We start from the raw sequence: 227,934 nt of genomic DNA, 5'->3' as shown, positions 1-227,934 counted from the left end.
TCATCGGCGAGTTCGCGCAGACAGGGTGGCTCGCCTATCCCCCACTTTCCGGCATTTCCTACAGTCCGGACTCTGGGGTGGATTATTATATCTGGGCGCTGCAGGTGGCAGGTGTGGGCACGACGCTCTCGGGTATCAACCTGATTTGCACCATCGTGAAGATGCGCGCCCCCGGCATGACCCTGATGAAGATGCCGATCTTCACCTGGACCTCGCTGTGCACCAATGCGCTGATCGTTGCCTCGTTCCCGATCCTCACCGCAGTGCTCGCGCTGCTGGCGCTGGACCGATACTTCGGCATGAACTTCTTCACCAACGACTTCGGCGGCAGCCCGATGTTGTACGTGAACCTGATCTGGATCTGGGGTCACCCCGAGGTGTACATCCTGATCCTGCCGGCTTTCGGCGTGTTCTCGGAAGTGGCCTCCACCTTCTCAGGCAAGCGCCTGTTCGGCTACACCTCGATGGTCTATGCGACCGTGGTCATCACGATCCTGTCCTACCTCGTGTGGCTGCACCACTTCTTCACCATGGGTTCGGGTGCCAGCGTGAATTCCTTCTTCGGGATCACGACCATGATCATCTCGATCCCGACCGGCGCGAAGATCTTCAACTGGCTGTTCACCATGTACCGCGGGCGCATCAAGTTCGAGCTGCCCATGATGTACACGGTGGCGTTCATGCTGACCTTCGTGATCGGCGGCATGACCGGCGTGCTGCTCGCCGTGCCGCCGGCAGACTTCGTGCTGCACAACTCCCTATTCCTGATCGCCCATTTCCATAACGTCATCATCGGCGGCGTGGTGTTCGGCATGTTCGCGGGCATTGCCTACTGGTGGCCGAAGGCGTTCGGCTTCCGGCTCGATCCATTCTGGGGCAAGATGTCGTTCTGGTTCTGGGTGGTGGGCTTCTACTTCGCCTTTATGCCACTCTATGTGCTTGGCCTGATGGGCGTCACCCGCCGCCTGCGAGTGTTCGACGATCCCTCGCTGCAGATCTGGTTTATCGTCGCGGCCTTCGGTGCATTCCTGATCCTGCTCGGCATCCTCTCCTTCCTGGTGCAGATTGCCGTCAGCATCATGAAACGTGACCAGCTGCGCGACACCACGGGCGACCCGTGGAACGGACGGACCCTGGAATGGGCGACCTCCTCCCCGCCGCCGGACTATAATTTCGCCTTCACCCCGGTCATCCACGATGGGGATGCTTGGTGGGATATGAAGCAGCGGGGCTACAAGCGCCCGCTGGAGGGGTTCAGGCCCATCCACATGCCCCGCAACACGCCGGCCGGCATGTTGCTCGCCGGGTGCGCCGTGGCGCTGGGCTTCGCCCTGATCTGGTACATCTGGTGGCTGGCGGCTGTAAGCTTCGTGGCGCTGCTCGGCGTCGCCATCACCCACACCTTTAACTACAATCGCGACTTCTCCATTCCCGCTGAAGACGTGATCCGGGCTGAGGAAGAGCGCACACGCCTCCTCGCCGCGCAGGTGACGCCATGACGCTCGCAGCGACCTCAAACAGCGCCGCCGCGCCGGTCTTCTACGAAGTCGAGGAGCATGCCCACGCCGAAGGCGGAAGCACAGCCCTTGGCTTCTGGATCTATCTGATGAGCGATTGCCTCATCTTCGCGATGCTGTTCGCCACCTATGGCGTGCTCGGCGGAAATTACGCGGCAGGCCCTGGGCCGAAGGATCTCTTCGACCTCAATCTCGTGGCGCTCAACACCACGATGCTGCTGTTCTCCTCCATCACCTATGGCTTCGCCATGCTGGCGATGGCGCAGGGGCGAGTCGGGCAGGTTCAGGCTTGGCTGGTCGTCACGGCCCTGTTCGGCCTGGCCTTCCTATCCATCGAGTTGTTCGAGTTCGCGCACATGATTCATGAGGGCGCGACCCCGCAGCGCAGCGCCTTCCTCTCCGCCTTCTTCACCTTGGTGGGGACCCACGGGCTACACGTGACGTTCGGCCTGGTCTGGCTGGTGACCCTCATGGTGCAGGTGGGCCGGCGCGGCCTCATCCCGGCAAACCGCCGCCGGCTCATGTGCCTCAGCATGTTCTGGCACTTCCTGGACGTGATCTGGATTGGCGTCTTCACCTTTGTCTATTTGATGGGAATGCTGCGATGACCGCGCAAGCGCACCACCACCAGGACGCCCCCGCAGAGCACGGCCACGGTGCGGATCACGACGAGGCGGATGCACACGGCTCGCTGCGCAGTTACGGGATCGGCTTTGGCCTGTCCGTCATCCTCACCGCCATTCCCTTCTGGCTGGTGATGGACGGCGTGCTCGGCAACAATCAGGTAACCGCGATCGTAATCATGGCCTTCGCCGTGGTTCAGATCGTCGTGCACATGATCTTCTTCCTGCACATGAACACGCGGGTGGAAGGCGGTTGGAGCATGATGGCGCTGATGTTCACGATCATTGTCGTGGTCATCGCGCTGAGCGGTTCGCTCTGGGTCATGTATCATCTCAACACGAACATGATGCCGGTCCACGACATGCGCCAGATGCCTTGATCGGAACTGCCGGCGCGAAGGAGCGACCGGCGGTGACCGGCCTGCAAGATCCCGCAGCCAACATGGCCGCGCCAGAAAAGACGGCGACGCCCCGGGGCGGCAGGCGAATTGTGCTGCGTCTTCTGGCCGTCGGCGTCTGCTTGGTGTTGGTGGCGCTCGGCGCCTGGCAGGTGCAACGGCGCGCCTGGAAGCTCGATCTGATCCAACGCGTCGATGCCCGCATCCATGCGTCGCCGGTTCCCGCCCCGGGACCCGCCGCCTGGAAATCCGGTTCCCCCGCGGCGGACGAATATCTTCGCGTCCAGGCATCCGGCATCTTCCTGAACGACCGGCAGACCCTGGTGAAGGCCGTCACCGAGCGCGGGGGCGGTTATTGGGTACTCACGCCGCTCCGAACCGACGCCGGCTTCACCGTGATCGTGAACCGGGGTTTCATCCCAACGGATCAAGCCCAGGCTGGCTTAATCACCGAAACGCCGCCGCGCCAAGTCTCGGTGACAGGCCTGCTACGGCTCAGTGAACCGGCGGGTGGCTTCCTACGCGCCAATGATCCGGACGGCGGCCGCTGGTATTCTCGTGACGTCCCCGCCATCGCCGAAAAGCGCGGCCTCGGTATCGTCGCCCCCTATTTCATCGACGCGGAGGCGACGCCCGGTGCGCCGGCGGGGCCGGTGGGCGGGTTGACGGTGGTGAATTTTCCGAACAATCACCTGATCTATGCACTCACTTGGTTTGGCTTGGCCGCCATGGCGCTCGCTGCCGCCTTCTTCGTCTGACGCGCCGCCGCCGAACGGGACGGGATCAGGACCATGACGACCTCGATCCACGATTCTGCCAACAAACAGAATCTCGCGCTGCTGATCCAACTGCGCTGGCTGGCCGTGATCGGCCAGGTGGTGACCATTCTGGTGGTGAAATTCTGGTTTGAGGTCGCGCTGCCGCTCGCGGATTTAACGGCGATCATCCTGTTCCTGGTCGGCCTCAACCTCGTCAGCGCCCTCAGGCATTTCAAGAGCGAGACCGTCACCAATACCGAGCTGTTTCTCGAGTTGCTGCTGGATGTCGCGGCTCTGACCGCACAGCTTTATCTCACCGGCGGCGCCACCAATCCGTTCATCTCGCTTTATCTGCTGCAGATCAGCCTTGCCGCCGTGCTGCTGGAGGTCTGGTCCACCTGGACCTTGGTGGCCGTCACAATCGGCTGCTATCTCTGGCTCACCACGAGCTTCCGCAGGCTGTTGCTCCCCGCCCATGAGCCGAACCTGAAGCTGCTGGACCTGCACGTCGATGGAATGTTCGTCTGCTTCCTGCTGGCAGCGACCCTGCTGGTGCTGTTCATCACCCGCATCAACTTCAATCTCCGCACCAGCGATGCGCACCTTGCGCATCTGCGCCAGCAATCGGCAGAGGAGGACCATATCGTCCGTCTCGGCCTGCTGGCCTCCGGCGCCGCCCACGAACTCGGCACGCCGCTCGCCACGCTCTCCGTCATCCTCTCCGACTGGCGGCGGATGGCGGTTTTCAAGGCTGATCCGGAACTCGCTGGCGAACTCGCGGACATGCAAAACCAGCTCGACCGTTGCAAGTCGATCGTTTCGGGCATCCTCATGTCCTCGGGCGAGGCGCGCGGCGAAGGCACGGTGCACACCACAGCCCGCGGCTTCTTTGACGAACTGGTGGAGGAGTGGCGCAGCAGCCGTTCGCCGGCACGGCTGGACTATAGCAACACGATCCTTTCGAGTGCGGCGATCATCTCGGATCCGGCGCTGAAGCAGGTGATCTTCAATGTTTTCGACAATGCGCTGGAAGCCTCGCCGAACTGGGTCGATGTCGCGGTCTTCCAGCGAGCGAACGATTTCGTGATCGTGGTACGCGACGCCGGTCCCGGTTTCGGACTGGACATGCTGGCAGAATTCGGCAAGCCCTATCGTTCGAGCAAGAGCCGGCCCGGAGGCGGCCTCGGCCTGTTCCTGGTGGTCAACGTCGTCCGCAAGCTTGGCGGAAGCGTTGTCGCACAGAACGACCCCGACGGTGGCGCGGTCGTCACTCTAACCCTGCCGTTCGCCGCGCTTTCGCTTGGAGCTGATGATGGACGATAGGCGCGTGCTGGTGATCGTGGAGGACGATGCCGTATTCGCAAGGGCGCTGCGCAAATCGTTCGAGCGGCGGGGATATCAAGTCCTTACCAGCGACCGCCTCGAAGGTATCGTGGCGCTTCTTGCAACCCAGTCCCCGGGCTATGCCGTGGTCGACCTCAAGCTTGCAGGCGGGTCGGGGCTGGAATGCGTAAAGGCGCTGCATCAGCACGATCCGGGAATGAAGATCGTGGTGCTCACCGGCTTCGCCAGCATCGCCACGGCGGTGGAGGCGATCAAGCTTGGTGCCTGCCATTATCTGGCGAAGCCCGCCAATTCCGACGATATCGAGGCCGCCTTCGACCGGGTCGATGGCGATACCTCCATCGCCGTCAGCGCCCGCCCCACCTCGCTGAAGAATCTCGAATGGGAGCGGATTCACGAGACGCTGGTTGAAACCGACTTCAATATCTCGGAAGCCGCGCGGCGCCTCGGCATGCACCGCCGCACACTGGCCCGCAAGCTGGAGAAGAAGCGGGTTCCCTGAATGCCGCCGCCCGCGTGCCCTTCCCTTACGATACGAGCACCTAAACATTGGCTCAATGCCCGGGCATCCGGCGGCGTCACTGCTTACCGCTGCCAGGCAGTAAAACTGAGCATTCTCAAGCTTGAATGCTCTAGGACGACCGACTTGGCCTCGAGATTTGGAAACCCAGATTTGCAGAATGGCACGGGCTTGACACGTCGCCGCCACTTGCGCTTCACGATTTATCCACACAAGAAGGATGAGACTGCGATAGGGTTTAAGCTTCAAACATAGAAAGTCGGCGCCGTGAAGCGGCTTTTGACATTATCCGCAATAGGGGTATCAGGCGCGCTCTGCATCGGGGTGGCCTTTTATCAGATGCTGCTTCCCGCGCCTGCGGCGCAACCGGCACCCTCCCAGGTCGCCGCGGCGGCTCCAACGACGACCGGGTCCGTGCGCGCGCTGCCCGGCCTCCCGTCCACGGTTGCCGTGCCTACGGCCGCTCCGTCTGGCCCCGTGATCGCCCAGGCACACACCACGCTTCCTGCCCTGCCGCCGATCCCACCGGCCGGTACTGCGACGCCAGTCGCCGCCTTACCAGCTCAGGGCACCGCGCCGGCTATGGCAATGGCGGCGCCCCCCGCCGCGCTCGAACCTGCCGCTCCGGTGGCGCGTCCCTCCTCGTACCGCTCGATGGAGGTCGATAGCCCCTATATCGCCCTCACTTTCGACGACGGCCCGAATCCGGAAACCACGCCCAAGCTTCTGAAGATTCTCGCCGAGCGTAACATCAAGGCGACCTTCTTTGTTCTCGGAACCAATGCTGCTGCATATCCCGATGTGATTCGCTCCATTGCGGCGGCCGGCCATGAGATCGGCAACCATTCCTGGAACCACCCCCAGTTGCCGAAACTGACCCTTGCCGCCGCCGATAAGCAGATCGAGGATACCGCCGCCGCAGTCGAGAGTGCGACCGGCAAGAAGCCGATCTATCTGCGCCCGCCCTACGGGGCCATGACGCCGGCGCTGCAGCAGCACATCGTACAGAAGTACGATATGATGCTGATCTTTTGGTCGGTTGATCCGCTGGACTGGAAGATCCGCGAAGCCCAGAGCATCTACGACCAGATCATGAAGCAGGTGCGACCCGGCAGCATCGTTCTCGCCCACGACATCCACGCCACAACCGTCGCTGCGATGCCGCGCGTGCTCGATGCCTTGATCGCCAAGGGCTACAAGTTCGCCACGGTCTCCGAATTGATCGCGATGAACAAGCCGGGCGCGCCGAAAGTGGTTGCCGCGCTGGCTCCCGCACCGCCGCGCAAGAAGACCCGCCCGGCGCCCCGCCCCGGCACCGCCGGGGCCACACAGGGTGCGCCTCGCCACGCCAATAACGTGAACGCTGGGCTCTACTGAAGGCATCCGGCTTGAGAGCCCTCGGGGTAGGCGGCACAGCCCGTCTGCCGAGCCTTTCCCTGCTCTGGACTTCGGTCACGGAGGGAACAGAACGGCAAGAAACGGCGGGGAAAAATGTCAGGACGGGCAGGTAGTGCGCCCTCCCGAAGCGTCGGCCACGCTGGACGTGCATGGGCCAAGGCGACGAGCTTGCCCCGGCGATCGGCATGACCGCCTGCGTCGCGACCATCGTGGCAGCGCCAATACCCTCAGCCAATACCCTCCAATGCCAGTATGCGCTCAAAGATAAGGCCGGAGCCGTCTTAACGGCTCCGGCCTTATCTAAATATGCTGCGCGCTTCCCACCCCTGACGCATTCAATTGCAGCAGGGGAGGAGCGGTGGAACGTCAATAATTGATGGTCGTGCGTACCCCGAAGACCGCCGCATTCTTGATGGTCGTCAGGCCAGTCGGATCGTTCGGATCAAGTATGCCGCCCCCGGGATTCCAGATGTACTGGAAATCCGGCTGGATGGTGAAGCCGGGCGTGATTTGGGCGGAATAGGTAACTTCCAGCACCGTCTCGCTGCTGCGAACGGGGAAATATGAGCCGGTGTAGAACCCGGTATCCCGATCGAGGCCGCGCGCGGCCGAAGAGATGCGCGAGGTCCCGAAGGCAACGCCGAAGGAATCGTCGTCACGGCCAGGCACCATGCCTTTGAAGTTGACACCGCCGTCGGCGTAGAAGCTGATTTCGTTCTGCCCGTTCGGCGCTGCGGTGACCCGCCCGAAGATGCCGATGCCCTGATCCTTGGTGCCCGGCTTGCGATAGATCATCTGATCCAGGATCGCATAAAAGGAATAATCACCGCTGGTCTCTTGGGCGATTCCGTTCGAATCCGGGCTCGCCAGTGAGACGCCGAAGATATCATACCGCTGATCCGGGAATGAATTGGAATTGTACCAGCCGCCGACCTTGAGGGTCCCAGGCAGCCATTTTGCGTCGGCGTCCTTGTTATAGCTGTAGGCCGCCTCGCCGATCACGAACACGCCCTCGTCCACGACAAAGCTGGTGCCGTACTTGTTCTCAACCTGCGGATCACCGCAGCATGGCGCAGGATTTCCGCTGAATACGCCCAGCATGAACGAGAAATTGTCATTCGGCGTCAGTTTCAGCCGTACACCCGGCGTGGCGAGCGGATAGGCCGGTCCGCCGCTCGGCAGATCGGCGGCGAACAAGGCCGGCCAGCCGAAGGTGGAGTTCAGGAACAGGCTGCCATTATCGCTGATGGCGAATTCCGAATCGGCGGACAACTGGCCGAATCGCAGGTTTGCCTTCCCATCGGCAAAGCCCTGCTCGATATAAAGTTCAAACAGGCGGGTCGAGGATAGAGCGTCGACATTGCTGACGCCCATGATGTTGCCGAGATACTGGCCGGAAAAGTCCGACCCCTGGATTTGAAGCGCGCTGACGTGGAAAATCGCGCCGTTCCAGTTGAACAGCTTGCCCATATCGGCGTCCATGGTGAACTGGAAGCGGCCGTTATAAGCGGTCCCGGTTCCGAGCCCGCCACGGGTGTTGCTCCACACTTCGCCGATATAGTTCACACCGAACTGGATGCCTGCATCCGCGAGCTTGGTGCGCGCGCCGCCCCAATCGCCGAGCCAGCCGAGTTGAGGGGCGATGGACGGGGCGGCCTCATCCGCCGGAGCCTCCGCAGCGACCTGAGCCTTGGTCTGAACATCAGCAGCCAGGGCTGCGGACCCGCTCAGCAACGCGGCGGTCGCAACGCCGAGGAGCAGCGATCGCACCCGGCGCGCAGTAGTCGGCCATCCACTTACAACAAGGCGGCCTGCAGCCGTTTCGATCATATTCTTCCCCCTACCAACGCCCAAGCTCGGCCGAAGCGGACTCCGCCGGACCCACCTTTGCAAATGAGATATCATATCATTTGGCCGGGACTCGGCCCTCATATCAACCCGCCAGACCGTTTGTCGCCACATATCTGCACGCGGGCCCAAAATTGATCTCGCCCTGTTGCAAAATTGAAACGCCAAAGCCACGGACATTGGCGCAAGGCCCCTGGATTCAGAAACAAACAACGATCCATAAAGTCTATTGATTCCGCGACACCCCAGCAAGCGGAAGATCAGATCAGGAACCAATTTTTCTTAGTTGTTGTTCAAATTTCATTCTACCGTCCCGCATCCTAAGGAAGTCAGACCCATCGAGTTAAAATATCTCCTGGACTTTTAGCATCTTACAATGACTCTGAATGTTCCGTGACGTCAGTTTCTGACTTTAGAATTATTCAATTTATGAAATTGTCACCAGCTGTGGCCACATCTCCGCAGAGGAGATAATAGTATTGCTAATGTCGACATCACGTCGAAATTTACGTTACGTAATACGTCCCTCGGATTACACTAGAATGCTAGTATCTTTTCTCATAATGCTGCGCGAGGGGATCGAGGCGGCTCTGATCGTCGGTATTATTGCTGGTTATTTGAAAAAGACAGGGCGTGAGGCCTGGATGCCCGCCATCTGGGTCGGCATCCTCTTGGCGGTTGCCCTGTCCCTGCTGGTTGGGGCCATGCTCGAGTTTGCGAGCGCAGAATTTCCACAGAAACTGCAAGAAGCTTTCGAGGCCGCCGTCGGCCTGGTGGCAGTATTTGTGCTGACCTCCATGGTGTTCTGGATGCGCAAGATGGGCCGCGCCATCAAGAGTGAGCTGCAGGCCTCCATAGATGCCGCTTTTTCCGAGCGAAATCAGACCCTGGCGCTGATTGCCATGGTGTTCTTCGCGGTTGCGCGCGAAGGATTGGAATCGGTGTTCTTTCTGCTTGCCGCCTTCCAGCAAAGCGAGGGTCTGGGCGCGCCCATCGGCGCACTGCTCGGGCTCACGGGCGCGGTCGCCCTCGGCTACGGCATCTATGCTGGCGGGGTTCATCTGGACCTGCGCCGCTTCTTCCGTTGGACCGGCGTGTTCATCCTGGTGGTCGCTGCGGGCATCCTCGCCGGGGCCATGCGCTCGCTGCACGAGGCCGGGCTCTGGAACCACCTGCAGCAGACGGCCTTTGACCTGTCCGCCGTCCTGCCCGCGGACGGATTGCCCGGCAGCATCGTTGCGGGGCTCTTGGGATATCAGGACACACCCAGCGTCACCGCCGTCATCGCTTATGTCGTGTTCCTCACGACGACATTGGCGCTCTTCCTCGCGCCGCAGCCCCAGCCGGCCGCCTCTCGCTCCAAGATCCAGCGCGAGGGCGCGAAATGACTGGCTCACCGCTCACCACACCTCCCGCCGCAGGCTCGGGTCTCCCCTCTCCCAGAGCGATGCGCCTCGCCATCGGCGGCGCCGTGCTTCTCCTGGTGATCGCCTTCGCCGCTTTCTATTGGGCGGCGCGCTTCGCGCAGCACGGCAAGGTCGCCGAGGCAAGCGGCGCTGTGGCCGTGAGCGTGACCGACACCACATGCGAGCCCGCCCAACTCACAATCCCCGCCGGGCGTGCCACCTTCGCCATCACCAACCGCTCCAACCGCGTGATGGAATGGGAAATCCTGGATGGCGTGATGGTGGTTGAGGAACGCGAGAACATCGCGCCCGGTATTACCCAGACCATCACGACCCGCCTTGCCGCCGGCACCTATGACATTACCTGCGGCCTCCTGAGCAATCCGCGCGGCAAGCTGCTTGTCACCCCTTCCAGTGCCGCAGGGGACGACCCCGCCCAACCGGCACTGCTGGCCTTCATCGGCCCGCTTGCGGAATATCAGGTACAACTCATCAGCCAGGCCGGGGATTTTGCCACCGACACGGCGGCCCTCGCCGAGGCGATCAAGGCCGGCGACCTCGCCAAGGCTCGGACGCTCTATGCGGCGGCGCGGCAGCCCTATGCCCGCCTTGCTCCTTCTGCCGACCTGTTCAGCGATCTCGACGCGCGGATCGATGCCCGCGCGGCAGATTTCAGGCAGCGCGAAGGCGACCCGCTGTTCGCCGGACTGCACCGGCTGGAATATGGCCTGTTCGCGCAAAATTCGACCGAGGGCCTTGCAGCGCCGGCGGAGCGTCTGGCCGCCGATGCCACAGAACTCAAGCAGCGCATGGGCGCGCTGTCACTCACGCCCGAACGCATGGTGATGGGTGCCGCACGCCTCATGCGCCGCGCTGCCGGCCTGGAAGCCATGGGCGGCGCCGAGACCTATGCCCATTCCGACCTCGCCGACATCCAGGCGGAGAGCGAAGCCGTGCTTGGCATCGCGAACCTGCTGCGGCCGCTGGTGGAGAAGGCGGCGCCCGGACTTCCCGCGCGCATCAATGCCGATGGTGCAGCGCTCGCCACGCTGCTGGCGACCCATCGCGCGGACACGGGCTTTCAATCCTTCGAAGCCCTCGCACCGGACCAGCGCGCCGCACTGGCCGCAGCACTCAATACCCTCGGCGAGGATATGGACAAGCTGGGGGTAACACTTGGTTTGACCACTTCTGGACATTCCCCACCATGACACGGCCTCATCTTCCCCCCTCCCCCGACCGTCGCAGCCTCCTTAAGGGCCTGTTCGCCGCAAGCGGCGCAGCAACCGGGTTGCTGTCCGGCATGGCTGCACCCGCGCGCGCCGATAACGGCGAGGCCGGGCATGTCACCTCCGCCCCCGAAAGCAGCCGCACCGCTGAGCGGGTGGCGTTCTACGGCATCCACCAGAGCGGCATCCTCACACCCCGCCCTGCCACGGGCATGGTGGTCGCGTTCGATGTGCTGGCACAGACCCGCCCGGAGCTGGAGCGTCTGTTCCGCACTTTGACCGAACGCATCACCTTTCTGATGCAAGGCGGCGCACCGCCCGAACTGGACCCCAAGCTGCCTCCGGCGGATTCCGGCATCCTCGGGCCAGTGGTGGTTCCGGACAATCTCACGATCACTCTCTCCCTCGGCGCATCGCTGTTCGACGAGCGCTTCGGGCTATCGGCCGTTAAGCCGCATCACCTTGCCGCAATGGAGCAGTTTCCCAACGACGCCCTCGATCCCGACCTGTGCCACGGCGATCTGCTGCTGCAATTCTGCTCCAACACGGCGGACACCAACATCCACGCGCTGCGGGACATCGTGAAGAACCTGCCGGACCTTCTGCTGGTGCGCTGGAAGCAGGAAGGCTCGGTGCCGATGATCCCGGTCCAGCCCGGCGCAAAGGCTGAAAACGCCCGCAATTTCCTCGGCTTTCGCGATGGCTCAGCCAATCCCGACACTGCGGATCAGGCGCTGATGGACCACGTCGTCTGGACCAAGGCCGGGCCTGAACCCGCATGGGCCGCCAACGGCTCGTACCAGGTGGTGCGCATCATCCGCAATTTCGTGGAGCGCTGGGATCGCACGCCACTTGAAGAGCAGGAGGAGATCTTCGGGCGGAAGAAGGCGAGCGGCGCACCCTTCCACGGAGATTCTGAAACCGATGTGCCCGACTATGCCGCTGATCCCGAGGGCAAGGTGACCCCTCTTGATGCCCATATCCGCCTCGCCAACCCGCGCACCCCCGCTTCCCAGGCCAATCTCATCCTGCGCCGGCCGTTCAACTATTCGAACGGCATCTCGAAATCGGGACAGCTGGAGATGGGCCTGCTGTTCATCGCCTATCAGGCGGACCTCGCGAGCGGCTTCATCACCGTCCAGAAACGCCTGAATGGTGAGCCGCTGGAGGAATACATCAAGCCGATCGGCGGCGGCTATTTCTTCGCTCTTCCAGGGATTTCGCACGCGTCCGACTTCCTCGGCCAAGGTCTGCTGGCTGCGAGCGAGCACACCTAGATCCTTCGCCCTCATTCGATCCCCACAGGAGATCCGTGCCCATGAAGCGTTCCCTCCTCATGCTCGCCACCACCCTCTCGCTGACGCTCAGCGTCGGCGGCGCGCGAGCGGCCGTATCGCCGCTCGATCTCGTCGCGCCCATCGCCCAATATAAGGTCTATGTCTCGCAGGAGCTGGATGCCTTCGTCACCGCCACCAAGGCCTTCACCGATGCAGTGAAGGCGGGCGATCTTGCCAAGGCCAAATCCCTCTATGCATCGAGCCGTGCCCACTACGAGCGGATCGAGCCGATTGCGGAACTGTTCAGCGACCTCGACGGCGCGATCGATTCCCGCGCCGACGACCATGCGAATAAGGAGAAGGACAAAGGATTTACCGGCTATCACCGCATCGAATACGGATTGTATGTCGCCAACAGCACGGACGGCCTCGCCCCGCTGGCCGACAAGCTGATGGCCGATGTGAACGATCTCCAGACCCGCGTGAAGGGCCTGACCTTCCCGCCCGAGAAGGTCGTCGGCGGCGCGGCCGCGCTGATGGAGGAAGTCGCCGCAACCAAGATCTCCGGTGAGGAAGACCGCTACAGCCACGCCGACCTCATGGATTTCCAGGCCAATATCGATGGCGCCCAGGAAGTCTACAGCCTGTTCAAGCCCCTTTTGGCGAAAGACACCAAGAACGACGCTTTCCTCAAGAAGGTGGACGCAAACTTCGCCTCGGTGGACACCATCCTCGTCAAGTATAAGACGGCGGACGGCTTCGAAAGTTACGACAAGCTCAGCAAGAAGGACCGCAAGGCCCTCGCCGGCCCGGTGAACACGCTCGCCGAAGATCTCTCCAAGATGCGCGGCCTGCTCGGCCTCAAGTGAGCCGGCGCACGGCGCGGCGGGAAACCGCCGCGCCAACAGGGCTTATGTGATGGGGTGAGCGACGCAGGCCAGGCGAAAAAGGCGGCGCAGCGCCTCGTCAGGCGCCCACGAACAGAGCTCGCTCCTTTTTCAGAAACGCTGCGTATCCGGCCTTGTAGTCCTGCGTTTCGGCGAAATCATAGAAGGCGGCACGCTCCGCCTCCGAGACCGGGGTCCAGTCCCGCAGCAGCCGCAGCAATTGCGCCTTGCTGCTGCGATGCGCGAGCGGCGACCCCGAGGCGATACGCAAAGCGGTCGCCATCGCCTCTTGATCCAGCGCCTCGGACGCGACCACCCGCTGGACGATGCCCTTCTCCAGCGCCTCCTGGGCCTCGAAGACCCGGCCCTCCAGCACCAGCTCGGCGAGCACATTGCGGCCGAACAGCTTGAACAGCAGTTCGGTCTCGCCGAATGCCAAGGGAAAGCCCATGCGGGTGATGGGGATGCCGAATTTTGCATCCGTGCTGGCGATGCGCAGATCGCAAAGGGAAGCGATTTCCAGGCCCCCGCCCATGCAGGTGTCGCGGATCTTCGCCACCGTGGGAATGCCGCAGGTGAGAACGGCTTCGAGCGCGGGACCGACATAGACCTCGTGATAGCGTGTCACCTGCTCCCGGGTGGAACGCTCCTGCTCGAATTCGCTGATATCCGCGCCAGCCGCGAAGACGGTGCCCCCTCCGGTGAACAGGATGCATCGGCACGCGCGCTCGTCGTCCAGGCGGCGGACCAGATCGCGCAAGGCTTGCCACATGGACACGGTGAGGGCGTTGCGCTTTCCCGGATTGTCGATAGTGACGACGCCGATGACGCCCTGCATCTCGAATTTGATCACGCCACTCATCATCCGTTCCGTTCTGCGTTACGCCGACGCCCGCTGACCACCATTTCCCATATAAAATGTTTTTATGGATATAAAAAACATTTTATATGAATAAACGTCCTTCCCCCAATTTCAGGGGCCGGGGTATCCGCAGGTCATATGAGCGAGGCCAATTGAGGCGGCGGCTAGAAGGTGCCTCACGGTTCGTCTTGCGGGCGAACGGGGGGCACGCCTGCCGTTTGGATAACATATGCCCTCAATAATATTTTTAGAGTTGCAAATAATATTTTTATTGGGATTATCGGTTCAAAGGGAGTGCGGATATTGCGCAAAGAGACGGCGTCCAATTTGGCGGAGAATCAGGAGCATGGCGCCCCTCGCGGGTCCGGCACCCATGCCGACGCGATCTACCGCTATCTCGAACAGGAGATTGTCTCGGGCCGCCTCGAACCTGGCGAGAAGCTGGACGACGTCAGCCTCGCCAAGCGGTTCGGCGTGTCAAAGACACCGATCCGGGAGGCCTTCCTGCAATTGGCCGCGATCGATTTCGTCCATATCCGCCAGCGTGTGGGCGCCGTGGTCGCGCCGCTCTCCCTCCAGCGCATGGTGCAGATGTTCGAGGTGATGGCGGAGCTGGAAGGCATGTGCGCCGCCCTCGCCGCAGCCCGCATGACCACGATCGAGCGCGATTCTCTCGCTCACGCCATGGCGCGCTGCCGCGATCTCGGTCAGCTCGAGGGACCGGACGCCGGCAAGGATTATGCGGAAGCCAACTTCACCTTTCACGAAATCATCTATCGCGGCAGCCACAACGATTTCCTGAGCGAACAGACGACGCTGCTGCGCAAGCGCCTTGCGCCCTACCGCCGATATTGGCTCACCACCCCCGCGCGTATGCGCAAGTCCGCCCGCGAGCACGAGCAGGTGGCCCAAGCCATCCTCGAATGCCGGGAGGAGAACGCCCACAGCCTCATGAAGCAGCACCTGACGCTGCAGACCGAGCTGGTCTCCGTGCTGCTGGACCAACTGCCCGCCTCCTATCTGGCGGTCGTGAAATAGCCCCGCTGGGCCCTACCCAACCGATCCTCACGAGCAAGACGACACGAGCCATGCCTCTGCCCTTGGAAAAGATGCGCGTGCTGGATCTGAGCCGCGCCCTGTCCGGCCCCTTCTGCAGCATGATCCTTGCGGATCTCGGCGCCGACGTGATCAAGGTCGAGCCGGCCGTCTCCGGCGACATGAGCCGCACCTGGGGGCCGTTCGACCGGGGCGAGAGTGCTTATTACCTCTCGGGAAATCACAACAAACGCGGCATTGCGCTCAATTTCCGCAGCCCCGAGGGGCTCCGGCTGCTGCGCGAAATGGCGCTGAAGTCCGATGTGATTCTCGAGAACTTCAAGCCCGGCACCATGGCCGCGCTCGGCCTCGATCCACAGGAGCTGCGCGCCCTCAAGCCGGACCTGATCATCGCCAGCATCAGCGGGTTCGGCTCCTCCGGTCCGTTGAGTGCCCGCCCCGGCTTCGACCAGATCGCGCAAGGCTATTCCGGCTTCATGAGCTTCACCGGAACCACCGAGCCGACGCGCGTGGGCATCGCGATCGGCGACCTCACGTCCGGCATGTGGCTCGCGATCGGCGTGTTGAGCGCATGGATCGCACGACAGGACAGCGGTCGCGGCGACCATGTGGAGACCTCTCTGCTCGCTAGCCTCGTCAGCCTGCTCAGCGTGCAGGGGCAGCGTTATCTCAGCATCGGCGAGGTGGCGGAGCCGACCGGCAATGTCCATCCGGTCATCACGCCCTATGGGGTGTTCCGCGCCGCTGACGGCGACATGAATATCGGCGCCGCCACCCAGGATATGTGGCTAAAGCTGTGCGAAATCATCGGTCGGCCGGACCTGAAGAGCGATCCGCGCTTCCTCGACAATGCGCACCGCATGGGCCACAGGCAGGAACTGCGCGAAATCATCGAGGCGGAGCTGGCGCGGGGCACTCGCGCCTATTGGAGCGAACTCCTGGTCGCGGCGGAGATTCCCGCCGGTCCCATCAACACGGTCGAAGACGCGCTCAACGATCCCCAGGTCGCACATCTCGGCCTTGTCGAGACCGTGCCCCACCCCACCCTCGGCCTGCTCTCCCAGCTTTCCAGCCCCCTGAAGCTTGCAGGCGCAGAGGACGGCTGGCTGCGGCGTGCCCCGCCGATGCTTGGCCAGCACACGCGTGAGGTGCTGGAGCAGTATGGATATTCCCCCCTGGAGATCCAGGAGCTGGAAGCGCGCGGCGTGATCGCGCAGGGCGCGGACGACCCCAAGGAGAACGCCGCCTGAGTACGGACCGGCGCCCGAGGTGACGACGCGCGGACCCATCGAAGGTTCGGCGCGAAGACGCAAGATTGGGAACAGGAAAATCCTGTCCCGCTCCGCAATGCCGGAGCTTAAAGGGAGAGACGCCATGAAGATCAGCCGCAGACTATTTGTGTCCGGCGCCATCGCTGCGCCATTCGTGATCCGCAGCACTGGTTCAGCCCGGGCAGACGCTCGAATCCTCAAGATTTCGCATCAATTTCCCGGGTCGTCCGGTACCGAGGGCGATTTCCGCGATCAGCTGGTGAACCGCTTCGCCGCCGAGGTGGAGAAGCGGTCGGAAGGCGCGCTGAAGTTCAACGTCTATCCCGGCTCGTCGCTGATGAAGACCAATGCGCAATTCTCCGCCTTGCGGAAGGGCGCGCTCGACTTGTCGCTGTTCCCGATCGCCTATGCCGGAGGCGAAATCCCCGAATGCAACATCGGCCAATTGCCCGGCATCATCACTTCCTATGAGCAGGGCCTGTCCTGGCGCACCAAGGGCGCGGGTCAGGCCCTGGAGAGCGCCCTCGCGGCGAAAGGCGTTATGATCCTCACCTGGGTCTGGCAGGCGGCGGGCTGCGTGAGCAAGTCGCAGCCGGTGGTCGCGCCGGAGGATGCCAAGGGCGTGAAGGTGCGCGGCGGCTCGCGCGAGATGGACGTGGTGTTCCAGCACGCCGGCAGCACGGTGGTCTCCTTCCCCTCCAATGAACTCTATGTGGCCATGCAGACGGGGATCTGCGAAGCGGCCATCACCTCGTCTACCAGTATGATGTCGTTCCGCACCGAGGAAGTAGCGCGGCACCTCGCGACCGGCCGCGGCAATTCCTACCTGTTCACCTTCCAGCCGCTGCTGATTTCAAAGACCGTCTTCGAGAGCCTGTCCGACAAGGAAAAGGAAATCGTCACCGCGGTCGGACTCGACCTGCAGGCATTCGGTCTGCAAGGCGCGCTCGCCGACGACGAGAAAGTCGAAGTCACCTTCAAGAAGGCCGGCGCCCAGGTCCATATGCTGACCCCCGAGATCATCAGCAAATGGGTGGTCATCGCCAAGGAGACGGCCTGGAAGGACTTCGCCGCCAAGAGCGCAAACTGCGCCAAGCTGCTCGAACTGGCGGCAGCGGCATGATCCCGGCGACGGAACCCTCCTCGGAGACCGCGGCCGGCTACCGGCCACGGCATCAAAGCGGGCGGCTCCTCGCCACGCTTGAACGCGCAATGGCCGCGGTCAACCGGGCGATCTTGCTGGCGGCCTCGCTGGCGCTCGTCGCCGCCGGCCTTATCCTGTCCTACAGCGTGGCCGCGCGCCACGCCTTCGGCGCAATGACCTATTGGCAGGACGAGGCCTCGGTGTTCCTGCTTGTGGGCGCAACCTTCATGACGGCGGCCTATGTGCAGAGCCGGCGCGGGCACGTGGCGATCGAGGCGCTGAGCGCCCTGCTGCCGCCGCATGTCAATCGCGCGCGCCTGCTGCTGGTGGATCTCGCCAGTTGCGCCTTCTGCGCCTTCTGCGCCTTCTTCACCTGGAAGTCCTTCGTCCTGCTGGAGGAAGCCTGGATCGATGGCCATGTCTCCTCCTCCACATGGGCGCCACCGCTCTGGATCCCCTATGGGGTCATGACGCTCGGCATGGGCCTGCTCTCGCTCCAGATCGTGCTCCAGATCGCGGGCGCCTCGGTCGGGGGGAAGCGCCCATGAGCACCCTCGTTGTCGGCCTCATGTATGGTGGCGCCACCCTCCTCACCATGTTCCTCGGCATGCCCATCGCCTTTGCCCTCGGCGCGGTGGCGGTGGTGTTCATGCTCGGCTTCATGCCCGCGGCATCCCTCGATACCGTGACGCAGAATGTCTATGAGGAGATGTCCTCCATCACGCTCCTCTCGATCCCGCTGTTCATCCTCAAGGGCGCGGCGATCGGCAAGTCGCGCGCCGGGCAGGACCTGTATTCCGCGCTCCATGCCTGGATGCACAAGATTCCCGGCGGCCTCGGCATCGCCAATGTGTTCGCCTGCGCCCTGTTCGCCGCCATGGCCGGGTCCTCGCCCGCCACATGCTCGGCCATCGGCTCGGCGGGCATTCCTGAGATGCGCAAGCGCGGCTATTCCGGCAGCTTCGCCGCCGGACTGATCGCCGCCGGCGGCACGCTCGGCATCCTCCTGCCGCCCTCCATCACCATGATCCTCTATGCGGTCGCCGCGGAGCAGTCGCTGGGCCGCCTGTTCCTCGCCGGCCTCGGGCCGGGGCTGCTCCTGGTGATGCTGTTCGCGGCCTATGCCATGGTGCGCTTCCGCCAGGAATTTGCCCGCGCCAAGATCGCCTACGAGCAGACCGGGGTGGCTTCGCAGATCCTGCACGAGGACCGCCTCACCATGCGCGACCGCTTCGCCGCGCTGCCGCGGGTGCTGCCGTTCGTGGTGCTGCTCACCGGCGTCATGGTGGCGCTCTACGGCGGCTATGCCACCCCCTCGGAGACCGCCGGGCTCGGTGGCATCCTGGCGCTGGTGCTGATCGCCGTGATCTACCAGGTGTGGACACCGAGGGAGCTGGAGCCGATCCTCACCTCCACCTTGCGGGAATCCACCATGCTGATGCTCATCATCGGCATGTCGCTGCTCTATTCCTATGTGATGAGCTATCTACACATCAGCCAAGCGGCGGCGGAGGCGATCGTCGCCCTGCACCTGTCCAAATGGCTGCTGCTGGCGACCATCCTGGTGCTGGTGGTGGTGCTCGGCTTCTTCCTGCCGCCGGTGTCGATCATCCTGATGACCGCGCCCATCATCCTGCCGCCGCTGCGCGCCGCCGGGTTCGACCTGATCTGGTTCGGCGTGGTGATGACCATCGTCATGGAGATGGGCCTGATCCATCCCCCCGTGGGACTGAACATCTTCGTCATCAAGAACATCGCCCCCGACATCCCGCTCAAGGACGTGATCTGGGGCACCGTGCCCTTCGTGTTGCTGATGATGCTCGCAGTTCTTCTCCTGTGCCTGTTCCCGCAGATCGCAACCGGACTGCCTGACCTCGTCATGGGGAAGGGAAGGTAAGACGCACGAAAGCGAAAAAAACAGGCAGGTCGCGCCGTCTAATCGGGCAGCGCGGCCTCCCAGCGCAGCCGCGCCCGCCCGTGCTCATTGTCGGCTGCGACCAGCTTCTTCAGATAGGTCATGAAATGCGCGCGCTCCGCGTCCGTGAGCGCAGCAAGGATGCGCCGGTGGGCCGCGGCGGTAAGAGGGGCGATGCGATCCAGAAAGGCCCGCCCCTCGTCGGTCAGCCGCACGAGCTTCAACCGTTTGTCCTCGCTGGAGTTTTCCCGGTCGACGAGGCCACGCGCAGCAAGCCGCCGGATCACTTGACCAACGGTTGCCCGATCGACCCCAATCATCGCCGCGAGATTGGCTTGGTCTAACCCGTCATGCCGGGCCAGCACGGTAAGAATACTCGACTGCACGGGCGTTATATTCAGGCCCGCGCAGGCTTCGTAGAACATGGCCAGATGGATCTGATGCAAGCGTCGGATCAAGAACCCCGGACGTTCCGTGAGTTCGATCTCGCCCTCCTGGCCCGCCGGGCCATGCCCATCCCCGCATATCGGCTTCACCACTTCCCCCTGCGCTGTGTCGAGCGCCCTTCTGGCACAAAGTTTGCTTGCAGTCATCCCTATATAATAAGTGCACTTACAAATAGGGTCTGACCCACTCATGCAAGCGCAGCTCCAGATCGACGATGTCACGATCAGGTACCGGACCCGACGCAGCGAGGTGACCGCGGCCTATCGGATCAATTTCGACGTCTATCGCGGGGAGCGCACGGTGCTGCTCGGCCCGTCCGGCTGCGGCAAGTCGAGCCTGCTCAAGGCGGTGGGCGGGTTCATTCGACCCATCTCCGGCACCATCCGCCTCAATGGCCGCGCGATCACCGTGCCCGGACCGGATCGCATGATGGTGTTTCAGGAATTCGATCAGTTGCTCCCGTGGAAAACCGTTCTGGGGAACGTAACGTTCGCGCTCCGCAAGGGCGCCGGGCTGTCTACCGCCGAGGCGAATGCGAGGGCCTTGGAAGCCATTGACGCGGTACGGCTCGACGGGTTTCGCGATGCCTATCCGCACGAACTCTCCGGCGGCATGAAGCAACGCGTTGCCATCGCCCGAGCAATGGCCATGCAGCCCGAACTGCTGCTGATGGACGAACCGTTCGCCGCGCTCGATGCCCTCACCCGCCAGCAGATGCAGGAGGAGTTGATCCGCCTGTGGCGCGACACCGGCTTCAGCTTGCTGTTCGTGACCCATTCCATCGACGAAGCGATCATGGTCGGCAGCCGCATCGTCGTGCTCTCCCCCCATCCCGGCCGGGTGAGGGCCGAAATCGACTGCCGCGACATCACCGAGTCCGACCGCGGCAGCGAGCGATTCGCGGCCATGCGGCGGCGGATCGACACCCTCCTGTTCGGGGAGCGCGGTCATGCTTGAGCCCGTGCGCGCCATCGAACCGCCGGCCCGGCCGGACATCGATAATGTGATCGAGGCACCGCTGCCGCAGGACGTGCCGGTGGCCCGCGCATTGCCGCTGTGGCGGCGCGCGCTCGACCATGCGCCGATCCGCCGTCTGCTGGTGGTCATCGCATTCGCGGTGATCTGGGAGGTCTATGCCACCTATCTCAACGATCCCCTGCTGGTGCCGACCCTGTCGCAGACTTTGCGGGCGTTGGTCAATTCCAGCCTCAGCGGAGAACTCCCGGCACGCGTATGGTCGAGCCTGCAGGTGCTGGCCAGCGGCTATGCGCTCGGCGTGTTCTGCGCCGCCGTGCTCACCACCCTGGCCGTGACCGTGCCCGGCGGCGGCGACGTGCTCGGCACCATGACGGTGATGTTCAATCCGTTGCCGGCCATCGCCTTGCTGCCGCTCGCCTTGATCTGGTTCGGCATCGGCAATTTCAGCCTGGTGTTCGTCATCACCCATTCGGTGCTGTGGGCGGTGGCGCTGAACACCCACACCGGGTTTCTCGCCGTGCCGCAGACCCAGCGCATGGCGGGCCGTAACCTCGGCCTGCACGGGCTCGGCCTGGTGGCGCACATTCTCGTGCCGTCGGCGGTGCCGTCGATCCTCACCGGCCTGCGCATCGGCTGGGCCTTCGCCTGGCGCACGCTGATCGCCGCCGAGCTGGTGTTCGGCGTCTCGTCCCATTCCGGCGGGCTCGGCTGGTTCATCTACCAAAGCCGCGCGGAGATGGACACGGCGAACGTTTTCGCCGGCCTCGTCACAATCATCCTGATCGGCCTGTTCTTCGAGGGCGTGGTGTTCCGCACCGCCGAAAACCTCACCATCCGTCGCTGGGGCATGTGACGCAAACGCAAGGGGAACCATTATGATGAAACGATTGTTAGCGAGTGCGCTGGTCGTGGTCGCCATGGCCCTGCCGGCGCGAGCGGAGGTCTCGACCCTTCGCATCGGCGTGCAGTTCGGGCTCGGCTATCTCCCGGTCTACGTCATGCGCGACGCGGGGCTGCTGGATGCGGAGCTGAAAAAGGCCGGGCTCGCGCCGATCCCGGTGGACATCCACAATTTCACCGGCGCGCCCGATATCGGCGACGGCCTGCTGTCGGGCTCGCTGGACATCGGCGGCGGCGGCATCACCGCCATGATGGTCGCCTGGGACAAGACCCGGAATGCCGGCGACCGGGCGATGCGCGGCATCGTGGCGCTCTCGGCCATGCCCTATGAGCTTTTGACCAATAATCCCAACATGAAGACCCTCGCCGACATCACCGACAAGGATCGCATCGGCCTGCCGGCGGTGAAGGTCTCGTTCCCGGCGGTGATGCTGCAGATCGCCGCCGAGCGCGAATTCGGCGTCGGCAAGCACGACCGGTTCAACGCCATGACGGTCGGACTTGCCGGCCCCGAGGGCGCGACCGCGCTCCTCACCAACAACGGCGTGGTCGACGGCTATACGTTCGCGGCGCCCTTCATCCAGCAATTGCGCGGCAAGCCCGGCATTCACAAGGTGTGGTCCAGCTCCGACGTGTTCGGCACCCCGACCACCGCGCTCGCCACCTGGACCACGGAGAAGTTCCGCGCCCAGAATCCGAAGACTTATGCCGCCTTCTTCGCCGCCATGCACGAGGCCAACCGCTTCATTGCCGAGCATCCCGAAGAGGCAGCGGCGATCTATCTGAAGGCCGAGCAGTCGAAACTGCCGCTCGCGCTGATCGTCGAGTGCATCAAGGATCCGGAGATGGCCTACAACACCGCGCCCAAGAACAGCGGTGCCCTCTCCGACTTCCTCACCCGCATCGGCACGCTGAAGCAGCGCCCGGCGAGCTGGAAGGACCTGTTTTTTCCTGAAGTCACCAGCGAACAAGGAAGCTGATCGATGGGTGAGAAACGTACCCGCATGACCTGCGGCTGGCTCGTGGGTCATGACGGCACGGGCCATACGCTGTGGCGGAACGGCGAGTTGGTCTTTGAGGGCAACACGATCCTGTTCGTCGGGGAAGGCTTCGACGGACAGGTCGACGAGGAGATCGACGCCCGCAATCGCCTGGTGGTGCCCGGTTTCATCGACACCCACGTGCATTCCGGCCACCGTGCCTCGCACCGCCTGATCAGCGATGTCGGGCGCCCGGACTATTTCGGCCAGCCGTTCCTGGAGATCAGCGTGGCGCGCGAGGGCACCCGGGTGGGGGGCGACGTGCGCTACCTGCGGCCGGATGACAAGGCCGCGTCAGAGGCCTTGACGCTGAACGCCCGCTTCACCGCCGCCGAGCTGCTACGCAACGGCATCACCACCTTTGTGGAGTTCGGCAGCCAGTTGAAGGTGCAGGAGGCCCTGCTGGAGGAGATCGGCACCCTCGGCAATCGCGCCTACCTCGGACCCGGCTTCGACAGCGGGCGCTGGGTCGGCGGGGAAAACGGCAAGCTGGTGCGCGTCATGGACGAGGCGGGCGGGGAGCGGGAATTCGAACTCGCCCTCGATTTCATCACCCGCAACGACGGCGCGCACAATGGCCGGGTGCGCGGCATCCTCGTGCCGCGTGAGATCGAGACCTGCACGGTGGAGCTGATGCGCAAGGCGGCCGAGGTGGCGCGGGCGCGCAATCTGCCGGTCGCCATCCATGCCGCCTACAACATCCACGAGGTGTTCGACATCATCCGTGAGCACCAGATGACGTCGGTCGAGCTTCTGGAGCATGTGGGGCTGATGTCGTCCACGCTGAACATCGGCCACGGAAATTTCACCGCCGACAATCCCCTGGCCAATTATTCCGGCTCCCATGATCTGGAGATCATGGGGCGGCACCAATGCTCGATTTCCCATTGTCCGGTGAACGTGGCGCGGCGCGGGCGCTTCCTCAATTCCTGGCAGTCCTATCGCAAGGCCGGGGTGAATATCGCCCTCGGCACAGACACCTATCCGCGCGACATGATCCTGCAGATGCGCAACGCCTCCTACATGGGCAAGGTCGCCAGCCAGAATCTGAAGGCCGCCACCGCCGCCGAGGTGTTCGCCGCCGCGACCCTGGGCGGCGCCCATTCGGTCGGTCGCAAGGATCTCGGACGTCTCGCGCCGGGAGCAAAGGCGGATATCGTCACCATCGACATGACCGGTCGGGACAGCCTGCGCTACGGCCCGGTGCGCGATCCCATCAAGAGCCTTGTCGATTGCGGCATCGGCGATGACGTGGACATGGTGATCGTCGACGGCATCGTGCGCATGGAAGGCGGCAGGATTCCGGGCATTTCCTTCGCCCAGCTCCGCGCGGATGCGCAGGCCGCAGGCGAGCGGGTCTGGGCCGGCTGGCAGGAATGGGATCCCCATGGCAGGACGGCTCAGGAAATGAGCCCCTTGAGCTTTCCGGCCATGAACTGAGCCGCCGGCCGGCGGGGTACCGTGCCCCGCCGGCCGCAAACCGTTGGGCGGAAAGGAGCCCTGACGTTTCGGCAGCGCTGAAAAGGGCCCTGCCGCGGATAAAATGTTTCATGTGAAACATCGGCGGAGCGAAGAAGAAGTTCAGTTTTAGGCGGATTCTTCATGCTGTTCGCCAAACGAATCCGGCGAACTTGCAGAAGTTCAGGCGAAGTTCTACGCCCCCCTGGGACCTCGCGGGAAATCCCCCCGCCGCCCCTCCCCCGCGACCTCTCCGCGCGCACGGCACGCCGCGTGCATACGGAAGCTTTCGACTTCCGCCGCGGCTGCTGTAGCATCGCATGCGTCATGGCGCCCAAGGGAAAGACGGGGACGATGTGCGAGCGGCGTGGGGGTCTCGGGTGGGCATTGCGCCAAAACGGACCGCATTGCCCGCTTATCGGGCATCGCCCGCCATGCCGGTCCCTCGCGTCCCGGGCTTGCATCGCCCCCATGGCCAACCCAAGCGGCATCGCATCGGTCACGACCAGAGGAAAATGACATGAACGTCAGCAAAATCTTGATAGCCGGCTGTTTCACCGCATTCCTGTCGTTGCCCGCCGGGGCGCAGGACCTCACGGGGACCCTCAAGAAGATCAAGGATACCGGGACGATCACGATCGGCTATCGTGAATCCTCCATTCCCTTCTCCTATCTCGACGACAATCAAAAGCCGGTCGGCTTCGCCATGGACATCTGCGCCAAGGTGGTCGAGGCGGTGAAGAAGGATCTGAAGCTCGAAAAGCTTGAGGTCGCCTACACGCCCGTGACCTCGGCCACCCGCATCCCGCTGATCGCCAACGGCACCGTCGATCTGGAATGCGGCTCCACCACCAACAATGCCGACCGCCAGAAGCAGGTCGCCTTCACCAATACGCATTATCTGACCGCGAGCCGGTTCGTTTCGAAGAAGTCCAGCAACATCAAGTCGATCGCCGATCTCGCGGGCAAGACCGTGGTTTCCACCTCGGGCACCACCAACATCAAGCAGCTCAATGAGGCGAATACCGAGCGCAAGCTCAACATCAACATTGTCCCCGCCAAGGACCACGCCGAAGCCTTCCTGATGGTCGAGACCGACCGCGCGGTGGCCTTCGTGATGGACGACATCCTGCTGTCGAGCCTCGTCGCCGGCTCGAAGGACCCCTCCGCCTATGTGATTTCCGACGATGCCTTCTCCAAGCCGGAGCCTTACGGCATCATGCTGCGCCGCGACGATCCGGCGTTCAAGACGGTGGTCGATAAAGCCACCGCCGCGCTCTACAAGAGCCCGGAGATGGCGACCATCTACGCGAAGTGGTTCCAGTCGCCGATCCCGCCGAAGAACCTCAACCTGAACGTGACCATCAGCGGGCCGCTGAAGAAGGCGTTCGGAACGCCGACCGACAGCGGCGATCCCGCCGCCTACTGAGTGCGCGCAAGGCCCGGCCGGGGCGGGTTCGCCCGCCCCGGCCGGGACAGCGCGGGCGGTCCCGCCACGCCGTTCGTGTCGCCCTGAATCGAGGTGCTGTGCGTGGATTACCACTGGAACTGGGCCATCCTGTTCGCGCCGTCGCCGGAAGGCAACGGAACCTATCTCGACATGCTGTTGAGCGGCCTGCGGTGGACCATCCTCACGTCCATCTGCGCCTGGCTCCTGGCCTTTGTGTTCGGCTCGCTGGTGGGGGTGGCGCGCACCCTGCGGTTCCGCTGGCTGGTGCGGCTGTGCGATGCCTATATCGAGCTGTTCCGCAACATTCCGCTGCTGGTGCAACTGTTCCTGTGGTTCTTCGTCATTCCCGAATTGCTCCCCCACGACTGGGGCACCTGGGTGAAGCAATTGCGCTACGGCCCGTTCCTGACGGCGGTGGTGGGAATCGGCTTCTACATGTCCTCGCGCGTCGCGACCCAAGTCAGCGCCGGCATCAATGCCCTGCCGCGCGGCCAGCGCATGGCGGGAACCGCGATCGGCCTCACGACCGCGCAGACCTATCGCTATATTCTCCTGCCCATGGCGTACCGGATCATGCTGCCGCCGCTCACGTCCGAATTCCTCAACACCATCAAGAACACCTCGGTGGCGCTGACCATCGGCCTCATGGAACTCACCGGCAGCGCCCGGGCGATGCAGGAATTCTCGTTCCAGGTGTTCGAGGCCTTCACCGCCGCGACAATCATCTATCTGCTGCTGAACGCGGTCGTCACCATCGGCATGCGGTTTCTGGAACGACGCCTGTCGGTTCCCGGCTTCAACGCGGGGAAATGAACGTGTTCAGCGATTTCGACTTCAACACCATCATCCGCGCCCTGCCCTACCTGTTTCGCGAGGGCATGACCTTCACCCTGACGCTGACCGCCATCGCAACCCTCGGCGGGGTGCTGCTCGGCACGCTCATCGCCATGGCGCGCCTGTCCTCCCTGCCGGTGCTGCCGGCGCTCGCGGCGAGCTATGTGAACGTCATGCGCGCCCTGCCGCTGGTGCTCGTGATCTTCCTGTTCTACTTCCTGATGCCCTATATCGGCCAATGGATGCTGCAGACATCGCGGCCGATCCAGGTGGGAGCGCTCTCCTCCACCATCATCACCTTCACCTTGTTCGAGGCGGCCTATTTCTCCGAGATCATGCGGGCCGGCATCCAGTCGATCCCGCGCGGGCAGGCCGCGGCGGGCTATGCCATCGGCCTCACCTATGGCCAAGTGATGCGCTACATCGTGCTGCCGCAAGCATTCCGGAACATGCTGCCGGTCATCTTCACGCAGATGATCGTCCTGTTCCAGGACACTTCGCTGGTCTATGTGCTCTCCATCACCGATTTTCTCGGCGCGGCCTCAAAGATCGGGCAGCGCGACGGCCGCCTGACCGAAATGTACCTGTTCGCGGCCGCGGTCTATTTCATCATCTCGCTCACGGCCTCCATGCTCGTGAAACGGCTTCAGCGCCGCATCGCCATCGCGCGCTGAGCCTGTCAGGATCTCCCCCATGCCCATGATCTCCATCACCAACGTCAACAAATGGTACGGGGCGAATTTCCACGTTCTCAAGAATTGCACCACGCGCGTGGATGCGGGCGAGGTGGTGGTCGTGTGCGGCCCCTCGGGGTCGGGCAAGTCCACCTTGATCAAGACCGTCAACGCGCTGGAGCCGATCCAGGAGGGGGAGATCGTGGTGGACGGCGTGGCGGTGAACGCGCCCAAGACCAACCTGCCGCGCCTGCGCGCTCGGGTGGGCATGGTGTTCCAGCATTTCGAACTGTTTCCCCATCTGCGCATCACCGACAATCTGTGCCTCGGCCAGCAGAAGGTGCTGGGCCGCTCGCGCGACGAAGCCATGGCGAAAACCATGGCGCTGCTGGAGCGGGTGGGGCTGAAGGATCAGGCGGAAAAATATCCCGGCCAGTTGTCCGGCGGCCAGCAGCAGCGCGTCGCCATCGCCCGCGCGCTGGTGATGGACCCGGTGTGCATGCTGTTCGACGAGCCGACCTCCGCGCTCGATCCGGAGATGATCAACGAAGTGCTCGACGTGATGGTGGAGCTGGCGAAGGAGGGCATGACCATGATGGTGGTGACCCACGAGATGGGCTTCGCCCGCAAGGTGGCCCACCGGGTGATCTTCATGGATGCGGGCGAGATCGTGGAGGATGCCCTCAAGGAGGACTTCTTCGCCCATCCCCGCAGCGAGCGCGCCCAGGGATTCCTCTCGAAGATCCTCCAACACTGAACCAGGCGCCCCGCGCGCCCGGATCGGGACGCGGGCCTATTGGGCGGCCTGGGTGATCACGCGGGCCCGGCGCACGCGGCGCGAAATCGGCCACAGCGCCGCCACCAGGGCCACGTTCAGCAGCGCGAGCGCACTCAGAAGCTCGAACGTCACGCCTGACCCCCAGTGCGCGATGGCGAACGCACCGAGCGAGGGCGCCAGCGCCTGCGCCACCAGGGCCGGCCGCGCGAGGCGCCCCATCAGGGCCGGATAGCGCTCGGGCCCGAACAGGGCCAGGGGCAGCGTGCCGCGCGCGATGGAATAGATGCCGTTGCCGCCGCCATAGAGGGCGATGGCGATCGCCGCATTGGCATAGCCGCCGCCCAGCAGGATCACCCCCACGGCGATGAGGCTCATGGCCGCCGAGAGGGTCCAGAGCGGGTGGTGGCGTCCGCGCCCCGCCATTTCCAGCACACGCGCGCCGACCTGGGAGGGCCCGATCAGCGTTCCCAGCCCCACCGCCGCGGCAAGATCCAGCCCGCGCGCCTGCATCAAGGTGATGAGATGCACCGAGAGCAGGGTCATCACGGTGCCGCCCACGGTCAGGATCGCCGCGAACACCAGGAATGCGGCGCGTTCCTCCGGACGAAGCGCGGCGGAATGGCCGCTCGCGGGAGTGGCCGGCACGATCCCGGGCGGGGCCGACGGGATCATCAGCCAGATCAACGGGAGCGAGACCACGAGTTGCAGCACGGCGAAGGTGAAGCACGCCGTGCGCCAGCCTCCATAGGACACCAGAAGCGCCGCCAGAGGCCAGCACACCGTGCTGGCAAAGCCGCCGAGCAAGGTGAGCGTGGTGATCGCGGACCGGGCGCTGGCGCCGTACAGCCGGCCGAGGGTGGCGAACGCGGCATCATAGAGCCCCGTGCCCATGCCGAGGCCGAGCAGCACCCAGGCCGCGAAGAACACCGGCAGGTTCGGCGCCGCGCCGAGCAGCGCCAGCCCCAGGGCGAGCAGCACCGCCGAAAGCGCCAGCACCGGCCGCCCCCCATGGGCGCCGATGGCAAGCCCCACACGCGGCGACACCAGGCCGGCAATCAGCAGGCCGATGGAGATGCCGCCGACCACCCAGGGCAACGGCCAGCCGGTATCCGCGACGATGGGCGCCGCGAGCACCGCCAGGAGGTAGAAGGACGATCCCCAGGCGAGGATCTGCACCACGCCGAGTGCGGTGATGACCGGCCAGCGCCGCTCCCGGGCCATGCCTATTGCGCCCCGAGGATCGGCAGCCACAGGGCCAGTGCCGCCAGCGTGGCGAGCAGCACCGGCGGCGTGATGATCAATCCCACCTTCATATATTGGCCCCAGGTGATGCGCTGCCCCTTGCTGCCCAGCACATGAAGCCACAACAGCGTGGCGAGGCTGCCGATGGGCGTGAACTTGGGGCCGAGGTCGCAGCCGATGACGTTGGCATAAAGCAGGATTTCGCGCATGAGCGGGGACAGGTCCGGCGCCTGCTGAATGGCGATCGCCCCCACCAGCACGCTCGGCATGTTGTTCATCACCGAGGAGAGCAGCGCTGCGGCAAAGCCGGTGCCGATGGCGCCGGCCCACACGCCGTGGCTCGCGAACCAGCTGAGCAGCACCGCGAAATGATCGGTCAGCCCGGCATTCTTCAGGCCATAGACCACCAGATACATGCCGAGGCTGAACAGCACGATCTGCCACGGCGCACCCGCGAGCACCTTGCGCACGGAGATGATCCGGCCCCGGCCGGCGAGCACCAGCAGCACCAGCGCGCCGCCGCCGGTCACCACCGCCACCGGCACACCGAACGGGGCGGTGACGAAATAGGCGGCCAGGAGCACGGCCAGCAAAGGAAACGCGGCGCGGAACACCGTGCGGTCGCGGATCGCGCCGGCCGGCGGGTCGAGGTCGGCAAGCGAATAGCTGGCCGGAACGTCCCGCCGATAGAACAGCCAGAGCACCACCAGCGTGGCGGCGAGCGAAACCAGATTCACCGGCACCATCACCGCCGCATAGCGGTCGAAGGAGACGTTGAAGAAATTGGCGCTGACGATGTTGACCAGGTTCGAGATCACCAGCGGCAGGCTGGTGCTATCGGCAACGAACCCGCACGCGACGATGAAGGCCATTGCCGCCGGAGGGCTGAACTTCAGCCGCAGCAGGATGGCGAGCACGATCGGCGTGAGCAACAGGGCCGCCCCGTCATTGGCGAACACCGCGGCGATCGCCGCGCCAAGCAGGATCACCAGGGGAAACAGCAGCGCGCCGCGCCCCTGGCCCCAGCGGGCAATGTGCAGCGCCGCCCAATGGAAGAAGCCGGCTTCGTCCAGCAGCAGCGAAATGATGATCAGGGCGACGAAGGTGAAGGTGGCGTCCCACACGATGTGCCAGACAACCGGGATATCGGCAGGGGTGATGACGCCGGTGAGGAGCGCGAGGGCCGCCCCCGCAAGGGCACTCCATCCGATTCCAAGGCCGCGCGGCTGCCAGATGACAAAGACGAGGGTGACGATGAAGATCGTGAGGGCGAGCATCGCGGCGGGTTTTCTTGCGGGAGGGGACCGGGGCGCCGCGCGCGAAGCGGGCGCCGGTTCGCGGAAAGAAAGCAGGAGCCGTCTCTAAAAGAAAGTGGGTCCCCGGCTGCGCGCGCCGGGGAACTCCATCAGGCGCCGGTCACCGGGCGCCCGGCCGCGTCCACGCCAAGCTCCCCCGTCGTTGGGGGATGGGAGAGAGGGCCCCATCCCTCACGCCACGTCCGGGCGGGACAGGGTGGCACCGGCGAGCCGGCCGATCTCGCGCACCTTGCTCGACAAGGTCATGCGGTCCAGGCTGGCGACCGGCAGCGCGGTGAAGGCGGTAATGCGGTTCATGAGGTAGCGCTGCGCCTTCACGAACGCCGCCTTGCGCGCGATGAGCGTGCCCTCGACCGCCGCGGGATCTTCGATACCCCAATGGGCGGTGATCGGGTGCCCCGGCCATACCGGGCAGGCTTCGCCTGCGGCGTCATCGCAGACGGTGAAGACGAAATCCATCACCGGCGCATCCGGCCGCGCGAACACGTCCCAGCTCTTGGAGGAAAGTCCGTCGGTGGGAAACTCGGTCTCCCGGAGCAGTTCGAGGGTCAGGGGATCGACCACGCCCTTGGGCTGGCTTCCCGCCGAATAGGCCCGGAAACGGCCGGCCCCCAGCTTGTTGAGCATCGCCTCGCCGAGGATCGAGCGGGCCGAATTGCCCAGGCACAAAAACAGCACGTTGTAGATGTGATCAGCCATGGACCTGCTCCTGGTCGGGATTGCAGCCACATGCGGCCAAGGCCGCGACTGCCGGAGTGCAAACCTCGGGATGGCCCTGGCAGCAGTCGCGCATCAGGAAATCCACGAGGCCGGAGAGCGCGCCATAAGACGCGTTATAGATGATCGAGCGTGATTGCCGGCGCGACCGGATCAGGCCGGCATGCTCCAGCTCCTTCAGATGAAACGACAGGTTGGAAGTGGACGCCTCGACCGCCGCCGCGATCGCACCCGCCGCCATGCCCTCGGGACCGGCAGTGACCAGCAGACGCACGATGCGCAGGCGCGTCTCCTGGGAGAGCGCGGAGAAGGCGGAAAGGGCTTGATGTTCGTCGATCATAAGTTCAATATCTCAACTGTTATTGAACAATAGACCGAAGCGAGACCGTGAACAAGCCCAAATCCTCATGCGCCGATGGTTTGCCGAACCTGGTGGGCGCGCTGCTCGATGCGCCCACCCCGGGCCATTTCGGCACCGCCGAACGGCAGCGCCACCCGCCCCGATTCCTGATCCTCTACGGCTCCCTGCGCCCCCGTTCCTTCAGCCGGTTCCTGGCGCATGAAGCCGCGCGCCTGCTCGAATACATGGGCGGCGAGGTGCGCATCTATGATGCCCACGGCCTGCCCCTGCCCGACGACGCCACGCCGGACCATCCCAAGGTCCGCGAACTGCGCGAGCTGTCGCTCTGGTCGGAAGGTCAGGTCTGGGTCAGCCCGGAGCGGCACGGCACCATCACCGGCGTGATGAAAAGCCAGATCGACTGGATTCCCCTTGCCGAAGGATCGGTTCGGCCGACCCAGGGCCGCACCCTTGCGGTGATGCAGGTGTCGGGCGGCTCGCAATCGTTCAACGCCGTCAACGCCCTGCGCGTGCTCGGCCGCTGGATGCGGATGATCACCATCCCCAACCAATCCTCGGTGCCGAAGGCGTTTCAGGAATTCGACGAGGCCGGCCGCATGAAGCCCGGGCCGCTCTATGACCGGGTGGTGGATGTATGCGAGGAACTGGTCAAGTTCACGCTGCTGACGCGCGATCACGCCGACTATCTCGTCGACCGCTACAGCGAGCGCAAGGACCGCATGCCGGAGCGCCTCGCGGGGATTGCCGCCGACGTGGGTTTCGTCAAGCCGACGGGTTCGTGACCCAGCCGGGGCCGTAAGGGAGACGGCAAAGGCATCGCCGCGGCGCCGATCGCGACGATGCCTTTGACCACCAAATCAGAACGGCATGGCGAAGCGGGCGCTGGCTTGCTGGGCCAGGTAATTGTCGCCCACGTCCACCTTATACTCGCCCCGCACCTCGTAGCCCTTGGTGTTGAAGAGCTGCACGCCGGCGCTGAGATTGAGCAGCGTGCCCGGGATCGACACTTCGGTGACGAAGCCGCCAAGCGAGGAGGCGGTGTCGTTGAGGTTCACGCCGATCTTCATATTGTCCTTTGCCAGCACCGTCATACCGACCGTAGCGTAGGGGCGCAGCCAGATCTGCGGATCGAGATCCACCCGCGCGCCGAACTCGACGTTCGGGCTGAAGGCGGCGTTCCATTGCTGGGCGGAATTGAAGCCCAGCGTCGTCCCGAGGCCCTGCTCCTGGTAGCTCGGCAAATAAGTGTAGAGCAGGTCGAAATCCGCATAGGGCTTGATGTACCAGTTGGAATAGACGAACTCGTAGCTGGCGCGGAACCGGGCCGCGGCCGTGAAGACGTTGGCGGTGCCGCTGGAGAGGGAGATCGCCGGCCCGATGTCGAGCACGCGATCGGTATCATAGGCGCCATAGCCCGCCGAGCCGGCGATGGCGAACAGCCAGGGACCGACCTGGCGCTTCAGCGAAAGCGCCACGTCCACCGCATTGCCCTCGGTGCTCGACAGATTGTCGGAGCTGTCCAGCCAGGACTGGGTGAAGCCCACCGTGCCGCCGAAGAACCAGTCGGTGGCGAGTTCGCGCTGCGCGCCGACGCGATAGGTCACCGCGCTCTGATTGAAGCCGCTGGTGTCGTTGGAAGAGGTCTGCTGCGTCCAGTCGCCGATGATGCGGGCCCAGGTGCAGCTCGTCTCCTCCATGAACGCGCCGGTGCCGGCGAACACCGGACAGCTCAACGCCATGTTCACGGACGTGCGGCTGTTCAAGGTCTGCAGCGCGGCGGCGCTGGAGGATTCATCCGGCGACGTGCTGTCGATCGCGGTGATGTAATCGTCCACCGAGGTTACGTTCGCAATGTCGCCGAACACCGCGGCATTTTTCTGGGATATGCCGCCATTGTTCCAGATCTTCTGCAGATAGGCCATGAGGCTGTCTTCGGTGGGCTTCATATTCACCCCCTCCGGCGCCTTGATGTCCGCGCGCGGCGTCAGCTCGATGGTGCCGCCCGTGCGCGTCACGCTCCAGGTGATGGGGCTATAGGTATTGACCGCCCCCGCCATGCTGCCGGTGACCGGACCGGAGATGGTCGCGATCTTGAAGCTTCCGGGCATCAGGCCGCCGACCACATTGGCCTGAACGACGCCCTTGAGATCGGCTGCGCCGGTCACATTCAGGAAATCGTTGCTCGTACCGCCCTGGGGCGTGCGGCTGACATCCACCTGCAGCGCGCCGTTCGCGGATTGGGTGAACCCGCCGATCAGAGCGGCGTTGGCAATTGTGCCCTTGCCGCCGATGGAAAAGACGCCGTTGTTTGTGAAGAGGCCGTTCGGCCCGAGGTTGATGGAGCCCTTGCCGGCGGACTGATAGGTGGCGCCGGGCTCGTTCTGGAATTCGTTGTATTCCGTCGTGCCGCCGGTGACCAGGTTCACGTCGCCGGTCACGCTCCCGTAGTTCTTAACCGTGTCCTTGGCGAACGAACCGAGGATGGCCACGTTGGAGCCGGCACTGACCGTGGCACCCTTCCGCAGCATAATGGTGTTGTTGGTGCCCCCGTCGAGTTGGATCGCCGCGCCGGTCCCGGTGCCGCCGGTCAGCGTGCCGTCGAAGGTCACATTGATCGATCCGGACACGCTGTTCGGCAGCACGAGCCCGCCGTTCCCCTGCACGCCGCTCTGCGCGAAGATGCCGACCGACCCCTCGCCCTTCGCCGTGATCGTGCCGTTGATGTCGATATTGATTTCGCCGCCCCTGGTCAGACCGCCCGGCGTAATGGGCGCGGCACCACTGGACGACGCAATCACCACGCCCTGGCTGCTGCCCATGGCGCCGCCGCCGCCCCCGAGGCTCTGGGCGAAGATGCCGTGGGCGTTGCGGCCCTCGGTGAGGATCTCGGTGGTGCCGTAGGTTCCGTCGACCTTCTTCGAGGTGATCGTGATGTTGCCGCCGGAGCCCGAGGCGTTCTTCCGGTTGGCCAGGAGCGCGTTGAGGGCGGTGGGGTCGGCCTTGACGTTGCCGATATAGCCGCCGCCCCCGCCGATGCTCTGCGCAAAGATGCCGACCGCGCCGGTTCCCTTGGTCTTGATGGTGCTTTTTTCGGCCAGGGTGATGGTGATAGCGCCGCCATCGCCCGTGACGCCGTCCCCGCCGAGGCGCCCCGTGAAGGTATTCTGCCGGCTCGCATCGCCATTGCCGAACGAGATCAAGCCGCCGCCGCCGCCGATGGATTGCGCCAGGAGACCGAAAGCGCCCATGCCCTCGGTGGAAATGGTGCCGCCCTGAACGATGGCGACCGCGCCGCCGTTACCGGACGCTTTGCTCTCGCCGCCGAGCGCAATCTTGAAGGTGTTGACCGTGTTTCGGTTCGCCGCCGCGATCGCCTCCGCCTTCTGGATTTCCGCGTCCACATCGATGCCGTAGAGGGCGAGCGCCGCCTTCACCTCGGGGTCGAGGGTGCGGGCATCCTTCAGGGTCTTCAGCATTTCCTCGGGATTGTAGGAATTGAGGATCGAAATCCCGCCGCCGCCGCCGATGGATTGCGCGACCACGCCATGGGCTTCGGCCCCGTGGGTGGTGATCGCGGCCGTATTGGTCACCGTCACGGACTTGCCCGCGCCGCCCACGCCGCCGGAGCCCCCGACGCTCATGGCTGGAATGGGCAGGTCCAGCAGGTCCTGGAGGTGGGGGAACTGGGTTCCCGCCTGCAGATCCATGTTCATCGCCGTGACGCCGCCGCCGCCGCCCACGCTCTGCGCGGCGATCCCGAACGCGGAGTGCCCCAAGGTATCGATGGCACCGGTATTGGTCACCTCGACCTTATCGCCGGCCCCGCCGCCGGCACCGCTGCCGCCGATGGTGGACTTCAAGCTGATCAGCTTGTTGGAGCCCACCTGCGAGGAGCCCGCCGCACCGCCGCCGCCGCCGATCGACTGCGCGAAGATCGCCGCCGAGGCGTCGCCGGTGGTCGATAGGGCCATGCCGTTCGTGACGCTGACTTCGCCCCCATTGCCTCCGGCGCCGCCCGAGCCGCCGACCGACGCGTTGTAGGAAAGCGTAATGGGAATCGACGGCTTGGCCTTGTTGACCCAATTGCCCGCCTTGCCGCCGATGAAGCTGCCGAGAGTCTTTTTCAGCTTGTCGACAAGCTGCGCCTTGGTCGCATCCGGCAGGTTCTGCAAGACGCCCTTCAGGACGTTGAAGCCGATGTCCTTGAAATTGGCGATAAACTGCATGGCCGGAGCGGTCGCGGCATCGGTGCCGCCGCCCGAGACGGAAGACGATGCACCGCCCACGCCGCCGCCGCCGCCGATCGATTGGGCAAAGATCGCATAGGCCGAGGTGCCGCCGGTGGTGATGGAGTTCGCCACGCCATTCTTGGTCACCGAGGTCGTGGTGACGCTGACCTTGCCGCCGTTATTGCCGCTGCCGCCGTTGCCGCCCACGGTGGAGTTGTAGGTGAAGGACGTATCGATGCCGAGCGATGAGGCGCCGCCAATGCCGCCGCCGCCGCCGATGCTTTGCGCCTGGATACCCGAGGCGCCCGCTCCGCCGGTGGTGATGGAGCCGCTGTTGATGACGGTCACGTCGCCGCCGTAACTGCCACTGGCACCTTTTCCGCCCACATTGTCGCTGGCGGCGGCATTCTTCATGCTTCCGCCGAGATTGCTCAAAGTACTGACGACGGTGAGCACGGTATCGCCGACGGTGCCAAGCTTCAGGGGCGTCGCATCCCCGCCATTGCCGCCGCCGCCGCCGACGCTCATGGCCTGCAGCCCGATGGCTGAAAAGCCTTGGGTGGTGATATCGCCGGAATTGGTGACCTTGACGGTGCCGCCGTAATTGCCGCTGCCGCCGTCCCCACCCACGGAGGAGGAGAACTTCAGCGATACACCCTTGGCCTGGGCCAGCAGATCCTGGGCGAGAATCTCTCCGTTCCCGCCCTGGCCGCCGCCGCCGCCGATGCTCATGGCGCTGATGCCCATCGCGAGCGCGCCCTTGGTGGTGATGGCCCCCGAATTGTCCACCGTGACGGTGTTGCCCCAGCTGCCGGTGCCGCCGGATCCGCCGGTCGCATTGGCGGCGGAGATGTTGACGGAGCTGGCGTAGGGAACGGACAGCGTCACCGACCGTGCCGTGCCGCCGTTGCCGCCGCCGCCGCCGATGCTCATGGCGCTGATGCCGAAGGAGGAGGCGCCGTCCGTCGTCAGGGCGGCGGAATTCTGAACGGTCACCGTTCCCGCAGTATTGCCCTTGCCGCCTTTGCCACCCGTGGTGCTGGCGATGGTGACGTTGGGGAATCGCTTGTCGAGGCCGAGCGCTACGGATGCCGCGAGCGCATCGCCGCCATTGCCGCCACCGCCGCCGATGCTCGCCGTGTCGATGGCCGAGGAGTTCGAGCCCTTGGTGGTGATGCCGAGGCCGTTCTTGACCACCACAGCACCGCCGGACCCGCCTTCGCCGCCGGAGCCGCCCACCGCGCGGGCGATCGACAATTGAAGGCCGACGCTCACCGCCGTCGCGCGCCCGCCGACACCGCCGCCGCCGCCGACCGATTGCGCGAGGATGCCGGGTGCGAAGCGCCCATCGGTTGAGATGGAGCCCGTGGTCGGGCCGCCTGCCACTGCCAGGTTGTTCACCGTGACCGCGCCCCCGGCACCGCCCACGCCGCCGTTGCCGCCCAGTGCGACCGAGAACGAGATCCCCGGCAGGAAGCCGAAAGTGACGGTATTGCCGCCGCCGCCGCCGCCGCCACCGATGCTCTGGGCGAGGATGCCGGCGGCGGAATCGCCCTTGGCGCTGATTGTGCCGCTGTTGTTGACCGTGACGGCGCCGCCGATGCCGCCTTTGCCGCCATCCCCGCCGGAGCCGAAGAACAGGAAGCCGCCGCTGCCGCCCGCGCCGCCACCGACCGGCTTGGTGGCCAACTGGCCGGTCTGGAACGCATCGATCGCCTTCCCGCCGCCGATGCTCTGGGCGACGATGGCGGAAGATCCCTTGCCGTTGGTGGTGATCGTGCCGGCGTTGGTCACCTTGACGGTACCGCCCGTGCCGGCGTCACCGCCGTTGCCGCCGAGGATTTGCGAGCCGCCCTCCCCGCCGCTGCCGCCGAGCGATTGCGCGACGATGCCGAAGGCATAGTCTCCGGTGGTTTCGACCTTGCCGAGCTGGTTGATCACCACCCAGCCGCCATTGCCGCCGTTGCCGCCCGCCAATCCGAGATATTCGACCGCCGACGAGGCGCCGTCGCCGCCGGTGCCGCCGATGCTTTGCGCGACGATGGCTGTGGAGCCCTTCCCGGTGGCGCGGATGGTGCCGCGGTTGGTGAGAAGGACCGAGGGGTTGCTCTCGGAATCGTTGAAGGCCCCGCCGTCCGCGCCCCGCGACCCGTTGGCGACGAGGGAATCCCCGCCCCGACCGCCGAGTGCCTCGATGATGACGGCAGGGGCCGCCCCGCCCGAAGTGGAGATCGTGGCGCTCGCGTCGACGGTCACGGAGGCGGAGCCGCCGGTGCCGCCGCTGCTCTGGAGGCGCGGCGAGGTTGCCTTGGAGCCGCCGTAGCCTCCGGCGCCGCCTTGCGAGGTCAGCCTCAAGGCGGCGAGATTGTCGCCGCTGACCTGGATGTTGGTCTGGATCGACGCCGAGACCGGCCCGCCCGAGCCGCCGCCGCCCGAGCGCTGGCCGATGATGGCGGAATCGCCGCTCCTCGTGTCTTCGCCTTTCGCACCGTCGCCGCCGATGGATTGCAGCCAGATCAGCGATGTGCTTTCGGACTGGCCCCTGAAGAAGGTGAGCGGATTGCCGTTCTGGGTGAAGCTCACCGCGCCGCCGGCGCCGCCGTCGGCCCAGGTGTTGATGCTGTCCGAGCGCCCGCCCAGGCCGCCTTGCGAGCGCAGCAGGATCATCGGATCGCCGGCGATCGAAGTGGCCGAGACCGTGCCCTGCTGGATGAAGAGGATGCTCCCGCCGGCACCGCCGTCCTGCGGGCTGACCGAGTTCTCGCCGTTGCCGCCCTTACCGCCGGTCGACACAAGCTGGACCACCGGCCCGCCCCCGCTGGGACGGCTGATGGTGGTGAGGTTTTTGAATTTCAGGTCGCCGGCCACGCCGCCGGCCGTGGCGGGCTCGTTGTCCACCCAGGGAAGAAAGTGCCAGACGCCGTTGACGCCGGGCGTTCCCGAGGCACTCCTGATCCAGGTCACCTGCGAGCCGGTTATGTTCTGCACATCGGCCTGCGCCAACGCCGGGGCCGGTGTTGCGACCAGGGCCGTCAGCAGCGCAAGTGAGCTTGTCCCTCCAAGCAGATGACGGCCGATCGGCAAAAGCTTCCGCTCATGAACCCGGCTAATGGACATCAGATGCTCCCCCACGAAGCATGGGCCCGCCGAAGGTGGAGCCCATTCCGAAACGTTTCGTCAGGAGACTGCCAAACGCCAGCAGATTACCTCCGACTTCAGCCGACGAGTAACATGCCGTTCAGGAGCAGGGAAAGCGAAATGTTGCTCGTATTTCTTGAGCGCTTCTAGAAAGATCGTATCTTTCCTATTCTTGCGTATTTTCATCTTCCTTTCGCATGGTGCGGATGCTGCAAGTTGGGATTTTACACCTCGTCGGCGAAGGATCGGGTGATGCGGATGCAGTGGGCGCCTCGGGTAAAACCGTGAGCCGGGGCAGGATGCGTGCATCGCCTGTCGAACAGGCCGGTTGCCGCACCCGCATTTCCTGGATACATCCCATGTCTCGCCTATAATTGCCCAAAGGAAATGTGGCGCGTGTCGCTTAAAGGCAATCAGCCCGCATGGAGAGCTTGCACCGCACTTGCGGCGGCGTATCTGCTCGTCTTGCAAATACTGGTTGCAGGCCTGTTGGCGGGCACGCTGGCGGCGAGGGCGGCCGGGCCCTCTGAAGCCGGCATCATTCTGTGCACTTCGTCGGCCGCGCACTCCGGCGATACGCAGGATGACGGCAGCGGCAAGGCCCATCTGCCGCCGTGCTGCAGCTTCGGCTGCCCGATGGTGGGATGGCTTGGCCTCGCGCCGGCCCCCACCGACATCCGCGCCGCGGCCTTCATACCCGTCCCGCCAGCGCGGCCGGGCAGTGGCGCCCCCCGCGCACCAGATCAAGCCCTCTCGGGCTTCCAGGCCAGAGCCCCGCCGGCCTGACCAGACCGGCCGCCTCACGCGCCGTCCTCGCCCCTGCACACACCTCTTGTCGGCCCCCGCTCTGCGCGCGCCGACGCGGGCGTGTCGTTGGGCGGGCCAGCCTCCATTGCCTTTGATCTCTTAAAGACGGGACCTCCCCGCCATGACGTGCCTTTCCACGCCCCGCCGCTTCGGCCGGCGCGCCAGCGCAGCCTTGCTCTTTGCGAGCACCGCGATCGCACCCGCCCTCGCCCAGCAGCAATCCACCCCCACGGCGACCACCGAAACCGTGATCGACCTGCCCACGGTTACGGTCGAGAACGGCTCCGCCGCCCAATCCCTGGTTCTGCCGGACATCGCCAAGCTGCGGCTTTCGAACGAGACCGGCAGCCTCGTCGGCCTGACGCCGTTCGAGACCCCCGCCAGCGTCGACATCGTGACCCAGCAAGAGATGCAGGATCGCGGCCTGCGCACCCTCACCGAGGTCTATAATACGGTGCCCGGCGTCACCGCCGGCAACTTGCCGGGCGAGCCGGGCGTGACCTCCATCCGCGGCTTCTCCCGCGCGGCGGTCGGCTATTCCATCGACGGCATGCAGGTGCCCGATCCGCTGCTCATCTCGCGCAATTACGACAGCTTCACCTTTGAGCGGGTGGAAGTGCTCAAGGGACCGGCATCGGTGATTTCCGGCAATGGCGCCCTCGCCGGCACCATCAATCTCGTCACCCGCCAGCCGGACTTGAACCGCACCGGCGGCGAGGCCCTGGTGAGCTACGGCAGCTTCGACACGGTACGGGCCGGCATCGACTATAATGCCGCCCTGGGCCAGAACGCGGCGGTGCGCGCCAGTGCCAGCTACGGCCAGTCCGGCGGCTATGTGAACGACACCGATTCCCAGACCGCCGCCGTCACCCTCGCCACCACATTGGTGCTGTCCGACCGGCTCACCACGACGGCGGCCATCGACTATTTCCACGATGACTACAGCACGCCCTATCAGGGCACGCCGCTGATCGCCCGCGCGGCGGCGATTTCGCCATCGAACCTCGTCTCCGCGCCGGGCGGCATGGTGATCGACAAGGCGCTGCGCAACCAGAACTACAATGTCTACAATGGCGAGATGCGTTCCGACGCGGTGTGGCTGCGCGACCGGACGGAATACGAACTGACCGACAACTGGACCTTGCGCAACGACCTCGGTTACTACACCGCGAACCGCTTATGGGCGAATTCGGAAGATTTCACCTATAATACCGCCACCGGCCTGCTCGACCGCAGCACCACCAAGATCACCCACGACCAGCACGTGTGGTCGGAACGGGCGACCGCCCTGTTCGATGGGGATGTGTGGAACATGCGGCACCGCTTCGCGGCGGGCCTCGAATATATCAACACCACGCTGAACTCCGAGCGCCGGTTCGGCACCACCACGTCGGTCAGCCCCTATTTTCCCAACCGGGGGTATTTCCCCGCGGATACGGCGGCCAATTTCTCCACCCGGCAGAATTACGACAGCCAGGTGGATACCTATGCCGCCTTCACCGAAGACGCCGTCAATCTCACACCCGAATGGCTGGTGGTCGGCGGCATCCGCTATGAGGCGATCCAGCTCGACCGCCAGATCTACAATCTGAATACCTTCACGACCTCGCAGTTCGACAATAATTACGAAAGCATCTCGTGGCGGATCGGAACGGTCTACGACATTCTTCCCGGCACGGCGGTCTTCGCGCAATATAGTCAGGCGACCGTCCCGGTCACCTCGCTGCTGCTCAGCAATATGGCGAACGCCAAGTTCGAGCTTTCCACCGGCAATTCGATCGAGGCCGGCATCAAGTCCACGTTCTGGGACAATCGCGTGGTCACCACCGCTTCGGTCTACCAGATCGAGCAATACGACATCCTCACCCGCGACCCGGCCAATCCCGCGCTCACCATCCAGGGGGGCAGCCAGCGCTCGCGCGGCATGGAGGCGGAAATTGCCGTGGCGCTGACCGATCAATTGAAGGTCACGGCAAATACCTCCTACATCAATGCGGAATTCACCGAGCTTTGGTCCGCAGGCGCCAACCTCGCCGGCAACCGGCCGACCAATGTTCCCGAATGGACCTATCTGTTGCTCGCCAGCTATCGCTTCGCCGATATTCCGCTGACGGTCAGCGGACAGGTGCAATATGTCAGCTCGTTCTATACCGACACCGCGAACACCATCGAGGTTCAGGGCCGAACCCTACTGGATGCCTGGATCAGCTATGACATCGGGCGGGGCACCTTCCGCCTGCGCGGGCGCAATCTGACCAATGCGTTCTATGCGGACTGGTCGGGCTACAGCTCGACCCAGGTCTATCTCGGCGCGCCGCGCAGCTATGAGCTGTCTTATGCGGTGAAGTTCTGATCGCACCGGGCGGGCGCCCGGCGCGCCCGCCCGCCTCGGCAATTCCTCACCGGGAGGCGTTCTTGTCTGAAATCTGGTCTTCCGCCGTGCTGCACAGGGCGATATGGCGCTGGCATTTCTATGCCGGGCTGCTGTGCGCCCCGTTCATGCTGATCCTCGCCGTCACGGGGGCGATCTATCTGTTCAACGATGAAATCAACGATCTCATCTATCCCCGCGAACGCCTGGTGGCGCCGTCGCAGCACCAGATCGCGCTGAGCGAGATCGCAAGCGCCGCACTCTCGCCCTTTCCCGGCGGGCGGGTGACCCGCATCGATACCCCCGCCGCGCCGGGGCGCAGCGTGCAGGTATTCGTTTCCCCGCAGCAGGGCGAGCCGGTGCGGGTGTTCGTCGATCCGGGAACCGGCGCGGTGCTCGGCTCCCACATCTACACCCACACCCTGGTCGGCTTTGCCGATGTCGCCCACGGCTCGCTGATGCTGGGCACGTTCGGCGACGGCATCGTCGAGCTTGCGGCGTGCTGGGGCTTCATCCTCACGGTGAGCGGTCTTTATCTGTGGTGGCCGAAGGGCGGGGCGCGCGCCGCGCTGCTGCCGCGCCTGGGCGTGCGCGGGCGCGCCTTCTGGAAGGAGTGGCATGCCGCCATCGGCCTTTGGACGGCGGTGCTGGTGATGTTCCTCATCCTCACCGGCCTGCCTTGGGCAAACCTGTGGGGCGACCTGCTGCGGCGGGGCGCGGACGTCGCCGGCATCGGCTATCCCGTGAGCCATCGCTCCCACGGCGCGCCGGTCACTTCGACGCTTACGGTGAAGGACGCGACCGGCGGCACGGTGCCCTGGACCCTGGAAGCAGCACCCGCGCCCCAATCCGATGCGCATGAGGCGCACCGTCATGCCGCGATGGCTCCCCCCGCGCCATTGGACCGGCCGGCCATCGGATTAGATGCGGTGGCCGAACGCCTTGCCGCCGCCGGCCTGTCCGCGCCCTACCGCCTGAGCCTGCCCCGCAACGCCGATGGGGCCTATATCGCCGTGCTCTATCCCGACCAGCCGGAGGGCCAGCGCACGCTCTATATCGACCAATATTCGGGCCGCGTGATCGACGACGTGCGCTATGCCGATTATGGCGTCGTCGCCAAGGCGGTCGAGCTGGGCGTGCAGATCCACATGGGCAATTATTTCGGTCGCCTGAACCAGATCGTGATGCTGCTGCCCTGCATCGGCATCGTCTTTCTGTGCCTGTCCGGCCCTTATATGTGGTGGCGCCGCAGACCCAAGGGTCATCTGGGCGCGCCCCGCGCCCTGGCGGCGCCGACGCTGCGGACCCTGGTGGCGATCATCCTGACCCTCGGCCTCATCTTCCCGCTGGCCGGCGCCTCGCTCGCGCTGGTGCTGGCCTGCGACCTGCTGTTCCGCCGGCTCGCGCACCGCTCCCGGACGGCGTGACGCGCACCCCCAAAGCGGCCCGCCGCATAGGGCAGCGTGCCGCACACCGTGCGCCTACAGCGACCGGCCGTTCCGTGCCATGCTGCTCCATTCAAGACCTGAGAGGCCGAGCGTTCCGTGACCGCGCAGCACCCCGCCTGGAAAGCATGGACCGCCGTTGCGGCGGCGTATCTGCTTGTCCTGCAGGTGCTGCTGATCGGGATGAGCATCGGCGCGCATGCCGGGCCATTGTCCCTCGTTGATGGCGCAGGCGCCCTGTGCCTCTCGTCCTCCTCCGGCGGTCCGCCGGCCGGGGACGATGCACCTGCTCACGCGCTGCCCGATTGCTGTGTCCTCGGCTGCACCATGTTCGGCCCGGCGGCCGCGCCACCGCCCCCAACGGCGCTGCTTGTCCCGCCCCCGCGCAGCGATGGCGCGCCGATCGCAAAGATGCGGCCGAGCGCTTTCGTCCGCTCATCCATCGCCCACTCCTCAAGCCTTGCCCGCGCTCCACCCGCCGCGATCTGAGCCCGCGCCCTTTCAGGGCCCACCGCCGTTCGCAGTGCGCATGCATGCCTCGCCCAATCCTGGGCAGAGGTTCGCTTTTGGAGCTTTCTCATGATCAATCCGTTTCGCCGCCTGTCCGGAACCGCAGGCGCGCGCCTGCCCCACCGCCTCTATGGTGAGGAAATTCTCGCCGCGACCGTGTTCGCGGTCTTCATCCTCCTGCTCTCGGCGCAATCGCTGTTCGCGCACGAATTCAAGGTGGGCAGCATCGAGGTCGACCATCCCTGGGCGCGCGCGACGCCGAACGGCGCGGCGGTCGGCGGCGGCTATCTGGTGCTGAAGAATACCGGCACGGCCGACGATCGCCTGGTTTCGGCGACCGCCACGGTAGCGCAGCGCGTGGAGATCCATGAGATGTCCATGGCCAATGGCGTCATGACCATGCGTCCGGTGGTCGGCGGCCTCGTGGTCCCGGCGAACGGATCGGTCGCCCTCAAGCCCGGCTCCTACCACATCATGTTCATGGGCCTGAAGCAGCCGCTCAAGCAGGGCACCCCGTTCGAGGGCACGCTCACCTTCGAGAAGGCCGGCACGGTCAACGTGAAATATGTCGTCGACGCCATCGCCGCGAGCGGCAGCGACCACGACCATATGCAGATGGGCAAGTGAGATGGTCCGTCCGCATCAGCCCTCAGATCCTGAGGGATCGGTGCCGCGGGCGCGGGGGCGCGGCGTTCTGCTCGCCCTGGTCGTGGGCGTCGCCGCCACCGCCGGCTTCCTGATCTGGCAACCGGGGGCCTTGCTCTCCGCCACCCAGGCGGTGAGCGAGCGCGCGACCATCGGCGGTCCGTTCCGCCTTGCCTCCTCAAAGGGCGGGGACCTCTCCGATGGCGATCTCAAGGGCAAGCCATTCGCCATCTTCTTCGGCTTCACCCGCTGCCCGGAAGTGTGCCCGACCACCTTGTGGGACATGTCGGAATCGCTCCACCGGCTGGGCGCGCAGGCGCAAGACCTGACGGTGGTGTTCGTCTCGCTCGACCCGGAGCGGGACACGCCGCAGACGCTGGCAAGCTACATCCAGTCCTTCGATCCGCGAATCATCGGCCTTTCGGGGCCGCCGGCTCAGATCGCGGCGCTGGCCAAGGCTTACCGGGTGTTCTGGCGCAAGGTCCCGACCAGCGATGGCGACTACACCCTCGACCACACCGCCGTGGTGTATCTGATGGATCGCCAGGGGCATTATGCCGGGATCATCGGCTACAAGGAGGATGAGGCCGCGCGGGATGAGAAGTTGCGCCAACTCCTGGCAATGCCGGGAGCTGCGGGATGAACGCGTCCTCCTCCTCGGTGCTGCGCGACCTTGGCACCACCTTCGTCTCCGGCGCGGCGGCGGGCTGCCTGCTGATGGGCGGCATTAAGCTGTTCGACCTCGATGTTGCCCGTGCGTTGCTGGACGTGAGCGGCGACGGCATCGATCTGCGCGACACCGCGGCCGTGAGCTGGATCTTCGGCCAGATGGCGATCCTGATCCGCTTCGTCGTTCCAGGACTTTTGCACCTGTGACGCTGGCGCGGGGCGAGGGCCTGACACGACACCCTTGCCCCGCTTCCCTCCATACGAACCGGGAGGCTCTTATGGGCACCGTCCCCCTCAAGATCGTCCTGAAGCCGCGCGGGCGCATCATCCCCGTCGTCCAGGAAAGCATGGACAGCGCGGACATCTTCCGCGTCGGCCGCACCATCATGATCCGGCACGGCGATCAGGCTTACCAATTGCGCCTGACGGCCCAAAACAAACTCATCCTCACCAAATAGCGCACGGCGCCGCGCATCTGCGCCCTTGACAGCGGCTGCGGGTTGTCCGCTGCTGCACGAGCGAATGGTTTTCGGACGAGGCACGGCGACGCGCTTCGGACGATATGGGAACGGGGGAACGGCTGACCGCCGCGAGCCCCGACCGCCCCCGCGACTGTGAGCGGCGAGTGGCCTGCCGGGATGCCACTGGACCTACCCTTCGGGGAGGCCTGGGAAGGCGGAAGGTTGCGACGACCCGCGAGTCAGGAGACCGGCCAGGCGCAGCATGTGTTCAATCTCACGCCGTCGGGTGAGACGGTAAAGGAGCCTTCTATGCATATCGAACCCGGCCTCGTGGATCCCGGCAAGATCTGGCTGAGCTATGTGACCGCCGCCGGTGCCCTCGGCTATACGATGAAGCTGGCGGCCGGAACCGTGCGCGAACGCGGCCCGCTCTCGCTGATCGCGCGCAGTGCGGCATGCACCGCCCTCGTCTTCTCGTTCTTCGAAATTCTCCCGCATTATCCGGTCGGCGTTTCCGAGGTCCATCTGATCCTCGGCTCGACCTTGTTCCTGATCTTCGGGGCCGCCCCGGCAGCCATCGGCCTTGCCCTCGGCCTGCTGGTCCAGGGCCTGTTCTTCGCGCCGTTCGACCTGCCGCAATACGGCATGAATGTCACGACCCTGCTGGTGCCGCTGTTCGCGCTCGCCGTGCTGGCCCCCAAGGTCCTGGCACCCAACACGCCCTATGTGGAGCTGAAGTATCGTCAGGCCCTGGCGCTTTCGACCACCTATCAGGCCGGAATCGTCGTCTGGGTGGCGTTCTGGGCGCTCTACGGCCAGGGCTTCACGGTGGCGAACGCTTCCTCCATCGCCACGTTCGGCGGCGCCTACATGCTGGTGATCATTGTCGAGCCGCTGATCGATCTTGCCGTGCTCGCGGCAGCCAAGGCCCTGCACGGTCTCAAGGGCAGCGCGCTGCTCGAGCGGCGCCTCTACGACCCGGCCTGAACCACGGGTTCCCACCAACGGCCGTCCGGTCGACGTGATCCAAGGACATGAGCGGCGCCCCCCGCCGCTCATGTCGCCGCCCACTCGGCCGGCGAGATTCGAGCGAAGCAGGAGCGCCAGCAGCGATCTTGCCGACGGTTCGGCTCGCGTCAGGAAAACGCGACTGAACGACGAGAGAGAGGGTTTCCCTGCGTCCCTGAAAACGGGGAAACGCCCTAGAGCTTCGCCAGGATCGAACCGTCGATCTGCGACACGCGCTCCACGCCCGTCAGGGTCATCGCCACGCGCATTTCCTTCGCGAGGATATCGAGAAGGTTCTCCACGCCCGCTTGGCCACCGCTTGCCAAGGCATAGGCGAAGGCGCGACCGAGCAGCACGCCCTTCGCGCCGAGCGCCAGCATGCGGACCACATCGAGCCCCGAACGGATGCCGCCATCGGCAAGGAGGGTAAGTTCGCTGCCCACCGCATCGGCGATGGACGGCAGAGCCCGGGCGCTCGAGAGCACCCCGTCGAGCTGCCGGCCCCCGTGGTTCGACACAACGATGCCGCTGGCGCCGAACGTCACCGCGTCGCGCGCATCCTCGGGGTCGAGGATCCCCTTGATGATGATCGGGCCGCGCCAGAAATCGCGGATCCATTCGAGATCCGACCAGCTGATCGACGGATCGAAATTCGCCGCGAGCCAGCCGATATAATCGGCAAGGCCGGTCGGCTTGCCGAGATATTTGGACACGTTGCCGAGATCGTGGGGCGTTCCCATCAGGCCGACGTCATACGCCCAGCTCGGCTTGAACATGGCCTGGAGGATGCGCCGCTGCGGGCCGAACGGGCCCGACATACCGGAATGCGGATCGCGATAGCGCGCGCCCGGCGTCGGCATGTCGACGGTGAAGACCAGTGTGGTGACCCCGAGCGCCTGCGCCCGCTCCAGCGCATTGCGCATGAAGCCGCGGTCCTTCAGGACATAGAGCTGGAACCACGGCATCCTGGGGCTTGCCGGCACCACTTCCTCGAGCGGGCAGACCGAGACCGTGGAGAGGGTCATGGGGATGCCCTTGACCGCCGCCGCCCGGACCGCCTGCACCTCGCCGCGGCGGGCGAGCATGCCCGCGAGCCCCACCGGAGCCAGGATGACGGGCATGGCGCACGGCTGCCCGAAAAGCTCGGTTTCCAGGCTGAGCTTTTCGACATTCTTGAGCACGCGTTGCCGCAGGCTGATGCCCTGGAGGTCGGAGACATTGCTGGCCAGCGTGCGCTCGGCATAGGCGCCGCCGTCGACATAGTCGAACAGGAAGCGCGGAAGCTTGCGCTTCGCGGCCGCGCGATAGTCGTTGGGGGAAGCGATGATCATGGGCGGGTGATGCAGCTGAAACGATATCGATCCTCGATTTAGCCGCTATGCCCCGGCATGACTACAGATATCGAAGCCGCGCGGCGTCGACCCGGAGCCGCCCGCGAAGCTGAGTAGTTTCCGAGCCTGCTCCACCCCCCGTCCCGGAGATAATGTCGGGGCGGTTGAGCGTGGCATGGGGCCAAAGGTCCATCGCCACGCTGCCAAGATTTCACGACCGGGCCGGCCTTATGCTCGCCGCGCCGGTATCTCGGGCGGCATGAGGGCGGCAGGGCGATGAATGCGCTAAGGATCCTCATCATCGAGGACGACGCCGTGATCGGCATGCATCTGGCTGAACTGCTCGAAGATATGGGACACGATGTCTATGCAATCGAAGCCACTGAATCCGACGCGGTGATTGCGGCGAGCCTGTCGAAGCCGGACCTCATGATCGTTGATGCGATGCTGCAGCAGGGAAGCGGCATATCCGCTGTCGAGGCCATTTGCCGGAGTGGACACGTGCCGCATATTTTCATCAGCGGCGACGTTCTGAGCATCAAGACAATTATTCCGTCCGCGGTCGTCGTTCAAAAGCCGTTTCGAGAGCAGGACATCGTCCGCGCCATTCGCAGCGTGATCGAAGACGCTGCGGGGTCGTGAGTCCCGCGCCGGCGGTCCGGGCTGGCGATGCGGCCGGCAAGCCCTTCTCAAAGCCAAAGCCCGAGTTGACCGGCACGGCCACCGCGCCGGCTCATACCTGCAGTGCTTCGCGCCAACCGCGAACGCCTGGCGCGGTTTCGCGCGAAGCGGAAACCGGTTCGCGTGAAGAAAACGCGTCTACACAATGACGTAGAGCGTTTTCCCGATTCCATGAAAACGGGGAAACACTCGAGAACATATTCGGCAAACACCGGTTCGCCGAATAGTCTCTACGTCTCTGTTTAATCTACGATTTCAGGCACAAAGCTGCGCGGCGCACTTTTGCTGAAGTTGCTCTAGGCCGATATGATTACCTTCAGCGCCTTCGTGTCCGCGGCGTTGGCGAAGGTGTCATAGGCATCCAGGATCTGATCGAGCCTGAACCGATGCGTGATGAGCCGGGTCGGGTCGATTTTCCCGGCCTGAACCGTCTTCAGCAGCATGGGGTCGAGACCGTATCCACCAGCCGGGTGGTGATGGTGATGTTCTGCGCCCACAGCGTTTCCAGATGGAGATCGACCTTCTGGCCGTGGACGCCGACATTGGCGATGACGCCGCCCGGCGCGACCAGTTCCTCGCAGAGCACGAACGTCGCGGGGACGCCGACGGCTTCGATCGCGGCGTCGACCCCGCGTCCGCCGGTCAAGGCTTTGACCGCCGGCACGGCGTTTCCGTCGGCATTGTTGATCGTGTGCGTGGCACCGAATTGCCGCGCCAACCCGAGGCGATTGTCGTCCAGGTCGATCATGATGATCTGCGCGGGCGCGTAGAACTGCGCCGTCAGCAGCGCCGCGAGCCCGATCGGTCCGGCCCCCACGATGGCGACGGTGGAGCCCGGCGCGACCTTGCCGTTGAGCACCCCGCATTCGAAGCCGGTGGGCAGGATGTCGCTCAGCATCACCAGAGCTTCCTCATCGGCCCCTTCCGGGATCGGATAGAGGCTGGTGTCGGCGTGGGGCGTGCGGACATATTCGGCCTGGGTGCCGTCGATCTCGTTGCCGAGGATCCAGCCGCCGGTGGTGCAATGCGAATACATGCCGCGCCGGCAATAGTCGCACTTTCCGCAAGAGGAGATGCAGGAAATCAGGACGTGGTCGCCGGGACGAAAAGACGTGACGGCGGGGCCTACGGATTCGATGATCCCGACACCTTCATGCCCAAGAATCCGGCCCGGCGCGCAAGTTGCGACGTCGCCCTTGAGAATGTGCAGGTCGGTGCCGCAGATCGTCGTCTTGACCATCTTCACGATGGCGTCGCCCGGCGCCGTGATCTGCGGCTTCTCATGCTCTTCCAGGGCCTTCTGGCCCGGTCCACGATAGACGAGCGCTTTCATCGGCTTCTCCTGCTTTCGATGAGCCCGCGCTGCGCGGGATATGCTCACATATGTCCGATGCTCAGCCCCTGGAGCGCACCCAGCAGCCACAGAACAATCAGGACCAGAAGCAGAAGGCCGAGCACGCCGCCGACCCCCCGGCCGCCATACCGGCTGAAGCCATAATATCCACCGCCGCCGCCAAGCACCAAAATCAATATGATAACCAGCAAAATCGTAGACATGCGACCCTCCCAGGGTGGACGTCCTTAAAAGATGCCGCGGCGCACACTCTGAAAACCAGCACCGCAGCGATGCGACCCGTTCCTGCGGCAAATGTCCGAAGGCATTCGCGCATGGATCGCCATGCCATATTATTCCCCGCTGCGGCGGGGGCGAGGGTCGGAAACTACTTACCGCCGCCGTCATGTCCACGACATCGAATGAAATCAGGCGGGAAACCTGGGGGCACGGTGCGTCCGCGCGCAAGGCAAGCGCCACCACAGCTCATGCAAAGGGCTCCGAGTCGTCCTTCCAGGACGACGCAAGCGCGAGGCGGGCCAGGGCGGGAAGCGACTTCGAACCGGTCTTCCGCATGATCGAAGCGCGGTGGTTCTCGACGGTCCGCTGGCTCAGGCCGAGGTCCGCCGCGATGTTCTTGCTGGGGTGGCCGGCAAGCACGAGGTCCAGTATCTGGCGCTGCCGCTCGGTCAGGGATGCCAGGCGGCTTTCCGCATCCGCCCGCCGGCTTGAGGATTTGTCGGCATCGCGCGACTGCTCCAGCGCCTGCGCAACGGCGGCAAGCAGATCGCTGCGGCTTGCCGGCTTCTCGATGAAGTCGACGGCTCCGGCCTTCATGGCCTGAACGGCGGTCGGCACGTCGCTATTGCCGGTGATCATGATGGCAGGCATGCGGTCTGTGGCATCATGGAGTCGCTGCAGCAATTCGAGCCCGTTCATCCCCGGGAGATAAGCATCCACAAGAAGGCATGCCGGGCGACCGGGATGATAGGCTGCCAGAAAAGCTTCACAACTGTCGTAGTCCTCCACGATCCTGCCGTCCTCTTCAAGGAGACTCCGCATGCTTTCCCGCACATGGCTGTCGTCATCGACGATGAACACCACCGGGGCATGCGCTGGGGCGCCGGTCGCAGCGGGAGGAGCCTGGCGATGCGCGCCGGCGCCCCTGGGCCGCAGCAGCCGTTCCATGGCACCAGCCAAATCCTTCGGCTTCACGGGCTTGGTCAGTTGTACGCAGTCGCCGAGCGCGATGTCCCGCTCCGCCTCTTTCGATATGTCGCCGGTCAGGATGATGACTGGGACTCGGTCCTGAAGCTTCGCCCGGAGCTGTTTGGCGGCCTGCAGCCCGTTCACGCCGTTGGGCAGGTTGTAGTCCGCCAGGATGAGGTCGGGCCGGATCGTACCGCGCTCCACCATTTCCAGTGCCGCGACGGCGTCGCGCGACGCGGCCACCATATGTCCCTCGCCCGTAAGCGACAGCTCAAGCAGGGATCGCACGTCCGGATCGTCATCGACGACGAGGATGGCCGCCGCCGGCCTGTGACGATCGTCTCCGGGGGCACCGGCGGCGTGCGGAAGCTCTGCCGCCTGCAGCCTGCTCCGGCCCGGCGTTATGCCGACGTCTATGGAAAAGACCGAGCCTTTGCCGGGGACGGATCGAACATGCACGCGATGACCCAGAAGGAGGCCGAGCCGCTGCACGATGGAGAGGCCCAGACCAAGGCCGCGGCTGCGTTCACGCGCGGCATTGTCCACCTGGTGGTACTCTTCAAAGATCGCCTGAAGCTCGCGATCCGGAATGCCGATCCCGGTATCCCACACCTCGATCCGCAGCAGGCCACCGTGCCGCCGACAGCCCACCAGGACCCGGCCACGCGACGTATATTTCAAGGCATTGGAGATCAGGTTCCGGATCATCTGCTCGAGCAGGCGCGGATCGCTCTCGATCGAAATCCCGCACGGGATGACACGCAAGACGAGCTTCTTGGCGTGCGCATGGTACGTCAGCTCTTCCTTCAGCAGGTTGAGCAGGTCATCGATCGGGAAGCTCGCGACGGACGCACGGATCGTGCCGGCTTCAATCTGGTTGATGTCGAGCAATGCGTTCAGCATGCCCGACATGGCGCTGATGGCCTCGTCGAGCCGCAGGACCAGGCGGGTGCCCTTCTCCCCTTCTATCGACTTCGCCAGCAACCCTTGAAGCAGGACGAGCGATTGCAGGGGCTGGCGCAGATCGTGGCTCGCCGCGGCGAGAAACCGCGACTTCGCGGCATTCGCAAGTTCCGCTTCCCGCTTCGCCGCTTCCAGCGCTCCGGCAATCCGCCGCTGCTCGGTGATGTCGACGAAGGTGATGACCACGCCGCCGATCCCGCTCTCCGGGGTGCGATAGGGCAGGATGCGACGGAGATACCACGCGCTGTTGGCCCCCGCGATCTCGCGGGCGTGCGGCACGCCATCCTTCAGGACCGCTGTTGCGTCGGACAGCAGCGCGCCATCGCCGGCGAGCGAACTGAGGTCCGACAACGGACGCCCGACGTCGCCGGGAATGAGGTTGAACAGCAACCGGGTTTCCGGCGTGAAGAAGCGGATCTTCAGCTCGGTGTCGAGGAACAGGGTCGCGACATCGGTGCTGTAAAGGACGTTCTGCAGGTCGTTCGAGGTCGTCCGCTGCCGTTCCAGGGTTTCCTGGAGCTGGCCGTTCAGCGCGGTCAGTTCCTCATTGAGCGACTGCAATTCCTCCTTGGAGGCAAGCAGTTCCTCGTTCGTCGACTGAAACTCTTCATTGACCGAAAGCGCTTCCTCGTTGACCGCTTTTTGCTCTTCGCTTGAGATTTCCAAATTACGGATGGCGCCCTGAAGCTCCATGCGCGTGGCATCAAGCTCCTGTTCAAGCTCGGCCACGCGGGGAAGATCGCGGCGCGGCGGCGGGCGGCCGCTTTTACCATTCTGAGCGGGCGCGTCGATGAAGCAGATCAGCAGCAGATCTTCGCCCTCATACTGGACCGGCTGCACGGCGATGCTGAAGGCATGGGATTCGCCGTTCCGGGTGATCCGTCCACCGTCGACGACGACCCGCGCGCCCTCCTGGGACGCCCGCTGGATGGCGGCCCGCAGCTTGGTCCGCACGCCTTCGCGCGCCAGGGACAGCAGGTCATGCATGGGAAGTCCCGGTGCCAACCTGAGATAATCGTCCGTCGATCCAAGGTAATAGAGGCATTCATACTTGCGGTTGATCAGAACGGCGGCGGGTGCATAGGCCTCCAGCACCAGGCGCCGGCATAATTCCGCAAGCGTGTTCTGGCGCGCCGCGGCATGTCCTTGCGAGGGACGGACCGGAACACGCACGGTGTCCCCGACGCCCACTGAGAACCCGAGTTCCCCCGGCCGGCTGCGGCCGGTGTGCCGGTAAAGCCGTTCGGACTTCGAGAGAATCTCGAACCGGGAAGCGGCATTGCCGACCGTCTCCGTGGTGCCGAGCAGCAGGATGCCGCCTTCGCGCAGGGCAAAATGAAACAGAGAAACAACCTTGTCCTGCGCCTGCGGGCCCAGATAGATCAAGAGGTTGCGACACGAGATCATGTCGAGCCGGGAGAACGGCGGATCCGCGAGCACATTCTGCACGGTAAACACCACGGCGGCCCGAAGGTCGGGGCCGACCCGGTAGCCGTTCTCCTCCCTGGAGAAGAAGCGGGCGAGCCGCTCGGTCGACACCTCCGCCTCGATGGCCTTGGGATAGAAGCCTTCTCTGGCAAGCGCCACCGCGTCGGCATCGATGTCGGAGGCGAAGACCTGAAGCCGGACCGGGCGCTGCGCGGCGGCTATGGCCTCGAAGAACAGCATGGCGAGGGAATAGGTTTCCTCGCCCGAACTGCACCCCGCGACCCACAAGCGCAGGGGTTGGTCGCGTGCATGATTGCGAACCAGGTCCGGGACGATCTCTTGCGCGAGGAATTCAAAGACCTTCGGATCGCGAAAAAAGCTCGTGACGTTGATCAAAAGGTCTTTCGCCAAAAGCTCAAGCTCGCCAGGGTCGTGCCGAAGCTGCTCGAGGTAGCGATCCATCCCGTCGATGCCGATGGAGGCCATCGCCATCCGCCGCTCGGTGCGCCGCTGCAGCGTGCCCTGCTTGTAGAGGGTGAAGTCATAGGCGGTATTGGTGCGCAGCAGCTCGACGATCGCCGCCAAGGCCGTGCCTTCAACGGTCGTGGCCGGCCGAGGTTCGCGCGTGATGAGGGCCTGCGGAATCCTGGCGACCGGCAGCACAAGGTCCACCGCACCCGTCGCGATCGCGCTGCGCGGCATGCCGTCATAGCCCGCCTCTTCCGGTTCCTGGGCGATGACAAAGCCGCCCTTCTCCTTCACGGCAACGACGCCGACGCTGCCGTCAGCCCCGGTGCCCGAAAGCACCACGGCGACCGCGTCCTTGCCAAATGCCTCGGCCAGGGAATGCAACAGGAAGTCGAACGGAAGACGGGCACCATGCCGGGCTTTGGGGAGAGAAAGCCGCAGCAGTCCCGCGCGGATCGAAAGATCCGATCCGGGTGGAATGACGTAGAAATGATCGCGCTCCACCGTCATCCCATCCGTCGCCTGGAGGACGACCATGGAGGTGTGCCTCGCCAACAGATCCACCATCATGCTCTCATGGGTGGGATCGAGGTGCTGGACCAGGATGAAGGCCATCCCGCTGCGGGCAGGTATGGCGGTAAGGAGCTTCTTGCAGGCTTCGAGCCCGCCGGCCGAGGCGCCAATGCCGACAACCGGAAAGCCATGCGGACCGGCCGGCATCGCTTCGATCATCGGAGCGCGGATCTTCGACCGCGGCGGATCCCTTCGGGGTGACATGGGCCGCTTTGACATTCTATGTTTGTTCTCATGTTTGAAAACGGCACGCGTGCACTCAACAGCCGGAACACGGGCAAGTCCCACCAACCGAGCATAACATCTTAGCAGGACTGCGTGGATAAGTCCTTGTGACACATCAAGACGTTGCCGCACACCCGGTAAGCACGACCTCGGCGGGTGGCCCTGCCCCGCATGTCTTGCTGATGCATCTCATGCTTGCCTGCGATTAATGGGCTGGGAAATACAGAATATTTTCACATATCAGTTCCATGGCATCAAATAGATACCGATTGTATTATCCAATTTTATTGTAAAAATTTCATAAATAAACCTGAATTATATGATTAAATTTCATTTAAATTTCGGTATTTTGAATACATTAAAGTATAATTTTATCATTCTCGCACTACTTTAGGCTATTCATACACTTCAATTGATTATCAGATTTTCGACACCGAGACCGAACACCTCAGCGCATCCGCTGCGTAAGGCGCCTTTAGGAGACAGCCAGACGCTTGTCGTCGTTCAGCTCGGTCGCTTGGCACGCGCGTCCGACCCAAACGGGTGAAGGGCGCGTTCGCGCCAAGGCGCTGCGGTATCTGCCCAAAGCTTGGACCGACCAAACCCCCGTCATCGCGTTGCGGCGCCGGAAGAAATGGATGCGCTTCGATCTTTCACCGGAAGCTTGACTGTCGCCTCGAACCCGGACGCCTGGCCCCGGCGCGGTGATGAGAGAATGAGCGAACTTCCGATGCGCTCCGCAATGGCCGCCACGATGGCGAGGCCGAGACCGCTGCCGTCGGGGCTTGCGCTGGCACGCTCGAAGCGCAAAGACAGGCGGCTCAGCGTTTCGGGCGGCAAAACAGGCGCCTCGTTCGCCACGGTGAACATTCCATCTGCGTTCAAAGTCACCTCGACGGGGGCGGTTTCAACACCGTAACGCAGCGCGTTCTCGATGAGGTTCCTGCAAAGGATGCCGAAGGCGTCCGGGTCGAGATCCGACAACACCGGCTGGTCCGGAAGCGTCAGCGCGATCCGGCCCGGCGCTCCGGCGCGCCCGATATCCTCGACCACCAGGCGGGCAACGGCCCGCAGATCCGCGGAGCGATCCAGCCGAAGCCTTCCGCCTTCCGCTCGGGCAAGCTGCATGAGGCGCTCGGACAAGCGGGTGAGCCGCTTGAGCGTCACCTCTATGTCGGCGGCACGCACGCGTGCTGCGGGATCGCTGGTTTCCGAGCGCAACCGTTGCACCTGGGCGATAGCTCCGGCGAGGGGGGTGCGCAGCTCATGGGCGGCATTGGCCGCAAAGCTGCGTTCGGCGTCGAAGGCCGCCTGCAGCCGCTCCAGAAGGCCGTTCAAGGTGCCCGCCAGAGGAGCGATCTCGGAGGGAAGGTCGCCTCCCGGGACGGGTGACAGATCCCTTCCATCGCGCGCCTGCAGCCTTGTCCGAAAGCGGCGCAGGGGCGCAAGACTCGCGCGAACCGCAAGGAGGATCGCCAGAAGCGCGACGGGGATCACCACCAGGAGCGGAAGCCCCAGACCCATCTGAATCTTGCGCGCTATGGCCGCGCGATGATCCAGCGGCTCGGCCACGGTGATCTGGACGCTGCCCCGCAGGGCGTCGTCATTGTAGAGCCTGTGGGTGGCGGTCTGGCGGAAGCCTGGCCCGTCATAGGGGGGGAAGACGGTGGCGTCCGCGGCGTGCGACTGCAGCAGGATGCGTCCTTGCGCGTCGCGGACGATGTAGGTGAAGAACTCGTCGTGCCCGCGGATCGCCCCAAGCCGCTGGATGACGCCATCTTCCTCACGCCCGACGATGTCCACCACGGCAAGCGGCAGCAGACGCTGCGCCGTTTCCTGCAGCGAGGAATCGAAGACCTCGTCCATCTCGTGGCGAAGAACCACCGCCGTCACGGCGGCAGCGGCGATCCACAGGACCGTCAGCATGACGCCGATCGACAACCCCAGCCGGGCCTGAAGGCTGCGCGGCCACCTCATGGCGCGCCCAGCCTGTAGCCGAGGCCACGCTCGGTCTCGATGATCTCGGTCCCGAGCTTCTTGCGCAACCGGCTTATATGCACCTCGATGGTATTGCTCTCTATTTCGGCATTGAAGGCATAGAGTTTTTCTTCGAGCTGTGTCTTGGAAAGAAGCTGTCCGGGGCGCGCCAGAAATGCTTCGAACAGCGACCATTCGCGCGCTGTGAGTTGAACCGGCCTGCCGTTCCGCCGAACACTGCGTGACGCGAGATCGATGTCCAGTGCACCGTGAGCGATGATGGGATTCGGGTTGCCCGAATAGCGCCGCCCGACCGAGCCGATCCTGGCCGACAGCTCGCACAGGTCGAACGGTTTGACGAGGTAGTCGTCCGCGCCGGCGTTCAGCCCCTCGATCCGATCGGAAACCTGATCGAGCGCGGTCAGGATGATCACGGGTGTCGCATCACCGCGGGCACGCAGCCGCTTGAGAAATCCGATCCCCCGGCCATCCGGCAACATGAGATCAAGCAGGATGAGATCATAGGCGGCGCACGTCATCGCATCGCCTGCCGCATCCAGGCGCGTGACCCAGTCCACCGACTGGCCGTCCCCCGCGATCTGGTCCCGCACAGCGGCGCCCAGGACGGTGTCGTCCTCGATCAGCAGAATGCGCATCGCTCATCGTTTCCCTTGATCTTTACGCCCCCTTATGTCGGCTTGGGCTGACACAAGGCTTACAGATGTGGGTCCAGCGCTTCAGGATCTCGTCAGCTTCGTCGCGCATCATCCGCTCACGATGGCCGTAGCACGGAGTTTGGCCCATGAAGAAAATACTGACAATTCTGGCCTTTCTCACGGTGCTGCCGATGGGGCCGGCGTTCGCCGACGACGACTGTTTCGTGCCCATGGCCAATTGGCAGCCACGCGACGCGGTGACCCGGCTCGCCAAGGCGAATGGCTGGGCCGTCCGCAGGATTAAGATCGACGACGGCTGCTATCAGATCGACGGGCGTGATGCCGACGGGCGACGGATCGAGGTGACCGTCCATCCCGCGACGCTTCAGGTGATCAAGATCGAACATGAGGATGGCAACAAGGACTGAGATTATTGGCCTCCGCCTCTCAGCTCCCCCAGAGCCCCGCCCGTCCGGCGGGGCTTTTTTCTTCCTGACGGCAAGCTGAAGCGGAAATCGTCGCGCCGTCAGGAAGGCCTAAGGTCGCGGCTCCAGCTTGGTTCCCGCAGATAAGGAGACCCTGCCATGAGAAAGACCCTCACCCTTCTCGTTGCCTCGACCACCCTGACAGCCGCCATCGGCCTCACGGCATGGAGCGCCGTGCGCAGCCCCGCAATCGCCGCCGACCGCCCGATCGCGGCCGTCCTCGATGACGGTCAGGAGGCGCTCCCGCTCATTCTCGCCAGCGACGACGACGATGACGATGACGAGGGGGAGCATCGCCGGCCCGGCCACGGCCGTGGTGACGACGATGACGACGATGACGACGACCATGATGATGACGGCAGCGGCGGCCGCGCCGCTCGCACTCCGGCTTCCGTCGACACCGTAACCCCACCGCAGAACGGGCTCTTCGGAAACGGTGCGCCGCCCCAGGTCAGGGTGAATTGACCCAGGTCAGCGTGAATTGAACTCGGCCGCTCATCCTGCGTCCCGGAAGAAGGTATTCCCAATGAAATCCGTCCTTGCAGCGCTCGCGCTGACCACCGCGCTCACGGCACCCAGCCTCGCCATGGCGCGTCCCGTCACGCTGACCGCAACACTCAACAATTATGGTGGCAATGGCGCCTATCTCGCCCTCTATGTCACGGACGCGAAAGGTGCCTATGCCGGCAGTCTCTGGATGGCCGGCGGTAAATCCAAGTACTACCAGCACCTCACCGACTGGTACCGCGCCACTGGTGGCGCCCCGGCCCAGATCAACGGCATCACCGGCGCCAGCGTCGGTGCCGGCCGAACACTCAAGATCACGCTCGATCTCGCTGACGCGTTGTTCGACGCCGGCTACACGCTGCACGTCGATGCGGCGGTGGAGGACATGCGCGACAGCCCCAAGGATGTGTCCGTGGCGCTGACGACGGCCGGCGCGGGCAAACCGGTGCGTGGCCGCCGCTATGTCGCCGACTTCAGCTACGGCCTGTAAGGAGAGGCTTGGGCCATGATCCGCGCTCTCCACCGTTGGCCGGGTCTGCTGGCTCTGGTCCTCGTCACCATTCTTGCGCTCAGTGGGGCGGCTCTGTCGGTCTTCCCGGCAGCGGAGCGCCTCTCCGCGCCGCAAGCCGAGGATGGGCTTTCCGTGGCCACGCTCGCCGCGCGCGTTCAAGCCGTCTATCCCGGCGTCGAGCAGATCCGGCGCGCGCCGTCGGGCCGGATCACCGCCTATTGGTTCGAGAGCGGCGCGCCGGGTGCCGCGGTCATCGACCCCGGAACGGGGCAAGGCATCGCCTCGGCCGACCGCAACCCGACCGAGCGCTGGCTGACCCGCCTGCATCGGTCTCTTCTTCTGGACGATGCGGGCCGGATCGCGATGGCGGCGGGCGCGGCTGCGATGCTCGTCCTGTCGCTTTCCGGCGCGTGTCTGGTCGCCCGCCGGGTCGGGGGTTGGGCCCGCTGGTTCGCTCACCTGCGAGGCCCATTTTCGGGGCGGCTGCATGTCGAGATCGCCCGTGTCGCCGTCGTCGGCCTCACCCTCTCCTCGGCGACGGCGTTGTGGATGACGGCGTCCACCTTCGGCCTGCTGCCGCAGGGAGGAGCAGTGCTGACTGTTCCGGCCGGGGTCAGCGGGACTACCGGTGCGGCGATTGCCAAGATGGACCTGCTCGCCGCCACGCCGGTCGCGGAGCTGCGCGAGCTGGCCTTTCCCTATCCCGGGGATGCCGCCGACGTCTTCACGCTGAAGACGGACCGGGGTGCCGGCTATCTCGACCAGGGGACCGGGACGCTTCTTGCCTGGGCTGACCTGACACCCTGGGAGAAGGTCTCGGAGACGATCTACATGCTGCACACCGGCAAGGGTGCGGCAGGGCTGGGACTTGTGCTCGGGCTCGTGGCCCTGAGCGTGCCGGCGATGGGTGGCACGGGGCTCGCTCTGTGGTGGGCAGGGCGGCGCGGACGGCCGAAAGTGAGGAACAACGTCGCTGCCGATCGCGCCGGCACGATCCTGCTTGTCGGCAGCGAAGGCGGAAGCACCTGGGGCTTTGCCGCGACTCTGCACAGGGCGCTGTCGGAGGCCGGCCAGGATGTCCACGTGGCTGCGATGTCGACCTTCGATCCGGCCCGCTACACGCGCGCCGAGCGCATCGTCGTTCTTGCGGCCACCTATGGCGATGGCGACGCGCCCGCTTCGGCCAAAGGGTTTCTCGAACGGGTGGCGCAACTCGAAACAATACCCTCCGCACGTCTCGCGGTACTCGGTTTCGGCGACCGCAGCTTCCCGGCCTTCTGCGCCTTCGCACAAGCCGTGTCGGCTGCGGCGCAGGCGAAGGGTTGGCGGGAGCTTATCCCCTTCGACACCGTCGACCGCCAGTCGCCGCAGGATTTTGCCCGCTGGGGCCGCGAGTTCGGCGCGGCAATCGGGATTGCACTGGAGCTCTGCCATCAGCCCATGCCGCCCGCGTCGCACGAGCTGACGCTGATGTCGCGTCGCGACTACGGGGCAAAGGTGCAGGCGCCGACCGCGATCCTGCGCTTCGCCCTGCCGCAGGTTCCACTTTGGCGGCGCTTGACCGGGCGGGGCTTCGGGCCATTCCGGGCGGGCGATCTGCTCGGCGTCCTGCCCGTCGGCTCGGCGGTGCCGCGGTTCTATTCGCTCGCCTCCGGAAGCCGCGACGGTTTCCTCGAGATCGTGGTGAAAAAGCACCCCGGTGGCCTGTGCTCGGGGCAGCTCAAGGGGCTCGAACCGGGGGACACCGTGACGGCTTTCGTGCGGCCAAATCCTGCGTTCCGGGTTGGTGGTGGTCGCACTGCGCTGATCCTGATCGGCGCCGGGACCGGGATCGGCCCGCTCGCGGGGTTCGTCCGGGCCAACAGGGAGCGGCGCCCGGTGCATCTCTTCTTCGGCATGCGTCATCCCGACAGCGACTTCCTCTATGGCGAGGAATTATCGACCTGGCAGAAACAGGGTCGCCTCGCGCGGTTCGTCACAGCGGTCTCGCGCGGTGCGCACCCGCATTACGTGCAGGACGCGCTGCGTGCCGAAGGAACGCAGGTCGCCCGGCTGATCCGGGACGGGGCCCGCGTGATGGTTTGCGGCGGCCGCGAGATGGCCGCCGGGGTGGCGGATGCGCTGACCGAGATCCTCGCGCCGTCCGGGCTGACACCGGCCACACTCAAAGCCGAGGGGCGCTATGTCGAAGATGTCTACTGATCGCGTGCGTTACGCACTGAACGGCCCGACGATGGGCACCCGTTGGTCCGCCCTGTTTCATGCGGCTTCAAGCTTCGATGCCGCCCCGGTCGAAGCGGCACTTCAGGCGGCGACGGACGAGGTGGATGCACAAATGTCCACCTGGAAGCCGGACAGCGACCTGATGCGTCTCAATGCTGCGCCGCTGAACATCTGGATCGGCGTGCCGATGCGCCTCATGGCGGTGCTCGCGACCGCGTTGGCGGTCGGGCGCGCTTCGGATGGGGCCTTCGACATCGGCGTCGGCGACGCCGTCACCGCATGGGGCTTCGGTCGGGCCGAGGGCAGCCTCGAAGGCATTCGCGAGACCCTCAGTAGCCCGAGATACCGGGCACATGATGTGTTGGAACTCGATCCGGCGAGGGGCCGGGTGCGTAAGCATGCACCCTTGACCCTCGACCTCTCCGGCATCGCCAAGGGTTATGGCGTGGACCGGTTGGCCGAAGTGGTGCGCGCATTCGGCATCACCGGCGCATTGGTGGCCATCGATGGCGAATTGCGGGCTATCGGGCTTCAGCCTGACGGTGCTGCGTGGGCCGTGGCCATCGAGCGGCCGGACCCTGTCGCGCGGGCCCCTCAGGCGATGATCGCTCTTCACGACGCTGCTGTCGCGACCTCCGGCGACTACCGGCACTGGGTCGATATCGGCGGCCGGCGGCTGTCGCACACCATGGACCCGGCACGCGGCGGGCCGCTCGTAGCGTCTCCCGCCTCCGTCACCGTCGTCGCCGCGAGTTGCATGGCCGCTGACGCCTGGGCAACAGCACTCATGGTACGAGGAAGGCTGGAAGGCGTAGAGTTGGCGCGTAGGCAAAATCTTGACGCCCTCTTCATTGACCGAGAGGGCGACCGCCTTCGCGAAACGCCGGTCGGGCGGCTGTTCGAGGCCCGTTCAGGCCCGGGTGCTCAACCTGACCGCGGGATGCACGCCAGATGAACCCATTGCTTCACGATCGCCTCAGCGTCGCGCTTCTGGGCATCGCCTTGCTTGGCCTCGTTTCCGGCCTCGGACTGCTGCTGGGCGGGCAACCCCACCTTGCCACCCTGGCCTGGACAGCAGGCGTCGGCCCCGCGCTGGCGACGCTGGTGGTCGAGATCGTCCGCAGCCTTTCGAAGGGTGAGGTTGGACTGGACATCGTGGCTGCCCTGTCGATGTCGGCGGCCCTGCTGTTTGGCGAGACGCTCGCGGCGGCCGTGGTTGCGCTGATGTATTCCGGCGGGACCTTCCTGGAAAGCTTTGCCGAGGGCCGCGCCCGGCGTGAGATGAGCGATCTCCTGTCGCGCGTGCCGCGAACGGCGACGCGGCATCGCGGCGGCACACTCGACGAGGTGCCATTGGATGAGATTAAGCCGGGTGACCTGCTGCTGATCCGGCAGGGCGACATCGCGCCCGTAGACGGCACGGTCGAGAGCGACCGCGCGATGCTGGACCAGTCGGCACTGACGGGCGAGTCCATGCCCGTGCGCCTGGAGCGCGGACAGGAGGTCATGAGCGGCTCGACCAATGCGGGCGAAGTCTTCGATTTGTATGTGAGCCGTGGCGCCGCCGACAGCACCTATGCCGGGATCGTCCGGCTGGTCGAGGCGGCACAGCAATCCAAGGCGCCGATGGCCCGGCTCGCGGACCGCTACTCGCTGCTGTTTCTGGCGGTGACACTCGCTCTTGCGACGGCGGCCTGGTGGTTCACGGGCGACCCGATCCGCGCTGTGGCGGTTCTGGTGGTTGCGACCCCATGTCCGCTGATCCTCGCGGTCCCGGTGGCCCTCGTGGCCGGCTTGTCACGTGCGGCCCATTTCGGGGTTCTCATCAAGGGCGCAAAGCCGCTTGAGGCGCTGGCGCGGATCCAGACGCTGATCCTCGACAAGACGGGCACATTGACCGACGGGCGACCACAGGTCGTTTCGATCCATGCACTCGGCGCCCTTTCCGAGGCCAATGTCCTGTACTTCGCCGCCGCTCTGGATCAGGCCTCGAAACATCCGATCGCGCAGGCGATCGTCGCGGCGGCGCATGCGCGCGGCGCCACGCTGCCGCTCCCTGAAAACGTAATCGAGACGCCTGGAGACGGCGTTGCGGGGGTTATCGATGGCCGAAAGGTCGTTGTGGGGGGCGCGAGCTTCGTCGCATCGCAGATCGAGGCGGATGACCTTGAAGACGCGATCCGCGAAGCAGGTTCGGTCGTCGTTGCACTTGCAGTGGACGGGAAACGCGTCGGCCATCTCGTACTGGCCGATGCGCTGCGGGCCGGCACCTCCGATCTGCTTGCCGGGCTGCGCCGTCTGGGCATCAGCCGCATCCTGCTGGCAACCGGCGACCGCCGTGCAGTGGCCAAGGCCGTGACCGAGGGGCTGGACCTTGACGCCGTGCGGGCCGACCTGACCCCGGACCAAAAGGTTCTGGTGGTCCTCACCGAGCGCAAGAATGGCCCGGTGATGATGGTGGGCGACGGCGTCAACGATGCGCCGGCTCTTGCCGCCGCTGACATCGGTGTTGCCATGGGCGCGCGCGGGGCGGCGGCCTCCGCCGAGGCGGCGGATGTCGTTCTGCTGGTGGACCAATTGGACCGCCTTCTGCCCGGAATCGAAATCGCCCAACGCTCGCGCCGGATCGCCTTGGAAAGCGTCGTGGCCGGGATCGGGCTGTCGATCCTGGGCATGGTTGCCGCAGCCTTGGGATATCTGACACCCGTGCAGGGCGCCTTGTTGCAGGAAGTGATCGACGTGGCGGTCATCCTGAACGCGCTGCGGGCGCTCAGGATCGTGCCGAGAGAGGCCGCGCGGACAATTGCCGGCGCACGTGGACTTGGCGGCGAAGTATGTCGGCCTGGCGCCCACACGAGAGCGACACACCACAATGTGGGGTAAAATGAGAAATGAGGCCGAAGAGCCTCTTATTTTCGCTTATTATTCAATGTATTAAGCGGATAAGTGGCGGAGAGGGAGGGATTTGAACCCCCGATACGGTTGCCCGTATGCCGCATTTCGAGTGCGGTGCATTCGACCACTCTGCCACCTCTCCATCCGGGGGCCGGAGCTTATCGCATCCGTCGACGTGGTTCTCAGCGCTTCTAACCGAGCCGCGAAACAAGCACAAGACGCGCGCACACGCTTTCCACGCCGGCCGGAACGCGCCGCAAATGCTCAGGGCGTGCCGTCAACCGGACGCGGCTTGCCGGCGGCGTCGATGGCCACGAAGGTGAACACCGCCTCGGTCACCTTGCGCGTATCTTCCCCTTCGCGCGCCCGGCGCCAGGCCTCCACCTCGATCCGCAGCGAGGTCCGCCCCACGGTCAGCAGATTGGCGAATAGGCTCACCTCGTCGCCCACGAACACCGGCCCGAGGAAGGTGATCGCCTCCACCGCCACGGTGGCGCAGCGCCCGCGCGCGCGGCGGGCGGCGACATTGCCTGCCGCGAGATCCATCTGCGACATCAGCCAGCCGCCGAAAATATCGCCGCTCGGATTGGTATCCGCCGGCATGGCGATGGTGCGAATGGCCGGGACGCCGTCCGGAATATCGGACTGCTTGTCGTGCATGATGGGACCCTTGCGTTCGGATGCGGCTCATGGCGCCCGGCGAGCCGGAGGCGGATCCCGCTTGGACGTGTTCCAACCGCAGGGTTAAGACACCCTGCGGCCGGACGCAAACCGGCGCCGCTCCGCGTTTTTGACCCGGCGCGCACATTGACAAGCGGACCCGGCAAAGGGTACACGAACCGCTTCGCGTGGGCCGTTGCGCCCATATTCCCAATCGACCGAAAGAAGCCCGCCCTTCGAGGCTGGTGGAACACGAAAGCGAGACAAAGATGTTCGCGGTCATCAAGACGGGCGGCAAGCAGTATCGGGTCGCCCCCGAAGACGTCATCACGGTCGACAAGATTATCGACGCCGAAGCCGGCCAGATCCTGTCGTTCCCCGTGCTCATGCTGGCAGGCGAGACCACCGTGATCGGTGCCCCGCTCGTGGACGGCGCCTCCGTTACCGTCGAAGTGGTCGAGCAGACCCGCGGCGACAAGGTGATCGCGTTCAAGAAGCGTCGCCGGCAGAACTCGCGCCGCAAGCGCGGCTTCCGCGCCGACCTCACCGTCGTGCGCATCACCGAGATTCTCGGAACCGACGGCAAGGCCGTCGCCCCCGCAACCCAAGCTGCGCCGGCCGAACAGGCCTCGGCCGAAGCTTGATCTGAGAACGGAGAGCGCAAATGGCTCATAAAAAAGCAGGCGGTTCATCCCGCAACGGCCGCGATTCCGACGGCCGGCGCCTTGGCGTGAAGCGCTTCGGCGGCCAGGAAGTCATTCCCGGCAACATTATCGTGCGTCAACGCGGCACCAAATGGCATCCCGGCACCAACGTCGGCATGGGCAAGGACCATACCTTGTTCGCGCTTATTGAAGGCCGAGTCGAGTTCCGCACCAAAGCCAACGACCGCACGTTTGTATCCGTTGTCGCTACCCCCGCCCTTGAGGCGGCTGAATAACCGGCGAGACCTGAAAATGCAGGATCCCGCCGGTCTCGTCGAACCGGAGGGAGCCTGAACCAGGAAGCTGGGGCTCCGATGAACCGGGGAGACGGGCACGTCTTCCCGGTTTTCTTTTGCCCTTGGCCTGGAGCCCGCCATGACCATCATCGAGACGCCGCCCGGAGTTGCGCTGCAGGAAAGCTGTATGCCCGTCCTCGAAACCGCGCGGCTGGTGCTGCGCGCACCCAAGATCGAGGACGTGGACGCCATCGCCGCTTTAGCCAACAGCCGCCGCATCGCGGAAATGACCGCGAACCTGCCCCATCCCTATCGCGCGGCCGATGCCTTAAGCTTCGTCGCCACCGCCCCGCAGGGCCCGGATGCCGCCACCTTCGCCGTGCTTCTGAAGCAGGAAGGCGCCCTGGTGCTCGTCGGCATGTCCGGTTTCGCCCGTCGCCCCGGCGAGCCGGCGCCGGAGCTTGGCTATTGGATCGGCGAGACCTTCTGGGGCCGGGGCATCGCCACCGAGGCCGCCCGCGCCGTGATCGATTATGCCTTCTCTGAAACCGGGGTCGAGCAGATCGCGGGTGCCGCGCGGGTGGTGAATCCCGCCTCGCGCCGGGTTCTGGAGAAGTGCGCCTTCCAATGGTGCGGCGCCGGCCTGTGCCGGGTGAAGGCGCTCGGCGCCTCGGTTCCGGTGGACCGCTTCCTGCTGGATCGCCGCACCTGGGTATCGCTGCGCGCCTGGGCCGCGAGCGCCCTGCCCGGCGGTGTCCGGGCGCACTGAGCCGGGTCGCGCGGGACCGGGGGCGAAGATTTCCCGGTCGCGCGCGCACCGTAGTCGCGCGGAAACCGTCTTGATTTGCTAAGCAGGGGCAAGCCTGCGGGCAAAAGAGGTACGTCAATGAAGCGTCAGGAAGACCTTCCCTATCGTCGCTGCGTCGGCCTTGCCGTGTTCAACCAGGCCGGCCGGGTTTTCATGGGCCAGCGCGCCGGCGGGCCGGAACATTTGAACATGGAGCATTCCTGGCAGATGCCGCAGGGCGGCATCGATGCCGGGGAGCAGCCGTTCGAGGCGGCGCTGCGGGAATTGTACGAGGAGACCTCGATCCGCTCCGTCGTTCGACTGGGCGAAGTGGAGGATTGGCTGAACTACGATCTACCGGGCCGCATCGCGGGCGAGGCCTGGAGGGGTAAATATCGCGGCCAGACCCAGCGCTGGTTCGCCCTGCGCTTCACCGGCGCCGAAGGGGAGATCGAAATCCTCAAGCCCGGCGGCGGCAAGCACAAGGCCGAGTTCGTGCACTGGCGCTGGGAGGATCTCGACCGCACGGCCGAGCTGGTGGTGCCGTTCAAGCGCCCGGTCTATGAGCGGGTGATCCACGAGTTCCGGCGGTTCGCCGGGGCGTGAGGCACGCGGCCCGACGCCCGAAGGCCGAAAAGCAACGAGGGCCGGAGGCCGGGAGACGAAAAAGGCCGGCGTGAGCCGGCCTTTTTGTCCCAAACGGGGGCGCCTGAAAGCGGGGCCTGTCAGTGCGGCAGCGGCGCTTCGCCAGGCACCAGAATGTCCAGCACCTGCTTGAGATCGGACACCTGCGACTCGGCGCGCTGGCGCGCCTCGTCGGTGCGGGCGTCCGCGATATCTTCCTGCGCATCCTTGATGAGCTGGCGCAGCATTTCCGGCTTGATCTCTTCCACCGGCACCGCCCGCTCGGCGAGCACGGTGAGGCCCGTGGGGTTCACCTCGGCAAGGCCGCCGCGCACGAACAGACGCTTGGCGCCGCCATCGGCGTGAATGGTCAGGATGCCCGGGCGCAAGGTGGCAATGAACGGCGCATGGCCGGCCATGACACCGAAATCGCCTTCGGTTCCCGGCACGCCCACTTCCTGCACCTGGCCGGAAAAGAGGAGCTTCTCGGGTGAGACGAGCTCAAAGGGGAAGGTGGCCATCTGTGTGTCTCCGACCGCGCGGGGCCTTTATGCGTTCGATGCCGGCCCTGCATCCGCTTGCGCGGGGCACGGGGCCGGCCTCTGTCACCCTTCGGGCCCGCAGGCTCAGGCGCGTGTGATCAGGCGGCTTCCGCCGCCATCTTCTTGCCCTTCTCGATGGCTTCCTCAATGGTTCCCACCATGTAGAAAGCACCTTCGGGAAGGTGATCATACTTGCCTTCCACCAGGCCCTTGAAGCCCTTGATGGTGTCGGCGAGGTCAACCAGCTTGCCGGGCGAGCCGGTGAACACTTCGGCCACATGGAACGGCTGGCTGAGGAAGCGCTCGATCTTGCGGGCGCGCGACACCACCAGCTTGTCCTCTTCGCTCAGCTCGTCCATGCCGAGAATGGCGATGATGTCCTGGAGCGACTTGTAGCGCTGCAGGGTCTGCTGCACCTGACGGGCCACATTATAGTGCTCCTCGCCGATCACCAGCGGGGACAGGATGCGCGAGGTGGAGTCCAGCGGATCCACCGCGGGATAGATGCCCTTTTCCGCGATCGAGCGCGAGAGCACGGTGGTCGCGTCCAGATGGGCGAACGAGGCGGCGGGCGCCGGGTCGGTCAGATCGTCGGCGGGCACATAGATGGCCTGCACCGAGGTGATCGAACCCTTGGTGGTGGTGGTGATGCGTTCCTGTAGCGCGCCCATGTCGGTGGCGAGCGTCGGCTGATAGCCCACCGCCGAAGGGATACGGCCGAGCAGAGCCGACACTTCCGAGCCGGCCTGGGTGAAGCGGAAGATGTTGTCCACGAAGAACAGCACGTCCTGGCCCTGGTCGCGGAAATGCTCGGCGACGGTCAGGCCGGTCAGCGCGACGCGGGCGCGGGCGCCCGGGGGCTCGTTCATCTGGCCATAGACCAGGGCGCACTTGGAGCCGGCAGCCGAGCCGTCATGCTCGTGCGGGTCCACGTTCACCTTGGACTCGATCATCTCGTAATAGAGATCGTTGCCCTCGCGGGTGCGCTCGCCGACGCCGGCGAACACGGAATAGCCGCCGTGCGCCTTCGCGATATTGTTGATCAGCTCCATGATGAGCACGGTCTTGCCCACGCCGGCGCCGCCGAACAGGCCGATCTTGCCGCCCTTGGAGTAAGGCGCCAGCAGGTCGACCACCTTGATGCCGGTCACGAGAATTTCGGCTTCGGTGGACTGCTCGGCGTAGGTCGGGGCTTCCTGGTGGATGGCGCGAACCATCTCGCCGACGATCGGGCCGAGTTCGTCAACCGGCTCGCCGATGACGTTCATGATGCGGCCGAGGGTGGCTTCGCCCACGGGCACCTGGATCGGCGCGCCGGTGTCGGCCACCGGCTGGCCGCGCACCAGACCTTCGGTCGAGTCCATGGCGATGGTGCGCACGGTGCTCTCGCCGAGATGCTGGGCCACTTCCAGCACCAGGCGATTGCCCTGGTTGGTGGTTTCCAGGGCGTTGAGAATTGCCGGCAGGTGGCCGTCGAACTGCACGTCGACGACGGCGCCGATGACCTGAGAGATGCGTCCGGTGGGTTTGGCCATAGTTCGTCGTCCTTGTGTCTCGACCGCGCTGCCGTCAGAGCGCTTCTGCGCCGGAGATGATCTCGATGAGTTCCTTCGTGATCATGGCCTGGCGCGTGCGGTTGTAGATGAGGGTCTGCTTCTTGATCATCTCGCCCGCATTGCGGGTGGCGTTGTCCATGGCGCTCATCTGCGAGCCATAGAAGGACGCCTGATTTTCCAGCAGCGCGCGGAACACCTGCACCGCAAGATTGCGCGGCAGCAGGTCGGCGAGGATTTCGCCCTCGTCCGGCTCGTAATCGTAAGGCATGGCCTCGCCGCCCTTCTGCTCGAAGGTGGCGGGGATGATCTGCTGGCCGGTCGGGATCTGGGAGATCACCGACTTGAAGCGCGAGAAGAACAGGGTGCAGACATCGAACTCGCCCTTATTGAAGCGGGCGATGATCTTTTCGGCGATGTCCTGGGCGTTGACGAAGCCCAGCGTGCGCACGGCGCGCAGATCCACCAACTCGACGATCTGGTTCGGGAACGTGCGGCGCAGCTGGTCGTAGCCCTTGCGGCCGACGCAGAAGAACTTCACGTCCTTGCCCTGGGCAATCAACGAATAGGCCCGCTCGCGCGCGAAACGCACGATCTGGGTGTTGAACGCACCGCACAGGCCACGCTCGGAGGTGCAGACGAGGAGCAGATGGTTCTGATCCTTGCCGGTACCCGCGAGCAGAAGCGGTGTATCGGCGCTCACCGTGACGCCGGAGGCGAGGTTGCCGAGCACGGCTTCCATGCGCTCGGCGAACGGACGCGCGGCCTCGGCCATGGTCTGGGCGCGACGCAGCTTCGCCGCGGCGACCATTTGCATCGCCTTGGTGATCTTCTGCGTCGCCTTGACCGAGGCGATCCGGTTTCTAAGTTCTTTCAGGCTCGCCATTGCGCCCGTCCATCAATCTCGAGGAAAGGCTCAGGAAAAGCTCTTGGAAAAGGCGGTGATGGCCTTCGTGAGCTTCTCCTGGGTCTCCTTGGACATTTCCTTGGAGGTGCGAATGGTGTCGAGGATGTCCTGGTGCTGCGAGCGCAGCGCCAAGAGCAGGCCCTGCTCAAACTCACGCACCTTGGAGACCGGCAGCGGGTCGAGATAGCCGTTGGTGCCGGCGAAGATCACCACCACCTGCTCTTCGACCTTCATCGGCGAGAACTGGCCCTGCTTCAGCAGTTCCGTCAGGCGCGCGCCGCGGTTCAGCAGCTTCTGGGTGGAGGCGTCGAGGTCCGAGCCGAACTGGGCGAAGGCCGCAAGCTCGCGATACTGGGCCAGCTCGCCCTTGATCTTGCCCGCCACCTGCTTCATCGCCTTGATCTGGGCGGAGGAGCCGACGCGCGACACCGAGAGGCCGACGTTCACCGCCGGGCGGATACCCTGGTAGAACAAATCGGATTCAAGGAAGATCTGACCGTCGGTGATGGAGATCACGTTGGTCGGGATATAGGCCGACACGTCGTTGGCCTGGGTCTCGATCACCGGGAGGGCGGTCAGCGAGCCGGCGCCATTGGCGTCGTTCAGCTTGGCCGCGCGCTCCAGCAGGCGGGAGTGGAGATAGAACACGTCGCCGGGATAAGCTTCGCGGCCCGGCGGGCGGCGCAGCAGCAGCGACATCTGGCGATAGGCGACCGCCTGCTTGGACAGATCGTCATGGACGATCAAGGCGTGCATGCCGTTGTCGCGGAAGAACTCGCCCATGGCGGTGCCGGAGAACGGCGCCAGGAACTGCATCGGGGCCGGGTCGGAGGCGGTGGCGGCGACGATGATAGAATATTCCAGCGCGCCCTGCTCTTCCAGCACCTTCACGAACTGGGCGACCGTGGAGCGCTTCTGGCCCACCGCCACATAGACGCAATAGAGCTTGGCCTTCTCGTCCGTGCCCATGTTGATGGGCTTCTGGTTGAGAATGGCGTCGAGCGCGACGGCGGTCTTGCCGGTCTGGCGGTCGCCGATGATCAGCTCGCGCTGGCCGCGGCCCACCGGGATCAGCGCATCGATGGCCTTCAGGCCGGTCTGCATGGGCTCATGCACCGACTTGCGGGGAATGATGCCCGGCGCCTTCACGTCGACACGGCGGCGCTCGGTGTAAACAATCGGGCCCTTGCCGTCGATCGGATTGCCCAGCGCGTCCACGACGCGGCCCAGCAGACCCTTACCGACCGGCACGTCGACGATGGCGCCGGTGCGCTTGACGGTCTGGCCTTCCTTGATCTCGCGGTCGGAGCCGAAGATCACGATACCGACATTGTCGATTTCGAGGTTCAGCGCCATGCCGCGGGTGCCGTTCTCGAACTCGACCATTTCGCCCGCCTGGACGTTGTCGAGACCATAAGCGCGCGCAATGCCGTCGCCCACGGAGAGAACCTGACCGACCTCCGAGACTTCCGCCTCCTGGCCGAAATTCTGGATCTGCTCTTTCAGGATGGCAGAGATTTCAGCGGCTCGAATGTCCATCAGCGGACCTCTTTCATCGCATGCCGGATAGAATTGAGTTTGGTCTTCAAAGAAGCATCGACCATGCGCGAGCCGAGCTTCACGATCAGACCACCGATGATGGACGGGTCGACGGTCACGTCGAGGCTCACGTCCTTGCCGGTCTTTTGAGCCAGCGCTTCCTTGAGCGCGGCAATATGGGCGTCGCTCAGCGGCTCGGCGGCAGTCACCTGCGCCGTCACCTCGCCGCGATGGGCGGCGACCAGAGCGTTGAATCCGGAAATCATGGACGGCAGCGCGAACAGACGGCGGTTGCTGGCCACGAGCTTGACGAAATTCGCGGTGATGCCGGTGATGCCGATGCTCTGCATCACCGCCGCAATGGCGCGGGCCTGCTCCTCGGCACCGAAGACCGGGCTGCGCACGAGACGGCCGAGGTCGGCATTCTCCGCGATCAGGCCCGACAACATGCCGAGGTCTGCCTGCACGGCGTCGAGGGTTCCCGCCTCGTTCGCCAATTCGAACAGTGCGGTCGCATAGCGCCCCGCCATGCCTGACACGATCGTCTCCGCCACCCGCGCCTCTCTCGGGTCCGCAACCTCCGCCACGCGATCCGCGCGTCAGGAGACCCAAACCCTTGATCTGTTGGGAATATCGATGTTCCCCCCCGAAAGACCGGCACGCCCGGTCCCCGGAAGTCGGGGTTGCCTAACACAGGCTTTGCGAAGCGGCAACACGACCGAGTGAAGGGCACAGTGCCGCATTGACGCACCGCACCCCGGATTAGCGCGCAATTCCATGCCCTAAGGGCAGAAATTTTCCTTTTGCGCCGTCGCTTTGCCCAAAAAACGTGACAAGGGCGACCTTCGGCGCGGGCTTTCCCCCGGAAACCGGCAACACTATTTTTCCGGCAAAAAAAGACCCGCCGGATTCACCGGCGGGTCGCATGCTTAGGCGACGAACCTCAGCTTCTGATTCAGTTCGCCGAGGTCGTCTTGTTGGGATTCGGCGGGAAGGCGGCGTTCTTGATGGTGCCTTCCAGCAGTTCCTCCGCCATCTTCAGCTGCGTATCGTCCTTGGGATCGGCCGGAACGTAGGAGGGCGAACCCGCCTGCTCGTCGTCGCCGTTCTTCAGGTGGCCCTTCAGCGAGGCCTCGCCGCGCGTCGTGTCGCCGGCGGCGGCCCCGAGCTTCGCCTTCTGGTCGTCCGGCAGGTCCTGGACCAGGATGATGTCCGGCTCGATGCCCTTGGCCTGGATCGAGCGGCCCGACGGCGTGTAATAGCGCGCCGTGGTGAGCCGCAGCGCGCCGTTGCCGCCGAGCGGGATGATGGTCTGCACCGAGCCCTTGCCGAACGTGCGCGAGCCGAGAATGGTCGCGCGCTTGTGGTCCTGCAGGGCGCCGGCGACGATTTCCGAGGCCGAGGCCGAGCCACCGTTGGTCAGCACGATCACCGGCTTGCCCTTGGTGAGGTCACCGCCGCGGGCATTGAAGCGCTGAGTCTCGTCCGCATTGCGGCCGCGGGTGGAGACAATCTCGCCCTTGTCCAGGAACGCATCCGACACGGCGATCGCCTGATCCAGGAGACCGCCGGGATTGTTGCGCAGGTCGACGATATAGCCCTTGATCTTGTCGGGGCCAATCTGGGCGGTGGTGTCCTCGATGGCCTTCTTCAGATTGTCGAAGGTCTGCTCGTTGAACGAGGTGATGCGCAGATAGGCGATATCGCCATTCTCCACACGCGAGCGCACGGCACGGATCTTGATGTTGTCGCGAACCACCTTGATCTCGATCGGCTTGTCCTGGCCCTTGCGGGCGATGGTCAGGCGGATCGGCGTGTTGACCGCGCCGCGCATCTTCTCCACCGCCTGATTCAGGGTCAGGCCCTGCACCTGGTCGTCGTCGAGCTTGGTGATGATGTCGCCGGCCTGAACGCCGGCCTTGGCCGCCGGGGTGTCGTCGATCGGCGCGATGACCTTCACGAGGCCGTCTTCCATGGTGACCTCGATGCCGAGGCCGCCGAATTCGCCGCGGGTCTGCACCTGCATGTCGCGGAAGCTCTTCGCGTCCATGTAGGAGGAGTGCGGATCGAGGCCCTGAAGCATGCCGTTGATGGCGGTTTCCACCAGCTTGGCGTCATCGGGCTTCTCGACATAATCCGACCGCACGCGCTCGAACACGTCGCCGAACAGGTTGAGCTGCCGGTAGGTGTCGGACGAGGCGGCCTGCGCGGTCATGCTGGACAGCAGACCCGGCTGGGTCGCCGCGACGGCCACAAGGGCGCCGGCCGCAACGCCAAAGAGAAATAGAGACGTACGACGCATCATCCGCGCACCTTCTGACTGTCCGTTGCCGCCCACCAGGGGGCGGGATCGATTGAATTTCCGTCTTTCCGGAATTCGACATATAAATGGGGCTGTCCCGAGGCCGCATTTGCCGCCTTGGGGCCGTTTCCCATCACCGCCACGGGTTCTCCGGTCAGAACGAACTGCCCGAGGTCCACGGTGATGCGCTCCATTCCCGCCATGAGAATATGGTAGCCCCCGCCCGCATTTATGATCAAGAGTTGACCATAGGAGCGGAAAGGCCCGGCATAAACCACCCAGCCGTCGCTTGGCGCCGCCACTTGCGCGCCCGCCCGCGTGCCGATGGTGATGCCCTTTTCCGTGCCGCCGAGCCCGTCCGAGGTGCCGAAATCGCGCAGCCGGACGCCAGCAACCGGCAATGGCAGCAAGCCTTTGGCCTCGGTAAAGGCGATGGCGGGCGACAGCCGCGCTGGATTTGACAAGGCCGCCACCTGGGTCTTGCCCACCCCTCCTGCCGCAGGGGAATCGGCCGGTGCGCTGCGGGCCGCATCGGCGGCGCGCGCGGCGGGCGCGACCTCCGTTTCAAGCCGGGTCACGAGATCGTGCACGTCGCCGCTGGCCTTGGCCAGCGAATCAGCCTGAGCCTTGTCCGCAGTCTGCGTGGTATTATTTTCCGCCTGGCGCCTTTGGCGCTCGGTGACGAGAGCGGCAATGCGGGCGCGATCCTCCCCGAGCGAGGTGCGCAGCGTGTTCAGCGTGTCCCGGGCGGTCGTCAACTCGACCCGCACGCGGTTCAGCTCGGCGAAGTCGGCGGCGAGCGTCTCCGCCTCCACCCGCATTTCCGGCAGCAGGGCGCCGAGCAGGATCGCGGAGCGCACCGCATCGAGCGCATCGTCCGGACGCATGAGAAGCGCGGGCGGCGGATTGCGACCCATCCGCACCAGAGCGGCCAGCACGTCCGCGAGCACTTCGCGCCGGCTCAGCAGGGAGGCGGCAAGCGTGGCGCGGCTGCGGTCCAATTCGGTCATGCGGCGTTCGACATCGGTCAGTTGCTGTTCGACGTCGCGAATGTGCGTCGTGGTCTCCACCAGCATCTGCGAGAGCTTGCCCCGGTCGCCGGTGGCGCTGGCGAGATCCGCCTGAAGCTGGGCCTGGAAGGCCGCGTTGCGCTTCAGCTCGTTCTGCAGCGCCTCGGTATCCGTGGCGGGTGCGGCGCGCGTTGGCCGGGGGACCGGCACCGGGGGAGCGGGCGCCGCCGACTGGCCGCGCGCAATCCCGGCTTGCGCGAGCGCGAAGCCGATCGCCACCACGAAGAGGAAGGGCCGGGCGCGAAATACCATGAACGCAGACTTAACCGCGTGGAGTTGAGGATGTGTAAACCATCGCACAGCTTTGCCCTTGGCACAGCGGGCTTGGCGCGACGCCGCGCCCGTCAGGCCCGATGATAGGGATGGCCCGACAGAATCGTGGTGGCGCGATAGAGCTGCTCGGCCAGCATGACGCGCACCAATTGATGGGGAAAGGTCGCCGCCCCGAACGCCAGCATCAGGCCGGCGCGGGCGCGCACCGCATCCGACAGGCCATCCGCGCCGCCGATGACCAGGCAGAAAGCGGACGCGCCGGCGTCTCGGTCCAGCTGGATGCGGGTGGAAAAATCTTCGCTGGAGAGGGCGCGGCCGCGCGGATCCAAGGCGACGAGGATCGCGCCGGCGGGAATCGCGGCAAGCAGGGTCGCGCCTTCCTCGGCCATGCGATCTTCCGCGCGACGCGCGGCGGATTCGGCAAATTCGAGGGTTTCGAAGCCAGTGAGCCCGAGCGCGCGGCCGCTGGCGCGCGCCCGCTCGAAATAGCGTGTCACAAGATCTCGTTCGGCCCCGGCTTTCAGCCGGCCGATGCATACCAGCAGAATGCGCACCGCGCGCTCAGCCCGAATAGGAAACGCCGCGCGCCATCAGGCGCGCGCGGTCCCGGACCACATCTTCTCAATGGAATAGAAGCTGCGAACCTCGGGCTGGAAGACGTGAATGATCACGTCCCCGGCGTCGATGAGCACCCAATCGCAGGCCGGCTGGCCTTCGACGCGGACTTCGCGCACACCGGCCGCCTTGAGCGCCTCAATGAGATGCTCGGAAATGCCGCCCACATGCCGCTGCGAACGGCCGGACGCCACCACCATGTAATCGGCGATCGCTGTTTTGCCCCGCAGATCGATGGAGACGATGTCTTCCGACTTGTCGTCGTCCAGCTGGGCGGTAACGAGGGCGAGGACTTCCTCAGCGTCAGGCGCTTCGGAAATCGATGCGGGCGCCGGGTTGGGGGCGGCCGCCATGAGAGCCGTCGTGGACAGTGGTCCAAATCCTCTCGAAAATTAACGCAGACTCCTGGGGCTGGCGATGCCGAACCCTGAGGCTACCACAGCAAAATGCACGCAAATCAACGAAAAATCAAGACTTGTGGCCGGAGGCCCCACGCGCGGGCCATGCCGCCTCCCCTTGTGCGGCGCGAATTCCCGTTGAGGAAATGGGGGATTTCATCCCATGGAGGAATACCCAGGCGGGCGGCTTGAGGGTGGGCAGGATCGCCGCGTCGCTCTCGTCGATCCGGAATCGCCCGAGCGCCTGGGCGCCGAGCGAGGCCGTGGCGGCGAGGCTGTCGCCCATCCGGTCCACCACGGCGATGGGCACCTGCCCGGCCAGATCCCGCCAGCGCTGCCAGCGGCTGAAATGGGCGAGATTGTCCGCCCCCATCAGCCACACGAACCGCACCTGCGGCAGGCGCGCCCGCAGCGCCGCGACGGTCTCGTAGCTATAGCGCGTGCCGAGCCGCGCCTCGACCCCGGTCACGTCGATCAGCGGGTGATGGGCAACCTCACGCGCGAACACCACCCGCTGCGCCAGGGATGGCAGGTTGCGGTTGTCCTTCAAGGGGTTGCCGGGGGTCACCAGCCACCAGACCCGGTCCAGCCCGAGCCGCCGCAGCGCCAGCAGGCTGGCGGCGCGGTGCGCCGCATGGGCGGGATTGAAGCTGCCGCCGAACAGGCCGATGCGCATGCCCGCCGACGTCAGCGGCAGGCGCGTGGCGGCGCTCTCGCTCAGGGGCGCCACCAGCGGATCGTGCGGGGCGCGCGCGCCGGGCATGCAGGTCACGGACGGGTCTGCCCGGCCCCGTGCACCCGATATTTGAACGAGGTGAGCTGCTCCGCCCCCACCGGCCCGCGCGCATGCATGCGCCCGGTGGCGATGCCGATCTCGGCGCCGAAGCCGAATTCCCCGCCGTCGGCGAACTGGGTGGAGGCATTGTGCATCACGATGGCCGAATCCACTTCGGCCAGGAACTGTCGGGCGGCCGCTTTGTCCTCGGTGATGATGGAATCGGTGTGGTGCGAGCCGTGTCCCTCCACATGGGCAATGGCTGCATCGAGGTCCGCCACCACCTTCACCGAGATGATGGCATCCTCGTATTCCGTGTCCCAATCGGCGTCATTAGCCGGCAAAACGCGCGCATCGGTCGCCTGCGCCGCCGCATCGCCGCGCACTTCGCAGCCGGCGTCGAGCAGCATTTCAACCAGGGGCTTGAGATGGGTCGGCGCGCTCGCTTCGTCCACCAGCAGCGTCTCGGCGGCGCCGCAAATGCCGGTGCGGCGCATCTTGGCATTCAGCAGCACGCTTTTCGCCATGGCGAGATCGGCCGGGGCGTGGACATAGACATGGACGATGCCGTCGAGATGGGCGAACACGGGGACCCGCGCCTCGCTCTGCACCCGCGCCACCAGCCCCTTGCCGCCGCGCGGCACGATCACGTCGAGGTTTCCACCGAGGCCCTTGAGCATTTCGCCCACGGCGCCCCGGTCGGCGAACGGCACGAACTGCACCGCATCCGCCGGCAACCCAGCCTGCGCGAGGCCCGCGACAAACGCCTTATGAATGGCGCCGCTGGATCCGAGGCTGTCGGAGCCGCCGCGCAGCACCACCGCATTGCCGGCACGAATGCACAGCGCGGCCGCGTCCGCCGTCACATTGGGCCGGCTTTCATAGATCACGCCGATCACGCCCAAGGGCGTGCGCACGCGCTCGATGATCAGGCCGTTGGGCCGGGTCCAGCTTTCGGTCACCGCGCCCACGGGATCGGGCAAAGCGGCCACTGCCTCGATGCCGGCGGCGATCGCCTCGATCCGGGCGTCGGAGAGGGCGAGGCGATCCTGGAACGCGGCCGACATGCCATCGGCGCGCGCGCGCACCAGATCGTCCGCATTGGCGGCAAGAATTTCCCCCGTCGCGGCGCGAATGGCGCGTGCGGCGGCGCGCAGCGCCTGGGATTTCACATCCGCATCGGCCACGGCGAGCAGGCGTGCGGCGGTGCGGGCGCGCTTGCCCATCTCCAGCATGGTGCCGGCAATGTCCGACGGCGGCACCGCGCGATCGGCGATCGCGGGGGCGTTCATTCGGGCGGCGCTGGACGTGGACATGGCACTCTCTCTGATCGGGCGGTCGCAAAAAAGCGAGGCGTCTTCAAGTCTTACCATCAGGTGGCGCGTGCGTGGAAGCAGCGCAACCGCGCTTCGTGCGGATCGGCCCCACGCATAGCGCAGCCACGTTCCCTCCGGTAGCCTATTCCGCGCCCACCGCCATGTCGTCGCGATGGACCAGTTCCAGGCGGCCCTGGAAACCGAGAATGGTCTCGATCTCGGCGCTGGCGCGGCCGATGATGCGCTCGGCATGGTCGCTGTCATAGGCCACCAGCCCACGCCCGATCTCGCCGCCATCCGGGCCGCGCAGCAGCACCGCGTCGCCCCGCTCGAACAAGCCTTCCACCCGCGTGACGCCGGCCGGCAACAGGCTGGCGCCGCGCCGCAGGGCGGCCACCGCCCCCTCGTCCAGATGCAGGATGCCGCGCGGTTCCAGCGCGCCGCCGATCCAGGCCTTGCGCGCCCGCGCCGGGGTCGCGCCGCTGAGGAACCAGGTGCAGCGCCCGCCGTCGAGGATCGCCCGCAGCGGATTTTTCACATGGCCGGAGGCGATCACCATATGGGTGCCGGCAGCGGTCGCGATCTTGCCGGCCTCGATCTTGGTGCGCATGCCGCCGCGCGACAGCTCCGAACCCGCCGCCCCGGCCATGCCCTCGATTTCGGCGGTGATGCGCGGCACCACGGCGATATGGCGCGCGTCGGGATTATGGGCCGGCGGAGCGGTATAGAGGCCGTCAATGTCGGACAGCAGGATCAGCAGATCCGCGCTGGCCATGGTGGCGACGCGCGCCGCCAGGCGGTCATTGTCGCCATAGCGGATTTCGCTCGTGGCCACCGTGTCATTCTCGTTGATGACCGGCACCGCGCGGTATTCCAGCAGCCGCCCCAAGGTGGAGCGGGCATTGAGATAGCGCCGCCGCTCCTCGGTATCGCCCAACGTCAGCAGGATCTGCCCGGCGGTGACGTTTTCATGGGCAAGGATTTCCGACCAGGTGCGGGCGAGCGCGATCTGCCCCACGGCGGCGGCGGCCTGGCTGTCCTCCAGCTTCAAGGCGCCGCGCGGCAGGCCGAGCACCGTGCGCCCGAGCGCTATCGCGCCCGAGGAGACCACCAGCACGTCCTTGCCCTCGGCATGCAGCGCGCCGATGTCCTCGGCGAGCGAGGTGAGCCACGGCAGGCGGACTTTTCCGCGCGCGGAATCCACCAGCAGGGCCGAGCCCACCTTGATGACGATGCGGCGGAAATCGGCGAGGGAGGGAGCGGCAGAGGTCACGGGATCAGGTCTTCATCTGGTCACGCGCGGACGGGGCTACCCGTCCCGCGGCGCATGCGGGAAGCGGTGGGATAACAAAAGCCGACGCCCCCGACCAGAGCCGCCAACCGCCGGCCCCACCGCGCGGCGCCACGCCACGAGGTGCCCGAAGGGGTCAGCGCAGCTTGGCGATGGTCAAGCCATCGGCCTTGGCGCGGATCTTCACCGATTCCTCGCTGCGCGTGAGCGCCTGGGCGATGCCCTTCAGCGACATGCCCTTTTTCGCGCAGGCATGAAGCTTCTGGATCTCTTCCGAGGTCCAGGGCTGGCGATGGCGTTCAAAGCGTTCCCCCGCCATCACCAGCTCCCCTGCGTTGTGCCCTCGAAGGCCCGAGCGATGCTCATGGCCGCCACTCGGGCTTGGGCATGGCTTCGGCCTCTTCCAGGCGGCCGTCGGTCACCACCTGGAACAGGGTGCGCAGCGCCTCCTGCATGCCCTGGCCCGATTGGGCGGAAAGCAGAAGCGGCTTCTTCTTCGCCGCGCGCTGGAGCCGCTCCTTCTGCTGCTTCAGCAGTTCGGGCGAGAGCGCGTCGATCTTGGAGAGCGCGACGATCTCCGGCTTTTCGTCGAGGCCGGAACCATAGGCGGCAAGCTCCGCCCGCACGGTCTTATAGGCCTTGCCGGCGTGCTCGCAGGTGCCGTCCACCAGATGCAGTAAGGCGCGGCAGCGCTCGATATGGGCCAGGAACCGGTCGCCGATGCCGTGCCCCTCGTGTGCGCCCTCGATCAGGCCGGGAATGTCGGCGAGCACGAACTCGCGATCGTCCACCCGCACCACGCCGAGGCCGGGATGCAAAGTGGTGAAGGGATAATCGGCGATCTTCGGCTTGGCCGCGGTGGTCGCGGCCAGAAAGGTGGACTTGCCGGCATTGGGCAGGCCGATGAGACCGGCGTCGGCGATCAGCTTCAGGCGCAGCCAGATCCACTTTTCCTGGCCTTCCAGGCCCGGATTCGCGCGGCGCGGCGCCTGGTTGGTGGAGGTCTTGAACTGGGCATTGCCGAACCCGCCATTGCCGCCGCCGAGCAAACGGATGCGCTGCCCCACCTCGGTGAGGTCGGCGAGCACGGTTTCCTCGTCATCGTCCAGAATCTCGGTTCCGGCCGGCACCCGCAGCACCACGTCGGCGCCCTTGGCGCCGGTGCGGTTGGCGCCCATGCCATGCTCGCCCTTCTTGGCCTTGAAATGCTGCTGGTAGCGATAGTCGATCAGGGTGTTGAGCCCGTCCACGCACTCCACCCACACATCGCCCCCGCGCCCGCCGTCGCCGCCGTTGGGGCCGCCGAATTCGATGAACTTTTCGCGCCGGAACGAGACGCACCCCGCCCCGCCATCACCGGAGCGCACATATATCTTGGCTAGATCGAGGAATTTCATGGCTTGCAGGTAGCCGCGCGTGATGGCGAAGGCAAGGCCGGCGCGGCGCGAATGCTATGTTTTCGTGGTTTCGATGGGCCGGCGCGCGGATCCCCCGCCACCCGGCGGCTCTTCTCCCCTCCCCCTTTGACCTTTCCGCCGGGCCGGACCAAAAAGCGAACATGACCGCGCGCCTCGTCGATGTCCTGCTCCCCCTCGGCCTCGACACCCCCTATTCCTATGCCGTGCCGGATGGGCTCGCGCTCGCGCCGGGCGATCTCGTGCAGGTGCCGCTCGGCACGCGCGGCATGGTGGGCTGCGTCTGGGCGCTGCGCACCGATGCGGCGGGGGTGAACGAGGCCAAGCTTAAGAGCGTCAAGGCCAGGCTCGACCACCTCCCCTTGCCGGAGGAATTGCGCCGACTGGTGGATTGGATCGCCGATTATACCCTCGCCCCACGCGGCATGGTCCTGCGCATGGCGCTGCGCCACGACGAAAGCCCAGGGCCAATGCGCGAACGGGTGGGCGTGCGCGCCACCGGCCGCACGCCGGAGCGCATGACCGCCGCCCGCGCGCGCTTGATCGCCTTCCTCGCCGACGGCTTCGTGCGCGGCAAGGTGGAGGCGGCGCGCGAGGCCGGGGTGTCCCCTTCCGTGGTGGATGGCCTGGTGGATGACGGCGCGCTCGAAACCCTCGTCCTTCCCCCCGAGCCCGCCGCTTATCCGCCCGATGCCTCTTTTGCGGTGCCGGAATTGTCGCCCGAGCAGGGGACGGCCGCCCAAGCATTGCGCGCCGCCGTCGCCGCCCGCGCCTTCAGCGTGCATCTGCTGGACGGCGTCACCGGCTCCGGCAAGACCGAGGTCTATTTCGAGGCGGTGGCGCAGGCGATCATGGAGGGGCGGCAATCCCTCATCCTGCTCCCCGAAATCGCCCTCACCCAGGCGTTCATGGACCGTTTCACCAAGAGGTTCGGCGTGAAGCCGGCGGAATGGCATTCCGGCGTTTCCACAAAACGCCGGGCGCGGGTGCTGCGCGGGGTGGCGAGCGGCGAGGTCAGCGTGGTGGCGGGCGCGCGATCGGCTTTGTTCCTGCCGTTCCGCGATCTCGGCCTGACCATCGTCGATGAGGAGCACGACCCGGCCTATAAGCAGGATGACGGCGTCGCCTATCACGCCCGCGACATGGCGGTGGTGCGCGCGCGGCTGGCGAAATCCGCCATCGTGCTTGCCTCGGCGACCCCGTCCATCGAGACCGAGGTGAATGCCCGGCGCGGGCGCTACCAGCGGCTCGCGCTGCCGGAGCGGTTCGGCGGCGCCAAGGTGCCGGGGCTCTCGCCCATCGATCTGCGCAAGGAAGGCCCGCCGCGCGGCCGCTGGATCGCCCCGCGCCTGGAAGCTGAGATCAACGACACCATGGCGGCGGGCGGTCAGGCGCTGCTGTTCCTCAACCGGCGCGGCTATGCCCCGCTCACCATGTGCCGGTCGTGCGGCCATCGCATGCGCTGCCCCTCCTGCTCGGCCTGGCTGGTGGAACATCGCTTCCGCCGCCGGCTCGCCTGCCATCATTGCGGCTATCAGGCGCCGATCCCAGACACCTGCCCGGCCTGCAACGCCAAGGACAGCCTCATTCCCTGCGGCCCCGGCGTCGAGCGCCTGCAGGAAGAGGTGCAGACCCTGTTTCCCGCCGCCCGTAGCCTCGTGCTGTCCAGCGATCTGTCGGGCGGCGTCGAGCGCATGCGGGCGGAACTGGACGCGGTGGCCAAGGGCGAGGTGGACATCATCGTCGGCACCCAATTGGTGGCGAAGGGCCACAATTTTCCCGGCCTCGCCTTGGTGGGGGTGGTGGATGCCGATGTGGGCCTTGGCCACGGCGACCCGCGCGCGGCGGAACGCACCTTCCAGCTCGTCCATCAGGTAGCCGGGCGCGCCGGACGCGGCTCAACCGAAGGGCGCGGCTTTATCCAGACCCACATGCCCGAGCATCCGGTGATGAAGGCCTTGATGCTGGGCGACCGGGCGGCCTTCTATGAAAGCGAAATCGCCGCGCGCGCGGAAGCCCTGCTGCCGCCGTTCGGCCGCATGGCCAGCCTGATCGTCTCGGCAAGCGAGGCCCATGCCGCCGAGGGCCATGCGCGGCGGCTCGCGGCGAGCGCGCCTTTGCATGCCGACGTGCGCGTGCTCGGCCCCGCCGAGGCGCCGCTCGCCTTGCTGCGGGGGCGCCATCGCTGGCGGCTGCTGGTGCGCGCGCCCCGCGCGTTCGATCTCTCTGCTTATCTCAGGGGCTGGCGCGAGAGCGCACCCAAGCCCACGGGAAACGTGCGGGTGGCCATCGACGTGGACCCGTTGAGCTTTCTGTGATCGCGCCTCAGACCTCCTGGCCCCAGCGCTGCACCGTGGCACGGTTCAAGGTGGCAAAAATCAGGGTCTCGACCGTGATGCCGATGAGGATCACCGCCAGGAGCCCGGCAAAGACATTGGCGGTTTCGAGCTGCGCGCGATTGGTGAAGATGAACCAGCCGAGGCCGCCGGAGCGCGCGCTCGCGCCGAACACCATCTCGGCGGCGATCAATGTGCGCCAAGCGAACGCCCAGCCGAGCCTCAGGCCCGAGAGGATCGACGGCAGGGCGGCGGGCATGAGGATGCCGAACACATAACTCGGGCCCGACAGGCCGATATTGCGCCCGGCCATGCGCAAGGTCTGTGGAACCGCGCGGAACCCGGCGTGGCAGGCCAGCGCCAACGGCCACAGCACCGCATGAACGATGACGAAGATCAGGCTGGCCGAACCAATGCCGAACCACAGCAGCGCAATCGGCAGCAAGGCGATGGCGGGAAGCGGATTGAACATGGATGTGAGCAGGCCCAGCAGGCTCTCGCCCCAGCGGTTGAGCGCCGCGAGCGCTGTGATGGTCGCCGCCGCCGCGATGCCGATGACATATCCGCTGACCAGAACGGTCAGCGAGGCGCCGATTCGGTCCGGCAATTCGCCGGAAATCGTCGCGGTCCACAGCGCCAGGACGGTATCGCTGAAGGTCGGCATCAGCAGGGAATTGCCGAGCCACCGGGCATAAGCCTCCCAAACCGCCGCCAGAAGCACCAGGAGGATCACCTTCCGCGCGCCGGGGCCGACGACGAGCGGGCGGGCCGCGCGGACGGCAGGAAGATCGAGCGTGCGCTCAGACATGGGCAAACTCCTGCGCCGGCGAGACCGATTGGCCGGAGAAGATCCGAGACTGGATGTCCGCCTCAAGGGCGCCGAAGGCGGCGGAGCCACGCAGACGCGTTGCCTCGGGCACCGGATATTCGGCCGAGATGCGGCCAGGATGGGGGGACATGACGAGGATGCGCGTTCCCACATGGACCGCCTCGTCGATGGCATGGGTCACAAACAAAGCGGTGGCGCCGGTTTCGTCGCACAAGCCGAGCAATTCATCCTGCATACGTCGGCGCGAGAGCGCGTCGAGGGCGGCGAACGGCTCATCCATCAGCAGAATGGCCGGCTGCACGGCGAAGGCCCGCGCAATCGCCACGCGCTGCTTCATGCCGCCCGATAGCGTGTGCGGAAAGGCATCGGCGAACGTGCCGAGCCCGACACGGGCGATCCAGTCGCGTGCCACCACCGCCGCCGCCGCCGCCGAGAGGCCCCGGGCCTTACGCACTGCGAAAGCGACATTGCCGCAGACCGTGCGCCAAGGCAGGAGTTGGTCAAACTCCTGGAACACGAACATGCGGTCCGGCCCCGGGGCGTGCACCGGCACGCCATGCAAGCGGATCTCTCCCGATGCCGGCCGCAGAAATCCGCCCACCGCCCGCAGCAAGGTGGACTTACCGCATCCCGACGGGCCGAGCAGCGCCAGCCGCTCGCCACGGCCGATGGAGAAGGAGACATCCGCCACCGCCGTCACGTCGCCCGTCTGGCCGGAATAACGCAAGGTGACACGATCGACGGCCAGGATCGGCGTGGATGCGCGCGGAGCTTCGGCGAACGCGCCGGACGGCGTCGCCATCTTCAGCTCCCGTTCTTGCCGTGCAGGCCAGCCTGGAAGAGATCCTTCCATCCGGGCTTCTGCTTAATTAGGCCGATGCGATATTCAAAGTCCGTGAATACGTCGACGCGCTCCGGCGCCGTGGTGAAATTGATCTGCGGATCGCGGATGATCCGCTCGACGAGGGCCAGATCCAGCTTGGACTGCTCGGCGGTGACGTAGAGCTTGGCGGCCACTTCCGGATTGGCCTTGATCCAGGCATTTGCCTCATCCAAGGCGGCGACGAAGGCATCGACGGTCTTGGGATTGTCGGCCGCGAATTTCTTCGTCCCGTAGACAACGTTGAAGGTGTGCGGCCCGCCGAGCACGTCGTAGCTGTTCAGCACCGCGTGCACTTTGCCGCTCTCCAACTGCTGCTGCACGAACGGCGGCGCGGTGAAGTGCGCGGTGATGCCACCGGTGCCGGAGAGGATTGCTGCGGTCGCGTCCGGGTGAGGCAGGCTGACGGTGAGATCGTCGAGCTTGTCGTATTTGCCGAAGGCTTTTTCAGCGGCGATCTGTAAGACGATGGGCTGGAAGCCCACCTTCACGGACGGCAGCGCGATCCGGTCTGTCGCGGTGAAGTCCTGAAGCGTCTTCACGTTGGGGTTGTTGGTGGTGAGCACGTTCGGCATTGAGCCGAGCGAGGCGATAAGGATGATGTCCGTCTTGCCGCGGGTCTTGTCCCACGTGAGGATCGCCGGCGCGATACCGGCCGTCGCGAAGTCGAGACCGCCGGAAATCAGGGAATCGTTCATCGCCGCCGCGCCCGAGAGGCGCAGCCATTCCACCTTCGTTTCGGGCAAACCGCTCGCCACGGCATGCTTCTCGATGAGCTTGCGCTCCTTCACGACGATCAATGGCAGATAGGCGATGCCGAACTGCTGCGCGATGCGCAATTGCTGGGTTTCCGCCCGTGCCGGGGCAGGCATAGCGAACCCTAAGGCCGGTACCATGACCGCCGCCACCATCAACAAAGCCCGTCTGCGCATGAATCCTCTCCGCTGCAAAGCCAACGGAGAGGAGCTTCAATTTTATATAATATAAAGTCAATTGATTTAGTTGATTTTAAAAATGGTCATGAAAGCGTCGCCCCTCCTCAGGGGAAGCGGTTGAAAGCCGGGCGCCCTGCTTTATGGTGCGCCGCGACACAGGATTGAGGAGCGCCCCATGCGCAGTTTTCTTCAGATCGCCCTTGTGGTGGGCCTCGGCCTCGGCGTCTCGGGCTGCGACAAGTGCGGCGACTGGTTCAAGCTGACCCCGGCGAAGACGTGCTCCGCCGAGCCATTGCCGAAATGAGCTATTTGAGGTTGGGATTGGGCACGCTGCCCTTTTCCGCCTTCAGCCGGGCCAGTTCCGCCCGGATCGGCCCGTAGGGTCCATATTTGTGCTGGGCGGCGGAAAAGCCGTCGGCATAGGGCCCATAAGGCGCGTCGATCGGCTTCGCCAGCAGGTCCGGGAAATCACGCTCCAGGCCGGCAAGGGCCGGGCGGGATTGGGATTCGACAAAGGCGGCCACGTCCCAGGCGTCTTCCCCCTTCAATTGGGGCATCAGCCAATCGGTGCCGTTGGGCATGTTGTTATGGGCGAAATTCGCCAAGGTCATGAGCCGGCTCATGCCCGCCCCATCATTGAAACTGTCCGGTCCCCACAGCGGCGGCACGCCATAGCCGAGCGCGGCATCCGCCCCGTTGCGCCGCACGCCCTGCCCTGAGACCCCGTGGCAATCGGCACATTGGGCGCGGAAAATGGCCGCGCCGCGCACCGGATCGGCGGCGCGATCCAGCTCCGGCATATGGCCGCCGCCGCCGCCCGCGATCTTCGCATCATCGGGAATGTTGGTGGACAGCACCGTGAGATAGGCCAGCAGCGCCTGCATGGGCCGCGCATCCCTCGGCATGGGGCGCCCGTTCATGGAGCGGATCATGCACTGGTTCACCCGGTCGGCGAGCGTGAGGTCGCGCGCGGTGCGGGCGGAATAGGCGGGATAATCGGCGGCGGCCGCGACCAGCGGCAGGCCGAACTTCTTGCGCCCGTCATTGAGATGGCAGTTCGCGCAGGCAAGGTTGTTGCCGGCGAAACGCAGGGCGGGGTCGGCGACCGCCGGGCCGACATGGGCATAAGTTGTTTCCAGCACCGAGCGGCCGAACCGCACCAGCCGGCCGAATTCATCATCCGGCAAGGTGCTGATCTCAGGAATATCCCATTCGGTGATCCGCTCTCCCATCGCCGCCGGCGCCGCGCCTTGCGCCCATCCCGGCCCCGCCCCAGCGATCAGCCCGGCCGCGATCAAGGCCGCCCTTATGAAACCGCCCCCACCCATGAACCCCTCCCGAGGCCGCCTTCATTGCGTTTGCGGGCCAACGCGGCTATAAGCCCGCCTTCGTTTCGGCATGCGCCCCCCTGGAGGCGTGCGGAAACGAAAGCCGGACGGCCGCGCGAGCGGCCGTCGGCCTTTCTGGAACCAGTCTACATTAGGAATAGTGCCATGACCGCCATCAAAGAATTGAAGGCTGTGGCGCGCGAACGGGCCGGCAAGGGGGCCGCCCGTGAAGAGCGCCGCGCCGGACGCGTGCCCGCCGTGATCTACGGCGAGAAGCAGGATCCGATCACCATCTCCCTGGAACACAAGGAGATCACCCGGACCATCTACGCCGGCCATTTCCTCACCACCCTCTTCCTCATCGAAGTGGACGGCAAGAAGCACCGCGTCATTCCCCGCGACTACCAGCTCGATCCGGTCAAGGATCTGCCGCTGCACGTGGACTTCCTGCGGGTGTCCGCCGGTGCGCGCGTGACCGTGGAAGTGCCGGTGCACTTCGTGAAGCAGGACGCCTCTCCCGGCCTGAAGGCGGGCGGCACCTTGAACATCGTGCACCATGCGGTGGAGCTGGATTGCCCGGCCGAATCCATTCCGGCCCACATTTCCGTGGACCTCACCGGCGTTCAGCTCGGCGCGTCCCTGCATCTGTCGTCGGTCACCCTGCCGGAAGGCGTGGTTTCCGCCCTGAGCGGCGACGACACGCTGGCGACAGTCGTGGCGCCGTCGGGCCTGAAGGATGCTGAAGCGGACGACGCGGCCGCTGCCGCCGCCTCCGCTGCCGCGACCTCCACCAAGTCCTGATCGACCCTCGGGCCGGAGTTGCACCGTGATCCTGCTCGCAGGCCTCGGCAATCCCGGCCCGAAATATGTCGGCAACCGGCATAATATCGGCTTCATGGCGGTCGAGGCCCTGGCCCGCCGCCATCGCCTCTCCCCCTGGCGCCGTCGCTTCCAGGGCGCGGTCGCCGAAGGCGAGATCGGCGGCGAAAAAGTGCTCGCCCTGCTACCCGAAACCTTCATGAACGAGAGTGGCCGCGCGGTCGCGGAAGCCATGCGCTTCTATAAGATCCCGCTGGAGCGCGTGTTCGTGTTCCACGACGAACTGGATCTGCCGCCCGCCAAGATCCGCACCAAGAAGGGCGGCGGCAATGCCGGACACAACGGCCTGCGCTCCATTACCGCACAGTGCGGCAATGAGTATTGGCGCGTGCGGCTCGGCATCGGTCATCCCGGCGACAAGGCGCTGGTGCATTCTTACGTTCTCGGCGATTTCGCAAAGGGCGAAAAGCCTTGGGTCGAGGGAGTGTGCACCGCGTGCGCGGATTTTGCCGACATGCTGGCCGCGGGAAAACCCGAGGAATTCCAGAACCGGGCGCATCTTTTCCTGGAGGCGCAGGGCTTCGGCGACAAGAAAACCATTGGCGATCCGCGCGCCTGACCGCACTGTGGCGCGCCATCCTGCCGGTGCGATGCGGGGTCCGTCCATGAAGAACGTCACCATCACCTTGTCGGACGAACTCGCGGTTCAGGTGCGCCTTGCCGCCGCGCGCGAGGGCAAGAGCCTGTCCAAATTCATCGCCGAGCGCCTGAGCCGCGCGCTCGGCGGCCATTCCGATCCGCTCGCCCCCTTCGACCGCTGGCTCTCCGGCCCGGGCTGGGACCCGGAGGGCCCTCCACTCCCGATGCGTGAGGACAGCCATGAGCCTGCGATGCTTCGTGGACGCGCGGATGCTGATCTATCTCCACGACCGCAGCGAGGCGCGCAAGCGGGCGCTGACGAGGCATAGCCTGCGCTCGATCCGCCGCCACGGCGAGTTGGTGATCACCCCGCAGGTGGCGCACGACTTCTATGCGCGCGCCATCGACCAGTTTCCCTTCGTGCCGCGCCATGCCATACGGGACTTCCTCGGCGACCTGATGCCGGCCTGCCACTCCGCCGCGCCCAGCGAGCTGATGGGGCGGGCCTTCCACATCGAGGATCGCTTCAAGTTCGAATGGTGGGATTGCCTGATGATCGCGTCCGCACTCCTGGCGGATTGCCGGCTGCTGCTGAGCGAGGACCTGGAAGACGGCCTCGCCATCGAGCGCACCACCGTGATCAACCCCTTCGTGACGGACATCGAGACCGTCTTCTCCTCGCTGAAAGATCGCTGAGCTATGGGCTTCAAATGCGGCATCGTCGGCCTGCCGAACGTGGGCAAGTCGACCCTCTTCAACGCGCTCACCCAGACCGCGGCGGCGCAAGCGGCCAATTATCCATTCTGCACCATCGAGCCCAATGTGGGCGAAGTGGCGGTGCCGGATCCGCGCCTCGACAGCCTCGCCGCCATCGCCGGCTCGGGCCAGATCATCCCCACCCGCCTGACCTTCGTGGACATCGCGGGCCTGGTGCGCGGCGCCTCCAAGGGCGAAGGGCTCGGCAACCAGTTCCTGGCCAACATCCGCGAGTGCGACGCCATCGCCCATGTGGTGCGCTGCTTCGAGGATGGCGACGTCACCCATGTGGAAGGCAAGATCGCCCCGGTGGACGACATCGAGACCATCGAGACCGAGCTGATGCTGGCCGATCTCGATAGCCTGGAGAAGCGCGCCGCCGCCTTGGAGAAGAAGACCAAGAACGGCGCCGACAAAGAGGCCAAGGAAATCCTCGACCTGATGAACCGGGCCCTGGTGCTGCTGCGCGAGGGCAAGCCCGCGCGGCTCGTGGAGCGCAAGGCCGAGGAGGAGCAGGCGTTCTCCATGCTCGGCCTGATGACCGCAAAGCCCGTGCTCTATGTCTGCAACGTCGAGGAGGCCTCGGCCCTGGAAGGCAATTCGCTCTCCGCGCAGGTGTTCAAGCGCGCGGCCGAGGAAGGCGCGAAGGCGGTGGTGGTCTCGGCCAAGATCGAGAGCGAGATCGCCGTGCTGCCCGCAGAGGACCAGAAGGACTATCTCGACGCCATCGGCCTCGACGAGCCGGGCCTCAACCGCGTGATCCGCGCCGGCTACGACCTGCTGCACCTCGTGACCTATTTCACCGTCGGTCCCAAGGAGGCGCGCGCCTGGACCATCACCAAGGGCACCAAGGCGCCGGCGGCGGCGGGCGTGATCCATTCCGATTTCGAGAAGGGCTTCATCCGCTCGGAGACCATCGCCTATGCGGATTATGTCCAATACAAGGGCGAGGCCGGCGCGCGCGATGCCGGGCGGCTGCGGCTGGAAGGCAAGGAATATGTGGTGCAGGACGGCGACGTGCTGCACTTCCGCTTCGCCAATTGAGGATGCGGCGCATCCGGGGGCGCGGCGGACGGCCGGCTTGACCGCGCCCGCCACCTCGCCTCAGATCGCCCGATAAGCAGGAGGAAGTGGGATGCCCGATATCTTTTGGGAGGACTTCGTCGAGGGGGAGGTGAAGACCTTCGGCTCCTACGAAGTCACCGAAGACGAGATCATCGCCTTCGCCAGCGAGTTTGACGCCCAGCCCATGCATATCGATGCGGTGGCGGGCAAGGCGTCCATGCTGGGCGGCCTTGCCGCCTCCGGCTGGCACACCTGCGCGATCATGATGCGGCTGATGTGCGACGGCTTCCTGCTGCGCTCCGCCGGCCAGGGCTCGCCGGGCGTGACCGAGACCAAATGGCGCGAGCCGATCTTTCCCGGCGATGTGGTCACGCTCCGGCGCACCATTCTCCAAAGCCGGACCTCCAAGTCGCGGCCCGACCTCGGCCTGGTAAACATGAAGCTGGAACTGCTGAAGCCGTCGGGCAGCGTGGCGCTGGAGCAGGAATGCGTGGTCCTGTTCAGCCGCCGCAATCCGGGAGCACGCCTCGCATGAACTTCTTCGACGAAATTCAAGTGGGCGATCGCGAGATCCTGGGCACCCACACTTTCACCCGCGACGAGATCGTGGCGTTCGCGCGCAAGTTCGATCCCCAGCCGTTCCATGTGGACGACGAGGCGGCCAAGCGCAGCCTGTTCGGGGCCTTGTGCGCCTCCGGCTGGCACACCGCCGCCAACTGGATGAAATATTTCGTCGCCTACCAGCAGCGCACGGCGGCCGAGCGCGTGTCCAAGGGCATTCCGGTTCCGGTCACCGGCCCCTCGCCCGGCTTCAAGGATCTGCGCTGGCTCAAGCCGGTCTATGCCGGCGACGTCATCACCTACGCCACCGAGGCCCGCGAAAAGATCCTGCCCAAGAGCCGGCCGGACTGGGGCATGCTGATCGCCTACAACACCGGCACCAACCAGGACGGCGTGCTGGTGTTCGATTTCGAGAGCCGGGTGTTCGTGCAGCGCCACCCCTGAGGCAGCACGCGACGGGTTGATCAGTGCGGTAACAGCAGAAGGGCCCTCCCCCGCACGCGGGAGAGGGCTTTGGCGCTGGGCAGACCGCAGCCTGCCCGCCTGACGTCACAGATTGACTTCCGCCATGCCGGCTGCGGGATAGCGCGTGCCGGCGACCGCATCGGGCGCAAACAGAACGTCCAGTTCGCCGACCTGAGCGGCCGTGAGCACGACCTCGGTCGCGGCGATATTCTCCTTGAGATATTTGATGCGGCGCGTACCCGGGATCGGGATCACCTGGTCCTGCTTGTTGAGAATCCAGGCCAAAGCGAGCTGGGCCGAGGTGATGCCGAGCCCGGCGGCGATCTGCGCCAGCCGGTCCACGAGGGCCTTGTTCTGCGCCGCCGCCTCGCCCTCGAAGCGCGGATTGCGGGTGCGAAAATCCCCCGCCTCCAGCGTTCCGGCCCCGACCGTGCCGGTCAGGAAGGCGCGGCCGAGCGGACTGTAGGCGACGAAGGCGGCTCCAAGCGCGCGGCAGGCGTCGAACATGCCGTCTTCCGGCTCGCGGCTCCACAGCGAATATTCGCTCTGCACGGCGGTGATCGGATGCACCGCCGCCGCGCGCTTCAGCGTCGCGACCGAGCATTCCGAGAGGCCGATGAAGCGCACCTTGCCCGCCTCCACCAGCCCCTTCATGGCGCCGACCGTCTCCTCGATGGGCGTCGCGGGATCGACCCGGTGGAGATAATAGAGATCGATCACGTCGGTCCCCAGCCGGGCGAGACTGGCATCGCAGGCGGAGCGGACATAATCCGGCGTCCCGTTAATCCCGAGCCGCTCGCCGTTGGGGCCACGCATGTTGCCGAATTTTGTGGCGAGCACGACTTTTTCGCGCTTTCCCTTTAGGAATTGGCCGAGCAGGCGCTCATTGTGGCCGACGCCATACATGTCGGCGGTATCGAAGAAGTTGATGCCGAGTTCCAACGCGGCGTCGAGAGTTTCGAGGGACTGGGCATCGTCACTGGTGCCATAGAATTCGGACATGCCCATGCAGCCGAGGCCGATGGCGGACACGGACAGGCCGGAACGACCGAGGATACGGCGGTTCATGATAGACCTCACGGATGAGAGACAGGGTCGATGAACAAGAAGTGGGTGGAGCGTGCGGGCCGGACGGCGGCAAGTCGTCGGAGCGGCGGGGCGCTCGGGCGATGGAGGACATTCCGGGGGCCGGGGATGGCGCCCGTCGTTCTCAATCCCTATATATAAACTACACCGTTTAGTTTACATTGTCAATCATGACGGTTCGCAAACCGCCCCGCGCCAACACCCCCGCAGCAAACCCGCCCGCAGCCGCGGCCGCGCCCGCCGACGCGGACAAAGCGCTGCGGGGAGATGCCGGGCGGCCGGTCAAGCGTGACGCCCGCGGAACCACGATCCGCATTCGGGCGGCGGCGCGGCGCCTGTTCCTGGAACGCGGCTACGGCAATACCAGCATGGATGCGGTCGCCGCCGCCGCGCCGGTCTCAAAGCGCACGCTCTACCAGCATTATCCCAGCAAAGCCGACCTGTTCGGCGCGGTGATTTCCGAAGTCTGGTCGCACTTCACCAGCGGGCCGATCCTGCCCGAGACCACACAGGAGGACCCGCGTCAGGTGCTGCGCACCTTTGTCGCGCGGCTGTGTACCCATTGGGAGCAGCCGGACGTCATCCCCATCCTGCGGCTCATCATCGCCGAGGCCCCGCGCTTTCCCGAGCTTTCCGACGCCCTCGCCCGCACCAGCAAGGAACCGACCTTGCGCAGCCTGACGGCCTATCTGGAACGACTGCGGGCGGCCGGGCAGCTTCCGGGCGACTGCGACACCGGCCTTGCCGCCACGCAATTCCTGGGCGCGATCAAGGAGCCCCTGTTCTGGCCGCGTGTGCTGGGCGGGCCGATCGCGTTTTCGGTCTCCGCCGTCACCGACCGCGCGATTGCCGACATCCTGCGCACCTGAATTTGCGCGCCGGCCCGCTGGAAATCCCAGGCCCCCAGGGCGGCCGGCGCTCGGACCGACGAACGCTCCCCGCTTGTTCCCTAAGGCCCGCTTGCGCCGCAGCGTAACCACACATTTTCGAGATTTCACCTATCGTAAATGGAACAAACTTAAGCTTCCGTTTCCATACTTGCTCACGAAATCGAGATTTGATTGATAGTAAGTCGTCGAATATTAGACCGCCATCGCTGGGGCGCTCGGGAGAATCACGATGAATACGAAAGCACTTGCGCTCGGCCTCGGCGCCATGATCAGTGTGACCAGCCTCACCAGCGCAGCTTTTGCAGACGAATACGTATCCCAGGAGAATCGGGAGCAGTATGCGGTCAACGAGCGCGACTATGATGCGATGCATCCGGCGGCAGCGCCGCAGCAGATCCAGGTGGCCCGCCCCGTCACTGCCCAGATGACGCACAAAGTGACCCACAAGGTGCATAGCGCGAGCCACCAGCCCCACGGCAAGGCCACGCCCTCCAGCGCGAGCTGACCTGCTCCCTTTCCTCCGGTCCCGTCGGCCGGCCGGCTCCCCAGGAGCCGCGCCGGCCGTTTTGCATGCCTTGGCCCATCTGCGCGCGCGGCTCCTTCCCTTGCCGCAGAGCGGCATCGCTGCTAAAGCCCGCGCGTCCGCGACAATCGCGGGTCCATTTCATTCATAACGACAGGACGGTCACCATGGCGATCGAGCGCACTTTCTCGATCATCAAGCCCGACGCGACGCGTCGCAATATCACCGGTGCGGTCAACGCCGTGATCGAGACTGCGGGTCTGCGCATCGTCGCCCAGAAGCGCATGCAGCTCACGCGCGAACAGGCCGAAACCTTCTACGGCGTCCATCGCGAACGCCCGTTCTTCGGCGAGCTGGTCGCCTTCATGACCTCCGGTCCGGTCGTCGTGCAGGTGCTCCAGGGCGAGAACGCGGTCGCCAAGTATCGCGAAGTCATGGGCGCCACCAACCCGGCCAATGCCGCCGAGGGCACCCTGCGCAAGCTGTTCGCCGAATCCATCGAGGCGAACTCCGTGCACGGCTCCGACAGCGCCGAGAATGCCGCCATCGAGATCGCCCAGTTCTTCTCCGGCAACGAAATCGTCGGCTGAGGCGTTTCCTTAAGGGACGCCGCGGTGCACAATGCTTTTTGCGCGGCGCGGCGTCCGGTTTTGGTTGTGGACCCTACGCGTCTCTATTAGCCTCCCTTTAGGGAATGCATAATACGGCGCACCAGACGCAGCATACCTGCAAGGAAACGCTGGATCAGGATGGGTGGGGATACGATGTCGCTTGACTCTCCGGTGCTGTGGCTCGCGCTGCTGCAGATCATTTGGATCAACATCCTGCTGTCCGGCGACAATGCCGTGGTCATTGCGATGGCCTGCCGGTCCCTGCCGGAGAAGGCCCGCCGCTGGGGCATCGTCATGGGCGCCGGCGTCGCGGTCGGCCTGCGCATCATCTTCACCGGCATCGTCGCCACCCTGCTCGCGCTGCCCTGGCTGAAGGTGGTCGGCTCGCTCGCCCTGATGTACATCGCGGTGGACCTCGCCCTCCCCAATGAGGACACCGAGGAAGCGGTAGCCGCCAGCGACAATCTCTGGAAGGCGGTCGGTACGGTGGCGGTCGCCGACATCGTCATGAGCCTCGACAATGTGGTGGCCGTGGCCGCCGTGGCGGACGGCAACTGGACCTTGCTGATCCTTGGCCTCGCCATCTCCATCCCGCTGATCGTCGCCGGCAGTTCGCTGGTGATGGCGCTGCTCGACCGTTTCCCTCTCCTGGTGTGGTTCGGCGCCGGCTTGCTGGGCTGGGTGGCCGGCGAGATGCTGCTGAGCGACGTCGCCATCATGGACCGCATCGGCGGCCACGATGTCAGCGAGAGCTGGCACCTGCCCGCCGCCGCCACCGGCGCCGTCCTCGTGGTGGCGATCTCCTGGATCATCGGACGCATGCGCCATGCCAAGCAGGCAGAATCGAACCACTGAGCGCAAGCCGGCAGCAAGGGGGCGCATTCGCCCCCTTTTTTGCGCGCCACGCCTGCCGTAAGGTCAGAACGGCTCGGCCTGCCCTCAACGACATCCGCGGATGGCCCGCGCGCCCATCCGCTTCGGCAAAGGACTGACGCATGGATTTTTCCAACCCGACCTTCTGGGTCTCTCTGCTCCAGATCATATGGATCGACCTGCTGCTGTCGGGCGACAATGCGGTGGTGATCGCGCTCGCCTGCCGCTCGCTTCCCCCCGGCCAGCGCCGGTGGGGCATCTTGCTCGGCGCCGGTGCGGCGGTGGGCCTGCGCATCATCTTCGCGCTCGCGGTCTCCTACGTCCTCGGCATTCCCCTGCTGAAGGTGGCCGGCGGCCTGCTGCTGGTCTGGATCGCGGTGAAGCTCGTCACCGACAATGAGGGCGAGGCGCACGAGGTCGCCGCCTCCGACAGCCTGTGGAAGGCGGTGCGCACCATCGCCATCGCCGACGCGGTCATGAGCCTCGACAATGTGGTGGCGATCGCCGCCGCCTCGCGCGGCCATCCCGAACTGTTCATCTTCGGCCTGCTGCTGACCATTCCCCTCATCATCGCCGGCTCGCAGCTGGTGATGGCGATCCTCACCCGCCTGCCGCTGCTGGTGTGGGCCGGCGCGGCGCTGCTCGGCTGGATCGCCGGGGAGATGGTGGTCGGCGACGTGATGTCCCTGCAATATATGCAGAGCGTCAATCCCGAATGGGTGAAGCCCGATTCCGAGGCACCCAACGGGCTGAAGCCCGCCAACCTGCCGCATTATCTCGCCAGCACCATTGGCGCCGTAGTGGTGGTGCTCCTCGGCCTGCTGCTGCGCGGCCGGGGCAAGGAGAAGGCCCACGCCGCCTGACGCATCGACGCCTGACGCGTCGCCGCCTGCCGCCCTCTCGCCCGCTCCCTTGTCGCCCCCGGCCCGCACGCCGGGGGCGATTTCGTTTGCGCCCCGCAGGAATGCCGCGCCGGCTCGATACGCCAGGCTGGAGCGGCTATAAGGAGGCGGAGGAGTTGCTTCGCCCATGAACGATCATGTCCGCCCGCAGATGCGCGCCTCCCAGATGCGCGCCTCGGTCTGCCCGCACGATTGCCCCTCCACCTGCGCGCTGGAAGTGGAGGTGCTGGCGGACAACAGGATCGGCCGGGTGCGCGGGGCGGCGGACAATTCCTATACCGCCGGCGTGATCTGCGCGAAGGTCGCCCGCTATGCCGAGCGCGCGCACCATCCCGAACGGCTGATGACGCCGCTGCGGCGCACCGGGCCGAAGGGCTCCACCCAATTCGCCCCCATCTCCTGGGACGAGGCGCTGGACCGCACCGCCGACGCCCTGCTCGCCGCCGAGCACACCCACGGCGCGCAGAGCGTGTGGCCTTATTATTATGCCGGCACCATGGGGATGGTGATGCGCGACGGCATCAACCGCCTGACCCATGCCAAGGGCTATTCGCGCTTCTTCGCCTCGATCTGCGTGAACCCGGCCTGGAGCGGCTATATGGCCGGCACCGGTCGCCTCGCGGGGGCCGATCCGCGTGAGATCAGCAGCGCGGCGGACCTGATCGTCATCTGGGGCACCAATGCGGTGGCGACGCAGGTGAATGTGATGACCCACGCCATCCGCGCCCGCAAGGAGCGCGGCGCCAAGATCGCGGTGGTGGATGTCTATCGCACCCCCACCATGGAGCAGGCGGACATTCCCCTCTTGATCCGCCCCGGCACCGATGGCGCGCTGGCCTGCGCGGTGATGCACGTGCTGTTCCGCGACAACCGGGCCGACCGCGCCTATCTCGCCCGCTATGCCAATGATGCGCAGGCGCTGGAAGCCCATCTTGCCACCCGCACCCCCGCCTGGGCGGCGGCGCTCACCGGCTTGAGCGTCGAGGAGATCGAGGCGTTCGCGGCGCTGGTGGGCTTAACGCCGAAAAGCTATTTCCGCCTGGGCTATGGCATGTCGCGCAGCCGCAACGGCGCGGTGAACATGCATGCCGCCTCCTGCATTCCCGTGGTTTCGGGCGCCTGGCAGCACGAGGGCGGCGGCGCGTTCCATTCCAATTCCGGCATCTACGGGCTGAGGAAGACCATGATCGAGGGGCTGGACGTGCGCGACCCCGCCACCCGCGAACTCGATCAATCCCGCATCGGCGCCATCCTCACCGGCGACCGCGCCGCTTTGTTCGATGGCCCGCAGGTGCACGCGCTGCTGATCCAGAGCACCAATCCCATGAGCATCGCGCCGGACCAGGAGGCGGTGAAGCGCGGGTTTGCGCGCGAGGATCTGTTCGTGGCGGTGCACGAGCATTTCCTCACCGAGACCGCGCGGCAGGCGGACATTGTCTTCCCCGCCACCATGTTCACCGAGCATGACGATCTCTATCTCAGCGGCGGGCACCAGCACATTTTGATGGGGCCGAAGCTGGTGGAGCCGCCGGGCGAATGCCGCTCCAACCACGCCTTGGTGTGCGCGCTCGCCGCGCGGGTCGGCGCGCATCATCCCGGCTTCGAGATGAGCGACCGCGCCTTGGTGGATTGGACCTTGCGGGCCTCCGAGCGCGGCACGCTGGAGGAGCTTGAGGCCGCGCGCTTCAAAGATGTCCAGCCGGATTTCGAAACCGCCCATTTTCTCAACGGCTTCGGCCATCGCGACGGGCGCTTCCGCCTGAAGCCGCGCTGGGGCAAGGTGCCGTTCCCCGCGCCGGAAAAATTCGGCGTCGACGAGATGCCGGAATTTCCCGATCATTGGGCGGTGATCGAGGAGGCGACGGCCGAGCACCCGTTCCGCCTCGTGACCGCGCCGGCGCGCAATTTCCTCAATTCCACCTTCAACCAGACCGCGACCTCGGCGAAGAAGGAGGGCGGGCCGACCCTGCTCATCCACCCCGCCGACGCCGCCCCGCTCGGCATTTCCACCGGGGATCTGGTGGAGGTTTCCAACCCGCGCGGCCGCGTGACCCTGACCGCCCGCCTGTTCGACGGCGTGCGGCGCGGCGTGGTGGTGGCCGAGCAGATCCACCCCAACGGTGCCCATACGGGCGGCCGCGGCATCAACACCCTCACCGGCGCCGACCCCGTGGCCCCGGTGGGCGGGGCGGCGTTTCACGATAACAGGGTGGGGGTGGTGAAGGTGTGAGGGGGGAGAGCATGTCAATGGCCGACAATGGCTTGCTGCCCGTACCGGACATTGATGGCCGCCGCCCTGTTTTGCGGACATCGGCCGCCATCCCAAAATCTGAAACAGAAATAAGAGCAGTGCTTCGCGTGGCGGCGGTTCGACGCTCGACCTCCTTCAGCCGAGTAGTTCTTGAAGAGAACCACTGAGCAGAACCCAGGTGTCAATTTGTAGCGGTGCAGGCGAGCGGGATCCAAATCGGAGGCGAAAGTGACGGCGAAACAGAAGAGGAAAGCTAAGCGCGCACCGCCAGTATCCGTTGCCGATGCCATGTCTCGGCTCCCTCTCATGCTGAAGGCCCTAGAAAACCAGACTCGAGACGCAATCTGGGCAAAGGCGACGCTTGAGGCCGGAAATGATATCGTGATGGCCGACTATCGGGGACGAACTTTCGATGGTGCCAATTGCTACAATGTGCTTCGCAACAGCACGCAAACCGCGCTAATCTTGTCGCTCTGCAAGCTGTTTGAGAGACCGCGCGGCCGCCAGGGTCAGTCGGCAGTGACGGCCTTCAACCGAAGTGATTTGGCGTCAATCCCGGTATTCATCCACTTCCTTAAGCAAAAACGCTGCCGTTCCAAACTGGTTGAAATAGCCAGAAAAGGCTGGGACAAAAAATCTCGTTTCGTGTCGAAGACGTGGGAAAGAGATTGCTTGGCGGCCCTGCACCGTTGCGACGACACAGCACGCCGTCTGAAATTGCCTCCTGGTCGGCGTGCAGTTGCAACTTTGGCAGCTTTCCGGGACAACCACGTCGCGCACCTTTACGCCGAACCGCGACCCTGGAACGCTAATCGCTACAATGAGCTATTTTTCCTGCTCGATATTGCGTCGGATCTTGTCTCACACGCATGCGTTGCGTTTCAGGGATGTAACCTCGATTTCAAAGAAAGGGAGCAGATCTGTATGGATGAGGCGCGCGCCTTTTGGAAGCCGGCACTGGCTGCTGCGACTACGGCCGACCCACAGGCGATCTAAGGCGTCGACATTGCGGAAGCGGGTCTAACGGTTGAACGAGAACGTGCCCGCCAACCCTCGGAGCGCATCGAACGTGTTCAGGTACGGCACGCGGAAGTGATTGCACACATTCGGGATCGGGACGCGTTTCTTCGCGAGCGGCGCCGCGACTTCATGTGTCACCAAGGTCGCTCCGATGACTTGTGCCTTTGCAATCAGCCAGGGATCCGCGCCGCTCAGAAAGTTGGCCTTAGCAGCGTCCGTATATATCCCCCTAGCAACGTGCGCGGCGATGGCGGCGAACGCCGCCTGAGTGTCCCCGTCGTCGACCTTTAAAAACCAGGGATGATCGCGACGCGCTATCGTCCAATCAGCGAGCTCGTCGCCGCCGTTGCAGAGTTCGTCCCGCACCATGACGATGCTGCCAGCATCGGCTTGGACAACATGATCCATCCAGTCCCAGAACCCAGGGCATATGTCGAATGCGTAATATCTATTCTTCGCCTCGATGAAGACGTTCGTATCGAAAAGAAACATCATAGGGCCGCAGCCCTCTTGAAGACCGCCGGAATGGAGGCCGGCTTAACGTTAAGCAGGGCTGCTGCCTCTCGAAACAGCGTTCGCCCCGCAACAGCGCGAGATGCGACCTCGTAAGTGAACCGCCTACCATTGCGAATAGGGAGGCTTAGATAGAAATTACCACCGTTGCTATCATCGCTTTGGTGTTCCCAGTCTGCTTCTTGTTCGCGATAAAAGCGGCTATAGACAGGCTCTTGGATCTTGCCGAGGTCGAATGCGCGCCGCGCAATGACGACCTTGCTGACTTTGAAGTACCGCGCCAATCGATCGTAGTTCGTAGCCGGCTGTTGCTGCGGAGACCACTGTTCTGCAAATTGTTCTGCCGGCACCAAAAACTCCGCCGCAACTTTGTTGCAGAATACTTCGGTTTGGCGGTTCGTGCCGTAATCTGGGCGTCCGATCTGCACGTTGGAAATACCGCTGGATCCGATCCAGATGTGCGCGAGTTCATGCACCAACGTAAAAATCTGGGCGGCCTGGGCGTCGCGACCGTTGATGAAGACAAGCGGTGCAATTGGATGACTGATAGCAAAGCCGCGAAATTGGCCCACGTTGAGCGCGCGGTGGGTATTGCTGCCCACGATGCCGCTTCGCATCACCCAGGTGCCAGCATCTTCGGCACGCCGCATCAAGACGCGAAGATAGGCTTCCCAGTTGGAAGCGACGCGCGCTTCCCCCGCCACCCCGAGCGTGCTCCGCATATCGGTAGCGACGTCCACTGGATTAGATCGAACACTGAACCGGCCCACGAATGGAAGTCGCTCGTGCCCCTGTTCCTCGAGCACCTCAACAAACCAGTCATGCTTGAACATGACATCGCGGAGGAGATCGCGAGTGTTCAGATCAAGCTGCCCCGCTGGCGCGCTCCCTACCGTACGGAGATCGGGCAGCGGCAACGCCTCTTGGGGTGGTGCCGGCAAAAAAAGGAACCCGAACGGCACATGCACGAGATTGGCGACAGTCTGTGCTTGACGGAATGTCGGCTGATCCTCTCCAGTCTCCCAGGCAATTACGCGCTCGACGTCCTGCTTCATGCGGCCGGCCACTTCCTCAACAGGAAGCGCTGCGCGCTCGCGCGCCCAGCGCAATACGTCTCCGTTGATTAGAGCCTTTGCCATGACGATCCCCACGCCGCTCTAGATCATATTCCCAACGATTAAGGAATCCATCATTAACAAGATCGGTCGCAGCCGGACGAAATTGAGCGGAGCGGATGGCATCGCAGGCCGATTTTGTCACATCTGTGCCATCGCCCAAATTCCTCCCGCGTCGCGGCCCGCCTCTTGCCCTTCCCCAAACGGTAGTTGCCCCCCCTCACTCCGGATAGATCTCCCCACCCTCCGGCGTCGGCCGGTGGAAGAGGATGAAGGCCAGGGGGTCGCCGGGTTCGGCCAAGGCGTCGCTGCGCTGGCCCGTGACCGCGCCGGCCACCGGGCTGGTATAGTCCGCCACCACTGCGCCGAAGCTGTCGCGCTGCACCGCCATCTTCTGCCCGGCCGCCACCTTGTCGTTCAGCTTCACCAGATGCTCCACCAGCCCGCCCCGGCTTGCCAGGATCGGCAGCGCGCTGTTGCCGACGAACACGCCCACGTCCTTGCCGGTGCGCCCCATGGGCCCCGGCAGAATGCCGTGGTGCTTCAGCACGTTCAGCGTGCCTTCCACGAACAGCGCGACCATCTCAAGGTTCAGCACCCGCGCGGCGCCGATCTCCGGCGTGAAGGCGGGGATGCCCACATCGATGAAGGCATTGTGCAGCACGCCGGGATACACGTGATTGTCGAAGATCTGGCCCACCGGGTAGAGCTCCGCCATCGCCTTGATATCAGGCACATCCATGCCGGCGATGTTGAAGGCGGTGACGTCGAACCCGGTGGTGCCGGTGTGGAAGTCGATGGCGGCATCGGCGTTCGGCCGCAGCAGGCGGTTGAACAGCAGGCCGGCATGCCGGCTGGGCGCGCTGGCGCCGGCCTCGTTTCCCGGCCATTCCCGGTTCATGTCGATCAGATCCGCGCCCCGGCCCCCGTTGGGCCAGCGCCGCTGCATCCCCTCCAGCGCGGCGCGGGACACGTCGGTCACCGCCATCACCGTGCCCGACATCCCCGCCGGATCGAGCTGGTTCATCACGCTCTGCACGGTGTGGACGGAACTCATCTCGTCGCCGTGCACGCCGCTGACCAAGACGACACGCTTGCCCGGCTTTGCCCCCTTGGCGACGGTAACGGACACATACCAATACTGCCCGGTGGGCATCTGGACACCCTGGAAATACAGCAGGTGCTTGCGCCCCGGCTCCAGGTCGGCGACGTCGAGCGCGCTGACCACTTTCTTCCCCTGGATGGTATCGCCGGTATAGACCGTCCCCGCCCGCCCGCCCGGCGCCGCCCCGGCGGGGGAGGCCGCCGGTGCCTGCGGGTTCGGGGCCTGAGCGTTCGCGGTTTGGGCGTTCGCGGATCCCGCCTCGGCCATCACGGCGGCCGAGGCGCCGAGGGTGGCAAGCGATGCCATCATGAAGTCGCGGCGCGCGAGGCCGTCTCCTGGCGTGCTGGGCATGGGGGGCTCCCGACCGTTCGAAGCGAGGTTTCCGCCACCATCATACACGCCGATCGCGGCCGCTCCGTTCACGCCTCGGACAGCTCCGGCAAAAGTGCGTGGCGGTTTTGGGGTCGGCGCTGAACTTCGTCGGAACTTGCGGAGACGTTCGCGGAACATGCGGCGTAGCACACGACTTCCGCGCCGTTCTTCTTCGCCAAACCAATGTTTCACAGGAAACATTTTTTCCCGCGCGGGCGGTTTTGCGGGGATCTAGAGCTTGTTCGCCCAGATCGCCGCCAGCGCCACCACCAGCGCCGCCAGAAGGATCAGCAAGGCATAAAACAGCCCGAAGACCATCAACGCCAGCGCCCCCAGGGCCACCCCTAAGATGAACGAAAGCCAGGACACGCCATACATGGCGCATTCCAAGACGCTGATCCGCCCCTTCGCCACCGCGACGATGGATTGGCCGAAGCTGAACAAGGCCCCGGTCACGAAACTCTTGCCCACATCTGCCCCCGCCACCACCTGGTGCACGCTGTTCTGCATGCCCATGGCGATCGCGATCAGGAACAGCGGCGGCCGCAGGCTCCCCACCGCCACCAGGCCGAGCGCCCCGGAAATCAAAAGGATTTCAACGGCCAGAACCGCGAGGAGATGGTTGCGCACCCCGGATTCGATCACGAAGGTGCCCGCCATGGCGCCGATCACGAAGGCGCAGATAACCATCCCCGTGCCCAGCAGCAGATGCGTGTCCAAGGCGGCGAGCGCGGTGCCGAAGCGGGTGGAATTGCCCGACATGAAGGAGAGATAGAGCCCGCCCGCTTGGGCATAGCCGATGGCGTCGACAAAGCCCGCCGAGGCGGTCATGAGCGTCGCCAGCACCAGCGGGTGGCGCGAGAGCGCGCCCGGCATCGCGGGCGAGGGCGGGCGAGAGGGAGAGGATGTCATGCGGCCTGTCCGTTCCTGGCCCCCGCCAGCCCGCTTTCACACCCGCGGCGCCACCAGCACGTCGAGGGGGGTGCGCGCGCCGGAGATGATGGCCCGCTCGTCCTTCACCTGGATCCGCCCGCCCGCCAAAAGCGCCAGCCCGCGCGGATAGATGATGTGCTCCTGCGCCAGCACCCGCTCGGCCAGGGTCTCCGGCGTATCGTCCGGCCGCACCGGCACCACGGCCTGGAGCACGATCGGCCCGTCGTCCATCTCCGGGCGCACCAGATGCACGGTGCAGCCGTGGAAGCGAACCCCGGTCTCCAGCGCCCGGGCATGGGTATCGAGGCCCTTGAAGCTTGGCAGCAGCGAGGGGTGCACGTTGATCATGCGGTCACGCCAGCGCTCCACCAGCCAGGGGGTGAGCAGGCGCATGAAACCGGCCAGGCAAATGATTTCAATGCCCTCGATGCGCAGATGCGCGTCGAGGGCGGCATCGAACGCGATCCGGTCGGAAAAGTCGCGATGGCTCAGCACCATGGTGCGGATGCCCGCCTCCTCGGCGAACTGCAAGCCCGGCGCATCGGCGCGATTGGAAACCACGAGGGCGATCTCGGCCGGAAAATCCGCGGCCTCGGCCGCCTTCACCAGCGCGGCCATGTTGGAGCCGCGGCCGGAAATCAGAATGGCGACACGCTTCTTCAGCATCAGGCCGCAAGCTCCAGGGCGCCATCATAAACCACACGGGCAGCCCCTTCGCCCGGCTCGATCACGCCCAGGCGCACCACGCTCTCGCCGGCATCGGCGAACGCATCGGCCACCCGCTCGGCCTCGGCGGCGGCAACCACCACCGCCATGCCGACCCCACAATTGAACGCCCGCAACATCTCGTCTGGCGCCACGCCACCCGCCTGCGCGAGCCAGCGGAACACCGGGGGAACGATGAGGTTCGACAGATCGATGCGCGCCAGCGTGCCCTTGGGCAGCACGCGCGGCAGGTTCTCGGTGATGCCGCCGCCGGTGATATGGGCCAAGGCCTTCACCGCCCCGGTCTGGCGCACCACGCCCAAAACACTGCGCACATAAAGGCGGGTGGGCTCCAGCAAGGCGACGCCGAGCCGCGTGCCGGGGGCGAACGGGGCATCGCTGTCCCAGGCGAGGCCGGCCCGCTCGACGATCCGCCGCACCAGGGAATAGCCATTGGAATGCACGCCCGAGGAGGCAAGGCCAAGGATCACATCGCTCGGCCCCACATCGCCTCGCGGCAGCACGCCCGCACGCTCGACCGCGCCCACGGAGAAGCCGGCAAGGTCATAATCGCCATCCGCATACATGCCCGGCATCTCGGCGGTCTCGCCGCCGATGAGGGCGCATCCGGCATCCTTGCAGGCCCGCGCGACGCCGGCGACGATCTGCGCGCCGACCTCGGGCGCGAGGTGGCCGGTCGCGAAATAATCCAGGAAAAACAGCGGCTCGGCGCCCTGCACCACCAGATCGTTCACGCACATCGCGACAAGGTCGATGCCGATGGTGTCGTGCTTGCCGGTCTCAATGGCGATCTTCAGCTTGGTGCCCACGCCGTCGGTGGTCGCGACCAGCAGGGGATCGACGAAACCGGCGCGCTTGAGGTCGAACAGCCCGCCAAACCCACCGATGTCGGCATCGGCACCCGGCCGGGCGGTCGCCTTGACCAGCGGCTTGATGAGATCGACGAGCCGGTTCCCGGCATCGATGTCGACCCCGGCGTCGCGATAATTGAGACCGTCCTGAGCCATTCTATCCTCACGCTTTCTGCGGGCTTAGCCGCGAACCGCGCGGGTGGCAAGGCATGGCGCGCCGCCGCAGGCGCATGGCAGGTGGACAGAAGGAAGAAGCCGGCCCGCGCCCGCCGAACGGGAGGCGCGTACGGTAGCGCGGTCTGCCCGTCGCCACCTGCGCTCACATCGGCAGCAGCACGGGGCGCGGCGCGGCGCGCGGGCGGCAGGATTCCACGAGCTGGGCAAAGGCTTCAACATCCGTGGAGAAGGGCAAGGTCTTGCGCCAGACAAGGCCGATGGTGCGCTTGGGCTCGGGCGCGGGAAAGCGCATCAGGCGGACCCGGGGAATGGCCCCGCCCTCCGATTCCACGAACATCTCCGGCAGCAAGGTGATGCCCTGCCCGTTCGCCACCAATTGCACCAGGGTGGACAGGCTGGTGGCGCCGAACCGGCGCAGCCGCTTCTGGTCCATGGCGCCGCACACCTGCAGCGCCTGATCGCGGAAGCAATGACCGTCCTCCAGCAGCAGCAGATCCTCCGGCGCCAATTGATCGGGCGAGGCGAACGGGGGGCCATTGCCGCCCGGCTCGGGAATCGCCAGCAGGAAAGGATCGTCGAACAGCGCCAAGGTGGCGAGAGCGGGATGCTCCACCGGCAGGCTGAGGATCAGCAGATCGAGGCTGCCATTGGCCAGTTCCGCGATGAGCTGCTCGGTCTGGGTCTCGCGCAAGGCGAGTTCAAGGCCGGGATGCTGCAGCCCCACCTCGGGCAGCAGGCGCGGCAGCAGATAGGGCGCGACCGACGGGATCACCCCGAGCCGCAGGCGGCCTTCCAGCAGCCGACCCCGCGCCCGGATCGCCCGTTCGAGATCGGCGATGGAGGCCAGCACCGCACAGGCGCGCAGCGCCGCCTCCTCCCCCGCCGCCGTGAGGCTCACCCCGTTGCGGCCGCGCTCCACCAGCTCCACGCCGAGAAAGGTCTCCATCTCCTTCACCTGCATGGATAATGCGGGCTGGGTGACGGCGCATTCCTCGGAGGCGCGGCCGAAATGACGGTGGCGGGAGAGGGCCTCAAAATAGCGGAGCTGTCGAATGGAGAGCATGTCGATCAGATAATCTTATCTTGGAACCGATGCAAACTGATTTGTCCTGATCACCAGAAGGGGCCATGGTGCGCGCAGCCGAGGGCTGCCTCCCGATGGGCAGCGCAAACGAGAGTAGATCCATGACCAAGCCGACACTGACGACGACGGCCGGCGCACCCATCGCCGACAACCAGAATTCGATCACCGCCGGCTCGCGCGGCCCGGTCCTGCTGCAGGATTACCAGCTCATCGAGAAGTTGGCCCACCAGAATCGTGAGCGCATCCCCGAGCGTGTGGTGCATGCCAAGGGCTGGGGCGCGTTCGGCACCCTCACCATCACCGGCGACATCACCAAATACACCAAGGCCAAGGTGTTCCAGCCCGGCAAGAAGACCGAGATGCTGGCCCGCTTCTCCACCGTGGCCGGCGAGCAGGGCGCGGCGGACGCGGAACGCGACGTGCGCGGCTTCGCCCTGAAATTCTACACCGAGGAAGGCAATTGGGATCTGGTCGGCAACAACACGCCGGTGTTTTTCGTCCGCGATCCCTATAAGTTCCCGGACTTCATCCATACCCAGAAGCGCCATCCCAAGACCAATTTGCGCTCCCCCACCGCGATGTGGGACTTCTGGTCGCTTTCGCCCGAAAGCCTCCACCAGGTGACCATCCTGTTCTCGGATCGCGGCCTGCCCACCGACGTGCGGCACATGAACGGCTACGGCTCGCACACCTATTCCTTCATCAATGCCGCCAATGAGCGGTTCTGGGTGAAGTTCCATTTCAAGACCGTGCAGGGCCACAAGCACTGGACCAATGGCGAGGCCACGCAGATCGTCGGGCGCACCCGCGAATCCACCCAGGAAGACCTGTTCGGCTCCATCGAGAAGGGCGACTTCCCGAAGTGGAAGGTGCAGGTCCAGATCATGCCGGAGCTGGATGCGGAGAACACCTCCTACAATCCCTTCGATCTCACCAAGGTGTGGCCGCACGGCGAATATCCGCCGATCGACGTCGGCATTTTGGAGCTGAACCGCAACCCGGAAAACTATTTCGCGGAAATCGAGCAGGCGGCCTTCTCGCCCTCGAACATCATTCCCGGCATCGGCTTTTCGCCCGACAAGATGTTGCAGGGCCGCATCTTCTCTTATGCGGATGCGCACCGGTACCGCCTCGGCACCCATTACGAGCACCTGCCCGTGAACGCCGCCCGCTGCCCGGTGCACCATTATCACAAGGATGGAGCCATGCGCTTCTTCCCACAGATGACCGGCAATACGGACGCCTATTACGAGCCCAACTCGTTCAACGGCGCGGCGGAAAACCCGGCTTTTGTCGAGCCGCCGCTGAAGATTTCCGGCGATGCCGAGCGCTACAGCCACCGCGTGGGCAATGACGATTATGCCCAGCCCCGCGCCCTGTTCGAACTGTTCGACGCCGGCCAGCGCCAGCGCCTGTTCACGAATCTCGCCGAAGCCATGTGGGGCATCCCGCAGGAGATCGCCGACCGGCAGATCGGCCATTTCGAGAAGGTCCATCCCGAATATGGTGCGGGCGTACGCGAGGCGCTTGCCCATATGACCCGGGCCAAGGCGGCCGAGACCGCGCAGCAGCAGAAGATGCCTCAGGGCACCCAAGCCGCCGAGTGAGCGCGCATCGCAATTGACCGAAGAAGGCGCGGCATGAACCGCGCCTTCTTTTACCTGCCGGTAGCGTACGTTTTTACCACAATTTACATGTCTCAGATCGCGCGCGGCCCTCCATGGCGCTAGAAGCTGCCCAAATGGAGAGGTCATATGTACAAGCGCGTGCTTTTCAATGCGGCCCTTGCTTTTGCTGCGGTTGCCCCGGTTGCCAATGGGCTGGCACTTGCTCAGGCCTCCTCGCCGACACCGCAGAAGCCGGGTACCCCTCAGCCGGCGCAACCGGCCTAGCCGCTGACCTATAATGTGGGCGCCTCGCGGGTTCAGCTTTACCAGCCTCGGGCTCAGACGTGGAACGGCACGCGGCTCACTGGCCGCGCCGCTCTTGCGTTAGGTAAAGCGAACAGCACGCCCCATTACGGCTTCGCCTATTTTTCCGCATGGGCGGAAAAAGGCGATGATTCAGGGTCCGTTCGCTTGTCCAATATCCGGATTGAGCGGGTGGAAATCCCGGTGGCGCCGAGCGACAATTCGGCTACGCAACGCGCGTTGGCGCGCCATGTTTCGGACCGCGTCATCACTCTGCCGCTCTCCCTGGTGCAGGCGAGCATCAGCGCAACGGCGCAGCCGCCGGCCAGCACGGGGATTCAGAACCCGGTTCCGCGCATCGTTTTCACAGATCGCCTGACCGTGCTGGTCCCCATTGATGGCGCCCCGGTCTGGCAGCCGGTGGAGGGCGCGCCGGGATTTCAGCGCGCCACAAATACCCAAGCGATGCTGCTGCAAGATATCGTCCAAGCCTATCACCTCCAGGCCGGAGGCTCCTGGTTCGAAGCCTCGGACCTCAACGACCCCTGGATCCCAACCCGGGAGGTACCGGCCGATGTGTTGTCCGCTGCCAAGATCGCGAATGCGGCCCAACAGGCAGATCCGCTGCTGCCGCAAGACGGCAAGCCGATCTCCCCGCCGCCCGCCATTCTGGTATCCACCGTTCCGACCGAACTGATCCAGACCGATGGCCCCGCCCAAGGGTGACGATAAGGGAAAGCTTCCCGAAGGCCCCGGCCCGCAGACCGATGGCGGCAAGGGCGAGGATCGCGAGAAAGCCGATAGCCACGCCAAGACGGATGATGCCAAAGCCTCAGGCGAGCCGGCGCGCTCGGAAGGGACGGCTCGGTCCGATGAAGCCGGCGCGGACCATGATCGTCGTGACAACGACGGTCGGGATTTCACCGATGACGATCGTGGCAGAAGGGAAGCGGATCACGAACATCGCGATGGCGACGCCAAGGACCATGCTGATCGGGAACACCACGACGAGGGACGCCACGACCGGGAGCACCGTCAGCGCGAGGGGCATCATGGGCATGGCCACCATCGTCGGTGAGACACTCGATAAAGCGAAGGTCGATTGGTCAAATTCAGCTGCGGGCGTGGAGCGATCCACGCCCGCAGTGTTCGTACGCGGCCCCGATTTCAGTCTTCCAGCACGCGAAACCGGAACAGCAATCCCGCCAGCACCGCGCCGATGGGCGGCACGATGATGAACAGCCAGAGCTGGGCCAGCGCCTTGCCGCCGACGAACAGGGCCGGGCCGATGCTCCGGGCCGGATTGACCGAAACCCCCGTGACCGGAATGAATACGATGTGGATCATCACCAGCGACAGACCGATGGCGAGGCCAGCCGCCTGGGTGATGCCCGCCTTGGAAGTGGATCCGAGGATCACCACCAGGAAGATGAAGGTTCCCACCAGTTCCGCCACCACGGCGGCGGCGAGCCCGTAGCCGCCCACGTAGCCCTCGCCCCAGCCGTTCTGGCCGAGCCCTTCGGTGGCGACGTCGAAGCCGGTGAGCCGGCCCGAGGCGATCACATAAAGGATGCCGGCGCCGAGAATGCCGCCGATGATCTGGGCGATGATGTATTTCGGCACCTCGGCCGTGGGCAGGCGCCCGGCCGCCCATACGCCCACGGTGACGGCCGGATTGATGTGGCAGCCGGAAACGTGGCCTATGCCATAGGCCATGGATGTCACCGCGAGGCCGAACGCGAAGGCGATCGGGAAGATTCCCAGATGGCCGCCCCCTACGCCCGTGAGGACCGCAGCGCCACAGCCGAAAAGCACGAGTGTTGCCGTGCCGAGACATTCCGCGACATATTTCTTCACGTCGTCTTCTCCCTGCCCTGGATGCTGCATGCATCCTCCTCCGCCGACACTTGAGGCGCGGCGCCCCTAAATAGCGGTCCCTTTTTGCGCGACCGTCAAGCTTACGTGGAAACCCAGCGGTGGCTGACGAAGCGGATCGGAGATGCTAGGTCTTCGCCGTATGGGGCGGCAACGATGCAAGGGGAAACGCCAATGTTGAGAGTCCGGCTTAAGGGCAGTGGCGCGATCACCGCGCTGACCATCGCATCCATGCTCACGGCACCATTCGCTTACGCTCAGCAGCCGCCCGCCCCGCAGCAAACCCAGGCACCCGGCGCCAGCCTCACATGGCCTCGCGATTTCGACGTGGGCAATAGCCGCCTCGAACTCTACCAGCCGCAGATCAACAGTTGGGACGGCAATAAGATCGGCGGCCGGGCGGCCGTGGCCATCGGCCCGAAGGACGGAGCGCCCACCTACGGTTTCGCTGATTTCATCGCCACCACCAGCGTGGATAAGGCGGCGGGACTGGTTCACCTCGCCGATATCAAGATCGTCAAGGTGGAAGTGCCGACTGCGCCCGACCAGGCGGCGTCCATCAATGAGGCGCTTACCAAGCGCCTGCCGCCGGACGGCATCACCGTGGCGCTGGATCGCTTGCAGGCGAGCTATGCCGTCAACCAGAAGATCCAGGCGCTGAAGACCCAGCCAGTGGAGAATACCCCGCCGCGCATCGTCTTCACCGACACCTTGACCGTGCTTGTGCTGATCTCCGGCGACCCGGACCTCAAGCCGATCGCCGGCGTGACCGGTTTCCAGCGGGTCATCAATACCCGACCGCTGCTGTTGCGCGACCAGAAGGGCGTTTATCATCTCCAGGCGGCCGGCACCTGGTATGAGACCAGCAGCCTAGACAGCACCTGGGTGGTGACGCCCCAGCCTTCCAGCGCGCTGGTCAACGCCGGCAAGGTGGCGTCCCAGCAGAACGCCCCGGACCCGCTGCTGGCGCAGGATGGCAAGCCGATCGTGCCGCCGCCGGCCGTCTATGTCGCCGCGACACCGACGGAGCTGATTCAGACCAACGGCCAGCCGCAGATGCTTCCGGTGGCGGGCACCACCCTTCTGTCCATGAGCAATGCCGACCATGCGGTGTTCATGGATCCCAGCAACAATGCCTTCTATGTGCTGATTTCGGGCCGCTGGTTCCGCGCCGCCGACCTGCGCGGCCCGTGGGCCTTCGTAGCCTCGGATGCCTTGCCGGCGGACTTTGCGAAGATCTCGGAGCACGATCCGAAGGCCAATGTCCTGGTGTCGGTCGCGGGAACGCCGCAGGCCAAGGAAGCGGCGATCGCCGCCACCATTCCGCAGACCGCCACGGTGAAACGCTCGACCGCCGGCAGCGTGACCTATCAGGGCGCGCCGCAATTCATTGACGTCACCGGCACCGCCCTCAAATACGCGGTCAACACGCCGCTGCCCGTGATCCAGGTGAGCAGCAACCGCTATTACATGGTCTCGCAGGGCGTGTGGTTTGTCTCCGCCTCGCCGACCGGCCCCTGGCGGGTCGCGGATGTGGTCCCTGATGTGATCTATACGATCCCGGTGTCATCGCCGGTCCACTACGTCACCTATGTCAGGATCTATTCGGTTCAGCCCGAGACGGTCGTGGTGGGCTATACGCCCGGATACATGGGCGTGATGGTCGCTCCCGGCGGTACGGTGGTCTATGGCACGGGCTATTATTGCACCGGCTATGCCGGTGCGACCTGGTGGTACGGCTGCCCGGCGACCTATGGCTATGGCGCCGGCTTCGCGCTCGGAGCGACCGTTGGCTTCGGCTTCGGCTTCGCCGCCGGCTGGGCCTGGGGCGCCGCGGTCAATCCCTATTGGGGTCCGTATTGGGGTGCTGGCCCCTGGGGCGGCCATTGGGGCTATACCAACCTCAACTACGCCAACATGTATGGCCGCTGGGGTGGCGATGCGGTGGTCGCCCATTCCTGGGGCGTGACGGCAAACGGCACCGCCTGGTCGTCGCGCGCCTGGTCCGGCACGACGGCGCGGGGCACCGACTTCGCCGGCCGCTCGGCGGCTGCGTTCAATCCCTATACCGGCAATTACGGCGCCGCCCGCGACAACAGCCGCTACAACCCCGCCACCGGGGCCCGCGGCCAGTCCAGCGCGTCCGTCACTGGCAATGCCTATACCGGGAACAAGGAAGCGACGCGCGAATCCACCGGCGTCAATCCCACCGCCGGAACCGCTCACGCCACCTCGACCTCCGTGAGCCGCGAGGACGGGCACGTCGACGTGGACAGCAAGGGCGTCGCCACCAACCAGCGCACGGGCAACACGGTGGGCTGGAACAACGGCAACGTCTATGCGGACCATGACGGCAACGTCTACCAGCACTCGGACACCGGCTGGAACAAGGCGACCACCTCCGGCTGGCAATCGGTGGACCACAATGCCGCCCTGGCCAATCTCGACCAGGAGCGTCAGGCGCGCCAATGGAGCGACCAGCGCATCGATTCCGGCGCTGACCGCTTCGGCGGCGGCGACCGTTTTGGAGGCGGCTTCGGCGGCGGCGCGCGCTTCGGCGGTGGTGGCTTCCGCCGCTGAGCGGGAGACCTGCCGGCCGTTTGAACCTGAATCGGGCGCCCATCGTGGCGCCCGTTTTCATCAGCGGCCTCAACGGCCCCGCCCCTCAGGCCGCATCGGTGCGGGAAGCCGGGCGCTCAAGCCGGCAGGCTGCGGCTATCGTGCGGCTGGTGCGCAATGGGAGTGCTGCCCGTGGTTTCCCTTCGGTCCTATACCGCTCTCGCCGGCTATAACGCCTGGGCCAATCTTAGACTTTATGATGCCGCCGCGCGCCTCGACGATGGGGCGTATCGCGCGGGGCGCGGGGCCTTCTTCGGCTCGGTCCACGGCACGCTCAACCATCTGCTGGTGACCGACCGCATCTGGATGGATCGCTTCACGCTGAGCGGCGCGCCGCAGCCAGCGCTGGATACCATCCTGTTTTCCACGCTCGCGGATCTGCGGACGGCCCGGGTCGAGGAAGACGCGCGCATCGCCACCTATGTCGCAGGACTGACCCCGGCGGCGCTGGAGGCGGACATCAGCTACGCCAACAGTTCCGGGCGGAGGTTTGCCCAGACGCTGACCAGCGCGCTCGATCATCTCTTCAACCACCAGACCCATCACCGTGGGCAGGTACACTGCCTGCTGACGATGATCGGCGGGCGCGAGGCCGCGCCTTCGCTGGATCTCATCGCCTATCAGCGCGAGCTGCCGGCGGACTGAAAGCTCAGGCCGCTTCCCGCCAGGGCTCGACGCGGGGCGGCTGAAGGGCGGAAAAGATGGCTGGCGGCGCGGCTTCCTCGGGCGTGGCGCAAAGGCCGCGCGCCTTGAGCCACGCGCCGAAGCGCGGGTCCGCCGTCAGCACCGCGAACGGTATCGCGAGCCAGCAGCCGGCGATCAACGGCGTGGTCCAGATCAGCAGGACCGGCGCGGACAGTGCCAGAAGCGCCGCCACCAGCCCCCCAAACGCCGTGGGAAACCACAGCGCCCGCGCCGCGATCGGCCATGGCAGGGAATGGGCATCGCGCGCCTGCCCGTTCCATGCGCTGCGGACGTGGCCGAAGCCGAGGAACGCGAGGAACCGGGTGGTCGAGAGCGCCATGATGGGCGCCAGCAGCAACGAGAACATGATCTCGGCCGCCGCCGAAACCGCAAACCGCAGACCGCCGCCATAGCGGCCCATCCCGCCTGGGGTCAGGATGGTGTCCAACAGTCCCGCGAGCTTGGGGGACAAGGACAGAAACAGAAGGCCAAGATAGAGCCCGGCGGCTCCAGCACCCGTGCCCGGAGCGGAACCGATCGCGGCGAAGGGAAGCAGCAGCAGGGCCAAGGGCACCGCCGGCATCGCCGCGAACATCAAAATCGCCCAGACGAGCTGAAACCTATTCATCGGCAGCAGGCCCGGCAGCTTGAGCAGACGGAGGTATTGCATATTGCCGAGGCACCAGCGCAGGTCGCGGGCCATGAAGTCCGGCAAGGTGGGCGGGTTCTCCTCGAAACTCTCGCCCTCCACCGGAACCACCCGCACCTCGTAGCCGGCGCGACGCATCAGCACCGCCTCCACCTGGTCGTGGGAGAGGATTGGCCCCCCGAGCGGCGGTTCCCCCGGCACCAGCGGCAACTCGCAATGGGCGGTGAATGGCTGCACCCGGATCAGCGCATTATGGCCCCAGAACGGCCCGCAATCACCCGCCCACCACGTGGCGCCGAGCGTATAGCACCGCATGCCGTGCCGCATGCCAAACTGGAACAGCCGGGCAAAGCCGCTGGCGCTTGGCAGGCCCACCACAAGGCTCTGCAGGATGCCGATGCGCGGGTTCGCTTGCAGGATGCGCACCAGGTCCAGCACTGCGGGCGCGCCCATGAGGCTGTCGGCATCGAGCGGGAGAATGAAATCATAGTCGCTGCCCCAGGTGAGGCAGAAGTCGCGCACATTGCCCGCCTTGAAGCCAGTGTTCACCGGCCGGCGGCGATAGACGATCTGCCCCCACGCATCCTTCGCGCGCCAAGCCGCGACCGCCTCCTCCTCCACCCGCGCCACATCCTCCCGGTTGGTGTCGCTGAGCAGGAAATAGCCGAACTGGCTCCCGCAGCCGGCCGCATCGAGCGCGGCCTTCACCGCACGCAAACGTGAGATCGCGCGTTCGGGATCTTCGTTGCGGAGCGTCATAAGAATGGCCGTACGCGTCGTCACATGGGCATCGCCGGGACGGCCCAGAAATGGTGCTGCCTGCATGACGCCGTTCGGGCGCGCGTGCAGGAGCAGAAGACCGACCAGGGCGTTCCAGAAACCAATCGCATTCCAAGGCGTTGCTGCAAGAACGCAAAGGAGCAACACCATGTCGACGATCCGCCACCCGTTCTGCGCCGCCAGGTGCGACGCGACGAGGGCGACCCCCGCGAGGGTGGCGAGGTTGAGGGCCAGCATCGCCAGCCGGCGGCGGCGAAGCGCGGCGGCGCCGGCTGGCGGTGCGAGTGAGAGATCCACGGTCAGGGCTGAAGGCTCGGGCCGGACGTTCATGAAGGCTCCGGGAATAAGCGGTTCGGGTGGGGCAAGACGAGGAATGAGGGGATCGCGATGACGGAACAACGTGCTGCGGTCCACCACGGCGCGCCGGACCACGCCCAAGCCGAGGCGCTTTGGTATGTTGCGCCGCGATGCGCGCGCCTCAAGAGCGAACCGCTCCGCGCGCGAGAACGTGACGAGCTTTTGGTAGCCACGTCCTGGAGTGCGGTAAGCCGCGGCACCGAGCGACTGATTTTCGATGGGCTCATCGACCCGGTGCACCGCGACCGCATGCGGGCGCCGATGCAGTCGGGCGACTTCCCTTTCCCTGTAAAATACGGCTATTGCGCGGTCGGCCGGGTCGAGGCCGGGCCGCCGCACATGCTCGGGCGCGATGTGTTCGCCCTGCATCCGCACCAGGACCGGTTCGTGATCGGCGCCGACAAGGTGATGCTGGTGCCCCGTGCCGTACCCGCCCGCCGGGCCACGCTGGCGGCGAACATGGAGACCGCGCTCAACGCGCTCTGGGATTCCGGCGCCGGAGCGGGCGACCGAATCGTCGTGGTTGGGGCGGGTCTGGTGGGACTTTTGATCGTCTATCTTGCCGCGCGCCTGCCCGGCGCGGACGTGACCGCCCTCGATCCCTGCACGCACCGCCGTGCGATCGCCGAATCCTTCGGTGCCCGCTTCACGACGTCTCCCGACCCCATCGCGGAGGCGGACGTGGTGTTCCATGCCAGCGCCACCTCGGAGGGCCTCAGCGCCGCAATCGGCTGCGGCGGCGCGTCCGCCACGCTGGTCGAGGTCAGTTGGTACGGCGACAAGTCCGTGACTGTGGAACTGGGCGGCCCGTTCCACGCCAAGCGGCTGCGGCTCATCTCCTCCCAGGTCGGCGCCGTGCCGCCGGAACGCCAACCCCGCTGGTCGCTCAAGCGCCGCCTCGCCAAGGCGCTGGACCTGCTGGACGATCCCCGGCTCGATGCGCTGATCACCGATGAAGTCGCCTTTTCCGACCTGCCCGATGCCCTCGACAGCATCCTCGGCGCCGGCACCGATGCCGTGGCGACCGTGGTGCGCTATAGCGCCTGACCCGACGCCCGCCGACCACCCACCGACAAGGAACCTGCCCGATGTACGCAGTGGAAGTGCGCGACCACATCATGATCGCCCATAGCTTCAAGGGCGATCTCTTCGGCCCGGCGCAGGCGCTGCACGGCGCCACCTTCGTCGTGGACGTGGCCTTTTTCAGCCACGACCTCACGGAGGAAGGCGTGGTGGTGGATATCGGCCGCGCGCTTGATGCGCTCAAGGCCGTGCTCGGCCCGCTCACCTATCGCAACCTCGACGATCTCGCGGACTTCGCCGGCCGCAACACCACGACCGAGGTCCTTTGCCGGCATATCTTCGATCGAATGGCCGATGCGGCGCGCACCGGCGCGCTCGGGACCGGCGGCGACGCCCTGGCGAAACTGCGCGTGACGCTGCACGAATCCCATGTGGCCAAGGCCTGGTATGAGGGCGATATCGCCGCATGATCGAGGCGGTGCTCGCGTTTCCGGGCGACCTGAACCTGCCCACCGGCGGCTATGCCTATGACCGGGAGGTGCTGCGCCGCTTCCCCGTCGGCGATGTCGCCCTGACACCCCTGGAATTGCCCTCGGGTTTTCCGGTGCCAAGCCCGCAGCAGATCGATAATGCCCTTTCGCGCCTTGGGGGCACCGCGCCCGAAACCCTGCTTTTCATCGACGGCCTCGCCCTCGGCGCGCTGCCGGCGGATCGCCTCGCGGCCCTGAACCGCCGGATGGTGGCCCTCGTGCATCATCCGCTGGCGCTGGAGGCCGGCCTTTCGGATGGAGAGCAGGTTCGCCTCGCGCACAGCGAACGCGCGGCCCTCGCGCTATGCGCCCATGTGGTCGCCACCAGCGCGGCGACGGGAAGAACCCTGGTGCAGGCATATGGCGTCGATCCGGCGCGCCTCACGATTGCCGTTCCGGGAACGGCGCGCGTCCAACGTGCACCAGCGAACGGCAACCCGCCGCGCCTGCTGGCGGTCGGCTCGCTCATTCCGCGCAAGGGCTATGACGTGCTGGTGGCCGCGCTCGGCCAGCTGAAGGGGCTGGCCTGGAGCCTGACCATCATCGGCAGCCTCGATCTTCATCCCGAGACCGTGGCGCAGGTGCGCGCCCTCATCGCCGCCCACGGACTGGAAGAGCGCATCACCCTTGCCGGGGCGCAGCCGGCGGAATCGCTGAGCGCGGCCTTCTCCGCCTGCGACCTGTTCGTGCACGCCTCGCTTTACGAGGGTTATGGCATCGTCCTGGCCGAGGCGCTGCGCCACGGCCTGCCCATGGTGTGCTCCACCGGCGGGGCTGCGGGCGAGACCGTGCCCGACCACGCGGCGCTTAAGGTTCCACCCGGCGATGTCGAGGCGCTTGCCGGCGCGCTCCGGATCTGCCTGCTGTCGCCGCAGGAGCGCCAACGCCTCGCGAACGCCGCCTCTGCGGCCGCAGAAGCGTTGCCGGACTGGGACCAGACCGCACACTGCATCGCCGGGGCGCTGAACGCTGCCATGGCGCGGGAGACGCTTGCATGAGTGGATTTTCCCCCCAATGGCTCGCCTTGCGCGAACCCGCCGACAATGCCGCCCGCGACACTGACCTCGCAGCCGACCTCGCACGGCGCCTCGCCGGCCATGCCGGTGGGCCGAACGGCGAGCAACGCATCGTCGATCTCGGCGCCGGCACCGGCTCCAACCTGCGGGCGACCGCCCCGCTGCTCGGCCCGCGCCAGAGCTGGCGACTCCTCGATCATGACCCCGCTTTGCTGGACGCGGCGCGCGGTGTGTTGCGGAACTGGGGTGCGGACCAGGGCCTGACACCGCGCGACGAAGACGGCCGGCTGCTGCTGGAGGGCCCGGCACGCTGCATCACCATATGCTTCGCCCAGGCGGACCTTGCAGCCTCCCTCGATGCCATCGGCGCGGATCGGCCCCATCTGGTGACAGCATCGGCCTTCTTCGATCTGGTCTCGGAAGAATGGATCGCGCGTTTCGCCGAAGAGGTGGCGCGGAATGCCGCGCTGTTCTTCACGGTCCTGACCTGCGACGGCCGCGATGCCTGGCACCCCGGCCATGCGGCGGATGGCGAGATTGCCCGTGCCTTCAAGGTCCATCAAAGCCGGGACAAGGGGTTCGGCCCGGCGGCGGGGGCCGCCGCCAGCGCCTTGCTCGCCACAGCCTTCGGCGCCCGAGGCTATGGGACGCGCGCGGCCGATAGCCCGTGGCGGCTTGGCCCGGCCGAACGCCATCTGATCGACGCTCTCGCCGAGGGCACGGCGAGTGCCGCCGCTGAAACCGGGCTGCTCGCGCAAGAGACCGTGACGGCCTGGCTCACGGCCCGTCGCACGGCCACCTGCGAGATCGGCCATATCGACCTCCTTGCGTGGCCGCCCGAAACCGGGTCCCTCATCTTCGGCTGAGGAATGGCAGCATGCGCGACAGCACGCCGTCCTGTCGCACGATGCCGTGGTAGAGCCCGGCGAGGATATGCAAAGTGACCAAAGCCGCCGTGGCATAGCCGAGATATTGGTGGGCACCGTTGAACAGGTCCGAGAGACGCTCATCCTTCGGCACGATGGCCGGCAGGGTGAACAAGCCGAACACGTTGACCGGCGAACCATAAGCCGACGATCCGGCCCAGCCGAGCAGGGGCATGATGAAGATCAGCGCATAGAGAAGATGATGCACGGCATTGGACGCCGCCCATTGCCAATCCGGCAGGCCGGGCGGCCGCGGCGGCGTGCCATTCACCACCCGCACCGCCACGCGCAGCACCGCAAGGCAAAGAATGGTGAAGCCGATGGAGCGGTGAAGATCGAACAATTGGTTCTGCGCCGGCCCGTTCGGCAGGCGAAGCATGATGAAGCCGAACGGGATCACCAGCAGCATCGCGGCTGCCGTAATCCAGTGAATCCACCTAGCCGGTGGGGTGTAAGGAATGACTTGCGGCTCGCTCATGATTCCGCGTCCCGTTCGCATCCGGGGAGCGGCCATCCCCGTCACCGACGTCCGATCTTGAGTCGCCACCGGCCGCCGGCAGGCGCAGATCACAGGCAAACAGCACGTCGCCGTCGGGAAAAACCTCGATCCTGCTCGCCGGCCGGAGTGCATCCTTCAGCGCGGCGATGGGGGCAAGCTCAAGGCCCGGACGGCCGGAGCCGAGGATGACCGGAGAGACCAGCACATGGAAGCCGTCCATGCAGCCGGCATCGAGAAATGACGACAATGTGCGCGTGCCGCCTTCCACCAGGATGCGAAACAGGCCCTGCGCCCGAAGGGCGGCAAGGATCGCCTGGGGCGTCATGCGGCCTTCGGCATCGCTCGCAACCTCGACACCCTCGACCCCAGCAGGAAGTGGCGTGGCGACGCCCGCCCGCCGCAGCACCAGGCGGCGCGCGCCGTCGCCCTGCAGGCAGCGCGCCGAACAATCCAGCCGGCCGGAGGGATCGACGATGACGCGGGCCGGGCTGGTGCCGGGGACCCGTCGAACGTTCAGCAGCGGATCGTCTGCGACAATGGTGCCCACGCCCACCAGCACCGCGTCGGCGGCCGCCCGCAGCCGGTGCAGGTGATCCAGGGCGTACCCGCCGCTGATGTATTTGGACTCGCCTGAAACCGTAGCGATACGCCCGTCCAGGGATTGGCCCAACTGGCCGATCACGAGGGAGCGATCCGTGCATTGTGCGCTCGCGCTCAAGCTCAGGAATGGGTCATAGTTCTGCATCGCCCTCCGCTTAGCACAATCGGGCGCCGCCGGATGCACGGGACCGGCGGGGGAACGCCGCTTGCGAACACAAGTGCGCGCCTTGGCGCCTTGTTTGGGAACGCAAAGGCAATGGCACCGTTTGATGTCGGCGGCCCCTCCAACACCGTCCCGGAAAAACCGGGATGCGGCGAGGTGCGCAGGGCTGCAGGTCACGCAAGGGCTTGCGGAAACGCTGCCGTGGCACATGTTAGTGGGTGAAGAGGCTGTGAATGTCCCCTAGTCTGAATATTCTCGGTCGTGCCGATCCGCGGATCATCGCCGTGGAGCGAGCGATTTCCGAACTGCGTTCCGGCCGGCCGATCCTGCTGTCGCTTGGGGAGGATCGCGCGCTTGTGATCGGCTCCGAAGCCTTCGACGCATCCCTGGCGTCGGCTTTCGCGGCGCATGTGCACGGCATCGGCCGCTTGGTCCTGCCCGGCCCGCGTCTTGCGCGCCTGGGCGCGCCGCGCGATGAGGACGGCTCTATCGCGCTGCCGAATATGGACGTGGACCGCATCGAGGCCCTCACCTTGAAGGTGGACGCACGCCTTGACGCGCCTGTGGCGCCCGCGACCGGGCTCGATTTGGCCGCCCTCGATCTGCTCGGTCTCGCCCTCGTTCTCCCCGCTGCCGTGCTCGCTCCGTGCACGGGAGCGGGGCTCGAAGCCGTGCTGAAGATCGATGCCGCGGACATCGCCGCCTTCCGGGCGCACCAGGCGGCGCAGCTACGGATCGTCGGCCGCGCCCCGGTGCCACTGGAAGGCGCACCCGAGACGGAATTCGTCGTGTTTCGCGGCGGCGAGGGATTGCGCGATCAAGTAGCCATCATCGTCGGCAAGCCGGACCTCTCCCAGCCAGTGCCGGTGCGTCTGCACTCGGCCTGCCTCACTGGCGATTTGTTCGGCAGCCTCAAATGCGATTGCGGCGACCAATTGCGCGATACCGTGCAGCGCATGGCACGGGGCGCGGGCGGCGTGCTGCTCTATCTCGACCAGGAAGGCCGGGGCAACGGCATCGCCAACAAGATGCGCGCCTACAAGCTCCAGTCCGAGGGCTATGACACCTATGATGCCGACGCCGTGCTCGGCTTCGGCCTGGACCAGCGGCGCTTCGATTTCGCCGCCGAAATGCTGCATCAGCTTGGCATCAGCGCGGTTCAGTTGATCACCAACAACCCGCAGAAGATCGCCGCGCTCAAGGCCGCGGGGCTCGATGTGGTTGCAGAGCAACGCGTGCTCGGCCGCCCGACCCTGGAGAATGTGCGCTATCTCGCCTCCAAGCGGGACCGCGCCGGTCACTACATCGATTTCGAAGTGCTTGCGGCCCGCGCCCCCGACTGAGGGCGCCGCCACGCACCGCTGCACAATCAAAACGATTGAAATCTCCCGCCGCATGGGCTTTCCATGACGGGCCACTCATCGCGCGGCATAACGTCCGCGCGCCGCTATCTCCAGGGATAGCGCGACGAGAATTGAGAGATCCGGGAGAGAGACTTCATGACCGCCACCAAGATCGCCCTGGTCACGGGCGCCGGTTCCGGCGTCGGCCGCGCCGTTGCCCAGGCGCTCGCCGGCGCGGGCTATAGCTTGGCCCTGGCCGGCCGTCGCCGCGACGCGCTCGATGCCACGGCCGCAGCGCTAGGCGATGCACCCGCTTTGGTGGTGCCCACCGACGTGACGGACCCCGCCTCGGTCGCAGCCTTGTTCGCCGCCGTGAAGCAGGCCTTCGGCCGGCTCGACCTGCTGTTCAACAATGCCGGCACCGGCGCCCCCGGCGTGCCCATGGAAGATCTCACTTACGAGCAATGGAAGACGGTGGTGGACACCAATCTCACCGGCCCCTTCCTGTGCACGCAGGAAGCGATCCGCATCATGAAGGCGCAGACGCCCATGGGCGGACGCATCATCAACAACGGCTCGATCTCGGCCCATGCGCCGCGCCCCTATTCGGCGCCGTACACCGCCACCAAGCACGCCATCGCCGGCCTCACCAAGTCCACCTCGCTGGATTGCCGGGCCTATGACATCGCCTGCGGACAGATCGACATCGGCAATGCCGACACCGAAATGGCCCAGCGTATCAAGAACGGGATCATCCAGGCGGACGGCTCCATGAAGCCGGAACCGGTGATCGATCCCAAGCATGTGGCCGATGCAGTGGTTTACATGGCCGGCCTGCCCCTGAGCGCGAATGTGCAGACCATCACGGTGATGGCCACCAAGATGCCGTTTGTCGGACGCGGCTGAGCACCCCCACAGTGCAGAAAAGCGGCGCCTGCGCGCCGCTTTTCTTTTTGCGCCTCAGCCGCGCAGGCTGGCGCCGGTTTTCTTCGCCACGTCGGCGACGATCTGCGCCGCCACGCCCTCGATCTCCACGTCTGTCAAAGTGCGCTCGCGCGGCTGAAGGGTGACCTCGATGGCCACCGACTTCTTGCCGTCCTCGATGCCCACACCCTCATAGACATCGAACACCGACGCCTCGGTGATGAGCTTCTTGTCGACGCCCTGGGCCGCCCGCAGGATATCGCCCGCCGCCACCTGCCGGTCCACCAGGAAGGCGAAGTCGCGCTTCACCGGCTGGAAGGCCGACAGATCCAGCGGCGGCTTCACCTTGGTCGGCTTGGCCTTGGGCTCCGCGATGCGGTCGAGGATGATCTCAAATGCCACCAGAGGGCCGCTCACGTCCAGCGCCTCCAGAACGCGCGGATGCAATTCGCCGAAGGTGGCGAGCACGTTGGAGCCGAGGCGCAGGCTCGCCGAACGGCCCGGATGGTACCAGCCGGGCGCGTCCGTAGTGACCTGGAGATTGGCCACCGGCGCCCCCACCGCCGCAAGGGCGGCCAGGGCATCGGCCTTGGCGTCGAAGGCATCCACGCTCTTTGCCGCGCTCGCCCAATGGCGCCCCGCGCCTTCGGGCTTGGCGGTGGCGCGGCGGATGCCGGTTGCCGACATGCGCTGGTCTTGCGGTTGGTCGCCGGCGAACACCTGTCCCACCTCGAACAGCGCCACATCGCCATAGCCGCGATCGGCATTGGCCTGGGCCGAGCGGATGAGGCCCGGCAGCAGGCTCGGCCGCATGTCGGAGAGATCGGAAGCGATGGGATTGGAGAGCGCCAGTTCCGCCTTGCCGCCGCCGAACAACTCGGCCGCGGCCTTGGAGACGAACGACCAGGTGACCGCCTCCACCATGCCACGGGCGGCCAGCGCCCGGCGCGCCTTGCGCACGCGCAGTTGAAGGGCCGTCAGCACGGGACGGCGGGCGGCCTCGGTGCGGGGGAATTCGGTGGCGGGCACGCGAGCAAGGCCGAGGATGCGCACCACCTCTTCCACCAGATCCGCCTTGCCCTCGATATCCGCGCGCCACGAGGGCGGCACCACCTGCACCACCGGCGCGGCGCCGGAGACCGCAAAGCCGAGGCGGGCGAGCACGTCGCGAATTTCGTCCTCGCTCGCCTCAAGGCCCGACAGGCGCTTCACCTCCGCGAGGGGGAAATCGATGGTGCGCGTGGTGTCCGGGATCGCCCCGGCCAGCACCAGTTCGGAGGGTTCGCCGCCGCAGATGTCGAGGATGATATGGGTGGCAAGATCCAGCCCCGACAGCGTGAAGGCGGGGTCGATGCCGCGCTCGAAGCGGAACCGGGCATCGGAATTCAGCCCCAGCTTGCGGCCGGTCTGGGCAATGTTGATCGGGTCCCAGAGCGCGCTTTCGATCACCACGTCGGTGGTGGTCTCGTCGCAGCCGCTTTCTTCGCCGCCCATGACGCCGGCGAGGCTCTCCACGCCCTTGTCGTCGGCGATGACGCACATGGTCTCGTCGAGCGTATAGGTCTTGCCGTCGAGCGCCAGCAATGTCTCCCCGGCCTTGGCGCGGCGCACCACGAGGTCGCCCGTCACCTTCGTCAGGTCGAACACGTGCAGCGGCCGGTTGCGGTCGAAGGTGAGGAAATTGGTGACATCCACCAGCGCATTGATGGGCCGCAGGCCGATGGCGCGCAGCTTCTCCTGCATCCAGTCCGGCGAGGGACCATTCTTCACGCCGCGGATCACCCGCACCGCGAACGCCGGGCAGAGCGCGGGGGTCTCGCCGAAATCGAGCGCCACCTTGAGCGGCGCCGGGAATTTGCCCTCCACAGGGGCGATGCGTGGCGCGAGCAATTCGCCAAGGCCGGCGGCGGCAAGATCGCGCGCGACGCCGGACACGCCGAGGCAGTCGGCGCGATTGGGGGTCACGGCGATTTCGATCACCGGATCGTTCAGCCCCAGCACCTGCGCGAACGGCGCGCCGACCGGCGCGTCTTCCGGCAATTCCATGATGCCGTCATGCTCTTCCGAGAGGCCCATCTCGCGCGCCGAGCACAGCATGCCGCGGCTTTCCACGTCGCGGATCTTGCCGATCTTCAGCTCGGTGCCGGTGGCCGGGATGACCGTACCGGGAGCGGCAAACACCACCTTGAGGCCGGCGCGGGCATTGGGCGCGCCGCACACCACCTGGATCGGCTCGCCTTTGCCGATGGAGACGGTGCAGACCTTCAGCTTGTCGGCATTGGGATGCTTCTGCGCGGTCAGCACCTCGCCCACCACGAACGGCGCGAGCGCCTTCGCCTTATCTTCCACGCCCTCCACTTCGAGGCCGATCAGCGACAGGCGATCGACGATCTCGTCGAAGGAGGCCGTGGGCTCGAGATGCTCTTGGAGCCAGGAGAAGGTGAATTTCATCGGTCTGTTCCTTGTCCCGAGCGGCTTGTGTGACATGCGGTTAGACCCCCTCCCCCCTTGCGGGGGAGGGTTGGGGAGGGGGGTCCAGCCGTGCCGTCACTCCCAGCAGCAGGGCAAAGGGCGCCATACCCCCCACCCTGGCCCTCCCCCGCAAGGGGGGAGGGGAATTCAAGGTGGTTCACGCGCTCAACCCACCGGCCAAAGTCGGGAAGTCCAGCGGGCGGAAGCCGTAGTGGGAGAGCCAGCGCACATCCGCTTCGAAGAAGGCGCGCAGATCGCTCATGCCGTATTTCAGCATGGCGATGCGGTCGATGCCCATGCCCCAGGCGAAGCCCTGGTAGACGTCGGGATCGATGCCGCAATTCCTCAGCACATTGGGATGCACCATGCCGCAGCCCAAAATCTCCAGCCAGTCATTGCCCTCGCCGAACCGGATCTCGCCGGGGCGCGAGCGGTCGCACTGGATGTCCACTTCCATGCTCGGCTCGGTGAATGGGAAGAAGGACGGGCGGAAGCGCATGGTCACATTCTCCACCTCGAAGAAGGCCTTGCAGAATTCCTGCAAAATCCACTTGAGGTGGCCCATGTGCGAGCCCTTGTCGATCACCAGCCCCTCCACCTGATGGAACATGGGCGTGTGGGTCTGGTCGCTGTCGCAGCGATAGGTGCGGCCGGGACAGATGACGCGGATCGGCGGGGTCTTGCTCATCATGGTGCGCACCTGCACCGGCGAGGTATGGGTGCGCAGCACCTTGCGCTCGCCCTCGGCATTGGGCGGCAGGAAGAAGGTGTCGTGCATCTCCCGCGCCGGATGGCCGGCGGGGAAGTTCAGCGCGGTGAAATTATAGAAATCGGTCTCGATGTCCGGCCCTTCCGCCACCGAGAAGCCCATGTCGGCGAAAATGGCGGTGAGTTCTTCCGTCACCTGGGTGATGGGATGCACCCGGCCGATTTCGGCGCGCGGCTCGCGCACCGGCAGGCTCACGTCCACCCGCTCGGTGGCGAGGCGCGCTTCGAGGGCGGCGGACTTCAGCGCGTCCTTGCGGACATTCAGCAGCCCCTGCACCCGGTCGCGCAGGCCGTTAATGGCCGGGCCCATGGTCTTGCGCTCGTCCGGCGTCATGCCGCCGAGCGATTTCAACAGCTCGGAGACGCTGCCCTTCTTGCCGAGGGCGGCGATGCGCACCGCTTCGAGCGCGGCTTCGTCCCCCGCCGCGAGAATCCCGGTGGAAACTTCGCGCTCCAGGGCGTCGAGGCCGGGATGATCGGTCAAAACGAGCTCGGACATGGTTCTGCCATCTGTTGCACCGTCATCCCCGGGCGTCCGGGAGGTCCGGTCCGGGAGGTCCGCGTCTCTCCGCCGCAAGGCGTGTGCGGAGCCGCGTGGATGGCCGGATCGGGTCCGGCCATGACGGGGTGAGAATTCGGCGCAGGTTATAGCCGCGTCGCGCGCAAAGCGAAAAGCCCCGAACGCGTCTCCGCGCGGGGCTTATCAGTCTCGGTCGGGCGGGTCGCGCCTGATAAAGCCTCAGGCCAGGGCGGCCTTGGCCTTTTCCACCAGGGCCTTGAACGCCTCGGGCTCGTGGATGGCGATATCCGAGAGCACCTTGCGGTCGACTTCGATCCCCGCCTTCGCGAGACCGTTGATAAAGCCGCCATAGGTGAGGCCGACATCGAGTTCGCGCACGCCGGCATTGATGCGCTGGATCCAGAGCGCGCGGAACGTGCGCTTCTTCACCTTGCGATCGCGATAGGCATACTGCATCGACCGTTCGACGGCCGACTTCGCTGCGCGGATGGTATTCTTGCGACGGCCATAGAAGCCCTTTGCGGCTTCATAGACCTTCTTATGCTTGGCGTGGGAAGTTACGCCACGTTTCACGCGGGCCATGGATGATCTCCTTCAGATCGCAGTGCGTCAGCCGTTCGGCAGGAACGACTTGCGGATCACCCGGCCGTCGCTTTCGCTCAGGATGGTGGTGCCGCGCTGGTTGCGGATCTGGGCATTGGTCCGCTTGATCATCCCGTGCCGCTTTCCGGCTTGGGCGGCGATAACTTTCCCGGTACCCGTCAGACGGAAGCGTTTCTTCGCTCCCGACTTGGTCTTCATCTTGGGCATTTTGCTCTCCGTGACCGCCATCCGCCGCACGTTGCCGCACGGGGCATTCAGCCTTTTGTTGATATGAGCGATAAGAACCAACACGGCAGCCCTTGTCGCCGGCCGGTTCGAAGGCCGCACTCGTTACAGGACTGACACGCGAAACGCAAGCCGGCTCGCCTTGCAAACCGCCGCGCCCGCCGATCACATTCCGCGCGTCGCCACGTTCATGCTTAAGCCGCCATCTTCCCGCCCGCTCGATCTGCTTTGTTTCCCAATTGAGGCTAACGGCCTCATGCCCATGCGCCCGGCGTGGCCGGGCAGGAGATGACGATGCGGACGCCTTTGCGTTTTTCAGTCCTCGCGGCTGCCCTCGCGGTGGCCAGCCTTGCATTCGGCGCGGCGCCGGCTGGCGCCCAAGCCCTGCGCCTCGGCGCGATGCAGCCCCTCACCGCCAAACAGGCCGGCACCGCCGCCTTTCCCATCGAAAACGTGCAGTACCGACGTGGACCGGGGCGCGGACCCGGGCGCGGCTGGGTCGGACGTCCGATGCTTCAGAATCGCGGCTGGGTCGGGCGTCCGGTGCTTCAGAATCGCGGCTGGGTTGGACGTCCCGGCTGGGGCGGCCGTCCCGGCTGGGCTGGACGTCCTGGCTGGGGTGGCCCCGGTTGGGTCGGACGGCCAGGCTGGGGCCGCCCGGTGGGCTGGGGAGGGGGTTGGGGCTACGCCCCGGGCTGGGGCGGCGCATGGGGGCCGGGCTGGGGCTTCGGCGGAGCCGCATTGGCCACGGGCGTGATCATCGGATCCGAGGCGGCCGCCGCCCCAGGTCCGGTCTCGGCCGACTGGGTGGCCTATTGCGCGAGGCGCTACCGCTCCTACGATCCGCGCAGCGGCACGTTCCTTGGCTATGACGGGCGTCGGCACTCTTGCCCGTGAACCGGGGCGCGCCTTCACACACGCGTGATGATGGTAACCTTTTGCGCACCTGAGCGTTCCCTTCCCGAAGGAGACGTTCACATGCGTAAAACCCTTGCTGTTTTCGCGGCCGCGAGTTTGGCCGCCTCGCTCATGGCGACAGGACTGCAGGCTCAATCGCTGCGGCCGTCATCGGTGGGCGTTGCGGAGAGCGGCGGTCTGGTGACGGATGTGCAATGGCGCGGGGGTCCCCGCGGGCCAGGCTATGGGCCGCACTATGGCCCGGGTTATGGACCCGGCCGGGGTTATTACGGGCCGGGCTATGGCAACAGATACGGCAATTGCGGATGGGGCGGCTGTAATAACAACGGCGGCGCGGTGGCCGCCGGGGTGATAGGCGGGCTGATGCTCGGAGCGGCGGCGGCTAGCGCGGCCCAGGCGAATTCGGGTCCGTCCTCTGGCGACTGGCTGGCCTATTGCTCGTCCAGATATCGCTCGTTCGATGCGCGCACGGGGACCTATCTTGGATATGACGGCCTCCGCCATCCCTGCCAATAAGCCGGAGGGACAAAAGGGGTAGCGGCCAGCCCGCCCGCCCTGCCCGTCCGCAGAAAAACAAAAAGCCCGGATCGATCGATCCGGGCTTTTTCTTTGAACACAGCGACGTCGCTCAGCGGGGCGCGAGGATCATGATCATCTGCCGGCCTTCAAGCATCGGCTCGGCTTCAACCTTGGCGATGGTGGCGACATCGTCCCGCAGCTTCTGCAGCAGCTTGTAGCCGATGTCCTGATGCGCCATCTCGCGGCCGCGGAAGCGCAACGTCACCTTCACCTTGTCGCCTTCTTCGAAGAAACGCTCCATGGAGCGCATCTTCACTTCATAATCATGGGTGTCGATGCCCGGTCGCAGCTTGATTTCCTTGACCTCGACCACTTTCTGCTTTTTGCGAGCCTCGCTGGCCTTCTTCTGGTTCTGATACTTGAACCGGCCGAAATCGAGGATCTTGCAGACGGGCGGGGCGGAATTCGGCGCGATCTCCACGAGATCGAGGCCGGCCTCCTGCGCGAGCAGCAGGGCGTCGCGGATTGCCACAACACCGCGGTTCTGCCCATCCTGATCGATCAGCTGCACTTCGCGGATGCGGATTTCCTCATTGACGCGCGGTCCATCCTTCTCCGGCGCGACGGGTCTCATGGGGCGACGAATGGCGAAAATCTCCTCTGCCATTAAATTGGATCGCAAATGGTAGGGGAATCGGCGCGCCTACCTCACAGAGAAGCGCGCAGCCAGAAGCCCCCGACCAAGAGCGGACACAGAAGATCGTGACTCTGAGGGGCGAAGTCAATAACCAACACCTCGCAAGTGCCGATCTATGCCACTTTCCGGCCGAATCGCTGCATCCTGCCAAGCCCGAGAGCCACAGTTCAGCCGCCTTCGCCCGCCATTCGAGTGAACAGCAGCAGGCCGCCGCTTCGCCGGACGCCGGCCCGCCGCCTTTCCAGGACCCGATGATGACCGAGTTTGCTTCCGCTCTGGGCCGCCTGCTCCGCCACGTGCGGCCGTATGCTGCCGCCGCGCTCTGCCTTGGCGCCGCCCTGCCTGCCGCAACCGGTGTCGCACGGGCCGATGGAAAGCTCGATGCGAAATATTCCCTCTCCGTCGGCGGCGTCGAGATCGGCCGGGCCACACTCGTCGCCGAGGCCACCGGCACAAATTATGAGATTGCCGCGACCGGCCGCATCACGGGCGTGCTGCGCGCGGTCTCCTCGGGCAAGGGCAGCGTCGCGGCCCGCGGCGCCCTCGGCCTCGGCAAGGTGGTGCCACAGGTGTTCGCCGTTGCGGCCGAGGCTGGCGGGAAGGCGGAAGGGGTGCGCTTCGCTGTGGTCAACAACATGGTGCGGGAATTGGCGGTGGAGCCGCCCATCAAGCCCCTCCCCGACCGCGTCGAAATCACCGACGCGAACATGACCAACATCATCGACCCCATGAGCGGCGCCTTCGTCTATGTGCCGGGCACCGTCGATTTGATCTCGGCTGCCGCCTGTGACCGGTCCATTCCGGTATTTGATGGCCGCCAGCGCTATGACATCTCGCTTACCTATCTGCGCACCGAGCAGGTCAAGCTGCCCAAGGGCTATACCGGGCCAGCGGTGGTCTGCCGCGCCGCCTATACCCCGGTCGCCGGCCATCGCCCGACCCGCTACACTGTAAAATACATGCAGGAAAACAAAGAGATGTACGTCTGGCTGGTGCCGGTCGCCGGCACCCGCCTGCTGGCGCCGTTCAAAGTTTCGGTCGCCACCATGATCGGCACGGCGCTGCTGGAGGCGACCGCATTCGAGACCAGCGTGAAGGAAAGCCCGGTTTCGGTTAACGCCCCAAAGCCGCAATAGCGCGGCCTGCGATTTCCCGGAATCGGTTACCGGGAGCGGAGTCCCACTAGCCCTAGTACGGGGTAAACCGGGAACTCTCCCCGACTCTCGATTCGGCCGCGATTCGTTCCACTCCCGTTCTTTTGCGCTTTTCTCCCGCAGCGGCTCAGCCCGCGTTGACTTCGCCCCATGGGCAGGTGTTCCCTGGCCATGCGTGCGTTCGGTCACGCGAGAGGACATCATGGCTAAACGGAGCAAAGCGGGCGAATCGGAACATCTGGCGCTACCGCGCGGTGTCAAATCCCTGGCAGAGGCCAAGGCCTGGATGGTGTCTCGCGGCATCACCGAGATCGAGTGCACCGTGCCGGACCTTGCGGGCGTGGCCCGCGGCAAGATCATGCCGGCCTCCAAGTTCCTCTCCTCGCCGGTGATGAACCTGCCGCTCTCGGTGTTCTTCCAGACCATCTCGGGCGAATATCCCTCCTATGAGGGGCTGGTGGATTCCGTGATCGCGGATTCCGACCTCGTGCTGGAGCCAGACTTCTCCACCCTCTGCTCCGTGCCATGGGCGCAGGACCCGACCGCCCAGATCATCCACAACGCCTATCATCGCGATGGCCGCCCGGTCGAACTGGCGCCGCGTCAGGTGCTGAAGAACGTGCTGGCGCTCTATGCCAAGCGCGGCTGGAAGCCGGTGGTGGCGCCGGAAATCGAATTCTATCTGGTCGAGCCCAATGTGGACCCCGACTATCCCCTGAAGCCGCCGGTCGGGCGCTCGGGCCGGCCGGAGATCGGGCGCCAGTCCTACTCGATCCAGGCGGTCAACGAGTTCGACGCCCTGTTCGAGGACATCTACGATTATTCCGAGGCCCAGGGCCTGGAAATCGACACGCTGATCCACGAGGACGGCGCGGCGCAGATGGAAATCAACCTGCGCCACGGCGACCCGCTGGAGCTGGCGGACCAGGTGTTCCTGTTCAAGCGCACCATCCGCGAGGCGGCGCTCGCCCATAAGATCTACGCTACCTTCATGGCCAAGCCGATCGCCAATGAGCCGGGCAGCGCCATGCACATCCACCAGTCGGTGATTTCGGCGGAGACGGGCAAGAACATCTTTTCCGACGATGATGGCGACCCGACGCCTGAATTCTTCTCCTTCCTCGCCGGGCACCAGAAATACCTGCCCTCGGTCATGTGCATCCTTGCGCCTTACGTGAACTCGTATCGCCGGCTGACCCGCGATTCCATGGCGCCCATCAATGTCCAGTGGGGTTACGACAACCGCACCGCCGGCCTGCGCGTGCCACCCGCCCCGCCCGCCGCCCGCCGGGTGGAAAATCGCGTCCCCTCCTCCGACGCCAATCCCTATCTCGTCATCGCCGCGTCGCTGGCCTGCGGCTATATCGGCATCCAGAAGGGCCTGCGCCCCACAGAGCCCCTGGAAGGCGACGCCAAGGACCTCGACTTCGACCTGCCGCGCGGGCTGCTGGAGGCGGTTGCCGCCTTCGAGGAGAACGAGGATCTGGCCGAAGTACTCGGCAAGAGCTTCATCCGCACCTATGCGGCGGTGAAGCAGGCCGAATTCGAGACCTTCATGCGGGTGATTTCGCCCTGGGAGCGGGAATATCTGCTGCTGAACGTGTGAGGGCTTGCCCGTTCCCCCGCCCCAACCCTCCCCCGCAAGCGGGCGAGGGAGTTTGAACGGCCTCAGTTTGAAGACCCATCCGGAGGCTCGGCGGGTCCCCTCTCCCGCGCGCGGGAGAGGGCTAGGGCGGGGCAGGACGCGATGCAGAGCGAGCTGCCGGGAGGTCTTCATCCGGCCCTGCGGCGAAAGAGCCTCCAGCCTCACCACACAGGGACAGTCATGACGTTCGGCGGCCATCCCAACTCCTGGTATGCGGCAACGGCAACCCCGTTTCCCGAACTGCCGCCGCTGTCCGGTGAAACCCGCGCGGACGTGGTGATCGTCGGCGGCGGCTATACCGGGCTGTCCGCCGCGCTCCATCTCGCGCAAGCCGGTGTGAGCGTGGTGGTGCTGGAAGGCGCTCGGGTCGGCGCCGGCGCCTCGGGGCGCAATGGCGGGCAGATCCACAGCGGCCAGCGGCGCCACCAGGATTATCTGGAACAGGCGCTCGGTCCGGAGGATGCCCGCAAGCTCTGGGATCTCGCGGAGGAGGCCAAGGCCCTGGTTGCCGACCTCATCGCCCGCCATGCCATCGCCTGCGATCTTACGCCGGGCCTGATCACGGCCGACCACAAGCCCAATTTTGTCGCCGAATCCCACGCCTATGGCCGCCATCTCGCCGACACCTACGGCTATCACAAGACCGAACCCCTCGACCGCGACCAGCTCCATGCCCTGGTGGGGGCGCCGGGCTATTATGGTGGGCTGATCGACCATGGCGCGGGCCATCTGCACCCGCTAAATTTCGCCCTCGGCCTTGCCCGCGCGGCACAGGCGGCCGGCGCGCGCATCTTCGAGCACAGCCGCGCGGTGCGCATCACCGAAGGCGCGGGCGTGAGCGTCGAGACCGCCAATGGAACGGTGAAGGCCGATCTCCTGCTGCTGTGTGGCAATGGCCTGATGGACGGGCTCGACCGGCGGGTGGACCATCATGTCATGCCCATCAACAATTACATCGTCGTCACCGAGCCGCTGGGCGAACGGGCGGACGGCATCATTCGCGGCCAGGCGGCGGTGGCGGACAGCCGGTTCGTGATCAATTATTTCCGCATGACGCCGGACCGCCGCCTGCTGTTCGGCGGCGGGGAGAGCTATCGCCGCTCGCTGCGCCCGCAAGTGATGGAATTCGTGCGGCCGTTCATGACCCGCATCTTCCCGCAGTTGGCCGGCGTGAAGCTCGATTACGGCTGGGGCGGCACCCTCGGCATTACCATGACGCGCAACCCCTTCGTGCGCCGCCTCTCGCCCCATGTGCTCGTATCCGCCGGCTATTCCGGCCAGGGCGTGACGCTGGCGCCTTTGTTCGGCAAGATTCTGGCCGAGGCGGTGCGCGGCCAGGTGGGCCGGCTCGATCTGCTGGAGCGCCTGCCCGTCCCTCCCTTCTTCGGTGGCACGCTGCTGCGCTACCCCCTGCTGGTGGCAGGCTTGAGCTATTACGCGCTGCGGGACCGGCTTTAGGGGGAGCGGGTATCGAGGAGAAGGGCCGCTGCGCGGGAGTCGTTGCGCTGGGTCCCGGCTCGCATTGCGCTGGCGCTCCATGCGTCCGGGACGCGAAAGCCGCCCTCGTGTCCCAGCCGACTGAAGCGGAGCGTAGCGTAGTGGAAGGAGAGCCGGGACCCAGCGCAAAACTCCGCCGCAGGCGCCCTTATTTCAGCAGATCCTCCGCAAGCTCCATCCTCACTCCGGCAGCGGAATGAACTCGTGCTCCCCCGGCACATGGGCGAAACGGCCGCTCTTCCAATCTTCCTTCGCCTGCTCGATGCGCTCCTTGCGGGAAGAAACAAAATTCCACCAGAGATAGCGCGGCCCCTCCAGCGCCGTGCCGCCGAGGAACATCATGCGGGCGGCGGTGCGGGCGCGCACCGTGATGCGGTCGCCGGGACGGAAGATCAGCAGGCGCGGGCCTTCGAACACGTCGCCGGCGATCTCGATCTCGCCGGAAACCACATAGATCGCCCGCTCCTCGGTGTCGGCGTCCAGCGGCGCGCTCGCGCCCGGCTGCAAGGCCACTTCCGCATAGAGCCAATCGGAGAGCATGCCCACCGGCGAGCGCCGGCCGAAGGCCGAGCCGGCGATCACGCGGGCCCACACGCCCGTATCCTCGATCACCGGGAGGTCGGTGGAGGCGAAATGCTGGAACGAGGGATCGGTTTCCTCATGGGCGGCGGGCAGCGCGATCCAGCTCTGGATGCCGTACATGGCGCCGGCGGCATTGCCCTGGCGCGCGTCCAGGGGCGAGCGCTCGGAATGGGCGATGCCGCGCCCGGCGGTCATGAGGTTCATGGCGCCGGGGGTGATCTCCAGCGCATTGCCCTCGCTGTCGCGGTGCATGATCTTGCCGTCGAACAGATAGGTCACGGTGGCAAGGCCGATATGGGGATGGGGCCGCACGTCGAGCCCCTGGCCGGCCACGAACTGCACCGGCCCCATCTGATCGAAGAAGATGAACGGGCCGACCATCTGGCGTTTGCCGTGGGGCAGTGCGCGGCGCACGGAAAAGCCGTCGCCGAGGTCGCGCACGCGCGGCACGATCACAAGATCGAGCGCATCGCAGGAGGGCGCATCGCCCAGCACCGGGTCGGAGGACGGCATCCAGCTCATAATCAGCTCCCGCGCACGGTTTTCACGTGTCCCATGGTGCCACGGCGGAAACAAAAAGGCACCCGCCGCCGGCCTCCTGCGAAGGTGACGCCGATCCCAAAAGCGTGACACAAAGAGCCGCACAAATGGCCGGCGCAGTGTGCTGGAGCCTGATCCACCCAGGTTGACCCGACCTGAGCGCTGAATCAGTCTCTAACACCATGATGGAGACCGTTTACCGATCAGATTGCGAGGCAATCTGGTGGGACCGGGCTCCAGCGAACAGGGAGCATGGGATGCGGTGGCTCGTGAGGCTCTCGGTCGTCGCGGTGGCGGCCCTGCTGCTGCTTCTGGCCGGCGTCGTGGCGGTCACACAATTGCCCGGCTTCGCCGCGTACCGGCAGGATCTGGCGGAACGCCTCCTGCGTGACGCGGTGGGTCCGGATGTGGACGTGCGCGGTACCGTGACCGTCGAGCTGCTTCCCCGTTTCGCCGCCAGATTCGGCGATGTCACGGTGCTGGACCTGGCGGGCGCCGGCGTCGAGCTGCATCTGGAAAATGTCGCCCTCGCCCTGGCCGATTATTCCGCCCTGCTGACCGGCATTTCGGTGGAGACCGTCGAGGTCGTGGGGGTGCGCGTGCTCCTGCCGGTGGCGTCCGCGCCCCCTGCCGCCGGAACGGGAGCCGGTGCGCAGCTTCCCGCCGCCGACGCCCCGCTGGACAGCGACGATCCCACGGCCCGGCCGGTCAGCGCACGCATCGTCGGCGTGCTGACGGCGGTGCCCCATGTGGAGGTCCGCGACCTGCTGCTGGAAGAGGCCCATGATCCGCAGGGGTGGAACTTCGCCCTGCATGTGGACGACCTGTCCAGCACCTATGACGCCGTGGCCGGCGCCCAGCGGCTTGTCGCAACCGGCACTTACAACAGCGAGAGGGTCACCCTCAACGGCACCCTCGACCGTGAGGCAAAGCCGGCGGACGGGCGCTATGGCGCGCAGCTCAGCCTCGCGACGCGCGGGCTCGACCTGGAGATCACCGGCTCGTCGGCCTCGGATCTGTTCGACCGGGACATCACCGTCCAGGTGGCGGCGAACGCGCCGAGCATCGGCGATCTGATGCAGCTCCTTTCCCTCGCCCGGACAGAGGAAGGCACGGCGAAGCTCGACTTCACGCTCGCCGGCGATCCCGGCGCCTTGGCGATCAAGGACCTGGCGTTCGCCGCCACCCTGACCGAGGGCGAAACACTCACCATCCGGGGCGGCCTTGCCAATGTGGAGACAGGCTCCGGCCTCTCCCTCAGCTTCCACTCGGACCTGCTGCCGCCCGGCACCACCCCGCCGGTGGCGGCCGGGCTGCGGGACATCGTCATCACCGGCCTTTCCGGCTTCCTGGAAGGGGACATGAACCAGCTCGTGCTGCGCGAGATGCTGATCCAGACCAACGCCTTCGAGCAGGCGATCCGCGAAGTCGGCCCGATCTCGGTGGGGTCGGTGGAGCGCACCGAAAAGGGGGAAATCCGCCTGCGGGACATCGCCCTCCAGGCCGGGCCGCGCGACCGTCCGGTGTTTCGCCTTGCCGGCACGGTGGACAATATCCTGGAGCTGGCCGGCGTGAAGCTCTCCGGGGCGGTGAATATTCCCATGGCCGATCTGCTGGTCGCCCCCGGCACCGGCCTCGGCCGGCTGGTGGGCACCCTTGAAGTGTCGGACGCCGACGGCACCATCGGCGTGGACGCGCTGGACGGCGGCATCCAGGACAGCAGCATTATGACCGGCACCCTCTCGCTGGTGCGCGATGACACGGCCGGCCCCCAGACCACCCACGAAGTCCGCCTTGCCAGCGCGCTGACCATTCCCGATTTCGGTGCATTCGCGGCACAGATGGGCGTGACCTCATCGTCCAATGCCAAAGTGGTGTTCAAAGGCGAACTCACGGCCAGCGCTGAAAGCCTCAAGGCCGAGGGCAAGGCGAGCCTTGGACAGACCGACATCACCGGGGTCCTGTCCAGTTCCCTCGCCCCGGGCCGCACCTTGTTCGAAGGCCGGCTTGCATCCCCGCTGGTGCATGTGGACGAACTCACCGCGCTGGTGGAAGCCTCGCGCGATACCGCGGAGGCGGATCGCGCGCGCCGCAGCGGGGCTATCGGAAAATCAGACCCGCAGATCGACCTCTCCCGTCTGGTGGACCTCGATATCGCCATCGCCGCCGACCGGCTCTACAGCGCCAGCGACGCCGCGAGCGGTCTCAAGGCGCGACTGACGCTGAACAAGGGAATGGCGCGGCTCGATCCGTTCGCGGCCTCCTACATGGGCGGGCGCATCAACGCGGCGCTACAGAGCGACCTCACCGCCACCCCGCCGCTGGTGCGTGGCAAGGGATCGGTGGACGGCTGGCCGCTCTCCACCTTCCTCAATAAATCCAACGTCGGCTTCGCCACCCAGGGCCGGCTCAAGCTCGCGTTCGATCTTTCGGTCGACCCCTCCTCCGATTCCGCGCTGATGCGCACGCTGAACGGCACGCTCTCGGTGGGCCTGACGGGCGGACGGCTCGCCACCGGAAAGCTCGATCTCGCCGGCCTCGGCATTATCGGCGGTCTGTTCAACGAGGCGGTGCGCAGCGACAGCACGGCACTGCGCTGCGTGAGCGCGCCGCTGACCTTCACCGCCGGGGTCGGGAAAACCGCGCCGGTGGTGGTGATCGAGACCGACCATGTGCGCGTGGTCGCGCGCGGCACGGTCAATCTGCCGCGCAATACCCTCGACTTCTATGCCGAACCGCGCCCGCTGAACGGCAGGGAGAGCGATCTCGGCTATCCCTTCTCCATCTCCGGCCCCATCAGCGGCCCGAGCGTCACGACGGTGCCCGTTCAGCCGAACTCCAAGCTCTATCGGCTCGGCGCCGGCTGCAAGCGCCGTGCGTGATGGGGGCCGCATGGCCGGCGCGTGACACGTCGCCGGCGCTTTACAGCACCGTGGAGGCAGCCTCGGGCGAATGGCTCAGCGCATGGGCCATGTATTCGAGCGCGCCGCGCACCTTCTCCCGGCTCACCGGACCGCCGAGGCACACCCGCGCGGCTTCCGGCGGGCAGCCATCGGCGGCGAAGGCATCGCTTGCCACGATGCCGATGCCGGTGGAGCGCATGTGGCCGACGAAGGCGGAGCGGGTCCAGGGCTCGGGCAGTTCGATCCAGAGATTGAAGCTCAAAGGATCGGCGCGGAACGTGCCGGCGGGCAGGATCTGCGCCGCCAGGGTCTGGCGCGCAGCGGTCTCGGCGCGGATGAAGCGCAGGATGCTGTCTGCCGTGCCGTCCTCGATCCAGCGGGTGGCGAGCGCGACGGTCAAGGGCGAGGCCATGACGTTGGCGGCCCGGATGGCGGCGGCGAACGGCCAGCCGGCGCGCACCTCCGGCACCAGCACATAAGCGGTGCGCAGGCCCGCGCCGATGCATTTGGCAAGGCCGGCGATGTGCCAGGTGATGTCGGGCGCCAAAGCCGCGAACGGGGCGATGCGCTGCACCGGGATGAAGCCATAGGCGTCATCCTCCACGATCGGCACGCTGAAGCGCCGGGCCACGGCGGCGATGGCGGCGCGGCGGCCCTCGGGAATGGTGAGGGTGGTGGGGTTCTGAAGCGTGGGATTGAGATAGAGCGCCTTGGGCGCCAGCCGCGCGCAGGCGTCGGCGAACGCATCGGGATCTATCCCTTCGCCGTCCATCGGCAACCCGACAAGGCGCAGGCCGAGCTGGGCGGCGATGGAGCGCGTGCCGGGATAGGTAAGGCTCTCGCACAGCACCGTATCGCCGGGCTTCGCCAGCAGGCCGAGAATGCCCATCAAGGCGGAATGGGCGCCGGGGGTGACGAAAATCCGCTCCTGCGCCGGCACGAGGCCGCGCCGGCTGAGCCAGGCGGAGGCGGCATCCTTATCGGCGGGCGACCCGCCGAAGCCCTGGTAGCGCAGCAGCGAGACCAGATCGCGGCTCACTTGTACCACACCCTCCTGCATGCGCTCGATCAGGGCCGGGTCGTCCGGCTCGGGCGGCAGGTTCATGGAGAGATCGGCCGGCTCGGGCCGGTTGCCGCGGGCAGGCGTCGCGGCCGGGCGGCTGGGCGGGCGCACGAACGTGCCCTGCCCCACGCGCGATTCCACCAGCCCGCGCTTCTGCGCCTCCACATAGCCGCGCGCGACCGTCGTGAAATCCACCGACAGCCGATCCGCCAGCTTGCGCTGCGGCGGCAGGCGATCGCCGGCGGAAAGGCGCCCGGCGCGGATATCCTCGGCGATGATATCGGCGATGGCGAGGTAGCGCGGCTTGTCGCTGCGCGTCAGGTCCGGCGTCCAGTCAACCATGGCGGGGGTCTTCAATCCTTCGTGCGCGAGCGCGAACCGCTTTGCGTCCCTTCAAAATTGACTGTATAGTGTTGCATCGCTTGCTTGTCACCTCCGGGAACATCCGAGGCGCGTGTTTCATTGTCGCGGTCGCGCTGAAGCAGTGCTTGCAAATGATGCAGGGACTGCCTGAGCCAAATGCATGGCGCCCACCCCTTAAGCAGTTGATGGCACCGCCGGATCTTCAAATTGAATGTATTATTGACTGCGTATATTTGATATCATTGACTGTTTAAAGAAGCGAAAAAATTGGCACATTGATTGCAAATCTCCTCGTCAGCCCCGCACACACGGGGCACCCCAACGAGGAGTTTCGCGCATGCCAGCCGTGACCGCGCCCGCCCACCAGAAGGGTGATTTTTTCGTCGATTACGAGGACAAGAAGTTCGAGGACGTCAAAGCGCTGCCCGGCGAGAAGGCGCTCGTCACCTTCCACACCGTGGCGTTCGAAGGCTCCATCGGCTTCGTCAATCTGCTCCAGGCCACCCGCCTCAAGCGCAAGGGCTTCGAGACTTCGATCCTGCTCTACGGCCCCGGCGTGACGCTGGGCGTGCAGCGCGGCTTCCCCAAGCTCGGCGACGAGGCCTTTCCCGGCCATATGAACTTCAACAACCAGCTCACCAAATTCATGGAAGAGGGCGGCAAGGTCTATGCCTGCCGGTTCGCGCTCCAGGCCTTGTACGGCCACGGCGAGCCCTCGCTGATCCCCGGCATCACCCCCATCAGCCCGCTGGACGTGCTGGACCTGGTGCTGCTCCACCGCCGGGACAACGCCTTCATCCTCGACACCTGGACCCTCTGAACCCGGTTCAAAGCCGCATGTGAGGAGGCGAAGATGCCCAAAGAGACCAAGATCCGCGTGGCCGCGGTGCAGATCGCACCCGATCTCGACACCCTGGAAGGGACGCTCACGCGCGTCCTCGCCGCCATCGCGGAGGCGGCGGAAAAGGGCGCCGGGCTGGTGGTCTTCCCCGAGACCTTCCTGCCCTGGTACCCCTATTTCTCCTTCGTGCACCCGCCGGTGCTCACGGGCGCCGAGCATCTTCGCCTCTACGACAATGCGGTCATCGTCCCCGGTCCGGTGACCGATGCGGTCTCCGCCGCCGCGCGGCGCCATGCCATCGTCGTGGTGCTGGGCGTGAACGAGCGCGACCACGGTTCGCTCTACAACGCCCAGCTCATCTTCGACGCCGACGGCACGCTGCTGCTGAAGCGGCGCAAGCTCACCCCGACCTTCCACGAACGCATGATCTGGGGCCAGGGCGACGGTGCCGGCCTCAAGGTGGTCGACACCGCCGTCGGCCGGGTCGGGGCGCTGGCCTGTTGGGAGCATTACAACCCCCTCGCCCGCTACGCCTTGATGGCGCAGCACGAGGAGATCCATGTCGCGCAATTCCCCGGCTCGCTCGTGGGGCCGATCTTTGCCGACCAGATCGAAGTCACCATCCGCCACCACGCTTTGGAGAGCGGCTGCTTCGTAGTCAACGCCACCGGCTGGCTGACGGACGAGCAGATCGCCCGCATCTCCCCCGACGAGAGGCTCCGCAAGGGCCTCACCGGCGGCTGCATGACCGCGATCATCTCGCCCGAGGGCGCCCATGTGGTGCCCCCGCTCACATCCGGCGAGGGCATTCTGATCGCCGATATCGACCTCGCGCTGATCACCAAGCGCAAGCGGATGATGGATTCGGTCGGCCATTACGCCCGCCCCGAACTGCTCAGCCTCACTCTCGACAACCGGCCCGCCGTGCCCATGCACACGGTTTCGCACGCGGCCGCCGATTTTCCGCCCTTCCCCGCCTTCGGGAGCGCCAGCGATGAAACAGACGATGCCCAATTCCGCCGCCATGGCGCCCCTGCCGACGGCGCAGTTCATCAACGAATTGCAGTCCTTGGGGGCAAGGCTCGTTGATCCCAAGGCCGGCGCGGAAAGCCGGCGCGGCGGGGCCGGGCCTTCGGACCACAAGGCGCTCACCCTCGACGGCATGACCGTGATGGTGCCGGTGCACACCGCGCCCGCCTTCGAAAGCCCCTATCTGGTGGAGAAGCCGGACGCCTTCGGCAACAGCCGCATCACCCGCGACGGCGTGCCGATCGCGCAGGTGAGCTTTCCCATGCGCCCGCGCTTCTACGATCTGAGCACCGCCGACGGCATCCCCTATTCCAAGATCGCCGTGCTGCATGGACGCGACGTGCTCGCCACCACGGTGCTGCAAAGCTGCATCCGCTTTCAAAGCCGCACCAAGACCTGCCAATTCTGCGCCATCGGCCAGTCGCTGGCGGCGGGGCGGACCATCGAGCGAAAGACCCCGGCGCAGCTCGCCGAGGTGGCGAAGGCCGCCGTCGCGCTGGACGGCGTGAAGCACATGGTAATGACCACCGGCACCCCGCCGGGCAAGGATCGCGGCGCTGAGATCCTCACCGAGAGCGCGGCGGCGGTGAAGGCGGCCGTGAACCTGCCGATCCAGGCCCAGTGCGAGCCGCCGGACGACGATGCCTGGTTCGCCCGCATGCGCGACGCCGGCGTCGATGCGCTCGGCATGCATCTGGAAGCGGTCACGCAAGGCGTGCGCGAACGCATCATGCCCGGCAAGGCGCAGGTCTCGCTGGAGCGCTATTTCTCGGCGTTTGAGGCGGCCGTGCCCGTGTTCGGGCGCGGGCAGGTCTCCACCTATATCCTCGCCGGGCTCGGCGACAGCGTCGAAGACATCCTCGCCATGTGCGCGCGACTGGTCGCGCTGGGGGTCTATCCCTTCGTGGTGCCGTTCGTGCCCATCTCCGGCACGCCGCTGGAAAGCCACTCCACGCCTTCCCCGGCCTTCATGCACGCCATTCTCAAGCCGCTCGCCCGCATGCTGGTGGAGGGCGGGCTGAAGTCCGTGGACATCAAGGCCGGCTGCGGCAAGTGCGGCGCCTGCTCGGCGCTCTCCACCTATGAGCGGGGAGGCTGTGCGTGATGTTCGAGCCCTTCAAGCCGTTCCTCGCATCCGAATTCCAGGTGAAGCACGCGACCGAGGCGTGGGAGCGCGCGGGCGCCGCCCATCTGCGCCGCACCGTGTTCTGCACCGAGCAGGGCCTGTTCGGCACCGATGATCGCGACACCATCGACGATGTGGCGACCCCCATCGTCGCTGTCTCGTTCCTCGGCGTCGCGGCGCATGACGTGGTGGGCACGGTGCGCATCCACGAAGAGACGCCCGGCGTGTGGTGGGGCTCGCGGCTCGCGGTGGCGGAAGATTATCGCAAGGTCGGCGCGCTCGGCGCGTCGCTCATCCGCCTCGCTGTGTCCACCGCCCATGCACAGGGGTGCCGGCAGTTCCTGGCCAATGTGCAGGCGCAGAACCTGCTGCTGTTCCGCCGCATGCGCTGGCGCAGCGTGGCGGAATTCGACCTGCACGGCCGGCCCCATCATCGCATGGAGGCGGACCTTGCCTATTATCCCCCAATCTCCAGCGGCGCGACGGGCTTCGTCGCCTTGCCCCGGCGGGCCGCGTCATGATCGAGACCCGCGCCTTCGCCGAACTCGCCGCACGCCTGCGCGCGGGCGCCGGGCTTGCGGCCAAGCGCGACATAAGCGCGGTGGCGGCGCGGCTCGGGCTTTCCGCCTCCGCCGTGCCGGTGGGCGACGATTGCGCGGCGATTCCGGATGGCGACGAGTTCCTGCTGCTCGCCATCGAAGGCTTCATGAACGCGTTCGTGGCCGGCGATCCCTGGTTCGCCGGCTGGTGCGGGGCGATGGTGAACATCTCCGACGTCGCCGCCATGGGCGGGCGCCCCCTCGCCATCGTGGATGCGGTGTGGGCCGATGGAGAGGACGGCGCGGCGCCGGTGCTGGAGGGCCTGCGCGCGGCCGCGCAGGCCTTCGGCGTGCCGCTGGTGGGTGGCCATTCCAACCTGAAGAGCGAACATGGCCAGCTTTCCGTCGCCATCCTCGGGCGGGCGAAAAAGCTGCTCACCTCCTTCGACGCCAAGCCGGGCGAAACGCTGATTGCCGCCGTGGACCTGCGCGGACGCTATCGCGAGCCCTTCGCCAATTGGGAAGCGGCCACCGCCGCGCCGCCCGCGCGCCTGCGCGGCGATATCGAACTGCTGCCGCAGATCGCCGAAGCCGGGCTGTCGCGCGCCGCGAAGGACATCAGCCAAGCCGGCATGATCGGCACCGCCGCCATGCTGGCGGAATGTTCCGGCATCGGCCTTGAGATCGACCTTGCCGCCATCCCCTGCCCCGCGGGCGTCGACCTCACGCGCTGGCTGCTGAGCTTTCCAAGCTTCGGCTATCTGCTGTCCGTCGCCCCCGCCGACGTGGATGCGGTGATCGCCCGCTTCACCGCGCGCGGCATCGCCGCCGCCGCCATCGGCACCGCCGTCGCGGGGCGCACCGTGGCGCTGAACCAGGGCGGCGCACGCGAGGTGATCTGGGATTTCGCCGCCCGTCCGCTCATCGGCTGCGGGCCGCTGGAGATCGCGTCATGAACGCCGCCTTTCCCTCCCCCGCCCGGACGCTGCGCATCGCGCTGCTCGCCCATTCCACCAATCCGCGCGGCGGCGTGGTGCATGCGCTGGAACTGGGGGATGCTTTGGCCCGCCTCGGCCACGAGGTGACGGTGCACGCGCCCGACGCGAAGGGAACCGGCTTCTTCCGCGAAACCCTGTGCCGCACGCTGAGCATCCCCGCCTCTCCGGTGGGCACGGATATGACGGAAATGGTGAAGATCCGCGTCGCGGATTATGTCCGCCATTTCGAGAACGCCGCCCACCGCGCCTTCGACATCTTCCACGCCCAGGACGGCATTTCCGGCAATGCGCTGGCGACCCTGAAGGAACAAGGCCTCATCCGCGCCTTCGCCCGCACGGTGCACCATGTGGACACCTTCGCCGATCGCGCGCTGATGGACCTTCAAACCCGCGCCATGGTGCACGCCGACCGCCTCCTGGTGGTGAGCCGCACCTGGCAGCAGGAGCTTTTCCAAAAGCTCGGCCGGCGTGCCGATATCGTCGGCAATGGCGTCGATACCGCCCGCTTCTCCCCCGTGCCCGATGGGCGGGAGGACGCCCTGCGCGCCTGCTTCGCCCTCGGCGCCGGGCCTGTCTTCCTCGCGGTCGGCGGGGTGGAGGCGCGCAAGAACAGCGTGCGGCTGCTGGAAGCCTTCGCGCGCGTCCATGCTGAGATTCCCACGGCGCAATTGGTGATCGCGGGCGGTGCCTCGCTGCTGGACCATCACAGCGAGCAGCACGCCTTCGCGCTTGCTCTGGAACGGCGCGCGCTGCCGCAGGGCGCCGTCATCCGCACGGGGCCGCTGGCGCAGGCGGACATGCCGGCGCTCTATCGCATCGCCGATACGCTCGCCTTCCCCTCGCTGAAGGAAGGCTTCGGCCTCGTGGTGCTCGAGGCCATGGCGAGCGGCGTGCCGGTGGCCACCTCGCGCATCGCGCCCTTCACCGAATATCTCGGCGCCGACGACGTCACATGGTGCGACCCGCTGGACATCATCTCCATCGCCGACGCGCTCCTGCGAACGCTCGATGCCACCACCCGCGCCCGCCTGATCGCCAATGGCACGCGGATCGCCGCCCGCCACGACTGGGCCGCAACGGCGCAGGCCCACCTTGCCGCCTATGCCCAGCTTCTGGCGCCCACCGATCTGGAGCCGATCCATGCCTGAAATGCGCTTCCACATCCGCTGGCCCGACGGGACGAAGGAGGCCTGCTATTCGCCTTCCCTCGTCATCAAGGACCATTTCGCCCCCGGCGAAAGCTATGCCCTCGCCGATTTCCTCGCGAAGAGCCGCGACGCCCTCACCACCGCCAGCGAGCGGGTGCGGGCGAAATACGGGATGCCCTGCTCCCTCGCGCTGGGCCAGCTCGCGCGCATCGAGGCCACCGGCCGCGCCTTTTCAACCCTTCCCGACGCCCGCGTCAGCATCGACGCCTTCGAAGACTGATCGGAGCCCCCATGACCACGACCCCCCTGCCCCACCACAGCGTCGTCATCATCGGCGGCGGACAGGCCGGCCTCTCCGCCAGCTCTTATCTGAGCGAAAGCGGCATCGACCATGTGATCTATGAGAAGAACCGCGTCGCCCACGCCTGGCGCGACCAAAGGTGGGATAGTTTTTGCCTGGTCACGCCCAACTGGCAATGCAAACTGCCCGGCTACGACTATCCCGGCCGCGACCCCGACGGCTTCATGAAGCGCGACGAGATCGTCGCCTATGTGGAGGAGTATGCCAAGCGCATCGCCGCCCCGGTGCGCGAGGGCGTCGGCGTCAACCGCCTGTCGCGGCAAGAGAACGGCCGCTTCCTGGTGGAAACCGCCGAGGGCGCCGTGACCGCAGGCGCGGTGGTGCTGGCGGTGGGTGGCTATCATGTGCCGAACGTGCCGCGCATGGGCGAGCGGCTGCCGGAAAGCATCGTGCAGGTGCATTCCTCCAAATATCGCCATCCCGGCCAATTGCCCGAAGGCGAGGTGCTGGTGGTGGGCTCGGGCCAATCCGGCTGCCAGATCGCGGAAGACCTGCATCTTGCGGGACGCAAGGTGCATCTCATCGTCGGCAGCGCGCCGCGTTGCCCGCGCGTCTATCGCGGCCGCGACAGCGTGGATTGGCTGGCGGACCTCGGCCAATACGACCTGCCGGTGGAGAAGCATCCACTGAAGGAGAAAGTCCGCAAGAAGGCGAACCATTATCTCACCGGACGCGACGGCGGGCGCGACATCGACCTGCGCCGCTTCGCCCTGGAAGGGATGAAGCTCTACGGCCGGCTGGAGGCGATCAGCGGCGGGCGCCTGCACTTGCGCGACGATCTCAAGCAGAATCTCGATTCCGCCGACGCGGTCTATAACGGCATCTGCGGGCTGATCGACAAGCACATCGCCGACGCCGGCATCGAGGCCCCGGCCGGCCCCCATTACAGCCCGCTCTGGCAGCCGGGCGAAGCGGTGCGCGACCTCGATCCCGTGGCCGCCGGCATCACGTCCGTCATCTGGGCCACCGGCTTTCATTCCGACTGGTCGTGGGTGGACCTGCCGATCTTCGATGGCGCCGGCTATCCCACCCACACGCGCGGCGTCACCGCCATGGACGGGCTCTATGTGCTCGGCCTGCCGTGGCTGCATTCCTGGGGCTCGGGGCGGTTCGTCGGGGTGGGGCGCGATGCGGCCTATCTCGCCGCTCGCATCGGCGAGCATCTCGGCGTGCGGCGGCGCGGGCCGGTGAAACTCGACCTCGCGATGTGATCGATGCGGCGCGGAGAACCCTCATGAGCATCGCCTTCCGCCTTCCGCTGCCGACAGGCTTCCTGCCGGGCGGCCTGTCGCTACCGGCGCTGCGCGCCGCCGATCCGCTGGCCGAGCCGATCCGCCTCGGTATGCCGCATCTCGCCTATGGCGGGCTGTCGGAAACCTGGCTGCTGAAGGAATTGGGCCATCGCCACTGGCAGTTGCTCGCCCGCAGCGCCGGGCGGGAGGTGCCGGATTTCCGCGATGCCGACGGCGCGACCGTCTATGCCGCCTTCATCGCGGTTTCGGTAAGCGATGCCGCCCTCGGCGCGTTTCGCGAGCATGACAACCTCGTGCTGCGCTCGCGCCTGGAGCGCATCTCGCGCACCCAGTTCGCGAGCCGGCATGAACTGCTGCGCGACGGCACGCCCATGGGCGCGGTGGAGATGACCTCCGTGTTCGTGAAGCGCAAAGAGGCGGGCCGCAATCGCGCCCTCTCCCGCGTCGGGCTCGCGGGCTTTCCCCCGCCGGCGGCAAGGCCCGGCCTCGCGCGTACGGCCGCATTGGCCGCAACCCTGCGCGCCGGCCGCTATGCTACGCATTTCGGCTTTGCCAATGATGCGCGCGAGACCGGCCTTGCGCTCACCGTTCGTCCCTGCCCGGCGCAGGATTTCAACGGCGCCGACTTCCTCTATTTCGCGTCCTTCCAGGCGTTCGTGGACCGCGCGGAATGGGAAGCAATGGAGGCCCCGGCCGGCCTGTTCACGGTGGCGCGGGACATGGTGTTCCATTCCAATGTGGAGATCGGCGAGGCGGTGCGCGTGACGGTGAAGGCGCGCCGCAGCGAAGGCGATCATCTGCTGCACTGGTGCGTGCTGTCGCGCGTGGCGGACGGCGCGCGCCTTGCCGACGTGTTCACCCGGCGCGCACCCGCCACCCTGGCCGAGGGCAAGACCGGCTGAGGGCAAGGCAACTGAGGACCGTAGCAATGGACACAGCCGGCGCGGCCCACCCTGGGAGCCGGCGCCGGCCGCCGTCGCGGGTGTCCCCGCCCGTGTCGGATCAGGCTTCCTTGAAGCCGTATTCCGGCGTGCCCTGCTCGGCGCCGTAATATTTATAGGGCAGGAACTTGCCGCTCATGGTGAGCTTCACACGGTCGCCCTTGGCATTGGCGAGACGCTCCATGTCGATGTCGAAATCGATCGCCGACATGATGCCGTCGCCGAACTCTTCCTCGATCAGCGCCTTGAACGCCGGGCCGTTGACCATCACCATCTCGTAGAAGCGGTAGATCAGCGGATCGGTGGGCGGCATGGGCATGCCGCGATAGGGCACTTCGTTGAGCATGCGCTCCTCGACCTCGGAGAGGCCGAACAGGTCCGCCGCCGCCTTGGCGAGGGGCTTCACCAGCTTCATCTGGCCGAGCAGCGCGCCCACCACCAGCATCGGCGCCATGCCGCCGATTTCATCGGTGATATACTTCCAGGTCCAGCCCTTCTCGCGCTTGATGTCGAGGATCTTCTCGGTGAGTTCTTCGCGCTTCATGGTCTTCTCCTTGAGTCTTAGCGTCACAAATAGGGGGATCACGCGGCCCTGATATCGCCGTCGGGCAAAGGCGAGGGGGACGCGGTGGGACGCACCACCGGGGGATGGCGGTGGTCGTATCCGGCGGGGTGCTGGTCCTTGAAGGTCTTCGAGCGCTCCACCAGGAAGTCGATGAGATGATTGCGCACGGCGTAGAAATCGCCCTGCTTGTGGATGTCGAGGCGCCGACGCTCGCGCGGCAGCGGGTTCTGCACGATCTCGGCGATGGTGGCGTCGGGGCCGTTGGTCATCAGCACGATGCGGTCGGCGAGATAGATCGCCTCGTCCACGTCGTGGGTGATCATGAACACGGTCTGCCCGGTCTCCAGGCAGATGCGGCGCACCTCGTCCTGCAGCGTGCCGCGGGTGAGAGCGTCGAGCGCGGAGAAGGGTTCGTCCATCAGCAGCATCTTGGGCTCGATGGAGAGCGCGCGGGCGATGCCGACGCGCTGCTTCATGCCGCCCGAGAGTTCCGAGGGACGCTTGTTCTCCGAGCCCTTCAGGCCCACCACCTCGATGAAGCGCATGGCGTGGTCGCGCACCTGCGCCCGGCTCCAGCGCTTGTGGCGGGAAGAGACCGCATAGGCGACGTTGCCCAGCACGGTCTTCCACGGCAGCAGGGCATGGCCCTGGAAGATCACCGCGCGATCGAGCGCCGGCCCCTCGATGGCGGTGCCGTCCACCACCACGGCGCCGTCGTCCGGTTTATCGAGACCGGAGAGGATGTTCAGCACCGTGGTCTTGCCGCAGCCGGAATGGCCGATGATGCAGGCGAACTCGCCCTTGTTCATGGAGAACCACAGGTCCTCGAACACCGTGGTGGTGCGTCCGCCCGCCGCCTGGAAGCGGCGGGAGATGCCTTCGATGGAAACATAGCGGGGCTGGGTCATGCGCCTCACTCCGGAAAGGTGACGAGGCGGGCGACGTAGGCGAGGATCTGGTCGAGCAGCATGCCCATCACGCCGATCACCAGGATGGCGATGATCACGTTGGTGATGGAGAGGTTGTTCCACTCGTTCCAGACGAAATAGCCGATGCCGGTGCCGCCCACGAGCATCTCGGCTGCCACGATCACCAGCCAGGCGATGCCGATGGAAATCCGCATGCCGGTGAGGATGGTGGGCGCGGCGGCGGGCAGGATCACGGTGAAGGCGCGCTTGAACGGCCCCACCTCCAGGGTGCGCGCCACGTTCAGCCATTCCTTGCGCACACTGGCGACGCCGAACGCGGTGTTCAGCAGCATGGGCCAGATCGAGCAGATGAAGATGACGAACACCGCCGAGGTATCGCTGTCCTTGATGGTGTAGAGCGCCAAAGGCATCCAGGCCAAAGGCGAGATGGGCTTGAGCACCTGAATGAACGGATCAAGCGCCTTGCTCATCAGCGGCGACATGCCGATGACGAAGCCGAGCGGGATCGCCACCAGGACCGCGATGCCATAGCCCAGCAGCACCCGGCCGAGGGAATAGGCGAGCTGTAGGCCGACACCCTTGTCGTTCGGCCCCTTGTCATAGAACGGATCGGTGAGAACGTTCCAAAGCCCGGCGCCCACGTCCACCGGGCTCGGCAGCGCCGATTTGCCGGTGGAGGCGGTCAGACCCATCAGCTTGGCATATTCCGGGTCCATGCCCGACGCGGCACCCGTCCCGGCCCCGCCGAAGCCGGCGGTGCTCCCCTGCCAGACCAGCAGGAGAGCGACCAGGAGAAGCACCGAAACGAGCGCGGCACGCAAAGTCAAAGTCGACGACATCAGCTCAAGTCCGCTTGATGGCGAAGCTCTCGACATAGGCGTCGGGCTTGGCGGGATCGAACGGCTTGCCCATCACGACGATGGTCTTGGTGGGGGCCGGCGGGGTGAGGCCCATGTCCTTCATCACCGAGGCGCATTCGGTGGCGAGGAACACCTGCTTGGCGATGCCGGCATAATCCACCTCGCCCTTCACCTGGCCCCAGCGCTTCATCTGGGTGAGGATCCAGATGGCGAAGGAATCATACGGGAAGGGCTCGAAGGAAACCCGGTTCGGGTCCTTCTTGATGTTGCCGAGCCCGTCCGCATAGGTGCCGGTGAGCACCTGCTCCAGCACGATCGGGGGCGCGTTGAGATAATTGGCCGGGGCGATGGCGTTGGCGATTTCCTTGCGGTTCTCCGGCTTCTGGGCATAGGCGCTGGCATCGATGATGGCGCGCAGGAGAGCCGCATAGGTGTTGGGATTGGTGGTCACGAACTCCCTGCTGGCGGAGAACGAGCAGCAGGGATGGCCGTCCCAGATTTCCTTCGACAGGATGTGGATGAAGCCGACCCCGTCATAGACCGCGCGCTGGCAGACATTGTCCGGCGCCAGGAAGCCGTCGATGTTCTCGGCGCGCAGATTGGCGACCATCTCCGGCGGCGGCACCGAGCGGAGCTGCACGTCCGCGTCGGGATCGACGCCGTGCTCCGCCAGATAATAGCGCAGCAGGTAATTGTGCATGGAATAGTCGAACGGGATCGCGAGCTTGAAGCCCTTCCAGTCCTTCGGGTCGCGCTTGTCCTTGTGCTTCATCGCCAAGGTGATGCACTGGCCGTTGATGTTCTCGATCGCCGGCACGGAAAACGGAATGGGATTGGAGCCGAGACCCATCGATATCGCGATGGGCATGGGCGAGAGCATGTGGGCGGCGTCGTATTCCTTATTGATGGTCTTGTCGCGCACCACCGCCCAGCCGGCGGTCTTCACCACGTCCACGTTCAGGCCCTGCTTGGTGTAGAAGCCGAGCGGGTGCGCCATGATGATGGGGGTGGCGCAGGTGATCGGAATGAAGCCGACCTTGAGATCCTTCTTCTCGATCGGCCCGGTGCCCTGGGCGAACGCTTCGGTGATCGCCCCCATGGGCAGGAAGGGGGCGAGCGCCGCGGCCACCGTGGTGCCGCCGATGGCTTTCAGGAAGGCGCGGCGCTGAACCTCTTGGGGAAACAGGGCCTGCAACATGGTCTTCTCGACCACGCTGCCATAGCGCGCCTCTTCGGAGGCGCGGGCAGCCGCCTCGTGTTCCGCCGCCGAGCGGTGCCGGCCGCACGCGCAGCCGGAAAACAAACGGGAAAAGCGCCGGAAGGTGTCTTTGCTCGTCATGGACCGCCTCGTTCGCTGTGGGCCTGGAGAAACGCGCTCCCCCTGACGTTAAGCAAGGCGCGTGCCAGCGCGACGGGTCTCGATTTACGCTGCGCAATCAAAGGCCTGGAAAGGTGGCTGGATTTACGAATTTTCGTGAATTATGATTTTTCGTAATTCAACTCGCGAAATCTCGTAAATGGACACCCTGGATCTCCCCCAACTTCCGCGCTTCGGACCGTTCGGCCCCGCCTTCGATGCGGGGATCGAGGCGGAACTGGCGGTCGACACCGAAACCGCGCGCATCCTTGATGCCAATCCCGCCGCCTGCCGCCTGCTGGGCCATGCCCGCGAGGCGCTCAAGACCATGCAGATCTTCGACCTGCATCCCGGGCAGGCCTCGACCGTGGTGGTGTTCACCCAGGCGGTGATGGATCGCGGCGCCCACTGGACGCGGTCGCTGACGCCCCATCATGCGGATGGGCGCCCGCTGCGGCTGGAATATGCCGGCATCCAGGTCTCAAGCCCGCGCGGCCGCACGTTGCTCATCACGCTGCATGATCTCGATGCCCGGCATCGCCGGGACATCGACGCGGACGCCGATTCCTTCATGCGCGAGGGCATCGCCGAATGGCAGCGGGTGGACCGCTTCTTCCGCGATATCGAGCGTGAGAACCGCCTCATCCTCCATGCGGTGGGCGAAGGCATCTATGGGGTGAATTCGGAGGGCAAGACCACCTTCGTCAATCCCGCCGCCGAGCAATTGCTCGGCTGGACGGCGGAGGAGCTGATCGGCCGCGACATGCACACCATGGTGCATCATCACCACCACGACGGCAGCCCCTATCCCCACAAGACCTGCCCGATCTATGCGGCATTCCGCGACGGGGCGGTGCACCGGGTGGAGAACGAGGTGTTCTGGCATCGCTCGGGCAAGCCGGTGTGGGTGGAATATACCTCGACGCCGATCCGCGACCGGGGCGTGCTGATCGGCGCGGTGGTTGCGTTCCGCGACGTGACGCAGCGGCGCGAGGCCGACGACAGGCTGCGCGCCGCGCTCGCCGAGGTGGATAGCCTGCGCGAGCGGCTGGAGATGGAGAATGCCTATCTCCAGGAGGAAATCCGCGCCGAGGGCAGCCATCGCGGCATCATCGGCCGCAGCGAGGCCATCAAGAAGGTGCTGCGCCAGGTGGAATTGGTGGCCCCCACCGAGGCGAGCGTGCTCATCACCGGGGAATCCGGCACCGGCAAGGAATTGATCGCCCGCGCCATCCACGAGGCCAGCGACCGGCGCGAGCGCCCGTTGATCCGGGTGAATTGCGCGGCGATCCCACGCGAATTGTTCGAGAGCGAATTCTTCGGCCATGCCCGCGGCGCCTTCACCGGCGCGCTGCGCGACCGCATCGGCCGGTTCGAACTGGCCGACCATGGCACGCTGTTTCTCGACGAGGTCGGCGAAATCCCGCTGGAGCTGCAGAGCAAGCTGCTGCGGGTGCTTCAGGAGGGCCAGTTCGAGCGGATCGGCGAGGAACGCACCCGCTCGGTGGACGTGCGCATCATCGCCGCCACCAATCGCGACCTGAGGGCCGAGGTGCGGGCCGGGCGGTTCCGCGAAGACCTGTTCTATCGCCTCAATGTGATGCCCATCGAATCCGCATCGCTGCGCGAGCGGCGCGAGGACATTCCCGCCCTCGCCCTGCATTTTCTGGGCGGGGCGGCGCGCAAGCCGCACGCCGGGGCGCTGCAATTGAGCGAGGGCGACATGCGCAAGCTCGTCGCCTACGACTGGCCGGGCAATGTGCGCGAGCTGCAAAACGTGATCGAGCGCGGCATCATTCTCGCCCGCAACGGTCGCCTCACCATCGATCTGCCGGAGCCCCACGCCGATGCCGCGCCGTCTCCGGTGGCCGGCGGCGGCGAAGCCCTGGAGACCGAGGAGGAGCGGCGCGGACGCCATCGCGCCAGCATCCTCGCCGCATTGGAAGCCTCGGGCGGCAAGGTTTCGGGTCCCGGCGGCGCGGCGGAACGGCTCGGCCTCAAGGCCACGACGCTGGCTTCGCGCCTGAAGACGCTCGGCATTACGCCGCCCAAGGCGCAAGGCCGGCGCAGCCTCTGACGGCGGAAGGCGGGGGTCGGGGCCAACGGCCCCGGTTCCTTTGACCGGTCCCGAGCGGGTGTCGCTCAGACGCCGCGCGGGCTTGGAGCGAGGCTTGGGACCATGGCCGATGCGCCTTGCCCATCGGCCATGGCTGTTATTCCGCCGCGGCGCGGCGGCGGCGGTCCTTGGGGGTGGCGGGCTCGAACAGGGCCCGGCACTCCTCGGCGGTCAGCGGCTCGCCGAACAGCACGCCCTGGGCGAACTCGCAGCCGAAGCGAGCCATCTCGGTGGCTTCGCCTTCCCGCTCCAGGCTCTCCGCCACGACTTCCATGCCGAGCTGGTGGGCCAGCGAAACGATGGAGCCGACGATGATCGGGCGGGCGGTGCGCGCCGCCCCCTTGGCGCTGTCGCGCACGAAGCGCTGGTCGATCTTGATGGTGTCGAACGGGAAGCGCTGGAGATAGGCGAGCGCCGACTGGCCGGTGCCGAAATCGTCCAGGCACAGCCCGGCGCCGAGTTCGCGGATGCGGGCGAGCATCACCGCCGCATATTCCGGATTTTCCATCACCAGGCTCTCGGTGACTTCCAGCTTCAGCGTGCCGGGCGCGACCGCATTGCGCGCCAGCACGGCCTTGAGATCCTGAATCAGGTCGTGCCGCAGCAATTGCCGCGAAGAGACGTTGGCATGCATGAACAGCGGCGGGTCGACGCGCACCATGCGCTGCCACTGCCCGAGCTGGCGCGCCGCATGTTCCAGCGCGAACAGGCCGAGATCGAGGATCAGCCCGCTTTCCTCGGCGACGGACAGGAAGTCGGACGCGGCCAGTTCCCCAAGCGTGGGATGGCGCCATCGCATGAAGGCTTCGAAGCCGCCGATGGCCCGGTCGTGCATGCGCACGATCGGTTGGTAGCGCATGAAAATCTCGTTGCGCTCCAGCGCCTGGCGCAGATCGTTCTCCAGCGAGACATGGTCGATCTTCTGCTGGCGCATGGCCGGGCGGAACACCTCGATGCGGTCGCCGCCGATGCGCTTGGCATAATACATGGCGAGTTCCGCGTCCTTCAGCACCTCGCTGCGCTTGCTCTGCTCCTGGCCGGGCAGGACAAGGCCGATGGAGGCGGTGATGAACACTTCCTTCTCGGCGAAGGTGATGGGCGCGCGCAGCGAGCGGCGCATGGTGTCGGCGAAGGTGGTGATGCGCTCGGGATCGCGCTCCGACATGAGGATCATGCCGAACTGGTCGCCGGAAATGCGCGCCAGCGTATCCTGCGGCTTCATCAGGCGCATCAGGCGGCGGGCCACCGTGAGCAGGATGGAATCGCCCACCCCCATGCCGACCGAGACGTTCACCTGCTTGAAGCGGTCGAGGTCGATCACCATCACGGTCGGGCGCAGGCTCTCGTCCAGCTTGGCGAAGGTCAGCGCCTGGTCGAGCCGGTCGAGGAACAGCTCGCGATTGGGCAGGCCGGTGAGATTGTCGCGCACCGCGTCGTGCAGCAGGCGCTCGGCGGCGACGCGCTCGCCGGTCACGTCGATGAGGGTGCCGATGCAGCGCACCACCTCGCCGTCCGCGCCCACCACCGGACGGGCGCGCAGGTTGAAGGTCATGTAATGGCCGTCGATGGCGCGCAGGCGGAAATCCTGGTCGATGCGGCCGCGCCGCTGCTCGATGATGCCGTCGAGCGTGGCGCGGAAGCGGTCGCGGTCGGCGGGGTGCAGCACCTCCAGCCAGCCGGCGGCTTCGGTCTCCAGCGAGCGGCGCTTGAGGCCGAGCGCCTCTTCCGCCTCGGGGGAGGTGTAGATGCGGTCGCTGTCCACATCCCAGTCCCACACGATATAGCCCGAGCCCGCCAGCGCCAGCGCGCGGCGTTCCAGATCGGAGGTGGAGCCCTGCACCGCGCCGAGGCCGGCGAAGGCGTGCTGCATCACCGTGAAGCCGATCAGCATGACGATCAGCACCAGGCCGCCCGACAGCGCCGGGGCGACGAGATCGTTGGTCACGAGGCCGCCCACCGTGAGCCCAGCCATCACCACCCACACCACCAGCAGCAGCCAGGTGGGGATGATCAGCACCGCGCGGTCATAGCCGTGCTGGGACAGCCAGATCACCACCCCGAGCCCGGCCACCGCAACCGCCAGCAGTGAGAGGCGGGCGATGCCGGCGGCCATCGGCGCATCGGCGAGCGCCACCGCCACCAGCGCCGCCAGAAAGGCGAGCCAGCCGACCGCGACGTGCATGTAGCGCACGTGCCAGCGGTTGAGGTTGAGATAGGCGAACAGGAACACCAGCAAGGTGGCGGTGAGGATCGCCTCGCCCGCCGCGCGCCAGAATTGCTCGGCGATGGGGGAGAGGCCGAACACCTTGGACCAGAAGGAGAAATCCAGCCCGATATAGCCCAGCACCGCCCACGCCAGCGCGGCGGCGGCGGGGAACATCACCGAGCCCTTGACCACGAACAGGATGGTCAGGAACAGCGCCAGCAGGCCGGCGATGCCGATGACGATGCCATGGTACAGGGTGAAGCTGTTGACCTTGTCCTTATAGGCGTTGGGTTCCCACAGATAGAGCTGGGGCAGGTTCGGGCCGGTCAGTTCCGCCACCAAAGTGACGGTCGAGCCGGGGTCCAGCGTGATGGTGAACACATCGGCGTCGGGCGCGGCCTCGCGCTCCGGCTTGAAGCCCTGGCTCGGGGTGAGCGCGAGGATGCGGCGGTTGCCGAGGTCGGGCCAGAACAGGCCGGAGCCCACCATGCGGTAGAACGGCGCGACGATCAGCCGGTCCACCTGCTCGTCGGTATTGTTGGAAAGGGCGAAGGTGACCCAATAGCCCTGGGGCCGCCCGTCCGTCGTGCGCACCTCGATGCGGCGCACGACCCCGTCGGCGCCTGGCGCGGTGGTCAGTTGGATGCGGTCGTTGTCGGTGTGCTGGCGTTCGACCGCGGGCAGGAGGTCCGTAACCTTGGCATCGAGACGGACGGCGATGGTCTCGACCGCGCGCGCCGATGGCGCACCGAGCCCGAGAACCGCCAACAGTGCGATGCAAAAGACGATCGTAGAACGCAACGGCACACCTCCGCACCCGGCAGTCCGCCGGGCCGAACGCCCATGACTAGCCCCGCCGTGCGGCGCGAGCAAGGCACAGCCGACGCTGGGCCTGCTGCATTGCATCAGGATCGGGCGTTTTCCCCTCACGCGACGGTGAGCATGATTTTGCCGATATGGGCGCTGGTGTCCATGCGCGCGTGCGCCTCGCTCGCCTTCTCCAAGGGGAAGGTGCAATCGATCAGCGGCCGCACCGCGCCGGCGGCAATCAGCGGAATCACGTGCTGTTCCAGCGCGCTGGCAATCGCCGCCTTGTCCGCCACCGGGCGCGCGCGCAGCGTCGAGCCGGTGTGCGTCAGGCGCTTCAGCATCAGGCGCATGAAGTCGATATTCACCTTCGAGCCGTCCTGGAAGGCGATCTGCACGATCCGCCCCTCCACCGCCGCGGCCTCGTAATTGCGCTGGATGTAGGCGCCACCCACCACGTCGAGAATCACGTTGGCACCCTTGCCGCCGGTCATGCTCTTCACCTCGGCGACGAAATCCTGGGTCTTGTAGTCGATGGCGAGGTCGGCGCCGAGCTTCAGGCAGGCCGCGCACTTCTCGGCCGAGCCGGCGGTGGTGATGACGGTGGCGCCGAACGCCTTGCCGAGCTGGATCGCCGTGGTGCCGATGCCCCCCGTGCCGCCATGGACCAGCAGGGTTTCCCCGCGTTTGAGGCCGGCGCGGTCGAATACATTGCTCCACACGGTGAAGAAGGTTTCCGGAACGGCCGCCGCCTCCACCATGGAGAGGCCGGCGGGCACCGGCAAAGCGGTCGCCTCATGGCTCAGGCAATAGTGCGCATAGCCGCCGCCGGTGACCAGCGCGCAGACCGCGTCGCCCAGCTTGAAGCGGGTCACCTCGGCGCCCAGCGCCACGACGATGCCGGCGATCTCCAGGCCCAGAATGTCGGAGGCGCCGGGAGGGGCGGGATAGAGCCCGCGCCGCTGCACCACGTCGGGGCGGTTCACCCCGGCGGCTTCCACCTTCACCAAAATCTCCCGCGCGCCGGGCACCGGCATGGGCCGTTCGCCCGGCACCAGCACCTCGGGGCCGCCGGGGGCGGTGATATTGATGGCCATCATGGTGGCGGGAAGGTCGGCGGGAAGGGGCTGTGTCATGGCGCGGTTCCGGAAAGGGGCGGGAGGCGCCCGACCGTGACGGTGCGGGACGGGGACGGACGGTTCCCTTGCGCGTCCAGGCGCAAGAACCGGTGCGCCTCTCCTATCCCATGCGCGGGCGGTGAAAAACGGAAAGATGGACGCGCCCGGCGCAAGCGGCTTTTATGCCGAGGGCTGATGATGCTGCCGTTGCGCCATGTGAGCGAACCCGCCCGATCCGCAAGGCCTCAAGGAGTGCGCGCCATGGACGAAGACCGGCCCATTGCCCCGCAACCGACGCCGGTGCTAGCCCCGGCTGACCTCGACCGCCTCTCGGTGGACGAGATCGACGCGCGCATCGCATTGATGCGCGAGGAGATCGGCCGGCTGGAGCGGGCGAAGGCGGCGAAGCTCGCCTCGCGCGATGCCGCCCATTCGGTCTTCAAGTTCTGACGGGGCGGTGAATGCCGCCCCTCGCAGGCAGCGCTCTGGACGCAGGCAGGGCTTCAGGCATGGCAAAGCCGGCTCGAACGAGCCGGCGCAAAGCGCGGCGGCAGATGCCGCGCAGATCTTGGAACCGGTGCGACCGAGCCCCGCAGGACGCGGCGCCGCACCCCGTGCGATCAGCCCTTGAGCAGGCCACCGAACTTGTTCTTGAAGCGGGAAACACGGCCGCCGCGGTCGAGCAGCTGCTGGGTGCCGCCGGTCCAGGCCGGGTGCGTACGGGGATCGATATCGAGCTGAAGGCTGTCGCCCTCCTTGCCGAAGGTCGACCGCGTCGTGTACTCGGAACCGTCAGTCATCACCACCTTGATGAAATGGTAATCGGGGTGAACGTCGCTCTTCATGGGTTGCGTCCTTCTCGCCGCGCCGAGCATGCAAGCCCGCAGCGGTATGAATTCGTTTCCTGAGGGAATGAGGCGGGTCTATAACCGAGAGCATCCGTTGACACAAGCCGACACCGCACTGGAACCCGCCGTCGATCCCGCCAAAACGGCAAAGAGCCGCCGCAGCATCAGCCCGCTGATCGCGCTTGGCCCCTATATCCTGCGCTATCGCGCACGGGTATTCGGCGCGCTTGCGGCCCTCACCATCGCCGCGCTCGCCACCCTGGCGACCCCCGTGGCGGTGCGGCGCATGATCGATTACGGCTTCGCCGCCGACCATGCCGGATTGATCGACCGCTATTTCGCGGTGCTGATCGTGGTGGTGGCGGTGCTCGCGCTCGCCTCCGCCTCCCGCTATTACCTCGTGACCACGCTCGGCGAGCGGGTGGTGGCGGATCTGCGGGCCGCCGTGTTCGCCCGCCTCACCACGCTCGACGGCACCTTCTTCGATACCGCGCGGGCCGGCGAACTGACCTCACGGCTGGTGGCCGACACCACGCAGATCAAGTCGGCGGTCGGCTCCTCCGCCTCGGTGGCGCTGCGCAATTTGTTCATGTGCATCGGCGCCGTGATCATGATGGTGGTGACGAGCCCACGCCTCTCCGGCCTGGTGCTGATCGTCATTCCGCTGATCGTGCTGCCGCTGGTGGCCTCCGGCCGCAAGGTGCGGGCCCGCTCGCGGGCGGCGCAGGACACGCTGGCGGACGCCTCCGCCTATGCCTCCGAAGTCATCGGCGCCATGCGCGCGGTCCAGGCCTCCACCGCCGAGGGCGCGGCGCGCGCCCAATTCGACCGGGCGGTGGAAAAGTCCTTCGATGCCGCGCGCGGCGCCACCGCCGCCCGCTCCCTGCTCACCGGCGTCATCATCTTTTTGGTGTTCTCCAGCGTGGTCGGCGTGCTGTGGGTGGGCGCCCAATCGGTGCTCAACGGCACCATGACCTCGGGCCAGCTCAGCCAATTCCTGCTGTTCGCCGTGCTGGCGGCGAGCGGGCTCGGGGAATTGTCGCAGGTGTGGGGCGAGGTCTCCGCCGCCTCCGGCGCCGCCGAGCGCATCGGCGAGCTGCTGAAGGAAGAGCCCAAGGTGAAGACCCCCGCAGCCCCGGTGCCGCTGGGCCGGGTGTCCGGCGCCATCCGCTTCGAGCATGTCGGCTTCACCTATCCGACGCGGCCCCATTCCCCGGCGCTGCGCGACGTGTCGTTCGCCATCCGGCCCGGCGAGCGGGTGGCCCTGGTGGGGCCCTCGGGCGCCGGCAAGAGCACCGTATTCCAGTTGCTGGAGCGCTTCTACAGCCCGCAGAGCGGCGCCATCCTGCTGGACGAGACCGATGTCGCCCTGTGCGACCCGGTGGCGGTGCGCGCCAATATCGCCTTGGTGCCGCAGGAGGTGGCGATCTTCGCCGATACGGTGCGCGAGAACATCCGCCTCGCCCGGCCGCAGGCGAGCGATGCCGAGGTGGAGGCCGCCGGCCGCGCCGCTTTGGTGGATGAATTCATCACCCGCATGCCGGACGGCTGGGACACGATGGTGGGCGAACGGGGCGTGACGCTCTCGGGCGGCCAGCGCCAGCGCATCGTGATCGCCCGCGCGATCCTGCGCGCCGCCCCCATCCTGCTGCTGGACGAGGCGACGAGCGCGCTCGATGCCGAAAGCGAAACCCTGGTGCAGACGGCGCTGGAACGCTCCATGGAGGGGCGCACCACGCTCGTCATCGCCCATCGCCTCGCCACCGTGCTCTCCGCCGACCGCATCCTGGTGATGGAGGACGGGCGCATCGTCGACGAGGGCACCCATGCCGAGCTGGTGATGAAGGGCGGGCTCTATGCCCGCCTCGCGGCCCTGCAGTTCAACACGGCGGCCTGAGTTCGCTCCGGTCCGAGAGCGGGGCCTCAGCCGACCACCAGATCCGCCACCTCGGGGTGGCGGCTCGCCCATGCCGCCATGAAGGAGCATTGGGTCACCGCCTTGTGCCCGTCGGCGCGGATGTGCGCGAACACCCCCTTGGCGAGGCGCGAGCCGACGCCCTGGCCGGAGAGCGCCTGCGGGACCTCGGTATGGGTGAGGGTCACGATGTCGCCCTCCAGCTTGTAATAGGCCAGCGCCAATTCATCCCCCACCTTCAGCTCGAAGCGATTCAGGGCGGGATTGTGCGTGACGGACGAGTCCATGGGGGCTCCGTGCGATTCGTGTCGGAAGACGACCGCAAGCATAGGGCCGATCGCGCCGGGCGCGCAGCACCCGGCCACCCTCCTCGCGGCGATTTGCGCGGATTGCGCACCTCGCCACCTGAGTGCAGGGGGGATGCCGCGCCCTCAGCCCGGCGCCGTCCATTCCATGCGCCAGATCGCCCGGCCGGACATGGGGTTCTCCCCGGCCCGCGCGATGACGAAGCCGAGGCGGGTGTAGAAGGCGACCGCGCGGGGATTGTCCTGGTTCACATCCAGCGCGATGCCGCAGGGCGCGCGCCGCTTGGCCGCGTCCATCAGCGCCTCGGCCGCGCCCTTGCCCCAATAGGCCGGCGCCACCGCGAGCTGGTCGAGATAGCCGGTGGCGGGAGCGATCGCGACGAAGCCGGCCGGCGCGGCTTGCGCATCCAGCGCCACATGGATTTCCGCGCCCCCGCCGATGAGCTTTTCCACATGATCCAGAAACCACGGGCGCCGCGCCTCGAAATCGATGTCCGGCATGGTCTTGGCCCAGGTCGCGACCCAGAGGTCCGCGAGCGCCGGCAGATGGGCGGGAAGGAAGGGAACGACGGTGAAAGACGGGGCCATGACGGGTCCGCGCGGGAGGGCGATGGGCCAGTCTATCGCGCCTTGGCCGCCCGTGCAGGCATCAGATCAAAGTAAGGGCACGCGCTGCCTCAAGTTTCGGCGTGCCGCCCTTGGGGCAATGTGAAAGCTTAGCCCGACGCAGCAAGGCCGAGGGTTTGGCACATGAATGATATGAGCTTCGCGCAGTGGAAATCGGCGGCAGCGGCCCTCAGCTTCCGGACCCAAGTGTTCATCGACGGCAAGACGGCGCCTGCGGCCTCCGGCGAGACTTTCGCGGCGACCAATCCCGCCACCGGGCAGGTGCTGGCCCACGTGGCGAGCGGCGGTGCGGCGGACATCGACCGCGCGGTGGCCTCGGCGCGCAGATCGTTCGAATCGGGCGTGTGGTCGCGCGCCGCGCCGGCCGAGCGCAAGGCGGTGCTGCTGAAGCTCGCCGATTTGATGCGCGCCAACCGAGTGGAACTTGCTTTGCTCGATAGCCTGGACATGGGCAAGCTGGTGGTGGAAGCCGCCAGTATCGACGTCACCAATGCCTCCGGCGTGTTCCAATGGTATGGCGAGGCGATCGACAAGGTCTATGACGAGGTGGCCCCCACGGCCCCCGGCGACCTCGCCTTGGTGCGGCGCGCCCCGCTCGGCGTGGTGGGCGCCGTGGTGCCCTGGAATTTCCCGCTCGACATGGCCTCCTGGAAATGCGCGCCGGCTCTCGCGGCGGGCAACAGCGTGGTGCTGAAGCCGGCGGAGCAATCCGCCTTCTCCGCCTTGCGGCTCGCGGAACTCGCCATCGAGGCCGGGCTGCCCGAGGGCGTGCTCAATGTGGTGCCGGGATTTGGCGAGACCGCCGGCCGCGCGCTCGGCCTGCACATGGATGTGGACGTGCTCGCCTTCACCGGCTCGACGGAAGTGGGCAAGTATTTCCTGGAATATTCCGGCCAGTCCAACATGAAGCAGGTCTGGCTGGAGTGCGGCGGCAAAAGCCCCAATCTGATCTTCGCCGATTGCGCCGATCTCGACGCCGCCGCCGACATGGCCACCTCGGGCATCTTCTTCAACCAGGGCGAAGTGTGCTCGGCCAATTCGCGGCTGCTGGTGGAGCGCTCGATCCACGATGCCTTCGTCGAGAAGATGATCGAGCGCGCCGGCAAGGTCGCCCCCGGCGATCCGCTCGACCCCTCATCCACCATGGGCGCCATGGTGGATGCCAAGCAGACCGAGCGGGTGATGTCCTTCATCGCCGAGGGCAAGAAGACCGCCCAATTGGTGCAGGGCGGCGAGCAGGTGACCCTCAACGGCAGCGGCTGCTATGTGACGCCCACCATCTTCGCCGGCGTCACGCCCAAGGATCCGCTGGCGCAGGAGGAGATCTTCGGGCCGGTGCTCGCCATCACGCCGTTCGACAGCGAGGCGGAAGCGGTGGCCATCGCCAACGACACCATCTATGGCCTCGCCGCCTCGGTGTGGACCGACAATCTCTCCCGCGCCCACCGCGTCGCCGACAAGCTGCGCGCCGGCACGGTCTCGGTGAACACCATGGACGCCACCACGCCCATGACGCCGTTCGGCGGCTTCCGCCAATCCGGCTTCGGGCGCGACCTCTCGCTCCACGCGCTGGACAAATATACCGGGCTGAAGACCATCTGGATCAAATATACCGCCTGATCCCCTCCCGCGCCGGTCGACGGGCGGCCGGCGCGGACATCGGCCCTGAACTTCTTCGGAATTTTGAATTTCGGGCGCAGAACACGCGGAATTCGCCGCTTGTCCGCGCCGTTCTTCCGCGCCGGGCCGATGTTTCACATGAAACATTTACCGAAAACACAGGCTTTGCGGGCGCTCCCGGGGCCTGAAACCCGCCCTTGAAAATTCCCGCTTGAATTCCTCTCCGGAAGCCGGTGGATGGCGAAAAGCGCTTGCGGCGCTTCGGTTCGCATGGGGAGACGGGCAGATGAGTGCAGAGGGTCACGATGGGTTGCCGCTTACGGGCATCAAGGTTCTCGACCTGTCGCGCATCCTCGCCGGCCCTTGGTGCGCCATGGTCCTCGCCGACCTCGGCGCCGACGTCATCAAGGTGGAACATCCCACGAGAGGCGACGATACCCGCGACTGGGGCGTACCCACCGCCGGCACCAACACCTCCTATTTCGACAGCGTCAACCGCAACAAACGCTCCATCGGCGTCGATCTCGCAACCCCGGAAGGGCTCAGCATCGTCAAGGCCTTGGCCCGCGAAAGCGATGTGGTGGTGCAGAATTTCAAGACCGGCGGGGCCGAGAAACTCGGCCTCGGCTACGCGCAATTGCGCGCCGAAAATCCCGGCCTGATCTATTGCTCCATCGCCGGATATGATTCCGACGGACCGGAAGCCTCAAGGCCCGGATACGATCTGGTGGTCCAGGGCGAAACCGGCCTGATGGCCCTCAATGGCGAGCCCGGCCGCCCCCCGTTGAAGTTCGGCGTGGCGGCGGTGGATCTGTTCACCGGCCAGTTCGCCGCCCAGGCGGTTCTGGCCGCCCTGTTCGCCCGCACCCGCACGGGACAGGGCCGCGAGGTGGAACTCGCGCTCTATGATTGCGGCATCGCGCTGACCTCCTATTACGGCCTGGAAGCCTTGGCCCGACAGGCGGACTTGCCGCCGGTGGGAAATGCCCATCCCTCCATCGTGCCCTATGGCGTGTTCCCCACCGCCGACGGGCCGATCGTCATGACTGTCGGCAACAATGCCCAGTATCGGCGCTTCTGCGAGCGCGTGATCGAGCGCATGGACCTGTTCGAGGATCCCCGTTTCGCCACCAATCTCGACCGCGCCCGCAACCGCGCCATCCTGGTGCCGCTGGTGGATGCCGAACTCTCCCGCTGGCCGCGCGAGGCCCTGCTGGCGCGCCTCAACGCGACCGGCATTCCCTGCGGCGAGGTGCTTGGATTGCATGCCGCTCTCACCTCCGAGCGCGCGCGTGCTGCCGGCCTGGTGGTCGAGGCGCAGGACGTGCCGCAAGCAGCTGAGGACGGCGAGACCGGCCCGCGGGTGCTGGCGCCGCCCTATCGCCTTGACGGCACGCGCCTGCCGGTGCGCCGCATGCCGCCGGGCCTCGGCACATCGAGCGCCGCCATCCTCGCCGACCGCCTCGGCTATGGCCCGGAAGAACGCGCGGCCCTGGCCGCCAAGGGCATCATCCGCTGATCTCAGGAGAGGGCGTCAAGGCGGGGCCGGAATGGCGCAGAAGCAAGCCGTCCCGTGCAAATGGTGGAACAGTCTTCATAACCGCCCCCTCGGGGCGTCCGCCCCTGTCGGTCCGTCGTTTCGAGATGAGCGCCTTCCTGTCGCCGCAATGCGTCTCTATACACCAAGGCCTCAGCAGTGGCGCCGGAGACGGCGACCTGGGGGACGGACGGATGTACTCCGACCCCGGAGCATAGCTTGAGACAGGGAGCCCCGCGTCAGCGGGGCTTTTTTGTTGTCTACACGCCTGTCGCACCTTTGCCTCTACGGCACGCCCCTCATTCCGCCGGGGCGAGGGGCGGCGTGGCGCGTCCCATTCCCGCCTCGGGCGCAGTGCGTGACGGACGGCGGCGCAGGCGGTCGAGCAACAGATAGACCACCGGCGTGGTGTAGAGCGTGAGCACCTGGCTCACCATGAGCCCGCCGATGATGGTGATGCCGAGCGGATGCCGCAGCTCGGCGCCCGTGCCCGAGGCGAGGGCGAGCGGGACCGCACCGAAGATCGCGGCCAGAGTCGTCATCAGGATCGGGCGGAACCGCTGCAGGCAGGCTTCGCGGATCGCCGCCTCCGGCGAGAGCCCGCGGGTCCGCTCCGCCTCCAGGGCGAAGTCCACCATCATGATGGCATTTTTCTTCACGATTCCGATCAGCAGGATCACCCCGATCAGGGCGATCAGGCTGAACTCGCTCTTGAATACAATCAAAGCCAGCACCGCCCCGACCCCCGCCGACGGCAAGGTGGACAGGATGGTGAGCGGATGCACGAAGCTTTCGTAGAGAATCCCGAGCACCACATAGACGCTCACCAGAGCCACCAGGATCAGCAGCGGCTGGGTGCCGAGTGATTGTTGAAACAACTTGGCGGTGCCCTGCGAAGTCCCGTGGATGCTTGACGGCACGCCGATGCGGGTCATCTCCCGGTTGATGGCGGCCAACGCCTCGCCGAGCGTATGGCCGGGCGTGAGATTGAACGACAGCGTGCTGGCTGCGAACAGGCCCTGATGGTTCACCGCCAGCGGCGTGGTGCCCGGACCAAAGGTGGCAAAAGCCGAGAGCGGGACCGACAGATTGAACTTGGTGCTCACCGCCGCCCCGGTCGAGGCGCCGGACTTCGTGGAATTCGCGATGCGATTGGTGTTGGCGTTGCGGACCGCATCGGCGGAGAGCGCATCGGCCGAGCCGGTGAGTTGGGTGGAGACCGCCGCCAGGGCCGCCGTCGACGCACTGCCCGCGAGCGCGCCGCCGGAGGTGGAAATGCGGATGTCGTCGAGCGTGCGCGGGTCCTGCCAATAGGCCGGCGCCACCTCCATCACCACGTGATATTGGTTCAGCGGTGCATAGATGGTCGACACCTGTCGCTGGCCGAAGGCGTCATAGAGCGTATTGCTGATCTGGCTCATGGAGAGGCCGAGCCGCGCCGCCGTATCGCGATCGATCTTGAGGTCGACCTCCAGCCCCTTCTCCTGCGTATCCGAATTGACATCGGCGATTTCAGGAAGCGTGCGCAGAGCTTCGGTGATCTTGGGGGTCCATTCGCGCAGCAGGTCGAGGTCGTCGCTCTGCAACGTGTATTGGTATTGCGCATTGCTCTGCCGCCCCCCGGCGCGCACGTCCTGCATCGCCTGAAGGAACAAGGTCGCGCCAGGAACCTTGCCGAGCTTGGGCCGCAGACGCGCGATCACCTCATCGGCGCTGGCGTCCCGCGCGTCGCGCGGCTTCAGGGCGATGAACAAATAGCCCGAATTGGTCTGCGATCCGCCGGTATAGCCCACCACGCTCGCCACCGCCGGATCGGCTTTCACGATCTCGACGAAGCGGCCGAGCTTCTGGCGCATGAGCTGGAAGGAAATGCTCTGATCGGCCTGGATGCCGCCAACGATCTGGCCGATATCCTGCTGCGGAAAGAAGCCCTTCGGCACCACGGTGAACAGGTGGACGTTGAGCGCCACCGTGGCCACCAGGATCGCGAAAACATACAGGCGGTGCCGAAGTGCCCAGCCGAGGGTCACGTCATATCCCCGGATCACGGCGGCGAAAACCGCTCCTCCCCAACGTGCCACCCGCCCCGGCGGCTTGCTGGACGGGAGGGCGATGAGGCGCGCGCACATCATCGGCGTCAGGGTAAGCGAGACCACCAGCGACACCAGGATCGTCACCGACAGCGTGACCGCGAATTCGCGGAAGAATTTCCCGACGATGCCGCCCATTAGCAAGATGGGGATGAATACCGCGATCAGCGAAACGCTCATGGAGAGGACGGTGAAGCCCACCTCCTTCGCTCCGACCAGCGCCGCCTCCATGCGCGACATGCCGGCTTCCACGTGCCGGGTCACATTCTCCAGCACCACGATGGCGTCGTCGACCACGAAGCCGGTGGCGATGGTCAGCGCCATCAGCGAGAAATTGTCGAGGCTGTAGCCCAGCAGATACATGATGCCGAACGTGCCGATCAGCGATACCGGCACGGCGACGCTCGGAATGAGCGCGGTGCGCCAATCGTGCAGGAACACCAGCACAACCGCCACCACCAGGATCACCGCCAGCACCAGGCTGAGCTCGACATCATGCAGCGAGGCGCGGATCGAGCCGGTGCGGTCCATGGCGATGGACAGGTCGATGTCGGCGGGAATCGACGCGCGCAGTTCCGGCAGCACCGCCTTCACCCGCTCCACCGCCTCGATGATGTTGGCGCCCGGCTCGCGTGAGAGGATCAGCAGCACCGAGGGATTGCCGTCGGCGAGGCCCTCGTTGCGGACATTCTCCACCGAATCCAGCACGTCCGCCACTTCTGACAAGCGGACCGGCGCGCCATTACGGTAGGCGACGACGAGGTTGCGATAGGCCGCCGCCTCGTGCGCCTGGTCGTTGGTGTAGATCTGATAGCGCTTGTCGCCGTCCTCGATCGCCCCCTTCGGCGCGTTGGCATTGGCGGAGGCGAGCGCTGCGCGAATATCCTCCAGGCCGATGCCATATTGGAACAGGGCATGGGGATTGATCTCGACCCGCACCGCCGGCAGCGAGGAGCCGCCGATGGTCACCAGCCCGACGCCCTTCACCTGGGAGAGCTTCTGCTGGAGTACGGTGGCGGCGGAATCATACAATTGGCCGCGGCTCAACGTCTTGGACGTGAGCGCCATGATCAGGATCGGCGCGTCGGCGGGATTGACCTTGCGATAGGTGGGATTGCTGCGCAACGCCGCCGGCAGGTCCGCCCGGGCCGCGTTGATGGCGGCCTGGACGTCGCGCGCCGCGCCGTCGATGTCGCGGTCGAGGCCGAACTGCAGGGTGATGCGACTCGACCCCAGCGTGCTGGTGGAGGTGATCTCGCTGACATCGGCGATCTGTCCGAGATGGCGCTCCAGCGGCGTCGCGACTGTCGAAGCCATGGTCTCGGGATTGGCCCCCGGCATGGAGGCCGTGACCTGGATTGTCGGCAGGTCAACCTCCGGCAGCGGCGAGACCGGGAGATGGAAGAATGCGAGCGCCCCCGCCGCTGCGAACCCAAGGGTCAGCAGGGTGGTCGCCACAGAACGGCGGATGAAGGGCGCGGAGATGTTCATTCCGCCGGTTCCAGCGCCGCCGCCCGGGGCCGCCCGGACAGGCGCCGCGCAAGATTTTCGAAGGCAAGATAGATGACGGGCGTGGTGAACAAGGTGAGCACCTGGCTCACCACCAGCCCGCCGACGATGGCGACGCCGAGCGGCTGGCGCAGTTCCGAGCCCGCGCCCGAACCGAGCATCAAAGGCAGCGCGCCGAGCATTGCCGCCAGCGTGGTCATCAGGATCGGCCGGAAGCGCAGCAGGCAGGCTTGGTAAATCGCCTCGGCAGGCGGCAGGCCCTGGTTGCGCTCCGCATCGAGCGCGAAGTCGATCATCATGATCGCGTTCTTCTTCACGATGCCGATCAGCAGGATGATGCCGATGATGCCGATGATGTCGAGTTCGCCGCCCATCGCCATCAGGCCCAGCAGCGCGCCGACGCTGGCCGAGGGTAAGGTGGAGAGAATGGTGATGGGGTGGATGTAGCTTTCATAGAGCACGCCCAGCACGATGTAGACCGTGACGATGGCGGCGAGGATGAGCAGCAGTTCGTTGCCCAGCGCCGCCTGAAAAGCCAGAGCGGCACCTTGGAACGAGGTGACCACGCTCTCCGGCAGGCCGATGTCCCGCTCCGCTTGCTGCACGGCCGCCACCGCCGCGTCCAGCGACACGCCCGGCGCGAGGTTGAACGAGACGGTCACCGCGGGAAACTGGCTGAGATGGCTGATCTGCAGCGGGGCCGGACGCTCGGTAATGGTGGCGATGGCGGACAGCGGCACCTGGGCGCCGTTCGAGCCCGGCAGATACACCGTTTCGAGGGACTTCAACGTGGTCTGCAAGGCCGGGTCGGCCTCCAGGATCACCCGATATTGGCTGGTCTGGGTGAAGATCGTGGAGATGATGCGCTGACCGAAGGAATCGTACAGCGCATTGTCCACCGTCGCCATGGTGATGCCGAACCGAGCGGCGGTGTCGCGATCCACCGTGATGTCCACGGCAAGGCCCCGGTCCTGCAGGTTGCTGGTGACATCCGCGAGTTCCGGGCTGCGGGACAGGCGATCGAGCAGGCGCGGCACCCACAGGGAAAGTTCGGCCGGGTCGGTATCCTGCAGCACGAACGTGTATTGGCCCCGCCCCGAGGTGGCGTCGATGGTCAGATCCTGCACCGGCTGCAAATAGAGCGAGACACCCGAGATCCCGGCAACGGCGGCCGTGATGCGGCGGATCACGGCCGAAACGTTTGAGGTGCGCTCGCCCTTGGGCTTCAGCTCGATGAGGAAGCGGCCGGTATTGAGAGTGGCATTGGTGCCGTCGGCGCCGATGAAGGACGACAAAGCGGAGACGTCCGGGTCCTTGAGGATGGCTGCGGCGAGCGCCTGCTGGCGTTCCGCCATGCCGGCATAGGAAATGGACTGCGGGCCTTCCGAGACGCCGGAAATCAGACCCGTATCCTGCACCGGGAAGAAGCCCTTCGGGATCGCCACATAGAGCGCGACCGTCAGCGCCAGGGTGGCTACCGCCACCAGCAAGGTGAGGACCTGGTGGCGCAGCACCACGCGCAGCATGGTGCCATAGGTGGAGATCACGCTATCGAACCAGGTGCGCTTGCGCGGCCCCGCGTCCAACGGGCGCGCCTTCAGCAGGCGCGCGCACAGCATGGGCACGAGGGTGAGCGAGACCACGGCCGAGATCAAAATGGTGACCGCGAGCGTGATGGCGAATTCGCGGAACAGCCGCCCCACCACATCGGCCATGAATAGCAGCGGGATCAGCACCGCGATCAGCGAAACGGTCAGCGACACGATGGTGAAGCCGATCTGCGCCGAGCCCTTCAGCGCCGCGTCGAACGGCTTCATCCCCATCTCGATATAGCGGGCGATGTTCTCGATCATGACAATCGCATCGTCCACCACGAAGCCCGTGGCGATGGTCAGCGCCATGAGCGAGAGATTGTTGAGGCTGAAGCCCGCCAGATACATCACGGCGAAGGTGCCGACGATGGAGAGCGGCACCGACAGGCTCGGGATCACGGTCGCGGGGATGTTCCGCAGGAATACGAAGATCACCAGAACCACCAGCACCAGGGCCAGCACCAACTCCAATTCCACGTCGCGCACCGAGGCACGGATGGTGGTGGTGCGGTCTGTGAGCACGGCAACGTCGACGCTCGATGGCAGGTTGGCCGTAAGTTCGGGCAGCAGCGCCTTGATATCGTCCACCACCGCGATCACGTTCGCGCCCGGCTGACGCTGGATATTCAGGATGATGGCGGGGGTCGTATTCATCCAGGCGGCGAGCTTGTCGTTCTCTGCCCCGGCAATCACCTCCGCCACCTGGGAGAGGCGCACCGGTGCGCCTTTGCGATAGGCGATGACAAGGTCGCTATAGACCGCGGGATCGCGGATCTGGTCGTTGGCATTCACCGAATAGGCCCGCATGGGCCCGTCAAAACTGCCTTTCGGCGTGTTCACATTGGCATTGGCGATGCTGGTGCGCAGATCGTCGATATTGAGCCCGTAAGCTGACAGAGCGGCGATATTGGCGCGGATGCGCACCGCCGGCCGCTGTCCGCCGGACAGGGTGACGAGGCCGACGCCCGCCACCTGGGACAGCTTCTGCGCCACCCGTGTGTCGGCGAGGTCCTGCAGTTCGGTAGGCGCGAGGGTCTTCGAGGTGACGGCGAGGGTCAGGATCGGCGCGTCGGCCGGATTGACCTTGGCATAGATGGGCGGAGCCGGAAGATCGGACGGCAGCAGGTTTCCGGCCGCGTTGATCGCCGCCTGCACCTCCTGCTCGGCCACGTCGAGGGTCAGGTCGAGGCCGAACTGAAGCGTGATGACCGAGGCGCCCGCCGAACTGGACGAGGACATCTGCTTGAGGTTCGGCATCTGCCCGAGCTGGCGTTCCAGCGGGGCGGTGATCGAGGAGGTCATCACCTCCGGGCTGGCACCGGGATAGAAGGTGCGCACGGCAATGGTGGGATAGTCCACCTCCGGCAAGGCGGAGAGCGGAAGGAAGCGGAAGGCGACGATGCCGACCAGCAGCAGCGCCAGCATCAGCAGGGAGGTGGCCACTGGCCGGACGATGAAGGGTTGGGAGGGGTTCACGCCGCTGGCTCCCACCCCGACGGTTCCCGCCCGAGCCGTGCGCAGCTCATTGCGCGCCGCCCTGGGGCGCCGCCGGTGCCCCGCCTTGAGATGCGCCGCTCGCGGCACTCGGGGGCGCGGGAGGCGCGATGCTGGGCCCGGCCGCCGGAACGCCGCCCGGAGCGGGCGCTGCCGGTGCAGGGGTGGTTGCGGGCGCAGCCGCGCCCTGCCCGTTGGGATTGCGGCGTTGGCGACCCTCGGGACTGGGGACAGCGGCAGGGTGGCCCGCGCCGCCTTTCGCGTCAGGCTCGCTGATCTTCGTGCCTTCGCGCAGCTTGTCGGCCCCGTCCACCACCACCTTGTCGCCGGGAGCAAGACCTTCGGTGACGACGATGCTGCCGCTGTCGGAGGGGCCGAGCACGATCTTGCGCACGCTCACGCTATTGTCCGGCTGGACCAGATAGACATAGGTGCCCGGCGCACCGCGCTGCACCGCCGCCGAGGGAATGAGCGTGACGCCGGTGAGTGTATCCACCAGCAGATCGACATTGACGAACTGGCTCGGAAACAACGCTTCGTCGGCATTGTCGAACTGGGCCTTCAGCTTCACCGTACCGGTGGTCACGTCCACCTGGTTGTCGACCGTCACCAGCTTGCCGGTGGCAAGCTTGGCGCGCCGGTTGCGGTCATAGATGGTCACCGGCAGCTCGGCACCCGTCGACATGCGCTTGAGCACCGTGGGAACACGATCCTCCGGCAGCGAAAACAGCACGGTGATGGGCTTGATCTGCGCAATTACGGCAATGCCGGTGGAATCCCCCGCCTGGACATAGTTTCCACGGTCGACCAGCCGCAGACCGACGCGGCCGGTGACCGGCGCTGTGATGTGGCAATATTCCAGGTTCAGCTCGGCGGTGCGCACTTGCGCCTCGTCCATTTCCACCGTGCCCTGAAATTGCTGCACCAGCGCCTGTTGGGTGTCCACCTGCTGCTGGGAAGCGGCATTCTTGGCCACCAGCTGGGTGTAGCGGTTGAAGTCGAGCTGCGCATTCTTGAGCTGCGCCTGGTCACGGGCGAGTTGGCCCTGGGCCTGCTTCAGCGCCGCCTCATACGGGCGCGGATCAACCTCGGCCAGCGGTGCGCCGGCCTGGATTTCCTGTCCCTCGGTGAAGAAGAGATTGGTCAGGCGTCCGCTGATCTGGGTCTTCACCGTCACGGTCGTGAGCGGGGTGACGGTGCCAAGGGCCGTGAGCGTCACCGGCATGTCGCCGGTGTGCGCCACCGCGGTCGCCACGGGGATCGCCATCCCGGCGAACCCGCCCCGCCCGGCAGGCGCGGCGCTCTGCTGCGGCCGGATGAGGAAGCCCGCGCCCACCAGCGCAAGCAAAGCCAGAAACACCAGGAACGACCAAAGAAACCGCCCCCGGCGCTTGTGAGCGACATCGGGCGCCGCCTCGGGCGCGAGGGTGATGGGTTCGCCGCGCAAATCGCGCAGCGGGCGGGGGTCGTTCATGGTGTCACCAGATTTCTTGGGCGTGCCGGGCGCGTGCTCTGCATCATCGCCTCGATTGTGGTTCGGGCGAGGCGTCACGCCCGCTCTCCTCGGGTGGAACCCAGCTTGCCAGCCGCGCGCGGCCCGAGGCCGACATGTCTCCGGCCGCGCCAACGATGATTTCATGCAGCGTGCGCCACAGGGTGCGCCGCGTCTCCCGCAGCCGGGCAAGGGCGGCATCGGCGGCGGCCGCGTCGAAGGGTTCGGCTGCAAGGGCGCGGCGTACCGTATCCTGCGCTGTCCGGGAGGCGAGCTGCTCCGCGTCGATCGCACCCGATGCGGCCAAAAACCGCGTCTTCAGTGCCTGCCCGTCGGCCGGCGGAAGGGCAGCCGCGAGGCGGTCGATGCGCGCTGCCGGGCTGCGGTCGAGCGGCGCCGCCGCAGCCGGCGCAGCGCGTTCCCGCGTCTCCTGGATCCCCACCGCCACGGCAAGGCCGATGAAGAACAGGTTCAGGGCCAGCGATGCCAGCAGCAGTATCCGGCGCGGCGGAAAAGGCAGCCTACCGATTGCACAGCCGCTCACAGCGCGCTCCCGCCGGTCGGGCCGGGCTCGAAGACGATGGCGCTGAGGTCCGCGGCGACCACGGTACGGCCCGGTGCCGCATCGAGAAACTCGGGGTGCACCACGGTGAGGCCGGCGAAGAAGCCCAGCAGCGCCATGCCGGCCAGCGCGGCGAGGCTCGGCCAGGACGGGCGCAGGTCGAGCGCCAGCAGCCAGGACGGCAGCCAGCGCACCGGCGCACCGGCGGTTTGCTTGGGTAAAGGCATCCCGGCCAGACGCGCGGCGACCCGTGCGCCGGCTGCGAGATCCTCGGCGGTCGGACCGGCCGCACTTGAACGCGCGAGGCGGGCGTCGAGCGCGGCCGTCGCCTCCCGCACGGCAGCGCAGGCTGAATCCCGTCGTATCAGCGCCTGCGCCCGCCCGCGGGCGGCTTGCGGCCATCGCTCCAGGTCCGCTCCATGCACGGCGAGAAGATGTTCAAATTCATCCCGTGTCATTTTCTACTCCTCCCCCATCACCGATCCGAGACGGGCGCGAAGGCTGCGCCGGGCACGGACCAGCAAGGTCTCGACACCGGAAACCGAGGTGTCGAGAATTTCAGCGGTTCGGGCGTTGGAGAACCCTTCCCAGTAGGTAAGCAGCACAGCCGCCCTTTGCCGCTCTGGAAGCGCCCCGACCGCAAGGGCGAGCACGCGATCCTCATGGCTGCGCAAGATGCGCTCGATCGCGTCCGGCGCCCCGTCTGCGACCTCGGCGGCCTCCTCCAGCGGGACAAAGGCCCGGCGCCGGCGATGATTGAGGCAGAGATTGACGACGATGCGATAGAACCACGTGCCGAATGCGGCACTGGGCTGCCAGCGGGGCGCCGCCCGCCAGATGGCGATGAACGCATCCTGGGCGATGTCCTCGGCATCGGCAGAATTGCCGAGGAACCGACGCGCAAGGGCGACCGCACGCACCACATAGCGCTCGGTAAGGGAACGGAAAGCCGTCTCATCCCCTTGGGCAACGCGCGCCATGAGGTCTTCGTCGCTCGCTTCGGGCATCCGGGTACTCGAACCTGCCCCCGTTTGCCGCAGCATGCCACCATCATGCGGGTCTCCTCAATCCGATGCGCCGCCGAGCCCACCGCCTCCTGCCGCCGTTGCGGTCTTGAGGGTTCAACACATGGCTGCGGAAAACCCTGCGCTGAACCGGCGATGGCAACAGGGTCACGGCTGCGTGAAGGCGCGCGCGACCGCGCAGGGTTCGCGCAAGCCAAGTGTTGAAAGGCGGTAGCGGTGGAAAGGGAACACGGCTGATGCCTCGTCTCGTGTGGGTCGTAACGCCGGCCGTCGTGGTCGCCGGCGCGTTCGCTTGGCACTTTGGGGTCGCTTCGCCCGCCCCTAACGCCAATGCCAAGAAGGCTCCGCCGTCCATTCCGGTGGTTGCCGCGCCCACGCGGGAGGAGAGTTTTCCGGTCTATGCCACCGGTCTCGGCACGGTGCAGGCGTTCAATTCGGTCACCGTGAAGGTGCGCGTCGACGGCGAGCTGGACAAGGTTACCTTCAGCGAGGGCCAGGACGTGAAGGCGGGCGACGTGCTGGCGCAGATCGACCCCCGGCCGCTCCAGGCGACCCTCGCCCAGGCCCAGGCGGCCAAGGCCAAGGACCAGGCGCTGCTCGCCAACGCGAAGCTCGACCAGGATCGCTTCAAGCAGCTCGTCAGCAAGAACGCGATCTCGCAGCAGCAGCTCGATACCCAGAACGCCCTGGTGGCCCAATATGATGCCGCGATCCAGGGCGACGATGCGGCGATCGACAGCGCGAAAGTTCAGCTCGGCTACACCACCGTGAAGGCGCCGATTTCGGGTCGCACCGGCGTCCGCCTGCTGGACGAGGGCAATATCGTCCACGCAACCGATACGTCCGGGCTGGTGGTGATCACCCAGCTCAGGCCGATTTCGGTGATGGTCTCGCTGCCGCAGGACCGGTTCGACGACGTGGTTGCCGCCATGGCGCACGGACCGGTGAGCGTCCTTGCCTTCAGGCGTGACGGCGTGACGCTCCTCGGCACCGGCACGGTCACCCTGATCGACAACCAGATCGACCAAGCCACCGGCACGATCCGCATCAAGACCACGTTCCCCAACGAGGATCTCAAGCTCTGGCCCGGCGCCTTCGTGAATGCGCAAGTGCTGGTGGACACCCGCAAGGATGCCATCCTCGTGCCGAACCAAGTGGTGCAGCGCGGGCCGGATGGCTTCTATGTCTATGTAGTGCGGGACGACGAAACGGTGGAGAAGCGCGTCGTCACACTCGGCCCCAGCCGCGCCGGCCAGATGGTGGTCGAAACCGGTCTCTCCGCCAACGAACGGGTGGTGGTGGACGGGCAATACAAGCTGATCCCAGGCGCCCATGTCACCGTGACCATGCCGCCCGGCCCGCAGCCGGTCTCCACCGCCAGCGCCGAGAAGGGCGCATGAGCATTTCGGCCCCCTTCATCCGCCGCCCCATCGCCACCTCGCTGCTGATGCTGGCGCTGGTGCTGATCGGCGCCGTCGCCTATCCCCTGCTGCCAGTGGCGCCGCTGCCGCAGGTGGACTTTCCCACAATCCAGGTCTCCGCGAGCCTGCCCGGCGCCAGCCCGGAGACCATGGCGTCGTCGGTTTCGACCCCCCTCGAGCGCCAGTTCAGCCAGATCGCGGGCGTCACCCAGATGACCTCGACGAGCGCGCTGGGGGTCGCCTCCATCACCATCCAGTTCGATCTCAACCGCAGCATCGACGCGGCGGCGCAGGACGTTCAGGCGGCCATCACCGCCGCCGCCGGCCAATTGCCCAAGAACCTGCCCAGCCCGCCGACCTATCGCAAGGTGAACCCGGCCGATGCGCCGATCCTGATCCTCGCTGTCCAGTCGGACCTCTATCCGCTGACCAAACTGGACGATTACGCCGACACCATCCTCGCCCAGCAGATCAGCCAAGTGCCCGGGATCGCACAGGTGGCCATCACCGGCGAGCAGAAGCCGGCCGTGCGGGTGCAGGTGGACCCGGCGAAGATCGCCTCGCTCGGCATGAGTCTCGAGGACGTGCGCGCGATCCTCGCCGCCGCCACCGTGGATTCCCCGAAAGGCTCGTTCGACGGCACCGCCCAGAGCTTCACCATCTATGCCGACGACCAATTGCTTGCGTCCTCGCCCTGGAACGAGGTGGTCATCGCCTACAAGAACGGCGCGCCGGTGCGCATCCGCGATATCGGGCGGGCGATCGACGGGCCGGAGAACGTGCGCCTCGCCTCCTGGCAGAACGGCAAGCGCGGCATCCAGCTGATCGTCTTCAAGCAGCCCGGCGCCAATGTGATCGACACCGTGGACCGCGTGCACGCCATGATCCCGCGCCTCGAAGCCGCCTTGCCCCCCGGCATCGACGTGCTGGTGATCTCCGATCGCACCCAGACCATCCGCGCTTCGGTGGACGACGTGCAGTTCACCATGCTGCTCACCATCGGCCTCGTGGTGGCGGTGATCTTCGCGTTCCTGCGCAATGTCTGGGCCACCATCATTCCGAGCGTGACCGTGCCGATGGCGCTGATCGGAACGTTCGCGGTGATGTACGCGCTCGGCTACAGCATCGACAATCTCTCGCTGATGGGCCTGACGATCGCGGTCGGGTTCGTGGTCGACGACGCCATCGTGATGCTGGAGAACATCTATCGCCACATCGAGGAGGGGATGGCGCCGTTCGAGGCGGCGCTGAAGGGCTCGGCGGAAATCGGCTTCACCATCATTTCCATCAGCTTGTCCCTGGTGGCGGTGTTCATCCCCGTGCTGCTCATGGGCGGCATCGTCGGGCGGTTGCTGCGGGAATTCGCGGTGACCGTGACCATCACCATCCTGGTGTCCGTGGTGGTCTCGCTCACGCTGACGCCCATGATGTGCTCGCTGTTCCTGAAGAACCAGCACGATGTCAAACACGGCCGGCTCTACATGGCCTTCGAAGCCTTCTTCGATGGCCTGCTCGGCGCTTATGAGCGCGGCCTGAAATGGGTGCTGCGCCACCAGTTCCTGACGTTGATGACGCTGTTCTGCACCATGGCCGCCACCGGCTATCTCTATGTGGTGATCCCCAAGGGCTTCTTTCCGCAGCAGGACACCGGCTTCATCCAGGGGTTCTCGGAAGCCGCGCAGGACATCTCCTTTGCCGCAATGTCACAGAAGCAGATGGCGCTGCTGGACGTGGTCGGGCGCGACCCGGCGGTTGCGACCGTCTCCGGCGCCGTCGGCGCCACGGGCGGCTCGCAGACGGTCAACACCGGCCGCATCTGGATCACCTTGAAGCCGCGCGAGCAGCGCGACGCCAGCGCGACCGAAGTGATCGCGCGCCTGCGGCCGCAATTGGCGAAGATCGAGGGCGTGGCCCTGTTTCTCCAAGCTTCCCAGGACATTAACGTGGGTGGCCGCCCCGCGCGCACCCAGTATCAATACACCTTGCAGGACGCCAATCTCGCGGAACTAAACACATGGTCGCCGAAGATGCTGGCGATGCTGCGCGGCCTGCCGGAACTGCAGGATGTCGCCACCGACCAGCAGACCAGCGCGCCCACCGTCTCCCTGAAGATCGACCGGGACACCGCCGCCCGCTTCGGCATCCAGCCGCAGGTGATCGACGACACGCTCTACGACGCCTTCGGCCAGCGGCAGGTGGCGCAGTATTTTACTCAGCTTTCCCAATACCATGTGGTGCTGGAAATCGACCCCAAGCTGCAGAGCGACACAAGCGCGCTCGACAAGCTCTATGTGAAGTCGCCGCGTACCGGCGAGCAGATCCCGCTCTCTGCGTTCGTGAAGGTGGACACCTCCAAGACCGCCTCGCTCTCGATCTCCCACCAGGGCCAGTTCCCGGCGGTGACGCTGAGCTTCAATCTCAGCCCCGGCACGGCGCTGGGACAGGCGGTCGACGCCATCAAGCAGGCGGAACTGAAGATCGACAAGCCGATCACGCTGATCGGCACGTTCCAGGGCACCGCGCAGGCGTTCCAGGATTCGCTGCGCACCCAGCCCTATCTGATCCTCGCCGCGATCATCGCCGTCTACATCATCCTCGGCGTGCTCTATGAGAGCTACATCCACCCGCTGACGATCCTCTCAACCTTGCCCTCGGCGGGCCTTGGAGCGTTGCTGATCCTGTATTTCTCAGGCTTCGACCTGAGCGTGATCGCGCTCATCGGCATCCTGCTGCTGATCGGTATCGTGAAGAAGAACGCGATCATGATGATCGACTTCGCGCTCGCCAAGGAGCGCGAGGAGGGGATGGCGCCGGAGCAGTCGATCTACGAGGCCTGCCTCACCCGTTTTCGGCCGATCATGATGACCACCATGGCCGCGCTGCTGGGCGGACTGCCGCTGATGCTCGGCACCGGAACCGGCTCGGAACTGCGGCGGCCGCTCGGCTTCGCCATCGTCGGCGGGCTGCTGGTGAGCCAGATGCTGACACTCTACACGACCCCGGTGGTCTATCTCTATATGAACCGCCTGCAGCTCTGGCTGAGGAAGGGGCGGCGCGGGCGGGCGGGCAAGGCGGCACCGGCGGGTTCCGCTCCGGCTCCGGAATCCAGCGCCGATGCGCCGGCGACCTGAAGCGCGCGCCGGAGAAATCGGGAGAAAAGGCGCCGGCAATTTGCGGAAAATGTTTCATGTGAAACATCGGCGCGGCGGAGAAGAACAGCGGAAAAATCCGCATGTTCAGGGTGTGTAACGCGGAAAAATTGGCAAATTCCGTAGAAGTTCGACGACAAACGTCCGCCCGGTCGAAAAACGGCCTGCGACCGCGCACCTGCCCTAAGGGAACAACCGCCCGGGTCGCGGCCGGCCCGCCGGCGACCCAGCGTCACGTGTCTGTGAACTGCATTTTTATCGCGCGCCCGCCTGCGGTCGCCCTCGTCCAAAGGTCGAACGAAACTTTCGCAAATCGAGATGCGAGCGTCACTCCTGCGGCAATCCGCCGGTCGAGCGCGATGCATATTTAATTCTGCATTCAAAACGCCGATTTTTTGCGCATTCACTGCCTAGAAAACATTCTTCCTCCCAAGGGTGCGCGTTGTTAGCGTCTGCACAAAGCACCCCCCGGCGCATTGCTGCGGGGCAGCATTCGCTTGGGACCCATGATGACCGACCCCCTGCCGGCGCCGCTTGCCGAGAGCCCGTTGCAGCCGCTGCCCGACGTCGGCGGCCCGGCACAGGCCCTTTTGAGCGTGTCCGGCCTCACCAAGACTTTCGCCGGGCGCGGCAAGCTGTTCGGCGGGCGGGCCGGCGCCGTGCATGCGGTGAACGATGTCTCGTTCGAGGTGCGCAAGGGCGAGACCCTCGGCATCGTCGGGGAATCCGGCTGTGGGAAATCCACCGCCTCCAAGCTCATCATGGGCCTCTTGGAACCCACCGCCGGGGAGATCGTGTTCGACGGCGAGGCGGTCGGGCAGGAGGCGGCGGTGCTGCGGCGCTATCGCCGGCAGGTGCAGATGGTGTTCCAGGACAGCTTCTCCTCGCTCAATCCGCGCCTGACCATCGAGGAATCCATCGCCTTCCCGCCCATGGTGCATGGCATGGGGCGCAAGGCGGCGATCACCGTCGCCCGCGACATGCTCGCCGCCGTCGGCCTCCAGCCGGCGCAATATGCCACCCGCTTCCCGCACGAGCTGTCCGGCGGCCAGCGCCAGCGGGTGAACATTGCCCGGGCCCTTGCCCTGCGCCCGCGCCTCGTGGTGCTGGACGAGCCGGTCTCCGCGCTCGACAAGTCGGTCGAGGCGCAGGTGCTCAACCTGCTGATGGATCTGAAGGCCGAATTCGGCCTCACCTACATCTTCATCAGTCACGATCTCAACGTGGTTCAGTATATCTCGGACCGAGTGCTGGTGATGTATCTCGGCCGCGTGGTCGAACTCGGCGCCGCCGAGGCGATTTTCGCCGGCGCCGCCCATCCCTACACGTCGGCGCTGCTGGCAAGCCGTCCCTCGGTGGCTGGCCGCACCCGCGAGGCACCGCCTTTGGTGGGCGACCCGCCGAGCCCGGTGAACCCGCCCTCCGGCTGTGCCTCCCACCCGCGCTGCACCTTTTCCGAAGGGGTGTGCGCCACCCTTCGTCCGGCGCTGCTGCCGGTCGCCGCCCCGGCAAGGCAATCGGAGCATCTCGCCGCCTGCCTCATGCGCCAGCCCGGCAGCGGCCATAGCCTTGCGCCGCAGGCCGCCTGACATGACCCCATCCCAGACCCCCCGACCGCTGGTCAAGGTGCGCGACCTGAACGTCGCCTTCGTCTCGAAGGAAGCGACCCTCCATGCGGTGAACGGGGTCAATTTCGACCTCGCGCCCAAGGAGACGCTGTGTATCCTCGGCGAGAGCGGCTCCGGCAAGTCGGTGACGCTGCGCTCGCTGATGCGCCTGCATCCGCCCAAGCGCACCCGCATCACCGGCACCATAGAGGTGGACGGCACCGACATCGTCGCGGCCTCCGAGCATGACCTTTCCGCCATTCGCGGCCGCCTCGTCTCCATGATCTTCCAGGAGCCCATGACGGCGCTGGACCCGGTGTTCACCATCGGCAAGCAGATCACCGAGACCATCCGCCGGCATGAAGGCGTGAGCCATCGGGAAGCGCAGCGCCGGGCGCTGGACCTGCTGGAGCTGGTGCAGATCCCCTCCGCCCGCCAGCGGCTCGACGCCTATCCGCACGAACTCTCCGGCGGCCTGCGCCAGCGCGCCATGATCGCGGTCGCGCTCTCGGTGCGGCCCAAGCTGCTGCTCGCCGACGAGCCCACCACCGCGCTCGACGCCACGGTGCAGATCCAGGTGCTGCTGCTGCTGAAGCGCATCCAGGCGGAATTGGGCATGGGCGTCATCTTCGTGACCCATGATCTCGGGGTCGCGGGCGAGATCGCCGACCGGATCGCCGTCATGTATGCCGGCCGCTTCATCGAGGAGGCGCCGACCGAGCCGCTGCTGGAGGCGCCCGAGCATCCCTATGTGGAGGGCCTGCTGGGCGCCACCGTCACCCCGGCCTCGCGCGGACGGCGGCTCACCGCCATTCCCGGATCGCCGCCCAATCTGCGCACCTTGCCCGAGGGCTGCGCGTTTGCGCCGCGCTGCATCTATACCGAACCGGCGTGCCGCGCCGCCGTGCCGCCCCTTGAGGCCATCGCGCCGCAGCGCGCCGTGCGCTGCATCCACCCCGCAGGCGCGCGCCTCCCCGCCGCGCCGGGCCGGGCCCTGACCCTCGCGGCCGAGGAGCGCGCGCCATGATCTTCTACATCGTGCGCCGGGTGCTCTATTCCATTCCCATCGCCCTCTCGGTGGGGCTGGTGTGTTTCCTGCTGGTCTATATCTCGCCGGGCGATCCCATCAGCGCCATCGCGCCGCCCGATGCGCCGGCCGAGATGATCACCCAGTTGCGCCGCGACTATGGGCTCGACAAGCCCCTGCCCGAGCAGTTCGCAATCTGGCTCGGCCGCGTGGTGCAGGGCGATCTCGGCCGCTCGCTTTCCACCGGCCGTCCGGTATGGGGCGAGGTGTCGGTGGCCCTCAAGAACACCGTCTCTCTGGCGGTGGCGGCCTGCACCTTGGCGTTCGCACTGGGCACGCTGCTGGGCGGGCTCGCGGCGGCGTTCCGCGACACCTGGGTGGACCGCATCGCCATGACCTTCGCGGTGGCCGGCGTTTCGGTGCCGCATTATTGGCTCGGCATGCTGCTGGTGGCGGTGTTCTCCGTCACCTATCCCCTCGCCCCCTCCATGGGCGCCGGGCCGGGCGGCACCTTCGTGTGGGATTGGGCGCACCTGCCGTTCCTCATCCTGCCCATGGTGACGCTCAGCGCCATCCCGCTCGGCCTCGTGGCCCGCACAGTGCGCGGCACGGTGATCGAGATCCTGCATCAGGAGTTCATCACCACCTTGCGCGGCAAGGGCCTGCGCAGCGGCGGCATCCTGCTGCACGTGGCCAAGAATGCCGCGCCCAGCGTGCTCGCGGTCATGGGCCTGCAGCTCGGCTATCTCATGGGCGGCTCGATCCTGGTGGAAACCGTCTTCTCCTGGCCGGGCACCGGCTTCCTTTTGAACAGCGCCATCTTCCAGCGCGACATCCCGCTGCTCCAGGGCACCATCCTGGTGCTGGCGCTGTTGTTCGTCGCGCTCAATCTCGTGGTCGATCTCGGCCAGGCGCTCCTCGACCCCCGGATCAAACGGTGATGACCCTGATTGCCGCCAAGGACACCCTCGCAAAGAGCACCCTCGCACCCGAGAAAGCCGAGCGTCCGCAGGGCTATTGGCACGGCGTCGCCAAGCGCGTGCTGCGCGACAAGGCCACCATGTTCTGCCTGCTGGTGCTGCTGCTCATGTTTTTGGCGATCGTGTTCGCACCGCTGATCGCGCCCTACGACCCTTATGTGGGGAGCATCGCGCGGCGGCTGAAGCCGGTCGGCACGCCGGGCTATCTGCTCGGCACCGACGAACTCGGCCGCGACATGCTCACCCGCCTGCTCTATGGCGGGCGCCTCTCCTGGTTCATCGGCATCATGCCGGTGGCGATCGCCTTCGTCATCGGCTCCTCGCTCGGCATCATCGCGGGCTTTGCCGGCGGCTGGCTGAACATGCTGATCATGCGCGCCACCGACGTGTTCTATGCCTTCCCCTCGGTGCTGCTGGCGGTGGCGGTGAGCGGCGCGCTCGGGCCGGGCATCTTCAACGCCATCCTGGCGCTGACCCTGGTGTTCATCCCGCCGCTGATCCGCATTTCGGAAAGCACCACGGCGGGGGTGCGGGCGCTCGATTATGTGGAGGCGGCGCGCGCCACCGGGGCGGGGCCGTTCACCATCATCCGCGTGCATGTTCTGCCGAACGTGATGGGGCCCATCTTCGTCTATGCCACCGGCCTGATCAGCGTCGCCATGATCCTCGGCGCCGGCCTTTCCTTCCTTGGCCTCGGCACCCGCCCGCCCGAGGCGGAATGGGGGCTGATGCTGAATACGCTGCGCACCTCGCTCTACAACAAGCCGCTGCTCGCCATGCTGCCGGGCATCTGCATCTTCGTGACCTCCATCTGCTTCAACATGGTCAGCGATGGGCTGCGCGGCGCCATGGAGGTGAAGAACTAGCCCCTGTGCGACGCCCGCCTGTCGCGGTGCGGCGGCGGGCCGTTCCGGGATGCAGAGGCCGGCGCAGACCGGCGAGCGAAGATTTCAAAAAAATACGCGAACCAAGAACACACGAACCTTCCAGGAGTCCTCGATGCCACCCTTCGATTTGACGCGCCGCACCCTGCTCACCGGCACCGCCGTCACGGCGGCGGCCGCGACCCTCGGCGGCCTGCCGCGCCCGGTATTCGCCCAGGCGGCCTCCAGCCTGAACTACGGCATCTCCATGACGGATGTGCCGCTCACCACCGGCCAGCCGGACCGTGGCGCCGGCGCCTATCAGTTCACCGGCCTCACCATCTATGACCCGCTGGTGGCCTGGGAACTCGATGTCGCCGACCGTCCGGGCAAGATGATTCCCGGCCTTGCCACCTCCTGGGAAGCCGACCCGGCCGACCGCAAGAACTGGATCTTCAAGCTGCGTGAGGGCGTGAAATTCCATGACGGCTCGCCGTTCAACGCGGATGCGGTGATCTGGAACCTGGAAAAGGTCATGAACACCCAGGCGCCGCAGTTCGACGCGCGCCAGGCCGCGCAGGTGAAGCCCCGCCTGCCCTCGCTCGCGTCCTACAAGAAGCTCGACGACATGACGGTGCAGATCACCGCCAAGGGCGTGGACGCGCTGTTCCCCTATCAGATGATGTGGTTCCTGATCTCCTCGCCCACCCAGTACCAGAAGGTCGGCGGCGATTGGGCGAAGTTCGCGCTGGCGCCGTCGGGCACCGGCCCGTTCAAGATGGGCGAACTGGTGCCGCGCGTGCGCGTGGAGCTGCTGAAGAACCCCGATTATTGGGACAAGAAGCGCCTCGCCAAGGTGGACAAGCTGACCCTCACCTGCATCCCCGAGGATCTCTCGCGCGCCAGCGCCTTGCTGTCCAACCAGGTGGACCTGATCGAATCCCCGGCGCCGGACAGCGTCTCGCGCCTCAAGCAGGCGGGCATGCGCATTTCCACCAACGTGGTGCCGCACGTGTGGAACTACCATCTCTCCATGGTGGAAGGCTCGCCCTGGCGCGACGTCCGCCTGCGCCGCGCGGCCAATCTCGCCATCGACCGCGATGCGGTGGTGGAATTGATGAACGGCCTCGCCGTGCCGGCGGTCGGGCAGGTGCCCCAGTCCAGCCCCTGGTTCGGCAATCCGAGCTTCAAGATCCGCTATGACATGGACGCGGCGCGCAAGCTCGTGACCGAGGCCGGCTATTCCAAGGACAAGCCGCTCAAGGTGAAGTTCATCGTCCCGACCGGCGGCACCGGGCAGATGCTCTCCATGCCGATGAACGAATTCGTGCAGCAGAGCTGGGCGGAAGCGGGCATCGCGCTGGAGCTGCAGCCGGTGGAGCAGGAAGTCGCCTACACCGCGTGGCGCAAGGGCGCGGCCGATCCGAGCCTTGCCGGGATCTCCGGCAGCAACGTCGCCTATGTCACCAGCGATCCGTTCTACGCCATCGTGCGGTTCTACAGCTCCAAGCAGATTGCCCCGGTGGGCGTGAACTGGAGCCACTACAAGAATGCCGAGGTGGACGCGCTCTGCGACCAGATCAACGCCACGTTCGATCCCGCCGAGCAGGACAAGCTGCTGGCCAAGGTGCACGAGAAGGTGGTGGACGACGCGGTGCAGGTGTGGGTGGTCCACGACGTGTACCCGCACGCCTTGTCGCCGAAGGTGAAGAGCTACACCCAGGCACAGCACTGGTTCCAGGATCTGACCACGCTCTCCTGACCCCGACGGCCCATGAGTCACACGCATGGGCCTATGGTATGAAACACAAAAGGGGCGCCCCAGGCGCCCCTGTTCACGTCTCGAACGTTCGCGTCTCGAACACCTGGGGTCAGGTACTATTGCTGCTGGAGGTGATGCGCGCGGCGGACATGGCGAGGGCATCCCCCTCCACCACGTCGGCGGTGTCTTCCGCGCCCATCAGGGTCAGCAGCTTGGCGCGCGCGCGATTGACGCGGCTCTTGATGGTGCCCAGCGCGCAGCCGCACACGTCGGCGGCTTCCTCGTAGGACAGCCCGGCGGCGCCGACCAGGACCAGCGCCTCGCGCTGATCGGACGGCAGCAATTCCAATGCTTCCTTGAGGCTGGTGAGGGTGACCGCCCATTCCTGGCCCGGACCCATATTGGTATCCTGCTGGGCCAGCGTCGCCATGCCGTCATTCTCGCGGCGGCGCTTGCGGATCTCGGTGTAATAGGTGTTGCGCAGGATGGTGAACAGCCATGCCCGCAAATTCGTGCCCGGATCGAACTTATCGATGTTCGACAAGGCCTTCAGCAGCGTCTCCTGAACCAGATCGTCCGCCTCGGTGCGGTTGCGGGTCAAGGAGCGGGCGAAAGCGCGCAGGGCCGGGAGAAGTTCGAGCACCTGGGTGCGCAGGTCGAAGACCACAGGGGCGGCGGAAGTCTCGGTGTCAGCATCCATGGGGCTTTTGATATCCGCTTCCTTTGGATGACACATCAGTGCGTCCACCACGAAAGTCCTCCCGCCCGGATGAGACATCACGGCAGAATGCGGCCCGGGAAGACGGCACCGCGAGGCGCTCACCTAACCGTAGCCGTGGCGAAGCGTATCATCCCTTCTTCCGCTTCCTAACGCACGGGTGGGCACGAAGTTCCCCGCGCGCGGTAAAAATGCGCGATCCAGAAACAAGCGGGGAAGCCCACTTCGGCTTCCCCGCAAGAGACAGGCATCACCGCGACGTGTCGGGACGGCCGGAATGAGAGGCTTGGCCGCCTTTTTGGCCGGCCTGCGAGGCCAGCGAGCGATCGCGTGAGAAGCTACGATCCTCGTCTGCCACGCTCTGCCCGCCCTTGCGGCCTGCGGCAGAGGCCAAAGCCCTGTCCTGAGAGAAGCTGCGCTTCTCGGCAGGCACACTTTCACCACCCTTTCGGGCAATGGCACGCTGCTTTTCGGCGTCCATCGCCGCAAAGCCGCGGTTGGACGAGCCCTTTCCTTGAGCCTTCGTCATCGCCTCGCTCCTTAGCGTTGGGGGAATGAGCCCTTCCGTGAGACTCCCCCACACAACGGACGCGGGCGGCTCAGGTTCCGACTAAACATGAGCATGTTGCGTTTTACCGCCGCGCTGGCGGTCGCTTCTCAGGCCGGGCGCCGGGTCTGGCGGGGCGGGAAGCGCACCGTCACGCGCGCCCCGGTGGGGCATTCCTCGGTGGAGATGGAGCCACCCATCTGCCGGGCGAAGCCGTGGGCGAGATCCGAATTGCCCTCGGCGAGGCGGTCGCCCAGCGGCTCAGCCACCTCCACCCGCAGCACGATGAGGCCGTTCTCCGCCGCGCAATGCAGGGCGATCCGCACCGGGTGGCGCCCCTTGCTGGCGCCGAGCGCCATGACGATCTCGCTCAGCATCAGGGCCAGCGGCACCGCAAGGTCGGTGGACAAGGTGACGTCCTCGGCATCGACGATCACCATCACATTGCGGTCGGCCGAGCCCTCCAGAAGCGCCCCCAGCTCGCGCAGCAGCTCGCGCAGACGCACCTCGGAGCCTTCGTTGGCCTCGAACAGGATGCGGTGCACCACTGCGAGCGTATTCACCCGCGTGCGCAACTGCTCGAACCGCCGGCGATCCGGCCCCTGGGGAATGCCCGAGCCATAGAGACTGAGCAGGCTCACCACCACCTGGAGCGAATTCTTGATGCGATGGTGGATCTCGCGCACCAGGGCGGTCTTTTCCGCCAGCGCCTCGCGCAGCTTGCCGTCGCGCTCACGCACCGCGAGGGCCATGTCTTCGATGGCATTGCCGAGCACACGGAACTCGCTCGGCGCATCGCCCATGCGCGAGGGGCGGAAGCCGTAGTGGCCCTGCGCGTAGACCGCCGTCACCCGGCGCAGATAGAGCAGCCATTGCAACACGATCCGGTCGGTGGCGAGCCAGATGGCGATGATGGTGAACAGCACCATCACCACCGGCAGCACGAAGCTGACGGCCACATGCAGCGTGGTCCAGGCAAACAATTGATCGGTGGGCTTGGCGAAGGCAACCCGCAGTCCCTGGCGATCCAGCGGCGCGGTGGCGAAGGTCCAGGAGCGGCCGGCCTCGTCCTTCGCTTCCTCCAGGCTGCCGCCGCCCCGCACCGCCGCGCGATCGGCGAACAGGCGGCGCGATATGCCGGGAGCGTTGGACACCAATTCGGTGCCGTTCTCCGCCAGGACCGCGGCGACGCCGTCGCTGAGCGGGGTTTCGCGCTTCAGCAGATTGTCCAGCCAGGCGGCATCGATGGACAGCGCGATGGCGCCTTCGAAGGTGCCGTTCTGGCTGTACAGTGGCAGAGTGGCCGCGAGAATATCCTGGCGGGTGATCGGGCTCAGGATCCGGGCGCTGACGATGAACGACTTGCTCTTCAGCACGTCGCGCCACCAGTTCTGGCTCGACAGATCCAGCCCCGGCGCCGCCAGGGCGGAGCACGAGACGCGCCCGTCCGGTCCGATGAGCGCGATATTCGAGACGAAGGGCAGGCTCAGGGTCGCGCCGTAGAGGGTAGCGGCGCAATCGGCCCCGGCGCTGCGCACCGCCTGCACATTCTTCAACGCCTGGAGCACGTTCTCGGCGGACGCGAAGATGTTCTGCTGGCTGCCGGCCCCGGCGATCGCGCCCTGGAGAAGCCGGTGCTGGGCTTCCTCGCTGGCGCGGCGCAATTGCAGCACCCCCTGCAGCATGCTGGCGGACGCGATGGGCGTGATGGCAAGGAGGATGACCACGAGCAGGCTGCGGCGCACGCTGTCCAGGATATGACGCGGCTGCCCGACCGCAGAAGCGAAGATGGCCGCCCGTTCGCGATGACGCGCCCGAGCCGCCTCGCCTCTCACCCACCACATGCCTCGCTCCGTGGTTCGGCCAGCACGGCCCATCCTACCCGGCGACTCGCCCCCGACCCGGCTCAACCTTTTGCGCCTGGACCCGCACGTCGCGCCTTCCCGACCTGCCACGGCCCGGCCGAACAAAACCATTTCAAGGCGGACGGAGCGATGAAAGATTGCGTTGCTGTCATCTCGGCCAACCCGGTCTATAATGTCGAAAGCCGTCAGGAAGTTCCTAACGCGTTGGAACTTTTGCGTCACGGCCGCGTTAAAAGCGACCTGTCCCGAGGCGAGAGAGCATGCCACAGCAACAGCTCATCAAGCAGCTTCCCTATCTTCGCCGTTATGCGCGCGCGCTCCTTGGTTCCCAGCAGGCCGGTGACGGCATCGTTCAGGCCACCCTGCAGGGCGTTCTGAACGGAACCGTGCCGCTGGACCTTTCGGTGTCCCCGCGGGTCGCGCTGTACCAAGCCTTTCACCACGTATGGGCGCAGCGCCCCGCCGGCGCCGCAACGCCCACCAACCGCGCCGACCAGCGGCTGCAATCGCTTGATGCGTCCTCGCGCGTGGCCTTGCTGCTGACCGCGATGGAAGGCTTCTCCTTCGCCGAGACCGCCTCGATCCTCTCGCTCTCCCTCGACGAGGTCGAGGCACAGGTGGTGGCCGCCCAGCAGGAGATCGACGAGCAACTCGCCACCCGCGTGCTGATCATCGAGGATGAATGGGTGATTGCGCTCGACCTGAAATCCCTCGTCACTGAACTCGGTCACGAAGTGGTCGGCGTGGCGCCCACCCACACCAAGGCGGTTGAGCTGGCGCGGCAGAGCGACTTCGGCCTGGTGCTTGCCGACATCCAGCTCGCGGACGGATCGTCCGGCATCGATGCGGTGACCGACATCCTGCAGACCTTCAACGTGCCGGTGATCTTCATCACCGCCTTCCCGGACCGGCTGCTGACCGGCGAGCGGCCGGAGCCCACCTATCTCATCACCAAGCCGTTCCTCAGCGAGACCGTGAAGGCGACCATCGCCCAGGCGCTGTTCTTCCACGAGGCGCGCGCGCCTCAGCCCGCGGCCCGCTCGGCCTGAGGCCGGGCGGTTCAGCCCGCAGAACGCCAAGGGGAGCAACGGCAGCCGCCGTGCTCCGCTCCAGCCTTCCCCTTCAAGGAAGAGGCGGGCGACAGGGTGGACGCGACGCGGCTTTGCCTTCAATTCCAGACCCGCGCCCCGTCCACCGGCTCGGCGCGGGTGTGCATTGCCCGCCAACGGCGCGACGGGAATGAATGGGACGTGTCGGGCACGGGTCGTGCCCCGAACCAAAGGCCCCGCGCGCCGGAAATTTCCGGCCGCTCCGGGATGCGCGATGTCACCCGATTTTACGGCCACGCCAGCGTTGAAATCTGGAACTCGCCCGCTCCTCCCGCGTTATGTGCGCGAGCGGGTTTGAGCCCGCGCGACTTTTCTCACAGCGGAGACATGAGCATGGCCGATCAGCCGGACGCCACCCCCGGATCGCCGAAGGCCGGCGTGGAGCCGAACCTCGCGGAGGTGCGCCAGGACCTCGAAAAGCTGCGGGCCGATTTCGCCCAGCTCGTCGAAACGCTCGGCAAGACCGCGCGGCACGGCGTGAAGGGCGCAGCCGGAGAGGCTGAGCTTGCAGCCGGCGAAGTGACGGATTGGGCCGAGGGCCAGATGGCCACCTTGCGCGATTCCATCCAGGCCCAGCCCCTCGCCGCCTGCGCGATCGCCGCCGGCGTCGGTGCGTTGCTCGGCCAGTTGCTGGTTCGGCGATGAAGTCAATGGCCGTCCGGGCACTGCTCTTGGTGGTGGCTGCCGGCTTCCTGTGGATTGGCGCGGCGTTCCTCGCCATCTGCCTCTACCAGGCCCTGAACCAGCATTACGATTCCACCCTCGCCGCCTTGTTCACGGCATTGGCCGGCTTCGTGGTCGCGGGGCTGTTCGGTGTGATCGCCGTCTCCGGCCGCCGGTCGCAGGGAATGGCTCCGCTGTCTCTCGGCGCCTTCGCCTCGGTCACCCGCGTGGCCGAGCGTCATCCGATCGCGACTGTCGCCGTGGCGGCCCTGATCGGGGTCGGTCAGGCGCTGTTGTTCGGACGCCGGCGCTAGCGCCTGATCTGCTCAGGTTGACCCAACCTGAGCGGTCAATCGGTCTCTAACTCCAGGGTTAGAGACCGATTTTACCGGTCAGCTTGCTGAGTCCATCTGATCGAACGGGCTCTTGGAGACCCCGCAAAGAGAATCCCAAAGCTTCCCGCGCGGTTCGCCACACGATGAAAAAGGCAGCTTCCGCTGAGCCGTCCGCTTTGGACCGCAGGGAACATCCTGCCGACCGCGTGGCTTTGTGCGCCGCGTCGGAACCTGGAACGAACTGCGGCGTTTCATCACCGAGCAGTGGACGTGGCGGAGGTTTTCACCCCTTCCCCTCCCCCCAGCTTCCGGCATGGACGCTGCTCACCCTGCCTCCGGCCGAGGTCATCAGGCAAGGGTCGTCGGCACAGCAGTCCGGCACGCCGTTCCATCCCGAAAATCCAGATCCTGCGCGATGCGGCGTTAATCCGTGCCGACCGCAAACCCGAGCTTGGCGAGCGCGCCGCGGAGCGCGGCCGTGTCATAGGGCTTGCTGACCAGCGCGACGCCCACGCTGGCCGTGAAGATGTCCTGCAACTCGCCCATGCCATAGCCGCTGGCGATAATGATGGGCAGTGCGCTCGCCCGCGACCGCAGCGCCTGCACCAGGGCTTCCCCGCGCATGTCGGGAAGGCCGAGATCGACAACGGCCAATGCAAAGTCCCCCGGCCGCCCATCGAGTTCGCCAAGCGCTTGGGCGGCGGACGATGCCTCCACCACCGAGAAGCCCTCATCGGCCAGAATCTGGCTGGCGACCATTGCAACAAACGGTTCGTCTTCCACCAGCAAGGCGGAGCCTCGCGGCTGCGGCGTTTGGGGCACGTTTTTCAACCTTTCCTGTATCGCAAGACATGCACCGGTCCAGGGCCGGCTTCAACAGCGGCCCGGTCACTCGCGAGACTACCATTTTCAGCCTGGGGAAGGGATAGGTTCACACTTCGGCGCCCGAAAGGCGTGCCGACATGCGAAAGGGGTGGGTGTCCTGCGACACCCACCCCCAAACGCTCAGGCCGTAAGACGGATCAGCGTGCCGCCGGAGCGGGAGCGGTCTTCGCCGGAGCACCGGCCGACGTCGGGGCGGTATATTCCTTGAACTGGGGCGCAGCCTTCAGCTCTTCCTTGGACTTGCGCAGCACGAGGCTGTCGCCATCATTGTTGCGCACCAGCTCCAGGGCGTTGAACGGCACAGCCACGTCCTTCTCACCGACTCCAAGGAAGCCGCCAACACCGATCACCGCGCCGACCACGGCACCGTTGCGATCGAGCAGCACGTCGTTCACCTCGCCGAGGCTTTCATCCCCGGAGCCGCGCACCTTGGTGCCGATAAGGGTGCTGGCCAGCCATTGTTCCTGTTTCTGGGTCTCGATGAAGGCGGCGGAATTCGCCGAACCGGAGGACATGGTGCTGGAGCTGCTGGTGGACGGCATCGTGCCGGTGCTGGTGGAGGGATTGGGAGGGGTCATCGGGGCCGCGGACGGTGCCGTGGCGGGCGGCGTCGCGGTCTGGGCGAAGGCGGGGCCGGCAAGAAGCGCGGCCAGGGCGGTCACAGTGAGCATTTTCGTGTTCATGACAAACTCCGTTCTCTAGTGCCGCGTTCAGCGCGGGATTACAGAGTATGTAACGGTGCCCTGGCGCCTGTGTTCCCCAAGGAACAATTTACATTCTCGCCCAAACTGAAACTTGAGCGCACCGGAAGAGGCCCTCTGTCATTCTACTGCGAAGTTCATGGTTTTTATTTCAACCTGAAAATATTATTCCATATGTCCCCTTAAGGCAGTCTCAAATTCGAGGGGGGCCGTCGACGGCCCGCACGGGATCACGGGCATGTGGTGGAACCAGCGGCGCACACGGCTGTTGGTCGTTCGCATCACAAGCGCGTAAGGGATATGGACAAGTCGCGCGATCATTCCGACATACTTCCGGGAACGAGGTCGATATGCGTTTCTTCATGATCCTGGCTGCAGCTCTCCTGGTCGCCGCCCCCGCGTCGGCGCAGGTGCAGCGGGTGCAACCCTTCCAGGGCCCGACATTCCCCTACCAGGGCGTGCCTGGGCAGAACACTTCACCGCCGGCGCCGCGGCAGCAGATGATCACCCCGCAGCCCCCGCCGCCGCGCCCCTCCGCGGGGGACGCCTCCCGCCGCATCCCGAGCGGAACGCAACCCCTGCCGAACGTCAACGGCGAGTGACCGGAATGCCACAGGCGGGGAATTTTCCTGTTCCGGCAAGTCCTTCTCCCGCAGCGCCTTGCCAGCGGAGGTGACCCTGTGGCAACTGGATTAGAGCCATGGCCTGGGGGTCACATGTTCCGCGCGCTATCCGATTTCATCACCGACATCACCGGCGGCCAGCGCGACGCCAGCGCGTTCGTGGAAAATGACTATCGTCTCGCTGCTGCCGTTCTTCTGGTTCATGTCATGTCGATCGACGGCAGCGTGACGGAAGAGGAGCGCCAGGTTCTGAAAACCGTTCTGGCGACCAGGTTCGATCTGGCCGAAGCCGAGACCGACACGCTGGTCGACCTCGCCATCGCCCGCGACGCGGAAGCGGTTGATCTTTATTCTTTTACCAGCATCCTCAATCGCGCCCTGGACGATCAGGGGCGGGAGCGGGTGGTGGAGATGATGTTCGAAGTGGCCTATGCCGATGGCGGACTGTCCGAATTTGAGGATAATCTGGTGTGGCGCGCGGCGGAGCTTCTGAACGTCAGCTCGCGCGAGCGGGTGCGAATTCGCCGCGAGGTGCGGGACGACACGGAAACCGAGGGTGGACAAAGCACTTAACGAGGACGAGCCGGAGGTCGAAATCGGCCGGGATGCCCCCGAAGCGGGCCGCATCCTCGTCATCCTCCACCAGGCGCATTCGCGGCCCGGGCGCATCGGCGAGCGGCTGGAACAGCGCGGCTATGCGCTCGACATCCGCCGCCCCGCCCTCGGCGAAGCGCTGCCCGCCCACCTCGACGACCATGCTGGCGCCGTCGTGTTCGGCGGGCCGATGAGCGTCAACGATCCCCTGCCCTGGATGCGCGACGAGATCGACTTCGTCGGCAAGGTGATGGCGGCGGACCTGCCGCTGCTCGGCGTGTGCCTCGGGGCGCAGATCATGGCGGTCCAGCTCGGCGCCAAGGTCGCCCACCACGCCGAGGGCGTCAGCGAAATCGGCTATTATCCCCTCGTGCCCACCGAACTCGGCCGCGACCTGCTGCCGTGGCCGAGCCATGTCTATCATTGGCATTCCGAAGGCTTCGACCTGCCCCGCGGGAGCGACCTGCTGGCCCAGGGGGACACGTTCCCCAATCAGGCGTTCCGGCATGGCCACAATGCTTTCGGCCTGCAGTTCCACCCGGAAGTCACCCAGGACATGATGTGCCGCTGGGCAACCCGGGGCGCGCACCACCTCACCAAGCCGGGCGCTCAGCCCGGGGACCAGCATCTCGCCGGCTGGAGCCGATACGATCCGGCCGTCTGTCACTGGCTGGACTGCTTCCTCGACAGCTGGCTCGGCCTCACGATGAAGCCCGGCAAGCCCCGATAAACTCAAGTTTTCTGAACCCCACCCTTGTATCCGCGCGACCGATAGACAACGCTCTGCGGTGGATCGGCGCGATCCGCGAGGAGATGGGCAGGAACATGCAACGTCGCGGAGAGCACGCGCGGGCAATATCCGCCGCTCCCGGCATCCAACGGCCGGGCCGCAGCGCCGCGCCGGGCGTCGCCGACAAGCCGGGATCGGCGGCCATGGCCGGGCACCGCGACGCCGGGGGGCGCTCCACGCGTGGCATCGGAGTCATCGGGCTGATCGGCGCGCTGCTGTCGATCGGGATCATTCTGGCGGTCGGGGTCGCGAGCTTTCGCGCGTTCAAGGCGGACAGCCAGTTGCGCGACGACCTGCTCCATTCCACCGCCCTACGCGCGCAATTGCAGGGCATCTATGGGGAATTGCTCGCAGCGGAAGCCGGCACCCTCGGCTATGTCGTGACCGGCAGGGACGAGTTCCTTGCGCCTCTCCAGCGGGTGCGTACCACCATCAGGAGCGAACTCGACGCCGTCGCGCGGCTGTCGGTCGAGCGCCCTCAGCATGCCGTTTTACTCCTGGAGCTTGCACGCTACGCCGACCAGGAAATGCGCCTGCTCGGCGACATGATCGATACCCGCGACGCCTCCGGTGCCCTCGCGGCCACCCATGTGATGGAAACCCGCCGCGGCAAGGCGGTGATGGAGCGCATCCAAGCGGTGGTCGAGCAGGTGCGGACCGCCGAGTTCGCCGCCATCACGACCCGGACCCGCGACGCGCGCCTCGCCGCCGAGCGCGGCAAGCGCAACCTGCTGCTGATGCTGGCCGCGTCGATCGCCGTGGTGGGCATCTCAAGCCTGGTGATGATCGCCCATCTGGTCGGCCGCCGCCGCACGGAACGCGCGGCGTCTCAAGCCCTTGCCCGCCAGAGCGCGATCATCTCCAGCGCCATGGACGCGATCCTCGTGGTCAACGCCGACGGTATCGTGGAGCACGCAAATCCAGCGACGCTGCGCGTCACCGGCTGGGCGCCGGACGAACTCGAGGGACGCCCGCTGAGCCTGCTGTTCGTCATGGCGCAAGCGGGTGGCGACGAAGACTTGGCACGGCGCCTGGATCAGATCGCACAGGACGGGGGCCGGGCTGACGACCTCACCGGGCGGCGCAAGAACGGCACCGCATTCCCCGTGGACATAGCGGTCGGTCGGATGCAGGACGGCGCCACCCGCCAGTTTGTGACGATCCTCCACGAGGCCGGCGACCGCAAGCCCGCAGATATCATGAAGAACGATTTCGTCTCCACCATCAGCCACGAGTTGCAGGCGCCGCTGGCCGCGATCGCGGACGCCCTCGGCGTGCTGGAGACCGGCGCGGCGGGCCCGTTGCCGCCCGCCGCGAAGCGGCTGGTGGAGATCGCCCACCAGAACGGCTGCAGATTGCAACGCCTGGTCAACGACGTCCTCGACATCGAGAAGATGCAATGGAGTTCCGTGAGCTTCGCCCGCGCTCCGGTATCCATGGCCCAGGTGACCCGCGAGGCGATCGAGCAGACCGCGTCCTATGCCAATGTTCAGCACGTTCACCTGGCCCTGGACGTCGAGGACGGGGATTCCACCGTGGTCGGAGATCACGAGCGGCTGGTGAAGGCACTGGCCAACCTGATTTCAAACGCGGTGAAGTTCTCGCCTGTGGAGGGTGTGGTCCGCGTGCGCATCCAGCGGTCCGGCGAGGTGGTTCAGGCAGCGGTGCAAGACCACGGCGCGGGCATCCCCCAGGCGCTGCGCGCCAGCATGTTCTCGCGCTTCGCCCCGACCGCCAACTCCGATCCCCAGTTGCGCAGCGGCGCCGATGTCGGCCTCGCCATCGTCAAGGACATCGTGGAACGCCATGCCGGCCGCGTGTCGTTCGAGACCCAGGAGGGGCTCGGCACCACCTTCATCGTCGACCTGCCTGCGCGCATCCCGTTGATCGCGCGGGCGGCGGGGCGGACATCCGGAGCCCAGATCCTGCTCGTCGGGGGCACCAGCGCGCAGGAGCAGGCCGCAAGCGCCGCCCTGAACGGCAACGGCCTCACCGTCGAACACGCGGACACCGCGGCGAAGGCCGAGGGGCAGGCGGCGATTCACCCCTATTGGGTGATCATCATCGCGCTGCGGCTGCGCGATTCCGACGGGATCGCGTTGATCCGGTCGCTGCGCCGTTTCGAGCGCACCCGCGCAACGCCGCTGCTCCTGCTCTCGCGCAACGCTTTTGCAGACGCGGTCTTGGTGGAGGACTGGTTCGACATGCCGCCGGAGCGCGACCGCATGATCGCCTTGGCCTCGCGCAAGGCGGGGCTGGCCCGCACCGGGAGCGTGCTGCACATTTCCAAAGGCAATGAATCGCGCCGCGCCGTGGCCTCCGGGCTGCGCGATCTCGCCGAGGTCATTCATGCCGCAGGCCTCGACGATGCCAATGCGATCATGGCCCAGCGCGACTGCCGGCTGGTGATCGTCGACATGTGGCCGTTCGACCTGTCGCTGCAGCATCTCGCCGCCTTGTTCCGGTTTTGCGCCGAAACCCATATGCCGCTGGCACTGCTCTCCCCCCGCACTCACGATCCTTTGATGGCCCGTCGGCTCGACCAGATGTTCCAGGCCGAGGCCGGAGCGTTCCCGTCGGCGGCGGAGCTGGTGATGGGTTGTATTCCCGCGTCTGCGTCCCCCTCTGAAGAGCCGAGCCCGACCGCCTGACCGTTACGTCAAGAGGAGGTCCGCGCGACGGGGGCGCCCCAACGTCAGTCCCACGAACGGCCGCGCGGACGTGATGCGCTGCAAAAAAACAGGATGCCATACCGCACCGGCGGATCTATTGTGCGCCCTTCGCCGAGCTCAAGATGGGCAGCGTATCCGGCGCCGGCGACACTCAGCGGGGACGGACCAATGAACACGCACGCACTTCCCCCCGGCGTCCGGGGCGTCGGCTATTCCATCCGTGCCACCTCGCCCGACTTCGACGATCTTGGCCCGAAGCTGGATGAGGCGGAACGGCTGGGGGTCGACTTCGTCGAGCTGCCCGTCTTCGCCTGGACGCTGATGGCGGATTGCCGGGTGCTGGAAGATCGGCTCGCGCGGCTGGCGGACGTCATCGCGGGCCGCCCCTTCGGCTATACTGTGCATGGGCCGCTCGCCATCAACCTGATGGAAAAGGGGCCGCGCCTGGAGCGCCACAAGGCGCTGCTGGATGCGACCATCACGGTTGCCGGCGCCCTGAAGGCGGTCAATCTGGTGCTGCACACGGGCTGCGTCCGGGATCCCGAGGACCATGTGCGCGTGGCCTATTCGCGCCAGCGCGAAGCCCTCGCGGAGGCCGGCGACAAAGCCGCGGCCGTGAACGTGACTTTGTGCGTGGAGAACGTCTTCCGCTTCGAGGCGATGCGGGAAACCGCCGTGCCCTCGCGCCTCGCCGAGGAAATCGACGCCATCGGCCATCCCCATGTGCGGGCGACGCTGGATGTCAGCCATGCCTACCTGCGCTGCACCGACGCCGGGCTCGACCTGATGGCGGAGATCGCCGTGCTCGCGCCCTTTGCGCGGCATGTCCATGTGCATGACAGCTTCGGCCGGCCGCTGGAAAGCTGGACCATCGACGAGGCCGAGCGGCTCGCCCTCGGCGAGGGCGACCTGCATCTGCCGGTGGGATGGGGGGCCATTCCCTGGGACGAAATGGCCGCGCGCTGCACCTTCGATGCCGGGGCGATCGTCAATCTGGAACTGCACCGCCGCTATTGGAGCGAACTGCCCGCGCAGATCCAGATGGTGCGTGCGCTGTCGCAACGCCTCGCCACGAGCCCGGCGACGGTCGCGTTCTGAACCCTGCCGCGCGGCCCGCCCGTCAGGCCGGGAAGCTTCATTGTGCCGCGCCTCGCTACGGCTTAGGTTCGCCCCAACAATAGATCGTGGGGAAACCAACCATGTCGGGCGCCATCGAACCCAGCACCATGATGCTGCTCCGCCGCTACAGCGCATTCGGGCTGGTGGCGGGCCTTGCCCTGCTGACCCTTATTCTCTCGTTCGCAGAACATCCCGCTTGGCTGTTCGTGTTCTGCGTCCTGTTCCCGCTGGTGCTGGTGGGCGTGTTCGACGTGACGCAGCCGCACCATTCCCTGCTGCGCAATTATCCCGTCATCGGCAGCGTGCGGTGGATGTTCGAGGCGCTGCGGCCCTATCTGCGGCAATATATCGTCGAGGACGACCTTGAGGGGCATCCCTATAACCGCAACGTGCGCAGCCTGGTCTACGCCCGCGCCAAGGGCGAAGAGGACCGCCAGCCGTTCGGCACCGAGCTGGACACCCAGGCACCCCAATATGAATGGATGACCCATTCGCTGGCGCCGACGCCGGTCGTCAAGGAGCCGTTCCGGGTGCAGGTGGGCGGCAAGGATTGCAGCCGACCCTATGCGGCCGCCGCCCTCAACATCTCGGCCATGAGCTTCGGCTCGCTCGGCCGCAATGCCATCGAGGCGCTCAACCTCGGCGCCAAGACCGGCGGTTTCTACCATGACACCGGCGAGGGCGGGCTCTCGCCCTATCACCGCATTCACGGCGGCGACATCGTGTGGGAATTGGGCTCGGGCTATTTCGGCTGCCGCAACCGCGACGGCTCCTTCTCCCCCGAGCGATTCGCCGAGAAAGCCGCCGACCCGCAGGTGAAGATGGTGGAGATCAAGCTCTCGCAGGGCGCCAAGCCCGGCCACGGCGGCGTGCTGCCGGCAGCCAAGGTGACGCCGGAGATCGCCGAGATCCGCGGCATCCCGCTGGGCGAGGACTGCATCTCGCCCTCGCGCCATCCGGCGTTTTCCACCCCGGCGCAGATGATGGAATTCGTCGCCCAATTGCGCGAGCTTGCCGGCGGCAAGCCGGTTGGCATCAAGATGTGTATCGGCCACCCCAGCGAGACCTTCGCCCTTGTCAAGGCCATGCAGAAGACCGGCATCGCGCCCGATTTCGTCGTGGTGGACGGGTCGGAAGGCGGCACCGGCGCGGCGCCGCAGGAATTGGCGGACCATATGGGCATGCCGTTGCGCGAGGGGCTCATCCTCATGCGGAACGCCCTGGTGGGCACCGGCCTGCGCGACCAGGTGCGGCTTGCCGCCAGCGGCAAGATTACCTCCGGGTTCGGCATGGCGGCGAACATGGCGGTGGGTGCCGACTGGTGCAACGCGGCGCGCGCCTTCATGTTCTCGCTCGGCTGCGTGATGTCCATGCGGTGCCATACCGGCCAGTGCCCCACCGGCATCACCACCAACGACCCCCATCTCCAGCACGGCCTGGTGGTGGAGGAGAAGGCACAGCGCGTGGCGCGCTTCCAGCATCACACGGTGGCAGCGCTCGCCGAGCTCGTCGCCGCGGCCGGCCTGATGCATCCGAGCGAACTGCTGCCGCACCACATCTGGCACCGGGTCACCCCGGTGCAGGTGCAGCCGCTCGATCGCCTGTATCCTTTCCTGTCGACCGGCGTGCTGAACGAGGCCCCGGAGGACACGCCCTATGCCGCCGAGTGGCGCGCGGCGGATGCCGACAGCTTCGTTCCCCGCGCCGCGGTGGGCCCGCGCCGGGCGGCCTGAGCCCTTCCGGGGCTTCCCCGATTTCCGTCACATCTCCCCGGCGCGGCCGCCTCGGGGCAGGCCGCCAGGCGGCCGATTGACCCGGTCGCAAGCCATCTTGCGGCAGCGCGGTAGGCTGCCCATATGCAGGATCGTCGGGATGCCTGAAGGGGTCCCGATGGAGGCGGACCGGATAGGGACGCATCGAACCGCAAAGTCGCTTGCTGAGGACTTTGGCTTATGTCGCGGATCTCTTCATTGTCGAATCCCTTTCTTCTGGGCTTCGACGAGGTCGAGCGCACGCTCGATCGGGTGACCAAGGGGGCCGAGGGCTATCCTCCCTACAATGTGGAGAGGATCGATTCGTCCACCGCGCCGTTGCGGCTGCGTATCACGCTTGCCGTCGCGGGGTTCACGGTGGAACAGCTCGACGTCACCCTCGAAGAGAAGGAGCTGACCATTCGCGGCCGTCAGGTCGAGGATGGGGAGGATCGGATCTACCTGCACAGGGGGATCGCGGCCCGGCAGTTCCAGCGCACCTTCGTTCTGGCCGAGGGCATGAATGTGCTCGGCGCGGAGCTGCGCAACGGGCTTTTGTCCATCGATCTCGTCCGCCCGGAACCAACCCGGCAGGCCAAGCGCATCGATATCGTTGCCCGCCCGTGAAGGAACGGATGACGAAAGGTCGGCGTTGCGGAATGGAGAGGTTGAGAAAATGATTGAGAAGAGCATCACGGAAGCCAATGTCACCCCCATCAGCCCGGAAGCCCTCGCGGGACTGGGCGGTGGTGAGATCGCCTATTTGCGCACCATCAAGTCCGAGGATGTGCCCCGCCTGTTTCCCCAGGCGCCGCAGATCGCGCCGGGGCTGACCTTGTTCACCCTGCACGCAGCCGATGGCACGCCCATCATGCTGACCGACAGCCGCGAGGCGGCGCTGGCCAATGCCAGCGAGCACGAATTGGTGACCGTGTCGGTGCACTGAGGACGAACGGAGAGTCGCGCCGGCTGGGCGCGGCCGCTCCGGGGCGCCCGCCTTCGGCCAAGGGGCCCAGCGACCCCGCCTCACATCTCAGGAAGAAGACACCCTCAGGCCGCGTCCGAAGCGGAAGCGGTGGTCAGCAGGGCGTGGATGGAGCGGGCGTCGCGCGAGGCCCGCAGCTTCTCGGCAATCTCGGGGTCTCGCAGCATGCGGGCGACCCGCGCAAGAGCCTTCAGATGGTCCGCCCCGGCAGCTTCCGGCGCCAGCAATAGAAACACCAGATCGACGGGTTCGCCGTCCAGGGCTTCGAAGTCTATGGGCTTTTCGAGCCGTGCGAAGGCACCGAACAGCTTGTCCAGCTTCGGCAGCTTGCCATGCGGAATGGCAATGCCACTGCCGACGCCGGTCGATCCGAGGCGCTCGCGTTGCAGGAGCGTCTCGAATATCTCGCGGGCGTCGCGGCCGATCAGCGCCGCGGCGTGCTGGGCAAGCTCCTGGAGAGCCTGCTTCTTGCTGCTCGCCCTCAAGGACGGGAAAACCGCATCGGGGGCGAGAAGATCGGCGAGGGGCATAGGTTGAAAATCCCTGGCGACGGCGGCCGGGGTGGGCTCCGAGAACGCGGGGGACGCTATTCCCAAGCCCAGGCGCCGGTCAATGGGTTTCCTCAAGGGCGAACGCTGAGGGATCAATCCAGCCCACATGCCCATCCGGCCGGCGGTAGACCACGCTCATGCGACCATGATTGGCGTGGCGGAAGACCACGACGGACGCGCCGGTGATCTCAAGCTCCACCACCGCGTCGCGGACCGAGAGGCTGCGCAGCTTGGTGACCTGCTCGGCCACCACGGTCGGGCTCCAGCCCTCGATTTCCTCATCGGTTTCGAGGTCGGGAGACGAAAGCACATAGCTTTGCGCGGCCTGATCGCCCTTGGCGTCGCCATTGCCGGGGCCGTGCTTGTCCTTGACGCGCTGCTTGTAGCGCCGCAGCCGCTTCTCGACCTTGTCGACGGCCGCATCGGCGCAGGAATTCGCGTCGTGTGCCGTGCCGTGGGCCTGGAGATTGACGCCGGAATCGAGATGCAACATGCACTCGGAGCGATATCCGGATCCGTCGCGGGCGACGGTGACATGGCCAGACCAGCCTCCGTCGAAATACTTCCCGATCACCTCGGAAATCCGATCCGACAAACGATGCCGGAGGGCCTCTCCGATGTCGATATTCTTACCCGAGACTCGTAGAGCCATTGCGATTTGATCCTCCGTGAGACGAGAGGTGAAGCGTTTCACCACCACCTGTCTCTGTTCTTGCAAACCGGCCGGCTTAACAGTGGTAGGAGCGCTTTAGCCAACTGTCAACGCTGTGCATTGCCTTGCTGGTTCCGCAAAGACAGGCACATTCGCGCCGCGCTTGGGGCCAGCCAGCACAAACGCTCGCCGTCCGCCTGTTTCGGCGTTTGCACCGCACCCGCCGCACCCACAGCTATTTCGCCGCCTTCGGGCCGGACCGCCGGGTGGCACGGGACCGATCGGATCCCGGAAACGAAAACACCCCCGGCAGGGGTCTGCCGAGGGTGTCGAAGCGATGCGAAAGAGAACGCCGATCAGGCGATCGCGGTTTCGGACTTGCGTTCGTTGCGCTTGCGCTCGTTGGGGTCGAGCCAGCGCTTGCGCAGGCGGATCGACTTCGGCGTGACTTCCACCAGTTCGTCGTCCTGGATCCAGGCCAGCGAACGCTCCAAAGTCATGCGGATCGGCGGGGTCAGGCGCACCGCCTCGTCCTTGGAGGTGGTGCGGATATTGGTGAGCTTCTTGCCCTTGAGCACGTTCACTTCCAGGTCGTTGTCCCGGTTGTGGATGCCCACCAGCATGCCCTGATACACCTTCCAGCCCGGCTCGATGATCATCGGGCCACGATCTTCCAGGTTCCACAGGGCATAGGCCACGGCCTCGCCTGCTTCGTTGGAGATCAGCACGCCGTTGATGCGGCTCGGAATGTCGCCCTTGTGCGGCTCATAGGCCTTGAACAGGCGGTTCATGATGGCCGTGCCGCGGGTGTCGGTGAGCAGTTCCGACTGGTAGCCGATGAGGCCGCGGGTGGGTGCGTAGAACACCAGGCGCTGGCGATTGCCGCCGGAGGGGCGCATCTCGACCATCTCGGCGCGACGCTCGGACATCTTCTGCACGACCGTGCCGGAATATTCCTCGTCCACGTCGATGACGACTTCCTCGACCGGCTCCAGCGTCTCGCCGTTCGGCCCCTGGTGGAACACGACGCGCGGACGCGACACGGCCAGTTCGAAGCCTTCGCGGCGCATGGTCTCGATCAGGATCGCGAGCTGAAGTTCGCCGCGGCCGGAGACGAAGAACGAATCCTTGTCCTCGGATTCCTCGATCTTCAGCGTGACGTTGCCCTCGCCCTCCTTGAACAGGCGGTCGCGGATCATGCGGCTCGTCACCTTGTCGCCCTCGGTGCCCGCCAGCGGCGAATCGTTGACGATGAAGGACATGGTGACGGTCGGGGGATCGATCGGCTGGGCCTGGATCGGGGTCTCCACCGAGGGGTCGCAGAAGGTGTCGGCCACCGAGCCCTTCACCAAACCGGCGATGGAAACGATGTCGCCCGCTTCGCCGACCTCGATGGGCTGGCGCTCGATGCCGCGGAAGGCAAGGATCTTCGAAACGCGGCCGGTCTCGATCAGATTGCCTTCGCGGTCGATGACCTTGATGGACTGATTCGGCTTCACGGTGCCGGAGGAGATGCGGCCGGTGATGATGCGGCCGAGGAACGGATTGGCTTCCAGCAGCGTGCCCAGCATGCGGAACGGCGCGTCGTCCACGTGGGCCGCCGGCACATGCTTCACGACGAGGTCGAACAGCGGGGCGAGGCCCTGGTCCTTCGGGCCTTCCGGGGAATGGGCCATCCAGCCGTCGCGGCCGGAGCCGTAGAGGATCGGGAAGTCGAGCTGCTCGTCATTGGCGTCGAGCGCCGCGAACAGGTCGAACACCTCGTTGATGACTTCCTGCGGCCGCCCGTCGGGCCGGTCCACCTTGTTGATCGCGACGATCGGGCGAAGGCCGATCTTCAGCGCCTTGCCGACCACGAACTTGGTCTGCGGCATGGGCCCTTCGGCCGCGTCCACCAGCACGATGGCGCCGTCCACCATGGACAGGATGCGCTCCACCTCGCCGCCGAAATCGGCATGGCCCGGGGTATCGACGATGTTGATGCGGATATCCTTCCAGACCACCGAGGTGGCCTTGGCGAGGATGGTGATGCCACGCTCTTTTTCCAGATCGTTGGAATCCATCACGCGTTCGGCGACGCGCTGGTTGTCGCGGAACGAACCGGACTGCTGGAGCAGCTTGTCCACCAGCGTCGTCTTGCCGTGGTCGACGTGGGCGATGATGGCGATGTTGCGCAGCTTCATAAGGATCTCAAACACCAAAACGCGGGCCCGATGGCTCGGACCCGCTCCCGCGAATTTCGCGGTGCAAAATACACATGCGCCCGGCTAAAGCAATCCAGGGCGTTGCGAAGAGGCGGATACGCTGCGTCAGGCGTGCCGCATCTGGAACCTGCGCAGGATCTGCGCCGGGTTCATCACCGTGCCGTCGGCGGTGCGGAGCCAAGCCAATTCCCGGTTCGCCGGCGCCTGAGTCGCGGCGAAAGCGACCGCGTCGTCCACGGTCTCGAATTCGTAGGGATCGGGCCAGTGGTCGGGGGCATTCACCGAGTGGGAGCTGGACCAATATTGAAGTTTCACGGGCTTTTCCGTGGCGTGCGTCGATGCGCTCATTATCTGCCTCCAAAGCTTGCCCGAAAGCGCGGCGCGCCTGCGGCCATCCTTTCGGCCCCGCCTGCCTCTTCTCCCCACCGGGAGCAACGCTCCGCCTGCTCCTGGGTTCCGCCCCTTGCGCCCGCTTGCGGTTGCGGCCAATGAGGAAGCGGAATGGGCCGGCGCGGCCCGGGGGCAGCGGGCGCGGCAATGCCAGGCGAACTTTTGATCGGCGTGTTCATCAGCCTCGTGAATGTCGCGCTTCAGGCGCTCGCGAGCGTGGCGCTGATCACCGCCATGCGGCACCTGGCGCACGGGCGCAGCCTGAAGCGCCGCTATGTGATCCTGCAGGTGGGCATGGTGCTCACCGGCACCATGCTCACCGCCACCCATCTCGTCCAGGTCGGCGTCTGGGCGATTGCCTATGACCTTCTGGGCGCGGTCAAGGACGGCCGCGACGCCTATTATCTGGCATTCGTGAACTTCACCACGCTCGGCTACGGCGACATCCTGCCGACGTCGGAATGGCGGCTTCTCGGCCCGATGACGGCGGCCAACGGCATGCTGATGTTCGGCTGGTCCACGGCGATCCTGTTCGCCGTGCTCACCCGCATCACCGACATGCTGGGTTTCCTGAAAGGTCCCATCAGTTCACACGCGCCAGCAAAGCCTGCGCTGCCGCGGGAGCCCGGATCTTCGCCCCGTTGATCATGTAGACGAAGACGTCGCGCGGGCCTTTCGCGGGTACCTTGGCGGGCGCCTTGCCGGCGAGGGCTTTCAGATCCTTCGGCACCTTGCCTTCCGCCCAGCTCGCCGCGCGCGCCGCCCACTGGTCAAGGGCGTCGGGCTCATAGCCGGTCTCCACCTCCTCCCGCGCGTCCTGAAGCCGGGCATAGACGAAATCGGCCGTGACATCGGGAATGGCGGGATAGCCGGGCTTGTCGGCATAGATGATCGCCACCTTGTGCTTGGCCGCCAGCGCAACGAAATCCGCCGTGCAGAAGCTCTCGTGGCGCACTTCCACCGCATGGCGCAGCTTCACCCCGTCGACGCTCTCCGGAAGGAGGGCGAGGAAGGCGCCGAAATCGTCGGGATCGAACGCCTTGGTGGGCGGGAACTGCCAATTGATCGGGCCGAGCTTTTCGCCCATCTCGGCAATGCCGCCGCCGACGAAGCGCTGCACGCTCTCGCCGGCCTCCGCCAGCACGCGGCGATGGGTGCAGAAGCGCGTGGCCTTGAGCGCGAACACGAAACCCTCGGGCACCTGGTCCGCCCAGCTCTTGTAGGTCTTCGCCGTCTGGCCGCGATAGAAGGTGCCGTTGACCTCGATCGAGGTCACCGCCCGGCTGGCGAATTCCAATTCCTTGGCGTGCTTGAGCCCGTCCGGAAAAAACGTGCCCCGCCAGGGCTCGAACGTCCATCCCCCGATGCCGACGCGAATGGCCATGGTGCACGTTCCCTTTTCAGTCAGACCAATGGCAGGACGTTGGAATACTTCACCTGTTCCAGGGCGAAGGACGATTCGATGGAGGCGATGCCTTCGACCCGTGTCAGCTTCTGCTTCAGAAAGCGTTCATAGGATTCCAGATCGGCCACCACCACCCGTAAAAGGTAATCGCGCTGGCCGGTCATGAGATAGCATTCCAGAACCTCCGGCCAATGGCGGATGGCGGCGGCGAACGCGTCGAGCGCGTCTTCCCTCTGGCGCTCCAGCTTGATCGAGACGAACACGCTCACCGGCAGGCCCACCGCCCGCTGGTCCAGCACCGCCACATAGCGCGTGATCAACCCCTCTTCCTCAAGATGCCGCACGCGGCGCAGGCACGGCGAGGAGGAGAGCCCCACCCGCGCCGCGAGCTCGGCGATGGTGATGCGCCCGTCTTCCTGGAGGGCGGACAGGATCTTGCGGTCGAGCAGGTCCATGGGGCGCATGTTTCGTGCGTGCGAGGGTAGGCAGACGCCAGAATACGCCAAATATGGAGCCGCGTGAGCCTCAAATAGGCGATTATCACCTCCGGTCGAAGCGTACTCTTCACTCCTGGCACCGCCGGTGCGGCGGCCGAGGAGACGAGACCATGACCCAGGCGCGCGACGCGACAGACCTCGCCATCCTGGCCGAGCTGGAGCGCAAGGTGCTCTGGCTCGCCAGTTGGACCATCCACAACGCCAACCACCTGCGCCCCAACACCGACGGGCTGAAGGTGGGCGGCCACCAGGCCTCCTCGGCCTCGCTCGCCACCATCCTCACGGCGCTCTATTTCCGCGTCCTGCGGCCGCAGGACCGGGTCGCGGTGAAGCCGCACGCGAGCCCGGTGTTCCACGCCATCCAATATCTGCTGGGCAACCAGACCCGCGAGAAGCTGGAGGCCTTCCGGGCGTTCAAGGGCGCGCAATCCTATCCCTCGCGCACCAAGGACATCGACGACGTGGATTTCTCCACCGGCTCGGTCGGCCTCGGCGTGGCGCAGACGCTGTTTGCTTCCATCGCGCAGGATTATGTGCGCGCCCACGGCTTTGCCCCGGAGCGTCCGGAAGGGCGGATGATCGCCCTCGTCGGCGATGCGGAGCTGGACGAGGGCAATGTATTCGAGGCCCTGCTGGAGGGCTGGAAGCACGACGTGCGCAACACCTGGTGGGTGGTCGATTACAACCGCCAGAGCCTGGATGGCGTGGTGCGCGAGGGGCTGTACGAGCGCTTCGTCGGCATTTTCGAGGCCATGGGCTGGCAGGTGGTGATCCTGAAATACGGCTCGCTCCAGCAGGCCGCCTTCGGCGAACCGGGCGGCGTAGCCCTGAAGGCCTGGATCGATACTTGCCCGAACTCGGAATATTCCGCCCTCACCTTCCAGGGCGGGGCTTCCTGGCGCAAGCGGCTGTTGGACGATCTCGGCGACCAGGGCCAAGTCTCCGCGCTGATCGCGCGCCGCTCGGATGCGGAGCTTTCCGCCCTCATGACCAATCTCGGTGGCCACGATCTGCCCACCATCATCGACGCGTTCGAAAGCATCGACCACGACCGGCCGGTCTGCTTCCTCTGCTACACGGTCAAGGGGTTCGGCCTGCCGCTCGCCGGCCACAAGGACAATCACGCCGGCCTGATGACCACCGCGCAGATGGAGGTTCTGCGGGCCGCCCTATCCATTCGGCCGGGACATGAATGGGACCTGTTCGAGGGTCTCGCCACGCCGCAGGAGACGCTCGCGCGGTTCCTGAAAAGCGTGCCGTTCGTGCAGGAAGGCACCCGCCGCTTCACCGCGCCGGCCTTGCCAGTGCCGACGCTGACCACGCCCCCGAACCCGACGCTTTCCACCCAGGCGGGCTTTGGCCTGATCCTGCAGGAACTGGCGCGCGGCGACAGTGCGCTTGCCGAGCGGATCGTCACCACCTCGCCGGATGTGACGGTCTCCACCAATCTTGGGCCGTGGGTGAACCGGCGCGGCCTGTTCGCCGAGCGCGAGTTGTCCGACGTGTTCAAACGCGAGCGCATCCCCTCCACCTTCAATTGGGAGTTCTCGCCCAAGGGCCAGCATCTGGAGCTGGGCATCGCCGAGATGAACCTGTTCCTGGCGCTCTCCGCGCTCGGGCTCTCCCATTCGCTGTTCGGCGCGCGGCTGATCCCGGTCGGCACGCTGTACGACCCCTTCATCTGCCGCGGGCTCGATGCGCTGAACTATGCCTGCTACCAGGACGCCCGCTTCATCCTGGTCGCCACCCCGTCCGGCGTGACGCTGGCGCCGGAAGGCGGGGCGCACCAGTCCATCTCCACGCCGCTGATCGGCATGGCACAGGACGGGCTGGTGGCGTTCGAGCCGTGCTTCGTGGACGAGCTGGCGGTGCTGATGGGCTTCGCCTTCGACTATGTGCAGCGCGACGGCACGGGCGGGGACGACGCGCGCAACTGGCTGCGCGACGAGACCGGCGGCTCGGTCTATTTCCGCCTCTCCACCCGCCCGCTGGAGCAGCCCAAGCGCACCCTGACGGATGAGCAGAAGCGCCACATGGTGGACGGCGCCTATTGGCTGCGCGAGCCCGGCCCCAATTGCGAGGTGGTGGTCGCCGTGCAGGGCGCCGTGACGCCGGAAGCCATCGAGGCCGTGGGGCTGATCGCCGAGGACCGGCGCGACGTCGGCCTGCTCGCAGTCACCTCCGCCGACCGGCTGCATGCCGGCTGGACGGCGGCGGCGCGGGCGCGCGAACACGGGCTGCCCCATGCCACCAGCCACGTGGAGCGCCTGCTGGCGCCACTGCCGCGCCATTGCGGTCTGGTGACGGTGATCGACGGGCATCCCGCAACGCTGGCCTGGCTTGGATCGGTGCAGGGCCACCGCCAGCGGGCGCTGGGCGTGGAGCATTTCGGCCAGACCGGCACCCTCGCCGATCTCTATCGCGCCCATGGCATCGACAGCGCCGCCATCGCGGCGGCGGCGCAGGCGATAGCACCGGGCCGACCGTTGCGCCATCTCAAGGCGCTCGGCTGAGGCCGCCGTCCGGGATATCGTCGGAATGGGTTCAGGCGTGCTTCGGCGCCTGTCCCTCGTAGCGGGCGAGCGCCTCGCGCAAGGCCACGATCTCGCCTTGGAGGCGGATCAGGTCCTCGATGCTCTTGCCGGTGGCTTCGAAGATGCAGCGCGGCACGTCCTTGGCCTGGTCCTGCAGCGCCCGGCCCTTTTCGGTGAGATGAATGCGCACCTGCCGCTCGTCGCGCGCATCACGCTCCCGCCGCACGTGGCCCGCGCTTTCCAGGCGCTTCAGCAGCGGCGTGAGCGTGCTCGATTCCAGGAACAGGCTCTCGCCGATCTGGCCCACCGTCTGCCCGTCGCGATCCCACAGAGCAACCAGCACGAGATATTGGGGATAGGTGATGCCCAGCGTATCCAGGATGGGCTTGTAGACGCGATTGAAGGCGTGCCCGGTGGAATAGACGGCGAAACACAGGAAGTCGCCGAGCTTCAGTTGGTCTTGGTCCATGACGGTCCCCTCGGGCAGCGGCATCCTGAGGGTGCCGGCCGGGGTCGATTTTAGATCGCACGCGATATACCGGCAAGCGATACTGCGCCGGCTGAAGCGCACCCGCGTTGCTTGACAGCGCCAGCTTATCTCTGTACTGATTGGTACACACATATCCAATCAGTACAGGAGACCGTCATGTCCGAGGCGCCCGAACCCCGTCCCCCCTTCCCGCCCTTCACTTTCGAGACCGCGACCAAGAAAGCGCGCGGGGCAGAAGATGCCTGGAATTCCCAGGATCCGGTCCGCGTCTCGCTCGCCTACACCCCCGACAGCGTGTGGCGGAACCGCTCCGAATTCTTCTCCGGCCGCCCCGCCATCGTCGAATTCCTCACCCGCAAGTGGCAGAAGGAACAGGACTACCGGCTCATCAAGGAATTGTGGGCGTTCCACGAGAACCGCATCGCCGTGCGCTTCCAGTACGAGTGGCGCGACGCCGCCGACCAATGGTATCGCGCCTATGGCAATGAGAATTGGGAGTTCGACGCGAACGGCCTCATGCGCTGGCGCCAGGCCAGTATCAATGATGTGAAGATCGCCGCCTCCGAGCGCAAATTCCTGTGGCCGCAGGGCCCGCGTCCGGCCGATTATCCCGGCCTCAGCGAACTTGGATTGTAATGGCGAAGATCGTCCACGAACGCGAAGATGTGCTGCCCGCCCTCGGAGAAGTGTTCCGCGAACACGGCTTCGAGGGCGCGAGCCTGGCCATCATCCAGTCCCGCACCGGGCTCGGCAAAGGCAGCCTCTATCACTTCTTCCCCGGCGGTAAGGAGGAGATGGCCAATGCCGTGCTCGCCCATGTGGACCGCTGGTTCGAGGATGAGGTCTATCGCCCCCTGCGGGAGGATCCCGACGCCGCCCGTGCCATCACTCGGATGATCGCCTCCACCGACGCTTATTTTCGCTCCGGCCTGCGGGTGTGCGTGGTCGGCGTGTTCGCGCTCGGCGAAACCCGCGAGCGCTTCGCCTTGGCGGTGGCCGATTATTTCGTGCGCTGGCGCGACGCGCTGCGCGAGGCCCTGCTGCGCGCCGGACGCACCGAGGCGGAAGCGGAAGACCAGGCGGAGGACGCGGTCCTCTCCATCCAGGGTGCCCTGGTCCTGTCCCGGGCCGTCAACGACACCGCCGTCTTCACGCGCGCTCTCGCCCGCCTGAAGACCCGCCTCGCCGTGTGAGGCTGCGCCTTGCGCGCGAGGCATACCAGCGGCCCCAAGCCCTCGTCCGCGGCCTCTTGCCCGCGACCTTCGCCTGTTCCAGTGTGCCGCCATGTCGAGCATCGCGCCCCCATCCCGCCACCTCCCCGCAGACCGTGTCGCAGATGTCCTGGAGCGGATTTCCACCCGGATCGGCGCGCGCCACGTGCTGCCCCCCGGTCCCGATGCCGCGCCCTATCTCGTGGAGACGCGCGGTCTGTTCCAGGGCGAGGCGCCTGCGGTGCTGCGCCCGGGCACGGCGGAGGATGTGGCCTTCTGCGTCGCCCAATGCGCCGAGGCCGGGCTGCCCCTGGTGGCGCAGGGCGGCAATACCGGCGTTGTCGGCGGCCAGACGCCGTTCGGTGAAATCCTGATCTCCCTCGCGCGCCTCGACCGCATCCGCGACATCGACCCGACCGATTTGACCGCCACGGTGGAAGCCGGCTGCACGCTTCACGCGGTGCAGGAAGCGGCGCGGGCGGCGGATTGCCTGTTTCCCCTCTCCATCGCGTCGGAAGGCACCTGCCGCATCGGCGGGAATCTCGCCACCAATGCCGGCGGGGTCGCGGTTCTGCGTTATGGCAACATGCGGGAATTGACGCTCGGCCTGGAGGTGGTGCTGCCGGACGGGCGGCTCTGGAACGGGCTCTCGCGCCTGCGCAAGGACAATACCGGCTACGACCTGCGCGACCTGTTCATTGGCTCGGAAGGCACCCTCGGCATCATCACGGCCGCGACCCTGCGCCTGTTCCCGCGCCCGCGCCAGCGCAGCACCGTCTTCGCCGGCCTGCCGAGCGTGGAGGCCGCGCTTGCCTTGTTCCGCCGCATGCGCGACGTGGCGGGCGACAGCCTGACCGGCTTCGAACTTTTGTCCGATTATTGCATCGAGACGGTGCTGAAGCACATTCCCGGCACGCTCCGCCCGCTCGGCCAGCGCCACGCTTATTATGCGCTGGCGGAACTCACCTCCACGCGGCTGGTGGACGATCTGCCCGCCCTCGCCGAAGGGGTGCTGGAGCAGGCGATGGACGCCGGGGAGATCGAGGACGCCACCATCGCCGCCAGCGAAGCCCAGGCGGACGCGCTCTGGAAGCTGCGGGAAACTCTGCCCGAGGCCCAAAAGTTCGAGGGCGGCTCCATCAAACACGACATCTCGGTGCCGGTGTCGCGCGTGCCGGCCTTCTACACCGAGGCGAGCCGGCTGTGCGAAGCCCACATGCCGGGCGTGCGGGTCTGCGGCTTCGGCCACATGGGCGACGGCAACATCCATTTCAACCTCAGCCAGCCGGTGGGCATGGACAAGGGCGAGTTTCTCGGCGAATGGGAGGCGTTCAACCGCCTCGTGCACGACCTCGTCGCCGGCCTCGGCGGCTCGATCTCCGCCGAGCACGGGATCGGCCTGCTCAAGCGCGAGGAATTGCGCCTTTACAAGGATCCCGTCGCCCTGGATGTGATGGCCGCCGTCAAACGCGCCATCGACCCGGCCGGCCTGCTCAATCCCGGCAAGGTGCTGCTGCCCGGCGCCAACTGATCAGGCGGCGGGCGCCGCCGGCGAGGCGTTCGGCGGGGCCTTGCCCTTCACGCCCACCACCGTGACCACGGCGAGCGCGAGGGGAATCGCGGCGGCGAGGAACACCGTGTGGGTGAGGTGGTGGTCAAGCAGGATGCCGTACCCTATCGGGCCGATCAGCGCGCCGATGTCGTAGCCGGAATAGACCACGCCGAACACCTTGCCCGTGGAACCGGCCGCGGCGGCGCGGCGCACCAGCACGTCGCGCGACGGCATGGTGACGCCCACCGATGCGCCGATCAGCGTCAGCAGCCCGACCGCCGCCGCCGGCCCATAGGCCACGAAGCCCAGCAGCACGCACATCACGGCTGCGACCGAGAGGCCGATCATCGCCACCACATGGTGGCGGGTGATGCGGTCGGCCAGCCAGCCGCCGGCGGCGACGCCCACCGCCTGGCCGATCTGATAGGCGGTGACGGCGAACGCCGCGATACCGGCCGAGACGCCGAACCCTTCCTGGAACGCGGTGATCGAGAAGTTCTGCACCCCCACCAGCGACATGGCCGACAGGACGAAATAGAGGAAGGCGAGCAGCACCACCGGCGTCATCAAGATGTGCATGAAGCTCGGTGCGGGACCGCCGGGATGGTCGGCGCGGCGCTCCGCGTGGGAGGGCGTGCGCAGCACGGCGCGACTGGCTATCAGCGCCAGCGCGATGCACAGGCAGCCGATGCCGAGGATGATCAGCGCGATGCGCCATCCGTACACCAGCGCCAGCCCGCCCGAGACGATGGGCGAAAGGGCAAAGCCGATATTGCCGAAGATCACATGCGCCGCGAACGCGCGGCCGAGCCGCTTGCCGCCGATCCGATGGCTGAGGATGGACAGGTCCGCCGGGTGGTAGACGCTGTTGCCGAGCCCCGCCAGCATGGCGAGCGGCAGTATGGCGGCATAGCTCGGCGCGACGCCGATGGCGGCCATGGCCGAAGACTGCAGCACGATCCCGCACAACAGCAGCCGGTCGGCCCCGAAGCGGTCCACCAGCACGCCGGCAAGCACCTGCCCGGCGCCGGAAAACAGATAGAAGAGCGAGAGGATGAGGCCGAGTTCCGTAAACGACACGCCGAGATCGTCGCGCATCACGAGGAACAGCGGGGCAAGCGCCAATTGAAGGATGTGGCTGACGAAATGCGCCGCACCGACGGCGCCGATGGTCGCCACTTCGCCGCGGGTGATGCGGCCGGGCTCGAAGGTGGTATGCAAAGCGTCTCTCCCTGGCCCGCTCTTGAAGGGCGGGCTCGTCCTTGCCCGGGCGCCGCCGCGTCCGGTCAGTACACCGCGCGCGAGCCGCTGCCGCCGAAATAGCGCAGGGTCAGGCAGGTGATGTCGTCGGCCTGGGGGGCCCCGCGCTCGAACGTGTGAATCGAGGCGAGCACCCGCTCGGCCAGTTCCGGAACGTGGGCCGTGGTCACGCCCTCGGACAGCAGGGCTTCGAGGCGCCCCTCGCCATAGGGCGTGTCGTCGATGTCGAACGCCTCGGTCACGCCGTCGGTGAACAGGAACAAGGTGTCGCCGGGCGCAAGCTGCATCTCGTGCTGGACATAGACGAAGCCTTCCAGGACCGCGACCGCCATGCCCGCCGTGCTCGGCAAGGTGGAGAGCGCCCCGTCGCGGCTGATGCGGTAGGGCAGATTGTGGCCCGCATTTACGAAAGTGAGACGTCCGGTTTCAAGATCGAGCACCCCGTAGAACAAGGTGACGAACAGCATCTGCTCGTTTTCCACCGCCAGCAGATCGTTGAGGCGGCGCACGCAGCCGGCGGGCGAGCGCTCGAACAGCGCGGTGGAGCGCAGCAGGGTGCGCGAGATCGCCATGAACAGCGCCGCCGGCACGCCCTTGCCCGAGACGTCGGCGACCACGAAGCCGAGGGTGGATTCGTCGATCAGGAAATAATCGTAGAAGTCGCCGCCGACCTCGCGCGCCGGAGTCATGCTGCCGTCCACGGCGATACGGGGGTCGGGGGAGAATTCCTTGGGCAGAATGGCGAGCTGAACCTGGCGTGCAATCTCCAGCTCCTGCTGGAGGCCGGCCAGCTTGGTCTTGGTGATGAGGGCCTCGCGCAATTCCACCACCATGGCGGAGAGGCGGGTATATTGTTCGACGATGCGGCGGGAGAGATCGTGCAGCACCCGCGCCACCCGACGCAGCTCGTCGTCCTGCTCCTGGCGCTCGCCGGACTGCAGAAGGGCGAGAACCTCCTCCCGGTCGCTGGCGTCGAGGGCGTCCGCGAGCGCCTTCAGCTCGCGCGAAATCACCGTCTCCTGGCGGCGGCGCACGCGGTCGCGCTGGCGCCGGCTCTCGGCCAGCGCCTGGACATTGCCGCGCAGGCCGACGACCGCCTCGGCGATGCGGCCAATCTCATCCTTGCCGGTCCGCTCCAGCGTCACCGAGGTGTCGCCGCGCGACAGCGCCTGCAGCACGTCGATGGCATCTTCCAGCGGCCGGAAGGAATACCAGAGAAAGGCATTCACGCCGATCACGCCGATCAGCAGCAGCACGATGCCGGCGGCGATGGCCCAGCTGCGCAGCGCGCTCTGGGCCGCCCAGGCGGCCGTGGTGTCCTTCAGCGAAACGAGGCCGCCGACCAGGCCGCCGTTGATATCCTCCACCGGCACGCTAACCACCGAGAAGGTCTGCGCATCGAGATCAATCCGCTCGTAGTGGGCCTGCCGGGGCGCGATCACCGGCGCGGCACGCGCCCAGAGCACGGCATCGCTGGTCGCGGCGATCCGCTCGCGTAGGGTCAGCAAGGTTGCCGCTGACTGGGTGCTGGCGGCAAAGCGCTGCACGGCGGAGCCGACGTCGCGCCCGAGCACCAGCACCACCTGCCCGATGCCCTGAAGGGAGATGACGCGGGTCGCCACCACGAGGATCTGATTCGCGGCGATAGACCGCAGACCGCCGATCCGCGTGCCCGCGAGAGCCCGATCGAGGCTGCCGGCATCAAGGATTGGACGCCCCGAGCCGAGGCCCGCCGAGAACAGGACCTCGCGGTCGGCCGCCACCACTTCGAAGCCGAGCGCCGTGTCCGGCCCGATGCCGAGATCCGACAAAGCGGCGAGCATGCCCGAGCGGTCGTTGAGCCCGAGCGCAATGCGCAGCGCGCTCGATTCGACGATCCGCACGAGCCGTTGGTCGAGTTCGGCCACCTGCACCGTCACGATCTCGCGCCAGAGCGAGGATTGGCCGGCAATGGCGATTTCCGAGGTGCGGGCTTCCTCCAGCCGGTCGCGCACCAGGCTGGCGGCCCAGAATGTGGCGATCAGGGCGATGAAACCCAGCGCGACGATCAGCGTGATGCGCGTGCGCAGAAGCATCAGGAGCCCCGCCCCACCTTCGAAGATGTCCCACCCTGGCTGCGCGGCATGGCCTCGCGGCGAATCCGCTCCACGTCCGCGCGGAGCCCGCCCTCGAAGTCCACCGCCAGCAATTCCTCGGCATAGGCCTGCAGGGCGAGCCATTTGTCGGCGACCCGATGAACGCCCGCGCTGGCCGCGCGATAGGCGCGGGCGATGGCGCCCTGTCCCATCCGCGCGCCGCCCGGCCCGCTGTCGAGTTCGCCACCGACGTTGCGAGTGAGCAGCGCGACAAGGCGGATGCGGCTCTCCGCCAGCGCCGAGCCGGCAAATAGAGCGCCGAGCACCCCCGAGATCAGGGCACAGATGAAGACCGCGCCGGCCAACGGCAGATAGACCACGGACAAGGCCGTGCTGAGGGTGGCCGGGGCGGTCGTCACGTCCACCTGGCCGACCGGGATCGTATCGACCTGGATCGGCACCGAGACCGTTTCCCCGCCTGGAACAGGCCCGATCGCGAAGCGCGCCTCGCGCCCGTCGGGGCCGCGCAGCACGATGCGCGTGATGCCCGGGGTCTGCGCCATCGTATCGGACAGATAAGCCTCGACGCCGGGCAGCAATTTGAGCGGGATGCCGAAGCGCGCCGCCTTTTCGAACTGCAAGGCGAGCGCGCGCGCCACCGATGTGCCGATAATGGTGGCGTCGCGCCTGGCGGTTTCCTCCACCTTCTGCCGGAAGCCGTCGAACATGAGCGTGCCGGCGCCGCCGCCGACCGTGAGGCTGAGCAGGAACACGAACACGCCGACCCGCAGGCGGTCCCGCAGGCGGGTCATGGGCGGGTCAATGGGCATCGTCGAGCGCTCCCAATTGGGTCAGGCCACGCTCGATTCGCTGCTCGGCCTTGGTCCAGGTCTCGTGCGTCTGCACCGCCAGCGATTCCAGCCCGGGCCCTGGCGTCGTTTCCACCCTCTCCCCGCGCAGCACCCGCGCCACCCGGTCGAACGGGCGGGTCACGGCGTAGGCGAAGCCGAAGGCCGCCAGCACCGCGAGCACCACGGCGCCGAGGGCCAAGGTGGACGTGCGCTGGATCAGATCGAGATGCAGCGCATCGCCACGCGTGCGGCGCGCGCTGTCGGAGACGATCACGGCAATGCCGCCGGCCAGGCCGAGGTCGTCCTCGAACCGCGTGCCGAACACGCTCTCGCCGCGCGTGACGGTTTGCCAGGTGCCGTCCTTCTTCAGATTGTCCACCCAGCCTGACGTGACATTTTCGCCGACCACCCCGCGATCGGTGCTGTATACGGATTTTCCGCTCGCATTGAAGATGTCGATCGCCAGGACTGACGAATCGCTAGCCTTCTCGCGCTCGATTCGCGATTGCAGAGGGGAAATCTGGTCCAAAGCGAGTCCGATGGACAGGTTCGCCTCGGTCGTGCTGCGCAATGCGCCGATCAGGCGCGAGACACGGGCTTCCTCGATCTCGCCATTGACCCGTTCGCCGGCAAGGAAAGCGCCTGCAGCTACCGCCGCGATGGTCAGCAGCACCGAAAGAATCACAACCAATACAAGGCGGCTGACGAACGACATGAAAAATGCTTATGGCTAGGGACGGCGGACGTTAGCCGCCCAGGCCGCTTCAAACCAGACCTAAACTGCATCGCTCCGAAAAAAGCTCATGGATGAAGGGTCTTCCCTTCGCCAGCGGGCCCTGACAGAGTGCAAAGGCTTCGCGGGACTGCACAAATGATCCGAACCACCATGGGCTTGATCGCGCTGTTCGCGATGATCGCCGCTGCTTGCGTGGCGTTCGGCGCATACTTTTCGTATGTCACCCTGCAAAACGCGCATCGCAACGCCGTGGAGGCGCGTTTTGCCATCACCGCCGACCGCATAGCCACCACCGCCCAGTTCGCCGCCAGCCTCGGCATCGCCCTGCCGGCCCAGTCCACCCTGGAGGATCTGGTGCGGCGCGAGGCCCGGCTCGATCCGGATGTTCAATCCATCGATATCCTGGACGACCACGACACCGTGCTGTTCAGCAGCGCGCAGGGCCGTGCCGGCAGCCCCGCGGGCCCATTGCCGCACGCCGTCGGCACGCGGATCGAGAATGATCTTGCGGCGAAGATCGGCCGGGTCGTCGTGCGCTATGAGGCGGCGGCGATCGAGGCCGGCGACAAGGCCCTGGCCGAAGACCTTGGCATGATCGCATTGCCGACGCTGATCGGCGCCGCGCTTGCCACGATCGCCATCGGCATCCTCTTGGCCGCCGACCTCCAGCGCGCCGCGCGCCGCGCTGCCGAGCCGAACAAATGGCCGCCCGCCGCGCGCTCCGCCCTCGCCAGCGTAAAGGCGACCCACGCCAGCGTCCGTACGGAGCCCGCTCGCCAATGATCGGCTTGCGCGCAGGCATCTCTCTCGCCATCGCCTTCATCCTGTGCGCCGCGCTGGCCGTGATCGGCTGGGCCGCCGGCCAGACGGCGGAGCGCACCATCGTGCCCGCCATCTCCGCCAAGGCGCAGTCCGTGGGGCGCTCGGCCGCCGCTTTGGTTGAAAATGCCGTGCAGGCGGGCATTCCGCTGGAGCGGCTGGTGGGCGTGACCGATTATTTCGACGAATTGCGGGCCAGTAACGCGGAACTGGCCCGGATCCGCCTGACCAACAGTTTCGGCGCGGTGCTCGCCCAATCCGGCGAGGCGGACCTGCCGGCCGATACGCCGGTCATCTATTCCGCGGTCACCACGCGCAGCGGCGCCCCGCTGGCAACCATCGCCATCGCCATCGACAGCAGCGTCGTCTCGGCGCAGGTCAGCGCCGTGCTGGTGGATGTGGCATTCATCGGCATCGTCTCGCTGCTGGTGGCGCTCGAACTGGTGGCCCTGGTGGTGGGCACCAGCGGCGTCGAGGCGCTGGCCGCGCTGGAAGCGCGCATTCGCGCGCTGGCCAAGGGCCGCCTCGCCCAGCACGCCAAGGACGACGCCGCAACGCTGCCGCTGATCGCACCCATCGATGCCCATGTGGAAGAGGTGAATGCCGCCCACCGCGCCGTGCGCGCCACGGCCGAGCGCAAGGGCGATGCCGCCGCCCTGGCCGCCCTGGCCGAAGTAGAGACGCGCACCGGCCTCGGCACCGTTCATGCCGGCGAGAACCATGCCGCGACCATCGTGCGGCCCGCCCTGTTCCTGTTCATGCTGGCGGAGGAACTCACCCGCCCGTTCCTGCCCCGGCTGGTGCAAGGTCTGGTGCCGGCAAAACTCCCCTTCAGCCTCGACGTCGCCATGAGCCTGCCGATCGTGGTGTTCATGGCCGGAGTGGCGCTGTGCCAATTGCCGTTTGCCGTCGCCTCCGAGCGCATGGGCCGGCGCGCCAGCTTCATGCTGGGCGCGTTGATTGCCGCCCTCGGCTATTGCGCCTCTGGTCTCACCGCCGATTATTGGCTGTTCCTCGCCACCCGCTTCGCCTCGGCCGTCGGCTATGCCCTGGTCTTCGTTTCGGCGCAGGGCCATGTCATCGACCAATCGCGCCCCAGCGAGCGCACCGCCGGCCTCGCCGTCTTCGTCAAGGCGATCATGGTGGCCGGCCTGTGCGGGCCGCCGATCGGCGGCGTAATCGCCGACCGGCTGGGCGGGCAGGCCGCGTTCCTGGTTTCCGCCGGCCTCGCCCTGACGGCGCTGGTGGTGGCCTTCTTCTCGCTTCCCCGTTCGCAGCCGCGGCGCGGCAGCGTGGGGGTCGGCGTGTCCGACCTCGCCGCAGCCCTTAAGGCGCCCCGCCTCGCGGCGCTGCTGTTCGGCTGCGCGCTGCCGGCGAAATTCCTGTTGGTGGCGGTGTGCTTCTATCTTGTCCCGGTGGAATTGCAGCGCGAAGGCTATAGCGCCGCCGCCATCGGCCGGCTGCAGATGATCTATCCCATCCTCATGGTGGTGGCGGTGCCGCTGTTCGCCGCACTCGCGGAACGCATGAACGCCCGCTCCGGCTTCGTCATCGCAGGCGGGCTGATCGCCGGCGGCGGCGCCCTTCTGCTCACCCTTGGAACCTCACCGCTGCTGATCGCCCTGGTACTGGCCCTGCTCGGCATCGGCCAATCCATGTCGATCGCACCCCAGTCGGCCCTGGTCGCCGACAGCGCCCGTCATGTGCCGGGCGGCAGCTCGGCCGGCGTGCTCGGCCTGTTCCGGCTGATCGAGCGGTCGGGCAACGCCACAGGACCGGCGGCCGCCGGCCTGCTGCTGGCAGCGATCGGATTTGCCGCGGCAACCGCCTCGATCGGTATAATGGTTGTGGCGGGAGCCCTCGCCTTCGCGCTATCTGGGCGGCAGGCAACCGCCACTCCGACCGAGGTCGCCCACGGGCCCGACGTCTCACCAGAAGGAACCCCGCTGTGATGGATCGGCGCTCCGTTCTCTCCCTCGGCCTGGGTGCAGGCGCACTCGGGGCGATGGGCGCTGCCGCGCCCGCCCACGCGCAGGACCGTCCGTTCCGGATCCTCATGCTGACATTTCGCGGCGATACCGATGTGGAACGCGGGTTTCGCTATTTCTTCGAAGCCGCCGGGGTGCAGGCCGATTTCCTCACCCGCGACGTGGAGCGCGATGCCACCAGGGTCAAGCCGATCCTCGCGGAGGTACTTCCAACCTTCAAGCCCGACCTGATCTATACCTACGGCACACCCAACACGCTCGCCGTCGCCGGGCCTTACGACGCGCCGGCGGATGCGCCGTTCGTGCGCGACATCCCGGTCGTGTTCGCCTTGGTGGCCGCGCCGGTGCAGGTGAAGATCGCGCCCTCGGTCGCCTCCTCCGGCCGCAACGTCACCGGCGCCGTACACGTGGTGCCCACCGACGTGCAGATGCGCGCCATGCAGACCTACAAATCCTTCTCCAAGGTCGGCGTCATCTACTCCCCGAACGAGAGCAATTCGCTGGTCATCGTACGGGAGATGAAGGCGTTCTGCGACAGCATCGGCGCGACTCTGATCACCCAGCCGCTGACCATGAAGGGCACCCGCCCCACCGGCGACGGCGTGGAGGATTTCGTCCGCAACATGCGCGCCCAGGGCGTGGACTGGCTGTACCTGCCCCCGGACACCTTCCTCGCGACCATCTTCAACCGCATCGCCCCCGTGGCCATCGACGTCGGCTTGCCGACGTTCGGCTCGACGGAATTCTTCCTGCGGGAGGGCGATGGGCTTGTCGGCCTGGTCAGTCGGTATTATTCGGTGGGACAGCTCGCCGCATCCAAGGCGATCGACATATTGGTGCAGAAAAAGGCGCCTAAGGATATTCCGATCGAGACGCTGAAGCGGTTCGCCTTGATCATCAACATGAACGTGGCGAAGAAGCTGGGCGTATTCCCCCCCATCGTCATGCTGAATTATGCGGAAGTGCTCACATGATGGCCGGTTCTTCGGCAGCGCGGCCTCTCGACGACAGTATCGGCTGGCGCGAACTGGGCCCGGAGGATCTGGACGATATCGAAATCCTGCACCGGCTGGCGGTTGGCCCGGTGGTGCGGCCCGATATCGTCAAGCCGGAATCGCGTGCCTATTTCGCCAGCATTCTCAACGGCCGGGGCCGGGTGATCGGCGCGTTTGAAGGCCGCCTGATCGCCTATGGCATTCTCCAGCACGACCATTCCCCCGCCGATGATCCGCGGCCGGAACTGGGCCTCGCGCCGGGTGCGTCCGTCGGCCGCCTCGCGGGTGCCTCGGTGGCCCCCGCGTTCCGCGGCCGCGGCCTGCAGCGCATCACCATCGCCGCCCGGGTCGCGATGGCGCCGCCCGACATGGCTTTGTTCTCCACCGCCGCGCCGGTGAACACGCCAAGCTGGGCGAGCCTGCTGGCCGAGGGGTTTCCCATCCATGGCGTGGTGCAGCGCTATGGCGGCTATCTGCGCTACATGATGGTGCGTGACGGGGCCACCTACGACCCGGCCCATGCGGTGACCGTCGATCCTGCCAACCTGCCGCTGCAGGAAGAGCTGTTTGCGAAAGGCTGGCACGGCTTCGCCCGGACGCGCCTCGCCTGCGGCGCACCGGGAATCCTGTTCGCGCCGCCGCAGCCGAGATTGACATGATGCCCGGGCGTTCCTCGGCCACGCGCCCCTCCCCCTCCTTTCGGAAGCCGCCCGGCGGCAAGCCATGAGCAACTCCCTGCCCACGGACGCGCAGATCCGCGGCTCGCTCCGCATTGATGCGAACATCGATGCCATCGCCACTGCGACCGAATGGCTCGGCGGCATCGCGGAGGCGGAGGAGTGGCCGGCGCCGCTCCAGTTCGGGCTGGAGCTGAGCGTCGAGGAAGCCCTCGCCAACGTCATCTCCTACGCCTTCGCCGGCCTGTCCGAGCCTGCCATGATCCGACTAGATTTTCTTCACCTGGACGGGGGTCGCCTGGGCGTTCGGATCGTCGACAACGGCATTCCCTTCGATCCCACCAATGTCGCCGCTCCGGATATTCCCGAGAGCGTCGAGGATGCCAAGATCGGCGGCCACGGGGTGCAATTGATGCGGCACTTCCTGGAGAGCCTGACCTATGCCCGCGAAGGCGGCGAAAACCACCTTGTCCTCGTGACCAAGCCGAAGACCGCCTGACCATGGCCTCCTCTCGAAAAGTGCGCAAATGCTGATCCTGGCAGGGCTGCTCGCCGGCCTCGGACTGCTGTTCATCGGCCTGAAGCTCATGAGCGTCCATCTTCAGCAGGCCATGGGCCGGCGGGTGCGCACCATGCTGAAGGCGGCAACGCGCTCCTCGATCTCCGGCTTCTTCTGCGGTGCGTTCGCGGGTGCGGGGGCGCAATCCTCCAATGCCGTCACGCTGATCGCGGGCAATCTGGTGCGCGGCGGCGTGTTCACCACCCGTGACGCCATCCCGGTGGTCGCCGGCGCCAATGTCGGTACCTCCGCTTTGGTGTTCATCGCCTCCATCGACATGCGCATCGCGGTGCTGTTCCTGATCGCTCTGGTGGGCATGACCTACCAGCTGCGCCTCGACCGGCGGCCGAGCTGGCGCGACTGGATGGGCGTGACCCTCGGCCTCGCGCTTTTGTTCCTCGGGCTCGACTTCATCAAGTCGGCCCCCAAGGGCATCGACGTCGCCGAGGCGGCCGCAGCGTTCTCCAATGGCATCACGCCGCTCCTCGGGCTCGCATTGGGCTTCGTCGTGGCGGTCATCACCCAGTCCGCCTCCACCGCAACCATTCTGGCCGTCGCCGCCACGCATGCACACATGCTGGGCCTGGAGGATGCCTTCTATCTCATCCTCGGCGCCAATTTCGGCTCCGGCATCGCGACCCTCCTGACCTCCGGCGGCCTCGTCGGCATCGGCAAGCAATTGTGCTTCGTCCATATCCTGGTGAAGGGCGTCGGCTGCATCATCGTGTTTGCGGTGTGGCAGGCCGCCAATCTCGCCGGATGGGACAGCCCCGCGATCCTGGCGCGTCTCGGCGGGGGGGAGCCTGCCCTCTCCATCTCCCTGCTTTTCCTTGCCCTGCAGGTCAGCGGCGGTCTGGTGGTGACGGGGCTGCGCGGGCTTAGCGAAAAGATCGCGGTCGCCCTTAGCCCGGCCTCCGTGGAGGACCGCGTCTCACGCCCGCATTTCATCCACGATTCGGCGATCCGCGATCCCTCCACCGCTCTCGACCTCGCCGCCCGCGAAACCGACCGGCTGGTAAGCCTTCTTCCCGACCTGCTGCCCGACCTTGACCAGCGCACCGCCGGTGCCGCCAAGGAGCGTTCTGTCCTGTGGCACGGATCGACCAGCATCGCCGCCACAACCGGACAGTTCGTCGTGCGGGTGATCGAGCGCCGTCTTGGCCGCGAGGATCTCGACCTTGCGCTCCATATTCAAGAACAACTCGACATTGTGAAATTCCTGCAGGACACGCTGCACGAATTCTCCGACGTGGTGGAAGAGTTCAAGGATGTGCCGCCGCTCGCCTTCAACCTCTCGGAGGCGCTGCGGACCATCGTGCTGTCTCTGGTGGACGCGCGCGACGGCAGCGGCGAGGATTTCGATATATTGATCGCTCTGACGGCGGACCGCAGCGACCTGCTGGACCGCATTCGCCGCGCCCTTGCCGCTTCGAGCCTGGGTTCGGGCGAGGACGCACGCAAGCTGCTGCTGGCAACCTCGATGTTCGAGCGCGCCGTATGGCTGGTGCGGCGGCTCGCAGTGGCGTTGCGCCCGGATGCGAATGGCGATAAGTCCGCAGCAGCACCCAAAACAGCGAACCTGGAAGTGGCTCATGCAGATTGAGCGGGAACAAACCGGCGAAGACGTTCTGCTGAAAGTGGTCGGCCGGCTCGACACGCCGAACGCCAAGCCGTTCGAGGCAAGCCTGCTGGACGTGGTGAACACCACCGGTGGCGGGATCGTCGTGGACCTGGCCGGCGTGGTCTATGTTTCATCCTCGGGCCTTCGCGCCCTTCTGGTGGCCGGCAAGGCGATGCGCACCGCCAAGCGCAAGCTTTCGCTCAAGTCGCTTCAGCCGCAGATCCGGGAAGTGTTCGATATCTCGGGCTTCTCGACCCTGTTCGAGATCAGCTGAGGTCAAGACCGACTGAGCCTGGCGGGCGCCCTGGCGCCGGATCCGATCAGATTGAACCAATCTGATCGGTGAACCCGCCTCTAAACTTAAGTGAAAAGAACGTTTTCCCGACCAGCCTGCTGCGAGATTTGGTCGGAACTTTCTCGAGCCGGCGCTCTCCGTGCTTCAGTGCTTGGCTCCGCCGGCCCCGATATTGTCGGAAAACGCCAGCACCAAGCTCGACCCGACGAACACCACATGGATGATGACCAGCCACATCAGGTTCGTCGTATCCATGCCGGCTTCGAGATTCATGAAGGATTTCAGAAGCTGGATCGCCGAGATGGCGACGATGGAGGCCAGCAGCTTCTGCTTCAGCCCGCTGAAATCAACGCGCGTCATCCAGTCCGGCCAGTCGGGATGGCCGTTGGGGTCGATCTTCGAGACGAAGTTCTCATAGCCCGAGAAGATCACGATCAGCACCAGATTGCCGGTGAAGGTGAGATCCACCAGGGTCAGGATGCCGAGGATGGTATCCGATTCCGTGGCCTCCAGGGCGTGCAGCACGAAATGCAGCAGCTCATGGCCGAACTTGAACAGCAGCACCAGCAGCGCGACCACAAGGCCGAGATAGAACGGCGCCATCAGCCACCGGCTGCGGAAAAGAATGCTTTCGAGGCCCCGCTCCAGCATGATCAACCCGTCCCGGCTTCGTCGCATCGCAGCATGGGTGCCACGCGGCACGACGCAGGGCAAGGGTTTCCGCTCGGGCAGCGCTGAAGGCGGCGGCGCACCGCCGCGAATTCAGTCGCGGCGGGAGGAGACAAGGCCACGATAGGCCTCGATCACCTGGCTGTCGTCGGCGCGGCCCAGGCCCTGGGCGGAGGCAGCGAGGAACATCTGCTGGGCCAGCGCGGCCAGCGGCGTCGGCGCCTTGGCCCCCCGGCCAGCCTCCAGCACGATGCCGAGGTCCTTCACGAAGATGTCCACCGCGCTGGTCACCTTCCCGTCGTCGGCCGCCATGCGGGGACCGCGATTGTTGAGCATCCAGCTTGATGCCGCGCTCTCGCCGAAGATCTCCAGCAATTGCGGCAGGTCCAGCCCGGCGCGCTCGGCCAGCGACAGGGCTTCGGCGGCGGTGGCGATATGCACGCCGCACAGAAGCTGGTTGATGGTCTTCACCATGGCGCCCTGCCCCGGCGCGTCGCCGACCCGGAACAGGCGGCTGCCCATGGTCCGCAGCACCTCCTCGGTGCGGGCGTAGAGCGGATCGGGAGCACTGGCCATGACGGTCAGGGCGCCGCTCTGCGCGCCCACCACACCGCCGGAGACCGGCGCATCCACGAGGCCCCTCTGCGACAGGGCGAGGCGCGTCGCCATGGCTTGCACGCGCGGCGGGGAACAGGTGGAGCACAAGATCACCGCCCCGTCCGCCGCCAGCGCGTCCGCCGCGCCGGCCTCGAACAGCACCTGCTCGGCCTGGTCGGCGTTCACCACCATCAGCACCAGAAGCTCGGCGCCTTTCGCCGCATCGGCGGGGGAGGCGGCCACCCGGCCGCCATCGGCAGCAAAGGTCGAAAGCGCCGCTGCGTTGAGATCGAAGCCGGCCACCTCATGTCCTGCGGCAACCAGATGCTGGGCCATGGGCAAGCCCATGGCGCCAAGCCCGACAAATCCGATCCGCATGTCTTATTCCTTCACCGCGCCGGTCATGGACGAGACGTAATAGTCCACGAAGAACGAATAGAGGATCACGACCGGCAGTGAGCCGATGAGCGCACCTGCCATCAGCGCCCCCCATTCGTAGACGTCCGACCGCACAAGCTCGGTCAGCACCCCCACCGGCACGGTCTTGTTCTCCGAAGACTGAATGAAGGTGAGGGCGTAAATGAACTCGTTCCACGACAGGGTGAAGGAGAAGATGCCGGCCGAGATCAGGCCCGGCACGGAGAGCGGCAGCAGCACCTTGGTCAGGATCTGCCAGCGCGAGGCGCCGTCCATCAGCGCGCACTCCTCCAACTCGTAGGGGATGGAGCGGAAATAGCCCATCAGCAGCCAGGTGGAGAACGGGATCAGGAAGGTCGGATAGGTGAGGATCAGCGCCAGCTTGCTGTCATAGATGCCGAGGTGGAACACCATCAGCGCCAGCGGGATGAACAGGATCGACGGCGGCACCAGATAGGCCATGAAGATGCCGAGCCCGACCCAGCGCGAGCCATGGAAGCGCATGCGCTCGATGGCATAGGCGGCGAACACCGAGGCCACCAGCGAGATCGCGGTCGCGCACACCGACACCAGGATCGTGTTCCAGAGCCAGCCGGGATAGGAGGTCTCGAACAGCAGGTATTTGATGTGATCGAGCGTCGGCTCCCACACCCAGAGCGGGGAGTAATTGGTGTAGTCGGTGAGCTGCCAGTTCGGCTTGATGGCAGTCAGCGCCATCCAATAGAACGGGAACAGCAGCACGAACACGAACACCAGCAGCGGCAGCATCACGGTGATGAGGCGCTTGGGCAGGCTGTCGAGATAGCTCATGCCGGTGGAATTGTCGGTGACGCCTTGATCGGTCATGGCCGGCACTCCGCGCGGGCAGGAGAAAAGGGGACGGGGCAGGTCATGATCATGAATCCCCCCCGCCCTGCTGCCACTTGCGGCGTTGCAGCCCGAAAAAGCTGAACAGGATGGCGGAGAGCAGGAACGGGATCATCGCCACCGCGATGGCCGCGCCCTCGCCCAATTGCCCGCCGGGAATGGCACGCTGGAACGACAGCGTCGCCATGAGGTGGGTCGCGTTCAGCGGCCCGCCGCGGGTGAGCACATAGATCAGCTGGAAATCGGTGAAGGTGAACAGCACCGAAAACGTCATCACCACCGCGATGATCGGCGAGAGCATGGGCAGCGTGATGTAGCGGAAGCGCTGCCAGCCGCTCGCCCCGTCCAGCGTCGCCGCCTCGTGCAGGGACGCGGGAATGGTCTGGAGCCCCGCGAGCAGCGAGATCGCGACGAAGGGAATGCCGCGCCAGACATTGGCCGCGATCACCGACATGCGGGCATTCGTGGTATCGCCGAGGAAATTGATGTTGGTGGAAATCAGCCCGAGCCGCATGAGCGCCCAGGAGATGACCGAGAATTGCGCGTCGAAGATCCACCAGAAGGCGATCGCCGAGAGCACGGTGGGCACCACCCAAGGCAGCAGCACGATGGCGCGGAAGAAGCTCTTGAACGGCAGATTCTCGTTCAGCAGCAAGGCGAGCCACAGGCCGAGCGCGAACTTCAGGATCGAGGCGCCGACGGTGTAGATCAGAGTATTGAAGACCGAGAGCCAGAAGATGCTGTCGCCCCACAGCGATTCATAATTCTCAAGGCCGATGAACACGCCGTCCCGGCCGATGCGTGTATCGGTGAAGCCGAGCCATACGCCGAGGCCGAGCGGATAGGTCAGGAAGAAAATCAGGAACGCGGCGGCCGGCAGCAGGAACAGCAGGCCCAGCACATGCCGGCCCTGGCCTATGCCCGCCCACCAAGACCGCAAATTGAACCCGGGCGCAGCTCGCGCCGACACTTCAGTCATGAACTCGCTCTCCCTGAACCCGCAAAAGCACGTGTGGGCTGGCCCTGAAAACGCTCTCCCGCGTGCGGGAGAGGAAGGGGAGGACCGGCTTCGGGCGTCGCGGAAGGCCTTGCCGGCTATTCCCGCGCCGCCGGCCCGAACGGAGCCGGCGGCGCGGGGCCGATCACCTGCGATAGATGCGGTTGGCTCGGGTTTCCGCCCGCTTGGCGGCTTCTTCGGGCGTGCGCTGGCCGGTGGCGGCTTCGGCCACCATGTCCACCACGATCCAGTCGGCCATCGCCGCGGCCGAGTGTGGGCCGAGCGGGCCGGCATAGCCGTTCGGGCGCAGCAGTTCGGAGGCCTTCGCATAAGGCGCGTGGTTGGGATCGGAGGTCCACACCGGATTGCTCGCAAACGCCTTGAGCGTCTGGCAGCAATAGGCGCTGGCGCCCTGGATCCAGGCGTTCATCTGCGGCGCGTCGAACATGAAGGCCATGTAGGCCTGGGCCGCCTGCGGGAACTTGGAATATTTGAAGATGCAGGCCGAGGTGGTCTGCGTCAGCTCCGCCACGCCGCCGGGGCCGACCGGCATGTTGGTGGTCTTGATGTCCGCGGCCATGTCGGCGAGCTTGGGGTCGTTCTTCGCTGCGTAATAGAGCGACACGCCGTTGGC

209 protein-coding genes, 1 tRNA gene, 2 pseudogenes and 1 riboswitch (1 of these 213 only partly in view) are annotated in these 227,934 nt (G+C 66.1%); of the genes and pseudogenes, 122 read left to right on the top strand and 90 right to left on the bottom strand.

What is annotated here, in order from left to right; translation table 11 throughout:
- The 7 genes from cyoB to V5F77_RS06615 form a co-directional block, all read left to right on the top strand.
- A protein-coding gene (cyoB, locus tag V5F77_RS06645; protein ID WP_429004546.1) for a cytochrome o ubiquinol oxidase subunit I crosses the window boundary here: on the top strand, positions 1–1,499 show its 3' portion. It extends 541 nt beyond the left edge of the window; only the last 1,499 of its 2,040 coding nucleotides appear in the window; its start codon lies off the left edge, out of view; its stop codon occupies positions 1,497–1,499.
- Positions 1,496–2,125, top strand: a complete 630-nt coding sequence (cyoC, locus tag V5F77_RS06640; RefSeq protein ID WP_429004545.1) for a cytochrome o ubiquinol oxidase subunit III — start codon at positions 1,496–1,498, stop codon at positions 2,123–2,125. Before cyoB ends, cyoC begins: the two co-directional genes overlap by 4 nt.
- On the top strand, positions 2,122–2,520 hold the full coding sequence (cyoD, locus tag V5F77_RS06635) for a cytochrome o ubiquinol oxidase subunit IV (RefSeq protein WP_429004544.1): 399 nt from the start codon (positions 2,122–2,124) through the stop codon (positions 2,518–2,520). The genes cyoC and cyoD overlap by 4 nt, the downstream gene beginning before the upstream one ends.
- Positions 2,521–2,552: 32 nt before the next feature.
- Positions 2,553–3,296: an SURF1 family protein gene (locus V5F77_RS06630; RefSeq protein WP_429004543.1), complete on the top strand. Its 744-nt coding sequence runs from the start codon at positions 2,553–2,555 to the stop codon at positions 3,294–3,296.
- Positions 3,297–3,329: 33 nt separating this feature from the next.
- A complete protein-coding gene (locus V5F77_RS06625) occupies positions 3,330–4,619 on the top strand; it encodes an ATP-binding protein (RefSeq protein WP_429004542.1) in 1,290 nt (429 codons plus the stop codon).
- Positions 4,609–5,142: a response regulator transcription factor gene (locus V5F77_RS06620; protein ID WP_429004597.1), complete on the top strand. Its 534-nt coding sequence runs from the start codon at positions 4,609–4,611 to the stop codon at positions 5,140–5,142. The genes V5F77_RS06625 and V5F77_RS06620 overlap by 11 nt, the downstream gene beginning before the upstream one ends.
- 606 nt (positions 5,143–5,748) lie before the next feature.
- A complete protein-coding gene (locus V5F77_RS06615; protein WP_429004541.1) occupies positions 5,749–6,537 on the top strand; it encodes a polysaccharide deacetylase family protein in 789 nt (262 codons plus the stop codon).
- Between the two features lie 387 nt (positions 6,538–6,924).
- On the opposite strand, the gene V5F77_RS06610 is transcribed toward V5F77_RS06615, so the two are convergent.
- Positions 6,925–8,388 carry a carbohydrate porin gene (locus V5F77_RS06610; protein ID WP_429004540.1) on the bottom strand — a complete coding sequence of 488 codons (1,464 nt, stop codon included), beginning with the start codon at positions 8,386–8,388 and terminating at the stop codon, positions 6,925–6,927.
- A 560-nt stretch (positions 8,389–8,948) separates the two neighbouring features.
- On the opposite strand from V5F77_RS06610, the gene efeU reads away from it, so the two are divergent.
- From efeU to efeO (V5F77_RS06590), 4 genes are read left to right on the top strand one after another with little or no spacing between them, the layout of a single operon-like run.
- Entirely contained in the window at positions 8,949–9,794 is an 846-nt protein-coding gene (efeU, locus tag V5F77_RS06605) for an iron uptake transporter permease EfeU (RefSeq protein ID WP_429004596.1), read from the top strand.
- The gene (efeO, locus tag V5F77_RS06600; protein WP_429004539.1) at positions 9,791–11,023 is read left to right on the top strand and encodes an iron uptake system protein EfeO; all 1,233 of its coding nucleotides are present in this window, start codon (positions 9,791–9,793) and stop codon (positions 11,021–11,023) included. The genes efeU and efeO (V5F77_RS06600) overlap by 4 nt, the downstream gene beginning before the upstream one ends.
- Positions 11,020–12,318, top strand: coding sequence for an iron uptake transporter deferrochelatase/peroxidase subunit (efeB, locus tag V5F77_RS06595; RefSeq protein ID WP_429004538.1), 1,299 nt, complete (start codon positions 11,020–11,022; stop codon positions 12,316–12,318). The genes efeO (V5F77_RS06600) and efeB overlap by 4 nt, the downstream gene beginning before the upstream one ends.
- Positions 12,319–12,359: 41 nt before the next feature.
- The gene (gene efeO, locus V5F77_RS06590) at positions 12,360–13,187 is read left to right on the top strand and encodes an iron uptake system protein EfeO (protein ID WP_429004537.1); all 828 of its coding nucleotides are present in this window, start codon (positions 12,360–12,362) and stop codon (positions 13,185–13,187) included.
- A gap of 97 nt (positions 13,188–13,284) precedes the next feature.
- On the opposite strand, the gene V5F77_RS06585 is transcribed toward efeO (V5F77_RS06590), so the two are convergent.
- Positions 13,285–14,070 (bottom strand): enoyl-CoA hydratase/isomerase family protein, encoded by a 786-nt coding sequence (locus V5F77_RS06585; RefSeq protein WP_429004536.1) that lies wholly within the window; start codon positions 14,068–14,070, stop codon positions 13,285–13,287.
- A 324-nt stretch (positions 14,071–14,394) separates the two neighbouring features.
- Here V5F77_RS06585 and V5F77_RS06580 point away from each other — a divergent pair, with 324 nt between their 5' ends.
- From V5F77_RS06580 to V5F77_RS06560, 5 genes are all read left to right on the top strand, one after another.
- Positions 14,395–15,105 (top strand): GntR family transcriptional regulator, encoded by a 711-nt coding sequence (locus tag V5F77_RS06580; protein WP_429004535.1) that lies wholly within the window; start codon positions 14,395–14,397, stop codon positions 15,103–15,105.
- Positions 15,106–15,155: 50 nt separating this feature from the next.
- Positions 15,156–16,373 carry a CaiB/BaiF CoA transferase family protein gene (locus tag V5F77_RS06575; protein WP_429004534.1) on the top strand — a complete coding sequence of 406 codons (1,218 nt, stop codon included), beginning with the start codon at positions 15,156–15,158 and terminating at the stop codon, positions 16,371–16,373.
- Between the two features lie 124 nt (positions 16,374–16,497).
- Complete coding sequence (dctP, locus tag V5F77_RS06570) at positions 16,498–17,517, top strand: TRAP transporter substrate-binding protein DctP (protein WP_429004533.1); 1,020 nt, start codon at positions 16,498–16,500, stop codon at positions 17,515–17,517.
- Positions 17,514–18,086 (top strand): TRAP transporter small permease, encoded by a 573-nt coding sequence (locus tag V5F77_RS06565; protein WP_429004532.1) that lies wholly within the window; start codon positions 17,514–17,516, stop codon positions 18,084–18,086. Before dctP ends, V5F77_RS06565 begins: the two co-directional genes overlap by 4 nt.
- Positions 18,083–19,435 (top strand): TRAP transporter large permease, encoded by a 1,353-nt coding sequence (locus tag V5F77_RS06560; protein WP_429004531.1) that lies wholly within the window; start codon positions 18,083–18,085, stop codon positions 19,433–19,435. The genes V5F77_RS06565 and V5F77_RS06560 overlap by 4 nt, the downstream gene beginning before the upstream one ends.
- Positions 19,436–19,473: 38 nt before the next feature.
- Here V5F77_RS06560 and V5F77_RS06555 read toward each other — a convergent pair whose 3' ends face one another.
- Positions 19,474–19,878, bottom strand: coding sequence for a MarR family winged helix-turn-helix transcriptional regulator (locus V5F77_RS06555; protein WP_429004530.1), 405 nt, complete (start codon positions 19,876–19,878; stop codon positions 19,474–19,476).
- A 211-nt stretch (positions 19,879–20,089) separates the two neighbouring features.
- On the opposite strand from V5F77_RS06555, the gene V5F77_RS06550 reads away from it, so the two are divergent.
- The 8 genes from V5F77_RS06550 to V5F77_RS06515 all read left to right on the top strand — a co-directional run bounded on the left by V5F77_RS06550 (position 20,090) and on the right by V5F77_RS06515 (position 27,991).
- Positions 20,090–20,857, top strand: coding sequence for an ABC transporter ATP-binding protein (locus V5F77_RS06550; protein WP_429004529.1), 768 nt, complete (start codon positions 20,090–20,092; stop codon positions 20,855–20,857).
- Positions 20,850–21,731, top strand: coding sequence for an ABC transporter permease (locus V5F77_RS06545; RefSeq protein ID WP_429004528.1), 882 nt, complete (start codon positions 20,850–20,852; stop codon positions 21,729–21,731). Before V5F77_RS06550 ends, V5F77_RS06545 begins: the two co-directional genes overlap by 8 nt.
- 22 nt (positions 21,732–21,753) lie before the next feature.
- Positions 21,754–22,758, top strand: a complete 1,005-nt coding sequence (locus V5F77_RS06540; RefSeq protein WP_429004527.1) for an ABC transporter substrate-binding protein — start codon at positions 21,754–21,756, stop codon at positions 22,756–22,758.
- Positions 22,759–22,761: 3 nt separating this feature from the next.
- Entirely contained in the window at positions 22,762–24,258 is a 1,497-nt protein-coding gene (locus V5F77_RS06535) for a chlorohydrolase family protein (protein ID WP_429004526.1), read from the top strand.
- A gap of 538 nt (positions 24,259–24,796) precedes the next feature.
- A complete protein-coding gene (locus V5F77_RS06530) occupies positions 24,797–25,705 on the top strand; it encodes an amino acid ABC transporter substrate-binding protein (protein WP_429004525.1) in 909 nt (302 codons plus the stop codon).
- A gap of 102 nt (positions 25,706–25,807) precedes the next feature.
- Complete coding sequence (locus V5F77_RS06525; protein ID WP_429004524.1) at positions 25,808–26,539, top strand: amino acid ABC transporter permease; 732 nt, start codon at positions 25,808–25,810, stop codon at positions 26,537–26,539.
- A 2-nt stretch (positions 26,540–26,541) separates the two neighbouring features.
- The gene (locus V5F77_RS06520; RefSeq protein WP_429004523.1) at positions 26,542–27,234 is read left to right on the top strand and encodes an amino acid ABC transporter permease; all 693 of its coding nucleotides are present in this window, start codon (positions 26,542–26,544) and stop codon (positions 27,232–27,234) included.
- A 25-nt stretch (positions 27,235–27,259) separates the two neighbouring features.
- Entirely contained in the window at positions 27,260–27,991 is a 732-nt protein-coding gene (locus tag V5F77_RS06515; RefSeq protein ID WP_429004595.1) for an amino acid ABC transporter ATP-binding protein, read from the top strand.
- Between the two features lie 36 nt (positions 27,992–28,027).
- Here the strand turns inward: V5F77_RS06515 and V5F77_RS06510 are convergent, their stop codons facing one another.
- From V5F77_RS06510 to V5F77_RS06495, 4 genes are all read right to left on the bottom strand, one after another.
- Complete coding sequence (locus V5F77_RS06510; protein WP_429004522.1) at positions 28,028–29,233, bottom strand: MFS transporter; 1,206 nt, start codon at positions 29,231–29,233, stop codon at positions 28,028–28,030.
- A 2-nt stretch (positions 29,234–29,235) separates the two neighbouring features.
- Positions 29,236–30,531 carry an arsenic transporter gene (locus V5F77_RS06505; RefSeq protein ID WP_429004521.1) on the bottom strand — a complete coding sequence of 432 codons (1,296 nt, stop codon included), beginning with the start codon at positions 30,529–30,531 and terminating at the stop codon, positions 29,236–29,238.
- Positions 30,532–30,741: 210 nt separating this feature from the next.
- Positions 30,742–31,269 carry an arsenate reductase ArsC gene (locus tag V5F77_RS06500; protein ID WP_429004520.1) on the bottom strand — a complete coding sequence of 176 codons (528 nt, stop codon included), beginning with the start codon at positions 31,267–31,269 and terminating at the stop codon, positions 30,742–30,744.
- Positions 31,262–31,624, bottom strand: coding sequence for an ArsR/SmtB family transcription factor (locus V5F77_RS06495; protein ID WP_429004594.1), 363 nt, complete (start codon positions 31,622–31,624; stop codon positions 31,262–31,264). Before V5F77_RS06495 ends, V5F77_RS06500 begins: the two co-directional genes overlap by 8 nt.
- Positions 31,625–31,674: 50 nt before the next feature.
- Here V5F77_RS06495 and arsH point away from each other — a divergent pair, with 50 nt between their 5' ends.
- Entirely contained in the window at positions 31,675–32,430 is a 756-nt protein-coding gene (gene arsH / locus V5F77_RS06490) for an arsenical resistance protein ArsH (protein WP_429004519.1), read from the top strand.
- A 75-nt stretch (positions 32,431–32,505) separates the two neighbouring features.
- Here the strand turns inward: arsH and V5F77_RS06485 are convergent, their stop codons facing one another.
- Positions 32,506–38,994, bottom strand: a complete 6,489-nt coding sequence (locus V5F77_RS06485; RefSeq protein ID WP_429004518.1) for a hypothetical protein — start codon at positions 38,992–38,994, stop codon at positions 32,506–32,508.
- A 417-nt stretch (positions 38,995–39,411) separates the two neighbouring features.
- On the opposite strand from V5F77_RS06485, the gene V5F77_RS06480 reads away from it, so the two are divergent.
- The 9 genes from V5F77_RS06480 to V5F77_RS06440 all read left to right on the top strand — a co-directional run bounded on the left by V5F77_RS06480 (position 39,412) and on the right by V5F77_RS06440 (position 46,910).
- Positions 39,412–39,801, top strand: a complete 390-nt coding sequence (locus V5F77_RS06480; RefSeq protein ID WP_429004517.1) for a DUF2946 family protein — start codon at positions 39,412–39,414, stop codon at positions 39,799–39,801.
- Between the two features lie 142 nt (positions 39,802–39,943).
- Positions 39,944–42,175 carry a TonB-dependent receptor gene (locus tag V5F77_RS06475; RefSeq protein WP_429004516.1) on the top strand — a complete coding sequence of 744 codons (2,232 nt, stop codon included), beginning with the start codon at positions 39,944–39,946 and terminating at the stop codon, positions 42,173–42,175.
- 62 nt (positions 42,176–42,237) lie between these two features.
- A complete protein-coding gene (locus tag V5F77_RS06470) occupies positions 42,238–43,620 on the top strand; it encodes a PepSY-associated TM helix domain-containing protein (protein WP_429004515.1) in 1,383 nt (460 codons plus the stop codon).
- Positions 43,621–43,737: 117 nt separating this feature from the next.
- The gene (locus V5F77_RS06465) at positions 43,738–44,127 is read left to right on the top strand and encodes a DUF2946 family protein (protein ID WP_429004514.1); all 390 of its coding nucleotides are present in this window, start codon (positions 43,738–43,740) and stop codon (positions 44,125–44,127) included.
- A gap of 90 nt (positions 44,128–44,217) precedes the next feature.
- Positions 44,218–44,775 carry a copper chaperone PCu(A)C gene (locus V5F77_RS06460; protein WP_429004513.1) on the top strand — a complete coding sequence of 186 codons (558 nt, stop codon included), beginning with the start codon at positions 44,218–44,220 and terminating at the stop codon, positions 44,773–44,775.
- 1 nt (position 44,776) lies between these two features.
- Positions 44,777–45,436: an SCO family protein gene (locus V5F77_RS06455; protein ID WP_429004512.1), complete on the top strand. Its 660-nt coding sequence runs from the start codon at positions 44,777–44,779 to the stop codon at positions 45,434–45,436.
- Positions 45,433–45,669, top strand: a complete 237-nt coding sequence (locus tag V5F77_RS06450; protein ID WP_429004511.1) for a hypothetical protein — start codon at positions 45,433–45,435, stop codon at positions 45,667–45,669. The genes V5F77_RS06455 and V5F77_RS06450 overlap by 4 nt, the downstream gene beginning before the upstream one ends.
- Before the next feature lie 71 nt (positions 45,670–45,740).
- Positions 45,741–45,920 carry a hemin uptake protein HemP gene (locus V5F77_RS06445; RefSeq protein ID WP_429004510.1) on the top strand — a complete coding sequence of 60 codons (180 nt, stop codon included), beginning with the start codon at positions 45,741–45,743 and terminating at the stop codon, positions 45,918–45,920.
- A 48-nt stretch (positions 45,921–45,968) separates the two neighbouring features.
- A riboswitch (cobalamin riboswitch) is annotated at positions 45,969–46,193 on the top strand.
- A gap of 39 nt (positions 46,194–46,232) precedes the next feature.
- A complete protein-coding gene (locus tag V5F77_RS06440; RefSeq protein ID WP_429004509.1) occupies positions 46,233–46,910 on the top strand; it encodes an energy-coupling factor ABC transporter permease in 678 nt (225 codons plus the stop codon).
- Positions 46,911–47,125: 215 nt separating this feature from the next.
- Here V5F77_RS06440 and lldD read toward each other — a convergent pair whose 3' ends face one another.
- Positions 47,126–48,262: an FMN-dependent L-lactate dehydrogenase LldD gene (gene lldD, locus V5F77_RS06435; RefSeq protein ID WP_429004508.1), complete on the bottom strand. Its 1,137-nt coding sequence runs from the start codon at positions 48,260–48,262 to the stop codon at positions 47,126–47,128.
- A gap of 276 nt (positions 48,263–48,538) precedes the next feature.
- On the opposite strand from lldD, the gene V5F77_RS06430 reads away from it, so the two are divergent.
- Positions 48,539–48,904, top strand: coding sequence for a response regulator (locus V5F77_RS06430; protein ID WP_429004507.1), 366 nt, complete (start codon positions 48,539–48,541; stop codon positions 48,902–48,904).
- Between the two features lie 335 nt (positions 48,905–49,239).
- Here V5F77_RS06430 and V5F77_RS06425 read toward each other — a convergent pair.
- The 5 genes and pseudogenes from V5F77_RS06425 to V5F77_RS06405 all read right to left on the bottom strand — a co-directional run bounded on the left by V5F77_RS06425 (position 49,240) and on the right by V5F77_RS06405 (position 57,775).
- Positions 49,240–50,276: pseudogene (locus V5F77_RS06425) on the bottom strand (zinc-dependent alcohol dehydrogenase family protein).
- A 44-nt stretch (positions 50,277–50,320) separates the two neighbouring features.
- Complete coding sequence (locus V5F77_RS06420; RefSeq protein ID WP_429004506.1) at positions 50,321–50,500, bottom strand: DUF3309 family protein; 180 nt, start codon at positions 50,498–50,500, stop codon at positions 50,321–50,323.
- 262 nt (positions 50,501–50,762) lie between these two features.
- A complete protein-coding gene (locus V5F77_RS06415) occupies positions 50,763–55,076 on the bottom strand; it encodes a chemotaxis protein CheB (RefSeq protein ID WP_429004505.1) in 4,314 nt (1,437 codons plus the stop codon).
- 675 nt (positions 55,077–55,751) lie between these two features.
- Positions 55,752–57,119, bottom strand: coding sequence for an ATP-binding protein (locus tag V5F77_RS06410; protein ID WP_429004504.1), 1,368 nt, complete (start codon positions 57,117–57,119; stop codon positions 55,752–55,754).
- Positions 57,116–57,775, bottom strand: a complete 660-nt coding sequence (locus tag V5F77_RS06405) for a response regulator transcription factor (protein WP_429004503.1) — start codon at positions 57,773–57,775, stop codon at positions 57,116–57,118. Before V5F77_RS06405 ends, V5F77_RS06410 begins: the two co-directional genes overlap by 4 nt.
- A 146-nt stretch (positions 57,776–57,921) precedes the next feature.
- On the opposite strand from V5F77_RS06405, the gene V5F77_RS06400 reads away from it, so the two are divergent.
- From V5F77_RS06400 to V5F77_RS06375, 6 genes are all read left to right on the top strand, one after another.
- A complete protein-coding gene (locus V5F77_RS06400) occupies positions 57,922–58,203 on the top strand; it encodes a PepSY domain-containing protein (protein WP_429004502.1) in 282 nt (93 codons plus the stop codon).
- 156 nt (positions 58,204–58,359) lie between these two features.
- Entirely contained in the window at positions 58,360–58,725 is a 366-nt protein-coding gene (locus V5F77_RS06395; protein WP_429004501.1) for a hypothetical protein, read from the top strand.
- A 61-nt stretch (positions 58,726–58,786) separates the two neighbouring features.
- On the top strand, positions 58,787–59,257 hold the full coding sequence (locus tag V5F77_RS06390; RefSeq protein WP_429004500.1) for a DUF2271 domain-containing protein: 471 nt from the start codon (positions 58,787–58,789) through the stop codon (positions 59,255–59,257).
- 15 nt (positions 59,258–59,272) lie between these two features.
- Positions 59,273–61,480, top strand: a complete 2,208-nt coding sequence (locus tag V5F77_RS06385; protein WP_429004499.1) for a PepSY domain-containing protein — start codon at positions 59,273–59,275, stop codon at positions 61,478–61,480.
- Entirely contained in the window at positions 61,461–62,456 is a 996-nt protein-coding gene (locus V5F77_RS06380; RefSeq protein WP_429004498.1) for an FAD:protein FMN transferase, read from the top strand. The genes V5F77_RS06385 and V5F77_RS06380 overlap by 20 nt, the downstream gene beginning before the upstream one ends.
- Positions 62,453–64,384, top strand: a complete 1,932-nt coding sequence (locus V5F77_RS06375; RefSeq protein ID WP_429004497.1) for a heavy metal translocating P-type ATPase — start codon at positions 62,453–62,455, stop codon at positions 64,382–64,384. Before V5F77_RS06380 ends, V5F77_RS06375 begins: the two co-directional genes overlap by 4 nt.
- 64 nt (positions 64,385–64,448) lie before the next feature.
- On the opposite strand, the gene V5F77_RS06370 is transcribed toward V5F77_RS06375, so the two are convergent.
- Both V5F77_RS06370 and V5F77_RS06365 read right to left on the bottom strand, forming a co-directional pair.
- Positions 64,449–64,538, bottom strand: a tRNA-Ser gene (locus V5F77_RS06370).
- Between the two features lie 122 nt (positions 64,539–64,660).
- On the bottom strand, positions 64,661–65,056 hold the full coding sequence (locus V5F77_RS06365) for an acyl-CoA thioesterase (protein WP_429004496.1): 396 nt from the start codon (positions 65,054–65,056) through the stop codon (positions 64,661–64,663).
- 269 nt (positions 65,057–65,325) lie between these two features.
- On the opposite strand from V5F77_RS06365, the gene rplU reads away from it, so the two are divergent.
- The 4 genes from rplU to V5F77_RS06345 all read left to right on the top strand — a co-directional run bounded on the left by rplU (position 65,326) and on the right by V5F77_RS06345 (position 67,389).
- A complete protein-coding gene (gene rplU, locus V5F77_RS06360; RefSeq protein ID WP_429004495.1) occupies positions 65,326–65,700 on the top strand; it encodes a 50S ribosomal protein L21 in 375 nt (124 codons plus the stop codon).
- A 20-nt stretch (positions 65,701–65,720) separates the two neighbouring features.
- The gene (gene rpmA / locus V5F77_RS06355) at positions 65,721–65,996 is read left to right on the top strand and encodes a 50S ribosomal protein L27 (RefSeq protein ID WP_429004494.1); all 276 of its coding nucleotides are present in this window, start codon (positions 65,721–65,723) and stop codon (positions 65,994–65,996) included.
- 139 nt (positions 65,997–66,135) lie between these two features.
- Positions 66,136–66,765 carry a GNAT family N-acetyltransferase gene (locus V5F77_RS06350; protein WP_429004493.1) on the top strand — a complete coding sequence of 210 codons (630 nt, stop codon included), beginning with the start codon at positions 66,136–66,138 and terminating at the stop codon, positions 66,763–66,765.
- 117 nt (positions 66,766–66,882) lie between these two features.
- Positions 66,883–67,389, top strand: coding sequence for an RNA pyrophosphohydrolase (locus tag V5F77_RS06345; protein WP_429004492.1), 507 nt, complete (start codon positions 66,883–66,885; stop codon positions 67,387–67,389).
- Between the two features lie 119 nt (positions 67,390–67,508).
- Here the strand turns inward: V5F77_RS06345 and V5F77_RS06340 are convergent, their stop codons facing one another.
- The 14 genes from V5F77_RS06340 to obgE form a co-directional block, all read right to left on the bottom strand.
- Positions 67,509–67,928: a F0F1 ATP synthase subunit epsilon gene (locus V5F77_RS06340; protein ID WP_429004491.1), complete on the bottom strand. Its 420-nt coding sequence runs from the start codon at positions 67,926–67,928 to the stop codon at positions 67,509–67,511.
- A 119-nt stretch (positions 67,929–68,047) separates the two neighbouring features.
- Complete coding sequence (atpD, locus tag V5F77_RS06335) at positions 68,048–69,484, bottom strand: F0F1 ATP synthase subunit beta (protein ID WP_429004490.1); 1,437 nt, start codon at positions 69,482–69,484, stop codon at positions 68,048–68,050.
- A 34-nt stretch (positions 69,485–69,518) separates the two neighbouring features.
- Positions 69,519–70,388 (bottom strand): F0F1 ATP synthase subunit gamma, encoded by an 870-nt coding sequence (locus tag V5F77_RS06330; RefSeq protein WP_429004489.1) that lies wholly within the window; start codon positions 70,386–70,388, stop codon positions 69,519–69,521.
- 30 nt (positions 70,389–70,418) lie between these two features.
- Positions 70,419–71,948 (bottom strand): F0F1 ATP synthase subunit alpha, encoded by a 1,530-nt coding sequence (gene atpA / locus V5F77_RS06325; RefSeq protein WP_429004488.1) that lies wholly within the window; start codon positions 71,946–71,948, stop codon positions 70,419–70,421.
- Positions 71,948–72,502, bottom strand: coding sequence for a F0F1 ATP synthase subunit delta (locus V5F77_RS06320; RefSeq protein ID WP_429004487.1), 555 nt, complete (start codon positions 72,500–72,502; stop codon positions 71,948–71,950). Before V5F77_RS06320 ends, atpA begins: the two co-directional genes overlap by 1 nt.
- A 401-nt stretch (positions 72,503–72,903) precedes the next feature.
- Positions 72,904–74,253, bottom strand: coding sequence for a S41 family peptidase (locus V5F77_RS06315; RefSeq protein WP_429004486.1), 1,350 nt, complete (start codon positions 74,251–74,253; stop codon positions 72,904–72,906).
- The gene (locus V5F77_RS06310) at positions 74,250–75,572 is read right to left on the bottom strand and encodes a murein hydrolase activator EnvC family protein (RefSeq protein WP_429004485.1); all 1,323 of its coding nucleotides are present in this window, start codon (positions 75,570–75,572) and stop codon (positions 74,250–74,252) included. Before V5F77_RS06310 ends, V5F77_RS06315 begins: the two co-directional genes overlap by 4 nt.
- A gap of 92 nt (positions 75,573–75,664) precedes the next feature.
- Positions 75,665–76,147: a 23S rRNA (pseudouridine(1915)-N(3))-methyltransferase RlmH gene (gene rlmH, locus V5F77_RS06305; protein ID WP_429004484.1), complete on the bottom strand. Its 483-nt coding sequence runs from the start codon at positions 76,145–76,147 to the stop codon at positions 75,665–75,667.
- Positions 76,148–76,183: 36 nt separating this feature from the next.
- The gene (rsfS, locus tag V5F77_RS06300; RefSeq protein ID WP_429004483.1) at positions 76,184–76,561 is read right to left on the bottom strand and encodes a ribosome silencing factor; all 378 of its coding nucleotides are present in this window, start codon (positions 76,559–76,561) and stop codon (positions 76,184–76,186) included.
- Positions 76,562–76,676: 115 nt separating this feature from the next.
- Complete coding sequence (locus V5F77_RS06295) at positions 76,677–77,369, bottom strand: nicotinate-nucleotide adenylyltransferase (protein ID WP_429004593.1); 693 nt, start codon at positions 77,367–77,369, stop codon at positions 76,677–76,679.
- Between the two features lie 5 nt (positions 77,370–77,374).
- Complete coding sequence (locus V5F77_RS06290; RefSeq protein ID WP_429004592.1) at positions 77,375–78,616, bottom strand: glutamate-5-semialdehyde dehydrogenase; 1,242 nt, start codon at positions 78,614–78,616, stop codon at positions 77,375–77,377.
- A gap of 223 nt (positions 78,617–78,839) precedes the next feature.
- Positions 78,840–79,970, bottom strand: a complete 1,131-nt coding sequence (gene proB / locus V5F77_RS06285) for a glutamate 5-kinase (RefSeq protein WP_429004482.1) — start codon at positions 79,968–79,970, stop codon at positions 78,840–78,842.
- A gap of 154 nt (positions 79,971–80,124) precedes the next feature.
- Positions 80,125–80,307 carry a hypothetical protein gene (locus V5F77_RS06280; RefSeq protein ID WP_394104124.1) on the bottom strand — a complete coding sequence of 61 codons (183 nt, stop codon included), beginning with the start codon at positions 80,305–80,307 and terminating at the stop codon, positions 80,125–80,127.
- A gap of 43 nt (positions 80,308–80,350) precedes the next feature.
- Positions 80,351–81,385 (bottom strand): GTPase ObgE, encoded by a 1,035-nt coding sequence (gene obgE / locus V5F77_RS06275; RefSeq protein ID WP_429004481.1) that lies wholly within the window; start codon positions 81,383–81,385, stop codon positions 80,351–80,353.
- A 161-nt stretch (positions 81,386–81,546) separates the two neighbouring features.
- Here obgE and V5F77_RS06270 point away from each other — a divergent pair, with 161 nt between their 5' ends.
- On the top strand, positions 81,547–83,721 hold the full coding sequence (locus tag V5F77_RS06270; protein ID WP_429004480.1) for a primosomal protein N': 2,175 nt from the start codon (positions 81,547–81,549) through the stop codon (positions 83,719–83,721).
- Between the two features lie 7 nt (positions 83,722–83,728).
- Here the strand turns inward: V5F77_RS06270 and V5F77_RS06265 are convergent, their stop codons facing one another.
- From V5F77_RS06265 to V5F77_RS06255, 3 genes are read right to left on the bottom strand one after another with little or no spacing between them, the layout of a single operon-like run.
- Positions 83,729–84,547 (bottom strand): ABC transporter permease, encoded by an 819-nt coding sequence (locus tag V5F77_RS06265; RefSeq protein ID WP_429004479.1) that lies wholly within the window; start codon positions 84,545–84,547, stop codon positions 83,729–83,731.
- A complete protein-coding gene (locus tag V5F77_RS06260) occupies positions 84,540–85,370 on the bottom strand; it encodes an ABC transporter ATP-binding protein (RefSeq protein ID WP_429004478.1) in 831 nt (276 codons plus the stop codon). The genes V5F77_RS06265 and V5F77_RS06260 overlap by 8 nt, the downstream gene beginning before the upstream one ends.
- Before the next feature lie 2 nt (positions 85,371–85,372).
- A complete protein-coding gene (locus V5F77_RS06255) occupies positions 85,373–86,380 on the bottom strand; it encodes an ABC transporter substrate-binding protein (protein WP_429004477.1) in 1,008 nt (335 codons plus the stop codon).
- Between the two features lie 178 nt (positions 86,381–86,558).
- On the opposite strand from V5F77_RS06255, the gene V5F77_RS06250 reads away from it, so the two are divergent.
- Positions 86,559–86,687, top strand: coding sequence for a hypothetical protein (locus tag V5F77_RS06250; protein WP_429004476.1), 129 nt, complete (start codon positions 86,559–86,561; stop codon positions 86,685–86,687).
- 1 nt (position 86,688) lies between these two features.
- Here the strand turns inward: V5F77_RS06250 and V5F77_RS06245 are convergent, their stop codons facing one another.
- On the bottom strand, positions 86,689–87,711 hold the full coding sequence (locus tag V5F77_RS06245) for a c-type cytochrome (RefSeq protein ID WP_429004475.1): 1,023 nt from the start codon (positions 87,709–87,711) through the stop codon (positions 86,689–86,691).
- A 165-nt stretch (positions 87,712–87,876) separates the two neighbouring features.
- Here V5F77_RS06245 and V5F77_RS06240 point away from each other — a divergent pair, with 165 nt between their 5' ends.
- From V5F77_RS06240 to V5F77_RS06210, 7 genes are all read left to right on the top strand, one after another.
- A complete protein-coding gene (locus tag V5F77_RS06240; protein ID WP_429004474.1) occupies positions 87,877–88,512 on the top strand; it encodes a 50S ribosomal protein L25/general stress protein Ctc in 636 nt (211 codons plus the stop codon).
- 25 nt (positions 88,513–88,537) lie between these two features.
- Complete coding sequence (pth, locus tag V5F77_RS06235; RefSeq protein ID WP_429004473.1) at positions 88,538–89,149, top strand: aminoacyl-tRNA hydrolase; 612 nt, start codon at positions 88,538–88,540, stop codon at positions 89,147–89,149.
- Positions 89,150–89,195: 46 nt separating this feature from the next.
- Positions 89,196–89,498 (top strand): hypothetical protein, encoded by a 303-nt coding sequence (locus V5F77_RS06230; RefSeq protein WP_429004472.1) that lies wholly within the window; start codon positions 89,196–89,198, stop codon positions 89,496–89,498.
- Positions 89,440–89,865: a PIN domain-containing protein gene (locus V5F77_RS06225; protein WP_429004471.1), complete on the top strand. Its 426-nt coding sequence runs from the start codon at positions 89,440–89,442 to the stop codon at positions 89,863–89,865. Before V5F77_RS06230 ends, V5F77_RS06225 begins: the two co-directional genes overlap by 59 nt.
- 3 nt (positions 89,866–89,868) lie before the next feature.
- Positions 89,869–90,969, top strand: a complete 1,101-nt coding sequence (gene ychF, locus V5F77_RS06220; protein WP_429004470.1) for a redox-regulated ATPase YchF — start codon at positions 89,869–89,871, stop codon at positions 90,967–90,969.
- 91 nt (positions 90,970–91,060) lie between these two features.
- Positions 91,061–91,525: a MaoC family dehydratase gene (locus tag V5F77_RS06215; RefSeq protein ID WP_429004469.1), complete on the top strand. Its 465-nt coding sequence runs from the start codon at positions 91,061–91,063 to the stop codon at positions 91,523–91,525.
- Positions 91,522–91,995: a MaoC family dehydratase gene (locus tag V5F77_RS06210; protein WP_429004468.1), complete on the top strand. Its 474-nt coding sequence runs from the start codon at positions 91,522–91,524 to the stop codon at positions 91,993–91,995. Before V5F77_RS06215 ends, V5F77_RS06210 begins: the two co-directional genes overlap by 4 nt.
- A 105-nt stretch (positions 91,996–92,100) precedes the next feature.
- On the opposite strand, the gene V5F77_RS06205 is transcribed toward V5F77_RS06210, so the two are convergent.
- Positions 92,101–93,084, bottom strand: a complete 984-nt coding sequence (locus V5F77_RS06205; RefSeq protein WP_429004467.1) for an aldo/keto reductase — start codon at positions 93,082–93,084, stop codon at positions 92,101–92,103.
- A 188-nt stretch (positions 93,085–93,272) separates the two neighbouring features.
- Here V5F77_RS06205 and V5F77_RS06200 point away from each other — a divergent pair, with 188 nt between their 5' ends.
- The 8 genes from V5F77_RS06200 to V5F77_RS06165 all read left to right on the top strand — a co-directional run bounded on the left by V5F77_RS06200 (position 93,273) and on the right by V5F77_RS06165 (position 100,148).
- On the top strand, positions 93,273–93,971 hold the full coding sequence (locus tag V5F77_RS06200) for a TetR/AcrR family transcriptional regulator (RefSeq protein ID WP_429004466.1): 699 nt from the start codon (positions 93,273–93,275) through the stop codon (positions 93,969–93,971).
- A 250-nt stretch (positions 93,972–94,221) separates the two neighbouring features.
- A complete protein-coding gene (locus tag V5F77_RS06195; RefSeq protein WP_429004465.1) occupies positions 94,222–94,497 on the top strand; it encodes a hypothetical protein in 276 nt (91 codons plus the stop codon).
- A 185-nt stretch (positions 94,498–94,682) separates the two neighbouring features.
- Entirely contained in the window at positions 94,683–95,105 is a 423-nt protein-coding gene (ndk, locus tag V5F77_RS06190; protein WP_429004464.1) for a nucleoside-diphosphate kinase, read from the top strand.
- Between the two features lie 174 nt (positions 95,106–95,279).
- The gene (locus V5F77_RS06185; RefSeq protein WP_429004463.1) at positions 95,280–95,981 is read left to right on the top strand and encodes a TerC family protein; all 702 of its coding nucleotides are present in this window, start codon (positions 95,280–95,282) and stop codon (positions 95,979–95,981) included.
- Positions 95,982–96,121: 140 nt separating this feature from the next.
- Positions 96,122–96,862, top strand: coding sequence for a TerC family protein (locus V5F77_RS06180; RefSeq protein ID WP_429004462.1), 741 nt, complete (start codon positions 96,122–96,124; stop codon positions 96,860–96,862).
- Positions 96,863–97,028: 166 nt separating this feature from the next.
- Positions 97,029–99,131, top strand: coding sequence for a molybdopterin-containing oxidoreductase family protein (locus tag V5F77_RS06175; RefSeq protein WP_429004461.1), 2,103 nt, complete (start codon positions 97,029–97,031; stop codon positions 99,129–99,131).
- 17 nt (positions 99,132–99,148) lie between these two features.
- Complete coding sequence (locus V5F77_RS06170; protein WP_429004460.1) at positions 99,149–99,319, top strand: hypothetical protein; 171 nt, start codon at positions 99,149–99,151, stop codon at positions 99,317–99,319.
- Between the two features lie 61 nt (positions 99,320–99,380).
- Positions 99,381–100,148, top strand: coding sequence for an AbiU2 domain-containing protein (locus V5F77_RS06165; RefSeq protein WP_429004459.1), 768 nt, complete (start codon positions 99,381–99,383; stop codon positions 100,146–100,148).
- Between the two features lie 24 nt (positions 100,149–100,172).
- Here V5F77_RS06165 and V5F77_RS06160 read toward each other — a convergent pair whose 3' ends face one another.
- From V5F77_RS06160 to V5F77_RS06130, 7 genes are all read right to left on the bottom strand, one after another.
- Positions 100,173–100,667 carry a DUF4411 family protein gene (locus V5F77_RS06160; RefSeq protein ID WP_429004458.1) on the bottom strand — a complete coding sequence of 165 codons (495 nt, stop codon included), beginning with the start codon at positions 100,665–100,667 and terminating at the stop codon, positions 100,173–100,175.
- Positions 100,664–101,824: an ImmA/IrrE family metallo-endopeptidase gene (locus tag V5F77_RS06155; protein WP_429004457.1), complete on the bottom strand. Its 1,161-nt coding sequence runs from the start codon at positions 101,822–101,824 to the stop codon at positions 100,664–100,666. The genes V5F77_RS06160 and V5F77_RS06155 overlap by 4 nt, the downstream gene beginning before the upstream one ends.
- A 196-nt stretch (positions 101,825–102,020) precedes the next feature.
- The gene (locus V5F77_RS06150; RefSeq protein WP_429004456.1) at positions 102,021–103,256 is read right to left on the bottom strand and encodes a M14 family metallopeptidase; all 1,236 of its coding nucleotides are present in this window, start codon (positions 103,254–103,256) and stop codon (positions 102,021–102,023) included.
- 252 nt (positions 103,257–103,508) lie between these two features.
- Complete coding sequence (locus V5F77_RS06145; protein WP_429004455.1) at positions 103,509–104,189, bottom strand: YoaK family protein; 681 nt, start codon at positions 104,187–104,189, stop codon at positions 103,509–103,511.
- A gap of 36 nt (positions 104,190–104,225) precedes the next feature.
- Positions 104,226–104,876, bottom strand: a complete 651-nt coding sequence (gene purN / locus V5F77_RS06140; RefSeq protein ID WP_429004454.1) for a phosphoribosylglycinamide formyltransferase — start codon at positions 104,874–104,876, stop codon at positions 104,226–104,228.
- Positions 104,876–105,943: a phosphoribosylformylglycinamidine cyclo-ligase gene (gene purM / locus V5F77_RS06135; RefSeq protein ID WP_429004453.1), complete on the bottom strand. Its 1,068-nt coding sequence runs from the start codon at positions 105,941–105,943 to the stop codon at positions 104,876–104,878. The genes purN and purM overlap by 1 nt, the downstream gene beginning before the upstream one ends.
- Positions 105,944–106,106: 163 nt before the next feature.
- On the bottom strand, positions 106,107–107,027 hold the full coding sequence (locus tag V5F77_RS06130) for a hydrogen peroxide-inducible genes activator (protein WP_429004452.1): 921 nt from the start codon (positions 107,025–107,027) through the stop codon (positions 106,107–106,109).
- A gap of 122 nt (positions 107,028–107,149) precedes the next feature.
- On the opposite strand from V5F77_RS06130, the gene V5F77_RS06125 reads away from it, so the two are divergent.
- A complete protein-coding gene (locus V5F77_RS06125; protein ID WP_429004451.1) occupies positions 107,150–108,655 on the top strand; it encodes a catalase in 1,506 nt (501 codons plus the stop codon).
- A 300-nt stretch (positions 108,656–108,955) separates the two neighbouring features.
- Positions 108,956–109,684 (top strand): hypothetical protein, encoded by a 729-nt coding sequence (locus V5F77_RS06120; RefSeq protein WP_429004450.1) that lies wholly within the window; start codon positions 108,956–108,958, stop codon positions 109,682–109,684.
- A 106-nt stretch (positions 109,685–109,790) separates the two neighbouring features.
- On the opposite strand, the gene V5F77_RS06115 is transcribed toward V5F77_RS06120, so the two are convergent.
- On the bottom strand, positions 109,791–110,018 hold the full coding sequence (locus tag V5F77_RS06115) for a hypothetical protein (RefSeq protein WP_429004449.1): 228 nt from the start codon (positions 110,016–110,018) through the stop codon (positions 109,791–109,793).
- Positions 110,019–110,125: 107 nt separating this feature from the next.
- A complete protein-coding gene (gene aqpZ / locus V5F77_RS06110; protein WP_429004448.1) occupies positions 110,126–110,845 on the bottom strand; it encodes an aquaporin Z in 720 nt (239 codons plus the stop codon).
- 162 nt (positions 110,846–111,007) lie between these two features.
- On the opposite strand from aqpZ, the gene V5F77_RS06105 reads away from it, so the two are divergent.
- Both V5F77_RS06105 and V5F77_RS06100 read left to right on the top strand, forming a co-directional pair.
- Complete coding sequence (locus V5F77_RS06105) at positions 111,008–113,413, top strand: carbohydrate-binding family V/XII (protein WP_429004447.1); 2,406 nt, start codon at positions 111,008–111,010, stop codon at positions 113,411–113,413.
- Positions 113,414–113,584: 171 nt separating this feature from the next.
- Positions 113,585–114,097 (top strand): DinB family protein, encoded by a 513-nt coding sequence (locus V5F77_RS06100; protein WP_429004446.1) that lies wholly within the window; start codon positions 113,585–113,587, stop codon positions 114,095–114,097.
- Positions 114,098–114,101: 4 nt separating this feature from the next.
- Here V5F77_RS06100 and mdoH read toward each other — a convergent pair whose 3' ends face one another.
- Positions 114,102–115,895 (bottom strand): glucans biosynthesis glucosyltransferase MdoH, encoded by a 1,794-nt coding sequence (gene mdoH / locus V5F77_RS06095; RefSeq protein WP_429004445.1) that lies wholly within the window; start codon positions 115,893–115,895, stop codon positions 114,102–114,104.
- 57 nt (positions 115,896–115,952) lie between these two features.
- On the opposite strand from mdoH, the gene V5F77_RS06090 reads away from it, so the two are divergent.
- From V5F77_RS06090 to V5F77_RS06075, 4 genes are read left to right on the top strand one after another with little or no spacing between them, the layout of a single operon-like run.
- Positions 115,953–116,969: a zinc-dependent alcohol dehydrogenase gene (locus V5F77_RS06090; RefSeq protein WP_429004444.1), complete on the top strand. Its 1,017-nt coding sequence runs from the start codon at positions 115,953–115,955 to the stop codon at positions 116,967–116,969.
- 41 nt (positions 116,970–117,010) lie between these two features.
- Positions 117,011–117,415, top strand: a complete 405-nt coding sequence (locus tag V5F77_RS06085; RefSeq protein WP_429004443.1) for a 6-pyruvoyl trahydropterin synthase family protein — start codon at positions 117,011–117,013, stop codon at positions 117,413–117,415.
- Complete coding sequence (locus V5F77_RS06080) at positions 117,412–118,473, top strand: glycosyltransferase family 4 protein (protein ID WP_429004442.1); 1,062 nt, start codon at positions 117,412–117,414, stop codon at positions 118,471–118,473. Before V5F77_RS06085 ends, V5F77_RS06080 begins: the two co-directional genes overlap by 4 nt.
- On the top strand, positions 118,470–119,357 hold the full coding sequence (locus V5F77_RS06075; protein ID WP_429004441.1) for an SAM-dependent methyltransferase: 888 nt from the start codon (positions 118,470–118,472) through the stop codon (positions 119,355–119,357). Before V5F77_RS06080 ends, V5F77_RS06075 begins: the two co-directional genes overlap by 4 nt.
- Here V5F77_RS06075 and V5F77_RS06070 read toward each other — a convergent pair.
- Both V5F77_RS06070 and V5F77_RS06065 read right to left on the bottom strand, forming a co-directional pair.
- Entirely contained in the window at positions 119,344–119,895 is a 552-nt protein-coding gene (locus V5F77_RS06070; RefSeq protein WP_429004440.1) for a cytochrome b, read from the bottom strand. The genes V5F77_RS06075 and V5F77_RS06070 overlap by 14 nt on opposite strands.
- Positions 119,855–120,598, bottom strand: a complete 744-nt coding sequence (locus V5F77_RS06065) for a RibD family protein (protein WP_429004439.1) — start codon at positions 120,596–120,598, stop codon at positions 119,855–119,857. The genes V5F77_RS06070 and V5F77_RS06065 overlap by 41 nt, the downstream gene beginning before the upstream one ends.
- Positions 120,599–120,912: 314 nt before the next feature.
- Here V5F77_RS06065 and ribA point away from each other — a divergent pair, with 314 nt between their 5' ends.
- Together ribA and V5F77_RS06055 are read left to right on the top strand one after the other, a co-directional pair.
- The gene (gene ribA, locus V5F77_RS06060; RefSeq protein ID WP_429004438.1) at positions 120,913–122,022 is read left to right on the top strand and encodes a GTP cyclohydrolase II RibA; all 1,110 of its coding nucleotides are present in this window, start codon (positions 120,913–120,915) and stop codon (positions 122,020–122,022) included.
- 156 nt (positions 122,023–122,178) lie between these two features.
- Positions 122,179–122,928: an SDR family oxidoreductase gene (locus V5F77_RS06055; protein ID WP_429004437.1), complete on the top strand. Its 750-nt coding sequence runs from the start codon at positions 122,179–122,181 to the stop codon at positions 122,926–122,928.
- A 54-nt stretch (positions 122,929–122,982) separates the two neighbouring features.
- Here V5F77_RS06055 and pheT read toward each other — a convergent pair whose 3' ends face one another.
- From pheT to rpmI, 4 genes are all read right to left on the bottom strand, one after another.
- Complete coding sequence (gene pheT / locus V5F77_RS06050) at positions 122,983–125,397, bottom strand: phenylalanine--tRNA ligase subunit beta (RefSeq protein WP_429004436.1); 2,415 nt, start codon at positions 125,395–125,397, stop codon at positions 122,983–122,985.
- A gap of 178 nt (positions 125,398–125,575) precedes the next feature.
- Positions 125,576–126,685: a phenylalanine--tRNA ligase subunit alpha gene (gene pheS, locus V5F77_RS06045; RefSeq protein ID WP_429004435.1), complete on the bottom strand. Its 1,110-nt coding sequence runs from the start codon at positions 126,683–126,685 to the stop codon at positions 125,576–125,578.
- Positions 126,686–126,925: 240 nt separating this feature from the next.
- Positions 126,926–127,288 (bottom strand): 50S ribosomal protein L20, encoded by a 363-nt coding sequence (rplT, locus tag V5F77_RS06040; protein ID WP_429004434.1) that lies wholly within the window; start codon positions 127,286–127,288, stop codon positions 126,926–126,928.
- A gap of 27 nt (positions 127,289–127,315) precedes the next feature.
- Entirely contained in the window at positions 127,316–127,516 is a 201-nt protein-coding gene (rpmI, locus tag V5F77_RS06035; RefSeq protein WP_394067611.1) for a 50S ribosomal protein L35, read from the bottom strand.
- A gap of 312 nt (positions 127,517–127,828) precedes the next feature.
- On the opposite strand from rpmI, the gene V5F77_RS06030 reads away from it, so the two are divergent.
- Positions 127,829–128,431: a BA14K family protein gene (locus tag V5F77_RS06030; protein WP_429004433.1), complete on the top strand. Its 603-nt coding sequence runs from the start codon at positions 127,829–127,831 to the stop codon at positions 128,429–128,431.
- An 81-nt stretch (positions 128,432–128,512) separates the two neighbouring features.
- On the top strand, positions 128,513–128,968 hold the full coding sequence (locus tag V5F77_RS06025; protein ID WP_429004432.1) for a BA14K family protein: 456 nt from the start codon (positions 128,513–128,515) through the stop codon (positions 128,966–128,968).
- Between the two features lie 112 nt (positions 128,969–129,080).
- Here V5F77_RS06025 and infC read toward each other — a convergent pair whose 3' ends face one another.
- Positions 129,081–129,605 (bottom strand): translation initiation factor IF-3, encoded by a 525-nt coding sequence (infC, locus tag V5F77_RS06020; RefSeq protein ID WP_429004431.1) that lies wholly within the window; start codon positions 129,603–129,605, stop codon positions 129,081–129,083.
- Between the two features lie 128 nt (positions 129,606–129,733).
- On the opposite strand from infC, the gene V5F77_RS06015 reads away from it, so the two are divergent.
- From V5F77_RS06015 to V5F77_RS06005, 3 genes are all read left to right on the top strand, one after another.
- A complete protein-coding gene (locus tag V5F77_RS06015) occupies positions 129,734–130,804 on the top strand; it encodes a DUF3108 domain-containing protein (RefSeq protein WP_429004430.1) in 1,071 nt (356 codons plus the stop codon).
- Positions 130,805–131,024: 220 nt separating this feature from the next.
- On the top strand, positions 131,025–132,428 hold the full coding sequence (locus V5F77_RS06010) for a glutamine synthetase family protein (RefSeq protein WP_429004429.1): 1,404 nt from the start codon (positions 131,025–131,027) through the stop codon (positions 132,426–132,428).
- 219 nt (positions 132,429–132,647) lie between these two features.
- Positions 132,648–133,925: an NAD(P)/FAD-dependent oxidoreductase gene (locus tag V5F77_RS06005; protein ID WP_429004428.1), complete on the top strand. Its 1,278-nt coding sequence runs from the start codon at positions 132,648–132,650 to the stop codon at positions 133,923–133,925.
- 219 nt (positions 133,926–134,144) lie between these two features.
- Here the strand turns inward: V5F77_RS06005 and V5F77_RS06000 are convergent, their stop codons facing one another.
- Positions 134,145–135,068 (bottom strand): pirin family protein, encoded by a 924-nt coding sequence (locus V5F77_RS06000; RefSeq protein WP_429004427.1) that lies wholly within the window; start codon positions 135,066–135,068, stop codon positions 134,145–134,147.
- Positions 135,069–135,343: 275 nt separating this feature from the next.
- Between V5F77_RS06000 and V5F77_RS05995 the strand changes: the two genes are divergently transcribed.
- Positions 135,344–137,968 carry an AsmA family protein gene (locus V5F77_RS05995; RefSeq protein ID WP_429004426.1) on the top strand — a complete coding sequence of 875 codons (2,625 nt, stop codon included), beginning with the start codon at positions 135,344–135,346 and terminating at the stop codon, positions 137,966–137,968.
- Positions 137,969–138,008: 40 nt separating this feature from the next.
- On the opposite strand, the gene V5F77_RS05990 is transcribed toward V5F77_RS05995, so the two are convergent.
- The gene (locus V5F77_RS05990) at positions 138,009–139,394 is read right to left on the bottom strand and encodes an aminotransferase-like domain-containing protein (protein ID WP_429004425.1); all 1,386 of its coding nucleotides are present in this window, start codon (positions 139,392–139,394) and stop codon (positions 138,009–138,011) included.
- Between the two features lie 358 nt (positions 139,395–139,752).
- Between V5F77_RS05990 and V5F77_RS05985 the strand changes: the two genes are divergently transcribed.
- Genes V5F77_RS05985 through V5F77_RS05945 form a run of 9 tightly spaced genes read left to right on the top strand, consistent with a single transcriptional unit; the run spans position 139,753 to position 147,612 of the window.
- A complete protein-coding gene (locus V5F77_RS05985; protein ID WP_012168604.1) occupies positions 139,753–140,235 on the top strand; it encodes an MSMEG_0572/Sll0783 family nitrogen starvation response protein in 483 nt (160 codons plus the stop codon).
- Positions 140,236–140,268: 33 nt separating this feature from the next.
- Positions 140,269–141,345 (top strand): Nit6803 family nitrilase, encoded by a 1,077-nt coding sequence (locus V5F77_RS05980; protein ID WP_429004424.1) that lies wholly within the window; start codon positions 140,269–140,271, stop codon positions 141,343–141,345.
- Entirely contained in the window at positions 141,281–142,390 is a 1,110-nt protein-coding gene (locus tag V5F77_RS05975; protein ID WP_429004591.1) for an MSMEG_0568 family radical SAM protein, read from the top strand. Before V5F77_RS05980 ends, V5F77_RS05975 begins: the two co-directional genes overlap by 65 nt.
- Positions 142,387–142,932: an MSMEG_0567/Sll0786 family nitrogen starvation N-acetyltransferase gene (locus V5F77_RS05970; RefSeq protein ID WP_429004423.1), complete on the top strand. Its 546-nt coding sequence runs from the start codon at positions 142,387–142,389 to the stop codon at positions 142,930–142,932. Before V5F77_RS05975 ends, V5F77_RS05970 begins: the two co-directional genes overlap by 4 nt.
- Complete coding sequence (locus V5F77_RS05965; RefSeq protein ID WP_429004422.1) at positions 142,929–143,906, top strand: sll0787 family AIR synthase-like protein; 978 nt, start codon at positions 142,929–142,931, stop codon at positions 143,904–143,906. The genes V5F77_RS05970 and V5F77_RS05965 overlap by 4 nt, the downstream gene beginning before the upstream one ends.
- Positions 143,903–145,096 carry an MSMEG_0565 family glycosyltransferase gene (locus V5F77_RS05960; protein ID WP_429004421.1) on the top strand — a complete coding sequence of 398 codons (1,194 nt, stop codon included), beginning with the start codon at positions 143,903–143,905 and terminating at the stop codon, positions 145,094–145,096. The genes V5F77_RS05965 and V5F77_RS05960 overlap by 4 nt, the downstream gene beginning before the upstream one ends.
- A complete protein-coding gene (locus tag V5F77_RS05955; RefSeq protein ID WP_429004420.1) occupies positions 145,089–145,376 on the top strand; it encodes an MSMEG_0570 family nitrogen starvation response protein in 288 nt (95 codons plus the stop codon). The genes V5F77_RS05960 and V5F77_RS05955 overlap by 8 nt, the downstream gene beginning before the upstream one ends.
- Before the next feature lie 11 nt (positions 145,377–145,387).
- Complete coding sequence (locus V5F77_RS05950; protein ID WP_429004419.1) at positions 145,388–146,668, top strand: MSMEG_0569 family flavin-dependent oxidoreductase; 1,281 nt, start codon at positions 145,388–145,390, stop codon at positions 146,666–146,668.
- Positions 146,669–146,691: 23 nt separating this feature from the next.
- Positions 146,692–147,612 carry a Pnap_2097 family protein gene (locus V5F77_RS05945; RefSeq protein ID WP_429004418.1) on the top strand — a complete coding sequence of 307 codons (921 nt, stop codon included), beginning with the start codon at positions 146,692–146,694 and terminating at the stop codon, positions 147,610–147,612.
- Positions 147,613–147,712: 100 nt separating this feature from the next.
- Here V5F77_RS05945 and cynS read toward each other — a convergent pair whose 3' ends face one another.
- Genes cynS through V5F77_RS05925 form a run of 4 tightly spaced genes read right to left on the bottom strand, consistent with a single transcriptional unit; the run spans position 147,713 to position 151,344 of the window.
- Positions 147,713–148,195 (bottom strand): cyanase, encoded by a 483-nt coding sequence (gene cynS, locus V5F77_RS05940; protein WP_429004417.1) that lies wholly within the window; start codon positions 148,193–148,195, stop codon positions 147,713–147,715.
- A gap of 38 nt (positions 148,196–148,233) precedes the next feature.
- Positions 148,234–149,124 carry an ABC transporter ATP-binding protein gene (locus V5F77_RS05935; RefSeq protein WP_429004416.1) on the bottom strand — a complete coding sequence of 297 codons (891 nt, stop codon included), beginning with the start codon at positions 149,122–149,124 and terminating at the stop codon, positions 148,234–148,236.
- 5 nt (positions 149,125–149,129) lie between these two features.
- Complete coding sequence (gene ntrB, locus V5F77_RS05930) at positions 149,130–149,984, bottom strand: nitrate ABC transporter permease (RefSeq protein WP_429004415.1); 855 nt, start codon at positions 149,982–149,984, stop codon at positions 149,130–149,132.
- A 4-nt stretch (positions 149,985–149,988) separates the two neighbouring features.
- Positions 149,989–151,344: a CmpA/NrtA family ABC transporter substrate-binding protein gene (locus tag V5F77_RS05925; RefSeq protein ID WP_429004414.1), complete on the bottom strand. Its 1,356-nt coding sequence runs from the start codon at positions 151,342–151,344 to the stop codon at positions 149,989–149,991.
- A 178-nt stretch (positions 151,345–151,522) separates the two neighbouring features.
- Here V5F77_RS05925 and V5F77_RS05920 point away from each other — a divergent pair, with 178 nt between their 5' ends.
- Complete coding sequence (locus tag V5F77_RS05920; protein WP_429004413.1) at positions 151,523–153,439, top strand: sigma 54-interacting transcriptional regulator; 1,917 nt, start codon at positions 151,523–151,525, stop codon at positions 153,437–153,439.
- 136 nt (positions 153,440–153,575) lie between these two features.
- Here the strand turns inward: V5F77_RS05920 and V5F77_RS05915 are convergent, their stop codons facing one another.
- Together V5F77_RS05915 and V5F77_RS05910 are read right to left on the bottom strand one after the other, a co-directional pair.
- Positions 153,576–156,485, bottom strand: a complete 2,910-nt coding sequence (locus V5F77_RS05915; protein ID WP_429004412.1) for an EAL domain-containing protein — start codon at positions 156,483–156,485, stop codon at positions 153,576–153,578.
- A 125-nt stretch (positions 156,486–156,610) separates the two neighbouring features.
- Positions 156,611–157,627 (bottom strand): NAD(P)H-quinone oxidoreductase, encoded by a 1,017-nt coding sequence (locus tag V5F77_RS05910; RefSeq protein WP_429004411.1) that lies wholly within the window; start codon positions 157,625–157,627, stop codon positions 156,611–156,613.
- Positions 157,628–157,870: 243 nt separating this feature from the next.
- On the opposite strand from V5F77_RS05910, the gene V5F77_RS05905 reads away from it, so the two are divergent.
- On the top strand, positions 157,871–158,059 hold the full coding sequence (locus tag V5F77_RS05905; protein WP_429004410.1) for a DUF1192 domain-containing protein: 189 nt from the start codon (positions 157,871–157,873) through the stop codon (positions 158,057–158,059).
- Positions 158,060–158,229: 170 nt separating this feature from the next.
- On the opposite strand, the gene rpmE is transcribed toward V5F77_RS05905, so the two are convergent.
- Complete coding sequence (gene rpmE, locus V5F77_RS05900) at positions 158,230–158,454, bottom strand: 50S ribosomal protein L31 (protein WP_429004409.1); 225 nt, start codon at positions 158,452–158,454, stop codon at positions 158,230–158,232.
- A 67-nt stretch (positions 158,455–158,521) separates the two neighbouring features.
- On the opposite strand from rpmE, the gene V5F77_RS05895 reads away from it, so the two are divergent.
- Positions 158,522–160,354, top strand: a complete 1,833-nt coding sequence (locus V5F77_RS05895) for an ABC transporter transmembrane domain-containing protein (protein ID WP_429004408.1) — start codon at positions 158,522–158,524, stop codon at positions 160,352–160,354.
- Positions 160,355–160,380: 26 nt separating this feature from the next.
- On the opposite strand, the gene V5F77_RS05890 is transcribed toward V5F77_RS05895, so the two are convergent.
- Complete coding sequence (locus V5F77_RS05890; protein WP_429004407.1) at positions 160,381–160,659, bottom strand: GNAT family N-acetyltransferase; 279 nt, start codon at positions 160,657–160,659, stop codon at positions 160,381–160,383.
- Positions 160,660–160,803: 144 nt separating this feature from the next.
- On the bottom strand, positions 160,804–161,265 hold the full coding sequence (locus V5F77_RS05885) for a GNAT family N-acetyltransferase (protein ID WP_429004406.1): 462 nt from the start codon (positions 161,263–161,265) through the stop codon (positions 160,804–160,806).
- Positions 161,266–161,427: 162 nt separating this feature from the next.
- On the opposite strand from V5F77_RS05885, the gene V5F77_RS05880 reads away from it, so the two are divergent.
- Both V5F77_RS05880 and V5F77_RS05875 read left to right on the top strand, forming a co-directional pair.
- Positions 161,428–162,924 carry an aldehyde dehydrogenase gene (locus tag V5F77_RS05880; protein WP_429004405.1) on the top strand — a complete coding sequence of 499 codons (1,497 nt, stop codon included), beginning with the start codon at positions 161,428–161,430 and terminating at the stop codon, positions 162,922–162,924.
- Between the two features lie 286 nt (positions 162,925–163,210).
- A complete protein-coding gene (locus tag V5F77_RS05875; protein ID WP_429004404.1) occupies positions 163,211–164,443 on the top strand; it encodes a CaiB/BaiF CoA transferase family protein in 1,233 nt (410 codons plus the stop codon).
- Positions 164,444–164,760: 317 nt separating this feature from the next.
- On the opposite strand, the gene V5F77_RS05870 is transcribed toward V5F77_RS05875, so the two are convergent.
- Genes V5F77_RS05870 through V5F77_RS05845 form a run of 6 tightly spaced genes read right to left on the bottom strand, consistent with a single transcriptional unit; the run spans position 164,761 to position 174,207 of the window.
- On the bottom strand, positions 164,761–168,042 hold the full coding sequence (locus V5F77_RS05870; protein ID WP_429004403.1) for an efflux RND transporter permease subunit: 3,282 nt from the start codon (positions 168,040–168,042) through the stop codon (positions 164,761–164,763).
- Complete coding sequence (locus tag V5F77_RS05865; RefSeq protein WP_429004402.1) at positions 168,039–171,128, bottom strand: MdtB/MuxB family multidrug efflux RND transporter permease subunit; 3,090 nt, start codon at positions 171,126–171,128, stop codon at positions 168,039–168,041. The genes V5F77_RS05870 and V5F77_RS05865 overlap by 4 nt, the downstream gene beginning before the upstream one ends.
- A gap of 46 nt (positions 171,129–171,174) precedes the next feature.
- Entirely contained in the window at positions 171,175–172,620 is a 1,446-nt protein-coding gene (locus V5F77_RS05860; RefSeq protein ID WP_429004401.1) for an MdtA/MuxA family multidrug efflux RND transporter periplasmic adaptor subunit, read from the bottom strand.
- Between the two features lie 43 nt (positions 172,621–172,663).
- Entirely contained in the window at positions 172,664–173,182 is a 519-nt protein-coding gene (locus V5F77_RS05855; RefSeq protein ID WP_429004400.1) for a periplasmic heavy metal sensor, read from the bottom strand.
- A complete protein-coding gene (locus V5F77_RS05850; RefSeq protein WP_429004399.1) occupies positions 173,179–173,658 on the bottom strand; it encodes a hypothetical protein in 480 nt (159 codons plus the stop codon). Before V5F77_RS05850 ends, V5F77_RS05855 begins: the two co-directional genes overlap by 4 nt.
- A 3-nt stretch (positions 173,659–173,661) precedes the next feature.
- Positions 173,662–174,207: a sigma-70 family RNA polymerase sigma factor gene (locus V5F77_RS05845; protein ID WP_429004398.1), complete on the bottom strand. Its 546-nt coding sequence runs from the start codon at positions 174,205–174,207 to the stop codon at positions 173,662–173,664.
- 254 nt (positions 174,208–174,461) lie between these two features.
- On the opposite strand from V5F77_RS05845, the gene V5F77_RS05840 reads away from it, so the two are divergent.
- The 7 genes from V5F77_RS05840 to V5F77_RS05810 all read left to right on the top strand — a co-directional run bounded on the left by V5F77_RS05840 (position 174,462) and on the right by V5F77_RS05810 (position 185,034).
- Positions 174,462–175,625 (top strand): efflux RND transporter periplasmic adaptor subunit, encoded by a 1,164-nt coding sequence (locus V5F77_RS05840; protein WP_429004397.1) that lies wholly within the window; start codon positions 174,462–174,464, stop codon positions 175,623–175,625.
- Positions 175,622–178,777: a multidrug efflux RND transporter permease subunit gene (locus V5F77_RS05835; RefSeq protein WP_429004396.1), complete on the top strand. Its 3,156-nt coding sequence runs from the start codon at positions 175,622–175,624 to the stop codon at positions 178,775–178,777. The genes V5F77_RS05840 and V5F77_RS05835 overlap by 4 nt, the downstream gene beginning before the upstream one ends.
- Positions 178,778–179,304: 527 nt before the next feature.
- The gene (locus tag V5F77_RS05830; protein WP_429004590.1) at positions 179,305–180,384 is read left to right on the top strand and encodes an ABC transporter ATP-binding protein; all 1,080 of its coding nucleotides are present in this window, start codon (positions 179,305–179,307) and stop codon (positions 180,382–180,384) included.
- Between the two features lies 1 nt (position 180,385).
- Positions 180,386–181,429, top strand: coding sequence for an ABC transporter ATP-binding protein (locus V5F77_RS05825; RefSeq protein ID WP_429004395.1), 1,044 nt, complete (start codon positions 180,386–180,388; stop codon positions 181,427–181,429).
- Positions 181,426–182,370 (top strand): ABC transporter permease, encoded by a 945-nt coding sequence (locus tag V5F77_RS05820; protein WP_429004394.1) that lies wholly within the window; start codon positions 181,426–181,428, stop codon positions 182,368–182,370. Before V5F77_RS05825 ends, V5F77_RS05820 begins: the two co-directional genes overlap by 4 nt.
- A complete protein-coding gene (locus tag V5F77_RS05815; protein WP_429004393.1) occupies positions 182,370–183,275 on the top strand; it encodes an ABC transporter permease in 906 nt (301 codons plus the stop codon). The genes V5F77_RS05820 and V5F77_RS05815 overlap by 1 nt, the downstream gene beginning before the upstream one ends.
- A gap of 133 nt (positions 183,276–183,408) precedes the next feature.
- Positions 183,409–185,034 (top strand): ABC transporter substrate-binding protein, encoded by a 1,626-nt coding sequence (locus tag V5F77_RS05810; RefSeq protein ID WP_429004392.1) that lies wholly within the window; start codon positions 183,409–183,411, stop codon positions 185,032–185,034.
- Between the two features lie 109 nt (positions 185,035–185,143).
- On the opposite strand, the gene V5F77_RS05805 is transcribed toward V5F77_RS05810, so the two are convergent.
- From V5F77_RS05805 to V5F77_RS05795, 3 genes are all read right to left on the bottom strand, one after another.
- Positions 185,144–185,734, bottom strand: a complete 591-nt coding sequence (locus V5F77_RS05805; protein ID WP_429004391.1) for a sigma-70 family RNA polymerase sigma factor — start codon at positions 185,732–185,734, stop codon at positions 185,144–185,146.
- A 268-nt stretch (positions 185,735–186,002) separates the two neighbouring features.
- On the bottom strand, positions 186,003–186,281 hold the full coding sequence (locus tag V5F77_RS05800; RefSeq protein WP_429004390.1) for a con-10 family general stress protein: 279 nt from the start codon (positions 186,279–186,281) through the stop codon (positions 186,003–186,005).
- A gap of 128 nt (positions 186,282–186,409) precedes the next feature.
- A complete protein-coding gene (locus V5F77_RS05795; RefSeq protein WP_429004389.1) occupies positions 186,410–188,143 on the bottom strand; it encodes a sensor histidine kinase in 1,734 nt (577 codons plus the stop codon).
- Positions 188,144–188,424: 281 nt separating this feature from the next.
- Between V5F77_RS05795 and V5F77_RS05790 the strand changes: the two genes are divergently transcribed.
- The 3 genes from V5F77_RS05790 (at position 188,425) to V5F77_RS05780 (ending at position 190,250) form a co-directional block, all read left to right on the top strand.
- Positions 188,425–189,213, top strand: a complete 789-nt coding sequence (locus V5F77_RS05790) for a response regulator (protein ID WP_429004388.1) — start codon at positions 188,425–188,427, stop codon at positions 189,211–189,213.
- Positions 189,214–189,606: 393 nt separating this feature from the next.
- The gene (locus V5F77_RS05785; RefSeq protein WP_429004387.1) at positions 189,607–189,918 is read left to right on the top strand and encodes a glycine zipper domain-containing protein; all 312 of its coding nucleotides are present in this window, start codon (positions 189,607–189,609) and stop codon (positions 189,916–189,918) included.
- Positions 189,919–189,923: 5 nt separating this feature from the next.
- Positions 189,924–190,250 carry a hypothetical protein gene (locus V5F77_RS05780; protein ID WP_429004386.1) on the top strand — a complete coding sequence of 109 codons (327 nt, stop codon included), beginning with the start codon at positions 189,924–189,926 and terminating at the stop codon, positions 190,248–190,250.
- A 444-nt stretch (positions 190,251–190,694) separates the two neighbouring features.
- Here V5F77_RS05780 and V5F77_RS05775 read toward each other — a convergent pair whose 3' ends face one another.
- Together V5F77_RS05775 and V5F77_RS05770 are read right to left on the bottom strand one after the other, a co-directional pair.
- A complete protein-coding gene (locus tag V5F77_RS05775; RefSeq protein WP_429004385.1) occupies positions 190,695–191,093 on the bottom strand; it encodes a response regulator in 399 nt (132 codons plus the stop codon).
- Positions 191,094–191,293: 200 nt separating this feature from the next.
- Complete coding sequence (locus V5F77_RS05770) at positions 191,294–191,839, bottom strand: PRC-barrel domain-containing protein (protein ID WP_429004384.1); 546 nt, start codon at positions 191,837–191,839, stop codon at positions 191,294–191,296.
- Positions 191,840–192,207: 368 nt separating this feature from the next.
- On the opposite strand from V5F77_RS05770, the gene V5F77_RS05765 reads away from it, so the two are divergent.
- From V5F77_RS05765 to V5F77_RS05730, 8 genes are all read left to right on the top strand, one after another.
- Positions 192,208–192,459: a hypothetical protein gene (locus tag V5F77_RS05765; protein WP_429004383.1), complete on the top strand. Its 252-nt coding sequence runs from the start codon at positions 192,208–192,210 to the stop codon at positions 192,457–192,459.
- Positions 192,460–192,573: 114 nt separating this feature from the next.
- Positions 192,574–193,053, top strand: coding sequence for a tellurite resistance TerB family protein (locus V5F77_RS05760; RefSeq protein ID WP_429004382.1), 480 nt, complete (start codon positions 192,574–192,576; stop codon positions 193,051–193,053).
- Entirely contained in the window at positions 193,037–193,804 is a 768-nt protein-coding gene (locus V5F77_RS05755) for a glutamine amidotransferase (protein WP_429004381.1), read from the top strand. The genes V5F77_RS05760 and V5F77_RS05755 overlap by 17 nt, the downstream gene beginning before the upstream one ends.
- A 95-nt stretch (positions 193,805–193,899) precedes the next feature.
- Positions 193,900–196,515, top strand: a complete 2,616-nt coding sequence (locus V5F77_RS05750) for a hybrid sensor histidine kinase/response regulator (RefSeq protein WP_429004380.1) — start codon at positions 193,900–193,902, stop codon at positions 196,513–196,515.
- Positions 196,516–196,704: 189 nt separating this feature from the next.
- On the top strand, positions 196,705–197,634 hold the full coding sequence (locus V5F77_RS05745; RefSeq protein ID WP_429004379.1) for a sugar phosphate isomerase/epimerase family protein: 930 nt from the start codon (positions 196,705–196,707) through the stop codon (positions 197,632–197,634).
- Between the two features lie 101 nt (positions 197,635–197,735).
- Positions 197,736–199,388, top strand: coding sequence for an FMN-binding glutamate synthase family protein (locus tag V5F77_RS05740; RefSeq protein ID WP_429004378.1), 1,653 nt, complete (start codon positions 197,736–197,738; stop codon positions 199,386–199,388).
- Positions 199,389–199,607: 219 nt separating this feature from the next.
- Positions 199,608–200,033 carry an Hsp20 family protein gene (locus tag V5F77_RS05735; RefSeq protein ID WP_429004377.1) on the top strand — a complete coding sequence of 142 codons (426 nt, stop codon included), beginning with the start codon at positions 199,608–199,610 and terminating at the stop codon, positions 200,031–200,033.
- A 49-nt stretch (positions 200,034–200,082) separates the two neighbouring features.
- Entirely contained in the window at positions 200,083–200,352 is a 270-nt protein-coding gene (locus tag V5F77_RS05730) for a BQ00720 family protein (protein ID WP_429004376.1), read from the top strand.
- A 104-nt stretch (positions 200,353–200,456) separates the two neighbouring features.
- On the opposite strand, the gene ptsN is transcribed toward V5F77_RS05730, so the two are convergent.
- The 4 genes from ptsN to V5F77_RS05710 form a co-directional block, all read right to left on the bottom strand.
- On the bottom strand, positions 200,457–200,921 hold the full coding sequence (gene ptsN, locus V5F77_RS05725; protein ID WP_429004375.1) for a PTS IIA-like nitrogen regulatory protein PtsN: 465 nt from the start codon (positions 200,919–200,921) through the stop codon (positions 200,457–200,459).
- 79 nt (positions 200,922–201,000) lie between these two features.
- Complete coding sequence (gene hpf / locus V5F77_RS05720) at positions 201,001–201,594, bottom strand: ribosome hibernation-promoting factor, HPF/YfiA family (RefSeq protein WP_429004374.1); 594 nt, start codon at positions 201,592–201,594, stop codon at positions 201,001–201,003.
- 356 nt (positions 201,595–201,950) lie between these two features.
- Positions 201,951–203,777, bottom strand: coding sequence for a translational GTPase TypA (gene typA / locus V5F77_RS05715; protein ID WP_429004373.1), 1,827 nt, complete (start codon positions 203,775–203,777; stop codon positions 201,951–201,953).
- 126 nt (positions 203,778–203,903) lie between these two features.
- Complete coding sequence (locus tag V5F77_RS05710) at positions 203,904–204,146, bottom strand: hypothetical protein (protein ID WP_429004372.1); 243 nt, start codon at positions 204,144–204,146, stop codon at positions 203,904–203,906.
- A gap of 153 nt (positions 204,147–204,299) precedes the next feature.
- Between V5F77_RS05710 and V5F77_RS05705 the strand changes: the two genes are divergently transcribed.
- Complete coding sequence (locus V5F77_RS05705) at positions 204,300–204,833, top strand: potassium channel family protein (RefSeq protein WP_429004371.1); 534 nt, start codon at positions 204,300–204,302, stop codon at positions 204,831–204,833.
- Here V5F77_RS05705 and V5F77_RS05700 read toward each other — a convergent pair.
- Both V5F77_RS05700 and V5F77_RS05695 read right to left on the bottom strand, forming a co-directional pair.
- A complete protein-coding gene (locus V5F77_RS05700; protein ID WP_429004370.1) occupies positions 204,772–205,572 on the bottom strand; it encodes a DUF72 domain-containing protein in 801 nt (266 codons plus the stop codon). The genes V5F77_RS05705 and V5F77_RS05700 overlap by 62 nt on opposite strands.
- 20 nt (positions 205,573–205,592) lie before the next feature.
- Positions 205,593–206,057, bottom strand: coding sequence for an Lrp/AsnC family transcriptional regulator (locus V5F77_RS05695; protein WP_429004369.1), 465 nt, complete (start codon positions 206,055–206,057; stop codon positions 205,593–205,595).
- 143 nt (positions 206,058–206,200) lie between these two features.
- Between V5F77_RS05695 and V5F77_RS05690 the strand changes: the two genes are divergently transcribed.
- Positions 206,201–208,603 (top strand): transketolase, encoded by a 2,403-nt coding sequence (locus V5F77_RS05690; protein WP_429004368.1) that lies wholly within the window; start codon positions 206,201–206,203, stop codon positions 208,601–208,603.
- A 31-nt stretch (positions 208,604–208,634) separates the two neighbouring features.
- On the opposite strand, the gene V5F77_RS05685 is transcribed toward V5F77_RS05690, so the two are convergent.
- Positions 208,635–209,093: a MarR family winged helix-turn-helix transcriptional regulator gene (locus V5F77_RS05685; RefSeq protein WP_429004367.1), complete on the bottom strand. Its 459-nt coding sequence runs from the start codon at positions 209,091–209,093 to the stop codon at positions 208,635–208,637.
- A 177-nt stretch (positions 209,094–209,270) separates the two neighbouring features.
- Here V5F77_RS05685 and V5F77_RS05680 point away from each other — a divergent pair, with 177 nt between their 5' ends.
- The 3 genes from V5F77_RS05680 (at position 209,271) to V5F77_RS05670 (ending at position 211,856) form a co-directional block, all read left to right on the top strand.
- Complete coding sequence (locus tag V5F77_RS05680) at positions 209,271–209,750, top strand: nuclear transport factor 2 family protein (RefSeq protein WP_429004366.1); 480 nt, start codon at positions 209,271–209,273, stop codon at positions 209,748–209,750.
- Complete coding sequence (locus tag V5F77_RS05675) at positions 209,750–210,307, top strand: LmrA/YxaF family transcription factor (RefSeq protein ID WP_429004365.1); 558 nt, start codon at positions 209,750–209,752, stop codon at positions 210,305–210,307. The genes V5F77_RS05680 and V5F77_RS05675 overlap by 1 nt, the downstream gene beginning before the upstream one ends.
- Before the next feature lie 91 nt (positions 210,308–210,398).
- Complete coding sequence (locus V5F77_RS05670) at positions 210,399–211,856, top strand: FAD-binding oxidoreductase (RefSeq protein ID WP_429004364.1); 1,458 nt, start codon at positions 210,399–210,401, stop codon at positions 211,854–211,856.
- On the opposite strand, the gene V5F77_RS05665 is transcribed toward V5F77_RS05670, so the two are convergent.
- The 4 genes from V5F77_RS05665 to V5F77_RS05650 form a co-directional block, all read right to left on the bottom strand.
- Positions 211,857–213,098: an MFS transporter gene (locus V5F77_RS05665; RefSeq protein ID WP_429004363.1), complete on the bottom strand. Its 1,242-nt coding sequence runs from the start codon at positions 213,096–213,098 to the stop codon at positions 211,857–211,859.
- A 65-nt stretch (positions 213,099–213,163) separates the two neighbouring features.
- On the bottom strand, positions 213,164–215,212 hold the full coding sequence (locus V5F77_RS05660) for a SpoIIE family protein phosphatase (RefSeq protein ID WP_429004362.1): 2,049 nt from the start codon (positions 215,210–215,212) through the stop codon (positions 213,164–213,166).
- The gene (locus V5F77_RS05655; RefSeq protein ID WP_429004361.1) at positions 215,212–216,042 is read right to left on the bottom strand and encodes a hypothetical protein; all 831 of its coding nucleotides are present in this window, start codon (positions 216,040–216,042) and stop codon (positions 215,212–215,214) included. Before V5F77_RS05655 ends, V5F77_RS05660 begins: the two co-directional genes overlap by 1 nt.
- The gene (locus V5F77_RS05650) at positions 216,032–216,778 is read right to left on the bottom strand and encodes a hypothetical protein (RefSeq protein ID WP_429004360.1); all 747 of its coding nucleotides are present in this window, start codon (positions 216,776–216,778) and stop codon (positions 216,032–216,034) included. Before V5F77_RS05650 ends, V5F77_RS05655 begins: the two co-directional genes overlap by 11 nt.
- Before the next feature lie 156 nt (positions 216,779–216,934).
- On the opposite strand from V5F77_RS05650, the gene V5F77_RS05645 reads away from it, so the two are divergent.
- From V5F77_RS05645 to V5F77_RS05615, 7 genes are all read left to right on the top strand, one after another.
- The gene (locus V5F77_RS05645; RefSeq protein ID WP_429004359.1) at positions 216,935–217,582 is read left to right on the top strand and encodes a hypothetical protein; all 648 of its coding nucleotides are present in this window, start codon (positions 216,935–216,937) and stop codon (positions 217,580–217,582) included.
- On the top strand, positions 217,579–219,570 hold the full coding sequence (locus V5F77_RS05640) for an MFS transporter (protein ID WP_429004358.1): 1,992 nt from the start codon (positions 217,579–217,581) through the stop codon (positions 219,568–219,570). The genes V5F77_RS05645 and V5F77_RS05640 overlap by 4 nt, the downstream gene beginning before the upstream one ends.
- On the top strand, positions 219,570–220,580 hold the full coding sequence (locus V5F77_RS05635; RefSeq protein ID WP_429004357.1) for an ABC transporter substrate-binding protein: 1,011 nt from the start codon (positions 219,570–219,572) through the stop codon (positions 220,578–220,580). Before V5F77_RS05640 ends, V5F77_RS05635 begins: the two co-directional genes overlap by 1 nt.
- The gene (locus V5F77_RS05630) at positions 220,577–221,260 is read left to right on the top strand and encodes a hypothetical protein (RefSeq protein WP_429004356.1); all 684 of its coding nucleotides are present in this window, start codon (positions 220,577–220,579) and stop codon (positions 221,258–221,260) included. The genes V5F77_RS05635 and V5F77_RS05630 overlap by 4 nt, the downstream gene beginning before the upstream one ends.
- A 64-nt stretch (positions 221,261–221,324) precedes the next feature.
- Complete coding sequence (locus V5F77_RS05625; RefSeq protein WP_429004355.1) at positions 221,325–221,777, top strand: ATP-binding protein; 453 nt, start codon at positions 221,325–221,327, stop codon at positions 221,775–221,777.
- A 28-nt stretch (positions 221,778–221,805) separates the two neighbouring features.
- Positions 221,806–223,440: a Na/Pi symporter gene (locus tag V5F77_RS05620; RefSeq protein WP_429004354.1), complete on the top strand. Its 1,635-nt coding sequence runs from the start codon at positions 221,806–221,808 to the stop codon at positions 223,438–223,440.
- On the top strand, positions 223,430–223,732 hold the full coding sequence (locus V5F77_RS05615) for an STAS domain-containing protein (RefSeq protein WP_429004353.1): 303 nt from the start codon (positions 223,430–223,432) through the stop codon (positions 223,730–223,732). The genes V5F77_RS05620 and V5F77_RS05615 overlap by 11 nt, the downstream gene beginning before the upstream one ends.
- A 165-nt stretch (positions 223,733–223,897) precedes the next feature.
- On the opposite strand, the gene V5F77_RS05610 is transcribed toward V5F77_RS05615, so the two are convergent.
- From V5F77_RS05610 to V5F77_RS05590, 5 genes and pseudogenes are all read right to left on the bottom strand, one after another.
- On the bottom strand, positions 223,898–224,404 hold the full coding sequence (locus V5F77_RS05610) for a TIGR00645 family protein (protein WP_429004352.1): 507 nt from the start codon (positions 224,402–224,404) through the stop codon (positions 223,898–223,900).
- A gap of 111 nt (positions 224,405–224,515) precedes the next feature.
- Complete coding sequence (locus tag V5F77_RS05605) at positions 224,516–225,397, bottom strand: NAD(P)-dependent oxidoreductase (protein WP_429004351.1); 882 nt, start codon at positions 225,395–225,397, stop codon at positions 224,516–224,518.
- Positions 225,398–225,400: 3 nt separating this feature from the next.
- On the bottom strand, positions 225,401–226,282 hold the full coding sequence (locus tag V5F77_RS05600; RefSeq protein WP_429004350.1) for a carbohydrate ABC transporter permease: 882 nt from the start codon (positions 226,280–226,282) through the stop codon (positions 225,401–225,403).
- A 49-nt stretch (positions 226,283–226,331) separates the two neighbouring features.
- Entirely contained in the window at positions 226,332–227,282 is a 951-nt protein-coding gene (locus V5F77_RS05595; RefSeq protein WP_429004349.1) for a carbohydrate ABC transporter permease, read from the bottom strand.
- Positions 227,283–227,445: 163 nt separating this feature from the next.
- Positions 227,446–227,934, bottom strand: a pseudogene (locus tag V5F77_RS05590) (ABC transporter substrate-binding protein); the annotation flags it as partial.

Origin of the sequence: Roseixanthobacter psychrophilus, from assembly GCF_043195195.1 — a bacterium.
Taxonomy (GTDB): domain Bacteria; phylum Pseudomonadota; class Alphaproteobacteria; order Rhizobiales; family Xanthobacteraceae; genus NCEH01.
This window is presented reverse-complemented; position numbering and strand designations above follow the sequence as displayed.

Bases quoted from the DNA above. Each gene is read 5' to 3' on its own strand.
- efeU (WP_429004596.1), top strand. From the start codon at position 8,949: ATGCTAGTATCTTTTCTCATAATGCTGCGCGAGGGGATCGAGGCGGCT.
- V5F77_RS06090 (WP_429004444.1), top strand. From the start codon at position 115,953: ATGACGGAACAACGTGCTGCGGTCCACCACGGCGCGCCGGACCACGCC.
- rpmA (WP_429004494.1), top strand. From the start codon at position 65,721: ATGGCTCATAAAAAAGCAGGCGGTTCATCCCGCAACGGCCGCGATTCC.
- V5F77_RS06085 (WP_429004443.1), top strand. From the start codon at position 117,011: ATGTACGCAGTGGAAGTGCGCGACCACATCATGATCGCCCATAGCTTC.
- V5F77_RS05645 (WP_429004359.1), top strand. From the start codon at position 216,935: ATGATCCGAACCACCATGGGCTTGATCGCGCTGTTCGCGATGATCGCC.
- V5F77_RS05920 (WP_429004413.1), top strand. From the start codon at position 151,523: ATGGACACCCTGGATCTCCCCCAACTTCCGCGCTTCGGACCGTTCGGC.
- V5F77_RS06460 (WP_429004513.1), top strand. From the start codon at position 44,218: ATGATCAATCCGTTTCGCCGCCTGTCCGGAACCGCAGGCGCGCGCCTG.
- V5F77_RS06515 (WP_429004595.1), top strand. From the start codon at position 27,260: ATGATCTCCATCACCAACGTCAACAAATGGTACGGGGCGAATTTCCAC.
- V5F77_RS05650 (WP_429004360.1), bottom strand. From the start codon at position 216,778: ATGTCGTTCGTCAGCCGCCTTGTATTGGTTGTGATTCTTTCGGTGCTG.
- pheS (WP_429004435.1), bottom strand. From the start codon at position 126,685: ATGTCCGAGCTCGTTTTGACCGATCATCCCGGCCTCGACGCCCTGGAG.
- V5F77_RS05840 (WP_429004397.1), top strand. From the start codon at position 174,462: ATGCCTCGTCTCGTGTGGGTCGTAACGCCGGCCGTCGTGGTCGCCGGC.
- V5F77_RS06210 (WP_429004468.1), top strand. From the start codon at position 91,522: ATGAACTTCTTCGACGAAATTCAAGTGGGCGATCGCGAGATCCTGGGC.
- V5F77_RS05600 (WP_429004350.1), bottom strand. From the start codon at position 226,282: ATGACCGATCAAGGCGTCACCGACAATTCCACCGGCATGAGCTATCTC.
- V5F77_RS06330 (WP_429004489.1), bottom strand. From the start codon at position 70,388: ATGGCGAGCCTGAAAGAACTTAGAAACCGGATCGCCTCGGTCAAGGCG.
- atpA (WP_429004488.1), bottom strand. From the start codon at position 71,948: ATGGACATTCGAGCCGCTGAAATCTCTGCCATCCTGAAAGAGCAGATC.
- V5F77_RS05830 (WP_429004590.1), top strand. From the start codon at position 179,305: ATGACCGACCCCCTGCCGGCGCCGCTTGCCGAGAGCCCGTTGCAGCCG.
- V5F77_RS06550 (WP_429004529.1), top strand. From the start codon at position 20,090: ATGCAAGCGCAGCTCCAGATCGACGATGTCACGATCAGGTACCGGACC.
- V5F77_RS06240 (WP_429004474.1), top strand. From the start codon at position 87,877: ATGACCGCCATCAAAGAATTGAAGGCTGTGGCGCGCGAACGGGCCGGC.
- V5F77_RS05895 (WP_429004408.1), top strand. From the start codon at position 158,522: ATGAGGCGGGTCTATAACCGAGAGCATCCGTTGACACAAGCCGACACC.
- V5F77_RS05910 (WP_429004411.1), bottom strand. From the start codon at position 157,627: ATGACACAGCCCCTTCCCGCCGACCTTCCCGCCACCATGATGGCCATC.
- V5F77_RS06225 (WP_429004471.1), top strand. From the start codon at position 89,440: ATGCTGATCTATCTCCACGACCGCAGCGAGGCGCGCAAGCGGGCGCTG.
- pheT (WP_429004436.1), bottom strand. From the start codon at position 125,397: ATGAAATTCACCTTCTCCTGGCTCCAAGAGCATCTCGAGCCCACGGCC.
- V5F77_RS05870 (WP_429004403.1), bottom strand. From the start codon at position 168,042: ATGAACATCTCCGCGCCCTTCATCCGCCGTTCTGTGGCGACCACCCTG.
- V5F77_RS06555 (WP_429004530.1), bottom strand. From the start codon at position 19,878: ATGTTCTACGAAGCCTGCGCGGGCCTGAATATAACGCCCGTGCAGTCG.
- ntrB (WP_429004415.1), bottom strand. From the start codon at position 149,984: ATGTCGTCGACTTTGACTTTGCGTGCCGCGCTCGTTTCGGTGCTTCTC.
- V5F77_RS05660 (WP_429004362.1), bottom strand. From the start codon at position 215,212: ATGCTTCTGCGCACGCGCATCACGCTGATCGTCGCGCTGGGTTTCATC.
- V5F77_RS06585 (WP_429004536.1), bottom strand. From the start codon at position 14,070: ATGATGAGTGGCGTGATCAAATTCGAGATGCAGGGCGTCATCGGCGTC.
- V5F77_RS06415 (WP_429004505.1), bottom strand. From the start codon at position 55,076: ATGATCGAAGCGATGCCGGCCGGTCCGCATGGCTTTCCGGTTGTCGGC.
- aqpZ (WP_429004448.1), bottom strand. From the start codon at position 110,845: ATGCAGCATCCAGGGCAGGGAGAAGACGACGTGAAGAAATATGTCGCG.
- V5F77_RS06340 (WP_429004491.1), bottom strand. From the start codon at position 67,928: ATGGCCACCTTCCCCTTTGAGCTCGTCTCACCCGAGAAGCTCCTCTTT.
- V5F77_RS06455 (WP_429004512.1), top strand. From the start codon at position 44,777: ATGGTCCGTCCGCATCAGCCCTCAGATCCTGAGGGATCGGTGCCGCGG.
- V5F77_RS05770 (WP_429004384.1), bottom strand. From the start codon at position 191,839: ATGAACACGAAAATGCTCACTGTGACCGCCCTGGCCGCGCTTCTTGCC.
- V5F77_RS06560 (WP_429004531.1), top strand. From the start codon at position 18,083: ATGAGCACCCTCGTTGTCGGCCTCATGTATGGTGGCGCCACCCTCCTC.
- V5F77_RS06145 (WP_429004455.1), bottom strand. From the start codon at position 104,189: ATGACATCCTCTCCCTCTCGCCCGCCCTCGCCCGCGATGCCGGGCGCG.
- V5F77_RS06610 (WP_429004540.1), bottom strand. From the start codon at position 8,388: ATGATCGAAACGGCTGCAGGCCGCCTTGTTGTAAGTGGATGGCCGACT.
- V5F77_RS06265 (WP_429004479.1), bottom strand. From the start codon at position 84,547: ATGTCTGAGCGCACGCTCGATCTTCCTGCCGTCCGCGCGGCCCGCCCG.
- V5F77_RS06620 (WP_429004597.1), top strand. From the start codon at position 4,609: ATGGACGATAGGCGCGTGCTGGTGATCGTGGAGGACGATGCCGTATTC.
- V5F77_RS06485 (WP_429004518.1), bottom strand. From the start codon at position 38,994: ATGTCCATTAGCCGGGTTCATGAGCGGAAGCTTTTGCCGATCGGCCGT.
- lldD (WP_429004508.1), bottom strand. From the start codon at position 48,262: ATGATCATCGCTTCCCCCAACGACTATCGCGCGGCCGCGAAGCGCAAG.
- V5F77_RS06540 (WP_429004527.1), top strand. From the start codon at position 21,754: ATGATGAAACGATTGTTAGCGAGTGCGCTGGTCGTGGTCGCCATGGCC.
- V5F77_RS06250 (WP_429004476.1), top strand. From the start codon at position 86,559: ATGCGCAGTTTTCTTCAGATCGCCCTTGTGGTGGGCCTCGGCCTCGGC.
- V5F77_RS06130 (WP_429004452.1), bottom strand. From the start codon at position 107,027: ATGCTCTCCATTCGACAGCTCCGCTATTTTGAGGCCCTCTCCCGCCAC.
- V5F77_RS05945 (WP_429004418.1), top strand. From the start codon at position 146,692: ATGAGCATCGCCTTCCGCCTTCCGCTGCCGACAGGCTTCCTGCCGGGC.
- cyoD (WP_429004544.1), top strand. From the start codon at position 2,122: ATGACCGCGCAAGCGCACCACCACCAGGACGCCCCCGCAGAGCACGGC.
- V5F77_RS05955 (WP_429004420.1), top strand. From the start codon at position 145,089: ATGCCTGAAATGCGCTTCCACATCCGCTGGCCCGACGGGACGAAGGAG.
- V5F77_RS05605 (WP_429004351.1), bottom strand. From the start codon at position 225,397: ATGCGGATCGGATTTGTCGGGCTTGGCGCCATGGGCTTGCCCATGGCC.
- V5F77_RS05670 (WP_429004364.1), top strand. From the start codon at position 210,399: ATGTCGAGCATCGCGCCCCCATCCCGCCACCTCCCCGCAGACCGTGTC.
- V5F77_RS06255 (WP_429004477.1), bottom strand. From the start codon at position 86,380: ATGCGCAGACGGGCTTTGTTGATGGTGGCGGCGGTCATGGTACCGGCC.
- V5F77_RS05635 (WP_429004357.1), top strand. From the start codon at position 219,570: ATGGATCGGCGCTCCGTTCTCTCCCTCGGCCTGGGTGCAGGCGCACTC.
- V5F77_RS06440 (WP_429004509.1), top strand. From the start codon at position 46,233: ATGCATATCGAACCCGGCCTCGTGGATCCCGGCAAGATCTGGCTGAGC.
- V5F77_RS05595 (WP_429004349.1), bottom strand. From the start codon at position 227,282: ATGACTGAAGTGTCGGCGCGAGCTGCGCCCGGGTTCAATTTGCGGTCT.
- mdoH (WP_429004445.1), bottom strand. From the start codon at position 115,895: ATGAACGTCCGGCCCGAGCCTTCAGCCCTGACCGTGGATCTCTCACTC.
- V5F77_RS06150 (WP_429004456.1), bottom strand. From the start codon at position 103,256: ATGCCCAGCACGCCAGGAGACGGCCTCGCGCGCCGCGACTTCATGATG.
- V5F77_RS06350 (WP_429004493.1), top strand. From the start codon at position 66,136: ATGACCATCATCGAGACGCCGCCCGGAGTTGCGCTGCAGGAAAGCTGT.
- hpf (WP_429004374.1), bottom strand. From the start codon at position 201,594: ATGGCTCTACGAGTCTCGGGTAAGAATATCGACATCGGAGAGGCCCTC.
- V5F77_RS06625 (WP_429004542.1), top strand. From the start codon at position 3,330: ATGACGACCTCGATCCACGATTCTGCCAACAAACAGAATCTCGCGCTG.
- V5F77_RS05885 (WP_429004406.1), bottom strand. From the start codon at position 161,265: ATGGCCCCGTCTTTCACCGTCGTTCCCTTCCTTCCCGCCCATCTGCCG.
- V5F77_RS05640 (WP_429004358.1), top strand. From the start codon at position 217,579: ATGATCGGCTTGCGCGCAGGCATCTCTCTCGCCATCGCCTTCATCCTG.
- V5F77_RS06345 (WP_429004492.1), top strand. From the start codon at position 66,883: ATGAAGCGTCAGGAAGACCTTCCCTATCGTCGCTGCGTCGGCCTTGCC.
- cynS (WP_429004417.1), bottom strand. From the start codon at position 148,195: ATGAAGCGCGAAGAACTCACCGAGAAGATCCTCGACATCAAGCGCGAG.
- rsfS (WP_429004483.1), bottom strand. From the start codon at position 76,561: ATGGCGGCCGCCCCCAACCCGGCGCCCGCATCGATTTCCGAAGCGCCT.
- dctP (WP_429004533.1), top strand. From the start codon at position 16,498: ATGAAGATCAGCCGCAGACTATTTGTGTCCGGCGCCATCGCTGCGCCA.
- V5F77_RS06270 (WP_429004480.1), top strand. From the start codon at position 81,547: ATGACCGCGCGCCTCGTCGATGTCCTGCTCCCCCTCGGCCTCGACACC.
- V5F77_RS06010 (WP_429004429.1), top strand. From the start codon at position 131,025: ATGGCTAAACGGAGCAAAGCGGGCGAATCGGAACATCTGGCGCTACCG.
- V5F77_RS05820 (WP_429004394.1), top strand. From the start codon at position 181,426: ATGATCTTCTACATCGTGCGCCGGGTGCTCTATTCCATTCCCATCGCC.
- V5F77_RS05975 (WP_429004591.1), top strand. From the start codon at position 141,281: ATGGCGCCCCTGCCGACGGCGCAGTTCATCAACGAATTGCAGTCCTTG.
- V5F77_RS06000 (WP_429004427.1), bottom strand. From the start codon at position 135,068: ATGAGCTGGATGCCGTCCTCCGACCCGGTGCTGGGCGATGCGCCCTCC.
- V5F77_RS05620 (WP_429004354.1), top strand. From the start codon at position 221,806: ATGCTGATCCTGGCAGGGCTGCTCGCCGGCCTCGGACTGCTGTTCATC.
- V5F77_RS05990 (WP_429004425.1), bottom strand. From the start codon at position 139,394: ATGGTTGACTGGACGCCGGACCTGACGCGCAGCGACAAGCCGCGCTAC.
- V5F77_RS05835 (WP_429004396.1), top strand. From the start codon at position 175,622: ATGAGCATTTCGGCCCCCTTCATCCGCCGCCCCATCGCCACCTCGCTG.
- V5F77_RS05675 (WP_429004365.1), top strand. From the start codon at position 209,750: ATGGCGAAGATCGTCCACGAACGCGAAGATGTGCTGCCCGCCCTCGGA.
- V5F77_RS06245 (WP_429004475.1), bottom strand. From the start codon at position 87,711: ATGGGTGGGGGCGGTTTCATAAGGGCGGCCTTGATCGCGGCCGGGCTG.
- efeO (WP_429004539.1), top strand. From the start codon at position 9,791: ATGACTGGCTCACCGCTCACCACACCTCCCGCCGCAGGCTCGGGTCTC.
- V5F77_RS05880 (WP_429004405.1), top strand. From the start codon at position 161,428: ATGAATGATATGAGCTTCGCGCAGTGGAAATCGGCGGCAGCGGCCCTC.
- V5F77_RS05615 (WP_429004353.1), top strand. From the start codon at position 223,430: ATGCAGATTGAGCGGGAACAAACCGGCGAAGACGTTCTGCTGAAAGTG.
- V5F77_RS05690 (WP_429004368.1), top strand. From the start codon at position 206,201: ATGACCCAGGCGCGCGACGCGACAGACCTCGCCATCCTGGCCGAGCTG.
- V5F77_RS06400 (WP_429004502.1), top strand. From the start codon at position 57,922: ATGAAGAAAATACTGACAATTCTGGCCTTTCTCACGGTGCTGCCGATG.
- V5F77_RS06365 (WP_429004496.1), bottom strand. From the start codon at position 65,056: ATGCACGACAAGCAGTCCGATATTCCGGACGGCGTCCCGGCCATTCGC.
- V5F77_RS05745 (WP_429004379.1), top strand. From the start codon at position 196,705: ATGAACACGCACGCACTTCCCCCCGGCGTCCGGGGCGTCGGCTATTCC.
- V5F77_RS06195 (WP_429004465.1), top strand. From the start codon at position 94,222: ATGAATACGAAAGCACTTGCGCTCGGCCTCGGCGCCATGATCAGTGTG.
- V5F77_RS06380 (WP_429004498.1), top strand. From the start codon at position 61,461: ATGTCGAAGATGTCTACTGATCGCGTGCGTTACGCACTGAACGGCCCG.
- ribA (WP_429004438.1), top strand. From the start codon at position 120,913: ATGTCCCCTAGTCTGAATATTCTCGGTCGTGCCGATCCGCGGATCATC.
- V5F77_RS06030 (WP_429004433.1), top strand. From the start codon at position 127,829: ATGCGGACGCCTTTGCGTTTTTCAGTCCTCGCGGCTGCCCTCGCGGTG.
- V5F77_RS06180 (WP_429004462.1), top strand. From the start codon at position 96,122: ATGGATTTTTCCAACCCGACCTTCTGGGTCTCTCTGCTCCAGATCATA.
- V5F77_RS06410 (WP_429004504.1), bottom strand. From the start codon at position 57,119: ATGAGGTGGCCGCGCAGCCTTCAGGCCCGGCTGGGGTTGTCGATCGGC.
- ychF (WP_429004470.1), top strand. From the start codon at position 89,869: ATGGGCTTCAAATGCGGCATCGTCGGCCTGCCGAACGTGGGCAAGTCG.
- V5F77_RS06405 (WP_429004503.1), bottom strand. From the start codon at position 57,775: ATGCGCATTCTGCTGATCGAGGACGACACCGTCCTGGGCGCCGCTGTG.
- V5F77_RS06175 (WP_429004461.1), top strand. From the start codon at position 97,029: ATGAACGATCATGTCCGCCCGCAGATGCGCGCCTCCCAGATGCGCGCC.
- V5F77_RS05810 (WP_429004392.1), top strand. From the start codon at position 183,409: ATGCCACCCTTCGATTTGACGCGCCGCACCCTGCTCACCGGCACCGCC.
- purM (WP_429004453.1), bottom strand. From the start codon at position 105,943: ATGGCTCAGGACGGTCTCAATTATCGCGACGCCGGGGTCGACATCGAT.
- V5F77_RS05730 (WP_429004376.1), top strand. From the start codon at position 200,083: ATGATTGAGAAGAGCATCACGGAAGCCAATGTCACCCCCATCAGCCCG.
- efeO (WP_429004537.1), top strand. From the start codon at position 12,360: ATGAAGCGTTCCCTCCTCATGCTCGCCACCACCCTCTCGCTGACGCTC.
- cyoC (WP_429004545.1), top strand. From the start codon at position 1,496: ATGACGCTCGCAGCGACCTCAAACAGCGCCGCCGCGCCGGTCTTCTAC.
- rpmE (WP_429004409.1), bottom strand. From the start codon at position 158,454: ATGAAGAGCGACGTTCACCCCGATTACCATTTCATCAAGGTGGTGATG.
- V5F77_RS05985 (WP_012168604.1), top strand. From the start codon at position 139,753: ATGCCAGCCGTGACCGCGCCCGCCCACCAGAAGGGTGATTTTTTCGTC.
- V5F77_RS06080 (WP_429004442.1), top strand. From the start codon at position 117,412: ATGATCGAGGCGGTGCTCGCGTTTCCGGGCGACCTGAACCTGCCCACC.
- V5F77_RS05750 (WP_429004380.1), top strand. From the start codon at position 193,900: ATGCAACGTCGCGGAGAGCACGCGCGGGCAATATCCGCCGCTCCCGGC.
- V5F77_RS05845 (WP_429004398.1), bottom strand. From the start codon at position 174,207: ATGCCCGAAGCGAGCGACGAAGACCTCATGGCGCGCGTTGCCCAAGGG.
- V5F77_RS05860 (WP_429004401.1), bottom strand. From the start codon at position 172,620: ATGAACGACCCCCGCCCGCTGCGCGATTTGCGCGGCGAACCCATCACC.
- V5F77_RS05700 (WP_429004370.1), bottom strand. From the start codon at position 205,572: ATGGCCATTCGCGTCGGCATCGGGGGATGGACGTTCGAGCCCTGGCGG.
- V5F77_RS06420 (WP_429004506.1), bottom strand. From the start codon at position 50,500: ATGTCTACGATTTTGCTGGTTATCATATTGATTTTGGTGCTTGGCGGC.
- ptsN (WP_429004375.1), bottom strand. From the start codon at position 200,921: ATGCCCCTCGCCGATCTTCTCGCCCCCGATGCGGTTTTCCCGTCCTTG.
- V5F77_RS06055 (WP_429004437.1), top strand. From the start codon at position 122,179: ATGACCGCCACCAAGATCGCCCTGGTCACGGGCGCCGGTTCCGGCGTC.
- V5F77_RS06310 (WP_429004485.1), bottom strand. From the start codon at position 75,572: ATGGTATTTCGCGCCCGGCCCTTCCTCTTCGTGGTGGCGATCGGCTTC.
- V5F77_RS05795 (WP_429004389.1), bottom strand. From the start codon at position 188,143: ATGTGGTGGGTGAGAGGCGAGGCGGCTCGGGCGCGTCATCGCGAACGG.
- V5F77_RS05995 (WP_429004426.1), top strand. From the start codon at position 135,344: ATGCGGTGGCTCGTGAGGCTCTCGGTCGTCGCGGTGGCGGCCCTGCTG.
- V5F77_RS06170 (WP_429004460.1), top strand. From the start codon at position 99,149: ATGGCCGACAATGGCTTGCTGCCCGTACCGGACATTGATGGCCGCCGC.
- V5F77_RS06155 (WP_429004457.1), bottom strand. From the start codon at position 101,824: ATGGCAAAGGCTCTAATCAACGGAGACGTATTGCGCTGGGCGCGCGAG.
- V5F77_RS06505 (WP_429004521.1), bottom strand. From the start codon at position 30,531: ATGCTCGCCCTCACGATCTTCATCGTCACCCTCGTCTTTGTCATCTGG.
- V5F77_RS06385 (WP_429004499.1), top strand. From the start codon at position 59,273: ATGATCCGCGCTCTCCACCGTTGGCCGGGTCTGCTGGCTCTGGTCCTC.
- efeB (WP_429004538.1), top strand. From the start codon at position 11,020: ATGACACGGCCTCATCTTCCCCCCTCCCCCGACCGTCGCAGCCTCCTT.
- V5F77_RS06530 (WP_429004525.1), top strand. From the start codon at position 24,797: ATGAACGTCAGCAAAATCTTGATAGCCGGCTGTTTCACCGCATTCCTG.
- V5F77_RS06565 (WP_429004532.1), top strand. From the start codon at position 17,514: ATGATCCCGGCGACGGAACCCTCCTCGGAGACCGCGGCCGGCTACCGG.
- V5F77_RS06390 (WP_429004500.1), top strand. From the start codon at position 58,787: ATGAAATCCGTCCTTGCAGCGCTCGCGCTGACCACCGCGCTCACGGCA.
- V5F77_RS06545 (WP_429004528.1), top strand. From the start codon at position 20,850: ATGCTTGAGCCCGTGCGCGCCATCGAACCGCCGGCCCGGCCGGACATC.
- V5F77_RS05815 (WP_429004393.1), top strand. From the start codon at position 182,370: ATGACCCTGATTGCCGCCAAGGACACCCTCGCAAAGAGCACCCTCGCA.
- rpmI (WP_394067611.1), bottom strand. From the start codon at position 127,516: ATGCCCAAGATGAAGACCAAGTCGGGAGCGAAGAAACGCTTCCGTCTG.
- V5F77_RS06395 (WP_429004501.1), top strand. From the start codon at position 58,360: ATGAGAAAGACCCTCACCCTTCTCGTTGCCTCGACCACCCTGACAGCC.
- V5F77_RS06005 (WP_429004428.1), top strand. From the start codon at position 132,648: ATGACGTTCGGCGGCCATCCCAACTCCTGGTATGCGGCAACGGCAACC.
- V5F77_RS05625 (WP_429004355.1), top strand. From the start codon at position 221,325: ATGAGCAACTCCCTGCCCACGGACGCGCAGATCCGCGGCTCGCTCCGC.
- V5F77_RS06535 (WP_429004526.1), top strand. From the start codon at position 22,762: ATGGGTGAGAAACGTACCCGCATGACCTGCGGCTGGCTCGTGGGTCAT.
- V5F77_RS06510 (WP_429004522.1), bottom strand. From the start codon at position 29,233: ATGGCCCGGGAGCGGCGCTGGCCGGTCATCACCGCACTCGGCGTGGTG.
- V5F77_RS06075 (WP_429004441.1), top strand. From the start codon at position 118,470: ATGAGTGGATTTTCCCCCCAATGGCTCGCCTTGCGCGAACCCGCCGAC.
- V5F77_RS05960 (WP_429004421.1), top strand. From the start codon at position 143,903: ATGAACGCCGCCTTTCCCTCCCCCGCCCGGACGCTGCGCATCGCGCTG.
- V5F77_RS06575 (WP_429004534.1), top strand. From the start codon at position 15,156: ATGCCTCTGCCCTTGGAAAAGATGCGCGTGCTGGATCTGAGCCGCGCC.
- V5F77_RS05705 (WP_429004371.1), top strand. From the start codon at position 204,300: ATGGGCCGGCGCGGCCCGGGGGCAGCGGGCGCGGCAATGCCAGGCGAA.
- V5F77_RS05965 (WP_429004422.1), top strand. From the start codon at position 142,929: ATGATCGAGACCCGCGCCTTCGCCGAACTCGCCGCACGCCTGCGCGCG.
- V5F77_RS05890 (WP_429004407.1), bottom strand. From the start codon at position 160,659: ATGGACTCGTCCGTCACGCACAATCCCGCCCTGAATCGCTTCGAGCTG.
- V5F77_RS05765 (WP_429004383.1), top strand. From the start codon at position 192,208: ATGCGTTTCTTCATGATCCTGGCTGCAGCTCTCCTGGTCGCCGCCCCC.
- rplT (WP_429004434.1), bottom strand. From the start codon at position 127,288: ATGGCCCGCGTGAAACGTGGCGTAACTTCCCACGCCAAGCATAAGAAG.
- V5F77_RS06445 (WP_429004510.1), top strand. From the start codon at position 45,741: ATGGGCACCGTCCCCCTCAAGATCGTCCTGAAGCCGCGCGGGCGCATC.
- V5F77_RS05760 (WP_429004382.1), top strand. From the start codon at position 192,574: ATGTTCCGCGCGCTATCCGATTTCATCACCGACATCACCGGCGGCCAG.
- V5F77_RS05790 (WP_429004388.1), top strand. From the start codon at position 188,425: ATGCCACAGCAACAGCTCATCAAGCAGCTTCCCTATCTTCGCCGTTAT.
- V5F77_RS06500 (WP_429004520.1), bottom strand. From the start codon at position 31,269: ATGGCTGATCACATCTACAACGTGCTGTTTTTGTGCCTGGGCAATTCG.
- V5F77_RS06200 (WP_429004466.1), top strand. From the start codon at position 93,273: ATGACGGTTCGCAAACCGCCCCGCGCCAACACCCCCGCAGCAAACCCG.
- V5F77_RS06295 (WP_429004593.1), bottom strand. From the start codon at position 77,369: ATGCCCGGCGCGCGCGCCCCGCACGATCCGCTGGTGGCGCCCCTGAGC.
- V5F77_RS06280 (WP_394104124.1), bottom strand. From the start codon at position 80,307: ATGGCGGGGGAACGCTTTGAACGCCATCGCCAGCCCTGGACCTCGGAA.
- V5F77_RS05825 (WP_429004395.1), top strand. From the start codon at position 180,386: ATGACCCCATCCCAGACCCCCCGACCGCTGGTCAAGGTGCGCGACCTG.
- V5F77_RS05685 (WP_429004367.1), bottom strand. From the start codon at position 209,093: ATGGACCAAGACCAACTGAAGCTCGGCGACTTCCTGTGTTTCGCCGTC.
- V5F77_RS05805 (WP_429004391.1), bottom strand. From the start codon at position 185,734: ATGGATGCTGACACCGAGACTTCCGCCGCCCCTGTGGTCTTCGACCTG.
- V5F77_RS06160 (WP_429004458.1), bottom strand. From the start codon at position 100,667: ATGATGTTTCTTTTCGATACGAACGTCTTCATCGAGGCGAAGAATAGA.
- V5F77_RS05695 (WP_429004369.1), bottom strand. From the start codon at position 206,057: ATGCGCCCCATGGACCTGCTCGACCGCAAGATCCTGTCCGCCCTCCAG.
- V5F77_RS05610 (WP_429004352.1), bottom strand. From the start codon at position 224,404: ATGCTGGAGCGGGGCCTCGAAAGCATTCTTTTCCGCAGCCGGTGGCTG.
- V5F77_RS05980 (WP_429004424.1), top strand. From the start codon at position 140,269: ATGCCCAAAGAGACCAAGATCCGCGTGGCCGCGGTGCAGATCGCACCC.
- V5F77_RS06115 (WP_429004449.1), bottom strand. From the start codon at position 110,018: ATGCCCATGATGCCCCTCGCGCTGACGGTGCTCCCGGTCGTGGCGTCC.
- V5F77_RS05875 (WP_429004404.1), top strand. From the start codon at position 163,211: ATGAGTGCAGAGGGTCACGATGGGTTGCCGCTTACGGGCATCAAGGTT.
- V5F77_RS06205 (WP_429004467.1), bottom strand. From the start codon at position 93,084: ATGAACCGCCGTATCCTCGGTCGTTCCGGCCTGTCCGTGTCCGCCATC.
- V5F77_RS06315 (WP_429004486.1), bottom strand. From the start codon at position 74,253: ATGATGCGTCGTACGTCTCTATTTCTCTTTGGCGTTGCGGCCGGCGCC.
- V5F77_RS05925 (WP_429004414.1), bottom strand. From the start codon at position 151,344: ATGACGAGCAAAGACACCTTCCGGCGCTTTTCCCGTTTGTTTTCCGGC.
- V5F77_RS05905 (WP_429004410.1), top strand. From the start codon at position 157,871: ATGGACGAAGACCGGCCCATTGCCCCGCAACCGACGCCGGTGCTAGCC.
- V5F77_RS05740 (WP_429004378.1), top strand. From the start codon at position 197,736: ATGTCGGGCGCCATCGAACCCAGCACCATGATGCTGCTCCGCCGCTAC.
- V5F77_RS05710 (WP_429004372.1), bottom strand. From the start codon at position 204,146: ATGAGCGCATCGACGCACGCCACGGAAAAGCCCGTGAAACTTCAATAT.
- typA (WP_429004373.1), bottom strand. From the start codon at position 203,777: ATGAAGCTGCGCAACATCGCCATCATCGCCCACGTCGACCACGGCAAG.
- infC (WP_429004431.1), bottom strand. From the start codon at position 129,605: ATGAGACCCGTCGCGCCGGAGAAGGATGGACCGCGCGTCAATGAGGAA.
- ndk (WP_429004464.1), top strand. From the start codon at position 94,683: ATGGCGATCGAGCGCACTTTCTCGATCATCAAGCCCGACGCGACGCGT.
- V5F77_RS05935 (WP_429004416.1), bottom strand. From the start codon at position 149,124: ATGACCCAGCCCCGCTATGTTTCCATCGAAGGCATCTCCCGCCGCTTC.
- V5F77_RS06025 (WP_429004432.1), top strand. From the start codon at position 128,513: ATGCGTAAAACCCTTGCTGTTTTCGCGGCCGCGAGTTTGGCCGCCTCG.
- V5F77_RS06290 (WP_429004592.1), bottom strand. From the start codon at position 78,616: ATGCTGGAGATGGGCAAGCGCGCCCGCACCGCCGCACGCCTGCTCGCC.
- obgE (WP_429004481.1), bottom strand. From the start codon at position 81,385: ATGAAATTCCTCGATCTAGCCAAGATATATGTGCGCTCCGGTGATGGC.
- V5F77_RS06260 (WP_429004478.1), bottom strand. From the start codon at position 85,370: ATGGCGACGCCGTCCGGCGCGTTCGCCGAAGCTCCGCGCGCATCCACG.
- V5F77_RS06475 (WP_429004516.1), top strand. From the start codon at position 39,944: ATGACGTGCCTTTCCACGCCCCGCCGCTTCGGCCGGCGCGCCAGCGCA.
- atpD (WP_429004490.1), bottom strand. From the start codon at position 69,484: ATGGCCAAACCCACCGGACGCATCTCTCAGGTCATCGGCGCCGTCGTC.
- V5F77_RS06070 (WP_429004440.1), bottom strand. From the start codon at position 119,895: ATGAGCGAGCCGCAAGTCATTCCTTACACCCCACCGGCTAGGTGGATT.
- V5F77_RS06105 (WP_429004447.1), top strand. From the start codon at position 111,008: ATGTTGAGAGTCCGGCTTAAGGGCAGTGGCGCGATCACCGCGCTGACC.
- V5F77_RS05680 (WP_429004366.1), top strand. From the start codon at position 209,271: ATGTCCGAGGCGCCCGAACCCCGTCCCCCCTTCCCGCCCTTCACTTTC.
- rplU (WP_429004495.1), top strand. From the start codon at position 65,326: ATGTTCGCGGTCATCAAGACGGGCGGCAAGCAGTATCGGGTCGCCCCC.
- V5F77_RS05655 (WP_429004361.1), bottom strand. From the start codon at position 216,042: ATGCCCATTGACCCGCCCATGACCCGCCTGCGGGACCGCCTGCGGGTC.
- V5F77_RS06375 (WP_429004497.1), top strand. From the start codon at position 62,453: ATGAACCCATTGCTTCACGATCGCCTCAGCGTCGCGCTTCTGGGCATC.
- V5F77_RS05950 (WP_429004419.1), top strand. From the start codon at position 145,388: ATGACCACGACCCCCCTGCCCCACCACAGCGTCGTCATCATCGGCGGC.
- V5F77_RS05850 (WP_429004399.1), bottom strand. From the start codon at position 173,658: ATGACACGGGATGAATTTGAACATCTTCTCGCCGTGCATGGAGCGGAC.
- V5F77_RS06615 (WP_429004541.1), top strand. From the start codon at position 5,749: ATGGCGGCGCCCCCCGCCGCGCTCGAACCTGCCGCTCCGGTGGCGCGT.
- V5F77_RS06215 (WP_429004469.1), top strand. From the start codon at position 91,061: ATGCCCGATATCTTTTGGGAGGACTTCGTCGAGGGGGAGGTGAAGACC.
- V5F77_RS06125 (WP_429004451.1), top strand. From the start codon at position 107,150: ATGACCAAGCCGACACTGACGACGACGGCCGGCGCACCCATCGCCGAC.
- V5F77_RS06230 (WP_429004472.1), top strand. From the start codon at position 89,196: ATGAAGAACGTCACCATCACCTTGTCGGACGAACTCGCGGTTCAGGTG.
- V5F77_RS05780 (WP_429004386.1), top strand. From the start codon at position 189,924: ATGGCCGTCCGGGCACTGCTCTTGGTGGTGGCTGCCGGCTTCCTGTGG.
- V5F77_RS06450 (WP_429004511.1), top strand. From the start codon at position 45,433: ATGAACGCGTCCTCCTCCTCGGTGCTGCGCGACCTTGGCACCACCTTC.
- V5F77_RS05630 (WP_429004356.1), top strand. From the start codon at position 220,577: ATGATGGCCGGTTCTTCGGCAGCGCGGCCTCTCGACGACAGTATCGGC.
- V5F77_RS05735 (WP_429004377.1), top strand. From the start codon at position 199,608: ATGTCGCGGATCTCTTCATTGTCGAATCCCTTTCTTCTGGGCTTCGAC.
- V5F77_RS06430 (WP_429004507.1), top strand. From the start codon at position 48,539: ATGAATGCGCTAAGGATCCTCATCATCGAGGACGACGCCGTGATCGGC.
- V5F77_RS05800 (WP_429004390.1), bottom strand. From the start codon at position 186,281: ATGACGAAGGCTCAAGGAAAGGGCTCGTCCAACCGCGGCTTTGCGGCG.
- V5F77_RS06185 (WP_429004463.1), top strand. From the start codon at position 95,280: ATGTCGCTTGACTCTCCGGTGCTGTGGCTCGCGCTGCTGCAGATCATT.
- purN (WP_429004454.1), bottom strand. From the start codon at position 104,876: ATGCTGAAGAAGCGTGTCGCCATTCTGATTTCCGGCCGCGGCTCCAAC.
- V5F77_RS05785 (WP_429004387.1), top strand. From the start codon at position 189,607: ATGGCCGATCAGCCGGACGCCACCCCCGGATCGCCGAAGGCCGGCGTG.